The organism is Sinorhizobium arboris LMG 14919, from assembly GCF_000427465.1.
GTDB lineage: Bacteria > Pseudomonadota > Alphaproteobacteria > Rhizobiales > Rhizobiaceae > Sinorhizobium > Sinorhizobium arboris.
In genome coordinates this window covers 1338124-1564535 of the sequence record NZ_ATYB01000014.1, presented here as the reverse complement: position 1 = coordinate 1564535, position 226412 = coordinate 1338124, and the positions used below count along the sequence as shown (strand labels likewise).

The 226412-nt window shown below is 61.4% G+C and carries 215 protein-coding genes, 7 tRNA genes, 6 pseudogenes and 1 riboswitch (2 of these 229 only partly in view); of the genes and pseudogenes, 117 read left to right on the top strand and 111 right to left on the bottom strand.

Annotated features, from left to right (window positions below; all coding sequences use genetic code 11):
• The 4 genes and pseudogenes from SINAR_RS01000000133645 to SINAR_RS1000000134705 form a co-directional block, all read left to right on the top strand.
• Window positions 1-194: pseudogene (locus tag SINAR_RS01000000133645) on the top strand (hypothetical protein) (it extends 174 nt beyond the left edge of the window).
• Between the two features lie 583 nt (window positions 195-777).
• Entirely contained in the window at window positions 778-1041 is a 264-nt protein-coding gene (locus SINAR_RS0118760) for a hypothetical protein (protein WP_028000502.1), read from the top strand.
• A gap of 487 nt (window positions 1042-1528) precedes the next feature.
• Entirely contained in the window at window positions 1529-1852 is a 324-nt protein-coding gene (locus tag SINAR_RS1000000137400) for an immunity protein CdiI family protein (RefSeq protein WP_084617514.1), read from the top strand.
• A 265-nt stretch (window positions 1853-2117) separates the two neighbouring features.
• The gene (locus SINAR_RS1000000134705) at window positions 2118-3251 is read left to right on the top strand and encodes a LysR substrate-binding domain-containing protein (protein ID WP_050577520.1); all 1134 of its coding nucleotides are present in this window, start codon (window positions 2118-2120) and stop codon (window positions 3249-3251) included.
• A gap of 260 nt (window positions 3252-3511) precedes the next feature.
• Here SINAR_RS1000000134705 and SINAR_RS0118745 read toward each other — a convergent pair whose 3' ends face one another.
• The 5 genes from SINAR_RS0118745 to SINAR_RS0118730 all read right to left on the bottom strand — a co-directional run bounded on the left by SINAR_RS0118745 (window position 3512) and on the right by SINAR_RS0118730 (window position 7961).
• The gene (locus tag SINAR_RS0118745; protein ID WP_028000500.1) at window positions 3512-3970 is read right to left on the bottom strand and encodes a hypothetical protein; all 459 of its coding nucleotides are present in this window, start codon (window positions 3968-3970) and stop codon (window positions 3512-3514) included.
• A 5-nt stretch (window positions 3971-3975) separates the two neighbouring features.
• The gene (locus SINAR_RS0118740; RefSeq protein ID WP_028000499.1) at window positions 3976-5433 is read right to left on the bottom strand and encodes a TrkH family potassium uptake protein; all 1458 of its coding nucleotides are present in this window, start codon (window positions 5431-5433) and stop codon (window positions 3976-3978) included.
• Window positions 5434-5705: 272 nt separating this feature from the next.
• Window positions 5706-5870, bottom strand: a complete 165-nt coding sequence (locus SINAR_RS1000000137835) for an exopeptide (protein ID WP_084617512.1) — start codon at window positions 5868-5870, stop codon at window positions 5706-5708.
• 260 nt (window positions 5871-6130) lie between these two features.
• Window positions 6131-7297 carry a choline transporter gene (locus SINAR_RS0118735; protein ID WP_028000498.1) on the bottom strand — a complete coding sequence of 389 codons (1167 nt, stop codon included), beginning with the start codon at window positions 7295-7297 and terminating at the stop codon, window positions 6131-6133.
• Between the two features lie 181 nt (window positions 7298-7478).
• Window positions 7479-7961 (bottom strand): Lrp/AsnC family transcriptional regulator, encoded by a 483-nt coding sequence (locus tag SINAR_RS0118730; RefSeq protein ID WP_028000497.1) that lies wholly within the window; start codon window positions 7959-7961, stop codon window positions 7479-7481.
• 35 nt (window positions 7962-7996) lie between these two features.
• Here SINAR_RS0118730 and SINAR_RS0118725 point away from each other — a divergent pair, with 35 nt between their 5' ends.
• Both SINAR_RS0118725 and SINAR_RS0118720 read left to right on the top strand, forming a co-directional pair.
• Window positions 7997-9559, top strand: coding sequence for an aminotransferase class V-fold PLP-dependent enzyme (locus SINAR_RS0118725; RefSeq protein WP_028000496.1), 1563 nt, complete (start codon window positions 7997-7999; stop codon window positions 9557-9559).
• Window positions 9546-10421 (top strand): MBL fold metallo-hydrolase, encoded by an 876-nt coding sequence (locus tag SINAR_RS0118720; RefSeq protein WP_028000495.1) that lies wholly within the window; start codon window positions 9546-9548, stop codon window positions 10419-10421. The genes SINAR_RS0118725 and SINAR_RS0118720 overlap by 14 nt, the downstream gene beginning before the upstream one ends.
• A gap of 55 nt (window positions 10422-10476) precedes the next feature.
• Here the strand turns inward: SINAR_RS0118720 and SINAR_RS0118715 are convergent, their stop codons facing one another.
• From SINAR_RS0118715 to SINAR_RS0118695, 5 genes are all read right to left on the bottom strand, one after another.
• Complete coding sequence (locus SINAR_RS0118715) at window positions 10477-11451, bottom strand: LysR substrate-binding domain-containing protein (protein ID WP_028000494.1); 975 nt, start codon at window positions 11449-11451, stop codon at window positions 10477-10479.
• Window positions 11452-11536: 85 nt separating this feature from the next.
• The gene (locus SINAR_RS0118710) at window positions 11537-12424 is read right to left on the bottom strand and encodes an NAD(P)-dependent oxidoreductase (protein WP_028000493.1); all 888 of its coding nucleotides are present in this window, start codon (window positions 12422-12424) and stop codon (window positions 11537-11539) included.
• Window positions 12425-12433: 9 nt separating this feature from the next.
• On the bottom strand, window positions 12434-13693 hold the full coding sequence (locus SINAR_RS0118705; RefSeq protein WP_028000492.1) for a TRAP transporter large permease: 1260 nt from the start codon (window positions 13691-13693) through the stop codon (window positions 12434-12436).
• Window positions 13690-14256: a TRAP transporter small permease gene (locus SINAR_RS0118700; RefSeq protein WP_028000491.1), complete on the bottom strand. Its 567-nt coding sequence runs from the start codon at window positions 14254-14256 to the stop codon at window positions 13690-13692. Before SINAR_RS0118700 ends, SINAR_RS0118705 begins: the two co-directional genes overlap by 4 nt.
• Entirely contained in the window at window positions 14256-15233 is a 978-nt protein-coding gene (locus tag SINAR_RS0118695; protein WP_028000490.1) for a TRAP transporter substrate-binding protein, read from the bottom strand. The genes SINAR_RS0118700 and SINAR_RS0118695 overlap by 1 nt, the downstream gene beginning before the upstream one ends.
• Before the next feature lie 303 nt (window positions 15234-15536).
• Here SINAR_RS0118695 and SINAR_RS0118690 point away from each other — a divergent pair, with 303 nt between their 5' ends.
• From SINAR_RS0118690 to SINAR_RS0118635, 12 genes are all read left to right on the top strand, one after another.
• Window positions 15537-16391, top strand: a complete 855-nt coding sequence (locus tag SINAR_RS0118690; protein WP_028000489.1) for a transketolase — start codon at window positions 15537-15539, stop codon at window positions 16389-16391.
• Window positions 16392-16402: 11 nt separating this feature from the next.
• Window positions 16403-17449, top strand: coding sequence for a transketolase family protein (locus tag SINAR_RS0118685; protein ID WP_028000488.1), 1047 nt, complete (start codon window positions 16403-16405; stop codon window positions 17447-17449).
• Between the two features lie 67 nt (window positions 17450-17516).
• On the top strand, window positions 17517-18275 hold the full coding sequence (locus tag SINAR_RS0118680; protein WP_028000487.1) for an SDR family NAD(P)-dependent oxidoreductase: 759 nt from the start codon (window positions 17517-17519) through the stop codon (window positions 18273-18275).
• 49 nt (window positions 18276-18324) lie between these two features.
• Entirely contained in the window at window positions 18325-19161 is an 837-nt protein-coding gene (locus SINAR_RS0118675; protein ID WP_028000486.1) for a sugar phosphate isomerase/epimerase family protein, read from the top strand.
• Between the two features lie 277 nt (window positions 19162-19438).
• Window positions 19439-21307 carry a TRAP transporter large permease gene (locus tag SINAR_RS0118670; protein WP_028000485.1) on the top strand — a complete coding sequence of 623 codons (1869 nt, stop codon included), beginning with the start codon at window positions 19439-19441 and terminating at the stop codon, window positions 21305-21307.
• A gap of 49 nt (window positions 21308-21356) precedes the next feature.
• The gene (locus tag SINAR_RS0118665) at window positions 21357-22367 is read left to right on the top strand and encodes a TRAP transporter substrate-binding protein (protein WP_028000484.1); all 1011 of its coding nucleotides are present in this window, start codon (window positions 21357-21359) and stop codon (window positions 22365-22367) included.
• A gap of 107 nt (window positions 22368-22474) precedes the next feature.
• Complete coding sequence (locus SINAR_RS0118660) at window positions 22475-23278, top strand: SDR family NAD(P)-dependent oxidoreductase (RefSeq protein WP_028000483.1); 804 nt, start codon at window positions 22475-22477, stop codon at window positions 23276-23278.
• A gap of 3 nt (window positions 23279-23281) precedes the next feature.
• The gene (locus SINAR_RS0118655) at window positions 23282-24130 is read left to right on the top strand and encodes an IclR family transcriptional regulator (protein WP_028000482.1); all 849 of its coding nucleotides are present in this window, start codon (window positions 23282-23284) and stop codon (window positions 24128-24130) included.
• Window positions 24127-25296, top strand: coding sequence for an acetyl-CoA acetyltransferase (locus tag SINAR_RS0118650; protein ID WP_028000481.1), 1170 nt, complete (start codon window positions 24127-24129; stop codon window positions 25294-25296). The genes SINAR_RS0118655 and SINAR_RS0118650 overlap by 4 nt, the downstream gene beginning before the upstream one ends.
• A complete protein-coding gene (locus SINAR_RS0118645) occupies window positions 25293-26939 on the top strand; it encodes an acyl-CoA synthetase (RefSeq protein ID WP_028000480.1) in 1647 nt (548 codons plus the stop codon). Before SINAR_RS0118650 ends, SINAR_RS0118645 begins: the two co-directional genes overlap by 4 nt.
• A complete protein-coding gene (locus tag SINAR_RS0118640) occupies window positions 26936-27697 on the top strand; it encodes an SDR family NAD(P)-dependent oxidoreductase (RefSeq protein WP_028000479.1) in 762 nt (253 codons plus the stop codon). The genes SINAR_RS0118645 and SINAR_RS0118640 overlap by 4 nt, the downstream gene beginning before the upstream one ends.
• Entirely contained in the window at window positions 27694-28548 is an 855-nt protein-coding gene (locus SINAR_RS0118635) for a PCC domain-containing protein (RefSeq protein WP_028000478.1), read from the top strand. The genes SINAR_RS0118640 and SINAR_RS0118635 overlap by 4 nt, the downstream gene beginning before the upstream one ends.
• A gap of 4 nt (window positions 28549-28552) precedes the next feature.
• On the opposite strand, the gene SINAR_RS0118630 is transcribed toward SINAR_RS0118635, so the two are convergent.
• Together SINAR_RS0118630 and SINAR_RS0118625 are read right to left on the bottom strand one after the other, a co-directional pair.
• Window positions 28553-28816 (bottom strand): Na(+)/H(+) antiporter subunit B, encoded by a 264-nt coding sequence (locus SINAR_RS0118630; RefSeq protein WP_028000477.1) that lies wholly within the window; start codon window positions 28814-28816, stop codon window positions 28553-28555.
• Window positions 28817-28965: 149 nt separating this feature from the next.
• Window positions 28966-29613, bottom strand: a complete 648-nt coding sequence (locus tag SINAR_RS0118625) for an outer membrane protein (protein ID WP_028000476.1) — start codon at window positions 29611-29613, stop codon at window positions 28966-28968.
• Window positions 29614-29873: 260 nt separating this feature from the next.
• Between SINAR_RS0118625 and SINAR_RS0118620 the strand changes: the two genes are divergently transcribed.
• On the top strand, window positions 29874-30902 hold the full coding sequence (locus SINAR_RS0118620; RefSeq protein WP_028000475.1) for a GlxA family transcriptional regulator: 1029 nt from the start codon (window positions 29874-29876) through the stop codon (window positions 30900-30902).
• Window positions 30903-30977: 75 nt separating this feature from the next.
• On the opposite strand, the gene SINAR_RS0118615 is transcribed toward SINAR_RS0118620, so the two are convergent.
• The 3 genes from SINAR_RS0118615 to SINAR_RS0118605 all read right to left on the bottom strand — a co-directional run bounded on the left by SINAR_RS0118615 (window position 30978) and on the right by SINAR_RS0118605 (window position 33131).
• Window positions 30978-31289 carry a hypothetical protein gene (locus SINAR_RS0118615; protein WP_028000474.1) on the bottom strand — a complete coding sequence of 104 codons (312 nt, stop codon included), beginning with the start codon at window positions 31287-31289 and terminating at the stop codon, window positions 30978-30980.
• A gap of 227 nt (window positions 31290-31516) precedes the next feature.
• Entirely contained in the window at window positions 31517-31924 is a 408-nt protein-coding gene (locus SINAR_RS0118610; RefSeq protein ID WP_028000473.1) for a DUF1236 domain-containing protein, read from the bottom strand.
• Between the two features lie 796 nt (window positions 31925-32720).
• Entirely contained in the window at window positions 32721-33131 is a 411-nt protein-coding gene (locus tag SINAR_RS0118605; protein WP_028000472.1) for a DUF1236 domain-containing protein, read from the bottom strand.
• 937 nt (window positions 33132-34068) lie between these two features.
• Between SINAR_RS0118605 and SINAR_RS0118595 the strand changes: the two genes are divergently transcribed.
• The gene (locus tag SINAR_RS0118595) at window positions 34069-34347 is read left to right on the top strand and encodes a Y4lK-related protein (protein WP_028000470.1); all 279 of its coding nucleotides are present in this window, start codon (window positions 34069-34071) and stop codon (window positions 34345-34347) included.
• A 378-nt stretch (window positions 34348-34725) separates the two neighbouring features.
• On the opposite strand, the gene SINAR_RS0118590 is transcribed toward SINAR_RS0118595, so the two are convergent.
• The 3 genes from SINAR_RS0118590 to SINAR_RS0118575 all read right to left on the bottom strand — a co-directional run bounded on the left by SINAR_RS0118590 (window position 34726) and on the right by SINAR_RS0118575 (window position 35588).
• Window positions 34726-34989 carry a hypothetical protein gene (locus SINAR_RS0118590; RefSeq protein ID WP_028000469.1) on the bottom strand — a complete coding sequence of 88 codons (264 nt, stop codon included), beginning with the start codon at window positions 34987-34989 and terminating at the stop codon, window positions 34726-34728.
• Between the two features lie 39 nt (window positions 34990-35028).
• On the bottom strand, window positions 35029-35172 hold the full coding sequence (locus tag SINAR_RS1000000135530) for a hypothetical protein (protein ID WP_084617508.1): 144 nt from the start codon (window positions 35170-35172) through the stop codon (window positions 35029-35031).
• A 340-nt stretch (window positions 35173-35512) separates the two neighbouring features.
• Window positions 35513-35588 (bottom strand) — tRNA-Lys (locus SINAR_RS0118575).
• A 238-nt stretch (window positions 35589-35826) separates the two neighbouring features.
• On the opposite strand from SINAR_RS0118575, the gene SINAR_RS0118565 reads away from it, so the two are divergent.
• Window positions 35827-36570 carry a cytochrome c biogenesis CcdA family protein gene (locus tag SINAR_RS0118565; RefSeq protein WP_028000467.1) on the top strand — a complete coding sequence of 248 codons (744 nt, stop codon included), beginning with the start codon at window positions 35827-35829 and terminating at the stop codon, window positions 36568-36570.
• A 196-nt stretch (window positions 36571-36766) separates the two neighbouring features.
• Entirely contained in the window at window positions 36767-37729 is a 963-nt protein-coding gene (locus tag SINAR_RS0118560) for an AEC family transporter (RefSeq protein WP_028000466.1), read from the top strand.
• Here SINAR_RS0118560 and SINAR_RS0118555 read toward each other — a convergent pair.
• The gene (locus tag SINAR_RS0118555) at window positions 37697-38908 is read right to left on the bottom strand and encodes a UbiH/UbiF family hydroxylase (RefSeq protein WP_028000465.1); all 1212 of its coding nucleotides are present in this window, start codon (window positions 38906-38908) and stop codon (window positions 37697-37699) included. The genes SINAR_RS0118560 and SINAR_RS0118555 overlap by 33 nt on opposite strands.
• Before the next feature lie 470 nt (window positions 38909-39378).
• Between SINAR_RS0118555 and pcsA the strand changes: the two genes are divergently transcribed.
• From pcsA to SINAR_RS0118510, 9 genes are all read left to right on the top strand, one after another.
• Window positions 39379-40104, top strand: coding sequence for a phosphatidylcholine synthase (gene pcsA, locus SINAR_RS0118550; protein ID WP_028000464.1), 726 nt, complete (start codon window positions 39379-39381; stop codon window positions 40102-40104).
• Between the two features lie 51 nt (window positions 40105-40155).
• Window positions 40156-41133 carry a quinone oxidoreductase family protein gene (locus tag SINAR_RS0118545; protein ID WP_028000463.1) on the top strand — a complete coding sequence of 326 codons (978 nt, stop codon included), beginning with the start codon at window positions 40156-40158 and terminating at the stop codon, window positions 41131-41133.
• Between the two features lie 149 nt (window positions 41134-41282).
• Entirely contained in the window at window positions 41283-42869 is a 1587-nt protein-coding gene (locus SINAR_RS0118540; RefSeq protein ID WP_028000462.1) for an ABC transporter ATP-binding protein, read from the top strand.
• The gene (locus SINAR_RS0118535; RefSeq protein ID WP_028000461.1) at window positions 42859-43953 is read left to right on the top strand and encodes an ABC transporter permease; all 1095 of its coding nucleotides are present in this window, start codon (window positions 42859-42861) and stop codon (window positions 43951-43953) included. Before SINAR_RS0118540 ends, SINAR_RS0118535 begins: the two co-directional genes overlap by 11 nt.
• The gene (locus SINAR_RS0118530; RefSeq protein WP_028000460.1) at window positions 43953-44873 is read left to right on the top strand and encodes an ABC transporter permease; all 921 of its coding nucleotides are present in this window, start codon (window positions 43953-43955) and stop codon (window positions 44871-44873) included. Before SINAR_RS0118535 ends, SINAR_RS0118530 begins: the two co-directional genes overlap by 1 nt.
• A gap of 45 nt (window positions 44874-44918) precedes the next feature.
• Window positions 44919-45989: a BMP family ABC transporter substrate-binding protein gene (locus SINAR_RS0118525; RefSeq protein ID WP_028000459.1), complete on the top strand. Its 1071-nt coding sequence runs from the start codon at window positions 44919-44921 to the stop codon at window positions 45987-45989.
• Window positions 45990-46168: 179 nt separating this feature from the next.
• Window positions 46169-46918: a FadR/GntR family transcriptional regulator gene (locus SINAR_RS0118520; protein ID WP_028000458.1), complete on the top strand. Its 750-nt coding sequence runs from the start codon at window positions 46169-46171 to the stop codon at window positions 46916-46918.
• Window positions 46919-47075: 157 nt separating this feature from the next.
• Entirely contained in the window at window positions 47076-48368 is a 1293-nt protein-coding gene (locus SINAR_RS0118515; RefSeq protein ID WP_028000457.1) for a hemolysin family protein, read from the top strand.
• A 135-nt stretch (window positions 48369-48503) separates the two neighbouring features.
• Complete coding sequence (locus SINAR_RS0118510) at window positions 48504-49076, top strand: hypothetical protein (protein WP_028000456.1); 573 nt, start codon at window positions 48504-48506, stop codon at window positions 49074-49076.
• A 75-nt stretch (window positions 49077-49151) separates the two neighbouring features.
• Here the strand turns inward: SINAR_RS0118510 and SINAR_RS0118505 are convergent, their stop codons facing one another.
• Genes SINAR_RS0118505 through SINAR_RS0118485 form a run of 5 tightly spaced genes read right to left on the bottom strand, consistent with a single transcriptional unit; the run spans window position 49152 to window position 54615 of the window.
• Complete coding sequence (locus SINAR_RS0118505) at window positions 49152-50372, bottom strand: molybdopterin molybdotransferase MoeA (RefSeq protein ID WP_028000455.1); 1221 nt, start codon at window positions 50370-50372, stop codon at window positions 49152-49154.
• Window positions 50372-50866 carry a cyclic pyranopterin monophosphate synthase MoaC gene (gene moaC, locus SINAR_RS0118500; protein WP_028000454.1) on the bottom strand — a complete coding sequence of 165 codons (495 nt, stop codon included), beginning with the start codon at window positions 50864-50866 and terminating at the stop codon, window positions 50372-50374. The genes SINAR_RS0118505 and moaC overlap by 1 nt, the downstream gene beginning before the upstream one ends.
• Window positions 50866-51681, bottom strand: coding sequence for an indole-3-glycerol phosphate synthase TrpC (gene trpC, locus SINAR_RS0118495; RefSeq protein WP_028000453.1), 816 nt, complete (start codon window positions 51679-51681; stop codon window positions 50866-50868). The genes moaC and trpC overlap by 1 nt, the downstream gene beginning before the upstream one ends.
• A 9-nt stretch (window positions 51682-51690) precedes the next feature.
• Window positions 51691-52704, bottom strand: coding sequence for an anthranilate phosphoribosyltransferase (gene trpD, locus SINAR_RS0118490; RefSeq protein ID WP_028000452.1), 1014 nt, complete (start codon window positions 52702-52704; stop codon window positions 51691-51693).
• 18 nt (window positions 52705-52722) lie between these two features.
• On the bottom strand, window positions 52723-54615 hold the full coding sequence (locus SINAR_RS0118485; RefSeq protein ID WP_028000451.1) for a peptidylprolyl isomerase: 1893 nt from the start codon (window positions 54613-54615) through the stop codon (window positions 52723-52725).
• 337 nt (window positions 54616-54952) lie between these two features.
• Between SINAR_RS0118485 and SINAR_RS0118480 the strand changes: the two genes are divergently transcribed.
• The 5 genes from SINAR_RS0118480 (at window position 54953) to SINAR_RS0118460 (ending at window position 61400) form a co-directional block, all read left to right on the top strand.
• Window positions 54953-56599: a Na/Pi cotransporter family protein gene (locus tag SINAR_RS0118480; protein ID WP_028000450.1), complete on the top strand. Its 1647-nt coding sequence runs from the start codon at window positions 54953-54955 to the stop codon at window positions 56597-56599.
• Between the two features lie 168 nt (window positions 56600-56767).
• Entirely contained in the window at window positions 56768-58138 is a 1371-nt protein-coding gene (glmU, locus tag SINAR_RS0118475; protein ID WP_028000449.1) for a bifunctional UDP-N-acetylglucosamine diphosphorylase/glucosamine-1-phosphate N-acetyltransferase GlmU, read from the top strand.
• 230 nt (window positions 58139-58368) lie between these two features.
• On the top strand, window positions 58369-60195 hold the full coding sequence (gene glmS / locus SINAR_RS0118470) for a glutamine--fructose-6-phosphate transaminase (isomerizing) (protein ID WP_028000448.1): 1827 nt from the start codon (window positions 58369-58371) through the stop codon (window positions 60193-60195).
• Entirely contained in the window at window positions 60192-60689 is a 498-nt protein-coding gene (locus SINAR_RS0118465; protein ID WP_028000447.1) for a GNAT family N-acetyltransferase, read from the top strand. Before glmS ends, SINAR_RS0118465 begins: the two co-directional genes overlap by 4 nt.
• 18 nt (window positions 60690-60707) lie before the next feature.
• Window positions 60708-61400 (top strand): DUF502 domain-containing protein, encoded by a 693-nt coding sequence (locus tag SINAR_RS0118460; RefSeq protein ID WP_028000446.1) that lies wholly within the window; start codon window positions 60708-60710, stop codon window positions 61398-61400.
• 15 nt (window positions 61401-61415) lie between these two features.
• Here the strand turns inward: SINAR_RS0118460 and recG are convergent, their stop codons facing one another.
• Window positions 61416-63521, bottom strand: a complete 2106-nt coding sequence (recG, locus tag SINAR_RS0118455) for an ATP-dependent DNA helicase RecG (protein ID WP_028000445.1) — start codon at window positions 63519-63521, stop codon at window positions 61416-61418.
• Window positions 63522-63637: 116 nt separating this feature from the next.
• On the opposite strand from recG, the gene SINAR_RS0118450 reads away from it, so the two are divergent.
• The gene (locus SINAR_RS0118450; protein ID WP_028000444.1) at window positions 63638-63943 is read left to right on the top strand and encodes an FAD assembly factor SdhE; all 306 of its coding nucleotides are present in this window, start codon (window positions 63638-63640) and stop codon (window positions 63941-63943) included.
• Window positions 63944-63945: 2 nt separating this feature from the next.
• The gene (mfd, locus tag SINAR_RS0118445; RefSeq protein ID WP_028000443.1) at window positions 63946-67461 is read left to right on the top strand and encodes a transcription-repair coupling factor; all 3516 of its coding nucleotides are present in this window, start codon (window positions 63946-63948) and stop codon (window positions 67459-67461) included.
• Between the two features lie 142 nt (window positions 67462-67603).
• Here the strand turns inward: mfd and SINAR_RS01000000133630 are convergent, their stop codons facing one another.
• The 3 genes from SINAR_RS01000000133630 to SINAR_RS01000000133625 form a co-directional block, all read right to left on the bottom strand.
• Window positions 67604-68917 (bottom strand): alpha/beta hydrolase, encoded by a 1314-nt coding sequence (locus SINAR_RS01000000133630; RefSeq protein ID WP_050577519.1) that lies wholly within the window; start codon window positions 68915-68917, stop codon window positions 67604-67606.
• Between the two features lie 108 nt (window positions 68918-69025).
• Entirely contained in the window at window positions 69026-71404 is a 2379-nt protein-coding gene (locus SINAR_RS0118435; RefSeq protein WP_028000442.1) for an arylsulfatase, read from the bottom strand.
• Window positions 71391-72323 carry a formylglycine-generating enzyme family protein gene (locus tag SINAR_RS01000000133625; RefSeq protein ID WP_033057741.1) on the bottom strand — a complete coding sequence of 311 codons (933 nt, stop codon included), beginning with the start codon at window positions 72321-72323 and terminating at the stop codon, window positions 71391-71393. The genes SINAR_RS0118435 and SINAR_RS01000000133625 overlap by 14 nt, the downstream gene beginning before the upstream one ends.
• Window positions 72324-72634: 311 nt before the next feature.
• Here SINAR_RS01000000133625 and SINAR_RS0118425 point away from each other — a divergent pair, with 311 nt between their 5' ends.
• Window positions 72635-73564, top strand: a complete 930-nt coding sequence (locus SINAR_RS0118425; protein WP_028000441.1) for a helix-turn-helix transcriptional regulator — start codon at window positions 72635-72637, stop codon at window positions 73562-73564.
• A gap of 140 nt (window positions 73565-73704) precedes the next feature.
• Here SINAR_RS0118425 and SINAR_RS0118420 read toward each other — a convergent pair whose 3' ends face one another.
• Together SINAR_RS0118420 and SINAR_RS0118415 are read right to left on the bottom strand one after the other, a co-directional pair.
• Entirely contained in the window at window positions 73705-74370 is a 666-nt protein-coding gene (locus SINAR_RS0118420) for a DsbA family oxidoreductase (protein ID WP_028000440.1), read from the bottom strand.
• Between the two features lie 82 nt (window positions 74371-74452).
• Window positions 74453-76267: an extracellular solute-binding protein gene (locus SINAR_RS0118415; protein WP_028000439.1), complete on the bottom strand. Its 1815-nt coding sequence runs from the start codon at window positions 76265-76267 to the stop codon at window positions 74453-74455.
• A 319-nt stretch (window positions 76268-76586) separates the two neighbouring features.
• Here SINAR_RS0118415 and SINAR_RS0118410 point away from each other — a divergent pair, with 319 nt between their 5' ends.
• On the top strand, window positions 76587-77216 hold the full coding sequence (locus tag SINAR_RS0118410) for an invasion associated locus B family protein (RefSeq protein ID WP_028000438.1): 630 nt from the start codon (window positions 76587-76589) through the stop codon (window positions 77214-77216).
• Between the two features lie 21 nt (window positions 77217-77237).
• On the opposite strand, the gene SINAR_RS01000000133620 is transcribed toward SINAR_RS0118410, so the two are convergent.
• Complete coding sequence (locus SINAR_RS01000000133620; RefSeq protein ID WP_050577518.1) at window positions 77238-78161, bottom strand: LysR family transcriptional regulator; 924 nt, start codon at window positions 78159-78161, stop codon at window positions 77238-77240.
• A gap of 530 nt (window positions 78162-78691) precedes the next feature.
• Here SINAR_RS01000000133620 and SINAR_RS0118400 point away from each other — a divergent pair.
• Genes SINAR_RS0118400 through SINAR_RS0118385 form a run of 4 tightly spaced genes read left to right on the top strand, consistent with a single transcriptional unit; the run spans window position 78692 to window position 82538 of the window.
• Entirely contained in the window at window positions 78692-79690 is a 999-nt protein-coding gene (locus SINAR_RS0118400; protein WP_028000437.1) for an ABC transporter substrate-binding protein, read from the top strand.
• 20 nt (window positions 79691-79710) lie between these two features.
• Entirely contained in the window at window positions 79711-80721 is a 1011-nt protein-coding gene (locus tag SINAR_RS0118395; RefSeq protein ID WP_028000436.1) for a FecCD family ABC transporter permease, read from the top strand.
• Entirely contained in the window at window positions 80718-81749 is a 1032-nt protein-coding gene (locus tag SINAR_RS0118390; RefSeq protein WP_028000435.1) for a FecCD family ABC transporter permease, read from the top strand. Before SINAR_RS0118395 ends, SINAR_RS0118390 begins: the two co-directional genes overlap by 4 nt.
• 9 nt (window positions 81750-81758) lie before the next feature.
• Window positions 81759-82538 carry an ABC transporter ATP-binding protein gene (locus tag SINAR_RS0118385; protein ID WP_028000434.1) on the top strand — a complete coding sequence of 260 codons (780 nt, stop codon included), beginning with the start codon at window positions 81759-81761 and terminating at the stop codon, window positions 82536-82538.
• A 218-nt stretch (window positions 82539-82756) separates the two neighbouring features.
• Here the strand turns inward: SINAR_RS0118385 and hspQ are convergent, their stop codons facing one another.
• The 3 genes from hspQ to SINAR_RS0118370 all read right to left on the bottom strand — a co-directional run bounded on the left by hspQ (window position 82757) and on the right by SINAR_RS0118370 (window position 85100).
• A complete protein-coding gene (gene hspQ, locus SINAR_RS0118380; RefSeq protein WP_028000433.1) occupies window positions 82757-83086 on the bottom strand; it encodes a heat shock protein HspQ in 330 nt (109 codons plus the stop codon).
• Window positions 83087-83267: 181 nt separating this feature from the next.
• Window positions 83268-84677 carry a type I glutamate--ammonia ligase gene (glnA, locus tag SINAR_RS0118375; RefSeq protein ID WP_028000432.1) on the bottom strand — a complete coding sequence of 470 codons (1410 nt, stop codon included), beginning with the start codon at window positions 84675-84677 and terminating at the stop codon, window positions 83268-83270.
• 84 nt (window positions 84678-84761) lie between these two features.
• Window positions 84762-85100, bottom strand: a complete 339-nt coding sequence (locus SINAR_RS0118370; protein WP_003528058.1) for a P-II family nitrogen regulator — start codon at window positions 85098-85100, stop codon at window positions 84762-84764.
• Between the two features lie 345 nt (window positions 85101-85445).
• Between SINAR_RS0118370 and SINAR_RS0118365 the strand changes: the two genes are divergently transcribed.
• Window positions 85446-86930, top strand: coding sequence for a bifunctional ADP-dependent NAD(P)H-hydrate dehydratase/NAD(P)H-hydrate epimerase (locus SINAR_RS0118365; RefSeq protein ID WP_028000431.1), 1485 nt, complete (start codon window positions 85446-85448; stop codon window positions 86928-86930).
• 121 nt (window positions 86931-87051) lie between these two features.
• Here the strand turns inward: SINAR_RS0118365 and gpt are convergent, their stop codons facing one another.
• Window positions 87052-87549 carry a xanthine phosphoribosyltransferase gene (gpt, locus tag SINAR_RS0118360; RefSeq protein WP_028000430.1) on the bottom strand — a complete coding sequence of 166 codons (498 nt, stop codon included), beginning with the start codon at window positions 87547-87549 and terminating at the stop codon, window positions 87052-87054.
• A 167-nt stretch (window positions 87550-87716) separates the two neighbouring features.
• Window positions 87717-88478, bottom strand: coding sequence for a competence/damage-inducible protein A (locus SINAR_RS0118350; protein WP_028000429.1), 762 nt, complete (start codon window positions 88476-88478; stop codon window positions 87717-87719).
• A 162-nt stretch (window positions 88479-88640) separates the two neighbouring features.
• Between SINAR_RS0118350 and wrbA the strand changes: the two genes are divergently transcribed.
• The 3 genes from wrbA (at window position 88641) to SINAR_RS0118335 (ending at window position 90177) form a co-directional block, all read left to right on the top strand.
• Complete coding sequence (wrbA, locus tag SINAR_RS0118345; protein ID WP_028000428.1) at window positions 88641-89240, top strand: NAD(P)H:quinone oxidoreductase type IV; 600 nt, start codon at window positions 88641-88643, stop codon at window positions 89238-89240.
• A gap of 389 nt (window positions 89241-89629) precedes the next feature.
• The gene (locus tag SINAR_RS0118340) at window positions 89630-89872 is read left to right on the top strand and encodes a DUF2188 domain-containing protein (protein ID WP_028000427.1); all 243 of its coding nucleotides are present in this window, start codon (window positions 89630-89632) and stop codon (window positions 89870-89872) included.
• Window positions 89873-89958: 86 nt separating this feature from the next.
• A complete protein-coding gene (locus SINAR_RS0118335) occupies window positions 89959-90177 on the top strand; it encodes a hypothetical protein (protein WP_028000426.1) in 219 nt (72 codons plus the stop codon).
• Between the two features lie 45 nt (window positions 90178-90222).
• Here the strand turns inward: SINAR_RS0118335 and SINAR_RS0118330 are convergent, their stop codons facing one another.
• The gene (locus tag SINAR_RS0118330; protein WP_028000425.1) at window positions 90223-90462 is read right to left on the bottom strand and encodes a hypothetical protein; all 240 of its coding nucleotides are present in this window, start codon (window positions 90460-90462) and stop codon (window positions 90223-90225) included.
• 210 nt (window positions 90463-90672) lie between these two features.
• Here SINAR_RS0118330 and SINAR_RS0118325 point away from each other — a divergent pair, with 210 nt between their 5' ends.
• From SINAR_RS0118325 to SINAR_RS01000000133615, 3 genes are all read left to right on the top strand, one after another.
• On the top strand, window positions 90673-90933 hold the full coding sequence (locus SINAR_RS0118325) for a hypothetical protein (RefSeq protein WP_028000424.1): 261 nt from the start codon (window positions 90673-90675) through the stop codon (window positions 90931-90933).
• Window positions 90934-91157: 224 nt separating this feature from the next.
• Window positions 91158-91547: a YciI family protein gene (locus tag SINAR_RS0118320; protein WP_028000423.1), complete on the top strand. Its 390-nt coding sequence runs from the start codon at window positions 91158-91160 to the stop codon at window positions 91545-91547.
• Between the two features lie 237 nt (window positions 91548-91784).
• On the top strand, window positions 91785-91973 hold the full coding sequence (locus SINAR_RS01000000133615) for a hypothetical protein (RefSeq protein ID WP_033057499.1): 189 nt from the start codon (window positions 91785-91787) through the stop codon (window positions 91971-91973).
• Between the two features lie 29 nt (window positions 91974-92002).
• Here the strand turns inward: SINAR_RS01000000133615 and SINAR_RS0118310 are convergent, their stop codons facing one another.
• The gene (locus SINAR_RS0118310) at window positions 92003-92212 is read right to left on the bottom strand and encodes a hypothetical protein (RefSeq protein WP_028000422.1); all 210 of its coding nucleotides are present in this window, start codon (window positions 92210-92212) and stop codon (window positions 92003-92005) included.
• A gap of 384 nt (window positions 92213-92596) precedes the next feature.
• Here SINAR_RS0118310 and SINAR_RS1000000137830 point away from each other — a divergent pair, with 384 nt between their 5' ends.
• The 3 genes from SINAR_RS1000000137830 (at window position 92597) to SINAR_RS0118295 (ending at window position 94244) form a co-directional block, all read left to right on the top strand.
• Window positions 92597-92899: a hypothetical protein gene (locus SINAR_RS1000000137830; RefSeq protein ID WP_084617502.1), complete on the top strand. Its 303-nt coding sequence runs from the start codon at window positions 92597-92599 to the stop codon at window positions 92897-92899.
• Between the two features lie 795 nt (window positions 92900-93694).
• Window positions 93695-93817 carry a hypothetical protein gene (locus SINAR_RS1000000138190; protein ID WP_272913690.1) on the top strand — a complete coding sequence of 41 codons (123 nt, stop codon included), beginning with the start codon at window positions 93695-93697 and terminating at the stop codon, window positions 93815-93817.
• Window positions 93818-93965: 148 nt separating this feature from the next.
• Window positions 93966-94244, top strand: a complete 279-nt coding sequence (locus tag SINAR_RS0118295; RefSeq protein WP_028000420.1) for a hypothetical protein — start codon at window positions 93966-93968, stop codon at window positions 94242-94244.
• A 4-nt stretch (window positions 94245-94248) separates the two neighbouring features.
• On the opposite strand, the gene SINAR_RS0118290 is transcribed toward SINAR_RS0118295, so the two are convergent.
• The 3 genes from SINAR_RS0118290 to SINAR_RS0118280 form a co-directional block, all read right to left on the bottom strand.
• A tRNA-Leu gene (locus tag SINAR_RS0118290) sits at window positions 94249-94334 on the bottom strand.
• A gap of 293 nt (window positions 94335-94627) precedes the next feature.
• Window positions 94628-95218, bottom strand: coding sequence for a hypothetical protein (locus SINAR_RS0118285; RefSeq protein WP_028000419.1), 591 nt, complete (start codon window positions 95216-95218; stop codon window positions 94628-94630).
• An 81-nt stretch (window positions 95219-95299) separates the two neighbouring features.
• Window positions 95300-96754 (bottom strand): TrkH family potassium uptake protein, encoded by a 1455-nt coding sequence (locus tag SINAR_RS0118280; protein WP_028000418.1) that lies wholly within the window; start codon window positions 96752-96754, stop codon window positions 95300-95302.
• A 160-nt stretch (window positions 96755-96914) separates the two neighbouring features.
• Between SINAR_RS0118280 and ilvA the strand changes: the two genes are divergently transcribed.
• Window positions 96915-98162, top strand: coding sequence for a threonine ammonia-lyase (gene ilvA / locus SINAR_RS0118275; protein WP_028000417.1), 1248 nt, complete (start codon window positions 96915-96917; stop codon window positions 98160-98162).
• A gap of 76 nt (window positions 98163-98238) precedes the next feature.
• Window positions 98239-98556 (top strand): HlyU family transcriptional regulator, encoded by a 318-nt coding sequence (locus tag SINAR_RS0118270; protein WP_028000416.1) that lies wholly within the window; start codon window positions 98239-98241, stop codon window positions 98554-98556.
• A 183-nt stretch (window positions 98557-98739) separates the two neighbouring features.
• Here the strand turns inward: SINAR_RS0118270 and SINAR_RS0118265 are convergent, their stop codons facing one another.
• Window positions 98740-100713, bottom strand: coding sequence for a bifunctional 2',3'-cyclic-nucleotide 2'-phosphodiesterase/3'-nucleotidase (locus SINAR_RS0118265; protein ID WP_028000415.1), 1974 nt, complete (start codon window positions 100711-100713; stop codon window positions 98740-98742).
• A gap of 127 nt (window positions 100714-100840) precedes the next feature.
• Window positions 100841-101302, bottom strand: coding sequence for an Lrp/AsnC family transcriptional regulator (locus SINAR_RS0118260; RefSeq protein WP_028000414.1), 462 nt, complete (start codon window positions 101300-101302; stop codon window positions 100841-100843).
• Window positions 101303-101459: 157 nt separating this feature from the next.
• Between SINAR_RS0118260 and ald the strand changes: the two genes are divergently transcribed.
• A complete protein-coding gene (ald, locus tag SINAR_RS0118255; RefSeq protein ID WP_028000413.1) occupies window positions 101460-102578 on the top strand; it encodes an alanine dehydrogenase in 1119 nt (372 codons plus the stop codon).
• Window positions 102579-102626: 48 nt separating this feature from the next.
• On the opposite strand, the gene SINAR_RS0118250 is transcribed toward ald, so the two are convergent.
• From SINAR_RS0118250 to SINAR_RS0118230, 5 genes are all read right to left on the bottom strand, one after another.
• Complete coding sequence (locus SINAR_RS0118250) at window positions 102627-103094, bottom strand: DUF1203 domain-containing protein (protein ID WP_028000412.1); 468 nt, start codon at window positions 103092-103094, stop codon at window positions 102627-102629.
• 107 nt (window positions 103095-103201) lie between these two features.
• A complete protein-coding gene (locus tag SINAR_RS0118245) occupies window positions 103202-103765 on the bottom strand; it encodes a GNAT family N-acetyltransferase (RefSeq protein ID WP_028000411.1) in 564 nt (187 codons plus the stop codon).
• Window positions 103766-103770: 5 nt separating this feature from the next.
• Window positions 103771-104634, bottom strand: coding sequence for a 3-mercaptopyruvate sulfurtransferase (sseA, locus tag SINAR_RS0118240; RefSeq protein WP_028000410.1), 864 nt, complete (start codon window positions 104632-104634; stop codon window positions 103771-103773).
• Between the two features lie 43 nt (window positions 104635-104677).
• Window positions 104678-105427 (bottom strand): alanyl-tRNA editing protein, encoded by a 750-nt coding sequence (locus tag SINAR_RS0118235; RefSeq protein WP_028000409.1) that lies wholly within the window; start codon window positions 105425-105427, stop codon window positions 104678-104680.
• Window positions 105428-105434: 7 nt separating this feature from the next.
• The gene (locus SINAR_RS0118230) at window positions 105435-106475 is read right to left on the bottom strand and encodes a cysteine synthase A (RefSeq protein WP_028000408.1); all 1041 of its coding nucleotides are present in this window, start codon (window positions 106473-106475) and stop codon (window positions 105435-105437) included.
• Window positions 106476-106788: 313 nt separating this feature from the next.
• On the opposite strand from SINAR_RS0118230, the gene SINAR_RS0118225 reads away from it, so the two are divergent.
• Complete coding sequence (locus SINAR_RS0118225) at window positions 106789-107640, top strand: SDR family NAD(P)-dependent oxidoreductase (protein ID WP_028000407.1); 852 nt, start codon at window positions 106789-106791, stop codon at window positions 107638-107640.
• Here SINAR_RS0118225 and SINAR_RS0118220 read toward each other — a convergent pair.
• Both SINAR_RS0118220 and SINAR_RS0118215 read right to left on the bottom strand, forming a co-directional pair.
• Complete coding sequence (locus tag SINAR_RS0118220) at window positions 107628-107954, bottom strand: SMR family transporter (protein ID WP_028000406.1); 327 nt, start codon at window positions 107952-107954, stop codon at window positions 107628-107630. The genes SINAR_RS0118225 and SINAR_RS0118220 overlap by 13 nt on opposite strands.
• Entirely contained in the window at window positions 107951-108289 is a 339-nt protein-coding gene (locus tag SINAR_RS0118215) for an SMR family transporter (protein ID WP_028000405.1), read from the bottom strand. The genes SINAR_RS0118220 and SINAR_RS0118215 overlap by 4 nt, the downstream gene beginning before the upstream one ends.
• Window positions 108290-108538: 249 nt before the next feature.
• Between SINAR_RS0118215 and SINAR_RS0118210 the strand changes: the two genes are divergently transcribed.
• The gene (locus SINAR_RS0118210) at window positions 108539-108778 is read left to right on the top strand and encodes an AbrB/MazE/SpoVT family DNA-binding domain-containing protein (protein WP_028000404.1); all 240 of its coding nucleotides are present in this window, start codon (window positions 108539-108541) and stop codon (window positions 108776-108778) included.
• Entirely contained in the window at window positions 108775-109173 is a 399-nt protein-coding gene (locus SINAR_RS0118205; RefSeq protein ID WP_028000403.1) for a type II toxin-antitoxin system VapC family toxin, read from the top strand. The genes SINAR_RS0118210 and SINAR_RS0118205 overlap by 4 nt, the downstream gene beginning before the upstream one ends.
• Before the next feature lie 458 nt (window positions 109174-109631).
• On the opposite strand, the gene SINAR_RS0118200 is transcribed toward SINAR_RS0118205, so the two are convergent.
• Window positions 109632-109706, bottom strand: a tRNA-Asn gene (locus SINAR_RS0118200).
• Between the two features lie 141 nt (window positions 109707-109847).
• On the opposite strand from SINAR_RS0118200, the gene SINAR_RS1000000137825 reads away from it, so the two are divergent.
• Window positions 109848-110156 carry a hypothetical protein gene (locus SINAR_RS1000000137825; protein WP_028000402.1) on the top strand — a complete coding sequence of 103 codons (309 nt, stop codon included), beginning with the start codon at window positions 109848-109850 and terminating at the stop codon, window positions 110154-110156.
• 51 nt (window positions 110157-110207) lie between these two features.
• Here SINAR_RS1000000137825 and SINAR_RS0118190 read toward each other — a convergent pair whose 3' ends face one another.
• The 7 genes from SINAR_RS0118190 to SINAR_RS0118160 all read right to left on the bottom strand — a co-directional run bounded on the left by SINAR_RS0118190 (window position 110208) and on the right by SINAR_RS0118160 (window position 113094).
• Window positions 110208-110555, bottom strand: a complete 348-nt coding sequence (locus SINAR_RS0118190; protein WP_028000401.1) for a hypothetical protein — start codon at window positions 110553-110555, stop codon at window positions 110208-110210.
• Between the two features lie 296 nt (window positions 110556-110851).
• Window positions 110852-110925, bottom strand: a tRNA-Cys gene (locus SINAR_RS0118185).
• Between the two features lie 168 nt (window positions 110926-111093).
• Window positions 111094-111810 carry a transcriptional repressor LexA gene (gene lexA, locus SINAR_RS0118180; protein ID WP_028000400.1) on the bottom strand — a complete coding sequence of 239 codons (717 nt, stop codon included), beginning with the start codon at window positions 111808-111810 and terminating at the stop codon, window positions 111094-111096.
• 177 nt (window positions 111811-111987) lie between these two features.
• Window positions 111988-112152, bottom strand: a complete 165-nt coding sequence (locus SINAR_RS1000000135520) for a hypothetical protein (RefSeq protein ID WP_084617500.1) — start codon at window positions 112150-112152, stop codon at window positions 111988-111990.
• Window positions 112153-112325: 173 nt separating this feature from the next.
• A tRNA-Ala gene (locus SINAR_RS0118170) sits at window positions 112326-112401 on the bottom strand.
• A 145-nt stretch (window positions 112402-112546) separates the two neighbouring features.
• Window positions 112547-112636 (bottom strand) — tRNA-Ser (locus SINAR_RS0118165).
• A 197-nt stretch (window positions 112637-112833) separates the two neighbouring features.
• On the bottom strand, window positions 112834-113094 hold the full coding sequence (locus SINAR_RS0118160) for a hypothetical protein (protein ID WP_028000399.1): 261 nt from the start codon (window positions 113092-113094) through the stop codon (window positions 112834-112836).
• A 634-nt stretch (window positions 113095-113728) separates the two neighbouring features.
• Between SINAR_RS0118160 and SINAR_RS0118155 the strand changes: the two genes are divergently transcribed.
• From SINAR_RS0118155 to SINAR_RS0118140, 4 genes are read left to right on the top strand one after another with little or no spacing between them, the layout of a single operon-like run.
• Window positions 113729-114769, top strand: a complete 1041-nt coding sequence (locus SINAR_RS0118155; protein ID WP_028000398.1) for a septal ring lytic transglycosylase RlpA family protein — start codon at window positions 113729-113731, stop codon at window positions 114767-114769.
• Between the two features lie 56 nt (window positions 114770-114825).
• Window positions 114826-115980: a D-alanyl-D-alanine carboxypeptidase family protein gene (locus SINAR_RS0118150; protein ID WP_028000397.1), complete on the top strand. Its 1155-nt coding sequence runs from the start codon at window positions 114826-114828 to the stop codon at window positions 115978-115980.
• A 57-nt stretch (window positions 115981-116037) separates the two neighbouring features.
• Window positions 116038-116742 carry a dTMP kinase gene (tmk, locus tag SINAR_RS0118145; protein WP_028000396.1) on the top strand — a complete coding sequence of 235 codons (705 nt, stop codon included), beginning with the start codon at window positions 116038-116040 and terminating at the stop codon, window positions 116740-116742.
• Window positions 116739-117770, top strand: a complete 1032-nt coding sequence (locus SINAR_RS0118140) for a DNA polymerase III subunit delta' (protein ID WP_028000395.1) — start codon at window positions 116739-116741, stop codon at window positions 117768-117770. Before tmk ends, SINAR_RS0118140 begins: the two co-directional genes overlap by 4 nt.
• A 97-nt stretch (window positions 117771-117867) precedes the next feature.
• Here the strand turns inward: SINAR_RS0118140 and SINAR_RS0118135 are convergent, their stop codons facing one another.
• A complete protein-coding gene (locus tag SINAR_RS0118135; RefSeq protein WP_028000394.1) occupies window positions 117868-118179 on the bottom strand; it encodes a pyrophosphohydrolase domain-containing protein in 312 nt (103 codons plus the stop codon).
• Between the two features lie 241 nt (window positions 118180-118420).
• On the opposite strand from SINAR_RS0118135, the gene metG reads away from it, so the two are divergent.
• From metG to SINAR_RS0118115, 4 genes are all read left to right on the top strand, one after another.
• A complete protein-coding gene (metG, locus tag SINAR_RS0118130; protein WP_028000393.1) occupies window positions 118421-119971 on the top strand; it encodes a methionine--tRNA ligase in 1551 nt (516 codons plus the stop codon).
• A 9-nt stretch (window positions 119972-119980) separates the two neighbouring features.
• Window positions 119981-120760 carry a TatD family hydrolase gene (locus tag SINAR_RS0118125; RefSeq protein WP_028000392.1) on the top strand — a complete coding sequence of 260 codons (780 nt, stop codon included), beginning with the start codon at window positions 119981-119983 and terminating at the stop codon, window positions 120758-120760.
• A gap of 1 nt (window position 120761) precedes the next feature.
• Window positions 120762-121598: an MBL fold metallo-hydrolase gene (locus SINAR_RS0118120; protein ID WP_028000391.1), complete on the top strand. Its 837-nt coding sequence runs from the start codon at window positions 120762-120764 to the stop codon at window positions 121596-121598.
• Window positions 121599-121847: 249 nt separating this feature from the next.
• Window positions 121848-123275, top strand: coding sequence for an ISNCY family transposase (locus SINAR_RS0118115; RefSeq protein ID WP_027999112.1), 1428 nt, complete (start codon window positions 121848-121850; stop codon window positions 123273-123275).
• A 173-nt stretch (window positions 123276-123448) separates the two neighbouring features.
• Here SINAR_RS0118115 and SINAR_RS1000000137820 read toward each other — a convergent pair whose 3' ends face one another.
• Window positions 123449-123709 (bottom strand): hypothetical protein, encoded by a 261-nt coding sequence (locus SINAR_RS1000000137820; protein ID WP_033057496.1) that lies wholly within the window; start codon window positions 123707-123709, stop codon window positions 123449-123451.
• On the opposite strand from SINAR_RS1000000137820, the pseudogene SINAR_RS1000000135515 reads away from it, so the two are divergent.
• A pseudogene (locus tag SINAR_RS1000000135515) lies at window positions 123617-123919 on the top strand (helix-turn-helix domain-containing protein); the annotation flags it as partial. The gene SINAR_RS1000000137820 and the pseudogene SINAR_RS1000000135515 sit on opposite strands and share 93 nt — an antisense overlap.
• A gap of 59 nt (window positions 123920-123978) precedes the next feature.
• Here the strand turns inward: SINAR_RS1000000135515 and SINAR_RS01000000133605 are convergent.
• Window positions 123979-128196 (bottom strand): putative Ig domain-containing protein, encoded by a 4218-nt coding sequence (locus tag SINAR_RS01000000133605; protein ID WP_050577517.1) that lies wholly within the window; start codon window positions 128194-128196, stop codon window positions 123979-123981.
• Between the two features lie 243 nt (window positions 128197-128439).
• Here SINAR_RS01000000133605 and SINAR_RS0118100 point away from each other — a divergent pair, with 243 nt between their 5' ends.
• The 4 genes from SINAR_RS0118100 (at window position 128440) to SINAR_RS01000000133600 (ending at window position 130771) form a co-directional block, all read left to right on the top strand.
• Window positions 128440-128970 carry a phage tail protein gene (locus SINAR_RS0118100; protein WP_028000390.1) on the top strand — a complete coding sequence of 177 codons (531 nt, stop codon included), beginning with the start codon at window positions 128440-128442 and terminating at the stop codon, window positions 128968-128970.
• A 119-nt stretch (window positions 128971-129089) separates the two neighbouring features.
• Entirely contained in the window at window positions 129090-129620 is a 531-nt protein-coding gene (locus tag SINAR_RS0118095; protein ID WP_028000389.1) for a phage tail protein, read from the top strand.
• A 51-nt stretch (window positions 129621-129671) separates the two neighbouring features.
• Complete coding sequence (locus SINAR_RS0118090) at window positions 129672-130208, top strand: phage tail protein (RefSeq protein ID WP_028000388.1); 537 nt, start codon at window positions 129672-129674, stop codon at window positions 130206-130208.
• Between the two features lie 68 nt (window positions 130209-130276).
• A complete protein-coding gene (locus tag SINAR_RS01000000133600) occupies window positions 130277-130771 on the top strand; it encodes a GNAT family N-acetyltransferase (protein ID WP_033057494.1) in 495 nt (164 codons plus the stop codon).
• On the opposite strand, the gene SINAR_RS0118080 is transcribed toward SINAR_RS01000000133600, so the two are convergent.
• Complete coding sequence (locus tag SINAR_RS0118080) at window positions 130762-131055, bottom strand: DUF6916 family protein (RefSeq protein WP_028000387.1); 294 nt, start codon at window positions 131053-131055, stop codon at window positions 130762-130764. The genes SINAR_RS01000000133600 and SINAR_RS0118080 overlap by 10 nt on opposite strands.
• Before the next feature lie 142 nt (window positions 131056-131197).
• On the opposite strand from SINAR_RS0118080, the pseudogene SINAR_RS1000000136730 reads away from it, so the two are divergent.
• Window positions 131198-131357, top strand: a pseudogene (locus SINAR_RS1000000136730) (helix-turn-helix domain-containing protein); the annotation flags it as partial.
• Here SINAR_RS1000000136730 and SINAR_RS0118070 read toward each other — a convergent pair.
• Window positions 131356-131760 carry a MerR family transcriptional regulator gene (locus tag SINAR_RS0118070; RefSeq protein WP_028000386.1) on the bottom strand — a complete coding sequence of 135 codons (405 nt, stop codon included), beginning with the start codon at window positions 131758-131760 and terminating at the stop codon, window positions 131356-131358. The pseudogene SINAR_RS1000000136730 and the gene SINAR_RS0118070 sit on opposite strands and share 2 nt — an antisense overlap.
• 55 nt (window positions 131761-131815) lie before the next feature.
• Here SINAR_RS0118070 and SINAR_RS0118065 point away from each other — a divergent pair, with 55 nt between their 5' ends.
• Together SINAR_RS0118065 and SINAR_RS0118060 are read left to right on the top strand one after the other, a co-directional pair.
• A complete protein-coding gene (locus SINAR_RS0118065) occupies window positions 131816-132604 on the top strand; it encodes a glutaredoxin family protein (protein ID WP_028000385.1) in 789 nt (262 codons plus the stop codon).
• 462 nt (window positions 132605-133066) lie between these two features.
• Complete coding sequence (locus tag SINAR_RS0118060; protein WP_028000384.1) at window positions 133067-133678, top strand: class I SAM-dependent methyltransferase; 612 nt, start codon at window positions 133067-133069, stop codon at window positions 133676-133678.
• An 18-nt stretch (window positions 133679-133696) separates the two neighbouring features.
• Here SINAR_RS0118060 and SINAR_RS0118055 read toward each other — a convergent pair whose 3' ends face one another.
• From SINAR_RS0118055 to SINAR_RS0118040, 5 genes and pseudogenes are all read right to left on the bottom strand, one after another.
• Window positions 133697-134194 (bottom strand): c-type cytochrome, encoded by a 498-nt coding sequence (locus SINAR_RS0118055; RefSeq protein ID WP_028000383.1) that lies wholly within the window; start codon window positions 134192-134194, stop codon window positions 133697-133699.
• Window positions 134195-134255: 61 nt separating this feature from the next.
• Window positions 134256-134405 (bottom strand): annotated as a pseudogene (locus tag SINAR_RS1000000135500) (TlpA disulfide reductase family protein); the annotation flags it as partial.
• A gap of 79 nt (window positions 134406-134484) precedes the next feature.
• Window positions 134485-134925 (bottom strand): DUF411 domain-containing protein, encoded by a 441-nt coding sequence (locus tag SINAR_RS0118050; RefSeq protein ID WP_028000382.1) that lies wholly within the window; start codon window positions 134923-134925, stop codon window positions 134485-134487.
• A 29-nt stretch (window positions 134926-134954) separates the two neighbouring features.
• Window positions 134955-136412, bottom strand: a complete 1458-nt coding sequence (locus tag SINAR_RS0118045) for a multicopper oxidase family protein (RefSeq protein ID WP_028000381.1) — start codon at window positions 136410-136412, stop codon at window positions 134955-134957.
• Window positions 136413-136511: 99 nt separating this feature from the next.
• On the bottom strand, window positions 136512-136901 hold the full coding sequence (locus tag SINAR_RS0118040; RefSeq protein ID WP_234710617.1) for a hypothetical protein: 390 nt from the start codon (window positions 136899-136901) through the stop codon (window positions 136512-136514).
• Window positions 136902-136975: 74 nt separating this feature from the next.
• On the opposite strand from SINAR_RS0118040, the pseudogene SINAR_RS0118035 reads away from it, so the two are divergent.
• Window positions 136976-137239 (top strand): annotated as a pseudogene (locus tag SINAR_RS0118035) (helix-turn-helix domain-containing protein); the annotation flags it as partial.
• 141 nt (window positions 137240-137380) lie between these two features.
• Entirely contained in the window at window positions 137381-137773 is a 393-nt protein-coding gene (locus SINAR_RS0118030) for a GFA family protein (RefSeq protein ID WP_028000378.1), read from the top strand.
• A 26-nt stretch (window positions 137774-137799) separates the two neighbouring features.
• Here the strand turns inward: SINAR_RS0118030 and SINAR_RS0118025 are convergent, their stop codons facing one another.
• Window positions 137800-139302 carry a winged helix-turn-helix domain-containing tetratricopeptide repeat protein gene (locus tag SINAR_RS0118025; RefSeq protein ID WP_028000377.1) on the bottom strand — a complete coding sequence of 501 codons (1503 nt, stop codon included), beginning with the start codon at window positions 139300-139302 and terminating at the stop codon, window positions 137800-137802.
• Window positions 139303-139437: 135 nt separating this feature from the next.
• On the opposite strand from SINAR_RS0118025, the gene SINAR_RS0118020 reads away from it, so the two are divergent.
• Together SINAR_RS0118020 and SINAR_RS0118015 are read left to right on the top strand one after the other, a co-directional pair.
• On the top strand, window positions 139438-139689 hold the full coding sequence (locus SINAR_RS0118020) for a DUF1127 domain-containing protein (protein ID WP_050577516.1): 252 nt from the start codon (window positions 139438-139440) through the stop codon (window positions 139687-139689).
• An 11-nt stretch (window positions 139690-139700) separates the two neighbouring features.
• Window positions 139701-140867 (top strand): MFS transporter, encoded by a 1167-nt coding sequence (locus tag SINAR_RS0118015; protein ID WP_028000375.1) that lies wholly within the window; start codon window positions 139701-139703, stop codon window positions 140865-140867.
• Window positions 140868-140957: 90 nt separating this feature from the next.
• Here SINAR_RS0118015 and SINAR_RS0118010 read toward each other — a convergent pair whose 3' ends face one another.
• Window positions 140958-141713 (bottom strand): SDR family NAD(P)-dependent oxidoreductase, encoded by a 756-nt coding sequence (locus SINAR_RS0118010; protein WP_028000374.1) that lies wholly within the window; start codon window positions 141711-141713, stop codon window positions 140958-140960.
• A 167-nt stretch (window positions 141714-141880) separates the two neighbouring features.
• On the opposite strand from SINAR_RS0118010, the gene SINAR_RS0118005 reads away from it, so the two are divergent.
• From SINAR_RS0118005 to SINAR_RS0117980, 6 genes are all read left to right on the top strand, one after another.
• Window positions 141881-142462: a L,D-transpeptidase gene (locus tag SINAR_RS0118005; protein ID WP_028000373.1), complete on the top strand. Its 582-nt coding sequence runs from the start codon at window positions 141881-141883 to the stop codon at window positions 142460-142462.
• A gap of 189 nt (window positions 142463-142651) precedes the next feature.
• Window positions 142652-142792, top strand: a complete 141-nt coding sequence (locus SINAR_RS0118000) for a hypothetical protein (protein ID WP_003529619.1) — start codon at window positions 142652-142654, stop codon at window positions 142790-142792.
• 163 nt (window positions 142793-142955) lie between these two features.
• Window positions 142956-143540 carry a hypothetical protein gene (locus SINAR_RS0117995; protein WP_028000372.1) on the top strand — a complete coding sequence of 195 codons (585 nt, stop codon included), beginning with the start codon at window positions 142956-142958 and terminating at the stop codon, window positions 143538-143540.
• Window positions 143541-143671: 131 nt separating this feature from the next.
• On the top strand, window positions 143672-144259 hold the full coding sequence (locus tag SINAR_RS0117990) for a protein-S-isoprenylcysteine O-methyltransferase (RefSeq protein ID WP_028000371.1): 588 nt from the start codon (window positions 143672-143674) through the stop codon (window positions 144257-144259).
• Between the two features lie 9 nt (window positions 144260-144268).
• Window positions 144269-145054: a hypothetical protein gene (locus tag SINAR_RS0117985; RefSeq protein ID WP_028000370.1), complete on the top strand. Its 786-nt coding sequence runs from the start codon at window positions 144269-144271 to the stop codon at window positions 145052-145054.
• The gene (locus SINAR_RS0117980) at window positions 145051-145935 is read left to right on the top strand and encodes an SDR family NAD(P)-dependent oxidoreductase (RefSeq protein ID WP_028000369.1); all 885 of its coding nucleotides are present in this window, start codon (window positions 145051-145053) and stop codon (window positions 145933-145935) included. Before SINAR_RS0117985 ends, SINAR_RS0117980 begins: the two co-directional genes overlap by 4 nt.
• A gap of 275 nt (window positions 145936-146210) precedes the next feature.
• On the opposite strand, the gene tgt is transcribed toward SINAR_RS0117980, so the two are convergent.
• The 5 genes from tgt to coaD form a co-directional block, all read right to left on the bottom strand.
• Window positions 146211-147341 (bottom strand): tRNA guanosine(34) transglycosylase Tgt, encoded by a 1131-nt coding sequence (gene tgt / locus SINAR_RS0117975; RefSeq protein ID WP_028000368.1) that lies wholly within the window; start codon window positions 147339-147341, stop codon window positions 146211-146213.
• Window positions 147342-148424, bottom strand: coding sequence for a tRNA preQ1(34) S-adenosylmethionine ribosyltransferase-isomerase QueA (gene queA / locus SINAR_RS0117970; protein WP_028000367.1), 1083 nt, complete (start codon window positions 148422-148424; stop codon window positions 147342-147344). It abuts the gene before it with no gap.
• Between the two features lie 179 nt (window positions 148425-148603).
• Window positions 148604-149113: a peptidylprolyl isomerase gene (locus tag SINAR_RS0117965; RefSeq protein ID WP_028000366.1), complete on the bottom strand. Its 510-nt coding sequence runs from the start codon at window positions 149111-149113 to the stop codon at window positions 148604-148606.
• Between the two features lie 24 nt (window positions 149114-149137).
• Window positions 149138-149710 (bottom strand): peptidylprolyl isomerase, encoded by a 573-nt coding sequence (locus SINAR_RS0117960; RefSeq protein ID WP_028000365.1) that lies wholly within the window; start codon window positions 149708-149710, stop codon window positions 149138-149140.
• A 25-nt stretch (window positions 149711-149735) separates the two neighbouring features.
• Window positions 149736-150227: a pantetheine-phosphate adenylyltransferase gene (gene coaD / locus SINAR_RS0117955; RefSeq protein WP_028000364.1), complete on the bottom strand. Its 492-nt coding sequence runs from the start codon at window positions 150225-150227 to the stop codon at window positions 149736-149738.
• Between the two features lie 223 nt (window positions 150228-150450).
• On the opposite strand from coaD, the gene SINAR_RS1000000138185 reads away from it, so the two are divergent.
• From SINAR_RS1000000138185 to SINAR_RS1000000135495, 3 genes are all read left to right on the top strand, one after another.
• Window positions 150451-150582 carry a hypothetical protein gene (locus tag SINAR_RS1000000138185; protein WP_028000363.1) on the top strand — a complete coding sequence of 44 codons (132 nt, stop codon included), beginning with the start codon at window positions 150451-150453 and terminating at the stop codon, window positions 150580-150582.
• Between the two features lie 238 nt (window positions 150583-150820).
• The gene (locus SINAR_RS0117945; protein WP_028000362.1) at window positions 150821-151117 is read left to right on the top strand and encodes a nucleotidyltransferase family protein; all 297 of its coding nucleotides are present in this window, start codon (window positions 150821-150823) and stop codon (window positions 151115-151117) included.
• Window positions 151118-151153: 36 nt separating this feature from the next.
• Window positions 151154-151477 (top strand): HepT-like ribonuclease domain-containing protein, encoded by a 324-nt coding sequence (locus SINAR_RS1000000135495; RefSeq protein WP_084617494.1) that lies wholly within the window; start codon window positions 151154-151156, stop codon window positions 151475-151477.
• A gap of 50 nt (window positions 151478-151527) precedes the next feature.
• Here SINAR_RS1000000135495 and SINAR_RS0117935 read toward each other — a convergent pair whose 3' ends face one another.
• The 3 genes from SINAR_RS0117935 to ypfJ all read right to left on the bottom strand — a co-directional run bounded on the left by SINAR_RS0117935 (window position 151528) and on the right by ypfJ (window position 155649).
• Window positions 151528-152931, bottom strand: a complete 1404-nt coding sequence (locus SINAR_RS0117935) for an MATE family efflux transporter (RefSeq protein ID WP_028000360.1) — start codon at window positions 152929-152931, stop codon at window positions 151528-151530.
• A gap of 168 nt (window positions 152932-153099) precedes the next feature.
• A complete protein-coding gene (locus SINAR_RS0117930; protein ID WP_028000359.1) occupies window positions 153100-154359 on the bottom strand; it encodes a TCR/Tet family MFS transporter in 1260 nt (419 codons plus the stop codon).
• A 357-nt stretch (window positions 154360-154716) separates the two neighbouring features.
• The gene (gene ypfJ / locus SINAR_RS0117920; RefSeq protein WP_028000358.1) at window positions 154717-155649 is read right to left on the bottom strand and encodes a KPN_02809 family neutral zinc metallopeptidase; all 933 of its coding nucleotides are present in this window, start codon (window positions 155647-155649) and stop codon (window positions 154717-154719) included.
• Window positions 155650-155862: 213 nt separating this feature from the next.
• Between ypfJ and SINAR_RS0117915 the strand changes: the two genes are divergently transcribed.
• The 3 genes from SINAR_RS0117915 (at window position 155863) to SINAR_RS0117905 (ending at window position 161033) form a co-directional block, all read left to right on the top strand.
• Window positions 155863-156906 carry a zinc-dependent alcohol dehydrogenase family protein gene (locus tag SINAR_RS0117915; protein ID WP_028000357.1) on the top strand — a complete coding sequence of 348 codons (1044 nt, stop codon included), beginning with the start codon at window positions 155863-155865 and terminating at the stop codon, window positions 156904-156906.
• A gap of 202 nt (window positions 156907-157108) precedes the next feature.
• Window positions 157109-160600, top strand: coding sequence for a carbamoyl-phosphate synthase large subunit (gene carB / locus SINAR_RS0117910; RefSeq protein ID WP_028000356.1), 3492 nt, complete (start codon window positions 157109-157111; stop codon window positions 160598-160600).
• A gap of 85 nt (window positions 160601-160685) precedes the next feature.
• Window positions 160686-161033, top strand: a complete 348-nt coding sequence (locus SINAR_RS0117905) for a DUF6894 family protein (RefSeq protein ID WP_028000355.1) — start codon at window positions 160686-160688, stop codon at window positions 161031-161033.
• A gap of 3 nt (window positions 161034-161036) precedes the next feature.
• Here the strand turns inward: SINAR_RS0117905 and SINAR_RS0117900 are convergent, their stop codons facing one another.
• Window positions 161037-162479: an MFS transporter gene (locus SINAR_RS0117900; protein ID WP_028000354.1), complete on the bottom strand. Its 1443-nt coding sequence runs from the start codon at window positions 162477-162479 to the stop codon at window positions 161037-161039.
• Window positions 162480-162796: 317 nt separating this feature from the next.
• On the opposite strand from SINAR_RS0117900, the gene greA reads away from it, so the two are divergent.
• Window positions 162797-163273 carry a transcription elongation factor GreA gene (gene greA / locus SINAR_RS0117895; protein WP_003529568.1) on the top strand — a complete coding sequence of 159 codons (477 nt, stop codon included), beginning with the start codon at window positions 162797-162799 and terminating at the stop codon, window positions 163271-163273.
• A gap of 81 nt (window positions 163274-163354) precedes the next feature.
• Window positions 163355-164410 (top strand): glycosyltransferase family 4 protein, encoded by a 1056-nt coding sequence (locus SINAR_RS0117890; RefSeq protein ID WP_028000353.1) that lies wholly within the window; start codon window positions 163355-163357, stop codon window positions 164408-164410.
• Between the two features lie 7 nt (window positions 164411-164417).
• Here the strand turns inward: SINAR_RS0117890 and SINAR_RS0117885 are convergent, their stop codons facing one another.
• The 4 genes from SINAR_RS0117885 to SINAR_RS0117870 all read right to left on the bottom strand — a co-directional run bounded on the left by SINAR_RS0117885 (window position 164418) and on the right by SINAR_RS0117870 (window position 167890).
• Window positions 164418-165440, bottom strand: coding sequence for a glycosyltransferase (locus SINAR_RS0117885; RefSeq protein WP_028000352.1), 1023 nt, complete (start codon window positions 165438-165440; stop codon window positions 164418-164420).
• Window positions 165437-166468, bottom strand: coding sequence for a glycosyltransferase (locus tag SINAR_RS0117880; protein WP_028000351.1), 1032 nt, complete (start codon window positions 166466-166468; stop codon window positions 165437-165439). The genes SINAR_RS0117885 and SINAR_RS0117880 overlap by 4 nt, the downstream gene beginning before the upstream one ends.
• An 18-nt stretch (window positions 166469-166486) precedes the next feature.
• Entirely contained in the window at window positions 166487-167299 is an 813-nt protein-coding gene (locus SINAR_RS0117875) for a glycosyltransferase family 2 protein (protein ID WP_028000350.1), read from the bottom strand.
• 120 nt (window positions 167300-167419) lie between these two features.
• Window positions 167420-167890, bottom strand: coding sequence for an Lrp/AsnC family transcriptional regulator (locus tag SINAR_RS0117870; protein ID WP_028000349.1), 471 nt, complete (start codon window positions 167888-167890; stop codon window positions 167420-167422).
• Between the two features lie 432 nt (window positions 167891-168322).
• Between SINAR_RS0117870 and trxB the strand changes: the two genes are divergently transcribed.
• The 7 genes from trxB (at window position 168323) to SINAR_RS0117835 (ending at window position 174994) form a co-directional block, all read left to right on the top strand.
• Window positions 168323-169297, top strand: a complete 975-nt coding sequence (trxB, locus tag SINAR_RS0117865; protein WP_028000348.1) for a thioredoxin-disulfide reductase — start codon at window positions 168323-168325, stop codon at window positions 169295-169297.
• Window positions 169298-169417: 120 nt separating this feature from the next.
• Entirely contained in the window at window positions 169418-170314 is an 897-nt protein-coding gene (locus SINAR_RS0117860; protein WP_003529555.1) for a LysR family transcriptional regulator VtlR, read from the top strand.
• A 660-nt stretch (window positions 170315-170974) separates the two neighbouring features.
• Window positions 170975-171265 (top strand): ArsR/SmtB family transcription factor, encoded by a 291-nt coding sequence (locus SINAR_RS0117855; protein WP_028000347.1) that lies wholly within the window; start codon window positions 170975-170977, stop codon window positions 171263-171265.
• Between the two features lie 50 nt (window positions 171266-171315).
• Window positions 171316-172437 (top strand): alkene reductase, encoded by a 1122-nt coding sequence (locus SINAR_RS0117850; protein ID WP_028000346.1) that lies wholly within the window; start codon window positions 171316-171318, stop codon window positions 172435-172437.
• Between the two features lie 75 nt (window positions 172438-172512).
• Window positions 172513-173307 (top strand): aminoglycoside phosphotransferase family protein, encoded by a 795-nt coding sequence (locus tag SINAR_RS0117845; protein ID WP_028000345.1) that lies wholly within the window; start codon window positions 172513-172515, stop codon window positions 173305-173307.
• Between the two features lie 117 nt (window positions 173308-173424).
• The gene (locus SINAR_RS0117840; RefSeq protein ID WP_028000344.1) at window positions 173425-173934 is read left to right on the top strand and encodes a GNAT family N-acetyltransferase; all 510 of its coding nucleotides are present in this window, start codon (window positions 173425-173427) and stop codon (window positions 173932-173934) included.
• Between the two features lie 46 nt (window positions 173935-173980).
• Entirely contained in the window at window positions 173981-174994 is a 1014-nt protein-coding gene (locus SINAR_RS0117835) for a transglycosylase SLT domain-containing protein (protein ID WP_028000343.1), read from the top strand.
• On the opposite strand, the gene SINAR_RS0117830 is transcribed toward SINAR_RS0117835, so the two are convergent.
• Window positions 174984-176024 carry an NAD-dependent epimerase/dehydratase family protein gene (locus SINAR_RS0117830; RefSeq protein WP_033057491.1) on the bottom strand — a complete coding sequence of 347 codons (1041 nt, stop codon included), beginning with the start codon at window positions 176022-176024 and terminating at the stop codon, window positions 174984-174986. The two genes, SINAR_RS0117835 and SINAR_RS0117830, sit on opposite strands and share 11 nt — an antisense overlap.
• A 90-nt stretch (window positions 176025-176114) precedes the next feature.
• On the opposite strand from SINAR_RS0117830, the gene SINAR_RS0117825 reads away from it, so the two are divergent.
• Window positions 176115-177008, top strand: a complete 894-nt coding sequence (locus SINAR_RS0117825) for a LysR family transcriptional regulator (RefSeq protein ID WP_028000341.1) — start codon at window positions 176115-176117, stop codon at window positions 177006-177008.
• 68 nt (window positions 177009-177076) lie between these two features.
• Here SINAR_RS0117825 and gyrA read toward each other — a convergent pair whose 3' ends face one another.
• Window positions 177077-179872: a DNA gyrase subunit A gene (gyrA, locus tag SINAR_RS0117820; RefSeq protein ID WP_028000340.1), complete on the bottom strand. Its 2796-nt coding sequence runs from the start codon at window positions 179870-179872 to the stop codon at window positions 177077-177079.
• A gap of 284 nt (window positions 179873-180156) precedes the next feature.
• Here gyrA and SINAR_RS0117815 point away from each other — a divergent pair, with 284 nt between their 5' ends.
• Window positions 180157-180786 carry a MarC family protein gene (locus tag SINAR_RS0117815; RefSeq protein ID WP_028000339.1) on the top strand — a complete coding sequence of 210 codons (630 nt, stop codon included), beginning with the start codon at window positions 180157-180159 and terminating at the stop codon, window positions 180784-180786.
• 65 nt (window positions 180787-180851) lie between these two features.
• On the opposite strand, the gene SINAR_RS0117810 is transcribed toward SINAR_RS0117815, so the two are convergent.
• Window positions 180852-181367, bottom strand: a complete 516-nt coding sequence (locus SINAR_RS0117810; RefSeq protein ID WP_028000338.1) for a single-stranded DNA-binding protein — start codon at window positions 181365-181367, stop codon at window positions 180852-180854.
• A gap of 286 nt (window positions 181368-181653) precedes the next feature.
• On the opposite strand from SINAR_RS0117810, the gene uvrA reads away from it, so the two are divergent.
• The 3 genes from uvrA (at window position 181654) to SINAR_RS0117795 (ending at window position 189982) form a co-directional block, all read left to right on the top strand.
• Entirely contained in the window at window positions 181654-184575 is a 2922-nt protein-coding gene (gene uvrA / locus SINAR_RS0117805) for an excinuclease ABC subunit UvrA (RefSeq protein WP_028000337.1), read from the top strand.
• A gap of 146 nt (window positions 184576-184721) precedes the next feature.
• A complete protein-coding gene (locus tag SINAR_RS0117800) occupies window positions 184722-185525 on the top strand; it encodes a DUF72 domain-containing protein (protein ID WP_028000336.1) in 804 nt (267 codons plus the stop codon).
• A 665-nt stretch (window positions 185526-186190) separates the two neighbouring features.
• The gene (locus tag SINAR_RS0117795) at window positions 186191-189982 is read left to right on the top strand and encodes a vitamin B12-dependent ribonucleotide reductase (RefSeq protein WP_028000335.1); all 3792 of its coding nucleotides are present in this window, start codon (window positions 186191-186193) and stop codon (window positions 189980-189982) included.
• A 289-nt stretch (window positions 189983-190271) separates the two neighbouring features.
• Here SINAR_RS0117795 and SINAR_RS0117785 read toward each other — a convergent pair whose 3' ends face one another.
• Window positions 190272-190862 carry a flavodoxin family protein gene (locus tag SINAR_RS0117785; protein ID WP_028000334.1) on the bottom strand — a complete coding sequence of 197 codons (591 nt, stop codon included), beginning with the start codon at window positions 190860-190862 and terminating at the stop codon, window positions 190272-190274.
• Window positions 190863-191033: 171 nt separating this feature from the next.
• Window positions 191034-191744: a TfuA-like protein gene (locus SINAR_RS0117780; RefSeq protein WP_028000333.1), complete on the bottom strand. Its 711-nt coding sequence runs from the start codon at window positions 191742-191744 to the stop codon at window positions 191034-191036.
• 237 nt (window positions 191745-191981) lie between these two features.
• Between SINAR_RS0117780 and SINAR_RS0117775 the strand changes: the two genes are divergently transcribed.
• Window positions 191982-193895 carry a membrane protein gene (locus SINAR_RS0117775; protein WP_028000332.1) on the top strand — a complete coding sequence of 638 codons (1914 nt, stop codon included), beginning with the start codon at window positions 191982-191984 and terminating at the stop codon, window positions 193893-193895.
• A gap of 26 nt (window positions 193896-193921) precedes the next feature.
• Complete coding sequence (locus tag SINAR_RS0117770; RefSeq protein WP_028000331.1) at window positions 193922-194149, top strand: hypothetical protein; 228 nt, start codon at window positions 193922-193924, stop codon at window positions 194147-194149.
• 97 nt (window positions 194150-194246) lie between these two features.
• On the opposite strand, the gene SINAR_RS0117765 is transcribed toward SINAR_RS0117770, so the two are convergent.
• Window positions 194247-194885 carry a glutathione S-transferase family protein gene (locus SINAR_RS0117765; protein WP_028000330.1) on the bottom strand — a complete coding sequence of 213 codons (639 nt, stop codon included), beginning with the start codon at window positions 194883-194885 and terminating at the stop codon, window positions 194247-194249.
• Between the two features lie 1355 nt (window positions 194886-196240).
• On the opposite strand from SINAR_RS0117765, the gene SINAR_RS0117755 reads away from it, so the two are divergent.
• Complete coding sequence (locus SINAR_RS0117755; RefSeq protein WP_028000329.1) at window positions 196241-196600, top strand: hypothetical protein; 360 nt, start codon at window positions 196241-196243, stop codon at window positions 196598-196600.
• 25 nt (window positions 196601-196625) lie between these two features.
• Here SINAR_RS0117755 and SINAR_RS0117750 read toward each other — a convergent pair whose 3' ends face one another.
• Window positions 196626-197609, bottom strand: coding sequence for a DUF1775 domain-containing protein (locus SINAR_RS0117750; RefSeq protein WP_028000328.1), 984 nt, complete (start codon window positions 197607-197609; stop codon window positions 196626-196628).
• 91 nt (window positions 197610-197700) lie between these two features.
• Complete coding sequence (locus tag SINAR_RS0117745) at window positions 197701-198096, bottom strand: hypothetical protein (RefSeq protein ID WP_028000327.1); 396 nt, start codon at window positions 198094-198096, stop codon at window positions 197701-197703.
• 154 nt (window positions 198097-198250) lie between these two features.
• Window positions 198251-198338, top strand: a riboswitch (glycine riboswitch).
• Window positions 198339-198480: 142 nt separating this feature from the next.
• On the opposite strand from SINAR_RS0117745, the gene gcvT reads away from it, so the two are divergent.
• From gcvT to gcvP, 3 genes and pseudogenes are all read left to right on the top strand, one after another.
• Complete coding sequence (gene gcvT / locus SINAR_RS0117740; RefSeq protein ID WP_028000326.1) at window positions 198481-199620, top strand: glycine cleavage system aminomethyltransferase GcvT; 1140 nt, start codon at window positions 198481-198483, stop codon at window positions 199618-199620.
• A gap of 16 nt (window positions 199621-199636) precedes the next feature.
• The gene (gene gcvH, locus SINAR_RS0117735; protein ID WP_028000325.1) at window positions 199637-199999 is read left to right on the top strand and encodes a glycine cleavage system protein GcvH; all 363 of its coding nucleotides are present in this window, start codon (window positions 199637-199639) and stop codon (window positions 199997-199999) included.
• Window positions 199999-202864, top strand: a pseudogene (gcvP, locus tag SINAR_RS01000000133595) (aminomethyl-transferring glycine dehydrogenase). The gene gcvH and the pseudogene gcvP overlap by 1 nt, the downstream one beginning before the upstream one ends.
• A gap of 493 nt (window positions 202865-203357) precedes the next feature.
• On the opposite strand, the gene tig reads toward gcvP, so the two are convergent.
• Window positions 203358-204833, bottom strand: a complete 1476-nt coding sequence (tig, locus tag SINAR_RS0117725; protein WP_028000324.1) for a trigger factor — start codon at window positions 204831-204833, stop codon at window positions 203358-203360.
• Window positions 204834-205008: 175 nt separating this feature from the next.
• A tRNA-Leu gene (locus tag SINAR_RS0117720) sits at window positions 205009-205093 on the bottom strand.
• A 1172-nt stretch (window positions 205094-206265) separates the two neighbouring features.
• Here SINAR_RS0117720 and SINAR_RS1000000135475 point away from each other — a divergent pair.
• From SINAR_RS1000000135475 to trmFO, 3 genes are all read left to right on the top strand, one after another.
• Window positions 206266-206409 carry a DUF1127 domain-containing protein gene (locus SINAR_RS1000000135475; protein WP_003529522.1) on the top strand — a complete coding sequence of 48 codons (144 nt, stop codon included), beginning with the start codon at window positions 206266-206268 and terminating at the stop codon, window positions 206407-206409.
• Window positions 206410-206713: 304 nt separating this feature from the next.
• Entirely contained in the window at window positions 206714-206857 is a 144-nt protein-coding gene (locus SINAR_RS1000000135470) for a DUF1127 domain-containing protein (protein WP_003529520.1), read from the top strand.
• 90 nt (window positions 206858-206947) lie between these two features.
• Window positions 206948-208366, top strand: coding sequence for a methylenetetrahydrofolate--tRNA-(uracil(54)-C(5))-methyltransferase (FADH(2)-oxidizing) TrmFO (gene trmFO / locus SINAR_RS0117705; protein ID WP_028000323.1), 1419 nt, complete (start codon window positions 206948-206950; stop codon window positions 208364-208366).
• Window positions 208367-208403: 37 nt separating this feature from the next.
• Here the strand turns inward: trmFO and SINAR_RS0117700 are convergent, their stop codons facing one another.
• The 5 genes from SINAR_RS0117700 to yajC form a co-directional block, all read right to left on the bottom strand.
• Complete coding sequence (locus SINAR_RS0117700; RefSeq protein WP_028000322.1) at window positions 208404-208859, bottom strand: hypothetical protein; 456 nt, start codon at window positions 208857-208859, stop codon at window positions 208404-208406.
• Between the two features lie 255 nt (window positions 208860-209114).
• Window positions 209115-209957 carry a phytoene/squalene synthase family protein gene (locus SINAR_RS0117695; RefSeq protein ID WP_028000321.1) on the bottom strand — a complete coding sequence of 281 codons (843 nt, stop codon included), beginning with the start codon at window positions 209955-209957 and terminating at the stop codon, window positions 209115-209117.
• A 20-nt stretch (window positions 209958-209977) separates the two neighbouring features.
• Window positions 209978-210364, bottom strand: coding sequence for an Mth938-like domain-containing protein (locus tag SINAR_RS0117690; protein ID WP_028000320.1), 387 nt, complete (start codon window positions 210362-210364; stop codon window positions 209978-209980).
• 2 nt (window positions 210365-210366) lie between these two features.
• The gene (secDF, locus tag SINAR_RS0117685; RefSeq protein ID WP_028000319.1) at window positions 210367-212943 is read right to left on the bottom strand and encodes a protein translocase subunit SecDF; all 2577 of its coding nucleotides are present in this window, start codon (window positions 212941-212943) and stop codon (window positions 210367-210369) included.
• A 164-nt stretch (window positions 212944-213107) separates the two neighbouring features.
• A complete protein-coding gene (gene yajC / locus SINAR_RS0117680) occupies window positions 213108-213440 on the bottom strand; it encodes a preprotein translocase subunit YajC (protein ID WP_028000318.1) in 333 nt (110 codons plus the stop codon).
• A 335-nt stretch (window positions 213441-213775) separates the two neighbouring features.
• Here yajC and SINAR_RS0117675 point away from each other — a divergent pair, with 335 nt between their 5' ends.
• Window positions 213776-214651, top strand: a complete 876-nt coding sequence (locus SINAR_RS0117675; protein WP_028000317.1) for an ATP-binding protein — start codon at window positions 213776-213778, stop codon at window positions 214649-214651.
• A 63-nt stretch (window positions 214652-214714) separates the two neighbouring features.
• Here the strand turns inward: SINAR_RS0117675 and SINAR_RS0117670 are convergent, their stop codons facing one another.
• The 13 genes from SINAR_RS0117670 to SINAR_RS0117610 form a co-directional block, all read right to left on the bottom strand.
• Window positions 214715-216250 (bottom strand): LysM peptidoglycan-binding domain-containing protein, encoded by a 1536-nt coding sequence (locus SINAR_RS0117670; RefSeq protein WP_028000316.1) that lies wholly within the window; start codon window positions 216248-216250, stop codon window positions 214715-214717.
• Between the two features lie 206 nt (window positions 216251-216456).
• Window positions 216457-217110 (bottom strand): hypothetical protein, encoded by a 654-nt coding sequence (locus SINAR_RS0117665; protein ID WP_028000315.1) that lies wholly within the window; start codon window positions 217108-217110, stop codon window positions 216457-216459.
• Between the two features lie 189 nt (window positions 217111-217299).
• Window positions 217300-217953 carry a protein-L-isoaspartate(D-aspartate) O-methyltransferase gene (locus SINAR_RS0117660; RefSeq protein ID WP_028000314.1) on the bottom strand — a complete coding sequence of 218 codons (654 nt, stop codon included), beginning with the start codon at window positions 217951-217953 and terminating at the stop codon, window positions 217300-217302.
• On the bottom strand, window positions 217950-218720 hold the full coding sequence (surE, locus tag SINAR_RS0117655) for a 5'/3'-nucleotidase SurE (protein ID WP_028000313.1): 771 nt from the start codon (window positions 218718-218720) through the stop codon (window positions 217950-217952). The genes SINAR_RS0117660 and surE overlap by 4 nt, the downstream gene beginning before the upstream one ends.
• A gap of 29 nt (window positions 218721-218749) precedes the next feature.
• Window positions 218750-220033 carry a serine--tRNA ligase gene (gene serS / locus SINAR_RS0117650; RefSeq protein WP_028000312.1) on the bottom strand — a complete coding sequence of 428 codons (1284 nt, stop codon included), beginning with the start codon at window positions 220031-220033 and terminating at the stop codon, window positions 218750-218752.
• A 134-nt stretch (window positions 220034-220167) separates the two neighbouring features.
• On the bottom strand, window positions 220168-221010 hold the full coding sequence (gene tatC, locus SINAR_RS0117645) for a twin-arginine translocase subunit TatC (protein WP_028000311.1): 843 nt from the start codon (window positions 221008-221010) through the stop codon (window positions 220168-220170).
• Window positions 221007-221654: a Sec-independent protein translocase protein TatB gene (gene tatB, locus SINAR_RS0117640; protein WP_028000310.1), complete on the bottom strand. Its 648-nt coding sequence runs from the start codon at window positions 221652-221654 to the stop codon at window positions 221007-221009. The genes tatC and tatB overlap by 4 nt, the downstream gene beginning before the upstream one ends.
• A gap of 71 nt (window positions 221655-221725) precedes the next feature.
• A complete protein-coding gene (locus SINAR_RS0117635; protein ID WP_028000309.1) occupies window positions 221726-221932 on the bottom strand; it encodes a twin-arginine translocase TatA/TatE family subunit in 207 nt (68 codons plus the stop codon).
• Between the two features lie 93 nt (window positions 221933-222025).
• Window positions 222026-223135 (bottom strand): ABC transporter ATP-binding protein, encoded by a 1110-nt coding sequence (locus SINAR_RS0117630; protein WP_028000308.1) that lies wholly within the window; start codon window positions 223133-223135, stop codon window positions 222026-222028.
• Between the two features lie 185 nt (window positions 223136-223320).
• Window positions 223321-224049 carry an SMC-Scp complex subunit ScpB gene (gene scpB, locus SINAR_RS0117625; protein WP_028000307.1) on the bottom strand — a complete coding sequence of 243 codons (729 nt, stop codon included), beginning with the start codon at window positions 224047-224049 and terminating at the stop codon, window positions 223321-223323.
• The gene (locus tag SINAR_RS0117620; RefSeq protein ID WP_028000306.1) at window positions 224042-224908 is read right to left on the bottom strand and encodes a segregation and condensation protein A; all 867 of its coding nucleotides are present in this window, start codon (window positions 224906-224908) and stop codon (window positions 224042-224044) included. The genes scpB and SINAR_RS0117620 overlap by 8 nt, the downstream gene beginning before the upstream one ends.
• Before the next feature lie 44 nt (window positions 224909-224952).
• Complete coding sequence (nagZ, locus tag SINAR_RS0117615; protein WP_028000305.1) at window positions 224953-225987, bottom strand: beta-N-acetylhexosaminidase; 1035 nt, start codon at window positions 225985-225987, stop codon at window positions 224953-224955.
• A gap of 201 nt (window positions 225988-226188) precedes the next feature.
• On the bottom strand, window positions 226189-226412 hold the 3' portion of the coding sequence (locus SINAR_RS0117610; RefSeq protein WP_028000304.1) for an SPOR domain-containing protein. The gene runs 2629 nt beyond the window's last position; 224 of the gene's 2853 nt are visible here — the last part of the coding sequence; its start codon lies beyond the right edge, outside the window — the gene reads right to left on this strand; it ends in the stop codon at window positions 226189-226191.

The following is a 226412-nucleotide window of genomic DNA, read 5'->3' as shown; positions in this document are numbered from 1 at the left end:
TACATCGACGGCACGGTCATCCAGACCGGCGATATGCAGATTTACATTTCGGCTGTGGGCCTCCCAATCGAGCCGAAGCCCGGCGACGTCGTCACGGCCAATGGCGCCGATTACGCCCTGATCAACGGTGACCCGAACAAATACGACGGCACCACACCGTCGTCTTCATTGTGCAGGGGAGGATTGCAGGCTAACTCGGTAGGATATTCAAATCGAGCCTGAAGCGATTTTCCAGATTGATCCTGCGATCGCGCATAAGCTCATTCAAGCGCTTTCGGGGACGTCGGCGCTCACGCCTTGAGTTTTAGAGACTCGGTCCACTTATTTGGTACGCCAGCGAAGTGGTCGCGTAGCCTGTCCTCGACGTGTTCCGGATCCCAGACCGCTGCCCGCTCGAGCGCCTCGCATTCATCACGCGTTGCCGGCCTCTCTTGGCCATCAACGCAGACGTACAGTTTCCGACTAATGGCGTCTTGGTTAAACGTCTTTATCGGGGAAATGTCTTTGTGATTTTGCGGATGCATCGCAGCCCGCCGCCCGTTCCGTGCTCGTGAAAATTCTAACTTGCGACAGGCCGTTTCGGACCCTTTCGGGCTGGATTCTAAGGAGTGGAACGCGGATGCCGATGTGATCTTGAGCGCGGCAAAAAAGCGATTCGAATGCAAAGACGACCCGCGTCGGCGTAAGAAGTTGCTTCACTAGATGCCGGAGAGCAGCAGCGGTGCCCTCATTGTGCGTAACGGAGCCTGAGCAACGGTTTAGCGTACGCTCAGGTGAATGACGATCGGCTACCTGCGGTGCTCACCGGACGGTTACGATGTAAGCCAGAACTCACACAGTGGAAAATGGTTTGCCGAAACTCCAGAAGACGCGGCCAAATGGGGCGAGATCATGAATGGCCCTGGCAAGTCGACCGTTGTGCGAGCGGAACTTCCCACCGGCCAAGCCAATCAGATGATGCGCATGGAGCGGTTGGACGGAATTGGGCCAGCCCGGTATGATGAACTGAACCAGCTAGAGGGCGTTACGATCAAGTGGTAGTTCGGGAGACAGGACTGCTCTGATGAACAATAAAGTAAAGGTAGGGGTCCAATGGTCCGATTGGAAAATTAATCACCTGCCTCCGTCTGGGATCTATACAACCGCAGCGAAGTTTCCAGAAGATGAGGCGACCTGGCCGAGAGAAGGATGGAGTGTTGTATTGCAGTTTGACTCAGAGGGTATGGGCAGATCTGGGACTGCAACTGCGCGATTTCTCTCTCCGAGCGGCCCATACGAACGGTTTAAGCCCGGATGCGAGTTTGAAATGCGTGAAGGGAATAGAGTCTCCGCGAAAGTAACAGTTCTTGAGGTCTGTTAAGTAGAGTCTCTCTCCCGGAGTTTTCATGAAAACTAATACGCCGGTTGCGACGCGCAATGAAATGACCTTTGCGGGTTTGCCTTATTGGTTCCGCAAACATCATCATGCCGCGTTCAGCCGCTGACGCGGTAAAAACCATCGGACAAGCAAAACAACGAGGTTCTGCCTGTGAGCGAAGTTCCCAAAATTAAACTGTTCTTTGAATGGGGCGGCGGAGTTCTTTGGTGCGCCAATGACGCCGCTCATCAACGCTTTGACGTAGGGCCTATTGAAGACAAGCTGTCCTTGTCGAATGAAATCCGACAGCGATTGCATGGTATGGCAGTGTGGCATGATACAGCACTGGATTGGAACAATCCTCCGGGGCCCAGCCCATGGTCCAAAGCGGAAGATATCAGATTTGCCGAAGCAGTTGACCAGCTTGTTGAGGACATCATACGGGAACTCGGGCCCGGCTACGAAGTCATCAACGAACATTGTCCCATCTATTGAATTCAATTGAGATGTCGGCGTTACCTCCGGCACGTGTCGGTACGATTAAGCGCCGGAGGCATTCTGCTATCCGCGGCCCTGACCGGATGGATACCCTGAGAGCGATCGACACTCACCTACGGCCCTCAGATGCCGCTAGGCTTTCTTGCGCCGAGACAACCGAGTATTGAACTAAAGGATACGATGCGGGAGATGGCCAGCACACCATCGCTGCGCCAATGGGCAATGGCATTACGCCTCGTAGTTCGCTATCTTCATTCCCGCTATGGAGCGCCACCTAACCGTCATTCTCGCGGCCGATGTTGTCGGCTACAGCCACCTTATGGAGGCTGATGAGGAGCGTACCCACGCTGCTTTCTGCATCTGCCGGGCTGTTATCGCTGATCTAGTCTCCAACCATCGCGGTCGGATATTCTCAGGGGCAGGCGACAGCGTGCTGGCGGAGTTCGCCAGTCCGGTCGAGGCGATGCGGGCTGCGGTCGAAATTCAGACCGATCTGGCAAAGCGCTCCCTCGATCTACCCGAAAACCACCAAATGAAATTTCGCATCGGCATCAACCTCGGTGACGTCCTCGTTGATGGCGACAATCTCTTCGGGGACGGTGTGAACATCGCGGTGCGGCTGGAGGCATTGGCCGAACCTGGTGGAATCTGCTTATCCAGCAGTGTTTACGAGCATGTCGAACGTAAACTGCCTCTGCAATACGTGGATATTGGACCTCAAAGGCTAAAAAACATCGCCAGGCCCATACATGCTTTTCGCGCGTCGATATCACGGACATCCGAGAACGTGCTCTCGATCACCGCGATCCATACCTTCGCGACCAATTGGCTGGCACCGCGCCTGGGGGCATTCCAGACCGCCCACCGCGATCTCGACTTGAGGCTGGAGGCTATGAGTCGCGTGGTCGACCTCAGATGCGAGCCGTTTGACGTCGGTATTCGCGCGGGTAACGGTCGCTGGCCGGGTCTGATATCCCATGAGCTAATGGTTGAGGAGTTTGCTCCATTCTGCAGTCCAGACTTCCTGGCAGGGGCGGGCAACATATCGGCACCTTCCGATCTCCTTACGCTGCCGTTGCTAAGAGATGATGACTGGTGGCGAGCGTGGTTCAAGGCGGCTGGAGTTGCGGATTCCGAGCCAAAAATCTCTTCATCGGTCTTTTTCAACACGCAGATAGTGGTCAGCCAGGCCGCAATCGCTGGACAAGGGGTTGCATTGCTTACACCAGCGTTATTCGCGCCGGACATCAAGGCCGGACGTTTGGTGCAACTTTTCGATGTCATCGCCCGCAACGGGATCAGCCTCTGGCTTGTCTACCCGGAGGAACGGGAGAGTTCCCGCAAGATTCGCGTGTTCAGGGAATGGCTCCTGGATGAAATTCAGCGTGTCCAGTGATGATCTCGGTGACTGGATTAATGATCCTAGTCTAGAAACACTTAAGGCCCCGAAGGTTCCTTAAGGGCGGTCTCATTCCTCACGGTATTGGTTTCCCGGAACGGAGGTCATCGAGTAACCGGTGGGGCTCAATCGTTCCGTGACGCAACAAGACCAATTCCGGCTGCCAAGACGAGAGCGACGATGTTCAATGTGAATGCCTTAACCCATTTCATTTCCGCCCCCATAGACTAGCAGACCGCGTCTTGTTTTCGGATGCACTACTTTCTTCCCAGCATGACGGTTTGAGCTACGAAGGAGAAGAAGTTCTCCGCCTCCGTTTCGAAGGTTGGTCCGGCCATGTCGAGACAAAAAACCGCTTCCCCTAGTTCAGGGCAAAGGCAATATCGCCAAGTGGCGCCACTATCCCCAATGGCAACCGCATCGGCAGGGATGGCGTCCCCTTCAGGTCGTCGGCCGTATACACTTTGGTAGGCGTCTGACTGATAAAGCCTAAACGATGGGTGCTGTTCAACGAGGCATGCGGGCTCCGGTTCGTAGATGTTGAATTCCCGCGTCGTTGATCCCGTCCCGATCTTTCGAATGAACTCCAGGTACTGTTCGGAAATGTTGGGGTAGAGTTCGGCAATAGTCATTACATCGCGATGGGATACCGGCTGCAGCGATGACAGTTCATTCTTGCGGTCAAGAGCGAGCAGCTGGCTGAGTTCGTTGATCATGACATTTACCGGCGCCAGAACCAGGGCTGGAGGACGGCGAGAAACGTTACAAGTTCCAATCGCCCTATGACCATCGCAAAGGCGATCAGCCACTTGGCGGTGTCCGGTATGGCGGCGAAATTTGTTGCCGGCCCGACGACAGGGCCGAGGCCTGGCCCTGCATTCGCCATGGCTTGCGCGACCGAAGAGATGGACGAAAGAAAATCAAGCCCCGTCGCCATCACGAGAAGCGACATGAAGAGCAGGGTCATGATGTAGAGGAAAAAGAAGTTGCGGACGTTGCTGATCGCCACGTCGTCGACGGACTTGCCCTGGAAGCGGACCGGCACAACGGCTTGCGGGTAAAGCATGATGCGAAGGGCTCGCCCGGTCCCTTCGAAGAGGATCTGCCAGCGGAATATCTTGATCGCACCCGCCGTCGAACCGGCACAGCCGCCGACGAGATACAGCATGAAGAAGAGGCCTACGGCGAAACTCCCCCACGTGGAGAAATCGGCGGTGGCAAAGCCGGTATCCGTCATGATCGAGGTGACGTTGAAGGCGGACAGCCGCAGGGCGACGGGCGGCGACATGCCTTGGCTGATGTTCCACGCCGTGCAGGCGAGGATGGCCGCAGCAAGCACTGACAGAAAAGGTATTATCTGCCCTTCGATGGCGCTGCGCTTGCCGCGGTTCAGAAGAAACACGGCGTAAAAGGCGAGCGGTAGCGCACCGGAAATCATAAAAACGATCGTGACGATCTCGATCGCCAGGGAATTGTAGAAGCCGATCGAGGCGTCTCTGGTCGAATGGCCACCTGTCGCGATCGTCGTCATCGCATGATTGACGGCATCGAAAGTCGACATACCGGCGATGTCGAGCGACACGGCGCAAGCCAAAGTGAGCGATACGTACACGATCAGGATGTTGCGGGCGATCTGGTGCACCTTCGGAAATGGCTTTTCGGAAATGTCGGACGACTCGGAGCGGAAGAGCTGCATGCCACCGACGCGCAATGCCGGAAACACGCTGAGCGCCATGACGATGATGCCGATCCCGCCGAGCCATTGCAGCAGCGAGCGCCAAATCAAGAGTCCCGGCGGCATGTCATCGAGCCCCACCAGGATCGTGGAACCCGTCGTCGTCAAGGCGGATGCTGTTTCGAACACTGCATCGGTCCAACTGAGGCCGAGTCCCGAATTATACAGTGGGACGGCTCCGACAATTGAGACCGAAAGCCAGGCACTGACCGTTATGAGGAGCCCCGTCCTGCGGTCGGTGAGGTCGATCTGATCCTGCTTGAAGGCGGCGATGAACATAGATCCGAGAGCGCCGATCGCTGCTGCACTGCTCACGAAGATGATAGCATCCTTGCCGTCGTCAGCGGCGAAATCGACGATCGCCGGCACCAGCATGGCCACCGCCAACGCCAATATAAAGAGACCGTTGAGGAAGAGGACAAAGCGGAGTCGATCGGTGGTCATTTTTCGTCCCCACTATCTGTTTCGGCCTTACCGGTAGGTGCATTTGCAGAGCATCCGCACCCTACCGACTGTGTAGAAGATGAGAAGGGATATTTTCGGCGGCTTACTTCACAAAAGGCTGAAGGCATTCAAGGGCCTTAGCAAAGGTGCGTGACCGTTGCACGGGGGAACCGCGACCTCTACTCAGCGTGCGCGACTGATCTGCAGCCCTGGCCGTTGAAGCACGGTAAGGGCCAGGGCAGCGGGGGAAGAAGGCTACCCCCAAATAACCGTCAGCTTCTGCGGGACGCTTGGCGGCCCTGACGGGTTCTGACGGCTGGGGCGATGATCGATCCGGTGGGTGGTGCGTCCGGTTCCCGCTCGACCGCCAGTATGCTCATCACGATAGAGATGAGCACGAGTATAAGCACCAGAAAGGCGATTCCCGCTTTATCCATCCCCCATCATGGTGAGGTGAATGCGCGCAAAGCGGGGCAAACATCGGCGAAGGACGTCGCCGATGCCTGCCGTGGTTAATTTTCTCTGAATCGAGCCGGCCATACCGCAACCGGGCATTTTGGAAACGTCTCCGTAAGACGCAAGGGTTTTGGTTTTGGACGGATCGGAGCAGACACGGTGCAGAAGCCCGCTGCCGACCCGCCCCTGCGGTTGCAATCCAGCCTCAAGGACGCCACCCCGCGGTCTCAACCCGTAAGCCCTACGCTGTCGCACTCCGGGCTTCGGTCACTGCCGCCCGGACGTGCGTGTGATGCCGTAAAATGAGCGCATAAATCGCCGCGTAAATGCCGATCACGATGACGCCCACCCATTCGATCCTGAACGGCGTGAACTGGTAAGCCATCACGAGGCCGAGCTGAAGGAGGAAGTGCAGCGGATAGTATATTCCCCCGCCGAGCCGCGATTTCGTCCAGCCGAGATTGAGCCCGTAAAGGCGGATCAGGGAGTCGAGCGAGTTCACGACGAATATGATGCCGACCGTGACCATGAACCAGTTCAACCAGATCGGAATGACGATCTGCTGCTGGAAATAGATGTAAAGCACCGCGAACCATACGGCCAAGGGGATCGAAGGCAAGAGGATCATGGCGACGGCCAGCCGCCATGTCCCAAGTCCTCCGACGAACATCGAAACGAACTGGCCGATCATGATGCTCCAGGAGAACCACCAGAACAGATAGAACTCGTGATATTCGGTGATAGGGCTGACGAAGCGGTGCAGATTTGCAAAATAGTCCGACAGCAGACCCACATTCGACGCAAGGCCGCTGACGCCGATGTCGCTGTAGTAATAGGCGGCAGCCAACAGCGCCACGAGAGCCAGTGTCACGAACATCCATGTCGAGGTGACGGCCAGCCATTTCATGAAATTGACATTGCTGCTGGAATAGACGGATGCCCCGATGACGGTGACGACGATCGCCCAGCACACGGGCGTCGAGATTCCCTCGACATAGCTCGGCAGGGCCGTGAGGAAGAGATAGCACGTGAACGCGCAGGTCGCGATGACCGTGAGATTGTAGAGCCATTTGACGATTGCGATCTCGAAGACCTGAAGCCGGGGTTCGAGCACCACGAAGTAAAAAGCCGAGAGGAAGTACATCATCCAGACCAGCGGACCCCACATGCCGAACTCGATTGCGAGCGGATTAGTGAAGCCGTAGGCCCTGTCAGCCGCATAGGCCGGAAATTCGGTCAAGGGAAGCATAACCAGCCCCATATCCAGGCCAGCGGTGAACAGCAGCGCCACGAACGTGCATATGCCGACGGGAGTTTGCCCGCGACAGTGGACGTTGCCCCAGCGGACGATGACGAAAACGGCACTGAGAAGGACCGCGGCATAGGCGGTGCTGATGATGTAGCTCACGGCAGATCTCCCCCTCTTGTCGTGCCGCCGCATTCGGTCGGACGGGAGCGGCATGAGGCCACATGTGTCGGGATTTCAAACGCCCACAAGCGACGCTGCGGCAATCGTAAGCGACTTGCGCCGCGGCCGATACAGGCCGAATGCGATCGAAAATGGCCTTGAAACTGCGCAGCTCAAAGCCTTACCGGAGACGTGTCAAATCCACAGGACGGTTGTCAATGATCGCTTCCATCGAAAAGAAGCCCGTCACGGTCGCGAGGTCGAAATTTGTGATGAGCTTCTGATAAAAGGCGTCATAGCCGGACATGCCTCTGGTGACGACTTTGATCAGGTAGTCCCATTCCCCGCCGATTCGGTAAAAATCGATGACTTCCGGAAGCCGTTCAACATGCGCCCTGAAGCCGTCGCTCCACTCCTTGGAGTGGTGACGGGTGCGAATCATGACAAACACGATCAGATCGAGGCCCAACGCGCCGAGGTCTATATCGCTGTGGGATCCGCGGATCATTCCAATTGAGTGAAGCCGCTGCAGACGGCGCCAGCAGGCATTTTGCGATAACCCTACCTTCTCGGCCAGCTCGCGCTGCGAGAGGTTCGAATCCTTTTGCAGTGCCGCCAGGATCTTCAGATCGAAACCATCGACTTTTGCTTGAGACTCGATCATGTGACACAAAATCCGAGAAAAACCGCAGAAAATAGGTGAACATTTCGACGGTGCGGCAGAATACAATCGATGTCAACATTCAAGCCCCGGAGGTGATCATGCAAGCTGTGCGCTATGAACCGAAAGAGAACCTCACGCCTCTTGAACGGTTTCGCCGCGGGCTGGACCGCAACGGTCTGATAGACTTCCTGCGGGACGATCTCGTCGGGGCCGCTGCGCAGATCGAGGGCCCCTACGGCGTCAGGAACCTGGTTTATGCCGACTATGTTGCATCCGGACGGGCGCTTCGAACGGTCGAACGTTTCATTCTGGAAGACGTCCTGCCGTTTTACGCCAACAGCCATACCGAGGCTTCCTACTGCGGCGGTTTCATGACCCGCATGCGCCGGGAGGCGCGGGCATTGATCGCCGAGTTCTGCGGAGCGAACGAGAGACATGCGGTCATTTTTACCGGATCCGGCGCGACTTCAGGATTGAACCGCCTCGTCAAACTGTTCGGCGTCACCGAAGCGGTCGCGGCAGGAAAAACCGTGCGGGTGATCATCGGTCCGTACGAGCACCACTCCAACATTCTTCCCTGGCGCGAAAGCGGGGCGGAAATCGTAGAGCTGACCGAGTCGCCCAGGGGCGGGCCAGAGCTTTTCCTTCTGGAGCAGGCTCTGCAAACCGGATCTCCCGACCTGACCATCTGTACGCTGTCCGCGGCCTCGAACGTTACGGGAATCACCAGCGACGTCGCCGCGATTACGAACCTGGTGAAATCGGCCGGGGCCAAGATGATCTGGGATTATGCAGGGGCCGGTCCCTATGTACCGATTTCGATGTCGCCGGGCGGCTCGGCGGAGATCGACGCCATCGTTCTATCGCCGCACAAATTCATTGGCGGCCCGGGCGCTTCCGGGATTTTGATCGTCCGGCGCGACGGTCTGGCAACGAGTAAACCCTCCTGGCCGGGTGGGGGGACGGTGAAATTCGTCTCGCCGGAAACGCATGACTACAGCGACAGCCTCGAAGCCCGCGAAGAGGCGGGGACGCCGAACGTCGTCGGCGACATCCGGGCGGCCCTCACCTTTGCCGTCAAGCACGCAATCGGCTTGAAGGAAATGGCGCGGCGCAATCGCGAGCTTACCCTTCGGGCCTTTTCCGCATGGAAGGATATCCCGCAGATGGAGATCCTTGGCCTTCCCGGGGCGGACCGGCTGCCGATTTTCTCCTTCCGCATCCGGAACGGCAAGGGGGGATATATTCACCAGCAACTCGTCACGCGCATGCTGAGCGACCGGTTCGGCATTCAGGCCCGTGGCGGCTGCGCCTGCGCCGGGCCTTATGTTCACAGGCTGCTGTCGATCGATGCGCGGCAATCAGAGCTGATGCGCCAAGCCATTCTCGCCGGCGACGAAATAAAAAAGCCCGGCTTCACGCGGCTGAATTTCAGCGTTCTGCTCTCGGACGAAAAGGTGAAATTCATCCTCGATTCCGTCGCTAAACTGGCTGCTGACGCGCCGACGTTCGAGCAGGATTACGACTTCGATCCGGCACGTGCGATCTTCTTTCCTCGTGTAGCAGCCGAGAAAGGCAACGCACATGCATGGGCCTGATGTAGCTGCCTTTTACGACGCGGCCACGGGCAGCATCCAGTATGTCGTGGCCGACCCGGAAACGGGCAAATGCGCGATCATCGATCCGGTGCTCGATTTCGATCAGAAGTCGGGTTCCACCGCGACGACGAATGCCGACGCCATCCTCGATCATGTGGCCAAGCGTGGCTTGAGTGTCGAATGGATACTGGACACCCATCCGCACGCGGATCATTTTTCGGCGGCACGCTACCTCAGGGATCGAACGGGAGCGCCGACGGCTATCGGCGAGCACGTGAAAGGCGTGCAGAAAATCTGGAAACAGATCTACAATTGGCCGGATTTCGTGTGTGACGGTTCGCAGTGGGATCGGCTGTTTCGCGATGGCGATGTGTTCAATATCGGGAATCTCGAAGCCCGTGTACTGCACTCGCCTGGGCATACGCTTGCGTCGATCAGCTACATCGTCGGCGATGCGGTCTTCATTCACGACACGTTGTTCATGCCTGACAGCGGGTCCGCCCGCGCCGATTTCCCCGGCGGCAGCGCCGAGAGCCTGTGGAACTCGATTCAGGCCATTCTTGCTCTTCCCGGCGAGACCCGTCTCTTCACCGGACATGACTATCGGCCAGGCGGACGTGAAGCTCTGTGGGAAAGTACGGTGGCGGAACAGAAAGCCCGCAATGCGCATGTCGCGGGAAAAAGCCGAGCCGATTTCGTCGGTCTGCGAGAGGCGCGCGACAGGACGTTACCGATGCCCAAGCTGATTCTGCATGCTCTGCAGGTCAATATACGCGGCGGAGAACTGCCGGTTGCCGAAGGCAATGGCCGCCGCTACCTCAAGATACCGCTGGACGCCTTTCCCGGCGTCGCCTGGGAATGAAAGGGGCAGGTGTACGATCTTCGCCCGTATGGGTTCCATGGATCATTGAAGGGGGTTAGCGAAGACCGGGCTCACCGTCCTGGGCGAAACGCAGCCGGCAGCCGAGCCTTTCGAGAAGGGCGCGTGCCGATTGGTCGAACTTTGTTCCTTCCATCCGTATCCAATCGGTAAACAGGCGGACCGGGCGGCGGTTGAAGTGGCGGCTCGGACAGACGATCCAGTAGGCGGGAAATTCGACGACCTCGAACGCGGTGGAAAGCGGCACAAGAGTGCCGCGCTCAAGTTCCTCCTGCGCCAGCGTTGCCGAATCCAGCACGATTCCGGCGCCGTCGCGCGCAAGCTGGATCGCCATGGAGGAGCGATCGAAGCGTAACGGGGCATGCTCCGTCGGTGGGTCGATGTTGTGAACGACAAGCCAGACGTCCCATTGGTAAAGCGCCTTCACCGAATGGATGAGCCGGGCCTGGGCAAACTGCAACGCCGGATCGTCGCTGACCGAACGCAGCCGGTCGCGATAGTCCGGGCTGCACATCGGCAAAACGAAATCGCTGATGATGCACTCGGTACGCAGCCCCTCCCAGGCGCCGGAACCGTACCGCAAGTCGAGGTCGATCACCTCGGTCTCGAAATCGGAAAAATCGGGCGTTGCGTCGACGCGCAAGCCCCAGTCCGGATTGGCATCGAGGAAGCCCTTGAGACGCGGCGTGAGCCAACGGACGGCGAAACTGGGGCTGGAGCGCATCGTCAGCTGACGGCTGTTGCGCTGGCGCAGGACTGCCGAGCGAGCGTCGCGGATCATGCGGAAAGCACTCGTCGTCGTCTGGAACAGCAACTCGCCGTCGATCGTCAGGCTGAGGCGGCGGTCCTTTCGGCGGAAGAGCCGTACGCCCCATTGCTCTTCCAATTGCTTCAACTGCTGGCTGACTGCCGCTGCAGAGACCCCCAGTTCGGCCGCGGCAAGGGAAACTCGTCCCGTACGGGCGACCGCCTCGAAATAGGCGAGCGAGTTGAGGTTAGGGTTGATCGGCAAGTTTGCCTCCGGGGCGGAGTTCCGGCGCGCTGACGGAAGGATGATGCGCAGGCATGCGTCAATTGCTGCACATGCGCCGTTCATGTCAAGCGATGCCGTTCAGACGCCGATAGGCGGCGATCACCTGGCTGTCGTCCTCCAGGCCGTTTCCGCTGCCGCTTTCGGCCAGGAACATCTGGTGAGCGGCCGCCGCAAGCGGGAGCGCCATGCTGACCGACGCTCCCGTTGCCAGCGCGATGCCGAGATCCTTAACGAAAATGTCCACGGCACTGGTGACAGGCGGCGTTTCCATGATCATGCGTGGTCCACGGTCTTTCAGCATCCAGCTCGAGGCAGCTGAGCTGGAGACGATCTCGAGCAGGGTCGTGACATCGACACCGGCTTTCTCGCCAAGCGCCAGTGCCTCGGCTGCGGTGGCGAGGTGCACGCCGCAGAGAAGCTGGTTGATCGCCTTGACGACGGCGCCCTGGCCTTGCTCCGGTCCGCAATGGAAGACCTTGTCGCCCATTGCCCCAAGCACAGGCGCGACCGCGTGATACGCCTCTTCGGGCGCTCCTACCATGATGGTGAGCGTGCCCGCTTTGGCGCCAACGACGCCGCCGGAGACGGGGCAATCAACAAGCATCCTGCCGCTCGCTTCGACCTCGGCAGCCAGCCGCTTGACCTCATCGGGCGGACAGGTTGCCATGAGGCAGATATGGACGCCTTTCGGCAGGGCCGACAGCGCGCCCCTTTCCAGGAGCACGGAACGAGCCTGCTCCGCGTTCACCACCATCAACACAAGAATTTCCGCTCCGGCGCAGGTCTCTGCCAGGTCCGCGGACCTGATCCCGCCCGACGCGGCGAGTGCCTCCATGGCTGCGGCCCGAACATCGAAGCCGCGCACCCTGTGACCGGCCCTGATCAGGTTCTCCGCCATCGGCAATCCCATGGAGCCGAGGCCGACGAATGCAATCGTCTTCTTATCGATCATGGTCAATCCTCAATAGAGCGTCAGTGCAGGAACGTATGACATCAGCACCAACACGGTCGCCGCAACGATGTAGAAGGGCCACAGCTCCTTGACCACTGCGCCGATGGGCACGCGGGCGATCACCGCTCCGATGAACAGGGTGGTGCCGATCGGTGGGGTGAACAGTCCGATCGAGAGATTGATGCAGATCATCACTCCGAGCTGGACAGGGTCCATACCGATAGCATGGCCGATGGCAACAAAGGTCGGCCCGAGCAGCAGGATCGCCGCGGGCAGGTCGAGAAACATGCCGACAACCAGCATGATGAGGTTCATCATGAGGATGATCAGGAGCGTGCTTCCGAGGGTTTCCAGTGCCCACTGCGCTACGAGGGTCGGTATGCGCTCGGTAATGAGGACGTGACCAACCAGACTCGAGGCGGCGATGACCAGCATGACGACACCGGTTGTGATCACCGTTCCGACGAGGGTGGCGTGAATGCGCCCCCAGGTCAGGTCGCGGTAGAGCAGCAGGCTCACCAGGAGTGCATAGAAGACGGCGATCACGCTGACTTCGGTCGGCGTCGCGATTCCTGCCCGCAACAACAGAATGATGAAGAACGGCATGGCCAGTGCCGGCAAGGCCGACATCAGCGAGCGGCCGAAGGACTTCAACTGGCGGGCATCCGTCAGCCGTGGGAAGTTTCGGATGCGCCCCGACAGGTAGCAAACGAACATCATCCCGCCGGCGAGCATCAATCCGGGAAGGATTGCAGCCGAAAACAGCGATGCGATCGAGGAATTCGCCACCGTCGAATAGAGGATCAGGGGAATGGAAGGCGGGATCAGGCCGGCAATGGTCGAGGAGGAGGCGGTAACGGCGGCCGCAAAGCCTGCCGGATAGCCCTCTTTCTTCTGCCAGGGGATCAGCATCGAGCCGAGCGCCGATGCTTCGGCGACCGCCGAGCCCGAGACGCCGCCGAAGATGGTTGAGCCGACGACCGTGACCTGACCCATTCCGCCATGAAACCGCCCCACGAGAGCTGCGGCGAACTGCACGAGTTTCTGACCCAGCGTGCCCGACATCATCAGCGAGCCGGACAGGATGAAGAAGGGTATGGCCAGCAGCGGAAAGCTCTGGGTCGGCTGGAACAACTTCACCACCGCCAGCACGGTCGGCGTTCCGCCCTGCCATAAGATCGCGGCGCCTGCAGCGATGATCAGCGCATAGCCGACCGGCACCGAGATTGCCAGCAATGCGGCGAAGAGGCCGGTCATGATCGCGGTCATGTCATGTGCTCCGTTTCCTGTTTGCTCATCGTTCTCGGGTCGTCACAGAACGCAACGCGTACGAGATTGACCAGGGAGGCGACCGCGATGCCGCCGAAGCCGAACATGAGCGAGCTGTAGGCCCAGGCCTGTCCCAGTCCGGTCATCGGAAAGACCTGTGCCCTGGTGATCGAGATCACCTGAAGCGACAGGTAACCGAGATAGGCAAAGGCGATGGCGACGAGGAGATGGATCAGCATCAGCAGGATGCGTAGCTGCTCGGTTGAGAGCAGGCACCGGAACGCTTCCGCGGCGATATGAGATCCCCGATGCGCGCCGAGGACGATGCCTCCCATGATGAGCCATGGGAACAGCAGGTTCGGCACCTCGTTAGGCCAGCCGAGGCTCGCATGGGTAAGATAGCGGATAGCGACCTCGGTCATGAGGGCAAGGAAGATTGCGACCACCGAGGCGACGGCAATGATTATCGCGGCCGTATCCAGAACGAAGCCGACCCCGTTGGCGATGCGCAAGGCGGGCAGGCCCGCACTTGCGCTTCTGTTGCGGACGTTGACCATCGCCATCATTGCGCAGCCGCTGCCTTGGCGGCGGCGACGAGTTCGTCGACGAGTTCCGGGTACTGTGCCCGCCACTTGTCATAGACCGACTGCGTCGCCTGGACGAACGGAACCGGGTCGACATCGTTGATCTTCACGCCTGCGGCTTCGAGCTCGCCGCGCAGCCGGTTGGTCTGGTCGCCCACCATTTGCCGGTTCAGTTCACCGGCCTCTCGGGCGGCCTCGCGGATGATCTGCTGATCTTCCGGCGGCAACGCGTCGAACACGATCTTCGAGGCCAGGAAAGGCGTAGACTCGTATTTGTGGTTGGTCATGGAGATATAGGGCTGCACTTCGTGCAGTTTCGACGAATGAATGTTGATCAGCGGGTTTTCCTGGCCGTCGACGACACCCTGCTGCAAGGCGATATAGAGCTCGGAGAAGGCCATCGGCGTCGGCGAGGCGCCGAGCGCGGTGAAGATGTCGACGGTCATCTGATCCGGCGGTGTGCGGATCTTCATTCCGGCAAGATCGGACGGTGTGGTGATCTGCCTCTTCGAGTTGGAGGTTTCGCGAATGCCGTTGTTCCACCAGGCAAGCACGACCAGGCCCTGCTGTTCGGCCGCGGCAGCGATCTTGTCGCCGACGGGTCCGTCCATCACGGCCTCGGCCTGCTTCAGATCCTGGAACAGGAACGGCAGGCCAAGGAGCGCGATTTCCGGCACCACGGCCGATGTCGTCCCTTGGGAGTTGGCGGCGAAGGCAATGGTGCCGAGCCGCATGTTGGTAATCGTCTCGGCGTCGTCGCCGAACTGAGCGCTGCCGCCGACGTCAATCTTGAGACGCCCTTCCGATTTCTGTTTCACGAGCTCGGCGAATTTCAGCGATGCCACGTCCTTGGGGTTGCCCGGCGCGGCATTGTGCGAGAGCTGGTAGGTCTGCGCGCCGACAGGGCTGGCGCAAAGCGACAGCACCGCAGCGGCCAACAGATGACGAAGGTTCATTTTTTTCTCCTCCCTGAGAATTTCCTATCCCGGTCGGCGAAGAGAATTGTCCGCTGCTGCACGAAGCCGGCCCCCCCGATTGACGTCCTGGGAAATCGTTCAGAGGCAACTCGCTTCAGCGGCGTACTGCATGCAGTTGAGCGTCCTCCTCGCTCCGCCTGGCCAGACCATCGCCGATCTTCATCGGAGCGTCACCTAAGTTTTGCTTAACAACTTGTTCGTTTTCCTTAATTGCCCGCAGCCGCTGCCCAGTTCAGTAATTACCGAGCGGGCGTCTTTTACGCCGACATGAAGGGAGGAGCCATGAGCAGCCAAAGCCCGGCAGTTCGTCTGTCGAACACAAGTCTTGCGCGTCGCGCCTGGGAAATCCGGCGCAAGGCGGTGCGGATGGGCGAGGTTCAGGGCCAAGGTTATGTCGGCCAGGCACTCGGCATCGCCGATGTTCTCGCAGTCTCCTATTTTCATGCCTTGACCTATCGATCGCAGGAACCCGAATGGGAGGGACGCGACCGGTTTCTGCTTTCGATCGGCCACTACGCCATTGCACTTTACGCGGCACTGATCGAAGCAGGAATCCTTCCGGAACAGGAACTCGAGACCTACGGCACCGATGACAGCCGCCTGCCGATGTCCGGCATGGCAGCCTATACGCCGGGAATGGAAATCACCGGCGGGTCGCTGGGGCAGGGGCTTGGCATCGGCGTCGGCATGGCGCTCGGGCTGAGGGCCAAGAAAAACCCGGCCTTCGTCTATAACCTGATGTCGGATGGAGAGCTGGGCGAAGGTTCGACCTGGGAAGCGGCAATGTCGGCCGCTCATCACAAACTCGGCAATCTGATCTGTATCGTCGACTTCAACGATCAGCAGGCGGATGGCAAGTCGACCGAGACGCTGTGCTCGGAGCCGCTTGGCGCAAAATGGGCCGCGTTTGGCTGGCATGTGCAGCGGATCGACGGCAATGACATTCCCGCCCTGGTGGCCGCCTTCGACGCGGCCCGCGCACTTGAAGAGGCTATGCCTCGGGTGATCATCTGCGACACCTTGATGTGCAAGGGCGTGCCGTTCCTCGAGCGACGCGAGATGACGCATTTCGTCCGGGTCGAAACAGACGAATGGCAGAAGGCGCTGGCCGTCCTGGACGCGAACCGGCCGGCTTGAGGAGAACAACGATGAGCGTCATTCGCAACTACGACCCGCACCGGAAATGGGAACCGCGCCTGCCGCCGAAGAGCGGCGAGGGGGGACGCACCTCCGCGATGATCGCCTCGCTGGCGGCGGAAGGCTATGAAACGGTCTCTGCCCCGTTCGGCCACGCCCTGGTGGCGGAGGCTCGCCGCAATGATCGGATCGTGAGTCTCACGGCCGATCTCGCGAAATACACCGACCTGCATGTCTTCGCGGAGGCTCTCCCGGAACGTTTCTATCAGATGGGCATGGCAGAGCAGGTGATGATCTCGGCGGCGGCCGGACTGGCGCGCGAGGGGTTCATTCCCTTTGCCACCACCTATGCCGTCTTCGCCTCGCGCCGGGCCTATGACTTCATCGCCATGGCGATTGCCGAGGAGTATCTGCCCGTCAAGATCGTCTGCGCCCTGCCGGGTCTGACCACCGGTTACGGGCCGAGCCATCAGGCGACCGAGGATCTGGCGATCTTCCGCGGCCTGCCCAATCTGACGATCATCGATCCATGCGATGCCATCGATGTGGCCGAGGCGATACCCGCCATCGCAGCCCATGCGGGTCCGGTCTATATGCGGCTCCTGCGCGGCAGGGTGCCGTCGGTGATCCGCCGCCATTGCCCCGATTACAGGTTCGAGCTGGGCAAGGCGAAGCTTCTGCGGGACGGCACCGATGTGCTGATCATTGCCTCGGGCTTCATGACGATGCGGGCGCTCGATACGGCGGTCGAACTCGAAGGGCAGGGCATCTCGGCCGCGGTGCTCCATTGCCCGACGATCAAGCCGCTCGATACCGAGACGATCCTTGCCGAGGCCCAACGGCTCGGCCGGCTGGTCGTCACTGCGGAGAATCACACATGCGTTGGCGGATTGGGTGAAGCCGTGGCGGCGACGCTCCTATTGAACGGCGCGACGCCGGTATTCCGGATGATCGGTCTGCCGGACCAGTTTCTCGACGCCGGAGCGCTGCCGACGCTTCATGAGCGTTACGGGATCTCGACGGCGTCGATGGTGCGGAAGATCCGCAGTTGGCTCTGACGCGCCGTTTCGACGCATTCACCTCCGGCGACCCTCGCTGGACCTTTCCGGACAACAGGAGAATTCGATGGGAACCGCTCTACTCGAGGGCAATTTCGCCGTGATCACCGGTGCTGCATCCAGGCGCGGCCTGGGCAAGGCGACGGCCAAGCTTTTTGCCGAACACGGCGCCACGGTCGCCATTCTTGATCTCAACGAGGCTGCTGCCAGGGAGGCCGCCTCCAGCCTCGGCCCGCAACATGTCGGCATGGCGTGCAATGTGACCGAGCTGGAGGGCGTTCGTGCGGTCATGAATGCTTTGATATCGAAATGGGGGCGGATCGACATCCTGGTGAACAATGCCGGGATCACCCAGCCGCTGAAGACCATGGAGATCACGCCGGAGAACTACGATGCCGTGCTCGACGTGAACCTGCGCGGCACGCTCTATTGCAGCCAGGCGGTCATTCCTCATATGCGTTCGCGCAAACAGGGAAAGATCGTCAATCTTTCTTCCGTGTCGGCCCAGCGTGGCGGCGGTATATTCGGCGGGCCGCACTATTCTGCCGCCAAGGCCGGCATCCTCGGCCTTACGAAGGCGATGGCCCGCGAGTTGGCGCCCGACAATGTGAGGGTTAACGCAATCTGCCCCGGCTTCATCGCGACCGACATCACGGGCGGCCTGCTGACGCCGGAAAAACTGGAGGAAATCAAGACGGGCATTCCCATGGGGCGTCCGGGTACTGCGGATGACGTGGCCGGTTGCGCGCTTTTCCTTGCTTCGGACCTTTCGGCTTACGTCACTGGTTCGGAAGTCGACGTGAACGGCGGATCACTGATCCATTGATCGGGAAAGCGGCGCCGCAGCATGCGCCGCTCAAACCTCGGAGGAGCCCATGAAGCTCGGATTGGGCAGCTATGCCTTCCGCTGGTCGATCGGCATCAGGGACCTGCAGCCTGTCCAGCCGATGACTGCGATGGAGATGCTGGAGATCGCCCACGCTCACGGCCTGAGCGTTGTCCAGTATGCCGACAATCTGCCGCTCGACCGCCTGACGCCTGCCCAACACCTGGCACTGAGGGAACGCGCCGACAGTTACGGCATGGCGCTGGAGCTTGGCACGCAGAGCTTCGACGCGGAGGAACTCAGCCGGTACATCCCCATTGCGGCGCGCATCGGTTCCAGAATCCTTCGCGTCGCGCTTGATGCCGCAGATGCGCGGATTCCCGTGCCTGACCTGGCAGCCCAGATCCGCGAGATACTTCCGGAGGGGAAACGGTCCGGTCTGCGCTTCGCCATAGAGAACCACTTCAACTATCCCTCTCCGCGAATGGTGGACCTGCTGGAGGCTGTTGCGGACGAATCACTCGGGGTCTGCCTCGACGTCGCAAATTCGATTTGCGCCGGCGAGTGGCCGATGACGACGACCCGGATGCTGGCGCCCTATACGATCAACCTGCATCTGAAGGACTACCGGATTACCCCCGATCCCTACGGCGTCGGCTTTCGTATCCATGGCACGCCGCTTGGCGAGGGCTTGGCGGAAATCGAGGAAATCCTCTCCTGCCTGTCCCATTGCCCGGACGAAATGAGCTGCATTCTCGAGCACTGGCTGCCGCAGTCGGAGGACATGGAGGCGACCCGCCGGCTCGAGCACGAGTGGCTCGACCGCACCGTTGCAGCTGCGAGGCGATTGGTGCCAGGTGACCATAGGGCACAGGCTCGACCATGAAGCAAGGTTCACATTATGGACCTTTTGCAACATAGATTATCTTTTGTTCTCAATTATTTGGACGAACGTGTTGATTGGTGTGTTCCTTTCACCTAGAAAATGGACCTGACCGAATGTCGCTGTGGAGGGCGACGAACGATCTGGAATGTCGATCTGATGCTTCCATCTGTTTCGGACGATACCTCCGGGGAGGAGTTTTGACGCTGTTCAATCCGCCGTGATGCGCACGACTTGCGCGCGTAACGCGATCGGACGGTTCAAAAGGGGAGAAAGGCCTATGACCACCACGACGGAGGGCGTTTCCGAATTCGCAGTGCTCGCCGAAACTATGGAGGCCCGACCAGGTTCGCGGCTGATGCGGCCCGTCGAGGCGCTGTCCGCCGTTCTGCTTCTGGCGATCATCGCGATGCTGCTTTCCGGCGTGGTCTTTCGTTATGGCCTGTCGAGACCGATCGTCTGGATCGATGAAGCGGCGTCCATCGCCTTTCTGTGGCTGGCCATGTTCGGGTCGGCCATAGCGATCGATCGCTGCGAGCATCTGCGCCTGACCATTCTCCTCAATGCTCTCGGCGAGAGGACCCGGCAGTTCACCGAAACGCTCGGCATGGTCGTGATCATGGCGTTCCTTCTCGCCCTGCTGCCGGCTGCCTACACTTATGCCGCCGGCGAAATGGACATTACCTCGTCGGCCTTGAACATCCCGGCCGGCTATCGCGCCGCGGCAATTGCTGTCGGCATGGTCCTGATGTTGCTCCTGGCCGCCGGTCAATTGCTCAGAACGGCCAAGCCATTTGACGTGGCGGTGGCGGTGGCGTTCGTACTCGCCGTTGCTTTGGCGCTCTGGTTGCTGTCGCCAGTGCTTGTCTCGTTCGGCAATGGCAACATTCTTATCTTTCTCGTCGGCGGTGCCGCCGTCTGCCTCGCAATGGGCGTTCCGATCGCCTTCTGTTTCGGCATTGCGACTCTTCTGTTTCTCGCCTTCACGACATCGATGCCGCTGGTTGTCATGATCGGCCGCATGGACGAGGGCATGTCCAGCCTCATTCTGCTGTCGGTCCCGGTCTTCGTGCTTCTCGGCTGCATTCTGGATGCGACCGGGATGGGCAAGGCAATCGTCGACTTTCTGGCCTCCATGCTCGGTCACGTGAAGGCCGGTATGTCTTACGTACTGTTGGGGTCGCTCTTCCTGGTTTCCGGAATTTCCGGCTCGAAAGTATCCGACATGGCAACGGTCGCTCCGGCGCTGTTTCCGGAGATGAAGCGCCGTGGTCACAAGCCGAAGGAGATGATAGCGCTTCTGGCGACCGGCGCCGCGATGGCCGACACCGTGCCGCCCAGCATCGTCCTGATCGTTCTGGGCTCGGTGGCCGGCGTCTCGATCGCGGCACTGTTCACCAGCGGTTTTGCCATCGCTCTGGTGTTGCTGGTCGCACTTGCTGCACTTGCCCGCATCAAGGCAGCCCGCGAAAACGTCGACGGCGTCAAGCGCCCGTCGCTGAAACGCATCGGCAGCACAGCCTTGATCGCGGCGCCGGCCCTGGTGCTGCCGTTTATCATCCGCAGCGCGGTCGCGAGCGGTGCGGCGACGGCGACCGAGGTCTCGACGATCGCGGTTGTCTACGCCTTCCTTATCGGCACTGTCCTTTATGGCGGCATCGGCGTGCGGCGCACCTACAGGATGCTGGTCGAGACGGCGGCGATGAGCGGTGCGATCCTCCTGATTCTCGGGACTGCCGCTGCTATGGCCTGGGCGCTCACCCAGACCGGATTCGCCTTCGAACTCACGGACATGATGAGCGGCCTGCCGGGCGGATGGTTCACCTTCATGCTGGTCTCGATCGCCTTGTTCATGCTGCTCGGCTGCGTGCTCGAAGGGCTCCCTGCGATCGTGCTCCTGGCGCCGATCATGTTCCCGATCGCACGCGCAATGGGCATCCATGACGTCCACTATTCCATGGTGATCGTCACCGCGATGAACGTGGGACTGATGGCGCCGCCGATCGGCATCGGCTTCTACATCGCCTGCAAGATCGGCAACGTTTCGCCCGACGAGGCCATGGGAGCGATCTGGCCGTATATCGGCGCGATGGTGCTTGGCCTTCTGCTGATCGCCGCCGTGCCTTGGTTCTCGCTCGCATTGCTGTGAGCCCGTCATGCCACATTTCATCATCGACGATCAGGAGGAGAACAGAGCGATGAAAATAACCCGTAGAACGATGCTGCTCGGCACTGGGGCAGTGGCAATCGGGGCTTCGATCCGCACGAAGGCCCATGCCGCTGATTTCACCTATAAGCTGGCCAACAACCTGCCGGTCACCCATCCGCTCAACATTCGCCTGAAGGAGGCGGCCGACAAGATACTGGAGGAGACGGGCGGCCGCCTGAAGATCAACATCTTCCCGAGCAGCCAGCTCGGCAACGACACAGAGACGCTTTCGCAGCTTCGCAACGGCGCTACCGAGTTCTTCTCTCTCTCGCCGCTGATCCTGTCGACCCTGGTGCCCAACGCCGCCATCAGCGGCATCGGCTTTGCCTTTCCCGATTACGACAGCGTCTGGAAGGCAATGGATGGCGAACTCGGCGCCTATGCACGCGGCGAAATCGAGAAGAAGGGCCTCGTGCCCATGGAGAAGATCTGGGACAACGGTTTTCGCCAGATCACAAGTTCGGACAAGCCGATCAATACGCCGGAGGACTTGAAGGGGTTCAAGATTCGCGTTCCGCCGAGCCCGCTCTGGCAGTCCATGTTCACCGCCTTCGGCGCCGCGCCCACCACGATCAATTTCGCGGAAGTCTACACGGCGCTCAGCACCGGCACTGTCGACGGCCAGGAAAACCCGCTGGCAATTGCCTCGACCGCGAAACTCTACGAGGTGCAGAAGCATTGCGCCATGACCAACCATATGTGGGACGGGTTCTGGATGCTGGCCAACAAGCAGGCCTGGGAAACCCTGCCGGAAGACATAAGGGAGATTGCGGCAAAGCATCTCAAGGAGTCGGCCGTCGCTCAGCGCACCGATACCGCCAAGGTCAACGACACGGTACGCGAGCAGCTTACCCAAAGCGGCATGACGTTCACCGACCCGGACAAGGCGGCCTTCCGCGAGACGCTGAGATCGGCGGGTTTCTACGCCGAATGGAAGGGCAAGTTCGGCGATGAGGCCTGGGCCATTCTCGAAAAGGCAGTCGGCACCAGCCTTGGCTGACCACCTGAGCATGACGAGGCGGGCGGCCGTTTCATGCGGCCGTTCGCCGAACGATGCAGTGATGCGGCGCGCTTCCACGAGCGTGCGACGCCTTCCGAGGTTTCGAAGTGACAGACCGTCTCAAGGGAAAATCGGCAATCGTCTTCGGTGCAGGTTCCTCGGGGCCCGGCTGGGGCAACGGCAAGGCTGCCGCCGTTCTTTATGCCCGTGAAGGCGCCAGGGTTGCCTGTGTCGACGTTGATATGGAGGCAGCCGAGGAAACAGCGGCAATCATCGCGGCGGAAGGCGGGCAAGCCGTAGCCATCGCCGCAGACGTCACCGATCTCGCATCTGTCGAAGCGGCCGTTGCGGCCGCACGGCAGGCATTCGGCATCGTTTCCATCCTGCACAACAATGTGGGCGTCACGCATATGGGCGGACCGGTCGAGTTGTCGGAGGCACAGTTCCAACAATCCGTCGATCTCAATCTCGGCTCGGTGTTCCGCACCGCCAAGGCTGTTATCCCGCACATGATCGAGGCAGGCGGTGGCGCCGTCGTCAACATCTCGTCACTGGCGGGGATCCGGTGGACCGGCTATCCGTATTTCGCCTATTACGCGACGAAGGCGGCGGTCAACCAGGCGACGGTCGCGATTGCGGCTCAATATGCGCCGCAGGGGATTCGCGCAAACTGTGTCGTCCCCGGTTTGATCGACACGCCTCTGATCTACAAGCAGATCTCCTCGCAATACGCCTCCGCCGAAGAAATGGTGGCAGCCCGCAATTCGGCGCTTCCGGGCGGGCGCATGGGCGACGCCTGGGATGTCGCCAACGCAGCGCTTTTCCTTGCCTCCGACGAAGCGAAATTCATCACGGGCGTTTGTCTGCCGGTCGATGGCGGCCAGAGCTGCACGATAATGGGGGTACGTTGAAACATGGGCGATCTGGCCGACAGAGACATGACGGGTTCGCAGAGCGTCGATCGTGCGGCAAAGCTCCTGTCTCTGGTCGGCCGCCAGATGGACGGCATGTCTCTGAGCGCCATCGTCGAGAAGAGCGGTCTCAACAAACCCACGGTTCGCCGACTCCTGCTCGCCCTGATCAGGGCCGGCCTCGTGGAACAGGACGACCGCGACCGACGCTACTATATCGGCGAAGAAGCCTATGTGCTCGGAACGCTCGCGTCGAGCCGGCACGGGCTGCTGCGCCTTTCGACGGAAAGCCTGCATCGTCTTGCGCAGAAAACCAGCGATACCTGCTTTCTCTCCGTGCGCCGAGGAGCGTCCTCCGTCTGTCTCCACCGGGAGGAGGGGAGCTTTCCGATCCGCACCCACGCGCTCCAGGCGGGCTTCGTGCATCCGCTGGGCGTCGGCGCCGGCTCTCTCGCCATGCTGGCCGCCCTGCCGGACGATGAGGTTTCATCCGTGCTGGAGCAGAATGCTGCCGTGCTCGAAGAGCAGTTTCCGATGCTTGCGCCCGATGAGCTGCGCCGGCGCGTCGAGCTTACCCGCGTGCAGGGCTACGCGGTCAATCCCGGTCTTATCCTCACCAATTCCTGGGGCGTGGGCGTCGCAATCCGCTATCCCGACGGCGGCGTGGCCGGAGCCATCAGCATTGCCGCCATAGACAGCCGCATGCAGGAGCCGCGGCAGAGCGAGCTGGCGGCTCTTCTCAGGCAGGAAGCGTCACGCATAGAGAGCAAGCTCGCCGAGCAGTTCCGCGACCGCGGGACGCGACACATAGCCGCCGTTGCGAGACCTCTCAAAAGGAGATTGTCCAGATGACCAAGGCGCAGATCGTAGGCTGGGCCCACTCCCAGTTCGGCAAGACCGACTACCCGGACACCGAGGCGTTGATGGCCGCTGTCGCGGCTCCGGCACTTGCCCATGCCGGCCTGTCGGCCGCGGATGTCGACGGCATCTTCGTCGGAGTCATGAATGGCGGATTCTCCAAGCAGGAGTTTCAAGCCGCACTGGTCGGAATGACCGACGAGGCGCTTGCCCATGTTCCCTCCGTACGGCTGGAAAATGCATGCGCGACCGGCTCGGCGGCGATTTATACGGCAATGGATTTCATCGAGGCTGGCCGCGGCCGCATCGCGCTCGTTATCGGCGCCGAGAAAATGACTGCCGTTCCGACGGCGGAGGTCGGCGACATTCTTCTGGGCGGCAGCTACCGGAAAGAGGAAGGCGATGTGGAGGGGGGCTTTGCCGGCGTCTTCGGCCGCATCGCGCAGCATTATTTCCAGCGCTACGGCGACCGTTCCGAGGAATTGGCGATGATCGCGGCCAAGAACCACGCGAACGGCGTCGCCAATCCTTACGCGCATATGCGCAGGGATTTCGGTTTTGCGTTCTGCAATACTGTTTCGGAGAAGAACCCGATCGTCGCGCCCCCCTTGCGCCGAACCGACTGTTCACTCGTCTCGGACGGAGCGGCGGCCCTCGTGCTGGCCGACGCGGACACGGCCGCGACACTGCAGCGGGCAATTGCCTTCCGAGCCCGCAGCCACGTCAGTGACGTGTTTGCGCTCAGCCGCCGGGACATGCTGGAATTCGACGGGCCGCGGCGGGCCTGGAGGACGGCACTGTCCATGGCCGGCGCCACGCTGAACGATCTCTCCTTCGTCGAGACCCATGACTGTTTCACCATAGCCGAGATGATCGAGTACGAGGCGATGGGCCTGGCCGCACCCGGTGAAGGCTACCGCGTGATCCGAGACGGAACGACCACCAGGAGCGGACGATTGCCGGTCAATCCCTCCGGCGGCCTGAAATCCAAGGGGCATCCGATCGGCGCGACGGGCATCTCGATGCATGTAATCTCCGCCATGCAGCTCGTTGGGGAGGCGGGCGAAATGCAGATCCCAGGCGCGGGTCTCGCCGGCATCTTCAACATGGGCGGCGCGGCCGTTGCCAACTATGTCTCCATTCTGGAACGGGCGAAATGACGAGCAACGAACCCAAGGGCGGCGTCAGCCCCATTTCGACGCGTGTTATGAACCTCGCCAACTTCCTGTCGCAAGCCGCAAGACGCAATCCGGAGGATATCGCCGTCGTTCACGGCGCTCGCCAGTGGCGCTGGAGCGAGTTGGAGGCGCGGGTCGACGCCATGGCATACGCGCTCGTCCACGAGTTCGGTATCCGCAAGGGAGATCGGGTTCTCGTCCACTCCGCCAACTGCAACCAGATGTTCGAGTCCATGTTCGCGGCTTTCAGAGCGGGTGCGGTCTGGGTCCCCACGAATTTCCGGCAGCTGCCGGAGGAGGTCGCCTATCTGGCTCAATCGAGCGGTGCCAGGCTGGTGATATTCCAGGCAGCCTTTGAGGACCATGCCGAAGCATGTCGGGCTGCAGGCAAAGGGATCGGATCATGCATCCCGATCGGGTCGTCGACGGCCGGCGAAGACTATGACGCGATCGTTGCTCGAAATCTTGGAAGATCGGTATCGCCTGTTGCCGTCGATCGCGACGATCCCTGCTGGTTTTTCTATACGTCGGGCACGACCGGCCGCCCCAAGGCGGCGGTGCTGACGCACGGGCAGATGGCTTTCGTGGTCAACAACCATATAGGCGATCTCTTTCCGTCTACGACCCATCGGGACCGGTCGATCGTCGTTGCTCCGCTGTCCCATGGCGCCGGCGTTCATCAGCTGTGTCAGGTTGCAAGGGGCGCAACGACGATCCTTCTGCCATCCGAAAAGCTCGATATTCCGCAGTTCTGGGCCCTGGTCCAAAAGTGGAAGGTGAACAACCTTTTCGCTGTGCCGACCATAGTAAAGCTGCTCGTCGAGGACCCGTCGGTCGACCGATACGACCATTCGTCGCTGCGCTATGTCATCTATGCCGGTGCGCCGATGTACCGTGCCGACCAGAAGAGGGCGCTGGAAAAGCTCGGCGCCGTGATGGTGCAGTATTTCGGCCTCGGCGAAGTGACAGGCGCGATCACCGTTCTGCCGCCCGCCTTTCACAGCCTCGAGGACGGCGCGGATGCGCGTATCGGCACCTGCGGTTTCGAGCGGACGGGCATGCAGCTGCAGATTCAGGACGAGGAAGGCAACGCGGTCCCGGCGGGTGCAACCGGCGAGATCTGCGTGATCGGACCGGCGGTGTTTGCCGGCTATTACCAGAACCCGGAGGCCAACGCGAAAGCGTTTCGCAACGGTTGGTTCCGTACGGGCGACCTTGGCCATGTCGATGCGCAGGGTTTCCTCTACATCACGGGGCGTGCCTCCGACATGTTCATTTCAGGCGGATCCAACGTCTATCCGCGCGAGATCGAGGAAAAGCTCCTGGCGCATCCCGATATCAGCGAAGCGGCGATCGTCGGCGTCCCCGATCCGGTCTGGGGAGAAGTCGGCATCGCGGTTTGCGTCGCACGTGGCGGCGCGCCAGTGGACGCGACGGCCTTGAGGGAATGGCTGGACGGGAAGATTGCCCGCTACAAGCTTCCGAAGAAGATCGTGTTCTGGTCCGAAATGCCGAAATCGGCCTATGGCAAGATCGCCAAGAAGCTGATCCGCGAGGAACTCGAGCGGCGCGGCGAACTGGATATCGGCTCGGGTGGTGGGGAGCGCAGGAGTGCTGACCCATGAGCGATGGAACGAAATCCGTTCTCATCACCGGAGGCGCATCCGGTATCGGCCTCGAAATTGCAAGGCTTTTGAACGAGCGCGGCTGGAAGGTCTATCTGATCGATTGCAATGCCGATGCGCTGGCGGGCGCATGCCGCGCGATCCATATCGATCCCGCGCAGGCAATCGCCTGCAGCGTCACGGATGAAAAGGAGGTCGAATCGGCAATCGCGGCCGTCGCGGCGAGCGCACCGCTACGGGCGGTGATCAATTCGGCCGGCATCGCGATGGACAGGCGTGCCGTCGAGACCGGCGTCGACGACTTCCGCCGCATTGTAGACGTCAACCTGACCGGCACGTTCATCGTCTGCCGTGAAGCGGCGCGTCACTGGCTGGCGACGTCCTCGCGGGGTGCGATCGTCAACATCTCCTCCGTGTCGGGCCTTGTCGGAAACAAGGGACGCGCCGCCTATGGCGCCTCGAAGGGCGCGGTCAACCTGCTCACTTACATTCTTGCGACCGAGCTCGGACAGGATGGAATTCGCGTCAATGCCATCGCTCCCGGGGCCATCGACACGCCCTTGTCGCGCGCCGTCCATACGGAAGACGTGCGTGCGCAATGGCACGAGCGCATTCCCCAGGGTCGCTACGGTTCGTCGCATGAAATCGCGGCCAGCGCGGCGTTCCTCATCTCGGAGGAGGCGAGCTATATCAACGGCCAGGTGCTGGCCGTCGATGGTGGATTCGTAAACGCCGGCCTGGCTCTGAAAGGACGATGATGCGGAGTCTCCGACAGCCTGGCGCACCGTTCACGCCGAGGGTGATCTCTCTCGGTTGTCACGCCGAGAAGATGCGATTGACCTTCAAGCCCGGCTTGAGCGTGCTCGATGCCGTCCATGACGCGCTCTCGGAAAAAGGCTGCGATAGCGCGGTGATAGAAATCAGGGGCGGGGCCTTCGAGCCGCTTGCCTATGTCACACCGACCCTCTCGGACGATGGCCGGCATGCTGCCTGGTACAGCGACATACACACGCCCGAGGGCCGCGCGACTATCGAAGATCTGGTCATGACGGTCGGCCGCCGCGACGGGGAACCGTTCCTGCACGGCCATGGTGTCTGGCGGCACGCGGACGGGTTCCGCGGAGCCGGGCACGTCATGCCGAAGGATTCGCGGTTCGCCGAGCCGGTGGAGGCGGAAGTCTGGATCGTGTCGGGCGCGATCATGGATCAGTTGGAGGATGGTGAGACCTGCTTCCGTCTCTTCACGCCCGTGCCCCATCCCACCTGCGCCATAGCTTCGCGGCGGGCCGTTCTCTGCCGGCTGAAGCCCAACGAACCGCTTCATCGGGCGGTCGAGCGCACGGCAGCCGAGCATGGGATCAAGCGAGCGACGTTGCACGGCATCGGCAGCCTCGTCGGCTGCACCTTCTCAGACGGCCAACTCATGGAATCGGCCGCTTCGGAATTGCTTATTCGTAAGGGGACGCTTTCGCCGGATCAAAGCGGTCAGGCAAAAGCGAAACTCGATATCGCGATCGTCGATACAGAACGCGCGGTATTCGAGGGTGAGATAGCCTATGGCGTCAACGCCGTCTGCATAACGTTCGAGCTGCTGATCGTCGAAGTATGACGACTCATTCCTTCTTCGCTGTGTTTCGCCGTTCAAGCAATTGCCGGAAAATATCGGCCTGCCTCTCTGACGCCGAGCGTATGGCGGCAAGGTGATCGACCATCGCGCCGAAGGCGATGAGGAGGAGGCCGCCGGCGATCGCCGGAAAGGCCCAGGGGAGGGCAGCGACAAGAGTTTTCACGTCGGACGCAGGAACGAGTGTCATCCCCAGCAAAACCAGCGTACCGACAACGATCGTGCCCCCCAGGAACTCCAAGAACCTTCCCATCCTTCCTCCCGTAGCGTTTCCGACGTGCTGCGGCGTGCCCGTCCCGCTTCCGCAACCTGCCTCCTGATGGCCTTCTCAAGTGAGAGCCGATATGGCCTTCAGAAAAAACCCGGCGATTGCCGGGTTTTCAATCCAAACTCCTGTGGCGATCAGAACTTCACGCCGACGCCGACGGTAAACTGGTGTTGGTCGAGATCGACATCGACACCGCCGAGATCCTTGTCGCCGAAATCATTGTAACGATATTCCGCGCGTCCGAAGACGCTATCGGTGAATCCATAGTCGACGCCGCCGCCAATGGTCCAGCCGTTGAACGTTTCCTTTTCCTTGGGCGCACCGGCGACGTCGACGAATCCACGCGTCACTGCCCAGCCGCCGGTGGCATAGAGCAGGGTCCGGTCGTTGACGGTGTAGCCAAGGCGGGCGCGCACCGATCCCGAGACATCCGTCCCGACGTCGGTATTCGCGCCGAAGACGGTGACGGTCTCATCGTTCCAGTTGTAGCTGACATCACCTTCGACGCCGACGACCCAGTCGCCATGCTGGTAATTGTAGCCGGCGAATGCGCCGAAGAGGCCCCCGCTGAATTTCTCGGAGGCGCTGCCGCCGGGAACGCTGAGGTCGCTGTTCAGCCAGCCGCCGCCGCCTTGCAGACCGAGATAACCGCCCGTCCACACGAAACTGGATACCGTCTCGACCGTCGGCGCCGGCTCCGGTGCCTGAGCCAGGTCGGCCGCATGGGCCGTCCCCCCGACCAGCGAAGCCCCGAAGATTGCAACAAGCACATTTCTGATCATCACAGATGCCTCCTGTTGTTGCGGCAGAGATTAGCAACATATCGGAAACGAGTCTGCGAAAAACAACGCCCCCGAGCCCCGTTCCAAGGGAAAGAAAAGAGGCCGGCGGATCGTTCCGGCCGGCCCTTCCGAAAGCAGCGGAAAAAGGGGAACATCGCTTTCGCGGGCCTGCAAAATGCCTGCGAAAGAGATCGATTGCCGGTCGATAATGCCCTAACGACCGTTTGCGAATTGACATATCACGCATAAAAATTGACGTTATGCGCATGAATGCGAGCCGTTCTGCACAATCGTCGATTGAGGTCGTGGTGGTTGTCCTACCAGAATCGTCGATCATGTCTCTTGCCTCCGTCCTGGATCCGATGCGCGCTGCAAATCGGGTGGCGGGGCGCGAGGTGTTCCGCTGGCGGCTGCTGTCGGCCGACGGCCAGGCAGTGATGCTGACCTGCGGTGTGCCTATCGCCGTGAACGGCAGTTTCTCCCTACCCGTGGTCGGAGATCTGCTTCTCATTATTGGCGGGTTCAATCTTCAAAGGCACGCCGGTAAGCGCTTCTTGGCCACTCTGCAGGAATGCGCACGCCATTTCGACATCGTTGCGGGCGTCGAATCCGGCTGCTGGCTGCTCGGCCGTTCGGGGCTCATCAATGGCCGCAAGGCCACGGCGCATTGGGAGGAGCTCGAAGATTTCAGCCGGGCCTTTCCGGAATTGAACGTGATCGGCGACCGTTTCGTGATCGACGGCAAATATTGGACTTCGGGGGGTGCGTCGCCGACCTTCGACATGATGCTGCATCTTGTCGCCGAGAGGCTGGGGCCGGCACTCGCGCTGGATGTCGCGAGCATTTTCGTCTACGACCAGATGCACAGTCCCAACGATGTCCAGCCTTTCGTTTCGCTCGGCCGCATTGAGGCGCGCGATCCCGAGCTTGCCGCGGCCATCAGGCTCATGGAGCGCACGCTCGAGCGTCCGATGACGGTGGCGGCGCTGGCGCGGCGGCTTTCCGTGTCCCAGCGCAAGCTCGAAACGCTCTTCGCCAAGGGTCTCTCGACGAGCCCGGGCGCCTATTACCTGCGCCTCAGGCTGCAGGTCGCCCATCGACTCGTGCACGATACCGGCATTCCGATGCGTGACATTGCCCTGCGCTGCGGCTTCGACAGCCTCTCGGCCTTTTCTCGCGCCTACCGACGCGAGTACCGGACGAGTCCGCTGAAAATGCGCAGCGCACGCGGCACAGGCGTTCTGCCGGAAACGTCGGACAAGAGGGGTCGTCGTGCCGAGGCCGGCTGAATTTAGAGCATTTGTCCGCCGCGATTCCGGACGGAAAAAACCGCTGCACACTTTTCCTGGAATGGCTCTCAGCGCTTACCGTCGTGCTTGCCCGGTCGACCCGGCAAGTGCGCATGCCTCTTCGAATTCCTTGACGGTTTCCGGTTCGTTGTCTTCCGGGAGTACGGCATCGGCTACGTCGGCGCGATCAGCGGAAGCGGCCGCATTGCCTTCGTAGACATAGGACTGGATGTAATAGGCCAACTCGCCCTTCCATACATTCCTGCCGTCTATCTGCCGGCAGGCCACGGCAGTTTCGAAGTCGGCCTGGAGGTCGTCCACCGTGGCGGTGGCCGAGACGAGGTTCGAAGGCGCCGCAAGTGAGGCAATCAACAAAGCGGTAAACATGATGGCAGCCCTCCGGAAGCGAATCTATTGGGAAACGGCGGGATGGTTTCCTTGGTTCCTTCGATAGAAGGCGATTCCGATGCGGAGGGAAGTGGCATTTTAATGAGAATCAGATTTTGCTGATAAGCGGTGTGTATGCGCCACACCGCCGCTACGACGGCGCCGTATCGGCCGGCGCCGCCGTGCCCGGGCGCCGCCGGCTCCATGTGCCTCTGTCTATGTGCCTCTTACTGAACGACCTGAACGACCGTGTAGGTTTTCGGGTCGACAATCACGCGTTGGTTGTTCACCACGGCGAAGGCATAGGAGGGGTTCTCCGGAATGGGCGTCAGAGCCACGGTCCGCGGTAGCGGACGACCTACGGCGATACGCTCCTGCAGGACAACGGTATCGGCGGGAACCGGCTGCTGTCGCACATAGGTGACGACCTGCTGCGGCGGAGGGGCGATGACTGCACCGGCGACAAGCCCGACCGCGCCACCGATTGCGGCGCCGACGGGACCGCCGACGATAGCGCCAGTAACGGCTCCACCTGCAGCACCCGTCACGGCACCCTGATTGCTGTCGGTTGCAATAGCGGGTGCGGCAAAGATGCCCGTTGCGATCGCAGTAACAATGAAGATCTTGGCGTTCATCTATCGTACTCCCTTGCTATACGCTGGGAAAACGAGACAGTGCAGGATTTGTTCCTGTATGTACTGGTGATAACCCGCCACATCGCAGTAACGTTGAGTTACCTGGGTGAAATATACCGTGACTTTACGGTGAGCCTGAATCCGCGGGTGCCGCGGAAGCCCCAGAGCGGCGCGCCCGAAGGGACTACTGGGGACGCCGCTCTAGGACCGCTCGCGGGGTCCGCCGTCCAGCGGCGGCTGGCTGCCGGGCCTCGCGACACTCTGCAGCAATCGCCTATGGTTTGCCGCAATGTTCCATGCAAACCATACTGCAGTGGGCGGCGCAGCGTATCGGACCTTTGGCCGGCCAAGAGCCTTAAGGCACCGGGACCAAAGTCCGACGACAAAAAAGCCCCGCTCGATGGCGGGGCAGGCACGCATCCGCTTGGCAAACGAAATGCGGGGAAAGATGCAGCTCCACCGGAACTGCGACGCAAACGCTATCTCTGAGCCGAACGGGTGGGAAGGTCTGAATCCCGGATTCCGGTACGCCGCTGCGAATAAATCCGCGCCGTCCATAAGCGAAAGCTGCGGGAAAGCAGGGTCGTTTTGCCCGCAATGCGGGCCGAACCTCAGCTCAGCTCAAGCCGAAGAACGACAGGATGGCTATGACGATCACAACGAGGCCGACGAGGTAAATAATCTGGTTCATCGCTCAACTCCTTTCATCACGAGTGAACGGGCACGTCGCTGGTAAGTTCCAGGCCGGCAGCAGACGCGGGCCGGCCCGGCGCGGGGCGTTCGAACGGCCATGGGATCAGTTGATAACCTGAACGACCGTGCGCGACCTTGGCTCCACGATGACGCGCCGCTCATTGACCACCGCATAGGCATAGGTGGGGTTCTCCGGCACCGGCGTGAGCACAACCGTTTCGGGAATGGGTTTGCCGACCGCAATCGGCTGCTGCACGACCACCGATGGCGGTGCCGGTTGCTGCTGAACATAGGTGACCACCTCGGGAGGAGGTGGCGTGAGCGCACCGCCGAGCGTGGCTCCGACCACCGCGCCGACGCCGGCGCCGATCGGACCGCCGAGAACGGCGCCTGTCGCGGCGCCGCCGACCATGCCGGTTGCGGCGTTGGTACCGTCGGTTTGCTGCGCGACAGAGCCGCTGGCTACGAGCGCAACCGTCGCAACGGTCGCGGTAATAAATACGAGCTTCTTCATAGCATTTCCTCTCGTTGAACTCGTCACTCAACGGGGAAATAAGCAAGCGGTTCCAATCCGTGGACTTTAGTCCGAGTCCTTTTCAGACGATCGCCCGATTATTCAGACGATCTTCGCGGATATATTTCCTGATAGTCAGATTTGCCCGTCAAACGCGTCGGCTGGTCGTGGTCCTGACCGCCTCTTTTTCCCGTCGGTGAGCCCCGCACCGATATTCGCGCCGAAGCCGGAACATGTGAAGACCGACGCCGTCGCGCGGGTCGGTCACTGGCGCCAGCCCTTTCCTTGAAGCGCGTCCGGCGGAAAGGATCCCATGCCGCGGATGAATGTTACCGCCGCCACCTCGCTCCACGAGCATTTCTGCGAAACTTTTCAAGCGGTCGCCTGAGTTTCGTCATGCTCTGGGCGACTTGTTCGATGGTCAGCAAGTGCTTTTCGTTCTCCAACGCTATGGGCGTTCCGCATCTCCTGCAGGGGAGTTCGTCATTCGCTTTGACCCAAGCGACCGGCTTGCTGGTCTCGTGGCCGCATTCGGGGCAGGGGACGCCGATCTCTTCATGGTCGGGCATAGCAGCGTCGGGCATCGCAGCGTCGGTCATAGCAGCACTCCGGTTGAATGCAGATAGCAGCACAACCCTCGGCAAGGCGCAATGCCTACCGGCCTCAGCAATATGGGTTACAAACGGCCCTATCGGCCAGATCCCTGCGTCTCTGGCGATGTCATCGCCAAGGCGGAGACCGGGCACTCGATGCAGTGGCGTAGCGCTGTCCCGCGTTGTTCATGCCATTCCTGGAAGGCAGCGCGTGGTAAAGGCTGGCATAACCGGTGAAGGAACGAAGTGGCACGGACGCGGTTCGATTGCAGGCAGTTCTGCGAGATCGCCGGCATGGCGGCGTCCGCCTGCTCCTCGCGTGAATTGCAAGCGGAGGAACATCGATGGCGCAGAGAACCCGGCATAAGCTGATGAAGGCGAGCGACATCCCATCCTTTGTAGATGACATCATCGAGACCGGGTGCGACATCTGCGCCGTTGGCCACGACAAATACGTTATCGGAGATGCGGACCTGGCGCCGGCGTACTATGAAAAGGTGAGGCGGAGGCTGGATACGATTGAGGAGACCTATGGCGATCGTGATTTCCTTAAATCGGAGATCGTTGCCTATCTCAGGTCGATTGGGCGGTACATAGACGTTGGTGCCGACGGGGCTGGGTAGGAGCATGCCGCCGCAGCGTACGACTTTCGCAGGATCCGAAGCACCGACATGAAAAAGCCCCGCACCATGGCGGGGCAACCCCTCATCCAGTTGCCTTCTTTGGAATCGGGGACGTAGCCCGAATGCAGCTACGCAGAGACGCTATCTGCGGTTTCATCAGTGAGGAAGGTCTGATTCCGCGATTCCAGTACGCCTCCTTCAAAATTCACAGGCAGATAAACGGTTTTACACATTTCCATCAAGCGCGATCTTCCGGTTCATGATCACATCGGCGGCATCACCACGGGGAGACCGGGCGGAACCGCCTCTATGCCGAAACACCGATCATAGAGCGAAAGCAACGACCGGGCTGCCTGCCGGCTCTCGAGCAGGCAGGCGCTAATGGACGGTGCGTATCGACTGCTCGAGAAAGCTGCGAATTCCATCGCGGTGGACGGTCGCTAGGAATTCCTGAAAAGCATCGCTGTCGGTAGCGAACTGATCGTCCCAGACGGTCGAATATCCCTCTTGATCGACGACTTCGAGCGTCCAGTCGGCATTGGTGCCGGCTGGGCGGTATATGCCGATCGTGACCATGATGTCGTCGTCGACGAATTCGCCGGAGAATTCGGAAAACTCGTACTGCTGTTCGTTTTCGGTCATCGATCTCTTATAGCATGTGCGAGTGCCGAGGGGCAGCCTTCATGACGTCCCTCCTGTCGGTGCGCAGGTGTATTTATCCGGATCCCAAGTGCCGTCCTGACAGGGGACATCGGCAAAGCCGGACACCAGCAGGAACAACAGCAGCGCTGCGATCAGAACAGCCGCCAGCACGAGCAGTCTCATGGCTTCTCACGCGAGCGTGAACGGACACCAGCGCTGCCTGACATGATGTCACCATCCAACAGGAAGATGACGTCCTTCGCCAACATCGTACGCGATGCGTCCAATGCCGATTGCTTGGCAGCCGCGCGATGCTCGATCCGCATGATTGTGTTCGCCGCCCCCGGCAATGCGGCCAGTACACCTGATCCGACAGTGGTACACGCCATGTTCAAGTGAGAAGGCTTCATGTCCCCGTCGACCTCCACTTCCGCCCCGGGGGTACAGCGCGATAATCTTCGTGGTGTGGCGACCCACCATTCCGGCCGTATCGGAAAAGCGTCTTTAAGTGCTTGATTTTGCGTGGTGAGCGCGCAGGGATTCGAACCCTGGACCTACTGATTAAAAGTCAGTTGCTCTACCGGCTGAGCTACGCGCTCCCATGCCGGGCCTGCGGGCCCGGCGGAGTGGCCGGACATATGCACGCAGGCTTTGCGCCGGTCAACCCAAAAATTGCACTGAGCAACGATTATGGGTTCGAAGAGAACGGCCCGTGCGGCGCTCTCATCTTCGGCCGGGCATGGTTCGGTGCGTCAAAATGATCGCCAAAAGGTGATTGGTTTCACTCCGTACATGCGGGTAAGAAGGCGGCAAGCCGAGTGCCGGAGTTCTGATACCTTGTCGATTGCAGATATATCCATCTGGACCGCCGTTCTTGCAGGCGCTCTGTCCTTTCTCTCGCCCTGCGTCCTGCCCTTGGTCCCGCCTTATCTGTGCTACATGGCCGGGGTATCCGTCGACCAGTTCCGGGACGGAAGTGGCGTGGCCGCCGCGAGCACGCGCAGGGCCGTCCTGCCGGCGGCATTGTTCTTCACTTTCGGCTTTGCGACGGTTTTCGTGGCGCTCGGGGCGGGGGCCTCTTCGATCGGTCTTTTGCTCAGGCAGCACCTGGATCTTCTTTCGCGCTTCGGCGGGATCATCATCATCGTGATGGGGCTGCATTTCCTCGGGGTCTTCCGCATCGGGCTTCTCGCCCGCGAGGCACGTTTCCAGGGCGGGAAGCCGGCGACTCTGTCGGGGGCGTATGTCATGGGTCTTGCCTTCGCCTTCGGCTGGACTCCCTGCATAGGGCCCGTGCTCGGCACGATCCTGGGAGTGGCCGCCGCCCGCGATACCGTGGCCGATGGCGCTGCTCTGCTGGCGATCTATTCGCTCGGCCTCGCAGTGCCGTTCTGGATCGCGGCGGGTTTTTCCGGCGCCTTCATGCGGTTTCTTTCCCGCTTCCGCCGCCATCTGGGGCTCATCGAAAAGCTGATGGGTGCACTGCTCGTCGCCGCCGGCCTCGCCTTCCTCTTCGGTTTCGTCAGTTCCGTCGCGATCTGGTTCCAACAGACCTTCCCAATTCTGTCGCAAATCGGCTAAGCACGCTTAGCTACAGCGGTCCGGTGCTTCGTTGAAACACCAGACCGCTCCAAGTCTTTGAAGCTACGCAATGCTGGACGGAAAACCGCGACGGACTTTTCCTGGAGGCGCTGTAAGTCTTTGAAACGACGCACTTCCGAACGGAAAACCGCTACGCATTTTTCCTGGAAGCGCTCCTGCCGCGGCGAGGGAGATCATGGCGGAAATTGCGGGCCTGGTGCTGCCGTTCTTCGGCCTCATCTTTCTCGGCTATCTGACAGCGCGTCTCGTCGACCATCCGGGCGAGGCAATGGGCTGGCTGAACACGTTCATCGTCTACCTGGCGCTGCCGGCACTCTTCTTCAAGCTGGTCTCGCGCACGCCGGTGGAGGAGCTTACCCGTGGCGAGTTCATCCTGACCAGCGTTGGTACGACCTATGTCATTTTCGCCCTGATCTTCGCGATAGGGCTGTTCCTTCGCCGCAACACGGTTGCCGAGGCGACGATGCAGGGTTTCGCCGGTTCCTATGGGAATATCGGCTATATGGGGCCCGGACTGGCGCTGCTTGCTCTCGGCGAGACGGCGGCCGTTCCGGTGGCACTGATCTTCTGCTTCGAGAATGCAGTGCATTTCACCGTTGCTCCGGCGATGATGGCAGCGGTGGGCGGCCGCAAGCAGAAGCCTGCCTTCCTCGCCCTCGGCATTGCGCGCCGCATCGCATTCCATCCATTCATCCTGTCTACCTTTGCCGGCGTCGGTGCGGCCTTTCTCGCCTTTGAACCCCCGCTGCCGCTGCAGCGGCTGATCGACTATCTGGCGCAAGCGGCGGCGCCTTGCGCCCTGTTCGCGATGGGGGTCACGCTCGCGTTGCGCCCGCTTAAGCGCATTCCCGCCGAGATCGGCTACATCGTTCCGGCGAAGCTCGTGCTCCATCCGCTGCTGATGTATCTGGCGCTCAGTCTTGGCGGCGCCTACGATCCTGTCTGGGTGCAGACGGCCGTGCTGCTTGCCTCCCTGCCGACCGCGACGAACGTCTTCGTGATCGGTCAGCAATATGGCGTCTGGCAGGAGCGGGCATCGGCGACCATCCTCATCACAACGCTGCTTTCGGTCGCAACGGTAACCGGCCTGCTTTATCTCATACGTTCAGGCGCTCTTCCGTCGGATTTCTTCCCGTAGCCCCTCTTTGAACGCCTGCAGGGCGCTGCCGGGATGGATTCCTTCGCGCATCAAAAGTCCGCGTAGCGGACCTGCAGAGGAAAGAAGATGCAGGCCGGCCGCGCGCAAGGCTTGCACCGGCAGGAAATTCGAGAGCAGCGAACGGTTGAGCAGGTCGACGCTCGCCGTTCTGCTGAGGATGTCGGCGCGCCGCCGGCCGTCGAAGCGGTCGCCCGTGTCTGCCGGCAGGCGGCTGCCTGCTGGCGCGCCGATGAGATCGACGAGGGTCATGATATCGCGAAGGCTGAGGTTCAGCCCCTGGGCTCCGATCGGCGGAAAGGCGTGGGCGGCTTCACCGACGAGCAGGATGCGTCCCCTGCCGAAACGATGGGCGGAAAGGCCGGAAAGCGGAAATGACTGCGGCACTCCCTCGGTCGTAACTTTGCCGAGGATCGACTGCATGCGGTCCTCGATGGTGCGCGAAAGGACGTCAGGAGCAAGCTTCAACGTCTCCTCCGCGTCGCGCGGCTTCTGCACCCAGACGAGGCTCGAGCGGTTCCCGGGAAGAGGAACCTGCGTGAACGGACCGCTTTCCGTATGGAACTCCGTCGAAACGTCCTGGTGCGGCAGTTCGTGGCCGAAATTCAGGACGATGGCGGCCTGTGGATAGGACCAGGTGCGGACGCCGATCCCGGCGGCCTCCCGCACGGCCGAGCGTCGCCCGTCGGCGCCGATCACCAGATCGGCGGTGATCGAGCGACCACTATCGAGGCCGATTCGAACTTCTGCGGCGTCGATGTCGAAGCTCGTTGCCGCGGCGGTCTCACGCTCGAGTACCGGCAAGGCCGCTTCGTGTTTTTCGAGAATACCGAGGAAGGGCGCATTCGGAATGTTGTAGCCAAAAGCCTGGAGGCCCACTTCCGAGGCGCGGAAATTGACTGGCGGCGCCCGAAAAAGCCGCCCGGTCCCGTCCAGGATGTGAATGGCGACAAGCGGCGCCGTCAGCGGCTGGACCTCATCCCAAAGATCCAGCGTCTTCAAATATTCGATCGACTGGTCCATGAGCGCGGTGGTGCGGCCGTCGGCGATGGCCGGGCGAGGTCCGACGAGCGCGACGCGATGCCCTTCGCGGGCAAGTGCGATCGCCGCCAGCGAGCCGGCAAGCCCCGCGCCGATGATTGCGATGTCAAAGTGATCCATGGTCGACAGGACCTCCCACGCGGTTGCCCGCCCTTCGTCTTGTTGTCACGACTTATCAGTATTCAACAGTCGCGCGGTTGCAGTATGACATAGCCTTCCCTCCCTCACTCCTGTGCTCGTCACAGGAAAGACGCCTTCCGCGCCGCAGGTGCGGCGCTTCTGGACCCCTGTGCCAAGCAGCACAGGGAGGAGCGAGGAAATGCGACCGTCAAATCTACCACGCTGCCGCCGTGTACCATATCCCGATCCTCGTTCTAGCCGCTTAGGCCATTGAAATAAATGGTCGGAATCAGCGCAGGGTTGCTGGTCGCATGTCCACAGGACAATGCTGCTCAAAGGCTGTGCAGGGTTGGTTTTTGCTGGCGATGCTCGGCAATCGGTGCATATTACGGCCAAGGCGGCGCAGGTGCCGAAATACGGCTGGCTGGCGGCGCAGAGCGACGGGACAAGGGACAGGGGCGGCTTCGCAGATGAAGTTTTTCAATTACAGACGCGTTCCTTACGCCGAAATCCGCGCCTTCTCCGTACACATCCTGACGGCGTCCGGTTCGTTCCTGGCCTTCCTCGGTGTGGTGGCAGCGGCCGAGCACCGTTTCGTCGATATGTTCTGGTGGCTCGGTCTCGCCTTGCTCGTCGACGGCATTGACGGTCCGATCGCCCGCAAGGTCCAGGTCAAGGAGGTGTTGCCCAACTGGTCCGGCGATACGCTCGACAACGTCATCGACTACGTGACCTACGTGCTGCTGCCGGCCTTCGCGCTTTACCAGAGCGGCATGATCGGCGAGCCCTGGTCCTTCGTGGCAGCCGGCGCCATCGTCGTCTCGAGCGCTATCTACTACGCGGACATGGGAATGAAGACGGACGAGTATTTCTTTTCCGGATTTCCCGTCGTCTGGAACATGATCGTCTTCACCCTTTTTGTAATCCAGGCGAGTGAAGTCACTGCTTCGATTGTTGTTTTCCTCTCGGTCGTATTGACGTTCCTGCCCATCAATTTTCTGCATCCGGTGCGTGTGAAGAGACTGAGGCCGCTCAATCTCGGCATATTCTTCGCGTGGTCGGTGCTCGGCATGTACGCGTTGCTTCTGCATTTCGAGACGCCGCCGTGGGTGGTCGCAGGCGTCGTCGCAACCGGGCTTTACCTGTACGTTATCGGTTTCATACTGCAGATCTTCCCGAATCTCGGGCGTGCCTGAACGCAATCGGGTGGCTCGGCGCGAAATCATCGGAATCCATAGGAGTTGATCATGGCACAGGCGATCGTCGTTCGCGAACTTGGCGCACCGGAAGTTCTGAAGATCGAGGGTGTGACGCTTGCGGCGCCCGGGCCCGGCGAAGTGCAGATCCGGCAGGTGGCGATCGGCCTCAACTTCATCGATGTCTATTTTCGCACCGGCCTTTACAAGTCGGCGACCGGGCTTCCCTTCGTCCCGGGCAAGGAAGGCGCCGGCATAGTGACCGCCGTGGGGGACGGGGTCAGCATGTTTTCGGTCGGCGACCGCGTCGCCTATGCGTCGGCTGACGGCGCCTATGCGAGCGAGCGTAACATAGATGCTTCGCAACTTCTGAAGGTTCCGGATGGAATCAGCCTGGAGACGGCGGCTGCGATGATGCTCAAGGGCATGACCGCGCAATACCTACTCAACCAGACCTTCAAGGTCGGTCCGGAGACGACGTTGCTTTTTCACGCCGCCGCCGGCGGTGTCGGCCTCATTGCGGGGCAATGGGCCAAGGCGCTCGGCGCGACGGTGATCGGAACAGCCGGATCCCAGGAGAAGATCGATCTTGCGCTTGCCCATGGCTACGATCACGTCATCAACTACCGCACGGACAATTTCGTCACCCGCGTGAAGGAGTTGACCGGGGGGCACGGCGTCGACGTCGTCTATGACTCCGTCGGTCGCGATACCTACCCGGCCTCGCTCGACTGCCTGAAGCCGCGCGGCCTCTGGGTCAGCTTCGGCAACTCCTCCGGGCCGGTAGATGCGTTCAACATCGGTATCCTGGCGCAGAAGGGTGCGCTCTTTGCGACGCGCCCGACGCTCTTCAGTTATGTCGCGACCCGACCGGCTCTGGAGGCATGTGCAAATTCCCTGTTTGATGTTGTGCAAAGCAACAAAGTGCGTATCAATATCAATCAGACCTATCCGCTCGCCGAAGCCGGCCGGGCGCATACGGATCTCGAAACAAGAAAAACAAGTGGAACGACATTGCTGATTCCCTGACCGAAGCCTTACAGCGCCTACGTCTTCTCTGACGCACGAAGGTCGCTGTAACTCTTCAAGCTGGTGCATGACATTGTCCCTCGGTCGGATACGACTGAAGGAAACATGCGGCAAGGCGGCCGGGGATCAAAGAGGGGAAAGAGGGCAGCGTGCCTGTAAAGGGACAAACCGCGAGCGGCCCGTTGCTGGCCGTTAGCAACCTTACGAAATTGTTCGGCTCGTTCGCGGCCTGCGATGCGATCAACCTGCAGATAGAACCCGGAGAGATCCACGCGCTGCTCGGCGAGAACGGCGCGGGAAAATCGACGCTGGTGAAGATGTTGTTCGGCGTACTGGCGCCGACGGCGGGCGAGATCATGTGGCAGGAGGCGAATGTTCGCATCGCCAGCCCGAGTGACGCCCGCCGGCTCGGCATCGGCATGGTCTTCCAGCATTTTTCCCTGTTCGAGGCGCTGACCGTCGCCGAGAACATCGCCCTTTCCATGGACAGGACCGTTTCGCTCGCCCGCGTCGCCGAAGAGGCGTCACGGCTGTCGCGCATCTACGGACTGCCTCTCGATCCGAAGGCGCATGTGGCCGATCTCTCCGTGGGTGAACGGCAGCGGATCGAAATCGTCCGGGCCCTCCTGCAGAATCCGCAGCTCATCATTCTCGACGAGCCGACTTCGGTATTGACGCCCCAGGAAGCGGACCGCCTTTTCGAGACGCTGCAGAAACTGAGATCGGAGGGGCGTTCCGTCCTTTACATCAGCCACCGTCTTGAAGAGGTGCAGCGCATCTGCGACCGCGCGACCGTTCTGAGACACGGCAAGGTGACCGGCGCCTGCGATCCGCGCGCGGAAACGCCCGCCTCTCTCGCACGAATGATGGTCGGCAGCGACGTCGCGGTCGTGACGCCGGAGGGAACGAGCACCAGAGGCGAAGTGCAATTGGAGGCGCGGCATCTTTCGGTCGCGGGGCGCACGCCCTTTGCCGTCTCGTTGAAGGACATCTGTCTGAAGGTCAGGGCGGGCGAGGTTCTCGCGGTCGCCGGAGTAGCCGGCAACGGGCAGGGCGAACTCTTCGACGCGCTTTCGGGCGAATATCCTGTGGCCGACGACAACGCTATCCAGATCCGCCAGCGGCCCGTCGGGACCAGGAACATCAATGCGCGGCGCCTGATGGGCGCCGGTTTCGTGCCGGAGGAGCGCCATGGGCATGCCGCGGTATCGGGGCTGTCGCTTTCGGACAACCTGGTGCTCGCGCGCAGTCAGTCCGACCGGCGGGCCTTCCTCGGTGGCGGCGCCTTGAAGATCATCCGTCACGGCGCGGTCAAGGCGGCAACGAAGCGGATCGCCGAGGCGATGGACGTGCGCAAGAGCGGCGAGGACCCGCCGGCCGGTTCGCTTTCGGGCGGCAACCTGCAGAAATTCATCGTCGGACGGGAACTCGACCGGCAGCCGGCCGTGCTCGTCGTCAACCAGCCGACCTGGGGTGTGGACGCCGGAGCGGCGAGCCGTATACGCCAAGCCCTCGTCGATCTCGCAAAGGCGGGATCGGCCGTGCTGGTGATCAGCCAGGATCTCGATGAAATATTCGAAGTGGCGACGGAGATCGCAGTGATCAGCGACGGGCGTCTCTCCGATCCCTATCCGGCCCGCGAACTTTCGCGTGAAAAGATCGGCCTTCTGATGGGTGGAATGCACGGCCAATCGGAAAGCAGTGCGGCAGATACGGGAGCAGCGCATGCGCATTGAACTCGAAAAGCGCGCGAAGGCCTCGACGCTGTTTTCCGTCCTTTCGCCGTTCATCGCCCTTGCGCTGACCATCGCCTTCGGCGGCGTGATGTTCGCCCTGCTCGGCAAGAATCCCGTGACTGCGCTTTACAGCTTTTTTGTAGAGCCTCTAATCGAGGTCTGGTCGCTCCACGAGCTTGCGATCAAGGCGGCGCCGCTGATCCTGATCGGCGTCGGACTCTCCGTCTGCTTCCGTTCCAACAACTGGAACATCGGCGCAGAGGGGCAGTTCGTCATGGGTGCAATCGCCGGCTCGGCCCTGCCGGTACTCTTCTACGAATGGCAGTCGCCGCTGATGCTGCCGCTGATGATGCTTCTCGGCATGCTTGGCGGCGCGCTTTTCGCGGCGATACCGGCCTTCCTGAAGGCGCATATGAATACGAATGAGATATTGACGAGCCTGATGCTGGTTTATGTGGCCCAGCTCTTTCTCGACTGGCTCGTTCGTGGTCCCTGGCGCAATCCGCAAGGCATGAACTTTCCGGAAACGCGAACGTTCGGCGCCGATGCGATCCTTCCCGAACTGCTCGCCTCAGGGCGCACGCACTGGGGTTTCGCCTTTGCGATCATCGCAGCAGTGCTGGTGTGGTTCATGATGCGCTATACGTTGAAAGGTTTTGAAATCACCGTTCTCGGGCAATCCGAGCGGGCAGGGCGCTTTGCCGGCTTTTCCTCGCGCAGGATGATCTGGTTCTCGATGCTGTTTTCCGGGGCGCTGGCGGGACTGGCCGGCATCTCGGAAGTCAGCGGCGCCATCCAACAACTGCGTCCGGTGATCTCACCCGGTTACGGCTTTACCGCCATCATCGTCGCTTTCCTCGGCCGGCTCAATCCGCTCGGGATCGTCGCCGCCGGTCTCGTCCTGGCGCTGACCTATCTTGGCGGCGAGGCCGCGCAGCTTTCGATCGGAGTGTCCGACAAGGTGACGCGCGTCTTTCAGGGGTTGCTGCTGTTTTTCGTGCTATCTTGCGACGCGCTCATTCACTATCGAATCCGATTGGTGTGGGATCGTTTCGCCGGAGTGACGACGGAAGGGGCGCACTGATGGGCATTGTCGAAGCCATCCTTTTCAGCGTCATCACGGCGGCGACGCCGCTCGTCCTCGCTGCGGTCGGCGAACTCGTCGCCGAGCGGTCCGGTGTGCTCAATCTCGGCGTTGAAGGCATGATGATCATGGGAGCGGTCTGCGCTTTCGCTGCCACCCAGCTCAGCGGTTCGCCTTATGTCGGAATTGTTGCCGGCATAGCCGCCGGCGCTGTGTTTTCGCTGCTGTTCGGCTTCCTGACTCTAACGCTTGTTGCCAACCAGGTAGCGACCGGCCTGGCGCTGACTCTCCTCGGTCTGGGCGTTTCCGGGATGCTCGGCGAGAGTTTTCTTGGAGTGCAGGGCATCAAGCTGCAGCCGATCGCGATTCCGCTCCTGTCTCAGATACCGGTCGTCGGTCCGCTTTTGTTTCGGCAAGATGCCATATTCTATGCGTCGATCGCGATCGTGGTGGGCGTCCACCTGTTCCTGTTCAGGAGTCGTGCGGGTTTGACGCTGCGGGCCGTGGGCGACAGCCATTCCTCGGCCCATGCTCTCGGTGTGAACGTCATTCGGATCCGCTACCTGGCCGTTCTTTTCGGCGGCGCCTGCGCCGGTCTTGCCGGCGCACAGTTGTCGCTCGTTTACACGCCCCAATGGGTGGAGAACATGTCTGCCGGCCGCGGCTGGATCGCGCTGGCCCTGGTGGTTTTCGCCTCCTGGCGGCCGTGGCGCGTGGTTGCCGGGGGATATCTCTTCGGAGCGGTCTCCATCAGCCAGCTTCACGCCCAGGCTTTCGGAATCGGCATCCCCTCGCAGTTCCTGACTGCGCTTCCCTATATCGCGACGATTGTCGTACTCATTCTCATATCGCATAACCGGCGCATGACCCTGATCAATACGCCGGCATCGCTCGGCAAACCGTTCGTGCCGGACCGGTGAAGTACAACAGCCAGACGGAAATTTCTCAAACCGACAGAGGTCAAAATGAAAAAACTACTCGTCGCCCTAGCAGCCACCGTGGCCGTGCTCGGTATCGCGCCGACTGCAGGCGCTCAGGAAAAGGCAAAGATCTGCTTCATCTATGTCGGCTCGAAGACGGATGGCGGCTGGACCCAGGCCCATGACATCGGCCGCCAGGAGCTCGAAAAGGAGCTCGGCGACAAGATCGAAACGCAGTTCCTGGAAAACGTGCCGGAAGGTCCGGACGCCGAACGGGCGATCGAGCGCCTGGCCCGTTCCGGATGTGGTCTGATCTTCACCACGTCCTTCGGCTTCATGGATGCGACGATCAAAGTCGCCCAGAAGTTCCCGGACGTGAAGTTCGAGCACGCGACCGGCTACAAGACAGCACCCAACGTCGCCACCTATAACAGCCGTTTCTACGAGGGCCGCTACATCCAGGGTCAGATCGCAGCGAAGATGTCCGAGAAGGGTGTCGCCGGCTATATCGCCTCCTTCCCGATTCCCGAGGTGGTGATGGGCATCAACGCCTTCGTCATCGGTGCCCGCGCGGTCAACCCGGATTTCAAGATCAAGGTCGTATGGGCGAACACCTGGTTCGATCCGGGTAAGGAAGCGGACGCCGCCAAGGCGCTCGTAGACCAGGGCGTCGACATCCTCACCCAGCATACCGACACGACCGCGCCGATGCAGGTCGCGGCAGAGCGCGGCATCAAGGCCTTCGGTCAGGCGTCCGACATGATTGCCGCCGGCCCGCAGACGCAATTGACCGCGATCGTCGATACCTGGGGCGCCTATTATGTGAAGCGCACCAGGGCTTTCCTCGATGGAACCTGGTCCACGTCTTCGAGCTGGGACGGTCTGAAGGACGGCATCCTGACCATGGCGCCTTACACCAACATGCCCGATGACGTGAAAGCCATGGCAGAAGCAACGGAGGCGAAAATCAAATCCGGCGAACTGAAGCCGTTTACCGGTCCGCTCAACAAGCAGGACGGCAGCCCGTGGCTGAAAGAGGGCGAAACGGCCGACGACGCGACGCTGCTCGGAATGAACTTCTACGTCGAAGGCGTTGACGACAAGCTGCCGCAATAATCGAAGGGCCGAAACACGGAAATTGAAACCCCGCGTCTCGTGCGCGGGGTTTCCCATGGACCGATGCGGCTTACCTGTCTCTCTCCAGGCTTTCAGGAATCGTCTATTCGATCTAGTGTTGATCGTTACCGGCAGGAATTGCGCTGGTGGCAATGATGAGTTTCCCTGGGGAGGATTGGTTGAAGAGCGTGCTTGAGACGGTGATAGCCGGCGCGCCGAAGCGCACGAGCCATGCACAGGTCGTGGATCAGCTCGGCAGGGCGATCGTTTCGGGAGAATTCCCCGTCGGCAGTATTCTCCCCGGAGATCCAGAATTGGCGCTCCGATTCCGGGTATCGCGGACCGTACTGCGCGAAGCGATGAAGACGCTTGCCGCAAAGGGCATGATCGTACCGCGTGCCCGAATCGGTACGCGCATCACGCCACGCAAGGAATGGAACCTCTTCGACAGCGACATTCTCACCTGGCATTTCGCCTGCGGCGTCGACGAAGACTTTCTCTACCATCTGAGCGAGGTGAGGCTGGCCTTCGAAACGCATGCTGCGGCATTGGCGGCAAGAAACGCATCTGACTCGGAAATCGCGGGGATGATGCGGCTCGCCGTCGCCATGGGGGAGGCGAGTCACACGCCCGAGAGTCTCGCCATAGCGGACCTCAAGTTCCACCTCTCCGTCATCGAAGCGTCTGGTAATCCCTTCCTGCGGACGGTCGGCGGCTTGATCGAGGCAGCCCTTGTGGGCGTCTTCAAGCTGAGTTCGCCGACAGCGGAAAAAGGCGGTATCGATGAGGTTGCGCGCAACCATATCCGCATCGTCGAGGCGATCGGCAAACGGGACGAGGCGGCTGCCCGTCTGGCGATGGAGCACGTGATCAAGGTGGGGCGTGCGCGCATCCGCCAGGCGCTCGGCGGCAGCACGGCGAAAGCCTGACCGAGCCCGGTCAAGCACGTCGGTAAGACATCGGCCAGCTGGCGTCCAGGCCGGCCGTGAATTCCTGCCGGCAGCCTTGCCCGGACTTGTGGCCTAGCCTATCTGGAGAGGAGCAGTCTTCACGGCGGCCCTTTTCCACAACGGTGAAGCGGGGACCATGTTCGAGCTTTTTGTCATTTTCGTTCTGCTTTTGATCAACGCCTTCTTCGCGTTGTCGGAAATGGCAATCGTCTCGGCAAGCAAGCCGCTGCTGCGCCAGATGGTGAAGCAGGGAAACCGGCGCGCGGAGGCCGCGCTCAAACTCGCCGAAGATCCTGGCAATTTTCTATCGACGGTACAAGTCGGCATCACCCTCGTCGGTATTCTGGCGGGTGCCTATGGCGGCGCGACGATCGCTGCCAAGATAGCGCCGTTCCTGAACGACATCGGCTGGATCAGCCCTTACGGCGACACGGTCGCGGTCGCGCTTGTCGTCACCCTGATCACATTTCTGTCGGTGGTCCTCGGCGAACTCATCCCGAAGCAGTTGGCGCTTAGAAGTCCGGAAGGGCTGGCCATGTTCGTTGCCGGTCCGATGGCGCTGCTTTCCCGTATAGCAGCGCCCATCGTCTACCTTTTCGAAACGGCAGCCTCTCTTGCGATGCGGCTCATGGGCATGCGGCCGGAGGACGTCGACCATGTCACAGAAGAGGAGGTGCAGGCGATCATCGCGGAAGGGGTCGAAAGCGGCGCCATCGAGAAGAGCGAGCACGAGATGCTACGGCGAATCATCCGGCTCGGCGATCGCAACGTCAAATCGATCATGACGCACCGCACCGAGGTCGGGTTCATCGACATTCATGACAGCCTGGAGACGATCGGGCAGAAGATCCGGCAATTCGGCCACTCGCGCTATCCGGTGATCGACGGCCCATCGGGCGATGTCGTTGGCGCGATCCTTGCAAAGGAGATACTGAATGTCGCACCGGGCGCGCCGTTCAACATCCGCGATTATGTCCGCGAAATTCTTACCCTGCCGGAAACGGCCTCCTGTCTGAAGGCTCTCGAATCCTTCAAGTCGTCCAGTATCAATATGGCGATGATCGTCGACGAGTACGGGAGTACGGAGGGGATCATCACCACCGCCGACATCCTGGAGGCAATCGTCGGCGTCATCCCTTCGAATTACGATAATTCAGAACACGCTCTCATTCGCCTGCGCGAAGACGGCAGCTACCTTGTGGACGGACGCACCCCGATCGATGAGATCCACCTCCAAATCGGCATCGAAGGGATCGATGCGGATGGCGACTTCGAAACCATAGCGGGCTTCCTGGTGCAGCAGCTGCGCAAGACGCCGGAGGAAGGCGATGCGGCCGAGGCCAGCGGCTACCGCTTCGAGGTGATCGACATGGACGGCCGCCGCATCGACAAGATCCTCGTCAGCCGGCTCGGTGAAACAGTCTCGTGACGCGACGGCGAACACCGTCGCTGATGATGAATATCAGCGGGTTCGATTATCACGAAACGACGCACTTCCGGACGGAACACCGGCGCACAGTTTTCCCGGAAGGGCGCTGACTTGAAATGCGCGCAGGCGAGGCAGATGGCAGTGAAGGCGGAGAACCGTAGCGGTCGTGGGAGACGCTGGAGACAAGTGGTGTGGAGCGCGGCCGCAGCGCTTATGCTGCTGCCCTTGCTTGCCATGCAGGTCACTGCGGAAGTGGTCTGGGATGGGGCCGATTTCGCTATCTTTGGAGCCATGCTGATCGTCGCAGGCGGCGTCTGCGAGTTGGCAACAAGGATTTCAGCCAGTGGCGCATACCGCGCCGCCGTCGGCATCGCAGTTGCGGCAGCAGTAGCGCTGATCTGGACAAATCTCGCCGTCGGCCTCATCGGGGCCGAGGATGACCCCGCCAACCTTCTCTATGGCGGAGTGTTGGGCGTCGGCATCATCGGCGCCTTCATCGCACGATTCCGGCCGAACGGAATGGCACATGCATTTCTCGCGACGGCGCTCGTCCAGGCGGTGGTCGCCGCGGTCGCGGTAGCCGCAGGAATGGGTTACCCGTCGAGCCCGCCGCTGGAGATACTTGGCGTGAATGCCCTGTTCGCAGTGCTCTGGCTCGCATCGGCCCTGCTGTTCCGGAGGGCGGCGCGGGAGCAGACTTTCGCCTGAACGGCGCCGTAGCTCAGCTCAATCCGCTTCTCACCGATCGCCTACCGTCTCATTCGCCACCGCCGCTGCGTCAGGTCAGGCAGGATCCCTGAGCTTGAAAACGCTGCATACCTCTCCGATCGCGACCTCGGAAGCACCTGGTGGCCGAACGATCAGCCCGTCGGACTGGGCGAACACGCTGACCATCGACGAATCCTGGCGCGGGAACGGATGCGCCACGAGCGAACCGTCGGTCTCGAGCGTGAGGCGGGCACGTATATAATCCTGGCGTCGGTCATTGGCCGGCAGCGGTGCGGCAAGCCGTGCATCGACCAGTCGGGAACGGGGCGGCAGATGCGCAAGTCTGCGCGTCAGAGGCTCGAGGAAGAGCAGCGCGCAAACGAGGCTCGAGACGGGGTTTCCGGGAAGGCCGAGCACGGGGACGCCGTCGAGATCGCCGACCATCAAGGGCTTTCCCGGACGCATGGCGATACGCCAGAAGTCAAGCGTCATGCCGCAGCCGAGAAGCGTCGATTGAACGAGATCGTGATCGCCGACCGAGGCTCCTCCAAGGGTGACGAGCACGTCGACATTCGCTGCCTGCGCCTTTGTAACGGCGCTGGCGATCGCCGCCCGATCATCGCCGACGATGCCGATGTCAACAACTTCGGCGCCATTGTCGCGGGCCACCGCGGCGATTCCGAAACTGTTCGAGGCGATGATCTGGTCGGGGCCAAGGGAACTCCCTGGCGGCAACAATTCGTCACCGGTGGCGACGATCGCGATTTTCGGCCGCGCAAACACCGGGAGGTCCCGATGGTTCATTCCGGCCGCGAGCGTCAAGCGTCCTGCGTCGAGCACGCAACCGGCAGAGAGTGCGACGTCACCAGCCAGGAAATCCTGCCCCGCCAGGCGGATGTGGCGTCCCTTGGCCGGGGCGAACAGAGTGCGGATGCGACCGTCCGGCAGCTTCTCGGTGTCCTCCTGTATTATGACGGTATCCGCGCCCGCGGGAACCGGCGCACCCGTAAAGATGCGTACCGCCTCGCCGCCTTTGACGTCGCCGCGAAAACGGCGCCCTGCGGCGGACTGGCCGATAACGGAGAGCTCCGCTCCGACTTCGGCGATATCCTCGTGGCGGACGGCGTAGCCATCCATCGCGGAATTGTCGAATGGGGGGTGGGTCAGCTTGGCCGCTACGTTCTCGGCGAGCACCCGTCCGAAGCATTCATGCAACTCAAGGCGTTCCGTGCGCTTCAGCGGCAAGGCTGCGGTCAGGATCCTCAGCAGCGCTTCCTCAACCGAAAGAAGCGACATCAGCGCATGTCTCCCGCGCGGTGATAATCGCCGGAGCGTCCGCCAGACTTGCTGACCAGCCGCACGCCGCCGATCTCCATTTCCCGGTCCGCCGCCTTGGCCATGTCGTATATCGTCAGGCAGGCGACACTGACGGCAGTCAACGCCTCCATCTCGACGCCCGTCCGGCCGGTCAGCTTGGCCATCGATTCGACGCGCAAACCGGGAAGCGCATCATCCGGCGTGATATCGACGGACACTTTCGTCAGCATCAGCGGATGGCAGAGCGGAATGAGGTTCGATGTCTGCTTCGCGGCCATGATACCCGCGAGGCGGGCGGTCGCGATGACGTCGCCCTTCTTTGCGTTGCCTTCGCGGATCAATGCCAGGGTCTCCGGCTTCATTCTGACGAAACCTTCCGCGACAGCGACGCGGACAGTCTCTGCCTTGTCGCCGACATCGACCATGCTGGCTTCGCCCGCGCTGTCGATATGGGTGAGGGTCGACCCGTTCATCATTCTGCCGCCAGGATGCTTGCCGAGCCGGTCAGCAGCGCACGCGTCGCCGCCTCCACGTCATCCTTCCTCATCAGGCTTTCGCCGACCAGGAAGGTCGTAATCCCGCACTTCTCGAGGCGCAGGCAGTCTTCGTGCGTGAAAACGCCGCTTTCGCCGACCAGGAGGCGATCGGAGGAAACCATTGCCGCAAGCCCTTCGGAGACGGCGAGGTCGACCTCAAACGTCCGGAGATTGCGGTTGTTGATGCCGACGAGCGGAGATGACAAGCGAAGCGCCCGTTCCATTTCTTCCGCATCATGCACTTCGACGAGGACGTCCATGCCGAGTGCAAAGGCAGCATCCTCCAACCGGCGCGCGTCATCGTCGGTGAGCGAAGCCATGATCAGCAGAATGCAATCGGCGCCCCAGGCGCGCGCTTCGAAAACCTGATAGGTGTCGAACATGAAGTCCTTGCGCAGCGCCGGCAGCGCGCAGGCCTCGCGTGCCCGGGTCAGGAACTCCGGCGCACCCTGGAAGCTCGGCGCGTCGGTAAGCACGGAAAGGCAGGCAGCGCCGCCTGCGGCGTAGGCCTTCGCCAATTCCGGAGGGTCGAAATCCTGCCGGATCAAACCCTTCGACGGGCTCGCCTTCTTGATTTCGGCGATCAATCCGAACCCGCCCTTGTTCCGTCGCTCCGCCAGTGCCGCGTGGAAACCGCGCGGCGCCGATTGATCGGCGAGCCGCGCCTTCAGCTCTTCGAGTGGAACGCGCGCCTTCGCGGCAGCGATCTCCTCTCGCTTATAGACCTCGATCCGGCGCAGGATATCCGTCATGTCTTCTCCTCAAGCCGCGTTCGAGACGGTGATCAACCGCTGCAGGGCGACTTTGGCGGCGCCGCTCGAAAGCGCTTGCCGGGCCAGCGCCATGCCTTCGCCCAGGTCTTTGGCGCGTCCGGCTATCATCAACGAAGCGGCGGCATTCGCAAGGGAAATGTCCCGGTAGGCATTCTCCGCACCATCGAGAACGGCCTGCAGCGCGGCGGCGTTATGAGCTCCGTCTCCGCCCTTCAGGGACTCGAGCGACACCCGCTCGAGGCCAAAATCGGCCGGAGTCAGTTCGAAGTTGGTAATCGTGCCGCCCTTGAGCGCCGCCACTTTGGTCACGCCGGTCGTGGTGATCTCATCCAGTCCTTCGCCATGCACGACCCAGACACTTTCCGAACCGAGGTCGCGGAGCACCTCCGCGAGCGGATCGACCCATTGCGGCGCGTAAACGCCGACAAGCTGCTGCCTGACGCCGGCGGGGTTGGCGAGGGGACCGAGCAGATTGAAGATCGTTCTCGTTCCAAGTTCCACACGCGTCGGGCCGACGTGACGCATGGCCGAATGGTGCTGCTGCGCGAACATGAAGCCGAGACCCGCCTCGGCAATGCAGCGTGAGATCGCCGCGGGCCCGATATCGAGATTGACCCCGAGGCAGGAAAGCGCATCGGCCGTTCCGGATTTCGAGCTGAGCGCACGGTTGCCATGCTTGGCGACCGGCACGCCGGCGCCCGCCACGATCAGCGCGGCCAGCGTCGAAATGTTGTAGGTACCGGCGCCGTCGCCGCCGGTGCCGACGATGTCGATCGCACCTTCAGGCGCTTCTACGGGCAACATCCGTGCACGCATCGCGCCGACGGCACCCACGATCTCGTCGACCGTTTCGCCGCGCACCCGGAGCGCCATCAGAAAACCGCCGATCTGCGATGGCGTGGCCGCTCCCGACATGATGATCTCGAAGGCCGCGCGCGCATCTTCGCGGCTAAGTGCCTCGCGCGCTGCGACTTTGGCGACGAACGGCTTCAAATCACTCATGAGTTCGCTTCTCCGTCGTCACCGTTGCGCCAATGCCGTTTCCGCAAGCGTCTGGTTTATCGAGACGCCATAGGCAGTTTGGAGTGTTGAGACCATCTGATCCAGGATGTCGTCACCGCTCGCGCGCGCAACCGCTTCGATCTGGCTGCTGTCATTGTCGAGGGCGTCGGCGGGAGCTTTCTCTTCGACCGCCGTAACCTGCATGAGGACCTGGCCGTCGCCGCCGACCCCCGGTGCATTGGCGACATGGCCGTTCGGACCGCCGAAGGCGGCGGTCACCGCTGCAGGGCTCAGGGTCGCATCGCTGGTCGCACGGGTCAGCCCGGCCTTGGTCTCGACGACAAGGCCAAGTTCGCCCGCGATATCGGCGAGCGTGGCGCCTTTTTCGATACGCTCCTTGAGTTCCTTGGCCTTGGCGGCCAAGGCTGCGCGTTGTTGCTCCGCAGTCCAGTCGGCGGCTACTTCGTCGCGAACCTCGTCAAGCGTCCGGTCGCGAGCCGGAATGATTTCCTCGACGTCGAACCATGCGGAGCCGTCGCGCCCGATATTGACCGAAAGCGTATCCGTCCCGACATCGGCCTTGAAGACTTCCTGGAGAAAGGCGCGCGGTTCCGGAAGATCCTTCACCTCGTCGCCGTTTTGATCCTTACCGGAAGCGTCGACCGCGTCGACTGTGACGAGCTTGAGTTTCAGCTGCTCGGCGATTTCCTTGACGGTCACGCCGCCGGCGCGCTCGTCTTCGATTTTGTCATGAAGGCCGACGAGCTGCTCCCGAGCGGCGTCGAGGGCGATTTCCTTGCGCAGTTCTTCCTCGACTTCCTCGAAGCTGCGAACAGCTTCGGGTCGGATGTTGGTCACGCGCAGGATGACCGGACCGAATGCGCCTTCGACGACGGGCGTGGTGCCGCCATCCTGAGCAACCGCAAAGGCTGCATCGGCAATCTTTGCGTCTGGCATGCGCTCCTTTGTGAAATCGCCGAGGAGAACATCTGCCGACGTCCTGCCCTCTGCCTTGACCAGATCGTCGAAGGACGTGCCGGCGGCAAGCTTTGCGGCTGCGGCTTCGGCCGCCTCGCGCGAGGGGAAGGTGAGTTGCTCGACCGTTCTCGTTGCGGGCGTACGGTAGCTCTCCTTACGCTTTTCATAATCTGCGCGAAGCTCTTCGTCCGTCACGGCGTCGGGTGCGGCCAGGTCCTCCGGTTCGAGCTTGATATAGCTAACTTTGCGGTATTCGGGAGCGCGATAGTTCGCCTTGCGGCTTTCGAACCATGGAGCGAGCACGTCGTCGCCCGGCGTTTTGACCGCATCGATATTTGCGTTGGAAAGCAGAAGATAGTCGATCGAGCGCGTCTCGTGCCGGTACGTGCCGATCGCCTCGACGAGGACATTGGGGGCCGTGTAACCGTCCGTGAGCGCATCCACGATCTGCGACCGAACCGCCACCTGGCTGCGGTTGTTGATATAGTCCTGCTCGGTCAGCCCGGCATTACGCAGGACGCTCGAAAATGTCAGCCGGTCGAACTGGCCATTGACGCCGTGGAACGCCGGGTCTTCGCCGATCAGCCGCGCAAGCCTGTCTTCTGAAAGACCCAGATTCATGTCGGTAGCAAGCTGGTCGAGTGCGGCGCCCGCCACGAGTTGGGCATAGACCTGGTTCTCGACCCCGAAGGCCTGTGCCTGCTGGCGCGTCAATGGCGTTCCGAGCTGTCTTGACAGCAGGGCGACCTGCCGTTCGTAAGCCAGCCGAAAGTCGCTCGCCGACACCTTGACGTCACCAACTGTGACCACCGCGTTTGGCGTGCTGGGCACCATCAACGTCTGGCCGCCCCACACCATGAATGAGAGGATGAGAAGGGCCAGCAGGCCTTTGACGACCCGGGTCCGGGCGGCGTTTCTCAGGGAGTCGAGCATGGGGGCAGAAAACCTCGTTGCGATGCGCTGGCGTGACGCCGAATGAATTCGTTCCTTAGAACAAACAGGAGAGGAATTGAAGGCCGGTTCGTCGCAAATTGCGGCCGGCGGGTCCCGCATGTCCTTGTCGACCTCAGGGCGCGCCAGGTTATTCGAGCGCAAGGGCTGCAGAAGGCGCGAACGGCGAAGGCAATGTCGGATTTTGTTAGCCGGCAACTTAAAAGAGCTGCAAATTTGGCGTTGGAAGCGCGTCCCTCTGTGGCAAACTGGTGGGAATCGCTTCTTCGGTACTCGACCGGGACTTTCGATCGGCCGGCTATTACGGGAAATCACCTCCATGCAGTCCACGATCGTGATGGTCAATCTCTTCGGTGCGGTGGCACTGCTCCTCTTCGGTTTGTCGCTCGTCAAGGACGGGGTGACGCGTGCCTTCGGAGCGCGGCTGCGTGCGGCTCTTGCGCGCGGAACAAACGGTCCTTTCCGGGCTTTTGCGACGGGACTCGTCGCAACGCTCGGTCTGCAAAGTTCGACGGCCACGGCACTCATGACGGCCTCTTTCGTCGAGAAGGGGCTGATCCGTTCGAAGATGGCGCAGATCGTATTGCTGGGCGCCAATGTCGGTACGGCAATGACGGCCTGGATCGTTGCACTCGGCATCGGATGGCTTTCGCCGTTGCTCATCCTGGCAGGCGTGGCCACGCATCGCCTGAGCCGGTCGAGCGCGCGCCAAGGCGCCGGCTATGCGCTCGTGGGCATCGGTCTGATGCTTCTGTCGCTCGAGCTGCTCGGCGCGGCGACCGAGCCGATGCGTCAGTCCCAGGCCCTGGGAGCATTTCTCGGCATGCTCGACAACGCGCTGCCCGTTGCGATGATCATTGCGGCCGGTCTTGCCTTCGCATCATCGTCCAGTCTCGCCGTCGTCATGCTGGTGCTGTCGCTCTCCTCCGCCGGCGTGCTTTCTCCCATATTGACAGTCGCTCTCGTGCTCGGCGCCAATCTCGGCGGCGCGATCCCGCCTGTCATCACCACGCTCGGTTCGGCGCCCGCGGCCCGCCGGGTCACGCTTGGCAACCTCGTTGTGCGCGGCATAGGCTGTCTCATCGCGCTGCCGGCCGTTGGCGCCAGCGCCGATTTTCTGCAGAGCCTGCCGCTGCCGCGGCAGAACCTGCCTGTTGACGTTCACCTGCTTTTCAATCTGGTGCTGGCAATGGTCGCCTGGCCGTTCGCCGGGCTGCTCGCCCGAACGATGAACCGCTTCGTCCCCGACGACGAAGCGGGGGAGACCGGGCCGCGCTATCTCGACGAGGCGGCGCTGGATACGCCGGTCATGGCTCTTTCCGGCGCCACGCGAGAGGTCCTGAGGGTCGGCGACCTGATCGAGGTCATGCTGATGCGGGCATCGGAGGCGTTCAGCAAAAATGACGTCAATGAGCTGGGCGACATCGAGAATATCGAACGGCAGGTCGATCTCCTGCAGCAGGAAGTGAAGATCTTCCTTTCCCGCCTTGGCCGCGATGGCTTGAACGAGGAGGACGGGCGTCGTTCCATCGTAATCATCGACTATGCCATCAATCTGGAGCACATGGGGGACATCATCGAAAAGGGCCTGTGCGAGCAGATCGCCAAAAAGGTAAGGGGGGGCTTGCGATTTTCCGAGGACGGCTATCGGGAGCTCAAGGGTCTTTTCGATCTCACTATCGACAATCTGCGCATCGCCCAGACAATTTTCGTGACGCGCAATGCCGATCTGGCGCGCCATCTCATCGAAGTGAAGGTCGATGTGCGGCATATGGAAAAACGCTCCGCAGAGCGCCACCTGGAGCGGTTGCGGGACGGCCTTCTGGAAAGCCTGCAGACCAGTTCGCTGCACCTCGATATCCTGCGCGATCTGAAGCGCATCAACGCGCACATCGCCTCCGTCGCCTATCCCATTCTCGAAGAGAGCGGACTTCTCACGGAAAGCCGCCTGCGGCCGCCGGGCTGATGCCGAAGCGAAAACATCATCCGGTTTGAACCGCATTAACGCGACGTGATTGTGCGGATTATGGTTCTCGCAATATGTTGCTGTTAGGAACGCGCAAAATGCGCGCGGGCGGAGGCGCGGAACGCCGCGTCGGAGACTGTCCCGAGAGAATACCAAGGAGATCAGAGTATGGAACGGACTTGCCTGGCGATCATCCTGGCAGCTGGCGAGAGCACACGTATGAAATCGGCCATGTCGAAGGTGCTGCATCCGGTCGCCGGGCGACCGATGATCGCCCATGTCGTCGACGCCCTGGCGAGTGCATCGATTTCGGATGTGGCGCTGGTCGTCGGGCGCGATGCCGAAGCCGTATCGGCTGCCGCCACGACAGCGGAAGTCGCCGTCACCTCCTTTCTTCAAAAGGAGCGGCTGGGTACCGCGCACGCCGTGCTCGCTGCGCGCGAGGCTGTAGCGAGAGGCTATGACGACGTTCTCGTCGTTTTCGGAGACACGCCCCTTATCACCGCCGCGCCCCTCAAGGCGGCGCGTGACGGCCTTGCCGCCGGCAATGACGTGGTGGTGATAGGTTTCCGGGCTGCGGATCCTACCGGGTACGGGCGTCTCATCGAGAAGGATGGATCGCTGGTCGCCATCCGTGAACACCGGGACGCATCGGACGAGGAGCGGCGCATCACCTATTGCAATGGCGGCCTGATGGCGATCGATGGCCGCAAGGCTCTCGATCTGCTGGACCGCATCGGCAACGCCAATGCGAAAGGCGAATACTACCTGACCGATCTCGTCGAGATCGTTCGCTCTCTCGGCGGCCGGGCGATTGCCGTCGAAGCGCCCGAGGCGGAGCTTACCGGCTGCAACACCCGCGCCGAGCTTGCCTATATCGAGCGCCTCTGGCAGCAGCGCCGCCGGCAAGAGCTGATGCTCGCAGGCGTGTCGATGATCGCACCCGAGACCGTGTTTCTCTGCTGGGATACCGTACTCGCCCAGGACGTTCTGCTGGAGCCGAACGTCGTCTTCGGGCCGGGCGTGCAGGTGGAAAGCGGCGCCGTAATCCACGCCTTCTCCCATCTGGAGGGCGCTCACGTCCACACCGGCGCAACGGTCGGGCCTTTCGCGCGACTGCGTCCGGGTGCCGACCTCGGACCCAATTCCAAGGTCGGCAATTTCTGCGAGGTAAAAAAGGCTGAGATCGGCGCCGGCGCCAAAGTCAACCACCTCACCTATATCGGCGACGCCTTTGTCGGCGCCGGCTCGAACATTGGCGCCGGAACCATCACCTGCAACTATGACGGCGTGAACAAGCACGTCACCCGCATCGGCGCGAATGCCTTCGTCGGCTCCAATTCGGCGCTCGTCGCTCCGGTTTCGATCGGCGACGGGGCGCTCGTCGCATCCGGCAGCGTGATCACGGCAGACGTCCCGGCGGACGCGGTCGCTTTCGGCCGTGCGCGCCAGGAGGTGAAGCCCGGCAGAGCGCCGATACTGCGCGAGCGCTACGAGACGGAAAAGGCAGCCAGGAAGAGCACCAAGGCCGCGGAGTAGGCACGTTAAATACTGAAACTTAAAGTGAAATCGATACGGATTGCCTCGCGACGCAATTTCGCTACCAAGTTGTCAACAGGCACCTGCAGCGCCGCGCGTCTTGTCAGATGCGGAAAAGGCCGCTGCTGCACTTTGATTCGTTGCATGTTGATGCGCTACGGCTGAAACATGCGGCGGTCGCTACATTTGATCTGATACGCCGCAGGGCGTGAAGAGACGCGGAGAGGGATATGTGCGGGATTGTTGGCATCGTTGGGCATCAGCCGGTGTCGGAGCGGCTTGTCGAAGCATTGAAGCGTCTGGAGTATCGCGGCTATGATTCGGCCGGCGTCGCGACCGTCGACGGGGGAACATTGCAGCGCCGGCGGGCCGAGGGCAAACTTGTCAATCTCGAGAGCAGGTTGAAAGAGGAGCCTCTGGCCGGAACCATCGGCATCGCCCACACGCGATGGGCGACCCATGGGGCGCCGACGGAACGAAACGCCCACCCGCACTTTACCGGGGGCGTGGCCGTGGTTCACAACGGCATTATCGAGAATTTCGCCGAACTCAAGGACGAGCTGGCGGCAACGGGAGCCGAGTTCCAGACCGAGACCGACACCGAAGTCGTCGCGCATCTTCTGGCGAAGTATCGTCGGGACGGACTGGGACGGCGCGAAGCGATGCATGCCATGCTGAAGCGCGTCAGGGGCGCCTACGCCCTGGCGGTCCTCTTCGAGGACGATCCGTCGACCATCATGGCGGCACGCAATGGGCCGCCGCTGGCGATCGGGCACGGCAATGGGGAGATGTTCCTGGGCTCGGACGCGATTGCGCTTGCTCCCTTCACGAACGAGATCACCTATCTCATCGACGGCGACTGGGCCGTCATCGGCAAGACCGGCGTTCATATTTTCGATTTCGACGGCAATGTCGTCGAGCGTCCGCGCCAGATTTCGACGGCCGCGGCATTTCTGGTCGACAAGGGCAACCACCGCCACTTCATGGAGAAGGAGATCTACGAGCAGCCGGAGGTCATCGCCCATGCTCTCGGCCACTATGTCGATTTCATAGAAAACCGTGTGGTTCCGATTTCCGACGCCATCGATTTCGGGACGGTCCCGAGCCTGGCGATCTCTGCCTGCGGCACCGCCTATCTCGCAGGACTGATCGGAAAATACTGGTTCGAGCGCTATGCCCGCCTGCCGGTCGAAATCGACGTTGCGTCCGAATTCCGCTATCGCGAGATACCGCTGTCGCCCCAGTCGGCAGCTCTTTTCATCTCGCAGTCGGGCGAGACCGCCGACACACTGGCATCGCTGAGATATTGCAAGGAGCACGGTCTCAAGATCGGCGCGGTGGTCAACACCCGCGAGTCGACCATCGCGCGGGAGTCCGATGCGGTCTTTCCGATCCTTGCCGGCCCTGAGATCGGCGTCGCCTCGACCAAGGCCTTCACCTGCCAGCTTGCCGTACTGGCCGCACTCGCGGTCGGCGCGGGCAAGGCCCGCGGAACGATCGGCGACGAAGAGGAGCAGGCGCTCGTAAAGAGCCTTGCCGAAATGCCGCGCCTCATGGGCCAAGTGCTGAACAGCATCCAGCCGAAGATCGAGGTTCTTTCGCGCGAATTGTCGAAGTGCCACGACGTGCTCTATCTCGGCCGCGGCACCAGCTTCCCGCTGGCTATGGAAGGAGCGCTGAAACTCAAGGAGATTTCCTATATTCACGCCGAAGGCTATGCGGCGGGCGAATTGAAGCACGGGCCGATTGCCCTGATCGACGAAAACATGCCCGTCATCGTCATCGCTCCGCATGACCGTTTCTTCGAAAAGACGGTATCGAACATGCAGGAGGTGGCCGCCCGCGGCGGCCGGATCGTCCTGATAACCGACGAGAGGGGAGCGGCCGTGTCGAAGCTCGACACGATGCATACGATCGTGCTGCCGTCTGTCGACGAGATCATCGCGCCGATGATCTTCTCATTGCCGGTCCAACTCCTCGCCTACCATACGGCCGTCTTCATGGGGACAGACGTGGACCAGCCGCGCAACCTCGCCAAATCGGTGACGGTCGAATGATCATTCGGCCGGAAACAGACGGCGACGCCGAGACGATCCGGCAGGTTACCGAGGCGGCTTTCGCCGGGCTGCCCTACAGCGATCAGACGGAGGCGCGGATCATCGACCGGCTGCGCTCCGAAGACGCATTGACGCTGTCCCTCGTTGCCGAGGACGGGGGCGAGGTAATCGGCCACATTGCTTTTTCGCCTGTGGCGATCACTCCTCTTGCAGTCGGCTGGTACGGGCTCGGCCCTTTGTCGGTACGGCCGGACCGGCAAGGACGCGGCACGGGCAGCGCGCTTGTGCGCCGGGGGCTCGACATGCTGCGCAAGGCGGGGGCTTCGGGCTGCGTCCTGGCGGGTAACCCGGCTTTCTACGAGAGATTCGGGTTCCGCAACGAACCTGCTCTTGTATTCCCGGGTTGTGCGCCGCAATATTTCATGGCTCTACCCTTGTCGGGAACGATGGTTTCCGGCACCGTCACTTACCATTCCGCCTTCGGAGCGGACTGACGGATCGATGGCAACGGCATGACGAAAAGTTCCAAAAGCGGCATCATCGCGGCTCGACTGCGCAATTATTTTCTCACTGGCCTTATCATCTGCGCGCCACTGGCGATCACGGTATGGCTCGTGCGGTCCTTTATCGAGTGGGCAGACGGCTGGGTGAAGCCGTACCTGCCGAGCTTTTATAACCCCGATAACTACCTGCCCATCGCGATTCCGGGCTTCGGGCTGCTCGTCGCCGTGGTGGGCATCACCCTCGTCGGTTTTCTGACCGCGAATCTCGTCGGGCGCTCGATCATCAATTTCGGCGAGTCGCTACTCAACAGGACGCCGCTCGTCCGCTCCATCTACCGGTCGCTGAAACAGATCTTTCAGACCGTGCTGCAGGACCAGTCGTCGTCGTTCAAGAAGGCAGGGCTGATCGAATATCCGAGTCCCGGGCTGTGGTCACTGGTCTTTATTGCCACGGACGTGAAGGGCGAGATTGCCGCCCGATTTGACGAGCGCGGCATGGACATGGTGACGGTCTTCCTGCCTCCGACACCGATTCCCACCGCCGGTTTCCTGCTCTTCGTGCCGCGCGACAAGATCATTCCCCTGCAGATGAGCGCCGAAGATGCAGCGAAGCTGCTGATCTCCGGAGGCCTCGTCGCGCCGGATTACAACCCGTTGGCCAACGCGCCGCCGCGCGCGATCAAACAGCAAGAGCGCGCTTGAGGCCGCGAGGCATGATCATCCAGCCCGCAGGAAGCGGATCGCCTCGTCGCGCCGGAAAAGATAGAGCAGCGTCCTGAGCGCCTGGCCGCGCTCCGAGGTCAGTTCCGGATCCCGGTCTATGACATAGACGGCATCCTTGCGGGCCATCTCCAGGAGGTCGCCATGCGCCTCGAGGCTCGCAATGAGGAAGCCAGGCGTGCCGGATTGCCGCGTGCCCAGAAGCTCGCCTTCGCCGCGCAGCTTCAGATCCTCCTCGGCGATCAGGAATCCGTCTTCGGTTTCGCGCAGGACCGAAAGGCGCGCGCGCCCGGTTTCGCTGAGCGGGCTCTTGTACAATAGGATGCAGGTCGAGGCTTCGTCTCCGCGCCCCACGCGGCCGCGTAGCTGGTGCAGCTGCGCAAGGCCGAAGCGTTCGGCGTGCTCGATGACCATGATCGTGGCGTCCGGCACGTCGACGCCGACCTCGACGACGGTCGTTGCCACGAGCAAACGGATTTCGCCGTTCTTGAAGGCGAGCATGACGGCGTCCTTGTCCGGCCCTGCCATGCGCCCGTGCACCAGGCCCACATCCCTGCCGAAGCGTCGGACAAGATTCTGATAGCGCTCATCGGCGGACATGGCGTCGGTTTCCTCCGATTCCTCTACGAGCGGGCAGATCCAATAGGCCTTCTTGCCCTGGCGGAGCGCGACGTCGAGCCTCTCCACGATCTCGTCCGTACGTTCGTTTGGTATCGTGACGGTCTGGATCGGCTTGCGCCCGGCCGGTTTCTCTGTGAGCTTCGATACGTCCATGTCGCCGAACGCCGCGAGCACGAGTGTTCTTGGAATCGGCGTCGCGGTCATGACCAGCATATGCGGCGAAATACCTTTGGCCGTCAGCCGCAGCCTCTGATGCACGCCGAACCGATGCTGCTCGTCGACGACAGCGAGGACGAGTTGGCGATAGCTCACCGCATCCTGGAACAGCGCATGCGTTCCGATGACGATCTGCGTTTCGCCGGAGGCGATGCGTTCCAGGATCGCGTCTCGTTCCTTGCCCTTCGTCCTGCCGGTCAGGACGTCGATCGTGACACCCGCCGGCGCGGCCATCCTCGAAAGCGTGGCGTGGTGCTGCCGCGCGAGAATTTCGGTCGGCGCCATCAGCACCGCCTGGCCGCCGGATTCCACGGCCGCCAGCATCGCCATCAAAGCCACGGCCGTCTTGCCGGAGCCGACGTCGCCCTGCAGCAGCCGCAGCATGCGCTCGGCCCCGGACATGTCGGCCAGGATCTCGTCGACGGCCACGGACTGGCTCTGCGTCAAGGAGAAGGGCAGGGAGGCAATCACCGGTCCGCTCAACCGGCCGGTCGGATGAATCGGCGTGCCGGAGATTTTGCGCAATCGCTGGCGTACGAGCGCGAGCGAAAGCTGCCCCGCCAGAAACTCGTCATAGGCGAGCCGGCGGCGAGCCGGCGCCTGGGGGTCGATATCGGCCTCGTCCCGCGGCTCGTGCAGGCGCCGAAAACTCTCCTTGGCGCTCTGGAAGCCCTGCTTGCGGAGCAGAGCCGCATCCAGCCACTCCGGCAGGTCCGGAACGCGCGCAACTGCCGCCTCGACCGACTTGCGAAGGGGCCGCAAGGTCAGGCCTGCCGTCAGCCCATAGACGGGCTCCACCAGCGGCATGTTCTCCGATTCGGCTGCACGGACCATGTAATCCGGGTGGATCATGGAAGCCCGACCGTTAAACCAGTCGACCTTGCCGCTGACGATCACCGTCTCGTCGACCGGCAGCGTCTTCTCCAGCCAATTTCCCTTCACGCGGAAGAAGGTGAGCGCCAGTTCGCCGGTCTCGTCGTGCAGAAAGACGCGATAGGGCACATTCGACCTGCCGCTGGGTGCCGGCTGGTGCCGGTCGACACGACCCGTGATGGTAACGATCGCACCGCTCGGAGCATGGGCGATGCCGGGCTGGCGGCGACGGTCGATCAGCGAAACGGGGATATGGAACAAAAGGTCGACGACACGGCAGTCCCCGATCGACTCGCGACCGAGCAGACGCGCGTAAAGCTCGCCCGTTTTCGGGCCGATGCCCGGCAAGGTGTCGAGGGACGAAAACAGCGGATCGAGCAGGGCAGGGCGCATAGCAATGAAATTGCGACGATAATTCCGGCTTTGGCAAGGCTGACAACCCGCTTTCCAGCGTTTATAGAGCCCATGATCTCGGTCCGCCAGACGGCGGACGACAGGAAGGACATCCCATGACCGGCATTTCTCGCACGAGCGCCGATCTCGACCCGCGTCGGCGCAGGATTCTTTTCCGCGCGTGGCACCGCGGCATTCGGGAGATGGACCTGATCCTCGGCCAGTTCGCCGAGGCGGAGCTTGCGACCTTGTCGGAGACGGAACTCGACGAACTGGAGGCGATCATGCGGGAGGAGGACAACGACCTCGTCCGCTGGATTACCGGCGAAAATCCGCTGCCCGATCGTTATGCGACGGAACTCTTTGCCCGTATCGCTGCCTATCGCCCTGATTTCGACCCGGTTCGCCACGAAACGAAGTAGACATGACGATGATACCTGGCCTCGACCCTAGGAAGATTCTTGCGGCGACGCGGGAAATTACGATCGGCCCGGTGCCAACCGGCGCCGAGGCGCTCGTTCTCGCCGAACTCGCCCGGGCAGGGGCACCCGTTGCTTATGTCCTTTCCGATGGCCAGAAGGTCGCAGATCTCGAACAGGTGCTCGGTTTTGTTGCTCCCGATATCCCGGTCCTGACGCTGCCCGGTTGGGACTGTCTGCCCTATGACCGCGTCTCGCCGAGCGCCGACACCTCGGCGCGCCGGCTCGCGGCGCTGAGCGCCTTGGTTGCCCACCGCAGGAAACCGCATCCGGCGATCGTACTCGTCACCGTCAACGCAGCGTTGCAAAGGATGTCGCCGCAGGATGTGATCGAGAGCCTCGCCTTCACGGCGCGGCCCGGCAACCAGATCCGCATGGACGACCTTGCCGCCCGGCTCGAGCGCAACGGCTTCGAACGGGTGCCGACCGTGCGCGAGATGGGCGAATTCGCCGTACGGGGAGGCATCCTCGACGTTTATGTGCCCGGTAGCGGTGAGCCCTTGCGCCTTGACTTCTTCGGCGACACGCTGGAAGCGATCCGCTCCTTCGACCCCGCAAGCCAGCGAACGATCGGGCAGGTCCGGTCCCTCGATCTCAATCCGATGAGCGAGGTATCCCTGACGCCTGAGACGATCAGCCATTTCCGAAAGCAGTATCTTTCGCTCTTCGGAGCAGCGACGCGCGACGATGCGCTTTATCAGGCCGTGTCGGAAGGGCGACGCTATGCGGGGATGGAGCATTGGCTGCCGCTCTTCTACGATCGGCTCGAAACGGTCTTCGACTATCTCGACGGCTTCAGCATCGTAACCGACCATCTGGCGCGAGAGGCCGCGGCAGAACGCTCGAAGCTCGTTCTCGACTACTACGACGCGCGTCTTGCCTCCGCTTCACCGGGCAAGTCTCAGGTCAGCCAGGGCACGCCCTACAAGCCCGTGCCGCCGGAGATGCTCTATCTCACTGCGAAGAGCTTCGGCGAGGCACTGGCGGAGCGCAACGCGGTCCGCCTATCGCCCTTTTCCGAACACGAGGGCGAAGCCCGCCAGGTCATGAATATCGAAGCGCGCCAGGGCCTGCGTTGGGCCAAACCGGCGGGCGAGGCCGAAAGCGATGGCACGCGCACCAATGTTTTCGATCAGGCCGTGAAGCATGTCGCAGAGAAGCGCGCTGAAGGCGCCAAGGTCATCGTGTCCGGCTGGACGGAAGGCTCCCTCGACCGGTTGCTCCAGGTTCTGGGCGAGCATGGTCTTGCCAATATCCGCCCGATCGATGCGCTATCGGAACTTGGATCGCTCAAGCCGGGCGAGGTCGCATCGGCGGTGCTCAGCCTCGAAGCGGGATTTGAAACCGGTGATCTCGTTCTCATCGGCGAGCAGGATATTCTCGGCGATCGTCTGGTCCGCCGCTCCAAGCGCCGCAAACGTGGCGCGGATTTCATCGCGGAAGTGACCGGCCTCGACGAGGGCAGTTATGTCGTGCACGCCGAGCACGGTATCGGACGCTTCGTTGGCCTCAGGACGATCGAGGCCGCCGGCGCGCCGCATGACTGCCTCGAGCTCGTCTATGCGGACGATGCCAAGCTGTTCCTGCCGGTGGAAAACATCGAGCTTCTGTCGCGCTACGGCTCGGAAGGAACCGATGCGGTCCTCGACAAGCTCGGCGGTGTCGCCTGGCAGGCGCGCAAGGCCAAGCTCAAGAAGCGGCTGCTCGACATGGCCGGCGGCCTCATCCGCATTGCTGCCGAAAGACATACGCGCCATGCCCCGGTCCTTGCGGCGCAGGACGGGGTCTACGACGAATTCGCCGCCCGCTTCCCCTATGACGAGACCGAGGACCAACTGAACTCGATCGATGCTGTCCGCGACGATCTCGGCCGCGGCCGGCCCATGGATCGCCTCGTATGCGGCGATGTCGGCTTCGGCAAGACGGAGGTGGCGCTGCGTGCCGCTTTCATCGCGGCGATGAACGGCGTGCAGGTCGCCGTGGTCGTCCCGACGACACTGCTTGCGCGGCAGCACTTCAAGACCTTCTCCGATCGTTTCCGCGGATTGCCGATAAGGATCCAGCAGGCCTCCCGCCTGGTCGGCTCGAAGGACCTGGCGCTGACGAAGAAGGAGGTCGCCGAAGGCAAGACGGACATCGTGGTCGGCACGCACGCTCTGCTCGGCTCGTCGATCAAATTCGCCAATCTCGGCCTGCTCATCATCGACGAGGAGCAGCATTTCGGCGTCAAGCACAAGGAACGCCTGAAAGAGCTGAAGACCGATGTGCACGTCCTCACGCTCTCGGCGACGCCCATTCCGCGGACGCTGCAGCTTGCCCTCACCGGCGTACGCGAACTGTCGCTGATCACGACGCCGCCGGTCGACCGTATGGCGGTGCGAACCTTCATTTCGCCCTTCGATGCCTTGGTGATCCGAGAGACGCTGATGCGAGAGCACTACCGCGGCGGCCAGAGCTTCTATGTCTGCCCGCGCGTGAGCGATCTCCCGGAAATCCACGATTTCCTGAAATCCGACGTGCCGGAACTGAAAGTTGCAGTGGCGCACGGGCAAATGCCGGCGACCGAGCTCGAAGATATCATGAACGCCTTTTACGAAGGGCGCTACGATGTGCTCCTCTCGACGACGATCGTCGAGTCCGGTCTCGACGTGCCGACCGCCAACACCCTGATCGTGCATCGCGCAGATATGTTCGGCCTTGCCCAGCTCTATCAGCTGCGCGGTCGGGTAGGGCGCTCCAAGGTCCGCGCCTTCGCGCTCTTCACACTTCCCGTCAACAAGATGTTGACGGGGCCGGCGGAACGTCGCCTCAAGGTCCTGCAGTCGCTTGACACGCTTGGAGCCGGGTTCCAGCTCGCCAGCCACGACCTCGACATCCGCGGGGCGGGTAATCTGCTCGGCGAGGAGCAGTCGGGTCACATCAAGGAGGTCGGCTTCGAGCTCTACCAGCAGATGCTGGAGGAGGCGGTTGCCGAACTCAAGGGCGAGGAGGAGATCCACGATACCGGCTGGTCGCCGCAGATATCGGTCGGGACCCCGGTGATGATTCCGGAAGAATATGTGCCGGACCTCAATCTGCGGCTCGGCCTATATCGGCGCCTGGGCGAACTGTCGGACCTCAAGGAGATCGACGGCTTCGGTGCGGAGCTGATCGACCGTTTCGGGCCGCTGCCGACGGAGGTGCAGCACCTCCTGAAGATCGTCTACGTCAAGTCGCTCTGCCGCACGGCGAACGTCGAAAAGCTCGATGCCGGGCCGAAGGGCGTGGTGGTCCAGTTCCGCAACAAGGAATTTCCCAATCCCGCGGCACTCGTGGGCTACATCGCGAAACAGGGAACAATCGCCAAGATCCGCCCGGACCAGAGCATTTTCTTCCAGCGCGACCTCGCGACACCGGAGAAACGCCTTTCCGGCGCCGCGATGGTGATGACACAGCTGGCAGCGCTCGCAAAAGCCGGGTGAAGGCGATGAGCCCTCCCGGGGTGGGAGTAATGTAAAGCTGCGCTTGAGATGGCGTCCGGTAGTCGCAACGTCGAATGCCTCGTCGGATTTTTTCCTCGCGGATAGTTCCGACGACCCGCCGTCGGAATCCATTGGATGCCGGCTACGGGCAGTGTCCCGACCCCGCCCGGCTCTCCTTCCGGCACGCAGCCGTCTTTGACCTCGCTCCGCCGGATGGCCCGGCGAGCGTCTCGACGTGGTGGACGTAATTCTGCCGAGTGTTCTGATCGACGATGGCAGCGGGTGCGGCAACGACCAGTCCGGCGGCCGTTCCAACGGTGTGGGCGGCCCCGGACGTCGCCGCGACGATATGGTCGCCAAGACCCAAGCGGCTGTCGGTCAAGGTTTGACCACTGGAAAGGCGCCTGCCGATCAGTTGTACGATTTCAGGCGACTGCGCGAACTTCGTGTGGTGCAGATTGTCGCCTGCCTTGACTTTGGTAAGATCGACGACGGTGATCCCATTCGCCGCCAGTTCCTCCTTATAGGGCGACTGCTCCGGATCAATCGCTCCCAGCCGGGAGACATTTCCCCAGACGCGACGAGAAACGGCGAGTGCACGGTCGTCGCGCGAGACGAAAAGTGTGAAGCGCGGCCGTTGCTTGCCCATGTCGGCGATCTGCGAACCGAAGACGTCTACATCTACGTCCGGCGCCGCCAGCATGACGTTCCTGAACTTCGCCGGCAGTCCGTCATTGCGTATGGCCATCTGGCGCAGGGACTCCAGCGCCAGCCAATTGCCCATCGAATGCGCCAGGATCGATACTTCCTTGACCTCGGGATCCCGCGCCAGATACTGGAACAGGCGCTCCACCGCGTTGCGGGTGTAGTTGGTGCTTTCGCGATCGTAGCCATAGGCCAGCAGGCTCCCGCGCGACGGCCAGGTCGCGAGCACCGGGACACTATGCGCGCCCGAGTCGTGGATGATCTGCGCGAAACGGAAGACTGCATCCTCGAAGTGATTGTTGAACCCATGGATAAAGACGAGGACGCTGCCGTCAGGGCTCTTGCGCACATGCGTGTTCAACCAATTCTCGGCTGCACTGCGGTCGACTTCGGCAGCCTTCACGGTTGCGAAATCCGTCCCGGCATTGGGCGGTAGTTTGCGCGGCCAGGCGACTTCACCGGCCTTACGAGCGGTATCGGGCGGAATCGACACGGTGATTTCCGCGAATGTCGGGCTTTGCGCGCGCTCTCCGCTGAACATCTCGCCCGGCTCTTCCGCGCGGCTCCGGGTTGTCGTGACCAGCATCTCGACTTGAGCGGCCGACGGATTGGCCGCTACCGGCTCCAGGACCCCTGTCGGGCGGCCCGCACATGCGGAAAGCGCCGCCACGCTCAAGGCTACGACGCTCGGCAAAAGGCGCCATGATGGCGGTTCTCCGCCTTTGGCGTTGCGGGAGAAGTGCCGCGTCAATTCAATTACTCCTCTTCAACGCCGTATACGCACCGGCGGAAAGAGGAGCGGCAAACGAGTGTTTGCCGCTCCAGGGGTTTCAGCATCGCCTTCGGCCGACACCGGGGATCACTTCAGGTATTCGACTTTCAGACGTTCGATCTTGCCGTTGAACGCAAACGGCTTGCGGTCAAAGTATGCGAGGGAGACTGGAGAGTAGCTGTCTCTGCCCACGTCGAAGGCGTCATTGGCAGTAAACGCGAGCGGCGCGGAGCGCGGCACGCGTCCCTTCGCCACCTCTTTCCCGTCGATGCGGATAACGACGTCGAGCGGTGCACCGCGATTGGGGCCGGACTTGCGCGTTTCGACCTCGATATTGACTTTGCCGCTCGGCAGCGGCTCGGAGGATTCGAGACGCGTCCGCTCGATCTCGAACAGATTGTACTCATAGGTGAGCTTGCCGTTCTCAATCCACAAAGCGACTCCACCTGAAAAGGCCCCCAACGCGTATAGTACGCCCTCGGAGTCGGCCTTCAAGTCCGCCTCTACGGTGACAAGATTGCTGCGGGCTCCAACTTTCGGCGCCGTGAACTCGGGAACACCGATCACGTCTTGCGTGAACTGGAACTCGGTCGCAGGGTTGGACGGCGCATCTTCCGGGTGGAAGACGGCAGACCACAATCCTCCCCCGACCGGAAACACCTTGTTGGCTTCAGCCTGAACGCCAAACGCCTTCTTGAGCGCTTCGACTTTTTCGGGATGATCGGCCGCGACGTCCTTCGCCTGGGAGTAGTCCTGGCTGAGGTCATGGAGCTCCCATGCGTCGTCATCCGGCGACCATTTGAAGATGGCGGGATCGAGGCCGGGAGTCCATGGTGTGCGGGGTCCAAAGACCGATGCGATCCACTCTTCCTGATAGATGGCACGGCTGCCCATGATCTCGAAGTACTGCTCCTTCTTTTGCCCCGATGCTTCGGGAGAGTCGAAGGTGTAAGTCATGCTGACACCATCCAGGGGGTCCTGGGTGATGCCGTCCACGAGCTTGGGCGGTTGGATGTCCAGGACGTCGTAGATCGTGGGTACGATATCGTTGACATGATGAAACTGGGAGCGTGGTTTTTTGTCGGGCTTTATTCTGCTCGGCCAAGAGACCACGAGCGGCGTACGTGTTCCGCCGAAATGTGCTGCGACCAGCTTGGTCGATCGATGCGGCGTGGAACCGGCCCATGCCCAGCCGGCATGATACATGTTATCTGCCTTGGGTGATCCGAGAACGTCCATCCCGCCCAGGTCGTTCATCGCGCGAATATGGTCCTTGATCTCGGTAGCGATGCCGTTCTGGGCCAGCAGTTCGCTGATCGTGCCATTCTGGCCTTCCGCGCTGGAACCGTTGTCGCCCCAGATATAGAAGATCAGAGTATTGTCGCGAACTCCCAATTCGTCGAGCGCATCGAGCAGGCGTCCGGCCTGAGTGTCCGCATGTTCGGTATACCCTGCGAAGACCTCCATCAGTCGGCGCTGGAACGGCTTCTCGTCTTCTGGAATGTCCTGCCATCCGGCGAGCGTATCCGGACGCGGCGTCAGTTCCGTGTTCTGGGGTACCCAGCCGAGTTGTTTTTGGCGGTCATAGATGCGTTCCCGCATGACATCCCAGCCGTCATCGAATTTGCCCGCGTATTTGTCTGCCCATTCCTTGAATATGTGATGCGGACCATGCGCGGCGCCGGGCGCCCAGTACATGAAGAAGGGCCGGTCGGGAGTCAGCGCGTGCACCTGCTTCATCCACGACACCGCCTTGTCGGTCATGTCCTCGGTGAAGTGGTAGCCTTCCTTCCCGTGAGACGGGTCGACGCGAACTGTGTTCTCGACCACGGCGGGTTCCCACTGGGAGGACTCTCCGGCAAGAAAACCATAGAAGTAATCGAAGCCAATCCCTTCGCCCGCGGGCCAGTCCGCATACGGCCCGACGGCTGTCGTTTCATTGGCCGGGGTATTGTGCCACTTGCCGAAGGCTGCGGTCGCGTAGCCATAATAGCCAAGCACCTTCGCGGCGGTCGCGGATGTGCGGGGTATCCTCCCGGTGTATCCGTCCCAGTCGTTTGCCAACTCGGCGATCTGGCCGCTTCCGACCCGATGATGATTACGCCCCGTCAGCAAGGCCGCCCGGGTGGGAGAGCACATGGCGGCATTGTGGAAACGATTGTAGGACACACCGTCCTGCGCAAGACGGCTCAGCGTCGGCGTATCGATCACTCCGCCGAAGGTGTCCGGCAGCGCCGGGCCGACGTCGTCGAGCATGATGACGACGATGTTCGGCGCGTTCGCGGGAAGGCGCTGCTGCGCCGGCAACGGGCTGTACGTGGACTGAGCTATCGTCGGGCCGGCCTTGCTCCCCGAAGCTTTCGGCGGAAAAGGCAGCGATTCCTGGGCCATTGCGGGAGCGCCCAACAGCAGGATTGCCGTGCTCGCCGCCAACAAGCGTGTTCTCGTGTGCTTAGGTGACTTCATGCGACCCTCCTGGTCTGACCACACATCTGAAACCTACGTGGCATGTCGACGTGTCTATAGGTTCGGCATGCCTCGCCGCTGGACGATAGCGCCGGCAGTAGTTGGGCGCGCATAGGTGCGACCCGCCCTTCAACACCTTGCGCGGAATTCTTATCTCGGGGTGACAGGGGTCGTAGCTGTCTGCTTGGCGCCCGCCGCGCGGGTTCCTGGGAACACAGCACGCCTTCGATGCGTCTGCCTCGTGCCGCGGCGAGAACCAGTCGGACGTCCATTCCCAAACGTTCCCTATCATGTCGTACAGGCCGTATCCGTTCGGCGGGAAGGCCCTGACCGGAGAGGTGCGCGAATAGCCGTCCTCTACGTCGTTCACTATGGGGAAGGCCCCTTGCCAGGTATTGGCAAGATGGCGTCCGGCGGGGGTAAGTTCCGAGCCCCAGGCATATTCAGTGGCATCGAGGCCGCCTCTGGCAGCAAATTCCCACTCGGCCTCCGTCGGGAGATCCTTGCCCCTCCACCGCGCGTAGGCGAGCGCGTCGTGATAGGAAACATGAACAACCGGATGGTCGTCCAACCCTTTGACGCTGCTCCCGGGACCGTACGGGTGACGCCAGCAGGCGCCTTTCAGAAATATCCACCATTGAGTCCAGTCTTGCAGGTCGACGGCCCTATTCGGCTGATGAAAGACCAGCGAACCGGCGTACAGCATCTCCGGCAGGATACCGGGATAGTCCCGTGGATCGGGGGGAGATTCCGCAAATGTGCGATAGCCGGTCGCGGCTACGAATTCCGAAAACTCGGCGTTCGTCACAGGCGATTCATCGATATGAAAGCCATCGACGCTAACGCGATGCACCGGCCCCTCTTCCGGATAGTGTCCGTCGGACCCCATCGAGAAGGTTCCACCATCGATGAATATCATGCCGGCGCGCGCGCGCGCCGCAACGACGGTACTGTGAGCCGCTTCCAAGGTGACGCTTCCCCCTTGCCCCATTGCGACACGCATTCGCTGCGCTTCGGTGCAACGCCACAATAAGCATAAGCGCAAGCGCGCCGCTTGCCATTTCATGCCACCTGCCTGTTGCTGCTCGCTCAGCTCAGTTCATCGGGGAGCTCTTCCCAAACGGTTGCACACTGCTATATTGCTCAACTTTAATCTTGCGTTTTCGTGCCAGGTTTATTGCTCGGATGATACATTCTGCACCCTCAATCAGGGTTAGGGCCTTCCTCCCGATGGCACCCTACCTCGCCCAGCACGATGTCTCGGCCATCGAGTTCTGCGCGCGGCTCGGCATATCGCCGAACGTGTTCGAGAACGCTGACGGTTGGATTCCGCGCGCCCGATGCTTTCACATGGCCAACGAGGTGGCGGCTCTCCTGGGAGACCCATTCGCGGGCGCGCATGTCGGGCGTTTGACCGAACTGCGTGATCTTGGCCCATGGGGAAGGTCGGTTCTCGCAGCGGAGAACGTGGCTGATGCATGCGTACTCGCGGCGTCCAACGTAGCATCGATCCACCAAGGATCGGATATACGCTTCCTGGTGGAAGGCGGAACCGCTCGAATTATCTTCCGCTTCACTGATCGGTTCGAGTTCGATCCCCGGCATTTCATCTTCGGCAGCCTCGCCGTACTGCGGAAGCTGCCTCTTTTAGCGGGTGAACCCTCCGCAATAGGGGTTCGGCTGACGGCTTCGCGGACGCGCGGAAGCGAGACGCTCGAGGAGTGCTTTGGGCCCAACATCGAAACGGGATGCGACTACGATGCGATCGAGTTCGATCGGGAGCTGCTCGACCTCCCTCTGAGACCTCCTGGAAAGCGACCCTCGAAGGTGACGGAAGCGCTGGCTTCGGCGATAGAGGCGGCCAAGATGCTCAGCGAAAGGCTGTCCGATGGTCATGAGCTCGGATTGGAAACCGTAGCGAGAAGCCTCGGCATATCGTCTCGCACCCTGCAGCGGCGCCTGAAGTTTTGCGGCGTCGATTTTGAGGAGTTACTCGATGACACGCGCCGCTCCGAGGCGATCCGCCTGATCTGCGAGGGGGCTCACAGCATGACCGACATAGCCTATCGAGTAGGCTACAGCGACTCCGCGCATTTCACGCGCGCGTTCAAGCGTTGGACGGGAGTGGCGCCGTCCCGCTTTCAGACGGACCGGAAGTGAGAGGCGAAACAGACAGAGTGTCCGACTTTCGGCTTCCCCATCCGTTTGACACGATCGATGGCCGGCCGATTGGCCCGCCGCTTTTGCGGACTGCATGAAATGCCGGCGTAACAGGCAATATTTCCTCTGCCCTTCACGGCTCAGTGAGCCGGATGCTCGGCTTTCATCTGCGCGATCTCGCGCAAGGCGCTGGTCAGTACCTCGACCGATTGCGCCCCCATCACCGCATATTGCTGTTCGATGATGAAGCAAGGAACGCCGGTCACGCCGATTTCCCGAGCCATGTCGATTTCCTGCTTCACGGCGTCCTTGTCGGCATCCGAAGCGAGAAGAGCCGCGATGACAGGCCTTTCGAGGCCGCCCTGTTCCGCAACGTCGAGGAGGACGGTATGGTCGCCGACATTTCGACCCTCTTCGAAATTCGCCTTGAACAGCAGCTTTACCACCTCGGCCTGCGCGGCTTCGCCGCTGGTCGCTGCCCAGCGGATCAGTCGGTGTGCATCGAGCGTATTCGGGCTGACCTTGACCGCATCGAAGTCGAACGCGATGCCGTCTTCCATACCAAGGCTTTCCAGTGTCCTGTGCGCCTCTTCGACGGCGGCCTGACCGCCGAACTTGGCCGCCAGGTGCTGCTTATGATCGACGCCTTCCGGCGGCAGATCGGGGTTGAGTTGGTAGGGACGCCATTGAATAGCAACACTGATCTCCCCGGCGACATTGGCGATCGCCTGGTCGAGGCGATTCTTGCCGAGATAGCACCACGGGCAGACCACGTCCGAGACGATATCGATATTGACGGTTTCCATGGTGGCGGCCTTTCGCTTTACCAAACCTGCGACATAGGCCGGGCGGCCGCGTCTTTCAATGCGTTACTGAACGGATTCCGGCTTACTGGACGCGCTCGTCCCACCAGCTTGGCAATTGATATCCGTAAAGCGGTACCGTCGTCGGCCGGCCGATATGCTTCCACCGGGCGATCCATTGCGCATCGAGGTGGTAAAGCGGAACCAGATAGGAATTGTTGACGAGCAGCCGGTCGTGCGCGCGGACGGCAGCGGTGAAGTCTTCCGGGTTTCGCGCCTGCAGGATGTTGTTGATCAGTTTGTCCACGTCCTTGTCGGCGACACCGGCAAAGTTGTTGCTGCCCTGTCTGTCCCGGGTTTGTGAGCTCCAGCGGTTGATCTGCTCCAGACCTGGGGAAAGCGATGACGGAAAGGATTTTATGATGACGTCGTAGTCAAAGGACTGACTGCGCAACTGATACTGCGAATCGTCGACGGTCCGCACCCTCGCTACGATGCCGAGCGGGGCGAGAAACCGCTGATAGGCGAGCGCCACCTTCTCCTGGCCGGCGTTCTGACTCATGATCTCAAAGGCGAGCGGGGTGCCCTTGGCGTCGACCATCTTGCCGTCCTTGATGGAGTAGCCCGCTTCCCGAAGCAGTGTGACCGCTTCCCGGAGCACATTGCGATCGCGGCCCGACCCGTCGGTGACGGGGAGCCGATAGCTGCCGTCGAGGATCGCCGGATTGATGCGTTCCCTCACGTCGCCCATCAGGTCCAGTTCACGATTGTCGGCTGCCACCCCGAGGAAGGAAAGCGACGAGTTCTGCCAGTAGCTCTGCGTGCGCGTATAGGCGCCGTCGAAGAGATTCTTGTTGACCCATTCGAAATCGAAGACGAGAGCGAGCCCCTGTCTGAGCTTGATGTTGTCGAACATCGGCCTGCGTGTATTGAAGACAAAGCCGAGCATGCCTGAGGGTGTCTTCGGTTTAAACGTTTCCTTGATCACGTCGCCGCTGCGAACGGCGGGAAAATCGTAGGCGCGGGCCCATTTCGTCGCGCTGCCTTCGGGGTAGATGTCCACCACACCCTTCTTGAAGGCCTCGAAAAGCGTATTCTCCTGCAGGAAATATTCGACAGAGATTTCGTCATAATTGTCGAGGCCCACCTTCGACGGCAAATCCCTGGCCCAATAGTCGGGATTGCGGCGATAGACGATCCGTTCGCCGGGCCTCACTTCCGCGACCCGGTAGGGACCGGAGCCAAGCGGCGGTTCAAGGCTCGTCCGCTCGAAGGTCTCCACGTCGATCGCATGCTTGGGGAGCACCGGCGAAAGCGCGAGCAGCAGCGGAAATTCGCGGTCGGTATCCTCGGTGAGGGTGAAGCGCACGCTGCGTTCCCCCACCTTTTCCATCTTCGCAACCTTCGAAAGGCGGTTGCTGAAGGGCGCGCGCCCCTGGTCTCGCAACAGTTCGAAGGTGAAGATCACGTCTTCGGCGGTCACCGGCTGTCCGTCGGCCCAGCGCGCCCTGGGATTGAGGTTGAACTGGATGAAGGTGCGGTCATCGTCCCATTCGACGGTTTCGGCGAGCAGACCATACATCGTGAATGGCTCATCCTGCGAGCGCTGCATGAGGGATTCGTAGACCAGATTGCCGAATTCAGGGTCCCACATGCCGCGCGCGGTCGTGCGCATGCTCTTCAGGATGAACGGATTGAGGCTATCGAACGTGCCGACGACACCATAGGCGATCTTCCCGCCTTTCTTCACCTTTGGATTGACGTAAGGGAAGTGCTTGAAATCGGCGGGCAAGGCGGGTTCGCCGTGCATGGCGATCGCATGCACGGGTTCGGCCAGAGCACCATTGGCAAACACGCTGGCTGCCAGGAGCATCACCAGGCCGGAAAGAACTGCGCGCAACTTCACCTCCCGTAGGGATTCAACAGGCCGATTCCGCGCAAGGTATCAATGCGGAAGCGCATTTCCAACAGGCGCCGGATCGGGAAAAGAACAAAGCAGGCTCCTGCCATATCCCGCACCGGTTCGAAAGGGCCGCTCCAAGCAAATGATTGCACAAAATCGCAACAAACACTGGATAAACCGCACAAGCCAATGTAACAGGTGTTTCCGGAATCGGGGCCATTCAAATGCCTCATTTGGCCAACAGGACAACGGCGGCTGACGATACTCACTCTGCGGAACTCTGTTCCGTAACCGGATTTCAGGAGACGGAATCACAATGATCTTCAAGTCGAACTTCACAACACGCGCGGGATTGGCAGCGCTGGCGCTTTCTTTCGCAGCAGCCGGTGCGCCGGGCGTCGCATCCGCGCAGCAGGCGGGAGGCAAGCCGCCGCAGGGTTGGTTCAAGGTCTGCACCAAGCAGGAAGACAACGATGTCTGCATCGTTCAGAACCTGCTTACTGCCAATAACGGCCAGCTCGTGACCGCCGTCGGCCTTATCTCCGTCTCCGGCAAGGTCAACCGCAAGGTCATGCAGGTTTCCGTTCCGTCCGCACGCATGATCCCGCAGGGCATTCAAATGCAGATCGATGGCGGCAAGGGCGTCAAGCTCGACTACGCAATCTGCATGCCCGACAAGTGCGTTGCCGAAGCGCCGCTCTCCGACGCGCTCATCGGGCAGCTGAAGAAGGGCAACGAGGTCGTCTTCACCTCCGTCAACTTCCAGCGTGCTCCGAATCCGATCAAGATGTCTCTCGAAGGCTTCACCGGCGTTTTCGACGGCGAGCCGATCGAACAGTCCCAGCTTGAAGAGCGTCAGCGCCTGCTGCAGGAAGAAATGCAGAAAAAGGCTGAAGACGCCCGCAAGAAGCTCGAAGAGGCGCAGAAGGCTGCCAAGCAGCAGTAATCATCAGCGTTTACTGAACAATCAAGCGCCTGGGTCACCGATCCGGGCGTTTTTTGTATCTGCCGCCAGCAGGTCCCAGCGGGTCAACCATTCTAAAAAGCCCTGCGGCAGACGGGCGCCCTGTGCCTTCGCGATCTCATAGGCGCCGACGACAGGCGCAACCGACGGGTAGAGCACCAGGAGCTGCCCGCTACGCAATTCCCTCTCCACGAAAGAGGGATTGGCCTGGCCAACGCCCAAGCCGGACATGCAGGCGTCGATCGCAGCCTCGTCGGTGTCGAAAACAAGGGTCCCGCCGCGTGGTTCGAACGCGAAACCAGCGCGTTCACACCAGCGATGCCAGGACCAGGCATCTGCCGTATCCAGAAGTAGCGGCAGGTCGAGGACCTGTTTTGCTTCTTCGCCGCAGTTATGGCTGGAGAACAGATGCGGCGAGCAGACCGCGATGGTTCTGTCTACCAGCGATCCCGGCACAAAGGCCCGCATCTGGGTACCCCGGCGATAGGTGACCGTCACATCGGCCGCTTCTGCGGAACCGAGGGCCAGCGAGTGAATGGAAATGTCGACAGTCGGGTTTTCCTGAAGATAGGAGCTGAGGCGCGGAATGAGCCAACGCCGCGCAAGCGTTATCGGTGCCTGAACGACGAGCCGGGACCGATCGGGCCGGATCGACCGCGCGCCGGTCTCGAGCATCGAAAGAGCGCTGTTGACGTGTACAAGGAAGTGACGGCCGGCTTCGGTCAAAGCGATGGCATTGTGCCGGCGGTGGAACAGCATCACGCCCAACGCTTCTTCGAGCGATTTGACCTGACGGCTTACGGCCCCCGGCGTCACATGCATCTCGGCAGCTGCAAGCGTCAAGCTTCCCGTCCTCGCAGCCGCGACGAAAGCCGGTAAGGCGCCGAGACGGAGAGGTCGTGCGGTTGTGGTTTGAGTTTTTCTCATGCCAGCGTGAAAACCTTTCGATTGCAATGAAATTGCCCTTTTGCCTTCTTAAACCAAACTCAGGCTGAGGAATATGCACCTAATCGAGGACATGTTTGGAACAATTCTAAATTAGGCTTCGAGAATCCGCTGCCGGCCAGCTATAACGCCTCATGAGTTTCTCCAGTTGCGCCCTAGAACTCGAAAGGTCCGCGCGATCTTTCGTGCGCTTTTCTATATCCAGGTTCCGCGTATTCTTTTTTATATTCTTGGATTTCTTCTGTTTGTTTGGAAGAATAAACTTGAATATCGTTATCATGTATGTAATGCGGATCCGAACAGGGAGCAGGGGATCCGGGCGATGCAAGCACGAAAGGTCGGGCAATACAGCGGATATCCGTTTTTGAGAGAGACCGGCTTGCGGCCCTCTCATGCAGTTCGCCTGCGAGCGCTTCCGCGCATGCAGGGCAAGTTCCCGCCGGCTGGCGCGCTCGGCGCTTGCTGTCGGCGCAGCCGCGCCGGCATCCAAGGAAACCATCAGGAGGCTTTTCATGTTTTCCGGCCCTATCCGCATCTCTTCTCGGTGGTCGATCCGCACTTGCGCGGCCGGCATCGCAGCGCTCGCGATCTCGGCAGCCGCGGCCAATGCAGACGAGATCAAGACGCTTAGCGTCATCGACGATCGCGGCGTTGCGGTCGAAGTGCCTGCCTCGCCGAGAAGGATCGCCTCGGTATCCTATTTTGCGGCAGATGTTGCTCTGGCCCTCGGCATAAAGCCGATCGCAAGCACCTATATGGTTCAGGGCCGCAATCCCGATTTCCTTGCCGACTACCTCAAGGACGTGAAGGAAATCGGCCAGCGAGCCACACCCAATCTCGAACTGCTCGCCGAAGCGAAACCGGATGTGACGGTTGCCATCAGGCGCTATACGGAGGGTAATGCCGAGCAGATTGCGAAAGTGGCTCCGTATCTCGCTTACAATCTCGAGCTCTACGCGGACAGCGACAGGACCATAAGCCAGCTCGCTGCGATCCTCGGCCAGGCGAAGCGCGGGCAGGAACTCAACGCCCAATTCAAGACTGCGATGGAGGTGTTTGCCGGCAAGGCACCGAAGGACCGGCATCCGCGGTTCGTGGTCATGTGGGGTGGCGATACGCCCTGGGTGTTCCGCTCCGAGAACATGACGGCGGCGATCCTCGTGGCGCTCGGCGGAGACAACATCGCGGGACAAAACCCGACGCCCTATCTGCCCGACAACTGGGGGATGGAGATGAGCCTCGAAACCCTGCTGGAAAAGGACCCGGAAGTCATCTTCGTCTACGACTACGGCCCGGACCGGCCGCATGAAAACAACCCGGTCTGGCAACAGCTCTCTGCAGTGAAGAACGGCCGCGTTCACTATGTCGGCGATCACTGGGTCGAGACGCACGGACCGATCGCGCGGGAGATTGTCCTGCGCGAAGCGGCACATCTGCTCTATCCCGAGACTTTCCCGGCCGTGGACGTCAAGGCCGAAGCGCGCAAACTCATCCCGGCCTCCGTGGAGTAACGACTATTTTGGGGAAGCCAGTGACGCCGCGTGGCCGTTGTATCGCTGCAATTCTTCTGGCGCTCTCGGCGGCCGCGCTCATCGGATTTGCGGCGCTGCTCGTCGGCGCCAAGCCGATGAGCGCGGAGGCGGCCATTCATGCCCTTTTTGCGCCCGATCGGGATATCGATGCCATCATCGTATGGACGCTGCGGATGCCGCGCAGCATTGCGGCCTTCATTGCCGGGGCCGCGCTGGCGGTCGCCGGCCTGCTTCTCCAGGTCATCACCCGCAATCCGCTTGCTGCACCGGATCTGACGGGCGTATCGGCCGGCGCCGTGCTGCTGATCGTCTTCACATTCGTCGTGTTCCCGGCGGTCTCGTCGGCAGTCTATCCTTTCATCGGGATGGCCGGGGGGCTGCTCGCTCTTGCACTGACGATCTGGACGGCACGGAGCGGGCGTGCAGCGCCGCCCCATCTGGCGCTGAGCGGCATTACGGTCTCGCTCTTTCTCAACGCGATGACCGCATACATCCTCATCCGCGGTGCGCCCCAGTCGCCTTCCGTGTTGTTTTGGCTGTCCGGAGGCTTCCAGGGGCGTTCATGGCGGCAGGTAAGTTATATGCTGCCGTGGATCGCCATCGGCATAGGCGCAGCACTTGCGAGCCATCGCGTCCTAGGGCTGCTCGCGCTCGGTGACGAGGCGGCCGCGGGCATGGGATTGAATACCGCTCGCTGGAAACTCTTTCTTCTCCTCTGCGCGGCTGCGCTGGTGGCCGGCGTCACGCCGGTTGCGGGGCCGATTGCCTTTATCGGCCTCGCGGTCCCGCACCTCGTTCGTCTCCTGCGCCCTGTGGATGCCGTTTCGGCCATATTGCTCAATGCGTCGCTCGGAGGCGCTATCCTGGTTGCGGCCGACGCATTCGCACGCTCCGCGGCGGCGCCGCGGGAGATTCCGGTCAGCATCTTCACCGCGCTTATCGGCGGACCGGTCTTTCTCTATCTCGTGCAGCGGCGACAGCCTTTGCCGGGCAGGGGAACGGCGCGATGAGCGGACCCATGACAAGATCGGCCCGACCGAAGGGGGCACTGGTCCTTCCGATGACGCTCTCGGCGATGCTGCTGCTCGCTGCTGTCTTTCTCGGTACGGTGGATCTGCCGGCCGAAGATGTTCTCGCGGTCCTGATGGGTAGCGGCTCGGACGATGCGGACCTCATCATCGCCACCATTCGCATGCCGCGCATCGTGACCGGCATGCTCGCCGGAATTCATTTCGCGGTCGCCGGACTCCTGCTGCAGGCGATAACACGCAATCCGCTCGCGGACCCGACAATCCTGGGCATATCGCAGGGTGCGACTCTGACGGTTGCGATCTTCCTGCTGTTCACGGTTTATGGGGCGAGCGCCGATGCGCACACGCTTTACAGCCTGCCATTGCGCTGGCTGCCTCTCGTGGCGTGTGTCGGCGGCATGTCGACCGGATTTCTGGTCTTCAGCCTGGCCATGCGCAATCGCCTGAGCGTCCTGAGGTTGACGCTCTCCGGGATTGCCATAGGCGCGACGCTGCACGCACTGGCGATGGGTCTCGTCGCCGGGTGGGGCAGCGCCCGCTTCGAGATCGTCATGCAATGGCTGTCCGGCAGCCTTTATGCGCGCAGCTGGGAGCATGTGCTCTTTCTGTTCCCATTCACGGTCGCGGCGGCGATTGCTCTGCCGCTCTTGCATCGCTCGATCGACATGCTCCGCTTCGAAGAAGACGTCGCCCGTTCCTTCGGCCTTTCCTATCGACTGCATTTCAGCCTGGTCCTCTTCGCCGCCTGCGGCCTCGCCGCAAGCGCTGTCGGAACCGTCGGACCACTCATTTTCGTCGGCCTCGTCGTACCGCATCTGGCGCATTTTCTCGCCGGGCGGCGTTTCGGCATGGTTATGCCGCTCACCGTGGTCCTCGGAGCATCTCTCGTCACCGGCGCCGACCTCGCCGGCCGTTTACTTGGCCAGGCGGAGGAAATCCCGATCGGGGTCATTACCGCTCTGGCAGGTGCCCCGGCGCTCCTCGTTCTCCTGCGCCGTCGTTCCTGAGGCAAACCGATGATCCTGAAAGCAACTGATGTCGGCGTGAAATACGGTACGCACCGCGCTCTCGAGGCTTTTTCGCTCGGGTTCTCGCCGGGGGAGATCGTGGCGCTGATCGGACCGAACGGGTCAGGCAAGAGCACGGCACTGCATGCGCTCGCCGGCCTGACGAGCCCCGACGAGGGAGAAGTGGTTCTGGACGGGCGGGAAATGAGGTCATGGAAAAGGCGGAGTCTCGCCAAGCGGCTGTCTTTCCTGCCGCAGGCGCCTTACGCGCCGGACGAGATGAGCGTGGAGCAACTGGTTCGCCAAGGGCGTTTTGCCCATGTCGGACTGTTTCAGAGCTTTCGCGGTGAAGATCGCGCAGTCGTCGAATGGGCGCTCGAAAGCACCGGGCTCGGGGACCTCGCCAACCGCGGACTGAAGGAATTGTCCGGCGGCGAACGCCAGCGCGCATGGATTGCTGCCGCGCTTGCTCAGGAAAGCGGCATTCTTGTTCTGGATGAACCCACGTCGTTCCTCGACATCGGTCATCAGGTTGAAATACTGGAACTCATTTCCCGGCTCAGCCGTGAACGCGGCGTTACCGTGATCATCGCGATCCACGACCTCAATCACGCCATGGCCATTGCCGACAGAATTGCGCTTCTGTCTGCAGGGAAGCTGGTGTTCGAAGGCTCACCGATGGCGCTGAGCCTCACCGGTCTTCTCGAAGCGACGTTCAACGTTCGGGGCGAGTTCATCCGGTCCAGCAGCGCGGAAGCGCCTTATCTGCAGATTCGGGTTGGCCGGTAGAGCAATCCAAAGCCTGCCCGGTCGTGATCCTCCGCCTTCTGATCCACGCGCAAGCGTCCAGCTGCGTTATACTATGTGGATGGTGCGGCGGACGTGCAGGGACTGGGTGTAACCCCGCCTGTTTCGATTTTCAGCGGCTCGCGCATGGTTCCCCGGGTCAAGCCCACGAATGAGATCCGAGGGGCAAACCCGGGGATTACCGTGAGGCGCGATTTGTATCAGTGTTGATAAATGGCCTTGGGCTTGTAGTGCCCGGCGTCGGCCCTTTCGAACAAGGCATCTACCTGGGGGTGGCGGACCGGCCTGTCGCTGTCGTCGGAAACGAGGTTCTGTTCCGAAACATAGGCGACGTATTCGCTTTCGTCGTTTTCCGCGAACAGGTGATAGAAGGGCTGGTCCTTTTCGGGCCTGATCTCCTGCGGAATCGCATTCCACCACTCTTCGGTGTTCGCATATTCCGGGTCGACGTCGAAGATGACGCCGCGGAACGGGAACATCCGATGGCGAACCACCTGTCCGATCTCAAATTTGGCGTTTCTTTGTTTCATGACGCAACACATCCTTTCAGACAGTTATCTGGGTTGTCGCATATGGAACATCAAGAGGTGCGCCCATCCGGCGGCGCACCTTCCATCGGCATCGAATTGAATAAAGGCGGGCTTCGATGAAACCCGCCTTCCTCGTTTCATCTTACATGGACAGGACCTGAGGGGACTGTCCGCACCGTCATCACACGGAATAATACATGTCGAACTCGACCGGATGCGGCGTCATTTCGAACCGCATGACTTCCTGCATCTTCAGTTCGATGAAGGAGTCGATCTGGTCGTCGTCGAAAACGCCGCCGGCGGTCAGGAACTTGCGGTCCTTGTCGAGGCTTTCGAGCGCTTCCCGCAGGCTGCCGCAGACCGTCGGGATCTTCTTCAGTTCCTTCGGCGGCAGGTCATAGAGGTCCTTGTCCATGGCCTTGCCCGGGTGAAGCTTGTTCTTGATACCGTCGAGGCCGGCCATCAGCATCGCGGCAAAGGCGAGGTAGGGGTTTGCCGTCGGATCCGGGAAGCGGACTTCGACGCGCTTTGCCTTCGGATTGGTACCGAACGGAATGCGGCAGGAGGCCGAGCGGTTGCGGGCGGAATAGGCGAGCAGAACCGGTGCTTCATAACCCGGAACGAGACGCTTGTAGGAGTTCGTCGACGGATTGGTGAAGGCGTTCAGGGCCTTGGCATGCTTGATGATGCCGCCGATGAAGTAGAGGCACGTTTCGGAAAGACCGGCATACTCGTCGCCGGCAAAAGTCGGCTTGCCGTCCTTCCAGATCGACAGATGCACGTGCATGCCAGATCCGTTATCGCCGAAGACCGGCTTCGGCATGAAGGTGGCGGTCTTACCATAGGCATTTGCGACCTGGTGCACGACATATTTGTAGATCTGCATCTTGTCCGCGTTGCGGACCAGCGCGTCGAACTTCACGCCGAGCTCATGCTGCGCCGCGGCCACTTCGTGGTGATGCTTTTCGACCGTGACGCCCATTTCGGACAGGACGGTGAGCATCTCGGAGCGCATGTCCTGACTGCTGTCGACCGGCGGAACCGGGAAATAGCCGCCCTTGACGCGGGGGCGGTGGCCGAGGTTGCCGGTCTCGTAGTCCGTGTCGTCGTTGGACGGCAGTTCGGAGCAATCGAGCTTGAAGCCGGTGTTGTACGGATCGGCCTTGTACTTGACGTCGTCGAAGACGAAGAATTCTGCCTCCGGACCTACGAACACCGTGTCGCCGATGCCGGAGGCCTTGAGGTAGGCTTCTGCCTTCTTGGCCGTACCGCGCGGATCTCGGTTATAGGCTTCGCCCGAAACCGGATCGAGAATGTCGCAGAAGATGACCATGGTGGACTGGGCGAAGAACGGGTCCATGTGCGCCGTTTCCGGATCGGGCATCAGCACCATGTCGGATTCGTTGATTGCCTTCCAGCCGGCAATCGAGGAACCGTCGAACATGACGCCATCGGCGAACATGTCCTCGTCGACGCAGACGACATCCATCGTCACATGCTGCAGCTTGCCTTTAGGGTCGGTAAAGCGCAGGTCGACGAACTTGACGTCGTTTTCCTTGATCTGCTTCAGAACTTCATTCGCAGTCGTCATTTGTTGCAATTCCCTGTGTGATGACGAGGATGGAAAATGGGGCCGGACGGCCCCCGGATGAGGTGAAATTGCCAGGCGGCGCGATCAGATGGCGTCGAGGCCGGTTTCGCCGGTACGGATGCGGATGACTTCTTCCACGTTGGATACGAAAATCTTGCCGTCGCCGATGCGGCCGGTTTGCGCGGCATTGCGGATGGCTTCGATCACGGCCTCCGCGTTTTCATCCGCCAGCACGACCTCGACCTTCACCTTCGGCAGGAAATCGACGACGTATTCCGCGCCCCGGTAGAGCTCCGTATGTCCCTTCTGCCGCCCGAAGCCCTTGGCTTCCGTGACGGTAATCCCCTGCAGGCCGACCTCCTGAAGGGCTTCCTTCACTTCGTCGAGCTTGAAGGGCTTAATGATCGCTTCGATCTTTTTCATGAGAAAATGTCTCTCCGCTTCTCCCTTTAAAGCAGGTTCTGCCCGCTTGGTCTCCCACTATGCACGTAGCGTGCCACTTTTGTAGAGGCATGACGCACAGATTGCGAAATATCCAGCATTAACGCGATAGGTGCCGATGGGGCCGTGGCTTTCGCAATGGCAGTCTGCCTATTTTTTATGAAGTTTCGGCGTTCGATACCAGCGCACGACGCAGAAGCGCCGCTGTTTCGCACTCGAAGCATGTTATTTGAGCACGTATTGTGTGCAAATGCACATTATTTAGACGTTCCTTTTCCCTCAGCGCTGCCCTTGTCATGCGCTTTCTGTCGCGCTTAGATTGGCTCCATGCCTCAAGCACTTTCGACTATCCTCGTGACCCCGGCGGAAATGACAGAGGTCGACAAGGATGCCGCGCATTCGGGGATCGACAGCTTCTCGCTCATGCGCTCGGCGGGGACGGCCGTAGCGGCCGCCGGCTTGCGGCTTTATCCGGGGGCCTTGCGCTTTGCCGTGCTTTGCGGTCCGGGCAATAATGGCGGCGACGGTTACGTCGCCGCAGCCGCGCTCGCCGCAAGCGGCGCAAGCGTCGCGGTGTTTGCGCTCGGCGACGCAGCCATGCTGAAGGGCGACGCGGCGCTGGCGCGCGATGCCTTTGCGCAGGCGGCCGGTTCCCTCGACGCCTACATGCCGCAACCGGGTGACATCGTCATCGATGCGCTTTTTGGGGCAGGGCTTGCCCGCGATGTGCCGGAGCAGGCGAGGGCTGTCATTGATCGGGTGAATGCAAGCAAAGTACCGGTCGTCGCCGTGGACCTGCCATCCGGCATAGACGGACGGACTGGCGAAATCCGCGGCTCGAGCTTCGTTGCCGCCCATACGGTGACGTTCATGGCAGCCAAGCCCGGCCATCTGCTGATGCCGGGTCGCGCCCGCTGCGGTACGCTCGAAATCTTCGATATAGGCATCCCGGCGAGGATCGTTGCCGCCAGAGCCGGACACTTGCACGTCAATACACCCGCGCTCTGGGAGCAATACGTCGGCGCGCTCGATCCCGCGACCCACAAATACAAACGCGGCCATCTCGCCGTGCTTTGCGGTGGACCGGTGTCGACCGGGGCCGCGCGGCTGTCGGCGGCCGCGGGCCTGCGCGCCGGTGCGGGGCTGGTGACGCTTGCCTCTCCGGCGGAGGCGCTCGCCGTCAATGCGTCTCACCTCACTGCCGTCATGCTCAAGGAAGTCAGCGATGCGGCCGGGCTTGCCGCCTGGCTCAAGGACAGACGGCTGAATGCCTTCGTTCTCGGTCCTGGTTTCGGCGTCGGTGCGAAGGCACGGGACTTCGTGCTCATGCTCTGCGGCCGGGCCCTGGTGCTCGATGCCGACGGGATAAGTTCGTTTCGGGACGGCAGGGAGCGGCTCTTCGACACGATCGCGGCAGAGGGCGGCGAAGTGGTGATGACACCGCACGAAGGGGAGTTCGCCCGCCTCTTTCCCGATATCGCAGCGGATGTCACGCTGTCCAAGATCGAGAAGGCTCAGGCCGCAGCAAAGCTCAGCCATGCCGTAATCGTCTACAAGGGTCCGGATACGGTTATCGCGGCGCCGTCCGGCCGGGCCGCCGTCAACGTCAATGCGCCGCCCTGGCTTGCGACGGCAGGTTCCGGGGACGTGCTTGCGGGAATCATCGGCGCTCATCTGGCGCAGGGCATGCCCGCTTTCGAGGCGGCAGCCGCCGCAGTCTGGCGCCATAGCGAAGCGGGCGTCGGCGCCGGTCGGACGGCGACGGCAGAGAGCCTTGTCGAAAACATCGCGCCGCTTGGAAACAATACCTAGGGCTGCCGGAAAAGTGCGTCACGGCTCCGTCCGGAAACGCGTGGTCCAGAAGGTGAGAGCGCCGTGCATCCAGTCGGCGAACGAAGAACGCTGCTATTCGTTTCAACCGCGCGTACCCTCGTTAGCCGCGCGTACCCTTGGCGATCGGCTCCTGGTAGGCGAAACCCAGGTCCCAGGGGAAGTAGATCCAGGTATCCTGGCTGACTTCGGTAACGAAAGTATCGACAAGCGGGCGACCTTTCGGCTTCGCGTAGACCGCAGCGAAGTGCGCCTTCGGCAACATCGCGCGAACCTCGGCGGCCGTCTTGCCGGTGTCGGTCAGGTCGTCGACGATGAGAACGCCTTCGCCTCCATCCTTCGCGATCTCCGGCGAGATGCTCTTAAGCACCTTCATCTGACCCTGCGTATCGTAGTCGTGATAGGAGGCGATGCAGACCGTTTCGATCATCCGGATGTTGAGCTCACGGCTGACGATCGCGGCCGGAACGAGGCCGCCGCGCGTGATGCAGACCATCGCGCGCCAATCCTGTCCGTTGTCCGCCAGCCGCCAGGCCAGGGCGCGGGCGTCGCGGTGGAACTGATCCCAGGATACAGGAAAGGCTTTCTCGGGAAGAGACATGGCGGACTCCGGCTTCTTGCGCTGTCGGCGATAAGGTTGCTGCAAACCGGCGGTCAACCCGCCGACACGTATTCATGCCTGATGCAATAGCGGCAATGAAGCCGAAAGTGCAAGAGCCAGTCCGGCCGCGAATAGCGCGATTCGCAAGGATTTCGCCGCCGCGGAATTCATGGCCCGCTTTTCCCTCGCGAGCGGCCGATCGCTTCGATCATCGCAATCACTTCCGTTTCTGCGGCCGCAAGCACTGCGGCATCGCGGGCCCGGATAATGATGTCGGTCGAGAAACTCTTGCCGTCGAATTTCGGATAGGAGCCGATGCTCGTCTCGGGATGGTTCTTTTGCACCTGGGTCAGCGGCGCCCCGATGTCGCCCTCGCCATAGGGGGAGCGAACCGTACGTGACTGAACGGGCGTGCCCGTCTCGAGGCTCGGCAGCAAGGCGTCGAGCATCGCCTGGAACACCTGGGGCACACCGGCCATGACGTAGACGTTTTCGATGGCGAAGCCGGGCGCGGTCGACACCGGATTGGGAATGTGGGTCGCGCCATCAGGCATGCGGGCCATCCGCTTGCGCGCCTCGGTGAACTCGATGCCGCGGCGCTCGTACATCGCGGCAAGCAGTTCCATTGCCTTCGGCTCATGGATGCACTCGACGCCGAAGGCCTTAGAAATCGCATCGGCCGTAATATCATCATGGGTCGGACCGATCCCGCCGGAAGTGAACACATGGTGGTAGCGGCTGCGCAGGGCATTGACCGCCTCCACGATTGCGTCCGCGTCGTCGGCAACGATGCGCACCTCGCGCAGGTCGATGCCGACCATCGTCAGCATGTCGGCAAGATGACCGATGTTCTTGTCCTTTGTCCGCCCGGAGAGAAGCTCGTCGCCGATGGCGAGCATGGCGGCGGTGACGATCGTTGGGCTGGTCATTGGTGCTCCGGTCGTACTCGGATCGCGGAACGCGATCACGTCATTGTTAAAGAAAGCTGAACAGTCTGTCGACCGTCCCCGCGCTGGCAGCGCTGTGCGTTTTGATAAATCCTGCCCGCCGCGGCGATCAAGCGGAATTGCCGGACAGGAAGGAGTATCGTTTTGGCTAGAGTACTGGTTCTTTACTATTCGGCCTATGGGCATATCGAGACGATGGCCTATGCAGTCGCGGAAGGTGCGAAATCGGCCGGAGCCGAAGTGGTCGTTAAGCGCGTCCCTGAACTCGTGCCGGAGGAAGTGGCGAAAGCTTCGCATTTCAAGCTCGACCAGCCGGCGCCGGTCGCAACGGTCGAGGAACTGGCGGATTACGACGCGATCATCTTTGGCGCGGGCACCCGCTACGGGACCGTCGCTTCGCAATTGCGCAACTTTATCGACCAGACCGGCGGCCTTTGGGCAAAAGGGAAGCTTGTCGGCAAGGTGGGCTCCGCCTTCACCTCGTCGGCGACCCAGCACGGCGGCCAGGAATCGACCATTCTCGGTCTCATCCCCACGATGATGCATCACGGCATGGTCGTCGTCGGTCTTCCTTATGCCTTCCAGGGCCAGATGGGCGTTGAGGAGGTCAAGGGCGGATCGCCCTATGGCGCCTCGACGATCACGGGCGGCGACGGTTCGCGCCAACCATCTGCGGTCGAGCTCGAAGCAGCCCGTTTCCAGGGAGCACATGTCGCGCGGATTGCCTCAAAGCTTGCAGGCTGACAGCTGCATTCAACCTTCGCGCGCGGCTCCGGAGCGAGCCGCGCGTTGTTCTTGGACCGGGTGGAGGAAGCATGCGCGGTCTGCCCGCAACCTGTTCTCACTCATTGGAAGATCACGCACTTGATGACGGAAACCCGTCGGTAGTCCTTTCGCAAATCTGTCCCAATGGGGCAATTTTGTGTTAACATCCCAGTATCCGGCATCAAAAATGCCCGACAGCGCCGTGTGTCCTTTCAGGCACGTAGGGTCGCTGCAGCACTTTGAATGGCTGCATGTCTTTTTTGGCCGACTTCGATTCAAGCATGCAGCGGCAAGGAGGAGCACAAGGGGCCGCGCCGCGCGGCCCGTCGGGGGCAGGGACTGTCCTTGAATATCTTTGGGAGTGAAGGATGGTGCGTATCACTTATTTCATCGTTCCACACGATGGAGGTTGGGCTTACAAGGCAGCCGACGCATATTCAGAGCCCTTTCCCAGTCGCGAGATGGCGCTAGCGGCCGCAAAGGCAGCAGCTGCCGAACAGCAGGTCGGCGGCGACGACGAGGAAATCAGCTTCCAGGATGAGAAGGGAAACTGGCATTTCGAACATGCCGACGGCGGGGATCGACCGGAAGCAACCGTAGAGGATGGCTGAAGATGTTGTGTTGAGGGCAAATTGCCTTCACGCAGCAGTCCTCGGTCATGCGGTCCCCCGAGGCCACTGAGCGACGGAGAATTTTCATGCACTACAATGTTCAGATCTTCACCTGGACTGCGCGGCAGGGCGTTCACCAGGTCGGATCGGTTATCGAAGTCGACGCGCCCAATCCCAAGGCAGCGGCGATTTCGCTGTTGGGATTGCGGCTTGAAGAGAGCGGCGAGTCGTCGAAGCTGGCGGTCAGGGTGTGGAGGGGCGAAGACGCGCTTAAAGCCGACTGCGACTGTTTCTACTATCATTGAGCCGGTATCCAGGGCCGGCTCCGCGCCGTCGGATGAGCTTCTTGGTCAGGCCATTCTCTTCTGCGGGTGCGCCTGACTGACGAAGGCTTGCCCTGCTCGCAGAAGAAGTTCCTCGTCTCTCGTGCCGGTCTGAAACCCTCGGATCAGCATCCTCCCCAACCGCTGCGCCTGCGCGCTGTCGCGCGGCCATCGATATTCGCGGCACAACGTGTCGAACACGCGCTGCAGCACGTCGAGGTCTTCGGGAAGCAAGGCGAGGCCGCCGAACGCCTGCAGTGAACGCACGCCACCCTCCGTCGCAAATGTAAGGATGCAGTGTTAAGCCCTGCACTACCTTGCCACCGACGCACAGCGATTGAACCCCTGGCGAATCAGGGGTTGCGAGAATTTTTCCGCGCAGTGCGTTTGCCGGCTGTCGAAATGGCGCGCCGGGCCCAAGAGGAACCTTCAGAAATGTGCGGGGTTGAACTGGCGAAACCGGAAAGGAGCGAGCTCATGAGCAATCCCAAATACGACGACCTGACCGACCAGCCGATGCCGTCCCCCACCTGGAAACCGGAGCCGAAAGAAATGGACATGGAGCCACGGCCGCTCCCGGATCAGGCGGCGGAGTCCGGCACCGAAGACCCTGATGCACCGCCAGCCAGGAGCGGACAGTCCGCAAAGAGAGAGGAGCCGGCCCAAGGAGCAGGATCGGACAATCCGACCCATCACACCGGCCGCGTCCCTCCCAAGGTGACCGACGGACAGCTTTGAGCAGGCGAATCCAGGCGTACCGAAGGCGCCTTGCCGGACCCACCCCGGCGGCCATGCCCGACAGCCGCTGGGCTTGATCGCGTGCAGCAGAAGCGATTTAATCGCCGCGGTCGTGAGTTACGATCTCGGAAGGGTTCATCCCGCTGAGCGCTCGCAACCGTGCGACTGTTTCATTCATGTCCTGGTGCCGGCCCCGGCGCTGTATGCGGGTTTGGGGGATATCCATGTTCTACGCCATATTGGCCTATCATGAGGAAAATGTCGTCGAATCCTGGACCAGGGAGGAGGATGACAAGCTGATGGGCGAACTGCTGCAGGTCAACAATCGCCTCGTCCGGGCGAAGCGCCTGGGGCCAGCCGCGCGACTTGGCGCGACCAGGGACGCCGTGACATTGCGGGGAGATGGAGAGGGGATGATCATCGACGGCCCCTTTGCCGAAACCAAGGAGCAGTTGCTCGGCCTCTACGTGGTCGATTGCCCGAGCCTTGAAGTCGCTGTCGAGACGGCGCGCGAATTGCGCCGCGTCAACCCGACCGCAGTATACGAGATTCGGCCGATTTCGCTCTATCTGCCCGGTGCGGCGCTTTCGGCACCCGAGGAAGACCCGGAGTGAGTTGGTGACACCGCACGGCCGCAAGACATCCTGACCGAACTGCCTATGGGCTCGACTTCAGGCTGCGGAGCGGAGGCGACAAAGCTAACGCTGACGGTTGTCGAATCGACATTCTCATCTTCTCTTTGCGGCCATGATCGCCTTCCCGGCAGGTCCGCACCCAACCCTGCTGAGGTTCCCGCCCTTGCCGCGGCGGCTTTGGCGCCTATCCTTCAAGGTGAGCATGGAAGGGAAGGCATGGCCGACGACCTGAAGAAGAGAGACCTGCACCGGAATCCCTGTTCCGCCCCGGAGCACAGGGCCTCACGCACCTCAAAATCGGGGCTCGGGACGCGGCTGGAGGTACAGGGTGCCATCCGCCAGGCCGATCCCGGCCGCATGAAGGCGCTGGATTATCTCAGCAGGCGCTGGTTATCAGGCGGTTAGCCTATGACAGGCCAGTCGGCTCCAACAGCTCAGATCATTCTGCCCACCTCGGCGGGCTGGCACCGCCATCTTTTGACCCTCAGAGCCGGGTGTTCCGCCGACCATTGGGCGATGTACGTCATGGAGCGGAACAGGCATTGCGTCAGAGAGCCGGATTCCTGCAATTGCAGGCTCTCCTCACGGCATGCTTCGGGTGAAGAAATCAGACATACGGTCATTACCAGGGTGATCAGCGTCATCAGAATGCCCCCGCAAAGTTCAGAACGCCCTAATAAAGCAATAGGTGAAAGTTACGCTCGGCAGAATGACCAATACTGGGCTCGTCCGGCCTAATTTCGCTCGGGATGGTTGGTGACGCTAAGAGAAGGTCGTGGTTTTCGTCGGTCTCCTGCCGATCGCAGAGATCGAGGATCGTGCAGCGATGGATAGCGGCAAGTTGCGCGAAGCGCCGTCCTGGGAGCGTGCCGGTACGACCGTATATGCGCTCCAAAGCAGGAACTCAGGATTGAGCCGGACCCCCATACAGCTCTCTCTGGTTCTATACCGTACCCTATATGTTCAACGCCGGGCTGCGGTGGCAATCTCTACGGGTGTAATCAATGCAACGTTAAGGGGAGACGTTCATGCCCGAAGTACCACACGAACCGCCATCAAAGAGCGACGAAGATCGGCGAGAGTTTCTGAAAAGTTGCGGTCGGTTCGCCATTGTGACACCGCCTGCAGTAACGATGTTGCTTTCCACAAGCCTGACGTCAAACGCAATCGCCAAGTCCGGTGGCGGCGGCGGAAAGGTTAAAGGCAACAACGGCTGGGGTAACGGCGCAGATCCAACGAACCCCGGCAGCTCCCATGGCAAGGGCGTGGCCCGAGGCGGCCGCGGCGCGGGACAGTCACAAGAAAGCTCCAAGACCGGCCGAGGTCGGTAAGCCAGTCCGCTTGACGCCTCCCGATAAAATTGGTGTCGTCTCTTGCGCCGTGCGTCATTTCAGACGCACGGCGCTTTCGCATGGCGTAAAACCCTGGCACTGCGCCTGCGATCCCGCTGGACTGCCTGGAAACGCCGTTCGCAAAACATTCCCTTGAATGAATCGACTAAGTATTTGATTTAGGCTGCGGGCGGACGCGGCGACACTGGTAGACGCAAGGGACTTAAAATCCCCAAAGCGTCCCTTCCACCAAGGCAATCATTCCCCAAAGCACTGAAATTTAAGCCTGATCCCTAAGGGGTTCGGGCCGTTTCTGATTTCTCTCCACTGAGGCAGGGATTTTGGTGACAAGGGACCTCCTGTGACAATCCTCCTGTGACAACCAAGGAAATGACCATGAACACGCCCTCTCTCTTCAAGTTCAAGGACACGGATATTCGCACGGTACGGCTCGACGACGGGCCGTGGTTCGTGGCCAGTGATGTCTGCTCCAGCCTCGACATGGACCTCCACGCCGGGACGAGCCGCTGGTTGGCAGGTATTGGGGCGCACGTCGTACATCCCACCGACCGCTCGTGTTCGCGCCGTCCTGGCGCAGTGTCGGATCGACAGCAAGGACCCTGCGCGGCCCTTCGGTGACCTGAACCTCGACACATGCCGTCGCCACCTGAACGTGGTCTACGAGAAGCTCGGCGGCAAGTACGCGAAGTTCTCACAGCCGTTCCACATCTTCCGGCAGACCTGCGCGTCACGTTTGGCGATGGCGGGATCGACGCCAAGCGGATCATGGAATGGATGGACCACTCGAACCTCTCGGTGACCCAGCGGTACATGAAGCTGTCGCCCTCGGCCCTCGACGACGTCGCAGCGGCGCTCGAACCGGCTGTCCCGAAGCTCCCGGTGGTCGCCAACGACTGACCCCCTCGGCACCTTCCCAGAACTCGAGCCTCGGCAGCTTCGCCGGGGCCTTTTTTGTCTTGCCAGCCCCGCAACTGCACGGCTAGATACCTCGCGTAGGCCGAGAGAGTTCTCTCAATGGTGGTAATTCTAAGAAGCGGGGAATGAAATGATCGCGGTATTGTCTCAACTGGCTGGCGGCGCTGTTGCGGTTTTCCTTATCGCCTCTCTTCTCGCATGGATATTGGGGAAGGTTACCGAACTAGAGAAGCAATTGCGGTTAGGCATAGGGTTTCTGGCGGCTCCAATCGCGGCTGCTTTTATTTGGGTCTACGGCACCGGAGACGGTGACTTCTCTTACTTTGCTCAAGGATTGCTGCTTTACAGTGGTAGCGCCTTCTGGGCCTTGATAACGGCCGTTTTCGCCGGGAAGCTCTCCAAGGCATAATCATTGGTGCGGACGGCGGGGATCGAACCCGCACGGGCGTTGCCCGAGGCATTTTAAGTGCCTTGCGTCTACCTATTTCGCCACGTCCGCTCCGGGTTCCTCTTTAGCGAAATCTCTCGGAAATACAACGGCTTTCCGTGTGACAAACCCGTGTGACAATGCGTGTCACTCGGTGCCCCTGTGGAAAAATAGGTGATGCTAAATAGCTAGTCTTTTCAACCCGCTGGCTTTTGGCAAACCTCGGATTTAGGGACTTAAAATCCCTCGGGAAACCGTACGGGTTCGATTCCCGTCGTCCGTACCAGAGCCGCCTGATTTCTCCTTCCGGCCCGAGTGCTCCGCCTTGCGATCCTGGCGTGCTGCTGGCTGAGGTCGGCAATCTCTCAGGGGCCGGCGATTTCGAAGGGCTGGTCGACGCTTGCACTCCTGCCGCTGTTGATGTCGTTGAAGCGGTAGCGCAGCACATAGTTTCCGGATGGGGCCCCGGCTACGTCGATCCTCAGCGTTGCATAGATTTCCTGGTTGCGCAGATAGCCCTTGAAGGTGAAGTCGCCGAACGCCTTCTGGCTGGCGAGGACTTCTCCCTTCGGGTTGAGAATGTCGAAGTCGACCGTGAAGCGAGTCTCCAGCTTGCCCTTGTCGCTTGCCTCCTTCCAGGTAAGTCCCACGGGCTCGACATAGGATATGAGCGTTTCGCCCGTCTCGAATACCGGGGCGGGCTTCGGCTCGTACATCGCGAAGCCCGCCGGTGCTGCCGTGACGAAGACGGCCTTGCCGATGGAGAAGGGCAGGGTTTGCGAAAAGTCGCTCACGGCCTTGCGCAACGTTTCCTGCGCACCGGCGGCATCGCCGGAACTCGCCTGCTGTTCGGCCCTCGCCGCAGCGTCGGCGAGCGGCCCCGCCTCTGCATGCGTTTGGGCGAGGATGACGGTGGCGTTCGTGAGTGCCGCCAACAGGAGCAGGTGTTTCGCCATCGCGCTTCCCAGAATGCCCGATCGCTCTGAGCTTTCGGCATTTGGCACACCAAGTCAAGGCACGGCTGTAGCGGGCGACCGTTACTGCTTCCAGAAGACCGGAGTGAGCACGACGAGAACGGTCAATACCTCCAGACGTCCGAGCAGCATCATCATCGACAGCAGGTAGAGCTCGGGGTCCTGGAGGGTCGAGAAGTTGCCCGCAGGACCGATGATGCTGCCGAGGCCGGGGCCGACATTGGAGAGGCACGTGATCACCGCCGACACGGCTGTGACAAAATCATAGCCGAGGGCCCCCATAAACAGACTGCCGAAGACCCAGAGCAGGATATAGGTAATGAAAAACAGCAGGATGGCACGTTGAACGTCCGCATCGACCGTACTCTTGCCGTAACGCACCGCATAGACCGCGTTCGGGTAGACGAGTTTGTTCAGGGCCGACCTAACGGCGTTGAAGAGCACGACAAACCGATAGGCCTTCATGCCGCCGGACGTGGAGCCGGAGCAGCCTCCGATAAAGGTGCATATGAACGCAACCATGAACACGAAGGGACCCCACATGCTGTAGTCCTGGCTCGCGTAGCCGGTAGTCGACAGAAGCGACGTGACATTGAAGAAGGCGTGGGTCAGTGCCAGGTGAAAATCAACGCCGTTGGCAAGTCTGTTGTAGGTCGCGACCGCAACCGAGAAGGCTGTGAGGTACGCCAGGAATACGATGATCTGAGGATCGCGAAGCGCGTCCAGGCGTCCGCGAACGACGAGCACGATCAGGATCGAAAAGGGCAGGCTGCAGAGCGCCATGAAGAAGGTGCTGACCCAGTAGAGGGGAATGCTGGCAAAATGGCCGAATGACGCGTCGTGAGTCGAAAAGCCGCCCGTGGCGACGGTCGTCATCGCATGATTGATGGCATCGAACCGGCTCATCCCGAGCATGGCGTAGCTGATCGCGCAAAGCAGGGTCAGCGACACATAGATGACGAGAAAGGCGCGGCCGAAGCTTGCGAGGCGAGCGAACGGTTTGTCGCTGGTGTCGGAGGATTCCATCTTGAAGAAGGACATGCCGCCGACACGCAGGTAAGGGATGATGAAGAGGCCGAGAACGACGATGCCGATGCCGCCAAGCCAGCTGAGGAGCGAGCGCCAAAGCAGGAGGCCCGGAGGCGCGTCATCGAGCCCGACGATAACGGTTGAACCGGTGGTCGTTACCGCCGATACGGACTCGAACAGAGCCTGGGCAAAATCGAGGTCGACCGACGAAAGCCAGAGTGGAATGGCGCCGACGATCGAGAAGACGAACCACAGCACGTTCACCACCAGGAAGCCGAACTTTTTCGAGAACGGCGGGGGACCGGCACGCGTGGCCATGAACGTGGTCGACGAGATAGCGCCCGTCATGAAGGCCGTCACGGCAAAAACCTGCCAGTCCGGGTGTCCGTAGTAGAGATCGACCAGAGCCGGAAGCAGCATCGCGCCGGAGAGATAGAACCCCAGGATCGCCGCGAGATGGACAGCATGCCGGATCAGATTCGCGTTCAAGCTCTTGATTTCCTGCAAGCGGTTGTCGATGGGCCCGGCGATCGCCCGGAGTGGACGCGATAGTGCTGCGGGTCATCGATTCGTGTCAAATCGATGGTTTCCGGCGCGGCAATGTGCAATAGCGACTGCTATCGGCAAACTCAACGGGTGAAGTCACGTGATGAAGCAGGATGTTGAAAAAGCGGCGGCGGCCATGCGCGAGATCTTTCCGCCAACGCCCCTGCAACTCAACGAACATCTGAGCGCGCGCTATGGAGCCAGCGTCTTTCTGAAGCGCGAGGACCTTTCCCCGGTGCGGTCCTATAAGATCCGCGGCGCCTTCAATTTCTTCCGCAAGTCGCTCGGTTCCGGAGCGGCTGGAAAGACCTTCGTTTGCGCTTCCGCGGGCAATCATGCGCAAGGCTTTGCCTTTGTCTGCCGTCACTTCGGCGTTCCCGGCGTCGTCTTCATGCCCGTGACGACGCCCCAGCAGAAGATCGACAAGACGCGCATGTTCGGCGGCGAATTCATAACGATCCGGCTCGTCGGCGATATTTTCGATCAATGCTACCAGTCGGCGCGCGATCATGTGCAAGCGATCGGCGGCGTCATGGTGCCGCCCTTCGATCATGACGATATCATCGAGGGTCAGGCCACGGTTGCAGCTGAAATAACCGAACAATTGCCCGCCGGTCTCATGGCCGATCTCGTCGTCCTGCCCGTCGGCGGCGGCGGGTTGGCCGCCGGCGTGACAGGCTATTTGGCTGACAGCCTTTCGGCAGACCGCTTTCTGTTCTGCGAACCGGAGGGGGCCCCGAGCTTCAGGCGCAGCCTGGAACTCGGCAGCGTCGTCACGCTCGAGCAAGTGGACAATTTCGTCGATGGCGCGGCGGTTGCACGGATCGGCGACCTGAATTTTGCAGCGCTGCGGAGATTTTCGCCGGAACAGGTGATGCTGCTGCCGGAGAATGCGATCTGCCTGACGATCACCGAAATGTTGAATGTCGAAGGCGTGGTTCTCGAACCCGCCGGTGCGCTCGCGATCACTGCGCTGGAGGCGCTTGGCCGCGAAAAGCTCGATGGCAAGATCGTCGTGGCTGTCGTTTCCGGAGGCAATTTCGACTTTGAGCGCCTGCCGGACGTGAAGGAGCGGGCCATGCGCCATGCGGGACTCAAGAAGTATTTCATTCTGCGCATGGCTCAGCGTCCGGGGGCGCTTCGCGATTTCCTCAGCCTGCTCGGAGAGGAGGACGATATCGCGCGGTTCGAGTATCTGAAAAAATCGGCGCGAAATTTCGGTTCGGTGCTCATCGGCATCGAGACGAAGCACGCGGAGAATTTTCCCGTTCTCAAACAGCGTTTCGATGCGGCAGGGCTGCGTTACCAGGACATCACCGAGAACGAGATACTCGCCAACTTCGTCATTTGAATCGGCGGTGACCGCCCGCGCCAATCTGGTCAATTTTGGCTTTGACAGCGCCGGCGAGCACGGCTAACTGTAAGGCATGGCATCGTTTTTCTCGAAATTATTCGGCCGGTCCAGCTCTGAAGCGCAGGCGCAGCCTGCGGCGGGCAAGACCGAGAACTATGCGGATTGCGTGATCCGGGCGACGCCTCAACGCGAGGGATCGCAGTACCGACTTGCCGGCAGCATCGAAAAGCCGATGCCGGACGGCGAAACGAAGGTGCGCAGCTTCATCCGAGCAGATCTCTTCACCTCCGAGCAGGACGCGATCGACTCGGCGTTTCGCAAGGGACGCCAGATCATCGATGAGCAGCGCGCGGCCCTCTTTTCCGACGACGCTCAGTCCCGGTCGGTCTGATGCCAAGCGATGATAATCGCTAAATCCATCAGCCTCTTGTGAGCCTGTTCTCATGTTTTGCATGAGATCACGGTGACTTCAGCCGGATCGACCCAGAGCGTTGTCGCTGTTGAAAAGGTTGATGCAGGCGGAATGCGGACCGGAAACCGACCCGCTCCTCTCCCGGCAGCCGCGACGACAATGTCACAGCTTGATTCTGAACCGGGCGAAACCATCGCTCCCGTCGCCTGCATCTTCGATTTTCACCGCCTTGACTTCTTCCAGGAACTGCCGCGCCTTCGGGCCGCTATCGAAGAGAACGCTCGTGTCCTTTTGCGGCGCGAAGGTCCAGTTCGCGTCCGCCGATGGGTTGATCGTTCCCTGTTCGACGATGTAGCGCACGATGACGTCGCGATTGGTGTCGGGCGCGGCGAAGACGACCTTGTCGGCAGTGATGCCCGGAAAGTTGCCGCCACCCCCGGCACGGTAATTATTCGTCGCAACGACGAATTTCTGCGCGGGATCGATTGGTTTGCCCTCGAACTTCAAGTCGCGGATGCGGTGGGCGTCCGGGTTCGCTAGGTTGCCGTCCTTGTCGTATTTTGCCGGCTGCGAGAGATCGATCTGGTAGGTGACGCCGTCGATCACGTCGAAATTGTAGGAGGGGAAAGCACCATTGATCAGGCTTGCGTCGACGGAACCGGGCGCGATCTGATTGAAGATGCCGGCGGACATTTCGAGCCAGTTGCGCACCTCGTCGCCGGTGATGACGACCGCCTGCACCGTATTCGGATAGAGATAGAGGTCGGCGACATTCTTGATGGCGATGGCGCCCGCTGGAACATCCGTATAGTACTCGGCGCCACCGCGCCCGCCGGCCTTGAAAGGCGCCGCGGCGGAGAGGACCGGCAGGTCCCTGTGCTCGGTGTCCTTGAGCATGTCGCGGATATACCAGGTCTGGGCCTGGCTCACGATCTGCACGGACGGATCGTCTGCGACCAGCGCGAAATAGGAGTAAAGCGGCGCCGAGGTCTTGCCGACGGGGGTACGGACGTAGGCGAGCGTCGCATCATGGTCCTTCTTCGCAGCTGCCAGCACGTCCGGCTGGTCGCCGACCTCGGCGATCACCTTCTTCTCTTCCCGGCGAAAGATCGGCCGCGCCTCGCTCGTCGAACCGATCACGCGCCATTGGCCGCCGTCACGTTCGAGCAGCAGATCGATGAGGCCGAGATGCGATCCCCAGAAGCCGCCCATGACGCCCGGTTTACCGGAAATCAGCCCCTTGGCGTTGTCGACACCCGGCATGCCGTCGAATTTGGGACCAGGAAAATCGAGATGGCTGTGGCCGGTCACGATGGCATCGATACCGTCGATCGCAGCCAGGGGCACGGACGCGTTTTCCAGATTCTCTGCATAAGCCTGCTGCCCTATGCCGGAATGGGAGAGGGCGATCACGATCTCGGCGCCTTCCTCGCGCATCTGCGGCACCCAGGCATGCGCAGCCTTGACGATGTCGCGCGCATTGGCCTTGCCTTCCAGATTCTTGGCGTCCCAGGTCATGATCTGCGGCGGCACGAAGCCAATGAGGCCGACGCGGATCGGGTGTTCCTGACCGGCGCCGTCCTTCACTTTTCGGTCGAGGATTACATAGGGCTTGAGAAAGAGTTCGTCCTGGCGCGGGTCGGCGGCCAGGGCGCCTTTGGTCAGATTGGCGCAGACGATAGGAAAGTTTGCGCCATCGAGTACATTGAACATGAAGTCCAGGCCGTAATTGAACTCGTGATTGCCGAGCGTGCCGCAGTCGTAGCCGAGCACGTTCATCGCGGCGATCACCGGATGCATGTCGCCTTCCTTCATGCCGCGCTTGTAGGCGATGTAATCGCCCATCGGATTGCCCTGAAGAAAATCGCCATTGTCGACGAGGATCGCGTTCGTCGCCTCGGCGCGGATCGCATCGACGATCGAAGCGGTGCGCGCCAGGCCGAGCGTGTCGTTCGGCTTGTCGGCATAATAGTCGTAAGGAAAGACATGGACATGGAGGTCCGTGGTTTCCATGATCCTGAGATGCGCCTGATTGGCAGTCGCGCGGGCCGAAAAAGGATGCAGCACGACAAGAGCCGACGAGGCGGCAAGGCCGCCGAGCAGGGTCCGGCGCGATATGGCATGCAAAGCGGTCATCGGTGATCTCCCGTCGAAAGCGCGTCGATGTGTTCAGACAAGCGTGACTATGGCGGAATGCCCCGGCGGCGCAAAGCGGTTGATTCTTGTAGACACAATTGTCGCAGCACTTGCAGAAGCAGCGACCTCAGATGCCGACATTGGGGCGGTCGATAACTTCGCGGAGCGAAAAACTCGAATTGATCTTTACCACATGCGGCAGAGCCGAAAGCCAATCCCGATGGATGCGTTCGTAGTCCTCCAGGTCCTTTGCCGCCACGCGCAGGATGTAGTCATATTCCCCCGACATCAGATAGCATACGAGCACGTTCGGGCAGAGCTTCACCGCCGCTTCGAACTCGGCAAGGGTCTTTGCGAACTGCCCGGAGAGGGAGATGTGGACGATCACCATGATCTTGTAGTCGAGCGCCTTGTGAGCGATGCGTGCATGATAGCCGGCAATCGTCCCGGATTTCTCGAGAATGTCGACCCGCCGCGAACAGGCGGACGGGGAGAGTCCGACCTTCGACGCAAGGTCGGCGTTCGAGATCCGGCCGTCCTGTTGCAGAATGCGCAGAATCGAACGATCGATAGCATCCAAGTCACTCATTCGTACCTTCTTTCAAATATTCGCCACTTGACGCAAGAATTCCCGAAAGCAGTGCATGGATGAGCACTTCTTTGCAAGGACATTCTGGACGCCATCTGTTTTGCTTGACGCCTCATCAACGCGGCGGAAAGCCCACAGATAGGAGAGGAACGCCAGGATGCGTGTCGGTTGCCCGAAGGAAATCAAAAACCATGAATACCGTGTCGGTCTGACGCCCGGATCAGTACGGGAATACGTCGCCCACGGTCACGAGGTCATCGTGGAAACCAAGGCCGGGGCAGGGATCGGGGCGGACGACGACGCTTACCGGGCTGCCGGTGCGAGGATCGTACCGACCGCCAAGGAAGTCTTCGAAAAGGCGGACATGATCGTCAAGGTCAAGGAGCCGCAGCCCTCGGAATGGGCGCAGCTGCGCGAAGGCCAAATTCTCTACACCTATCTCCATCTCGCACCAGACCCGGAACAGACCCAGGGACTTCTCAAGTCCGGCGTCACTGCTGTCGCCTATGAGACCGTAACGGATGAGCGCGGCGGCCTCCCGCTCCTTGCGCCGATGTCCGAGGTCGCGGGACGGCTTGCGATCCAGGCGGGCGCCACCTCGCTCCAGAAGGCAAATGGCGGCCGCGGCATCCTGCTCGGCGGGGTCCCGGGCGTTCTTCCGGCCAAGGTGGCAATCATCGGTGGCGGCGTTGTCGGCCTGCATGCTGCCAAAATGGCCGCGGGCCTCGGGGCCGATGTCTCGATCCTCGACCGGTCTCTCCCGCGTCTGCGCCAACTCGACGACATCTTCAACGGCCGTGTCCATACGCGCTACTCGACGATCGACGCCCTGGAGGAGGAAGTCTTTGCCGCCGACCTGGTGATCGGGGCGGTGCTCATTCCCGGCGCCGCTGCGCCGAAGCTCGTCACACGCGAAATGCTTTCCGCTATGAAGAAGGGCGCTGTCATTGTCGATGTCGCAATCGACCAGGGCGGCTGCTTCGAGACGTCGCATGCGACCACGCACTCCGAGCCCACCTATGAGGTCGACGGTATCGTGCATTACTGCGTCGCAAACATGCCGGGCGCGGTGCCGATTACATCGGCCCACGCCCTCAACAACGCGACCCTCCAATACGGACTGCAGCTCGCCGACCGCGGCCTCAAGGCGATTGCCGAAGACCGGCATCTGCGCGCCGGCCTCAATGTCCATCGGGGCCGAGTGACGAATGTCGCGGTCGCCGAAGCGCTCGGCTACGATGCCCACGCCCCTGAGGCCGCCCTCAACGTCGCCTGACGCGATCTTAGGTTTGTCGCCCGGCGCTGCCATGCGCCGGGCTCCCACTCAGCTTGCTTCGATGCGGCACTGGTAGCAATTGTATTTCCCGGAACGTACATGCACGAAGGCGACGTCCGGTCGTGCCAGCAATTCCTCGGCGCGCTGCTCGAGATACTCGGCCTCTACGGCCCCGCCGGTGCCGTAGACGATGCGCTCATCTCGCCCGTAGCCGCGTAGAAGATAGCTTTTGCTCGATGCGAGGATCGGCGGCAGTGAGCCTCCGTCGTGGATCGCGCAATGTTCAGCATGCATGAAAATCGGCCCCGTTTCGGCATAGGCCTGAACCGACGAAAACGGCCGGTAGGCGAGAACGAGATATGGCTGTCCCTCATCGATATTTCGAAGACAGTGCCGGCATGGCATGCCGTCGCCATCCGAAATGTGCCGCTCGGGCAGAGCGCCATAGGCATCCCGGCCACCTTGCCTAAGCCGCTCCGCCTCCTCGACGGGCATTGCAACGTAATGGAGTTTCATAGTGCTTCTCCCGATTGGCTGAACTCAGGAGACGATGCTCTGTGCCGGTACGAGGCGACACCCGATACTTGCCGGGTCGTTGCCGCGTAGCGAGAGCGGATGCGGATTCAGAGCTTCTTTGCGAAGGCGAGAAGTTCCTCGTCGCTCAGCGGCTCGACCACCGTCTCGCGCGTCGCGACCGGTGAAAATCCGAACTGCTGGTATAGCTGCAGCGCCCGAGGGTGATCGAGATTGTTCGTCGTGACCGTGACCTTGCGCGGGTTCATGGCCCAGGCAGCAAACAATGCCTGCAGCAGGAACCACTTGCCGAGTCCCAGGCCGAGCGCGTGCTCCATGAGCCCGAAATGGGTGAGGTCGATGACGTCATCGTCCCCTTGCTGGAATTCGAAGAAGCCGGCCGGCGCACCGTCCACATACAGCACCATGACCGTCGTTCGCTTGTCGTGGAGAATGGCTGCCAGATCGTCGTCGCTCATACGCAGGCGCTCGGCCCAGTGCCAGCGTTTGCCGACACGCAGATAGAGAAAGCGGTAGTAGGCGAGCGAAATGTCCGATACGCGCAGGATTGCCGTATGGATGTTGATCGGCATCGGCAGGCTTTGCTTCGGCGGCGACGTCATTTCGAGTTCGGTCACGTGCGCCGTGATCGCGGCAGGCTTCGACCTTGGCATGGCTCTCACTCTCTACCGGTTGCAACCGGGGTGTCGGGCCGGCTACCCCATTCCGACCAGGAGCCATCATAAAGCGTATTGTCCTTATGTCCCAAGGATTGAAGCGCAAGCGTGATGATGGCGGCGGTTATGCCGGAACCGCAGGTCGTGACGACCGGCCCTGTCAGATCGATGCCGGCGTCCGCGAAAGTCCGGCGCAATGCATCGAGATTCTTGAACTTTCCATTCTCGGAAAAGACACCGGAGGGCAGACTCGTCGCACCCGGCATATGGCCCGACCGCATGCCTGCCCGCGGCTCCGGTTCCTCTCCGGCAAATCGCCCGGCGCTGCGCGCATCGGCAATCTGAGAGAGCCGGCGCTCGACCACATCCCTCATGCGTTCGAACGAGATGACCGCGTTCGGATTGAAAGTCGCGTTGAACGTTTGCGGACTGGGCTTCGGGATCTTGGTCGTCGTCGGACGGCCTTCCGCTATCCAACCGTCCATCCCGCCGTCGAGAACGAAGACATTCCTGGCACCCATGATCCGGAACATCCACCAGACCCTCGGGGCGGTAAAAATTCCCGGACCGTCGTAAACGACGATCGTGTCGTTCTCACTGATTCCCATTGCGCCCACGGCATCGGAAAATGCCTCAGGAGAGGGCAGGGTGTGCGGCAGCGCGCTCGCCCGGTCGGCGATCGTGTCCTGATCGAAAAAGACCGCCCCGGGGATGTGCGCGGCGGTGTATTCGGCCCTCGGATCGCGTTTCTGCGCCGGCAGATACCAGGCGGCATCGAGGATTTTGACCGACGGATCATCGAGGCGCTGTTCAAGCCAGTCCGCAGAAACGACAAAGCTGCTCTTCTTTTCGTTCTCACCATTCATCGTCGTCACTCCACTGGCTTGACCGTGTCGTTCGCTGCCCGCGCTAAACCGCAGCCCCATCCGCAGCCGTCGCGAAGCGTATGCGGAAACGCCTGTTTTCCTTACCTTTCTTCTCGATCTTGGCGATGTGGATCGCGCCCACTTCCTGCGTTTCGGAAACATGCGTCCCGCCGCAGGGCTGGCTGTCAATCGATGAATTCTCGCCGATGCAGACGAGACTGACGCGGCCAAGCCCCATCGGCGGGCGGACGTTCTTCGACTTGACGATGCCCGGATTGGAGGCCAGCTCCTCGTCGGTGATCCACTGTACGTAGACGGGATGGTTCTCTTCGACGAGGTTCATCAGCGCTGCCGTGACCTGATCCTTTTCGATCGTTTCGCTCATGTCGAAGTCTACGCGGCTTTCCTCCTCTCCCACGGCTGCGCCGGTAATCGGGAAGGGGCAGACGACCGACAGCAGATGGCAGGCCGTATGCATGCGCATCAGCCGGTAGCGGCGCGGCCAGTCGATGTGCAGCACGAGCTTCTCTCCGACCGCCGGCGCGGGCGCGCCCTCCGCGGGAATATGCACGATAATGTCCTTGGTCGCGCCATGCCGGGTGTCGACGATGTCAATGCGGCTGCCGTCTTCGCGTTCTATGAAGCCCCTGTCGCCGGGCTGACCGCCGGATGCGGCGTAGAAGCAGGTCTGGTCGAACTCGATGCCGCCGTCTTCCAGGATCGCCGTCACGCGTGCTTCGCAGGTCGAAAGGTAAAAATCATCTCGGAAGAGGGCGGTGACGGATCTGGTCATGGCAATTCTATCCAGCGGGTTCGTATGGCACTGCTATGTTCGAAGCCGTCTTCAACCAGGCCGGAACCGGCAGACCCTTGGAGGTCAGGAAGTCGGGATTGAAGAGTTTCGACTGATAGCGGTTACCATAGTCGCAGAGGATCGTCACGACCGTGTGTCCGGGTCCAAGGTCGCGGGCCAGGCGCACGGCCCCGGCGATGTTGATGCCGGTCGAGCCGCCGACGCAAATGCCTTCCTTTTCGACGAGGTCGAAGACATAGGGCACCGCTTCAGCATCTGGAATCTGGTAGGCGAAGTCCGGCGTGAAACCTTCGAGGTTCGCGGTGATTCGTCCCTGGCCGATACCTTCGGTGATCGAGCTTCCGCTCGACTTGAGTTCGCCATGGGCATAGAAATTGTAAAGCGCCGCCCCTTCCGGGTCGGCAATGCCGATCTTGATCGCCGCGTTGCGGGCGCGCAACCCTTCCGCCACGCCGGCAAGCGTGCCGCCGGAGCCGACGGCGCAGATGAAACCGTCGACTTTGCCATCGGTGTCGCGCCAGATTTCAGGCGCGGTCGTATCGAGATGCGCTTGCCGGTTGGCGACATTGTCGAACTGGTTCGCCCAGATGGCGCCGTTCGGCTCGGTTTCGGCCAATTGAGCGGCAAGCCGGCCGGAGATCTTCACGTAGTTGTTGGGATTCCTGTAGGGCACCGCCGGAACCTCGACCAGCTCGGCACCAAGCAGGCGCAACGCGTCCTTCTTCTCCTGACTCTGGGTTTCGGGAATGACGATAACCGTGCGGTATCCGAGCGCGCTGCCGACCACGGCAAGCCCGATTCCCGTGTTTCCAGCGGTGCCTTCGACAATCACGCCGCCCGGACGCAATTGGCCGGCTTTCTCCGCCTGGCGGATGATCCAAAGCGCCGCCCGGTCCTTCACGGACTGCCCGGGGTTGAGAAACTCCGCTTTGCCGAGAATGTTGCAGCCGGTCGCTTCGGAAACGGCCTTGAGCCGGATCAGCGGCGTATTGCCGATTGCTTCGAGCACGGACGGAAGAACAGACATTTTGAGACCTCGCGCTGGACGGAACGGATGCCGGCAATAGCCAAGCACTAACCTCGATCGACGGCAAGCCGATAAACATTTGGTTTCATGAGCAGGATCGCCGAAATATTGGCGTGTTTTCGGCTCAGTCTGTCCTACAGGCAAGGAATAGCGTTTCGCAGCTTTCCTGTCCCGGGCAAAAAACGTCTCTGCCGTCAATCGACGGGCGGGAAGCGGAGGTTGCCGGGCAGGCGCTTGCCGTCCGGAGAGGTATGGTGGCCGACCGCTGGCGCGGATGCCCGATGAGAAACCCCCGTCGACGCGCGAGGAAAAAATGACAGCTGTATTCACCGCCCGCCCTGAACATGGATTGGCATGGGTCACCGGCGCAAGCTCCGGCATCGGTCGTGCCGTAGCGCGTCGACTCGTCGAAGAAGGATATACGGTCGTCGTCACGGCGCGAAGTCACGAGAAGCTGGTAGAGCTTCAGCATGAGGCGGCCGGGCCGGGACGGATCATCGTTCTCGATGGAGACGTCACCGATCCGATGGACATGGAACGGCTGCTGGCCGCGATCGAATACGAGCACGGACAGGTGGCACTCGCTATTCTCAACGCCGGCGTCGTGCTGCCGGTCCGTGGCGACGATCTGCGCCGCGACGCGTTCGACCGGAGCTTTGCCGTCAATCTCGGCGGCGTCGTCAACTGTCTCGTGCCTCTGGTCGAGCACATGAAGTCAAAGGGGCACGGCCAGATCGCGATCATGTCGTCGGTGGCCGGCTACGGCGGCCTGCCGATGAGCGCCGCCTACGGTGCGAGCAAGGCCGCACTCATCAACATGGCGGAAAGTCTGAAATTCGACCTCGATCGCATCGGCATCCGCCTGCAGGTCATCTGTCCGGGATTCGTGGATACGCAGGCTGCGGCGAAAGGCGGCTTCCCGAGACCTGCGCTGGTGAGTACGGAGGAGGCGTCAGACCGGATATGCGCTGGACTGAGGTCTTCGCGTTTCGAGATCACCTTCCCGAAACGATTTACCTATCTGGTAAAATTGCTGCGAATCCTGCCCTATGGGCTTTATTTCGCGCTTCTCGACTGGCTGGTGCCGGGGAGGGCAGCCGTCGCTTCGGGCACCCCAAGAAAAAAACGCTCGGGATCCGACGGGCAGCCGCGTCAGGCAGTGTGAAGCACCAGGACCGCGCCGAAAATCAAAGACAGTCCAACCCAGCCGATCGGTTTCAGCCTCTGGCCGAAGAAAAAGCGGCCGCAGAGAGCCGTACCGAAGATTCCGGTCGCGCCGAGAACGGCATAGGCGACCGCCAGGTCCATATCCTTGATCGCTTCCGCCAGCAGCGCGAAGGCCGCAAGCACCAGGACGATCGAAAGAACACCCCAGCCGCGGCGCGCAAATCCGTTCGACTTCGTGGAGGCGAGATTCGCGGCGACGTCGAGGACTCCTGCGGCGACCGCAAATGCAAAAGAAACGCCCGGCGCACTCATGCGGCTACTTCCTCGCCATCGCTCTTGCCCGCGTTGAGGAGAACGATCCCTGCGACGGCCATCGCAAGGCCGAGCATCTCTTGGCTGGAGAGGGCGTGGCCGAAAACGAAAACAGAGACGAGCGTTATTACAGCGACGCCGGACCCTTCCCACACCGCATAGGCGACACCTACCGGAATGGTCTTCACCGCTCGTGCCAGAAAGACGTAGGAAAGCGCGATCGAGGCATACATGGCCACGTGTCCCCAATAGGAGCCGGCTGCCGCCTTCATCACCGTCAGGCCGACGACCTCGGTCGCGATCGCGAGTACCAGGAAAATCCATGCAAGACGCATGAGGAGCCTTCGAGAAAATCAGCCCGACATATGAAAAGAGCCATTCGGGCTGACCTGCTACTGAACTTTCACCCAGCGGCGATTAAAGCCTCGGCGGTTTTCGTTACCCGATTGGCGCGGCGGGAGCAACCGCCGGAAACGCGTAGCCTTCATCTAGCGTAGCCCCGCGCATCGCATCCGGGCTCAGGAATCTTGACGTTGTAGCGTGCCTACATTACTTTTCTCCTTACAAATTATAAGGAGAAATTTATGTCGACGGCGACCATCACCTCGAAAGGGCAGATCACCATCCCGGCGAAAGTCAGGACCGATATGGGCCTGACCGCCGGTGACAGGGTGGATTTCATCCGCATGGAGGACGGCCACTATGCCGTCGTGCCCGCTTCCCACTCGATCAAATCGCTCAAAGGAATCGTTCCGCGTCCGGCAAAGCCCGTCAGCCTGGACGACATGCAGGCGGCGATCGCGGCCGGCGTGACCAGCGAATGATCGGCGTCGATACCAACATCCTCGTCCGCTACCTCGCGCAGGACGATGAAGTGCAGTCTCCGGCTGCCTCGCGGATCATCGACGGTTTCACCCCGGACGCGCCGGGCTTCATCTCGCAGGTCGTGCTTGTCGAGACGGTATGGGTGCTAACACGCGCCTACAGAATGTCGCGGCAAGCCATTGCGGACACGGTGGAAACACTTCTGCGTGCACGGGAGATCGTGGTCGAGCGCACCGATGCCGGCTATCTGGCGCTGACGACCTATCGTGCCACCGGAGCCGACTTTTCCGATGCGCTGATCGCTCATGCCGGCCGTCTGGCCGGATGCAGCGAGACGCTCACCTTCGACAAGGGCGCCGCCGCGGACGCGGACATGCGCCTCGTGAGGGCCTGACGATGGCGGTGACCCACGATTACCAGCAAGTTTCTCGGCTACGCAGCGGCACGCCCTGTTCCAGACCGCCGACGCCGATGCCCGCCTGACGCGCCTCTACGAGGCGATCCAGGTCGGGATCGCTGACCGGACGGACGAGAACCTCAAGGGCCGCATCGCCGAACTGGGGCCGATTCGGCGCGTGCTGACGCGGAGCGCGCCGAAACGAAGGATGGGGATCGGCCGATCGAGATCGCGCCGGAGATGGTTCGCCGATTCGCCGCCGACGCCAAGCGCAAGCTACGGACCTTTGACGGCGGTATGCCCGCCACCACGTGCAGAACCTCGCCCAGAGGGTCGAGGTCAGCGAAAGCGAGGTGAAGATTGTGGGATCGGAGCCCAAGCTGTTCGATGCGCTTCCAGCGGCCGGATGTGAGGTGTTAACTCGCAGGCGCGAAGCTTGCAGTTCTGAGCCAAAGTGGCTCCCCGGGCCGGATTCGAACCGGCGACCTATCGATTAACAGTCGAGTGCTCTACCGCTGAGCTACCAGGGAACATCTGCGCCGCAGAAGTGAGGCTGCTAATACAAATGCTTTTCCGATTTGCCAAGTGCTTTTTCAAAAAAAATGACGGGAACCGGTTGCCGCCCTGTGGAGAAGGCACCAAGTGTGGGCCATTGGTACGAAAGAACAACGATGGCGACTGAAGGCAAGAAGAGGCATTTTGGCATAGATCCCAAGACGCGTGAGATCGTGCTCGGCAGCTGGCGGATAAGCTTGCCCAGTTCCCCCGCCTTGCGTGTCCTCATCGGCGTGCTGCTCGTGTGTGGCGGTTTGCTCGGTTTTTTACCGGTGCTGGGCTTCTGGATGGTTCCTCTGGGCCTTCTCGTGCTTTCGCACGATATACCCTCGATCCGTCGCCGGCGCCGCAGGCTGGCCGTATGGTGGGCGCGATGGCGCGGGAAACCGAATTCCCCCGGGCCCAATTCCTCCGACAGGCCGTGATTCGCTCGAATCGCGAAGAGGACCACCTCTCCTGCGGGCGCACTGCATTTTTCAGTCGTCAGAACTACCCGGCTTTCGTCGCCACTTTGGCAGAAGAGCAAATATGACGCAGACGAGTACCAGAGCAGTCGGCCAGAAGTCGGTCGCCTGATCCCAACTCCATTTCCACATTTTGTAACCTTCAAGGTGAGGCGGCTGCAGGTTTGCGCTGATCTCGAAATCACGTTTCTCGCGTCCGTGAAAGTGTCCGGCGGCGAATGCGAGGCCGATGATCAGCGCCAGCCTCCTCGGCGCAACCACCATGAACAGCAGGGCGACGACTGCTGCGATACAGAAGCCCTCGACCACATGGCCGAGCCAATCAAAGTGGCGCTGAATGTAGCCCCAGGGAATATCCATCATGTCGCGCTTCGAGTACCGCCGCTCCCGACGAGCCGGGCTGACAGGGTGCTATAGCACAACCGCCAATCAGGGGGCCACAAAGTCCTCGGGACCTCAGCTCGGCGCTGTCCTTCGCGAATACGGATCCTGCGTTCGTCTGACGAAGGTTATTCGGTCTCGCCTTGTGAATGTCGTCACGCGACGACCAAGCCGCAATGTCAGAGCTGCTGAGGGGCAGCTGAGCGTGACTGAAGGGCTGTTGATGGCAAAGAAAAGAAAATTTCTCGTGCAGCAAAGCCGGATTCGTATGGCTTTGGAGGCCTCGGCCGGAATTGAACCGGCGTACAAGGATTTGCAGTCCTCTGCGTCACCACTCCGCCACGAGGCCTCTACGATTTGGATTTTCAAATCGTGGCGCGGATTTAGAATGATTGATCGGAATCCGCAAGAGGGTTCATTTCGAATAGGGGCTTTTTTATTCTGTTTAACTGTTTGCCTTCCGTTCTACGGATGGCGTGGTCATGATGCTCGAAGGCTCAACACCTTATCTGACGCCCTAGTGGTAGCGCCGGATGAGGCCGACCAGGCGACCTTGGATCTTGACCCGATCAGGACCGAATATGCGTGTTTCGTAAGCCGGATTGGCGGCCTCGAGCGCAATGGAGGCGCCCTTGCGCCGGAATCGCTTCAGGGTGGCTTCCTCATCGTCGATCAGGGCGACGACGATATCTCCTGGGCTGGCGGTGCTTCCATTCCGGATGATCACCGTATCGCCGTCGAGGATACCGGCCTCGATCATCGAATCGCCTTTGATCTCGAGAGCGTAATGCTCGCCATTGCCGATCATTTCGACCGGTACCGAAATATCGTGCATATTGTTCTGGATTGCAGAAATCGGCACGCCGGCAGCAATGCGGCCCATGACCGGAACGGTAACCGATGCGGTCTCGGCCGGCGGCGGCGCCTTCGGTGCGGGGGGCGGCGCTGCGGGCTTGCCGAGGCTGCCTTCGATCACGCTAGGCGAAAAGCCGCGGCGGACCTGCGAAGTGCCGGTATAGGCCTCCGGCAACTTGATGACTTCCAGAGCCCGCGCACGATTCGGTAGCCGGCGAATAAACCCGCGCTCTTCGAGTGCCGTGATCAAACGGTGAATGCCCGACTTGGACGCGAGGTCCAGAGCGTCTTTCATCTCGTCGAAGGACGGCGGGACCCCGGATTCCTTCATTCGTTCATGAATGAACAGAAGCAATTCCTGTTGCTTGCGGGTCAGCATGGCGCGTCACTCCAGAATCGCGAAACAAATCAAGAACAGAACCTATCTGTTCCATATGTGTTCCGCAAGTACCTAAAATTCCGTGAATTTCGCTTGCTGCTCTATGCAAGGGCGCAACGCCGGCATGCCGGGCAAAGATCACCGGTGTCTTCGGAGGCGAGGGCGGACTATGCGGGCCTAGTAGGCAAGGCGCAGCCCGCCCGGCGTAAGAACGTCGAATTCAGGCTCGGGATAGGGCCCGTACCATTGGGTGTAGGTCGTGTTGGTCGAGCCTGTGCTCGCGCATGCCGAAAGGGCGAAAAGGGCAAAGATTACCGCTGCCACCAAAGATTTATCAGGCATGTTTTTCTCCGCTCGCGGGAGTTGCCCAGACCTCGGAGGGGTCAGACCAAAACTTTCTCTCAAATCAGCTTTCTTGGCAAGCGCAGCCGAACCGTCGGGCCGACCGAGACTGGCGCAACCCGGCGGGGTTGCGGCAGTATTACCTATGTCTCCGGGTCGGACAAAGGTCAGGATGGTGGAGCCGAAGGGAGTCGAACCCTCGACCTCCGCAGTGCGATTGCGGCGCTCTCCCAACTGAGCTACGACCCCACTGATCAACGATTGTATATGAGTTTTCGCTCGCCTGCGCCAGCGCATTCCGCTTGCCGACCATATTGTAATGCAAGGATGCGGTTAATAGCTGCAGGCCGCGTGAACTCAAACGGCATGCATCGCGGTGCACTGATTTTCTGAATGGCGGAAGAGGTGGGATTCGAACCCACGGTACGCTTTCACGCACGCCGGTTTTCAAGACCGGTGCCTTAAACCGCTCGGCCACTCTTCCAAGTGATTGAGGAGCTTCGTGAAATTCGTTTCCGAGTTCTCGATAGACCGGCGATCGCTGCCGGTTTGCTGCCCATTCACCAACGGCTGGCTTTTTAGCAGCTTTGATCGCATCGTCAACGTGCTCCGGAGCATTTGCGTGCGTTCCGGGCCTGCCCGACGGGGAGAAATCGGTCGCACGCCGCGCGTCCCTGCTGATCATCGTAAGCGCCGGTTGAGAATTATTCTGAGGCGGGCGCTGGTCCGGTTGCGGCCGGACTGTTCCTCCATCGATCCTTCCGGCGCAAATGGCGGCCAGTCGAAGTCTTCGCCGAGCGCGTCTCTGGCCTGCAGTCCATCGAGGCGATGGAGCAGGGCGACGATCATCTCACGGTCGCTGATGCCGCTGCCAGGCTCCAAATAGGCGAACAGGTCTCTGCGACAGTCCTCTATGAGCACTCTCATCTTGTCGGCATTCATGGACGTCCTCCCGAGGGTGCGCGCCGCACTGGGCCACATACGCCCAGGACACAGACAAGGACAATCGTCTCGGGCGCTGTTCAGTGTCTCGCACTGCGGTCAGCCTTTCTTCGCCTGCGGGGCGTACACCGCGACCTCCCGGTCGCCGCCCGTCGCTCCGGCGGTCCATAATCGTCTCATACATTGCGAGAGCCTTTTGGACGTCGAGCCAGAGCGCAGGAGGCACACCGGGAACGGAGCCCCAGAGTTGCACCGACGGGAAGCTTCGGTCAGCTCTGAGGCGCCACACCCTGCGGCTTACGAGAGTGCCGCCCAGGCGCTTATTGCGATATGTGGCGGCAGCGACACCCGGCAACGGGCTTAGGACCTTTGGCAAGTCCTGTCGGACTATGGTCCAGCGGCACATTTACGTTCCGTAAACCATGACGGGAGATTTTCAGACCCCCTTCGCCTTCCAGTTCGCAATTTCGCCTTGTTGTTGTCATGATTGTTCGACTGTTTCGTTTCGGGACGGCGAAATTCTGGCGGGGAACTACTGCACGATTGCGCAAAATCTCTGCGCGTCCGGTCGGAAGCGTGAGCGCTATTGGAGCGGATTTTCGGGTGCGGCTTTGCGAATGATCTTGTGGGACAGATGACATCCAATAACGGTGCGGCATATCTTGTGAGGGGGCTCCGCCTCGCAGCGGTTCCGTTGCTTTGCGCGGTGCTTGCGGCCTGCGGATCGACGCCGAGCGTCAAGAAGACCAAGGCGCGGAGCAAGGAGTATTTCGCCGAGTCCGTCTATGGTGTCAAAGCCAGCCCCAGAGTCGCCACCGGGGACAATATTCCCAAGGGTGGTGGTCGCTACCAGGTCGGCAAACCCTATCAGGTAAAGGGCAAGTGGTATCAGCCGAAGGAGGATTTCGGCTATAACAAGAGCGGGATGGCATCTTGGTACGGGTCGGCCTTTCATGGCCGGCTGACGGCGAATGGCGAAGTCTATGACAAGCACCACCTTTCGGCCGCACACCCGACTTTTCCGCTGCCGAGCTATGCCCGCGTGACGAATCTGGAGAATGGAACGTCGGTCATCGTGCGTGTCAACGATCGCGGACCTTATGAGTACGGCCGGATCATCGACGTCTCTTCGAAGACCGCCGACCTGCTGGATATCAAGCGCAAGGGCAGTGCCAATGTTCGCGTTCAGTATATCGGCCGCGCGCCCCTAGAAGGCAACGACATGCCCTACCTCATGGCTTCCTACGTCAGGAAGGGCGACCGTAGCCCGAGCGTCATGCCGGAAGGACAGATCGCAACAGGCGTGATGGTCGCCTCCAACAAGCCGTTGCGCGATCTGGTTCCGGAGCTCAGTGCTGTGCCCGTTCCGAATAAGTCGAAGCTCGGCACCGGCGTGCCGATGAACGCACTTGCTGAGCCGGCGCGGCCCTCTTCAATGCCGAGCGCGTTCGGCGAGTTTGCGATTCTGCCGGAGATCGGCCCCATGCCGACGTCGCGCCCGCAATTGATCCCGCTGCCGGACGGCAGCATGGCCTATGCTTCGGCATATGTCGAAGTCCGCGTCAGCGACAAACCTTCGCCCTTCGAAGCGATCATGGTCGATCGCAATCCGCTGACGCCCGATTCCATTCTCGCCTATGCGAAGCGCCAGAATCGAAGCGTCCACCTGCACTGACTCCGGTTGAAGAGGGTTTTTCGCGCTGCTATGCCCATGAAGAACCGGAGTTTCTCATGCGCATGAAGTGCATTGCGGTCGCAGCTTTTCTCGCGGCCATCGTTTCGGGGCAAGCGGTCGCACAAACGCCCGCCTTCGACACCAAAGCGAAACAGATATATCTCGTCGATGCTGAAACGGGCACGGTGCTCTTTTCACGCGACGAGGATGCGCCTGTCCCGCCTGCCTCGCTCGCCAAGCTCATGGCGATGGAGGTGGTTTTCGAGGCCCTGGACAAGGGCGAAGTGACGCCCGAGACGACTTTCCAGGTCTCGGAACATGCGTGGCGTACCGGCGGCGCTCCTTCCGGCACCGCAACGATGTTCGCCGCCATAAAATCCAGGATCCGAGTTGCGGATCTCATCCAGGGCGCAACGGTGCAACTTGCCAACGACGCCTGCATCGTGCTGGCCGAAGGCATGACCGGCAGCGAGGCTGCCTTTGCCGAACGGATGACCAAGCGGGCGCGCGAACTCGGGCTGCCGGTCGCCACCTTCAAGAATGCCACCGGGCTGCCGCATCCGGAAAACAAGATCACGATGCGCGAACTCGTCGCCCTTGCGCGGCACCTGTACGAGGCGCATCCGAATCACTACCGCCTCTATTCGCAGCCTGAATTCGAGTGGAACAAGATCCTTCAGCGCAACAAGAACCCGCTGATCGCTGCGAATGTCGGCGTCGACGGCCTGGCTACCGGTTTTGCGGAGGGTTTCGGCTTCTCGCTGACCGCCTCGATGCAACGGGGCGAGCGCCGCGTCTATCTTGCGATGGGTGGCCTTGAGAGCGACAAGGAGAGAATCGAGGAGAGCCGCAGGGTCCTCGATTGGGCGATGACCGCTTTCGAGAAACGGCGCATTTTTGCAGATGGTGAGACCATCGGAGAAGCGAGCGTCTATGGCGGCGCAGATTCGCGGGTGCCGCTCGTAGCGGCCGGCCCGGTCGACGTTCTGCTGCCGGTAAAAAATCCGGAACGGCTGACGGCTCGCATCATCTACAAATGGCCGCTCAATGCGCCGGTCGCTGCCGGCCAGCAGGTCGGCGTCGTCAAGCTCTGGAACGGGGAAAAGCTGCTACGGGAGGTGCCCGTCAGGACGGCAAAGGCGGTCGAACCCGGAACGCTTGCCAGCCGGGCGCTCGATGCGCTGCAGGAACTGCTGTTCTTCTGGTTGTGACAAATGCGCGTCGCGACGGTTCCTTCCACCGGACCGATCGGCTAAAGAGGGACCGATATGCACGCCGATCCGAGAATTGAAGTGTCGCTGGTCAAGGGTTTGTTCATAACATTCGAGGGGGGAGAGGGGGCCGGCAAGTCGACCCAGATGCGCCTTCTTGCGGAAGCGCTCAGCGGGCGCGGCTACCGCGTGCTCACCACGCGCGAGCCGGGCGGCTCCGCCGGCGCCGAAGCGGTCCGCCACGTCCTTCTTTCAGGCGCGGCGGAGTCCTTCGGAGTTCGCATGGAAGCGATCCTCTTTGCGGCCGCCCGCAGCGATCATGTCGAGGAGGTGATCCGTCCGGCGCTCCAGCAGGGAACGATCGTCCTTTGCGATCGATTCATGGATTCCTCTCGCGTCTATCAGGGAGTGACGGGCAACCTGGAACCGGCTTTCGTCGAAACCTTGGAACGCGTTGCCGTGAACGGCGTCATTCCCGACTGCACCATCATCTTCGATCTTCCTGCTTCGGTCGGGCTCGAGCGCGCTCGTCGTCGCGCCGCAAACGACAGTCCCGACCGATTTGAAAAGGAACAGCTGGAAACGCACGAAAAACGGCGCGAAGCATTTCTCGACATTGCTGCGGCCGATCCGGAGCGCTGCCGCGTCGTCGATGCCAACCGTCCGCCGGACGCGATTGCGGCCGAGGTGTTCAGCCTTGTCGAGGCGCTGCTTCCCGCCGAGGACAAGCCGCAGCCTTCGAATGCGGAAGCGACGTCATGACCACGGAACATCCAGGTGTGCTGGAGGGGGCGCTCGCTCCGGCGACGAACAGCAAGCTCTTTGGCCATCAGCAAGCGGAAGCGTTTCTCGCGCAGAGCTACAGGTCCGGCAAGGGACATCATGCGATCCTGATCGAAGGGCCGGAGGGAATCGGCAAGGCGACGCTCGCCTTTCGCTTCGCCAATCATGTTCTGAGCCATCCGGACCCGGCAGAAGCCCCCGACAGGCTTGCCGATCCTGACCCCGCCTCGATCGTCACGCGGCAGCTTGCTACTGGCGCGTCGCACAACCTGCTCCATCTCAAGCGTCCGGTGGACGAGAAGACGGGCAGGGCGAAGGCGGCCATCACGGTCGACGAGGTACGCCGCGCCGGCAAGTTCTTTGGGCAGACGTCAGGCACCGGAAACTGGCGCATCGTCATCATCGATCCCGCCGACGATCTCAACCGAAATGCCGCCAATGCGATTTTGAAGATATTGGAGGAGCCGCCGCGTCGTTCGCTGTTCCTGGTGCTCACCCATGCGCCGGGGAAGCTCCTGCCGACCATCCGTTCGCGTTGCCTGCCTTTGCGGCTGAAGCCTCTGGAGACGGAAGCCCTGCGCCAGGCGCTTGCGCATCTCGGCCTCGATCTCACCGGTTCCGGCGCCGACCGTGTTCTCGCCGCCGCGAGCGGCAGCGTTTCGGAGGCGCTGAAGCTGATAAACTATGGCGGACTGGATATCGCCGCGGCTTTCGAAGACATCCTGGCGGGGCAGGGTCCTTCCGTCCGCAAGAACATGCACAAGCTCGCCGACGCTCTGTCGGGCAAGGACAGCGAAACGATCTTCGATTTCTTCTCGTCGCTGCTGTCAGGGCGCATCATGCAGCTGGCACGCGAGGCGGCGATCGCAGGCGACGTGGCCAGGGCCGAGCGGTTCGCGAGGCTCTCCAGCAGCGTTGGCGAACGCCTCGCGCTGAGCGATGCCTACAATCTCGATCGCAAGCAGACGATCCTTTCCCTGCTCGACGATCTCAGAGAGGCCCTGTAGGCAAGAGGGAATGAGGGAAGGTGTGTGCGGCTTTCCGCCCGCACCCCGCGTCTCGACTATTGGAATCGATGACGTTCACGATTTTACCTCCCCCGGCCTAATCGTCGTGACTGGGCACGAATTTCCATTTTCGCTCTATCGCTGCAGCGAGATCGATATCGTTATGGTGGGCGAAGAGCAGGACATGGCCGAGGAGATCCGCCGTTTCGTCGGCGAGCGACTGCAGCAGGGTATCCGGCGGGACCTCCCGATTGCGCCCGCGACCGGTTACACTGTTCCATGCCTGCGTCAGTTCTCCCACCTCTTCCTGCAGTTTCAGGATATACCAGTCCGGGTCACGTCTGATCGCATGCTTCGCCGCATAGACCGCGGACGCTTCCTCGAATTTTCGTTTGAGCCCACTGAGCACGCACGCCTCCCTGAAGCACTTCCAGGAAAAGTCTGCAACGGTTTCCGTCCGGAAGTGCGTGGTCTCGAAATGATCCAGCTTGTTTCTGTTTTGTTCCGATTTTCGGCTCGTGTCAATCGGGACCGTTTCTCAAAGCCTCGGGCGACGGGGGAGGGCTTTTTCTTGCCCCGGCAGTTTCCTACCTGAAGGCTATGCGCTAATAGCACCCATAGTTCCGATCCCGAGGATACCGAAGCCCGCTATGAGAGATACGTCCCCGTTCTACATCACCACCGCGATTTCCTATCCGAACGGCAAGCCGCATATCGGTCACGCCTATGAGCTGATCGCGACGGATGCCATGGCGCGCTTCCAGCGGCTCGACGGGCGCGAAGTCTTCTTCCTGACCGGAACGGACGAGCATGGGCAGAAGATGCAGCAGACGGCGAAGAAGGAAGGAATTTCACCGCAGGAGCTTGCCGCGCGCAATTCGGCCGAGTTCCAGAATATGGCGCGGCTGCTCAACGCCTCCAACGACGATTTCATCCGCACGACCGAAAAGCGTCACCACGAGGCATCGCAGGAGATCTGGATCCGCATGGACGCGGCGGGCGACCTCTACAAGGATTCGTACGCCGGTTGGTATTCCGTTCGAGACGAGGCATTTTATCAGGAGAACGAGACGGAGCTGCGCGACGACGGCGTACGTTACGGAGCGCAAGGGACGCCCGTGGAGTGGGTGGAGGAGGAGAGCTATTTCTTCCGGCTGTCCGCCTACCAGGACAAGCTCCTGAAGCATTACGAGGAAAATCCCGACTTCATCGGACCTGCCGAGCGGCGCAATGAGGTCATCTCCTTCGTCAAATCGGGGCTTAAGGATCTCTCCGTGTCCCGCACGACATTCGATTGGGGTATCAAGGTCCCGAACGATCCGGCACATGTCATGTACGTCTGGGTCGACGCGCTGACCAACTACATCACTGCCACCGGCTATCTGACTGATCCGACGGGGCCGCGCGCGAAGTTCTGGCCGGCGAACATCCACGTCATCGGCAAGGACATAATCCGTTTCCATGCCGTCTATTGGCCCGCATTCCTGATGTCGGCCGGTCTTCCGCTTCCCAAGCGAATCTTCGCTCACGGCTTCCTGCTCAACAAGGGCGAGAAGATGTCGAAGTCGCTCGGCAACGTGGTCGATCCGTTCAATCTGGTCGAGCACTTCGGCCTCGACCAGATCCGCTATTTCTTCCTGCGCGAGGTGTCGTTCGGCCAGGACGGCAGCTACAGCGAGGAGGGGATCGCAACCCGCATCAATTCCGACCTCGCCAACGGTATCGGCAATCTCGCCAGCCGTTCTCTGTCGATGATCGTCAAGAACTGCGACGGCCAGATCCCGCTGTGCGGTCCGCTGACGGACGAGGACAAGGCGATGCTTGCCGCCGCCGACTCGCTGATCGACACCGCACGCGCGGAAATGGACCGGCAGCTCATTCATCGCGCACTTGCGGCGATCATCGCTGTCGTATCCGAGACTGACCGCTACTTCGCAGGCCAGGAACCCTGGGCGCTGAAAAAGACCGATCCGAACCGCATGGCAACGGTGCTCTACGTCACGGCGGAGGTCGTGCGCCAGGTCGCGATCCTTCTGCAGCCATTCATGCCGGAGGCGGCGGGAAAACTCCTCGACCTCGTCGCTGTATCGGCCGATCGCCGCGATTTTGCGCATCTCGGCGAAGCTGGGCGCCTCGTTTCCGGGACGGCGCTCGAAGCGCCCAAGCCGGTCTTCCCGCGCTATGTGGCACCGGAAGCGTAAGGCGAAAGCATGCTGATCGATACCCATTGCCACCTGGATTTTCCGGATTTCGAAGCCGAGCGCGACGCGATCGTCGCGCGGGCGCGCGAGGCAGGCGTGGCGCAGATGGTGACGATTTCGACCCGGGTGAAACGGTTCGATACGATCCTGGCAATTGCCGCGAAATATCCTAACGTCTTCTGCTCGGTCGGCACGCATCCGCATAATGCCGATGAGGAACTGGACATCACCGCCGACGACCTCGTTCGGCTGTCCGCCCATCCCAAGGTGGTCGCGATCGGCGAGGCGGGGCTCGATTATTTTTACGACAACGCGCCGCGCGACGCGCAGGCGGAGGGATTGAAGCGGCATATCGCGGCAGCGCGAACGACGGGGCTGCCGCTCGTCATCCATAGCAGGTCGGCCGACGACGACATGGCCACCATTCTATCCGAGGAATCGGGGAAGGGCGCTTTTCCCTTCCTTCTGCATTGCTTCTCGTCCGGTCCAGACCTCGCCCGGATCGGCGTCGAGCTCGGCGGTTATGTTTCCTTTTCGGGTATCCTGACATTCCCGAAGTCCGAAGAGCTGAGAGACATCGCCAGAACGGTCCCGCGCGATCGGATAATCGTGGAGACGGACGCACCCTATCTGGCGCCGAAGCCGTTCCGCGGCAAGCGCAACGAACCGGCTTACGTGGCGCACACGGCCGAGGTCCTGGCGCAAACCATCGGCGTCTCCAGGGAGGAAATTGCCGAGATCACAACCGAAAACGCCTTCAGGATCTTCTCGAAGATGCCGAGGCTTTGAAATGGCGTTTCGGCGGGCCTTCACCATTCTGGGCTGCGGCTCGTCGCCGGGCGTGCCGCGCATCACCGGTGATTGGGGCGCCTGCGACCCGTCGAACCCCCGCAACCGTCGCATGCGGGCGGCACTGCTTGTAGAACAGCTTGCCTCGGACGGCGGCAAGACGACCGTGGTGATCGACACCGGCCCCGATTTCCGCGCTCAGATGATCGCGGCCAATGTACGCCACATCGACGCCGTGCTTTATACCCATGCCCATGCAGACCATCTGCACGGAATCGACGATCTCCGCGGTTTCGTCATCGAAAATCGCAGGCGCGTGCCGATCTGGGCCGATGCGTCCACGATGGCCCGCATTCGCGACGGCTTCCGCTACTGCCTCGAGTCGCCACCTGGGAGCGGCTATCCGCCGATCGTCGAACCCTATGTCATTCCGGACGACCTGCCACCCTTGACCATCCACGGCGCCGGCGGCCCGATCTCGTTCGCGCCGCTGATGCAATTTCACGGCAACGTTCATTCTCTCGGCTTTCGGATCGGCGATTTTGCCTATTGCAGCGACGTCAGCGACTTTCCGGCAGAAACGATCGAGAAACTTGCCGGGCTCGATCTGCTCGTCATCGACACGCTGCAGTACAAGTTCCACCCGAGTCACTTGTCCCTGGTGCAGTCGCTCAGCTGGATCAACCGGCTGCAGCCGAAGCGTGCGGTGCTCACGCACATGCATGTGCCAATGGATTACGAAACCGTGTGCGGCGAAACGCCGGACCATGTGGAACCGGCTTACGACATGATGCGCCTGGAGTTCGATATAGAACGGCCGACGGCGGAAGACGCATGAAGTCCTGTATCAGAGACTTCCTCCAATCCACTGATTCACTGTGGTTTTCGTCGGTTCGCGCCTGCACAGGTTAGTTCCATAATCTATCTTATGCGACAAAATCATGTAGCGGCATTTTAGAGATGCGACATATGAGCCAGTTAGAGATGCGACGGTCGTCGCCTCTTGGGATGCTGCTCAAACGTCAACGTTTGGAAGGAAGACTGGCGACGTGATGCGTGGTTGAGACCATGAGCGTTCGGAGTCGTCATGTCTTGTTTGATCACCATGTCGCAGAAGGAATTGCATCGTCTTGAACTGATCCAGCGGATTCGCGGTGGCAGCCTGACCGTCGTCGAGGCGGCCGCGTTGCTCGGTCTTAGCCGCAGTCAGGTCCACCGGCTGTTGCAGGCCTATGACCTGACCGGCGCCGACGGACTGGTCTCGAAGAAGCGCGGCCGTCCGAGCAATCGGCGTTACAGTGAGGATTTCCGCAACCTGGTGCTCGACCTGGTGCGTGAGCATTACGTGGATTTTGGCCCAACGTTGGCGGCCGAGAAGCTCGTCGAACGCCACCGGATAGCGGTCAGCAAGGAGACGCTGCGTCAGTGGATGATGGAAGCCGGCATCTGGGCGTCGCGACGCGAGCGCAAGAAGCGGGTTTTTCAGCCGCGCGGCCGGCGCGATTGTTTCGGCGAACTGGTCCAGATCGATGGCTCGCATCATTGGTGGTTCGAGAACCGCGGCCCCAAATGCGCCCTGCTCGTCTATATCGACGATGCCACCGGCAAGCTGTTGCACTTACGCTTTGCGGCCTCGGAGAACACCTTCGACTATCTGCACGCGACGAAGGCCTATCTGCAGCAATGGGGCAAGCCGATCGCCTTCTACAGCGACAAGCATGGCATCTTCCGCACCACCCATGCTTCCAAGAAGGACAGGACCAGTGGCCTGACGCAGTTCGGGCGGGCCCTTTATGAGCTCAACATCGACATCATCTGCGCCAACACCCCGCAGGCCAAGGGCCGCGTCGAGCGCGCCAACCAGACGCTGCAGGATCGCCTCGTCAAGGAACTGCGGCTGCGCGGCATCGACACGATCGCGGCGGCCAATGCCTACGCGCCGGAGTTCATGGCCGACTTCAATCGTCGCTTTGGCAAGGCGGCGCGCAATCCGAAGGATATGCATCGGCCGTTTGCCGCGCATGAGAACCTCGATGGCGCCATGTGCCGCAAGGAGATCCGCAAGCTGTCGCAGTCGCTGACGTTGCGCTATGACAAGGTGATGTTCCTCCTTGATCCGACGGATTTCGCCACGGCGCTCGCCGGCCAGAAGCTCATTGTCTGCGATTATCCCGACGGCCGCCTCGAGATCACCCATGAGGGGACGTCCCTGCCCTATAGAACCTTCGACACGCTGCGCTCGGTGCACCGGTGCGAGGTGGTCGAGAACAAGCGCCTTGACGAGGTGTTGGCGCTGGTGGCCGAGATGCAGGCCGGACGAGAGCAACAGCGCAGCAAGGGCGGACCGCGCCGCACCGGCCAGACCGACCATATGTTCGGCATTCGCGACGGCAGCCAAAGCAATGGCTACCAAAAGCGCGGCACGAAGCCTGGCCGCAAGACGGATTTTACCAAGGATCCGGTGGTCATCGCCAAGCGCCAGCAAGCCCTTGCACGGCTGAAAGCGGCGGAGTGATGAGGATGTCAAAGCTAAAGTTTATCTTGCAGCTGGAGCCACCCGCCGCCGACCGGGCTGCGCAACCCTGACCAGCTCCACCCGGCCGGCGGCTTGCGTCTACGTACGTTGTAAATATATCCACTTGCAAACGCAGTAGTCAGGAATAGGATGATGTCGCATTTCTAAGTTGACTACTTTGTCTCATCTTTAAATAGCTGTGACAAATCATGTAGCCGGGTACATTCTATTTCCAAGTGCGACATGCCAATAAAAACAAAGGCTTGTTCCTTGGAGATTTTTGGATGTCGCTCTGCTATTCGCAGCTCACCCTTTCCGATCGCCGACGTTTGCATCAGCTCGTGGAACGCAAAGTTCCTGTCGGTGAGATGGCCCGGCAGCTCGGCCGTCATCGCTCGACGATCTATCGTGAACTGAAGCGCAATACCTTCCATGATGCCGAGTTTCCGGAATACAGCGGCTATTACAGCGGCATCGCCAACGACATCTCAAAGGAGCGTCGACGACGGCTGCGCAAGCTCAGCCGCCACCCTCAATTACGCGAACTGGTCATTGAGCAGCTGAAGGCACTTTGGTCGCCGGAGCAGATCGCCGGCCGCCTGCTTGCCGACGGTGTGAGCGCCCTGCGTGTCTGCACCGAGACAGGAAGGCCGTTTGAGTTGCCGCTGTCCGCACGGCGAGGCGCCGGCCTGCCCCGGCGTTTTCAGTACTGCTTCGACACGTTGAGAAGCACACCGTGGTCTGTATCGCCTTCGATACCGAGCATGCCCCGATATTCGACGCGGATCGCGAAGTCCTGCAAGGTTTTAATATTGGCGCCCACGCCGACGATGAAGCGGTCGCGATCGAGACCATCGATGAAACTGCGGTAAGTGGGACCGCTGAAGATATCGGCGTAGTTCATCGTGACCGCGCTGTCCCCCCCGAAGTCATGCTGGTACTCGAGACGCAGTTCCGGCGAGACGATGCCGAAGCTCGTCGGCTGGTCGTAACGCATCGTCACTCCCAGACTGCCTGTCGTTGTGGTGATGTCCTGTTCGCCATAACGGAGGGCCGTCGAGGGATCTCCCCTTTCGGTAAAGGCGTCGAGCGTGGCGCGTGCGACGTCGAGCCGGGCATAGGGCGAAAGGTGCAGACCCTGGACGTCGAAAAGCCCACCGGCCGAAACCGAGGCGAACCATTGCTTGCCATCCCGCTCTCCAAATGCGAAGTCCCCGGTCGATGTCACATATCTCTTGGAGTCGAATGACAGCCACTGATATCCAAGCAAGCCATCGATGAAGAAGTTCTCTGCGGGCAGGTAGCTGCCGTAGATCGCAGCGGTGTAGCTGTCCCCCTTGCTGCGGCTTCCGTTGTTGCCGACGTCGCTGTCGTCATGGCCATAGCCGAGGCCGACGCCGATCGCCAGATCGCGATTAAACCGGTAATCGACGCCGCCGCTCAAACCCGTCGTCTCGAACTCGAAGCCATCCCCGCCATCACGATCACCGACATTGATCGAACCGCCGGTCCAGATCGTCACCTTCGTTGCTTTTGGCTGCGCAGACCCACCGGCCGCCTCACCGGCGAGCGCGGCCTGGAACGGAGCGTTCCCCGGCGTCACCTGCCCTCCTCCGCATTCTTCGGGCCTGAGTGTAGTTTCACGACCACGGCAGGCATCCGCGAAGGAAAGGGCAATGCCCTGGAAGAAGCTGACGCCGTCCGCAGGTTCACCCCCTCGCCCGCCGGCTTCGTGCAGCGCCTCGAGCCGCTGATGGAAATTTGTGATCTGCGTCGTTGCAAAGCGGCGCGTCGCCGCCGTTTGCGCGTTCAATATGCCCATCACCTCGGCATCGAGCGTCGGATCGGGCCTGGCGGACACATCGAGATAGATTGCCGTCGGCTCGGACGTTGCGAAGGCATTGCTGAGCGTGAATGTCGCCGTTGCCGCGCCCTCGAATTCCGGGTCGGCGGTAAAGGTCAATTGCTGACCGGATAGCGACGCGCTTCCGGCATCCGGCGGTGACAGCGAAATCAACGAGGCGCCGGTGAACGGCCCTCCGCTGGCACCGGCCGCAAGATCGATGGTGACCGTACTGCCCATCACGACATCGATGCGCCGCGATAGCGGGATCGGACGCGGATTGACCTCGATCGTGACGGTCGCGGCCGACGAACTGCCCGCTGGCCCAAGCGCCCGGTAGGTGAGCGTATCCGTCCCGCCGAACGATGCCTCCGAGGTATAGACGATCGAATTGCCGCTCAAGGCGGCGCTGCCATTCGCCGGATCCTGGACGATCTCGATGGACGAGATCGCCCCCACGTCATTGGCGGTTACATCGATCGTCGCCGATTGACCTGCGACGGCGGTTGCCGAGTCGGGATTGGCAACCGGTACTGCATCGGCGACGGTTACGCTGTAGGCAGCCGACCCGGTGAAATTCTGCGCGTCCGTCGCAACGACAGTGAAGCTGTAGCTACCCGCCGTTGTCGGCGTTCCGGATATCTCCCCGCCAGCCGCCAGAGATAGCCCCGCGGGCAAGGCACCGGCGCCGATGCTGAGGGTGTAGGGTGCAGTGCCGCCGCTCGCCGTCAGCGACTGGCTGTAGGAGTGGCCGGCGACGCCGTTCGCGATCGTCGCGGGTGTAATGGTGATGGTCGGACTGGAGACCGCGAGCGTATAGGATGCCGTCGTCGTCGACGGCGTGCCGCCGGTCGCGTCTGTTAGGGTCACGTCGAAGTTGAAGGACCCTGCGGACGTAGGGGTTCCCGAGAGCAGGCCGGAGGCGCTCAGGCTCACGCCTGCCGGCAGGGCGCCGCCGGTGACGCTGAAGCTATAGGGCGCGACACCGCCGCTCGCCGTCAGCGCCTGGCTATAGGCGACACCCGCAGTGGCCGCGGGCAGCGTCGTCGGCGAAATGCTGAGCCCGCCGGTGCCGATCGTCAGGCTGTAGGCTCTCGCCCCCGTTTGTCCATTCGCGTCGGTTGCCGTCACGGTAAGGCCGAATGTTCCCGACTCCGTCGGCACGCCTGAGAGCACGCCGGCCGAAGAGAGCGACAGCCCGGCCGGCAATGTCCCTGCCGTCGGCGCGAAACCGTAGGGTCCGACGCCTCCGGATGCCGACAATGTCGCGCTGTAAGCGGTGCCCGCGGTCGCATTCGGCAGCGTCGCAGGATCGATGGCAATCGTTGGCGCACCGACCTGCAGCACGTAGTTCGCGGTATCCGAGAACGGCGCACCGGTTCCGGATGAGCTGTCTTCGGCCGTCACCGAAATAGAAAAGGTACCTGTCTGGACCGGCGTGCCGCTAAGCGTCGCCGTCGCTGTGTCGAAGGACAGGCCGGTGGGCAGAGTGCCGGTCAGCGAGAATCTGTAGGGAGCGGTACCGCCGTTGGCGCCAAAGGTCTGGGTGAACGTCGTCGCATAAGCGAGGTTCAGGGTGCCCGAGGATGGCGAGATGGCGATCGTCGGGGCGGAAACTGTGAGGGTAAATGGCTGCGCCGCGCTGAACGGGCCGGTTCCCGTACTGCTGTCGGTGGCGGTCACGGTCAGGCCAAAGCTGCCGCTCTCGCTCGGCGTGCCGGAGACCGTGACGCTCGTGGTGGAGGTTCCCGTTACCGCCAGGCCGGCTGGCAAGCCGGTGACGCCAATGCTGTAGGGTGCCGCCCCACCGGAAGCGCTGAATGTCTGGCTGTAGGCCGTGCCGATCTGGGCGGTTAACGAGCCGCCGGCGGTGATCAAAAGGGTCGGGTCGGAAACCGTGATGCTGACCGTTGCCGGCGCCGAGGTTCCGGTGCCGTTGCTCGCTGTATAGGTAAAGCTGTCTGCTCCGCCATAGCCCGCTGCGGGCTGATAGGTGATGCTGGTCCCCGAGGCGATCGCCGTGCCGTGTAGAGGTGCCGTGGCGATGGACACGGATGTCGCCGTGCCCCCGGTTATGTTGAGGGTGATCGGGTTAGCGCCGCTGCCATAGGCAACGATCGCAAAGACCGGATTTGCTACGGGGATCGCATCGACGATGGTAATCGCATAGGCGTTGGAAGCCGTGTACGGCCCCGTGCCCGTGCTGCTGTCCGTTGCCGTGACGGTGAAGTTGAACGTTCCCGGCGAGGTCGGCGTGCCGGTGATTTGTCCGTTGGCGGCGCCAAGCGCCAATCCGGTCGGCAGCGCTCCGCTCGTCAGCGCATAAGTATAGGGCGCGGCCCCCCCCGTGGCAGAATTGAGCGATCCGGAATAGGCGGTTCCTACGGTTCCGTCTGCAAGGGCCGTTGCCGGCAATGTCATCGCTGGCGGAGCGACCGTCAGCGTGTAGGCCTGCGCTCCGGAAACGGACCCGGCATCCGCCGCGGTCACCGTAAAGTTGAACGTTCCACCCGCCGTCGGCGTACCGGTTAAAATGCCGGCCGAGGACAGGCTCAGGCCAGAGGGAAGCGCTCCGGCAGTAACCGCGAAGGTATAGGGCGCCGTGCCGCCGCTGGCAGAAATCGTCTCACTATAGGCACTGGCCACCGTCGCCGATGGGAGCGTCGGCGGGCTGATGGTGATCGTCGGGGCGGCGCCGATTGTGACGTTGACTTGAACGTCATTTCCGAGGCCGTCGTCGAAGACGAAGCTGTCGCTCGTCGCCGTGTCGCTGCCGCCGAAATGCGTATAGGTGACCGATTGGGTCGCTATCGTGTCTATCGTGACCGTGCCGTGAGAAGGAGGGGTCTTCAAGAGACCGATCCCAAAATCGTCCGGCCCGTCACACATGCTGGCATCGATGACGACCGAACCGCCATGGGTGACGCTGACATTGAACGGACCGCAGTTCGGCGATGGCGCAGCCGCGGCGGGCCTGTGAGCCAGAAAGACGATGAACCCCAAGACCAGAAGTGCCGTCCAGACAGCGACGATCATGCGGCGTCCGGTGGCCCGGTGCGGCAAGCCGGTGTGATGCATCTTTTCCCCCGCCAGCTATCTCAGCGTGCGCTTAATTAAAAATTCACAACCGAAACATGTATTTGGAGCTATAATGACGTGCGTTGATTTGCGCAATAGCACTCCTGGATGAATCCGGGAGTGAGACGCCGCTTAAGAGTTTTTTACCAAGGCCGAGGAGCACGGCTTGAAAGAACGCATCCAACAGGAGAAGATGCACGCCATTAGACAACCTGGAATACATGACGGTGCGGAGGCATGACCATGGCCGAGGTTTTTCTGGGGCAGATCATGATGGCAGGATTCGAATTCGCGCCACGCGGCTTTGCACTGGCAAACGGCGGCTTGCTACCCATCAGCCAGAACAGCGCCCTCTTCTCGCTGTTTGGAACCGCCTATGGCGGCAATGGGACAACCAGTTTCGCATTGCCGAACCTGCAGGGGCGCACCCCCGTCGGCATCGGCACCTCCGCCGATTCGAGCTGGAATCCGACACCCTTTGTTCTGGGCGAATTCGGCGGATCCGAGAGCGTTACGCTCTCGCTCGACCAACTGCCGACGCATGCGCATCAGGCAAACGGCACATCCGCCAACGGCACCGGACGCAATCCGACGGACGATCTCTTCGGCACGAATTCCGCCGATATTTACGGCCCCGCGAGCGGGCCGCAAGTGATGCTTTCCGGCAATACGGCGGCTCCAACGGGCGGGGGGCAGCCCCACGCGAACATGCAGCCCTATGGCGTCATCAACTTCTGCGTCGCGATTGCCGGCATCTTTCCGTCGCGAGGCTAAAGCATTTTGCAGTCAGGTGGAATCACCTGTGGTCGCACAAATGCGGCGAAGACAAACAGGTAGAGCGGTGGCGCGAACGGATGGGAGCGCATTGCGCTCTGGCAACAGGAGAAGCGGTGATGAGTGAACCCTTCGTCGGAGAAATCCGTCTGTTCGGCTTCCCAAAGGTCCCCAATGGCTGGCTGCCTTGCGATGGATCCAAGTGGTCGATCTCGGTCTACGAGGACCTGTTTACGCTCATCGGAACCATTTACGGCGGCGACGGCGTGACAACCTTTGCCGTCCCCAATCTCGCCGGACGCGTGCCCTTGCACTACGGTACGGGGACGGGTCTGACCGAGCGAATGATCGGCGAGATCGGCGGCTCGGAAAACGTCACGCTGCTGCCAAGCCAGATACCTTCGCATGGGCACGCCATGAATGCGACGACATCGCCGGCAACCGAATCCTCGATCTCGACGTCGGTCGAGCTCGGCGCGCTTACGGGCGACACGCTCTACGTCACCGATACCAGCGGATCGTCTCCGTTCGTCACCTCGCCCGCCTCGACGGGCGCGGCCGGCTATACCTCTCCGCATGATAACACGATGCCGACGCTTGCCGCGCAATTCTGTATCGCCTGGGCCGGGATTTACCCAAGCCCGAGTTGACCGGGCGACGGTCCACCGCACCCCTGCCCTACTCCTTGCGAGGACACGATAATGACCACACCATTCATCGGCGAAATCCAGCTTTTCGGCTTTAATTTCGCGCCGCGCGGCTGGGCCTTCTGCAATGGCGCGTTGTTGCCGATTCAGCAGAACTCGGCACTGTTCAGCTTGCTCGGAACGGAGTACGGCGGCGACGGCCACACGACCTTCCAATTGCCGAACTTCGCCGCACGCGCCGCCTGCAGCCAGGGCACCGGCATCGGGCTGACCCCGCGTGTCGCAGGTGACACCTTCGGAGAGGCAGCCGTCACGCTGACCCTGACGCAGATGCCGTCCCACACACATGCCTTCACGGTCTATAACCAGAATGACCCGAGCAAACGGGCCGCCTCGCCAAGCACGGGTAATTCGCTCGCTTCGCCGACGTCGAGCTCGCCATTTGCGAGCGGCGCGGAACCGGACGCGCAATTCGCGCCCGCCATGATCGGGCCGGCGGGCGGCAGCCAGGCCCACGAGAACCAGCAGCCCTACCTTGCCGTCAACTTCAGCATCGCGCTTGCAGGCGAGTACCCTTCGTTTGGCGGATGACGATGGGCAGGGGCTTCCCTCTCCCGGATTTCCCAGCCAGCGACTGGGGGAAGGAAGCATTGGCGCAAATGGGGGTGCGCCCCGCCTCGTCTTCCGACATTCCTTTCCTGAGAGAGCTTTATCGAACGCTTAGGCTCGATGAACTGGCCGCGATTCCCTGGACTTCGGATGAACGGCAGGAGTTCCTGGACAGCCAGTTCGATCTCCAGCACCGCCATTATCTCGCCGCCTTCCCCAGGGCGGATTTTCTCCTGATTCAGGAAGGCCTTGCGCCGGCCGGTCGCCTTTATATCGATCGAAACATCGACACCTGGCACATTCTCGACATCAGCCTGCTGCCATCCTTCAGAAACCGGGGCATTGCCACGGCTCTCCTGACGAGGCTGCAGTCGAATGCCAGCGAGACGCGCGCATCCCGCATCTCGCTCCATGTCGCCCGTGACAATTCTGGGGGGCGGCGGCTCTATCGTCGCTTGGGCTTTATCGAGGACGGGGAAAGCGAGACGCACTTTCGCATGCGCTGGCGCATCGAGGGTTCAGGCGGGCGTGCGGATCAATTGTAGATCGCCTGATAGAGGATGCCGCTCCGGTCGCGAGCAACCGGCACAAGAAACACCTCGATCGATCCGAGCCGGGCATGTTTCAGCCGGTATGTCCGTTGGGGCAGCACGATGAGCGAGCCGCTGCGGAACAACAGGGAAAAGGGGGTGCGCCGGAGCCATGAAAGATTCTGAACCGGCAGCGGGCTAGCCTCGGCCAAAGTCAGCGCCAGCGACCCCGTGCCCATGTCGATATCAAATCCCTCTCCGACACACGGCGCAAAGTGATCCAAGCTCACGACATCCATGCACAACCTCAACAGCAACTTTTGGACAGATGCCCTACAGATGACATATCATCAGCGTTCAGTAACTCGCGTAAAGTGTATATGTTGAAAAATTCACCGGAGTGGTTGCAGTATCATTAACCGCGGCAAAAGCTGGACCCGGATGTCGCCCTGTTATTCGCAGCTCACCCTTTTCGGATCGCCGACGTTTGCATCAGCTCATGGAACGCAAGGTTCCTGTCGGTGACACCGCCCGCCAACTCGGTCGGCATCGCTCGACGATCTATCGTGAACTGAAGCGCACCTTTCATCTGGCCGAGGTCACACTCCGAAGGTAGCCAGGATCGGACACGGCCCCGTTTTATCCTCTGCGCATTCGGACACCAGCTTCCGGAGCGCTTCCCGAGCACGATTAAGCTCTCCGATCCTGGCGTCGAGCTGCTCAAGTCTCTTCTTCGCCAGCTCCCGCGCGGCCGATCGGTTCTCCCCCGCATCCAGCGCCATGAGCTCCCGAATCTCCTCCAGCGTGAAACCCGCCGTCTGCGCCTGTTTGATGAAACGTAGCCGGCGCACGTCTTCGCCGCCATAACGGCGAACGCCTTCCAGCCGCTTCGGCGTCGTCAGCAGCCCCTTGCGCTGATAGAAACGGATGGTCTCAACACCCACGCCTCCCGCAGCCGCAAGTTTCCCGATCGTCAGTTCTTGAGGGTCTTGACTCCGTACCATGGTACGGAACTTATAGTGCTGCCAACGATTTCACAAGAACGAGGAGAAGTGAAAGATGTTGGACAAGACCAATCCGCAGAGTCTCGGTAAGAAGGCCATCCTGTATCGGATGGTGATGCCAAGCCACACCTGCCCCTACGGACTGAAGACCAAGGACCTGCTGCAGCGGTCAGGCTACGAGGTGGATGACCATCACCTGACCACCCGCGAGGAGACGGACGCTTTCAAGGCACAGCACGGCGTGCCGACGACGCCTCAGGTCTTCATCGACGGCAAGCGGGTCGGCGGCTACGACGACCTGCGCCGTTTTCTCGGGAAGCCCGTCGCCGATCCAAAAGCGACTACCTACCGCCCGGTTATCGTGCTGTTCACGCTGACCGCACTCACGGCGATGGCGGCGAGCCAAGCCGCCATCGGAACGCCATTCACCTTGCGCGCAGCCGAATGGTTCATCGCCTTTTCGATGGTCGTTCTGGCGATGATGAAACTCCAGAACGTCGAGAGCTTTGCGACGATGTTCTTGAACTATGACCTCCTGGCAAAGCGCTGGGTGCCGTACAGCTACATCTATCCTTATGCCGAGGGACTGGCTGGCGTGCTCATGGCGGCGGGCGCTCTGAACTGGCTGTCGGTCCCGGTCGCGATGTTCATCGGTACGGTAGGAGCCGCGTCGGTCTTCAAGGCCGTCTATATCGACAAGCGTGAGCTGAAGTGCGCCTGCGTCGGTGGCTCGAGCAACGTTCCCCTCGGGTTCATCTCGCTGACAGAAAACCTGATGATGATTGGCATGGCAATCTGGATGGCCGCTGGAGGCATTGGCCTCACGGCAACTCACGCCATGTAGCTGAAGCGGACAATGCTCGTGCCCCCCAAGAAGGATGCGGGCCCGTCCCGCATGGCAACGAGACCAGAGACGACCAGTAACCGACATGGTCTTCGTTGGCGACTGCAAACTGTCTCGGCCTGTTGATCCAAAGGCCGGGCCCTTCCCGCCCCGCAGGCTACAAACCGCTCGACTGATGCCCTACGCCAACGACCCTGCGCATGTTACTGTACAGCCGCGTTGGAGCGTGAAGCCATGGCCTGCTCATATCGCTGTATGGATTATCGTGGAATGGAATCGTGCCCGGCGTCGTTTACGGCCGAAACTGAAGCGGAACTCTGAAACACATCGAACTGCACGGAGCGACCGCTCATCAGGCAGCCTGACAGGTGGCCGTCGGAAGACCGGAGGCAGATCAAAAGCTTAACTCGCCTAACGTAGGCCGCCGCGCGTGTACAGTGGCTTCATTTCGAAAGGACGCCCGTGGGTATCTATCGCGACAGCATCCTGCCCAAGCTCTGCGATCTTTCCATGCGTAACGAGCGCCTGCACCCCTATCGCAAACGCGTGGTCGGCGCGGCCGAGGGGCGCGTCCTTGAAATCGGCAGCGGTTCGGGTCTGAACCTGCCCTTTTACCCTCCGGTCGTCCGGGAAGTTCTGGCGCTCGAACCTGACGCAAACCTGCTCGCGATGGCCCGCCGGGTTCCGCATGTGGAGATGCCCGTGAATTTCATCGAGGCTTCGGCGGAAGCGATCCCGCTCGACGACAACAGCGTCGACACGGTCGTGACGACCTGGACCCTGTGCACGATTCCGGAGGCGGCCGCGGCGCTCTGCGAAATGCGCCGGGTGCTGAGACCGCAAGGCAAGCTGTTGTTCGTGGAGCACGGGCTGTCCCCCGACCGCGGCGTGCGCTGGTGGCAGGATAACCTCACGCCAGTCTGGCGGCGCATCAGCGGCGGCTGCCATCTCAATAGGCCGATCCAATCGATGATCGAAGGAGCCGGCTTCGGCATCGATCGCATTGACACCGGCTACATGCGCGGGCCGAAGCCGATGACGTTCATGTACGAGGGCAGCGCTCGGCCGAGATAGTGATATGCACACGCTCGGTCACTGGGCTGTTTCCCGCTCCTGGCGGCTCATTTCCGCCTGATAGGCCCGCTCCTGCTCCGGCCAGGTGCTTTTGATGTAGGCGAGCACGGCGCGGGTTTCTTCGTCACTCATGATCTTTCCGAACCCCGGCATATCGCTTTCGTAGCCCCCACCAACAACCGCTGACGGTCCTTCCTTGGTGATGCGGATGAGCATGCCGTCGGCATGATGCCAGGTGTGGCCGGATGCGTCGTGCGGCGGCGCGGGCATGCGTCCGGAAGGCAGTGGGCTTTTCCAGTCGCGCTGCCCTTCGAGGTTCGCTCCGTGACAGACGGCGCAGTGTTTGGCGTAGAGTCTCTTGCCGAGCGCGATGGTCTCGGCCGAGGGTTCGCCGTTCGCCATCCGAGCGGCCAACCATGGCCATCCTGCCATAAGCCCCAACCCGATCGCGGCAATCCCCAGCACTGAGAACGGAACCGTCTTCGCCAGCCGCACCACACGCACTGGATACGTCATCGCGAACTCCCCTTGTTCATGACGGTGGCGACGCCTCCCGCTTTTCCTTCTACCATCGACGGAACCCGTCGCCACCCAGCGCCGCCTGCAGCCGGTCGAGGGTCGGCATCTCATTGCGGCATGGCAGGCACCAGGTCGCCCAGACATTGAGGAGAACGACCTTGCAGCGGAAGGCCGCAAGCGTGCGCTGCTGTCCGCTACCATCGGTGAAGTCCGGCGAGACCTACAGCGCCCAGCAGCAGAAGCGACCGACGGCGCAGAGGTCCTAGCGGTGTCGATGTCCATCTTGTTCATTCCGTCGCGTAGACCTCCGGTCCCTTGCCGTCCTTCGGCACGGTGTAGATCACGAACGGTTCGGTCTTTGTGCCGGCCATGCCCGGCGAGCCCATCGGCATGCCCGGCAGGGTGATGCCGGCGATCGGGGGCTTCTCCTTGAGAAGCTTGCGGACGACGTTCACGGGGACGTGCCCGTCGACCACGTAGCCGTCGATGAACATCGTGTGGCAGCCCTGCATGTTTTCCGGCACGCCCGCCTTGCGACTGATCTCGAGAAGGTCGTTAGTCGGCTTCACGTCGACGTTGAAGCCGTTCTCGCGGAGATAGGCGGCATAGCCCTCGCAGCAGCCGCATTGCGGATTCTTATAGAGCGTCGCCTGCAGCGGATCGGCAAGCGCCGGCGTGGCGAAGGCGATGAGAGCGGCGAGACTGGCGAAGCGGAGTGAAGGGTTCATTTCAGTTCTCCTTGAGCAGTTCTGCTTGTTCAGGCGACGCGCAGCACAGTCATCATCCCTGACATCTGGTGGTCCATGACATGGCAGTGCAGCATCCAGTCGCCGGGATTGTCGGCGACGAAGGCGGCCTCGACAACGTCCTTCGGAGCCATCAATACCGTGTCCTGCCACTGGCGGTGCGGCACGGCCCTGCCGTTGCGGCTCAGCACCTTGAGGCTGTGGCCGTGGAAGTGCATCGGGTGCCACCAGGCGGTCTCGTTGCGCAGTTCCAGCACGACGCTGCGGCCCTGCTTGAAGGTGAGCGCAGGTTCCATGCCGGCATGGCCGTCGCCGGTCATCGCCCGGCCGTTGATTGCCCAGGCCGCGCCGTGGTCCATGCCCATCATTCCACCGCCACCACCCATCATGCCGCTGCCCATCATCCCGCGCATGCCCGACATTCCGCCCATGCCCATCATGCCGCCCTGGAGGGTCAGCGTGTGGCGCTCTGGCGAGGTGAGGTCGGGCTCGGGCAAGGGATTGCGGGTCAGTACAACAGGTCCGTCGAGAGAGTGTCCGCGGACCGGCCGCTCGTCGTAGGCAATCTGCGTCAGCCGGTAGGACAGACCATCGTAGAAGTCATCGATGACGTCGTAGCGCCGCTCCGGCTCGCCCTCCAGATCGAGGACAAGATCGACGCGCATGGCCGGGCCTAGAAGGATGCGGCCGTGCTCCGGCTCGTGCGGATCGCAGGGCTGGCCGTCGATCGCAACGACCATCGGTCGATGCCCCTCGAAACGCAGGGCCATGATCCGTGCGAGCGACGCGTTGACGAGGCGCAGGCGGACGCGCTCGCCCGCCCGGAAAGGCTCTGCCGCCGAGGCCCGGCCGTTGAGCGTCACCGTGTTGCCGACCCGGCCGGACATCGCCGCCTCCATCCGATTGCCGAAGCGGGAGGCGATCCCTCCTCCGTCCGTTAGCCGCCAGTCGGATAGGAGCCAGAGAAGGTCACGGTCGACAGCGACGGGCTCACGATCCTCGACGATCACGGCTCCGGCGAGGCCGCGGCCGAGCTGTTCGAGGCTGTTCGCGTGCGGGTGATACCAGAAAGTTCCCGCATCCGGCGGCGTGAATTCGTAGACGAAGGTCTCGCCGGATTTGATCGGCGGCTGCGTCAATCCAGGGACCCCGTCCATGGCGTTCAGGAGCCGGATGCCGTGCCAGTGGACCGTCGTTTCCTGGTCCAGGCGGTTTTCGACGACTAGGCGAGCGCGCTCGCCCTGGTGAAGGCGCAGGACCGAGCCCGGAACCGTTCCGTTGTATGTCCAGACATCCGTTTCCGGCTTATCCGGACGAAGTCGTGCGCGGGCGGGCGCGGCAACGATGCGGTAGCCGTCGGATGGCGCGGACCGCGCGGGGAACGGTGCCGGCGCACTCGCCAGCAGAAGGCCCGCGCCCGCCTGAAGCAGACCCCGGCGAGACACGAGACAATGGGATTCGCTATTCACATTCGATCCTTCCGATCATCGTCGATGACGGAACGCATGAGCCTCAATGCGCACGCGTTCGCTTGACCGGCGCTGTCGCTTGGTCGCGACCGCCGCAACTCAGCCGATGTCGGAGGTTCGTGGTGGATCGGGGTCGGGCTGCAACCCCCTGCCAACGAGGAGAGGATCGCGGACACTTGCAGAAGCGGGCTTCTCGCCAATCGGAACGAGCGTCGCTATCGGGAGCGGCGCGACGGCAGGGGCGGCGCAGACGTTGCCGCAGGCCATCGCCTTCAACCCGCCGGGCTGGTCGGGACAACCCTGACAGTCGCCCTGGTCCGACATGGCCATCTCGGACATAGTCGCCATCTTCGCAGCCATGCCGCTCGCCTGAGCGATCGACAGGCCCATCCCCGCGGCGACGAAGGTCGCGAGGAGCAACAGGCCAAGCTGTCGGACAGACCAGCGCTTCATAGCGGAGAGGATCGCGCCGAACCTCCGGGAATACAAGCCCCGATGCGCCCCGGAGGAAACCCAGCGCGTCAACATTGCGTGACGGGACGCGGTAGCCGCCAGCCCGTGACCAGTCCGCAGATGGCCGGGACCTGACCATCGTCGAGGCGGCCGCGTTGCTCGGTCTCAGCCGCAGCCAGGTGCACCGGCTGTTGCAGGCCTATGACATGGCCGGCGCCGACGGTCTGGTCTCGAAGAGGCGCGGCCGGCCGAGCAACCGGCGTCATAGCGAGGATTTCCGCAACCTGGTGCGGGAGGATTATGTGGATTTCGGACCGACGCTGGCGGTTGGGGAGCTGGCCGCGCGCGACGGGTTGACGGTGTCGCGCGAGACCTAGCGCCCTCACTGGCCCCGATCTGACGTTGCAACGCGAACCAGCCCGTCACATTCTACCCGACCGATATGCGACAGGCCGCGCCCCTCGTGGCGCTGGTCAACGTCAGCGCTGCAACGCTTGATTTGGAGGAGGCGCAATATGGATCGATTCACAGGCGGCTGTCTGTGCGGCAATATGCGATTTGTGGCGTCGGGACGACCATACCGGGTCGGCCTCTGTCATTGTCTCGACTGCCGCAAGCATCATGGGGCCCTGTTTCACGCTTCCGCGATCTTCCCTCAGGATGCGGTGACGATCGATGGCGAAACACGCGACTACCGCGGGCGGTTTTTCTGTCCCCGCTGCGGCTCGACCGTTTTCGGACGCACCGCAGACGAAATCGAAGTGAACCTCGGATGCCTGGATGCGCCCGACCAACTGGTGCCAACATACGAAAGTTGGACTATACGCCGCGAATCCTGGTTGCCGCCGTTTCCGCTCAAGCGACGATACGAACGGGATCGTGACGAAGCGAGTCGCTTCGAAGAATAGCCGCATGGACGAACCGCAGATGCGCGTCACTCCGGAAGTCCGGCCCTGCGGTAACCATCGAGGAAATGCTCGAGCGTCGCGGCGTCGCGGAATGGCTCCGTCTCGGCCCAGCGGCGGGTCGTGAAATGCGGGTTGCCGACGAGAAACAGCTCGACCTCCGTGCGCGCCTCGTCGAGCCGGCCCAGTTGGGCGAGGCTTGCCGCCAGGAATCGGCGTGAGCTTGTACGATAAGTCTCGTCCCTGCGCAGCGTCTCGACAGCGGCTTGATAGTCGCAAGCGGCATATTGCGCCTGGCCGAGCGTCAGATAGTACCAACTTGCCGGAAACGGGTTCAGCCGGAACGCCTTGCGGATGTGCTCGAGCCCCGCCTCCACCCGCCCGGCCAGGACCGCGATGTCGGACAAGGTCGCCCAGGTGTCGGCCTCGTTGGGATCGAGCTCGATCGCTTTGGCGAATTCCGCATCTGCCTCGTCGAAGCTTCGCTCATAAGCAAGCAGATTAGCAAGGACCCAGTGGCAGCCGGCATCGTTGGGGTCGATCGCCACGGCCCTGCGCGCCAGTTCCAAAGCAATGCTACGGTTGGGTTCGATCGGTTCGCCCCAATGTACCCATCGCATCCAATGGTTCATGGCAAGCCAGCGATAGGCCTCGGCGTATTCCGGATCGAGCGAAACTGCGCGCGTGAGCATAAGATGCGCTTCCCGCGCCGTCTGCGGCGAATCATCGATCAGCTTGCGCGCCCGTACACAGAGGTCGTAGGCCTCGAGATTTTTGGGCCGATTGCGCGGCGGCGGTGCGCGCAGGCGGCCGAGCAACGCGTCCACGATCTTGCCTGTGACCTCGTCCTGAACGGCAAAGATGTCTTCCAGGCTGCGATCGAAGCGTTCCGCCCACAGATGATCGCCGCGCACCGCGTCGACCAGCTGCGCGTTGATACGCACGCGCCCTGAAGCGCGCCGTGCGCTACCCTCCAGCAGGTAGCGCACGCCAAGTTCCTCAGCGATCTCGCGCACATCCCTCGCCTTTCCTTTGTAGGCGAAGGCCGAGTTGCGTGCGATCACGAACAGGCCGGAGGTCCTGGACAGGTCGGTGATCAGGTCTTCGGTCAACCCATCCACGAAGGATTCCTCCTCGGGATCGTTGCTGAAATTGACGAAAGGCAGAACGGCTATCGATGGATTGCTAGGCAGCGGCAAAGGCTCTCTCTTCGTCCGCCCGGGTCGTTCGACGGCGCCCGTGAAGCGATAGCCGACCCGCGGAACCGTGGAGATCCATTCGCCGCCGGCGGGACCAAGCAGCTTCCGCAACTGTGCGATCTGGACGGTGAGGTTGCCTTCCTCGACCGCCCTGCCCGGCCACGCCGCGTCCATCAACTCGGCTTTTCCAAGGATCTCGCCGGGCCGTCCGACGAGCGCCGCAAGCAGCTTCAGCCCGCGGTAGCCAACCGCAACGGGATCACCGTTCCGAAGGAGCGTTCCCGCCCCCGGGTCAAGCACGAACGGACCAAAGGCAAACCGCGATCCCTGCATGGGCGCATCTATAGTCCGTTTGGAAGTTTTTGAGAACTTTTTGGAAGAGCTTAATTACGACGCTGTTCCGACCCTGCAGAATTCATCCTCTTTCAGGCCGAGTGCCGCCGCCCCTGAAACCGTATGGAGGCTGTTATGAACGACACCCGAATCCTTGCGTCGGCTCCACATCCGGCAGCCGAAACGCCGGAGGAGCTGGCCCAAAGGCCGCGCCGGCATTGCGGCTTGGCTGCCCTGCGAATCGTTATCGCGACCTGGGACGAGCGGAAGCGCTTTCGCTTCGAACTTGAGCAGAAATTGAAGGACGATCCCCATTTGATCAGCGATATCGGTCTAACGAAACTTGAGGCCGAGGCGGAGATCGCCAAGCCCTTCTGGCAAGTATAGGGCGAATCTGCATGACGGCTGAAAGCACGACATTGTCGCGACAGGACCAGATTCCATGGGCCGCTATGGCCGGTATCATCGCGACCGTCTCGGTGTTCGCGGTGGCACAGGGACTGACCTATCCCCTGCTCAGCTTCATCCTGGAGCGGCAGGGCACGACGCCCGGCCTGATCGGTTTGTCAGCGGCGATGACCCCACTGGGTTTCATCGTATCCGCCCTTTTCGTTCCGGCACTGGCTCGGCGCATTGGCGGGGCGCGGCTTGCGATCCGGTGTTCGAGCCTGGCCGCGCTCACCCTGATCGCGATTGGCTGGTCGCAGGACGTCTGGGTCTGGATGCCGCTGCGTTTCCTGCTCGGCTTCTTCGCCAATCCGCTTTACGTGATCAGCGAAACCTGGCTGCTCTCGATCACGCCCGCGCGGCGGCGGGGCCGCATCATGGGCCTCTATTCGTCGATCGTGTCGGGTGGCTTCGCCATCGGCCCGCTGTCGCTCGGCCTGGTCGGCACGCAAGGGTGGCCGCCCTTCATGGTCGGCATCGTGGCTTTCCTCCTGTGCGGCCTGATCGTGCTTGCGGTCGTGCCGCGCCTGCCGAAGATGCCGCATGAGGGCGAGGCAACATCGGTCGGCGGCTTCTTCGCCTTGGCACCGTTGCTCTTGTTCGCGGTTTTCGCCGCAGCCGCCTTCGAACAGACCCTGCTTTCCTTGCTCGCAGTCTACGGTGCGGCGCTCGGCAGCGCAGAGGGGCGAATCGCCTCGCTCATCACCTGTTTCATTGCAGGTAATGCCGTGCTGCAGATCTTGCTCGGGCGGGTGGCCGAACAGTTTGGGTCGCTGCGGACCATGGCGTTCTGCGCCCTGGCTGGGCTGGCCGGCTGCCTGCTGCTGCCGGTGATCTTCGAGTCGTGGCTCATTTGGCCGCTCTTTTTCGTCTGGGGCGGGGCCTCGTTCGGAATCTACACAATGTCGCTGATCCAACTCGGCGAGCGTTTCACCGGTCAAGCCCTGGTCGCCGGCAACGCGGCCTTCGCCTTCGTATGGGGCGTCGGCGGCATCGTGGGCTCGCCGGCGACAGGACTGGCGATGCAATTGATCGGACAGCAGGGGCTGCCCTTGTCCCTTGGCCTGCTTTGCTTTGTGCTGACGGCTCTTCTGGCGGTAGAGAGACGGCGGATCTGACCGGGGCAGCGTCGTGCCGCGGTGGCGCGCCAGCAGTTTGAAACGACGCGCTTGCGGATGGAAACCGCTAAACGCTCTCCCGGAAGTGCCCTAATGCGCCGTAAAAGCCCCGTCGACTGGATGGTAGCTACCGGTGATGAAGCTCGCCTGTTCGGACAGGAGGAAGCAGACGAGGGCTGCGACCTCCTCCGGTTTGCCGCGCCGGCCGAGCGGCTGCAGCGCTTCCAGGCGTCGCGTCTTCGCCAGTTCCGAATGCCCGGACAGGAGCGGCGTTTCGATCCATCCGGGACCGACGGCATTGATGCGGATCCCCATTCTTGCATATTCGATCCCGGCAGCCTTGGTGAGCCCAACCACCCCATGCTTGGCGGCGGTGTAGGCGGACGCGGTAGGCAAGGCAACCGCGCCGAGAATCGAAGACATGTTGACGATGGCGCCGCCGCCCTTTCCGAGCATGGCGGCGATCTCGTATTTCATACAGTAGAAAACGCCGTTCAGATTGACTTCGATTAGTCTGCGCCAGTCTTCGAGCGGGTAGTCCGCGGTCGCTTTTCTCGGGCCCTCAATGCCGGCGTTGTTGACCGCCAGATGCAAGCCGCCGCATTCGCCAACCGTGAAGGCGACCAGCTGCTCCACCGCTCCCGCATCGGTGACGTCGACGGTGAAGTGGCGCGCCCTACCCCCGTCCGAGCGAATCTCCGCCGCGACCTTGCGGGCCGCGTCGGCGTCCCGGTCCGCGACGACAACTTCCGCGCCCTCGCCGCCAAGTTGCCTGGAGACGGCAGCGCCAATGCCGGAACCGGCACCGGTCACGATTGCGATTTTTCCTTCCAGGCCGAGTTTCATCGTGCCGCTCCTTGTCTCCGCTGCGTTCCCCAACCAGTCGAGCAGACGCCCGTTCCGGTCGCAAGAGGTTTCATCCTTGCGGTGTAACCGTTGCAAGGCTTGGCCGACACGCGCTTGGGTGTTAAACACGAATTCGTAGGGACTCACAATTTACTCAGCAGGTGAGAATGGAGAACGCTCGCATTACGCGCCGGGTACTCGTGCTGGGTAGCCTGGCTCTCTTGGGCTCTGGCTGCAGTTCGTTGCGGCCGGCGGACAGGCCGCAAACAGCCAGGACCCGTATAGACCCGCGATACCGCAGGCAGGAGGTCGCCTATTACGGCGGCGAAGCGCCTGGAACGATCGTCGTCAATACGGAAGAACGCTATCTCTATCATGTTCAGGGAGGCGGCTCCGCGATTCGCTATGGGATCGGCGTAGGCGAGGAAGGCCGCACCCTCAAAGGCAGCGCGAAAATCGGCCGCAAGGCGGAATGGCCCTCCTGGACGCCGACCGCAAACATGATCCGCCGCAAGCCGCATCTGGCGCAATATGCCGGCGGAGTGAGCGGCGGCCTTCACAACCCGCTTGGCGCCGCCGCCCTCTATCTCTATCGCGGCGGAAACGACACCATGTTCCGGCTGCACGGAACGAACGAGCCCTGGACGATCGGCCAGGCTGTTTCGAGCGGTTGCATTCGCTTGACGAACGACGACATCGTCGATCTCTACAGCCGTACCCCGGTGGGTACGACCGTGCTGATCATTTGATGGCGTTTTCCGTTACATTTCGGTATAAATGACTAAGCCCCGTGTGTTCCGACGAGGTTGATAACCCGGTAACCATAAAGCGGTTATCAACTGTGTCCTTTCTGCACTAGGCCCCGGCGCAAATCGCCACTATTACTTGAAGTGTTGCCTTCGATAACCCATTCCGACTATTGAGGAAAGGACTTCTTGATGAGCAGAATTCTAGTCGTGATGATTGCGTTGCTTTCTGTTGCCGGCCTCACCGCGTGTGATACGATCGGCAAAGGTAAAGGTAAGGCGCCGCCGCCTGCTGCCGTCGATACGGTAGAACCGGCGCCGGTATACAAGTAACAGTGACTTTGCGCCGTGGGGGAGCTCAAGAAGTGCTTTCCCACGGCGCGTTATTCAGGGCTAGACCGGCTATGGGAGTGACGGCATAGTACGCGTCAGAAACTCTCGAGGGCCGGCCCGAGATCTGAACTGTCAGAACTCGGAAGACAACTTAAGTGATGTGATGACGCTTGCACGAGGCCGCATATCCCTTGTGATCCTGGTCGCACTGGCGGCAGCAGCATGCCAGACACAAGACAAAAATCCCGAACCCCGCTACGTTTCCAGTACCCTGCATGGGCCGGCGAAACTCGAATCGCAATCGAGAGAGCAGGGGTATTTTATCGAATTCCGTTCTCGCTACGCGCTCAGCTATGGCCATACCTACGTCATCTATGGGCGCACGAACAAGGCCGGAGCAGTGGTCCAGCGCGAAGTCGCCGGCCTCGCACCGGCAACGCTTGACCCCACTCCGTATGTTCTCGGCCATTTCGTGCCCGTTCCGGCTGAAACCGGTGCGAGCGACGGTGACCTCGAGGAAGAATATCGTTCGGCAAGCTGGCGCGTCATGCTGACGGAAGCCGAATACAACAAGGTCGTGGCTTTCATCGGCAAACTCAAAGCCAAGTCGAAATTCTGGCACGCGTCGCTTTACAACTGCAACGCCTTCGTCGCGGAAATCGCCCGCTCGATGGGCTATAAGACGCCCGGTATCTGGCTTAGACCGCAAGAATTCATTACAAGGCTTCGGGAGATGAACGGCGGCTGAGCAGGGATCGGGCAGAGCTTGAGATCTGATCACCCGTTCAAAACAGAATCACGCTGCGAAGCATCGACTGAAGAGAGTTCCCGCCCGATTCGTTGACGCCAGGCGTATGCTAAGGAGTTGGGGAACTATAAATGTCGGTATCCTCCATCGGCGAGATCGCCTGGGTGCTCGGAATCGTCGCCTGGTACTTCATTCGCCGCCCATATGAACGCCGGGCGAAGCGCGTGCGTGTCGTCAGCCACCGCCGCTCCGCCTCCGAGATGCTGGGACTGTCGGCGGCCCTGGTCGGTCTTGCGATCGTTCCCGCTTTCTATGTTGCGACAGGCATTCCGGAGGGGGCCGACTACCCTGCACGCCTCTGGTCCGTCGTGCTCGGCGCCGCCATTTTCTTTCTGGCCATGTGGGTCTTTCGCAGAACCCACAAGGAGCTGGGTCGCAACTGGTCGATCACGCTCGAGATTCGCGACAAGCACGAACTGATTCGCCGCGGCCCTTACGCTCTGGTCCGCCATCCCATGTATACTTCGTTCCTGCTGATGGGGCTTGGCCAGGCATTCCTGTTGTCGAACTGGGTCGCGGGGTTGGCGGGGCTGGTGGGCTTCGCAGTCCTCTTTCTTCTTAGGGTGGACGAGGAGGAACGTATGATGCTGGAAATGTTCGGCTCCGAGTATCGAGACTACATGGCGAACACCAAGCGGATCATTCCGTATATCTACTAGAGGTGCATGATGCGGGGCCGAGCCCTCAAGCTTTCAGCGTCTCGACGCCTTGTCGGAGATCTCATGCGATTTTCGATGAAGGTGCCGCGCGTAAGCGTTCAGCGACGGATGAACCTCGGACCGTTGCTCAGTGCCAGAGCATCGCTTGAAAGCAGGCCGTCCTGGACAGCGCTCTTCCTCAAGGGATACGCGCTTCTGGCTCAGGAGACGCCCGAGTTGCGGCGCGCTTACGTCAAGTTTCCGAAGCCGCAGCTCTATGAGTATCCCGGAAGCATCGCCTCCATCGCCCATGAAAGGGAGTATGAGGGCGAACGGGTCGTGCTGCTGACAACGATCAAGAATCCGGAGCGCCGTCCGATCGCGGAACTGGGGTCTTTGATGCAGGCGGCGCGGAGCCGACCCGTATTGGAGGTCAAGGAATTCCGGCGCGCTTTGAAGATCGCCCGCCTCCCCGGCCCTGTCAGATGGCTTCTCATGTGGCTCGGATTGAATATCGGCCGGCAGAGAGCGCGCCGTTTTGGTACATTTCAGCTGTCCGTCTATTCCGGCCTCGGCGCAGAATCGCTCAACCCGCTGACGCCTTTGACCTCGCTTCTCAATTACGGTCCGATCGACAAGGATGGCTCGGTGACCGTTCGCATCCACTACGATCACCGGGTTATGGACGGCGCTAACGTTGCGCGTGCCCTCGAGAGGTTCGAGAGGATATTGAACGGCGAAGTCGCGGCGGAATTGATGGGGCTGGCAAACGGGTACGACGCTGCCGCTGCGGCAGGTACCGGGGCGGCGCGATGACACCCGGCGGTCAACAACGCCCCGCCGTCGTCGTCGTCGGTGCCTCGCGGGGAATCGGCAAGGCGATCGCCGAAGTGGCCGCCAGGGACGGTGCGCCGATCGTCCTTGCGGCGCGTTCGGCAGAGGCGCTGGCGACCGTCGCTGACAATATCCGAAAGGCCGGGGGCGAGGCGTTCACGGTCCCGCTCGATGTCTTGGCTGACGATGCGGCGCGCGACCTCGAGCGCTTTCTCTCCGCAAACAGTCTGTTTTGCGACGTGCTCGTCAACAGCGCCGGTTATGGCCTGCGCGGAGGCGCGACTGTCCTGCCGTTGGAAGAGCAGCTCGGTCTTGTCGACCTCAACATCCGCGCCCTGGCCGAGCTCACCTTGCGCCTGCTGCCGGGAATGGTCGCCCGCCGTCGCGGTGGCGTCATCAATCTCGGATCGGTCGCCAGCTTCACGCCAGGTCCTTACATGGCGCTCTACTATGCCAGCAAGGGTTTTGTGCGCTCCTTTTCCGAAGCGCTGCACGAGGAGTTGCGCCGCACCGGTGTGACCGTTACATGCGTCGCGCCGGGACCGGTCTCGACGGAATTTTTGGCAACTTCGGGCGCCAACCGCGTCGCGCTGTTCAAGGTCTTGCCCAAGCTCGAGTCGGATTATGTCGCTGAAAAGGCTTGGCGCGGCTTCAAAGCAGGCCGGCGGCTCGTCATACCGGGGCTGTCGGCCAAGCTGACGATCCTGTTGGCGACACTGGTGCCCTCGGCGATCATGTTGCCCCTGATCGGCCGATTGCAGCGCAGGAGCAAAGATCCATGTCCCTGCGGTTCCGGCAAAAACTTCACGGCATGCTGCGGCGCCCGCGGCAATTCACGCGGGATCCCCGCGCAAGGCCGATAGTGATGCGTTGCCCGAGTGACCGGCGGCCGCGCAACATCAGCCTTTCGGAAGAAATCACCCATTTACGATTCCTGATTATAAACTTCAGGTAATCTCCATATCCCATTGAGAATACGTGAATATACGACCGAGACGTGCCTTGGGGGCCGAGCGCACGAGCCGATAGGACGCTTGTCCGCGCGAAGCGTTACCCGGAACGCGGACAATATCTACCGGATGAATGGCGTGATGATGATACAGACCGTGGCCGGGCCGGAGCTGCAATCGCCCGGAAGTCACACCGGTGGCAGATCGCCGCGCCGCCAGCCTTCAATAGTCTCCGCCATGAAGTCGGCATAACGCCCCTCTTCGATCGCCTTGCGGATGCCGGCCATCAAGTCCTGATAATAGGCCAGATTGTTCCAGCTGAGCAGCATCCCGCCGAGCGATTCGTTGGAACGGATCAGATGGTGCAGATAGGCGCGCGAATAGTCGCGCGTCGCCGGGCAGGAAGACTGCTCGTCCAGCGGGCGGATATCTTCCGCATGTCGGGCATTGCGCAGGTTGATGCGACCGTAGCGCGTGAAGGCAAGGCCGTGACGGCCGGAGCGGGTCGGCATGACGCAATCGAACATGTCGATCCCATGCGCGACCGACTTCAGGATATCGTCCGGCGTCCCGACCCCCATCAGATAGCGCGGCTTGTCGGTCGGCAGGACAGGGCAAGTCACGTCGAGCATATCGAGCATGACTTCCTGCGGCTCACCGACGGCGAGGCCTCCGACGGCATAGCCCTTGAGGTCGAGATCCTTAAGCGCCAGGGCCGAGCGCTCGCGCAGCCTGGGAATATCTCCGCCCTGCACGATTCCGAACATCGCCTTGCCGGGCTGATCGCCGAAGGCAATTCTGCAGCGCTCCGCCCAGCGCAGCGACATTTCCATGGCGCGCTCGATTTCATCGGGTTCTGCCGGCAGCGCCACGCACTCGTCGAGTTGCATCTGGATGTCGCTGCCGAGCAGGCCCTGGATTTCGATCGAGCGTTCCGGCGACATATGATAGAGCGCGCCGTCGACATGACTTTTGAAGGTAACGCCCTGTTCGTTGATTCTGCGCAGGCTTGACAGCGACATGACCTGGAACCCGCCGCTGTCGGTCAGGATCGGATGCTCCCAACCGATGAACTTGTGCAGCCCGCCAAGCCGTGCGACGCGTTCGGCGCCCGGCCTCAGCATCAGATGATAGGTATTCCCGAGAATGATGTCGGCGCCCAGATCGCGCACCTGGTCAAGATACATCGCCTTGACCGTGCCGACGGTTCCAACCGGCATGAAGGCAGGCGTACGGATCGTCCCACGGGGGGTCACGACCTCGCCACGGCGTGCGTTGCCATCATTGGCAAGCAGTTTGAATTGAAACGCTTGGGTCATTTAGTCTTTCCGGAAAAGCAGGCTCGAATCGCCATAGGAATAGAAGCGGTAGCCCGTTGCGATCGCATGGGCATAGGCCGCACGCATCGTTTCGAGCCCCGCAAAGGCCGAGACAAGCATGAACAGGGTCGATTTCGGCAGGTGGAAATTGGTCATCAGCATATCCACGGCCCGGAAGCGGTAGCCGGGCGTGATGAAGATACCGGTCGGGCCCGACCAGGGACGGATATTCCCGTCCTCGGCGGCCGCGCTCTCGATCAGCCGAAGCGATGTCGTGCCGACACAGACGACACGGCCGCCGCGTTCGCGCACGGCATTGAGCTTCGCAGCAGTTGTCGCATCGACGTGGCCTATTTCCTCATGCATCACGTGGTCGTCCGTATCGTCCGCCTTGACCGGCAGGAAAGTTCCCGCCCCTACGTGCAGTGTGACGAAGTGCCGTTCGATGCCGTTCTCATCGAGCTTGGCGAAAAGGCGGTCGGTGAAATGCAGCCCCGCCGTCGGCGCCGCGACCGCGCCCTCCTCGCGCGCATAGACAGTCTGGTAATCGGTCCGGTCCCGTGCATCGTCGGCACGCTTGGACGCGATGTAAGGGGGCAAGGGAATGTGTCCGACTGCCATGATCGCCTCATCGAGCGAAGGGCCCGAGAGATCGAAGCGAAGCGTCACCTCGCCCGCATCGCCTTTCTCCTCGACCACGGCCTCAAGCGAGCCGAGAAGACAGGCATTGCCCCCATGCCCGAAGCTGATCCGGTCCCCGGGCTTCAATCGCCGGGCCGGACGCGCGAAGGCTTTCCAGCGATCGGGCGCCACGCGCATGTGCAGTGTCAGCGATACGGGCGTGCTTATGTCTTCGCCTCTGTAGCGGACGCCTTCCAGCTGCGCCGGTATGACCTTGGTATCGTTAAAGACCAGCGCATCGCCAGGCCGCAGGAATGACGGCAGATCGAGGACGCCGCGATCTTCGAGAACGGGTTCACCGCCGGGGCGAACGACGAGCATGCGGGCGCTATCGCGCGGGCTTGCGGGCCTCAGAGCAATGGAATCTTCCGGGAGGTCGAAATCGAACAGGTCTACGCGCATCTATGTATCAGCCAAAAGCAAACCCGCCCCGGCGGCTTGCGCGCGATCGGGGCGGGCAGGTCGGTGCACCACAGCGACGCGCGTCTGACCAGACCCGCAAAGTTCGCTGCAGCACTTGGAACCGCTGCATGTCTTGTCCTTCGTCGGTGACGAATTAGGGACACATGCAGTAGCGCAAATCAGGCGTCGGCGGCAACCCGCATCGAAACGATGGAATCCGGATCGCGGACCGGTTCGCCGCGCTTGATGTTGTCGATATTCTCCATTCCTTCGACGACCTGGCCCCAGACGGAGTATTGCTTGTTGAGCCAGGGAGCATCGGTGAAGCAGATGAAGAACTGGGAATTGGCCGAGTTCGGCATCTGGCTGCGCGCCATCGAGCAGGTACCGCGCACATGAGCAACATCGGAGAATTCGGCCTTGAGGTCCGGCTTGGAGGAGCCGCCCATGCCCGCCCGGGCCGGGTTGAATTGATCGCCGCCGGTCTTGCCATATTGCACGTCGCCGGTCTGGGCCATGAAGTCCTCGATCACGCGGTGAAAGACCACGCCGTCATAGGCGCCTTCGCGCGCCAGCTCCTTGATACGGGCGACATGGCCCGGAGCCACATCCGGCCGCAGCTCGATCACCACCCTGCCCTTTGTGGTTTCCATGATGATCGTGTTTTCCGGATCCTTGATCTCGGCCATGATTCTTCTCCTTCTGTTTCAGTCTTATCTGCCGACCTTAACGCTGATCATGCGATCTGGATCGGCGACGGCACCGTTATTGGCATCATCGCCGAGCTTGATCTTGTCGACATTCTCCATGCCTTCCACCACCTTTCCGACGACCGTGTATTGGCCATTGAGGAAATCGCCGGGTGCGAACATGATGAAGAACTGCGAGTTGGCGCTGTTGGGGTCCTGCGCGCGGGCCATTCCCACCGTACCGCGCTCGAAGGGAACGTCGGAGAACTCGGCCGGAAGGTCGGGCTTTGACGAGCCGCCGGTTCCCGCGCGATCGGCCTGGTAGCCGTCCTTCATGTCGCCGAACTCGACGTCGCCGGTCTGGGCCATGAAGCCCTTGATGACACGGTGAAAGGCGACATTGTCATACTCGCCCGCCGCGGCCAGTTCCTTGATCTGCTGGACGTGCTTCGGGGCGATATCCGGCCGCAGCTCAATGACGACGGGGCCGTCCTTGAGCTGAACCGTCAGGACGTTTTCGCCAGACTGCGCCAGGGCACCTCCCGTGAAAGCGGCGAGCGCCAAGGCTCCGGCAACAGCGAATTGGAGAATCTTCATTGGGACTCCTTGCATGATGTAAAGCTTATTTGCGCTTCGCCTGCAGCGCCTGGTGAACCGCCCCGGGAACGAAAGCGCTGACGTCACCGCCCATGGCCGCGATCTGCCGAACCAATGTGGCCGTAATGGGCCGGGAAGCAGTGCCTGCCGGCAGGAACAAGGTCTGTATGTCGGGGGCCATCTGCCGGTTCATGCCCGCCATCTGCATCTCGTAGTCGAGGTCGGTTCCGTCCCGCAGGCCCCTGACCAGCAGCCTTGCGCCGTGCTGGCGGGCCGCATCGACCACCAGGTTGTCGAAGGCGACAACGGAAATGTCGGCCGCGCGCTCCGGCAGTGTTTCCTCGAGGGCGGCGCGGATGAGATCCGCTCTTTCGTCGAAAGAGAAAAGTGGCACCTTTCCGGGGTGAACTCCGATCGCGACGATGACCTTCGCTGCGACGTTCAATGCCTGCACGAGTACATCGAGATGCCCGTTGGTGATCGGATCGAAGGAGCCGGGATAGAAAGCCGTGGTCATCGCGCCTGTTTCCGTTTGGTGAAGCCTTTTGTCACGGACGGCCGCGGACCGCAAGGGTTGTACCATCCTTGCTCCGTGTTCCTTGGGAAACAGCGGCGGCAAATGGCTGAATGCTAGATGAACGCAACGTTCAAGAGGGTTTCACATCGCAAGCCGTAATGTGGATCCAGCATAACGGAACTTTTTTGAGTACATGCCGTTTAAGCGACGAAAGGAGACGGCCATGGGACTTGCTCTGTTTTCAATGGCGATGTTCTTCGCGATGGTCGTTGCGACGATCCATGCGATACGAGATGAGGCCCGTGACCGCGCGCCCGTTCTGTTGCCGCTGGCCGATAGGCGCAGGCGGAAGTAGCGACGTCGAATATCCTCGCCTGCAACGGTTGAAACCAATGCCTCCAGGAAACTTCTCGCCGGAAGTTTCACAAGCGATCCCATTCTTCCCCTGATGCGATCGCTTCTACAGGCCGGACGGTCTCCCCTGCCCGTCCGGCTTTTTCTTTTTTTGCGCAGTGGCATTGAACAGCACCGCCTGCCAAGCCGGCAGATGATCAAATGTGGCTCACCGGGTCGAGATGGTATAAGGTGCTGCCATGAACAGGAACGACGCAATCAGACAGCTTCAGCAACACGCCGATGCCGTTCAAAGCATGGGCGCGACCGCCTTGTACCTTTTCGGTTCGACGGTTCGCGACGAGGCCGGTGCGCCGAGCGATCTTGACCTTTTTATCGACTATGATCCGGGGAAGCGGTTCTCCCTTCTGGATTTGGTCAGCATCAAGCAGTTTCTTGAAGAGAAGCTTTCCATAGAGGTGGATGTCACCACTCGGAACAGCCTTCATCCGATGCTCCGCACCGACATCGAGAAATCCGCGGTCCGCGTTTTCTAATGGTCAAGCGCAAAGGTCGGTCCGGTTCTAGCCGAAATCCTGGAAGCCATCGACGGTATCGAGACTCATACCGCCGGAAAGTCGCTCGGCGACTTTGAACGGGACTGGCTGTTGCGCCTCGCCATCCAGCGCGCTTTGGAAATCATCTCCGAAGCAACCCGGCACATTCCCGACGAACTGCTGACCATCGCGCCGGATGTTCCATGGAAACAGATTCGCGGCATCGGCAATATCCTGCGCCACGAATACCATCGGATTGCCGACGACGTGATATGGGTGGTCGTCACCGAACACATCACCCCGCTTGGGGTTGCTGTTGCAGCTATCAAGCGGCATATCGGCGACGAGCCGCAGGCGTGAGCGACCAGACGCCTCGCCAAACATCACCGCGACACATTTCCAGCAATCTGCTACGACGCGGCCGGGGCCGCGCCTACCCTACGGAGGAGACGGAAGAAGCGCCAGTTGAGCAAGAGCGCCGCAGACGCAAGGCCAAGGACGAAGCCGAACCAGACGCCCTTACCGCCGAAGCCGATCGGAAAAGCAAAGGCCCAGGCGCAGAAGAAGCCTATCGGCCAATAGGCGATCATCGCCAGGATCATCGGCACGGTCGTATCCTTGAGTCCACGCAGCATGCCGGCGGCTATCGCCTGAAGGCCGTCGACGAGCTGGAAGGCGCCGGCAATTACGATCAGCGGCCCCGCAAAGGCGAGCACTTCGGCTGCGTCGGGCCGCCTCGTATCGAGATAGAGGGCGGCAAGCTCATGGGGGAACAGGGCGAAAATCGTGCTGCCGACGGCAGCAAAGCCGACGCCGAGCGTCAGCACGGCAATTGCGGCACGCCTGACGCCCACCATGTCGCCGCTGCCATAGGCCAGCCCGATTCGCACCGTTCCGGCCTGCGCCAGTCCGAGCGGGATCATGAAGGCGATGGACGCGAATTGGAGTGCTATGCCGTGAGCCGCGAGTTCGATGGTCCCGATCGTTCCCATCAGCAGCGATGCGACGGTGAACAGGCTCACTTCGGCGAGAATCGTCACCGAGATCGGAATGCCGAGATAGATCACCTCTCCGAAAGCCGGCCAATCCGGCCGCCAGAAGCGGACGAACAGCTCATAGCGATGGAGCTCCGGCTGCCGGCGGATATAGCCGATCGTCAGGACCGCGCCGAGCAGCGCCACGCCGAGAGCGGCGACGGCTGCGCCGAAGATGCCCAGCTCCGGAAAGCCGAAGTGGCCGAAGATGAGAACATAGCAAAGCGCGGCATTTAAGACCAAAGTCACAAGCGTCACGTAGAGGATCACCCCTGCCCGCTCGAGCCCGCTCAGGAATGCTCTGAGGACCATGAAAATGAGGCTGGGGAAGATCGCCCACTGAGCAATGTGCAGATATTCTCCCGCGAGCGCCGCGACTTCCGGTTTCTGGCCGGCAAAAAGAAGGATCGGCTCCGCCATCCACAGGACGGGCGCAGTCAGCACGCCATAAAGGAGCACCACCCACATTCCCATCCGTACCGACCGCCGGACGGAGGCCTGGTCGCCCCGCCCCTGCGCCTGAGCGACCATTGGAACCACCGCATTGGCAAACCCGCTGCCGAAGATGAAGATCGTGAAGAAGACCTGCGTCGCGAGGATGATCGACGCCAGCTGGGTGGCGCCCAGCTGCCCGACCATGAGCACGTCCGTCGTATTGATCGCCAATTGTGCAAGCTGTGCGCCGATGAAGGGAACGCCGAGATAGAGGCTCGCGCGAAAATGCGTGGGCCAGGAATTGTCGCTCTGCGGAAGCACGAGGTCTTTGGTAGCGATCAGCATGAGGAATCCTGGCTCTGCAGCGGCACGGGTCAAAAGGCCAAAGTGAAGAAGAGAGAACGAATTAGAGCACCACCAGGACTTGCGCCAGCGGTAAAGGTCGGGCTGCTCAATTTTTCATCGTTAGATCAAGAAATTTGATCGATCTGAAGGCATCCACAGTTTGCGCGGCTAAGCCTCCGTCACCCTCGGAACGGCATCCCGGAAGGCGCCTCCCCGGCCAGCGCGGACTTTGGAAACGAAGATCGCCAGTGCGGCGGCGATCAAACACCCTGCCAGCGCATAGGGCGCCCCCGCAAAGGCGTAGGCCGAAGCAGGGTTGGTGAAAAGGGCGAAAATCTGCGTGAACATCAGGGGCCCGATGATCGTTGTGATGCTCGATATGCTGGTGAGCGCACCTTGCAGTTCGCCCTGTGCCGACGGCGGGACATGGACGGAGGCGATGCTGCGGAGTGGTGGATCGGCGAGGCTTTCCAGCGCGGTCGCGATGATTACGGCATAGATCATCCAGCCCTCCCACGCCGCAGCGTAACCGGCCATGCCCAGCGCCGTGAAGGTGAGCCCGACCGCCGCCGTGCGCCTCTCTCCCAATGCCGGCACGACACGGGGAAGCACGAGCGCCATGACAATTGCGCCGCCGACGCCGAAGATGCCCAGCGAAAGCCCGATCTGCCCTTCGCTCCACCCGTAGCGATAGGAGGCAACGAAGGACCAGACCGCCGGATAGACGGCGTGGGCGAGCCAATAGAGGAAGAAAACGAGGCCCACCCAGCCGATACCGGGATAGCGGCGCATCTGCTTGAGCGCGCCGAGCGGATTTGCCCGATGCCATTCGAAGCGGCGCCGGTTGCCCGGTGCGAGCGTCTCCGGCAAAAGAAAGGCCCCCATGATGAAATTGAGAAAAGAGAGCGCCGCCGCACCATAAAAGGGCACTCTGGGACCCAATTCGCCGAGGAAGCCGCCGATGACGGGACCGAGCGCAAAACCGGTGCCGAAGGCAATGCCGATCAGCCCGAAATTCTTGGCGCGGTTCTCATCGTCACTGACATCGGCAATGTAGGCGGATGCAGTGCCGAAGCTCGCGCCGCTGATGCCGGCAAGGCTGCGTCCGATGAAAAGCATCCAGTAGCTCGTCGCCAGCGCGCAGATCAGGTTGTCGATCGCGAAGGTGAGCACGGAAGCCAGAAGGATGGGCCGGCGCCCGAATCGGTCGCTCAGATTCCCGATCAGCGGCGCAAAGAGAAACTGCATACCGGAATAGACGAGCAGCAGCCAGCCGCCGTCGATCGCCGCCTCGCCGATATCCGCGCCCGTCAGTTCCTCGAGATAGGTCGGCAACACCGGCACGATGATCGCGATGCCCATGATATCGAGGAAGAGGATCATAAAGACGAGGAACAGACCGCGCTTCACGAATTTCTTGTCGAGCATGAGCCCCCTCCCCGCTGTCCGCCGGAGCGGAGACAGAACGTGAACGACGTTCCCAGATAAGGTGTAACGACTTGGTCGATCCGAAACAATACGTGAACATGTCAAAAATCGGCATCGCCTGGGCCGCCGTTCAGGCGGGGACATTGTGCCGCTCAACGCCGCGCCCCGGGGGACCGTACTCGGTGCCCGGACGGTTCACCTGAACGCCGACGCCAGGTCTGCGATCGAAAGCGCCGCGCCGAGGGGCGCCGCTGCCGGTGCGCGCTATCCGGAGGCGCAGCTTGCTCACATGGACAGGGAACGGCAGGAATAAAGCAAGAGCGCCGGACCGAGGTGCACTCCCGGTCCGGAGGTCGGTCAGACAGCGCCGGAGAAGGTGTCGCAATCCGCCATCTTGCCGCTATCGAAACCGCGCTTGAACCACCGCATCCGCTGCTCGGACGTGCCGTGATTGAAACTTTCCGGAACGACGTAGCCCTGCATGCGCTTCTGCAATGTGTCGTCGCCGATCTGAGTGGCAGCGTTCAACGCCTCCTCAAGATCGCCCCGTTCCAGGAGCCCCTTCTGCTCGGTGTACTTGCCCCAAATCCCGGCGAAGCAGTCCGCCTGCAACTCGACCCGGACGGACATCTGGTTCGCCTCGGCTTCGCTCATGCGCTGCCGCATCTGGTTGAACTTGGGCAACACGCCGATCAGGTTTTGAACGTGATGACCGACCTCATGCGCAAGCACATAGGCCTGCGCGAAGTCGCCGGAGGCCTCGAATTTGTCCGCCAGCTCATCGAAGAAACTCATATCGAGGTAGACCTTGCGGTCACCGGGGCAATAGAACGGGCCCGAAGCGGACGAGGCAAAGCCGCAGGCCGAGCGGACCGAGCCGCTGAAAAGCACGAGCCTCGGCTCCTCGTATTGCTCGCCGCTCGCCTGAAAAATGCCGTTCCAGGTGTCTTCCGTTTCCGCAAGCACCGTGGCCATGAAGGCCTTCATCTCCTCTTCCTCGGCCGTGCCCTGCGGTGCCCCGGACCCGTCGCTCTGCTCGAAGCCCGGTATGTTCGCCGGACCACCGCCTTCGAGCACCTGCAGCATGTCGATGCCCATCGCCTTCAATAGGAAATAGAGAATGACCAGGAAGATGAGCGTGCCGAAGCTCATGCCGCCGCCGGCGCGACGCATGCCGCCCCCGCCCGGCAGGCGAAATCCGCCGCCACGACCGAAAGGGCTGCCTCCGCGAGGGCCGGCCCCACGCTGATCCTCGATGTTTCCGGATTGGCGACGGCCCTTCCATTCCATGATCTGTCCTCCAGAGGGCGTCGCTTCTACTTTAGCGCGCTCAGTGATTTTATAAGCCCGGGCGGCGACCCTTGTAAAACGCAATCGCCGTCACCCGGTTGCATCGGCCTGTCGTTTTATCCGGCGCACCGCAAACCTCGAGAGGCCCCGAGCACCGGGATTGACGCTCTCGTCGTGTTCCGCTCCAATGAACGCAGAGTGCGGGAGGAACAGATGAAGGCAGTGCGTCTGGAATCGGTGGGCAATATCTCCGTTCGGAACGTCGGAATTCCCGAGCCCGGCCCCGACGATCTGCTCGTCAAAGTCGAAGCCTGCGGCATCTGCGGAACCGATCGTCATCTCCTCCACGGCGAATTCCCTTCGGCACCACCGGTCACGCTCGGGCACGAATTCTGCGGCATCGTCGTAGAAGCCGGAAGCGCCGTGCGCGATATCGCGCCGGGTGCGAGGATCACCGGAGATCCCAACATCTCCTGCGGCCGCTGCCAGCAGTGCCAGGCCGGCCGGGTCAATCTCTGCCGAAATCTGCGCGCGATCGGCATCCATCGCGATGGCGGCTTTGCCGAATACGTCCTGGTCCCCCGGAAGCAGGCTTTCGAAATTCCGATCACTCTGGATCCCGTGCACGGAGCCTTCTGCGAGCCCCTCGCCTGCTGCCTGCATGGCATGGACATCTCGGGAATCAGGCCGGGTTCTACGGTGGCGGTCCTGGGCGGCGGCGTGATTGGCCTGCTGACGGTACAGCTCGCACGACTTGCCGGGGCAACGACGGTCATTCTCTCGACCCGCCAGGCAGCGAAGCGCCGTCTGGCCGAAGAGGTCGGCGCCACCGCAACGGTCGACCCGTCGGCTGGCGACGTGGTCGAGGCGATCGCCGGGCCGGCAGGCCTCGTTCCCGGAGGCGTCGACGTCGTCATCGAGTGTGCCGGAGTCGCGGAAACGGTGAAGCAGTCGACCCGTCTCGCCAGGGCGGGTGGCACGATCGTGATCCTCGGCGTGCTGCCGCAGGGTGAAAAGGTCGAGATAGAACCGTTCGACATCCTCTTCCGCGAGCTGCGCGTGCTTGGTTCCTTCATCAATCCTTTCGTCCACCGCCGCGCGGCCGACCTGGTCGCGACAGGCGCGATCGAGATCGACCGGTTGATTTCGCGGCGCATATCGCTCGATGAAGCCCCCGGTGTCATTTCAAATCCCGCCGCAGCCGGCGAGGTGAAGGTACTGGTGATCCCGTCGGCCGAGCAGGTGGCGCAGCAGTAACGATTATATCGGAGAACCGTCGGTTCGGGAGGCGGAGCAAATATCTTTGCTTTCTTGTCGATTCCGGAATTTTCGGGGTTCCGCTGGCCAGAACATTTGCCTATAAGCCGCTTCTAGCCTGAAAAGACCATCAATGCGCGACCCGGCCGGTGACCTCCCAACCAGGCCGGTTTTTCGCGCAGCTAGAAACGGATGATTGCCCATGCCGAAGCGCCAAGACATCAAATCGATTCTCATCATCGGCGCGGGGCCGATCGTCATCGGTCAGGCATGCGAATTCGACTATTCCGGCACCCAGGCCTGCAAGGCGCTGAAGGAGGAAGGTTACCGCGTCATCCTCGTCAATTCCAACCCCGCGACGATCATGACCGATCCGGGGCTGGCGGACGCGACCTATGTCGAGCCGATCACGCCCGAGGTCGTCGCCAAGATCATCGCCAAGGAACGCCCCGACGCGCTGCTGCCGACCATGGGCGGACAGACAGCGCTGAATACGGCTCTGTCGCTGCGCCGCATGGGCGTCCTCGATCGCTACAATGTCGAGATGATCGGTGCCAAGCCCGAGGCGATCGACAAGGCGGAAGACCGCGCCCTTTTCCGCGAGGCCATGGCCCGGATCGGCCTCGAGACGCCGAAGTCACGCCTGGCGAATGCCACCGACATCAAGGATCACGACCGCAAGGCCCACGAGGCGGAGCGTTCCGCGCTCAAGGCGAAGCTTTCCGGCGAACAACTCGACAAGGCGCTGGACGAACTCGAGAACCAGTGGAACCTCGGCGAAGGCGACCGCAAACAGCGCTATGTGAACCACGCCATGGCGATCGCCGCGCAGGCGCTCGACGATGTCGGCCTCCCCGCGATTATCCGTCCGTCCTTCACCCTTGGCGGCACCGGCGGCGGCATCGCCTATAATCGCTCGGAATTCTTCGAAATCGTCGGCAGCGGTCTCGATGCATCGCCGACGACGGAAGTCCTGATCGAGGAATCGGTCCTCGGCTGGAAGGAATATGAAATGGAGGTCGTCCGCGACAAGGCGGACAACTGCATCATCATATGCTCGATCGAGAATATCGACCCGATGGGCGTCCATACGGGTGATTCGATCACGGTTGCGCCGGCGCTGACCTTGACCGACAAGGAATATCAGATCATGCGCAACGCCTCGATCGCGGTGCTGCGCGAGATCGGCGTCGAAACCGGCGGCTCGAATGTCCAGTTCGCCGTCAATCCCGAGAATGGCCGCCTGGTCGTCATTGAGATGAATCCGCGCGTCTCGCGCTCTTCCGCACTCGCATCCAAGGCCACCGGCTTCCCGATCGCCAAGATCGCCGCCAAGCTTGCCGTCGGCTATACGCTCGACGAACTCGAGAACGATATCACCGGCGGCGCGACGCCTGCATCCTTCGAGCCGTCGATCGATTACGTCGTCACGAAGATCCCGCGCTTCGCCTTCGAGAAATTCCCGGGAGCCGAGCCGACGCTCACGACCGCAATGAAGTCGGTGGGCGAAGTCATGGCGATCGGCCGCACCTTCGCCGAATCTCTGCAAAAGGCACTGCGCGGCCTCGAGACCGGACTGACCGGACTTGACGAGATCGAGATTCCTGATTTCGACGACAACGGCGACGGCCGCAATGCCATCCGCGCCGCGCTCGGCACGCCCACGCCGGACCGCCTGCGCATGGTCGCCCAGGCGCTGCGTCTCGGCATGAGCGAAGCCGAAGTGCATGAAGCCTGCAAGATCGACCCCTGGTTCATTGCCCAGTTCAAGGCGATCGTCGACATGGAGGCGCGCATCCGCGAGCACGGCCTGCCCGCCGACGCCGAGAACCTGCGCATGCTGAAGGCGATGGGCTTCTCCGACGCGCGGCTTGCGACGCTTACCGGCAAGCGTCCGAAAGAGGTGGCCGAGCTCCGCAACGCTCTGAACGTGCGACCCGTCTACAAGCGCATCGACACCTGCGCGGCCGAGTTCGCATCGCCGACCGCCTACATGTATTCGACCTACGAGACGCCTTTCGTCGGTGCCGCCCGGTCGGAGGCGCAGGTTTCCGATCGAAAAAAGGTCGTTATCCTCGGCGGCGGCCCGAACCGCATCGGCCAGGGCATTGAGTTCGACTATTGCTGCTGCCATGCCGCCTTTGCACTGAAGGACGCCGGCTACGAAGCGATCATGGTCAACTGCAACCCGGAGACCGTCTCGACCGACTACGACACCTCCGACCGGCTCTATTTCGAGCCGCTGACGGCAGAAGACGTCATCGAGATCATGCGCGCCGAGCAGGAGAACGGCACGCTTCACGGCGTAATCGTACAGTTCGGCGGCCAGACGCCGCTGAAGCTCGCCGAAGCGCTCGAAAAGAACGGCATCCCGATCCTCGGCACGGCGCCGGACGCGATCGACCTCGCAGAGGACCGCGATCGCTTCCAGAAGCTCCTGATGAAGCTCGACCTCAACCAGCCGAACAACGGCATCGCCTATTCCGTCGAGCAGGCCCGCCTCGTCGCTGCCGAAATCGGCTTCCCGCTGGTCGTGCGCCCCTCCTATGTTCTCGGCGGCCGCGCCATGCAGATCATCCATTCGGAAAGCATGCTGCAGAGCTACCTGCTCGACACGGTCCCGGGCCTCGTTCCTGAAGATATCAAGCAGCGCTATCCGAACGACAAGACCGGCCAGATCAACACGTTGCTCGGCAAGAACCCGCTTCTTTTCGACAGCTATCTGACGAACGCGATCGAGGTGGACGTGGATTGTCTTTGCGACGGCAAGGACGTCTTCGTTTCGGGGATCATGGAGCATATCGAGGAGGCCGGCATCCATTCGGGCGACTCCGCCTGCTCCTTGCCCGTGCACTCGCTCGATAGCGACCTCGTCGACGAACTGGAGCGCCAGACGGCGGCGCTTGCCAAGGCCCTGAACGTCGGCGGGCTGATGAACGTGCAGTTCGCCATCAAGGACGGCACGATCTACGTGCTTGAGGTCAACCCCCGCGCATCGCGCACGGTGCCCTTCGTCGCCAAGACGATCGGCGCGCCGATCGCCAAGATCGCAGCCCGCGTCATGGCCGGCGAAGTGCTCGACGAAGCGATCGCCGCCTACGGCAGGAAGCCGGATCCGCGCAACCTGAAACATATCGCCGTCAAGGAAGCCGTCTTCCCCTTCGCCCGCTTCCCCGGCGTCGATACGCTGCTCGGCCCGGAAATGCGTTCGACCGGCGAGGTCATCGGCCTCGATACCGACTACGCGCTTGCCTTTGCCAAATCGCAGCTCGGCGCCGGCGTCGACCTGCCGCGCGACGGAACGGTCTTCGTTTCGGTTCGTGACGAGGACAAGGAACGGGTGCTGCCCGCAATCCGCATTCTCTCCGATATCGGTTTCAAGGTCATGGCGACCGGCGGCACGGCTCGCTTCCTCGGCGAGCAGGGCATCGTGGCCACCAAGATCAACAAGGTCCTGGAAGGACGGCCCCATGTCGAGGACGCCATCCGCAACCGGCAGGTCCAGCTTGTGATCAACACGACCGACGGCAACAAGGCGATCTCCGACTCTAAGTCGCTTCGCCGTGCGACGCTGATGCAGAAGGTGCCCTATTACACCACTATGGCCGGCGCCGAAGCGGCCGCACTCGCCATCAAGGCGCTGAAGGCCGGGAACCTCGAAGTGCGTCCGCTGCAGAGCTACTTCGAAGCCTGACCATTGCGCGGATTTACACTTGTGAACGCAGCCTGAATGTCCGGTTCAGGCTGCGTTCCGATGCGACATGGTTCCCTGTCCCAGCATGCGGAAACGGATCACCCGTGACGCGCATGGCTGGGGCAACGGCATGCAGCTATATTTCTTCGATCTCCATTGGGATGACGATTGTTTCACCGATGACGAGGGTATCGTTCACTTCGATGAGGGATCGGCGCTCTATTACGCCCAGCGTATCGCCGACAGGATCGGCCGCGACGCGGACTATGGTTCCCTGAAGGTCACGGTACGGTCGGAAGCGGGCGTGCTGCTCGCGAGCGTCACGCCCTCTCAGGGCCGCGGCGCCGAACAAGACGCCCTGCTCGGCCGGCGCAGCCCCGGCCTGTTCCCGCATCCGGCCAAAGCCGGCCTTGCGCCGGCTGCGGCTCGGTGAACGCTACTGGATGGTTGCCCTGCTTTCGCATCGCGCCAGCCGCAGGGTCCTGATTCCGAAGAAGAGCGACACGGCGGCGAGAAGGCAGCCGAGTGCGAAAACGCCCAGCATCGCGGCCGAAATCACCCGGACGCCGACACCTTCGTCGACGCCTCCGGCATTGGCGACAGCTCCGAAAACGGCGGCGCCGATCGCGTAGCCGGCGGATTGCAGCGTCGGCAGCAGCGCGGAGGTCTTGTCGCGTTCCTCGATCGCCGAGACGTTCATCAGCAGCTGGCTCAGCGTTCCCCAGCAAAGGCCGAAACCGGCTCCGACAGCGCTCTGGCTGACGAAGACGAGGCCGTACTCGCCGGAGCCGACGGCGAGCGTCAATCCGCCGAGACCGAGGCAAAGGAACAACGGCCCGGTCCAGACCAGCCGCACGCGCGTCGCGTGAGAGCGGAGGCTTGCAACAATGATTGCCGTCAGGCTCCAGGACATGGCCATCAAGGCATTAGAGAACCCGGCCCCTGTCGGGCCGAAACCCCAGAGATGTTGCAGCGCATAGACGAGGTAGACGGAGCCCGAGGCTTGTGCCAGAGGCATTAGCAACACGACCCAAAGCCCCGTTCCCAGCGGGCGATCGAGCGAAAACGCGCCGAAGGGGAGTATGGACTGCGGCGATCGGCGGTCGATGTGAACGGTCGCGACCAAGACCGCGAGTGCCGCCGCCAGCAGCGCCGACATCCTGTAGCCGTCGGTCGCCGTATTCGAGAGCGAGATCAGCATTATCCCGAAGCCGAACGCCACAAGGCGCAGCAAGGGAACCGATCCGGCCGCGCTTGGACTTTGTTCTGGCTGACGAAGGATTGCGACGACGAGCGCTATGAAGATCGCGGCTGCCGGTATGTTGACGAAGAAGGCGGCTCGCCATGACCAGTATTCGGTCAGCAGGCCAGATATGAGCGGCCCGCCGAAGGCTGCGGCAGCCCATACGATCGCTTCTGCGCCGAAGATCTTGGGCACCAGCCGCTGCGGAAAGAGCTCCGGTATCAGCGCGTAGCACAGGGCGGCAATGATGCCCTCCCCAAATCCCTGGAGCACCCTCCCGGCCAGAACCTGCGGCATGCTGCTCGCCATCGTCGCGATGGCCGTGCCCGATGCGAAGACGAGCGCGGCAACGATCAGCGTGTTGCGGGCGCCGAACCGGGCCTTCAGCCTGGCCGCCAAGGCGCCGCCGACGATGGCGAAAACGAGGTACAGCGTGAAGGCCCAGGACAAAAGGGCGGCTCCGCCAAACTCCGCGACGGCCGTCGGCAGTGCCGTCGAGACGAAGAATTCGTTGAAGGCAAAAAGCGCGACGCCAAGGCACAGTGTCACGGTTGCGGCGAGGTGGCGCGGTCGCAGGAGCTCGCTCCAGCTTCCCTCCTCCACGTGGAGCTCCGCCTGCGGCGCCGGTTCGGCCACTTGTAATTCCTCTTCGACTAAACTCATGATTCGGCCCCGTATGGTTGGTATGGAGCCGGCACTGATACGACCTCAATCGCGGTTGAGGTAAAGAGCATTTCTGCAGAAATTTCACCTTCACCCAGACCCGCCGAAGGCCGCGGATCGGCACGAAGCCGCCGCGAGGACGGCGAAAAATCTGGCTTTCGGAATCCGGTTTCTGCTATAAGATCGGTTCGGTTGTTCGGACGGTTCCGGTGCTTTCGCTCCGGAGGCCGTTTTCTTTTGCGCTGGCGCTGCCGAAAGGCGGCGCCGCGTGCTTGATGAAGGATGATGAAATGGTCGACAAGGTGCCGATGACACAGGGTGGATTCGTCAATCTGCAGGAGGAGCTGCGCTGGCGCCAGCAGGAAGAACGCCCGCGTATCATCGAAGCGATCGCCGAGGCCCGCGCCCATGGCGACTTGTCGGAGAACGCCGAATATCATGCAGCCAAGGAAGCGCAGAGCCACAACGAGGGACGGATCTCCGAACTCGAGGACCTGATCGCCCGCGCGGAAGTCATCGACCTTTCGAAAATGTCCGGATCGAAGATCAAGTTCGGCGCCCGGGTGAAGCTGGTCGACGAGGATACGGAAGAAGAAAAGACCTACCAGATCGTCGGCGACCAGGAAGCCGACGTCAAACAGGGACGCATTTCCATCTCCTCTCCGATCGCCCGCGCGCTGATCGGCAAGGAGGTCGGCGACTCGATCGAAGTCAATGCTCCCGGCGGTTCCAAGGCCTATGAAATTCTCGCCGTTCAGTGGGGCTGACCTATCTTTCGGTGCGCGCGCCCGTGCCGCCGCACCCCTCCTCCCTTGAATGATTGTCGCAGGCGCGAGGAGAGCGCACAGGTGGCCGATATCCGCGACGTCGAAGTGATCGCACCCAATTTCAAGCAGCGTCTGTCCGGCGTTACCTCGACGATCATCCAGCTGGTACCCGTGCAACGTGCCCTGGGGCAGAAGATCGCGGTCCTCGGACCGGGACTTCCCAACACCTTGCCGTCGGTCCGCTTTCGCGATCTGATCCATCTCTGGAAGAGGCCCGGCGGTCGGCCGTGCCGCGTCTGGCACGCACGCCGCAACGTCGAAATGCTCCCGGCCATTCTGCTGCGCGACCTGCTCCGCATGAAGATCCGGATCGTTTTTACCTCCGCCTCGCAGCGCCGCCATACCGGATGGAGCAAGTTCCTCATCCGCCGGATGGACGCGGTAATCGCCACCAGCGGCAGAACGGCCGCCTATCTCGAAGTGCCGAATACCGTCATCCTGCATGGGATCGATACGACGCGCTTTCAGCCGCCGTCCGACAAGGCGCAGGCAAAAAAGGCGCTCGGCCTCGATCCTGCAAAGAAATTCGTCGGATGCTTCGGGCGCGTGCGGCATCAGAAAGGGACCGACCTCTTCGTCGACAGCATGATCGCCCTCCTGCCCTCCCGGCCGGACTGGGGGGCAATCGTTGCCGGGCGCGCCACCGGTCCCCACCTCGCCTTCGAAACCGGGCTGAAGGAGCGCGTCGCCAAGGCGGGGCTCGCAGATCGTATCCTGTTCGTGGGCGAGCACACGAATATTCCCGACTGGTACCGCGCCCTCGATCTCTTCATCGCACCGCAGCGCTGGGAAGGCTTCGGCCTCACGCCGCTCGAAGCCATGGCGACCGGGGTCCCCGTCGTGGCGACCGATGTCGGCGCGTTTTCGGAACTCGTAAGCGGCGGTTCCGAGGAGACGGGCCTCATCATTGCGGCCGACGACCTCAGGGCGATGGTCGACGCGGCAGCCGCCTTCATGGACGACCTGCCGCGGCTTGCCGCCGCCGGCGCCAACGGTCTTGCGCGGACCGCCAAAGACTTCGCCATCGAGCAGGAAGCCCGCGCGATAGGAGCCGTTTACGAGGGCCTGATGCGCTGAGTCCCGGCTACGCCTTCGAGGAAAACAGCTGCAGATAGGCGTCAGTGATCGCTTCCCTGGAAAACTGGCGGATAAGCGTCTCGTGTCCGCGCTCGGCAAGGCGCGTGCTTAGGGAATTGTCGGCCACGATCTGCTCGATGGCGCGGGCGAAACCTTCGGCATCGCCGATATCGACCATCAGACCGTTTTCGCCGTCGCGCATGAACCATAGCGGCCCCTCGGAACGGGTGGATACGACTGGCGTTCCCTGGGCCCATGACTCGAGAATGACGTTGCCGAGCGGTTCGTGGCTGGACGACATCACGAAGACATCGGCCGCAGCCAGAAAAGGCTTCGTGTCTTCCTGCCAGCCGGCAAAGCGAATGCGGCCGGAAACGCCGAGACCCGTCGCGAGCTTGTGCAGATTGTCACTCTCCTCTCCATCGCCAAGCAGCCAAAGATAGACCCCTGGCAGTCTGGCGACCGATTCGATCAGCGTGTGAAACCCTTTTCGCTCGACGAAGCGGCCCATGGACATCACCACGGGCGCATCGGCTGGCGTATCGAGCATTGCCCGGTCTACCGCCTCGACACGCCCGGTGCCGGTGAAATTGGAGATGACCCTTAACTCCCGTTTCCAGCCGAGATCTCGAACGCGCTCGGCAATGCCCGGCGTGTTGCACACGATGCAGTCCGTGTTTCTGAAATAACTGAGGCGCGTCGGATAATCGCCAAGGCGTGAGATCTTGAATGCGCCTTTGTAGTCCGGCATCAGCTCGCTCGCCCGCGGCGCCCAGGCCATCAGGACATCCGGCCTTTCGCGCCGAGCCATGTGCTTCACCTTCCACGGCAGCAGGATGCGATCGAGCGAGAGATTGCGAAAATGGCTTTCCCGGATCTTCGCGGCGCGGTCGATGTCACGCCGCCAGCCGCGTCCGGGGCGGATGATCGCCGTCTGCTCGACGCCGCGTTCCGCAAGCGCATTGACCAGGTGCACGAAGAAGCGCTCGGCGCCGCCGTCCTTGCCGAAATGAAAGTGAGTGACTTTCATCGCTTTGCTACACCTCTATCGAACAGATCGAGATAAGCGTCGGTGATCGCTTTTTCGGAGAAGCGAGTGCGCAAGGTTTCGCGGCCGCCGGCACTCAGCCTCTCGCGAAGCGCCGGATCGTCGCGCAACCGGCGAATGGCGCCCGCAAGACCCACGTCGTCGCCGCAATCGACCATTAGAGCGTCGCTCTCATGCGTCATCACCCAGGACGGACCTTCCGCGCGCGAGGCTATCGTGGGCTTTCCGGCGCCCCAGCCCTCGAAGCAGACATTGCCGAGAGGCTCGTGCGACGAGTTGATGACGAAGGCGTCGCCGGCGGAGAGAAAACCATAGGCGTTCGTCTGCCATCCGGTGAAGCGGACGCGATCGCGAAGCCCGAGTTCGTCGGTCAGCTGCTCGAGCTGCTCTCGTTCCGGACCATCCCCGACAAGCCAGAGATAGGTATTCTCCACCTCCTTCACGGCGCGGATGAGCCCTGCGAAACCCTTGCGTTTGACGAAGCGGCCCATGCCGACCACGACGAAGGCGTCCGCCGGTGTCTGCAGATCGGCCCGCGCCACGGGCGGTGCAGGCTTTGCGCGGGTGAAGTTCGCAATCACCTCGATATCGCGCTTCCAGCCAAGCTCACGAACCTTGGCAGCCATATCCGGTGTGATGCAGACGAGCGTCTCGACATTCGTATAGTAGCCGAGATGTTCGGGATAATCCCCCAGCCGGGAAATGCGAAACGCCTCGGCATGAGCTGGCATGAACCGGCTCGCCCGCAATTGCCAGGCCATTATGACGTCAGGTTTGAACTCGCGAAGGACCCGGTTCATCTTCCATTTCAGGAGAAACCGCGAAAGCGAGATGCGCCGAAAGACTCCTTCGTAGATCGTTGCACTGTTCTCCAGGTCCTTGCGCCAACTGCGGCCCGGCCGGATGAGTGCCCGCTGTTCGACGCCCCTTTCATGCAGCGCATTGACGAGATTGACGAAGAAGCGCTCCGCGCCGCCCTCCGTGCCGAAGTGAATATGCATCACCTTCATGCCGACCCCCCTGGCCGATCAGTGCGAAAGCGCATCATCCACACTCGGGCGCGCCTTTAGCGCGTGCCGCTGGTAGATCTTCGCCGCCGTCAGGAAGGCATAGACCGCACCGGTCATGGCCTCAATGAAGCCGGACAGGCCGCAGCGCCAGAGACCGTTGCGAAAATAGAGCCTGAGAAAGTAGATCGGCGGGGTGAAGATGAGCTTGTAGAAGCGCGGCCGTTTTCCGGATTCGACCTGCTGGTCGGCTTTCAGCGTGGAATATTTGTTTTCCTTTAGGATCTGCTCGTCCATGACCAGTGGGCGAAAATGAAGGAGACTGCCGGTACGAGCATTGCCGACTTCTCCCTCGGGCACGATGCCTTCATGGACTTTCTGGCTGAGGTCGTAACGCCCCTTGCCACGCCGGATCAGCCGCAAATTCCGCCGCTCGCGGACGTTTTCCGGGGTATAACCATAGCCGATCAGGTAAGGACGACGGGCCACCCGCCAGCCGACGACGTCTTGCGACGCCGCGAGCAGTTCAGGCAGCAGTTCCCGCAGCGCCTTGTCCAGTCTCTCATCCGCATCGATGTTGAAACACCAGGGCTGGCTGCACTGCTCGAGCGCGAACTGCTTTTGCCCGGCATAGCCACGCCACGGCTCGTACATGAAACGGATGGGCCAGCCCGCGTCGATATAGGATTGCACCAAAGCAGCGGTGCCGTCCGTCGATCCGGAATCGACGATCACGATTTCGGCGCACCGTTCGAGGCTCTCGATGCACGTGCCGAGATAGGCCTCCTCGTTCAAGCAGATGATGAAGGCTGAAAGCGGAAGCCTGGGATTCATGCGGGCGTCCCGCGTCGAGGAAATGCGCAGGGGCCCTCGCTTTCGTCCTGGAAATTGCTCAATTCGTTCGGTCCGCGAGGGGTTTGATTGCTGTGCGCAGCGGCCATGCCGCCCTGCACTTCAGATTTCTACCTGGCATGCGTCCTTCACTTGACGGATCGTCAGCATCGTCCGCACCGTGTCGACGTTCTCGGTGGCGGTCAGCTCCTCAATAACGAAATCCTGAAAGCTCGCAAGGTTTTCAGCCACGCACTGCAGCAGAAAGTCCGACTCCCCGGACACCATCCAGGCTTCGCGAACAAGCGGCCACGAGGCGGTGCGGGCGGCAAACGCCTTCAGATTGGCATCGGACTGGTGCTTCAGGCCGACCATGCAGAAGGCGACGAGATCGTATCCCAAAGCCGAAGCATTCAGAAGCGCGCGATAACCTCTGATGACGCCGGTCTCCTCGAGCTTGCGCACCCGGCGCAGGCAGGGAGGAGCCGAGATTCCCACTCTCTCGGCCAATTCCACATTCGTGATCCGGCCGTTGTCCTGCAGTTCGCGCAGTATCTTCATATCGATGGCATCGAGCTCGACGCGTACGACCATTGCCCAAATCCCCAATCTGTCGGCCCCGCGGGAAAGGCCTGACTTTATCCGCCGATCAACTGCGCCACAGGCAGACACGGTAGCGCCGATCCTTCCACGCCGGGAGGCGCCTGGCGGCGGCCTTCGGGCGCTGTCTCGGCACTTGGGTAGCACGTAACCGAATGCCGACACGAGAGCACTTGCGATTGGATGCACAAAAACCTTGTGCATCCAATGCGCTGCTGCATTTTATGGCGCGCAGCGGGTCAAAACCGATGCAAATATGCCCGATCTGGTGTCAAATCGACGCGGAGGACGCAACCACTTGTGTGTATCAGGGCGCGCGCCCTTGAAAGTGCCCGCTGTGAATACCTAAAGTAAGGCAAGATTTGCATTATCGGATTGCACCGGACGAACACTCCCGGCTCTTTCCGGCGGACGAAGGACAAACGCATGACTGCGCGCCACACGAAAGTGCTGATTATCGGTTCCGGACCTGCTGGCTATACCGCCGCCATCTACACGGCCCGCGCCATGCTTTCGCCGGTGCTCATCGCCGGAATGGAACAGGGCGGCCAGCTGATGATCACCACGGACGTGGAGAATTATCCCGGCTATGCCGATCCGGTCCAGGGTCCGTGGATGATGGAACAGATGCTCAAGCAGGCGATCCATGTCGGCACCGAAATCGTCAACGATCTCGTGACCGATGTCGATCTCTCCGTGCGTCCTTTCCGCATCAAAACGGATAGCGGCACGGATTGGACGGCGGACGCATTGATAATCGCTACCGGCGCCAAGGCGAAATGGCTCGGCATCGAAACCGAGCCGACCTTCATGGGATTCGGCGTTTCCGCCTGCGCCACCTGCGACGGGTTCTTCTACCGCAACAAGGACGTCATCGTCGTCGGCGGCGGCAACTCCGCGGTGGAGGAAGCGCTCTATCTCTCCAACCTGGCGAAGACCGTTACTGTCGTTCACCGCCGGGACGCCTTTCGCGCCGAAAAAATCCTGCAGGAGCGCCTTTTCGCGAAGCCGAACGTCAAGATCGTGTGGGATCATGAGGTCCTGGAATATCTCGGGACGCCCGCGAAGCCGCCGATGCCGGCCTCGGTCAACGGCGTGAAACTGCGCAATACCAAGACCGGGGAGACTTCTGAAATGGCCATCGACGGCGTGTTCGTCGCGATAGGCCATGCGCCCGCGGTCGAGCTCTTCAAGGGCAAACTTCGCCAAAAGCCGAATGGATATCTCTGGACTGCGCCGGATTCGACCGCAACTGATGTCCCTGGCGTTTTCGCCGCCGGCGACGTGACCGACGACATCTATCGCCAGGCAGTTACTGCCGCCGGCATGGGGTGCATGGCGGCGCTCGAAGCGGAGAAATACCTGGCGGGTCATATGCCCGTCGCAATTGCAGCCGAATAGAAGCTGCGAATCAGGGCCACGCCGGGATCGGGGGCGCTGGCTCTGTGTGGGAACAGATGCATCGGTCGTCTCCGGAGAAAAGTGACAGGCTTCTCCGGCTGAGCCTTTATGGGGGACTCTATGTCGCTGGATTGGGACAAACTGCGCATTTTCCATGCGGCGGCCGAGGCTGGCTCATTCACGCACGCGGCAGACAAACTTCATCTTTCGCAATCGGCGATCAGCCGCCAGGTCAGTTCGCTCGAACAGGATGTGGGCATCAAGCTCTTCCATCGGCACGCGCGCGGCCTGATCCTGACCGAACAGGGCGAAATGCTCTATCGCACGGCGCACGACGTGCTGATGAAGCTCGAAAGCGTCAAGGCGCAGCTGAGCGAGACGACGGACAAGCCAAGCGGCAAATTGCGGATTACGACCACGGTCGGCCTCGGTCAGGGCTGGCTGACCGACAAGATCCAGGAGTTCATGTCGCTGTATCCGGAGATCCAGGTGCAGCTCATTCTCGACAACGAGGAGCTGGACGTGAACATGCGTCATGCGGACTGCGCCATAAGGCTGCGGCAACCGCAACAGTCGGATCTGATACAGCGCAAGCTCTTCACCGTGCACATGCATGTTTATGCCGCGCCGTCCTACATCAACAAATACGGCGAGCCGCAATCGCTTGACGATCTCGACAATCACCGGATCATTACCTTCGGCGAGCCGGCACCCAACTACCTGCTCGATGTGAACTGGCTGGAGATTGCCGGACGCGATTCCGACAATCCGCGCATATCTCATCTGCAAATCAACAGCCAGACCTCGATCAAGCGGGCCTGCCTGCTCGGCATTGGCATCGCCATGCTTCCGGACTACATCGTCGGCCGGGACCCGGGTCTCATCCAACTCCCGATCAGCGCGGACATACCGTCCTTCGATACTTATTTCTGCTATCCGGACGAACTGAAGAATGCGGCGAAGCTGAAAGTCTTCCGCGATTACATCGTCGCCAAAGCGAGAAACTGGAACTTCTGACCGAGTGATCAATTGCCCGAGAATCGGGCAATTGCCGGAATTCTCGGTAACCTGCTGTTATTAAACTCTCTTTTTGCGAAACGACCCAGGCCGCTCGCGGCGCACTACTGTTGTGCGCCGCAAAAATGGGCAGGGATGCGCAAACGGCATGGCTGTCATGCATATTAAATGATTGCCGGCAGCTCAAAAAAACAGCATACCACACACAGCTGATGCATCTTTGGTGGCTTCTCCTCCCAGTGCCACCGCAGCAGCTGTTCCCCTCTGGAGGTTTTAATTACCTTCACAACTACAAGGGCCCAAGTTTTCTTGCGGCCCTCTTTTTTTGCCTGAGGGAACCCTACAGCCCTCAGTTGCGAAAATCTTGGGAACGGCTATTGAAAGCGGACGCGGACGTCCCCATATCATTTTCAGCTGGTGCATATGGCGGCTTTCTCCTCCCCAGCCGCTGCGCCAGCTGTTCCCCTCTGGAGGTTTCAAACCTTCACAACTGAAAGGGCCCAAGTTTCTTGTGGCCCTCTTTTTTTTGCAATCTCGCATCCATTGCCCACAGCATTCGCGGCTCGCGCGTTCTCGGCCCCGCGCGTTCACGGCGTTGTGACTCGCTATATCGAATTTTATCGATATATATATCGATGAAACAAAATACGCCGAAATTCGATGGATAGAGACGAAATTCTGAAAGCACTGGCGCATCCGACGCGCATGGAGATCCTGACCTGGCTGAAGGAGCCGGAGGCTCATTTCTCCGGCCAGGAGCATCCGCTCGACATGGGCGTCTGTGCCGGACAGTTCGAGAGATGCGGCCTCTCGCAGTCGACGGTTTCGTCTCATCTTGCCGTGCTGCAGCGCGCCGGTCTGGTGACTACCCGTCGCGTCGGCCAATGGGTTTTCTATCGCCGCAACGAGGAAACCATCGCAGCGTTTCTGAAAACTATCGGCGACCTCTGATTACTCCCCACCTCCCCCCGAGTCTCAACCCGCAACGGAAAGGATAATCCATGGCATCTCTTTTCGACCCGATCGCGATCGGCGACATCAGTCTCAGCAACCGAGTGGTGATGGCACCTCTGACGCGGAACCGTTCCCCCCGGGCTGTGCCCAACGATCTCAACGTCGCCTATTACGAGCAGCGCGCATCCGCCGGCCTGCTGATCACCGAGGCGACGGCGATAAGCCACCAAGGCCAAGGCTATGCCGACGTGCCGGGCCTCTACAAACCCGAGGCCCTCGTCGGTTGGCGCAAGGTCACGGATGCGGTTCACAAAGCCGGCGGCAAGATCGTCGTGCAGATGTGGCATGTAGGGCGGATATCGCATGAGTCGCTCCAGCCGCAGGGCGGCAAGCCGGTCGCCCCGTCGGCTATCCGCGCCAAATCGAAAACCTATCTCATCAATCCCGATGGAACCGGGAGCTTTGCGGAAACCTCCGAACCGCGGGCGCTCGAGCTGGCGGAGATCGCCGGCATTGTCGAGGATTATCGCAAAGCCGCGCGCGCGGCGGTCGAAGCCGGCTTCGACGGCGTCGAGATCCATGCTGCCAATGGCTATCTGATCGATCAGTTCCTGCGTTCCGGCTCCAATGAACGCACGGACGCCTACGGCGGCTCGATCGAGAACCGCGCCCGCTTTCTCTTCGAGGTCGTCGACGCCGTTACCAGCGAGGTCGGCGCCGGCCGGGTCGGTATCCGCATCTCTCCCGTTACACCTGCCAACGATGCGTTCGATCCGGACCCGCAGCCGCTCTTCACCTATGTGGTCGAGGGCCTGGCCCGCTACGCGCTCGCTTACGTGCATGTCATCGAAGGCGCCACGGGCGGCGCGCGCGACCACCAGCAGGGTGACCGGCCCTTCGACTACGCTGGTCTTCGTGCCGCTTACGCAGCCGCCGGCGGCAAGGCGGCCTGGATGACGAACAACGGATACGATCGCGATCTGGCGCTGAAGGCCGTCGAAAGCGGCGAAGCCGATCTGGTTGCTTTCGGCAAACCCTTCATCGCCAATCCGGATCTTGTGCGCAGGTTGAGAGACGACGTGCCCCTGAATGCGCCGGATCAGGCCACCTTCTATGGCGGCGGCGCCAAGGGCTATACGGATTATCCGTCGCTCGATAACGTCGCCTGAAATCGATACACAGCAAAGAGCCCCCCGCTCCATGCGCGGGGGCTCTTGGCGCGGCGAATCGATTATTCTGTCCCGATGTTCACGTCCTTCATTAATGAGTGGGCCCTCGATCCTGCGGGCGAACCGATCCTCACGCGGACGAGCCGGCTGCTGCCCGTTCGCTGGCGCGGCCTGCCGGCAATGCTCAAGGTGGCCGACGAGCCGGAGGAAAGATCCGGCGGGCAGTTGATGCAATGGTGGGACGGCCAGGGCGCAGCCCAGGTTTACGCCGCGGCCGATAACGCTATCCTTCTCGAACGGTCGGAGAGCCGGCGATCGCTTTTTCACATGGCGATGACCGGCAGCGACGACGACGCTACCCGGATCATCTGCCGCGCCGTTGCCATGCTGCACGGACCAAGGCCCTCCCCGCCAGCGGGTCTCGCACCACTCGAGCACTGGTTCCGGGCGTTGGACCCTGCAGCCCGCGTCCACGGCGGCATCCTCAGGACCTGTGCAGACGCTGCCCGACATCTCCTATCCACGCCCGATGTCCCGGTCATCCTGCATGGAGACATTCACCACGGCAACATCCTCGACTTCGATAACCGGGGCTGGCTGGCCATAGATCCCAAGGGCCTTCATGGCGAGCGCGGCTTCGACTACGCCAATATCTTCTGCAATCCGGACCTTCCCGCCGTAACCGCTCCAGGGCGTCTAACGAGGCAGCTTGCGATCGTCGCTCATAAGTCGCGGCTGGAGCCGAAGAGGCTCCTACAGTGGATCATTGCCTATGCCGGCCTGTCCGCGGCCTGGTTTCTCGGCGACGGCGAAAGCCCGGAAAGCACATTTGCAGTGGCCGAGATTGCCGCCGCAGAGCTGAACGGCTAGAGCAATTCCAGAAAGGTGAGCAACGGCCTTCCGTCCGGAGTCGCGGAAACAAAGGGGGCGGAGAAAAGCGGAAAGCTTCCGGCGGCATCAGGGCTGTTGAGTTGAAGGGGGGCCGATATGAAAATCAGGGACGCGGTTGAATCCGATCTTCCGGCGATATGCGCCATCTACAATCACGCTGTAGCGAATACGACGGCGATCTGGAACGAGACCCTTGTCGACGTTGCCAATCGGGCAACCTGGCTTAAGGCACGCAACGCTGCCGGCTTCCCGGTGCTTGCCGCCCTTTCCGATGCCGGCGAGGTCGTCGGCTATGCCTCCTTTGGCGAGTGGCGCGCTTTCGATGGCTACCGCCACACGGTCGAGCACTCGGTCTATGTGAGGGAGGACCAACGCGGAGCGGGAATAGGCCGGGCGCTGATGCTCGAGCTCGTCAACCGGGCCGAGGGGCTTGGCAAGCACGTGATGATCGCGGGAATAGAGTCAGAGAACCTGCCGTCGATCCGTCTCCATGAACAGCTGGGGTTTCAGCAGACCGGTCATATGAAGGAGGTCGGCACGAAATTCGGCCGCTGGCTCGACCTCACCTTCATGCAACTGATCCTGCGCACCGGTTCTCCAGACTGATACCGCGCATCGCCGATTTCTCGCCCGCGTCGAAGATGTTATCTATATGCACTCGTTCGTCGCTGAGGGCCGCATGACCGAGCAGAAAAAGGCGAGCACAGGTCGCATCTGGAGCACCCGAAAGCAACGTCCGGCGCGCCTTGTCGCGGCCGCACTGGCCGCTGTCGCATGTTTCGTATCCATTCATTCCGGGGCCGCGGAGGCTCGCGCCGACGCGCCGGTTCCGCCGCGGAAATGCCTCTATTCGGGAGTGTCAACAGAGAATCCTTTCCTTCGTCTCTGCATCACCCCCGACAATTTTGCCCGTGATGTCTGCGGCATCATCGAACACTACGCCAAGGCGAACGACCTGCCGGCCGACTTTTTCGCCCGCCTGATCTGGCGCGAAAGCCTTTTCCAACCCGACGCAATCAGCCCCAAAGGCGCAGAGGGCATTGCCCAGTTCATGCCGACGACCGCAAAGCTTCGCGGTCTGTCGAACAGTTTCGACGCGGTGGCGGCGCTCGGCAAATCGGCCGAGTATCTGAGCGAACTGAAGGCGCGTTACGGCAATCTGGGATTTGCGGCGGCGGCCTATAATGCCGGCGAAGCCGGGCTGGAGCGCTTCCTGGAAAAAGACCGGTTACCCTATGAAACGCGAGATTACGTGCTGGCGATCACCGCTCATTCCGTGGAAGACTGGCGCGACAACCCACCGAAGTCGCTCAATATCGAACTCGACAAGGACAAGAGTTTCCTGGACGGCTGCGTCGCGCTCGCCAATACCCGGCGCCTGCGCGAAGTGGTTATCGCCGATGAAGCGGCCTGGGCACCCTGGGGCGTTCAGCTTTCGGCCCATTACCAGAAATCCGTGGCCCAGCGGCTGTTCCTGAATGCCGTGAAAAGACTGCCTTCTCCGATCAACAGCGAAAAGGCGGTTCTCGTGCGGGAGCGCAATGCCAGCTTCGGGACCAGGCGCCGTTACGCCGCCCGCATCGGCCGGGAGACGCGCGCCGAAGCCGATCAGCTTTGCGCCGCCATACGAAAGAGCGGCGGCGCCTGTGTCGTTTTCAAGAACTGACGGAGCCGCTCCCCAGCGCCTCGCCACGATGCTCGGCGGGGAAATGGTCGACCGTTTCACTGTGAAGGCAATCTAGGGACGCAAGCGTCGCTGCAACGGCGTCGTCGATCGGTGTTTGCGGCTCCTCCCCGAGCAGCGCGATCAGGCGATCGTTGCGCATTTCGAGCGGTTTGCGCCAGAGATAGCGCATCTCCCTGAGTTCCCGAAAGAACGGGACGAAGGGAGACGCCAGCGTGACCAGCCACCACGGAAAGGTCCGAACCCTGAGGTGCGGCCCGCCCGCTGCACGTCTGATCGCGGCGATCATCCTGGTACCATCACCGTCGAAGAATCCGCGCATATGGTAGACGGCGAAGAGCGGGAGGGCCTCCGCGCGCTCCATCAGGCGTATCATCGTCTCCGCCATGTCCGGCAAATAGGCCCATTGGTGCCCGACCCCTTTCGCGCCGGGATAAGTGACCGTCGTCAGCGGCTTTCCGGGCTTCACCAGCCCTTGAGAGAACCAGTTATTGGCAGCATTCGGCCCGAAGAAATCCCCTGCCCTGAGTATGATGACGCCGGTGCCTTCCTCAGAGGCCGCTTTCAGCCGGGCCTCCATTTCCTTGCGGATCGCCCCCTTTTTCGTCAGGGGCCGCTGCGGTGAATCCTCGCGAAGAATTGGAAAAGCGTCAGGACCGAAGTTATATATCGTTCCCGGCAGGACGATGCGGGCGGCGACCTGCCGGGCTGCCGCTATGGTGTTGTCGAGCATCGGCAGCACCAGACGTTCCCAATCACGGTAACCGGGCGGGTTGACCGCATGAACGATGAACTCCACTCCTTCTGCCGCGGCACGAACATCCGCCGCGTTCATCGCATCGCCTTGAATCCACTCGAAGGCCGGCACTTTTGCGGATACCTTCGCGGTGTTGCGGTTCAGTGCCCGGACTCTCCACCCACGCGCATTCAGGCTTTGCGCCACGGCGCCACCGATTCCGCCTGTCGCACCCAGCACCAGGACCGTTGCTCTATGATTTTTCGTCGCGCTCATCATTCTCTCCATCGCTTGACGAACGGAGCATCGCCTGGAATAGAGCTAAACGGAATTGTCTAAATAGGTCTTGCCGCTATACTTAAATGCATGAACCTCATTGAACCGAGCTGGGATTTCTACCGCACCTTTCTAATGGTGCTGCGCGAGGGCTCGCTGTCGGCCGCGGCGCGCGAACTCGGCCTGACCCAGCCGACGGTCGGCCGGCACATAGACGCCTTGGAGACGTCGGTGGGCTTTCCGCTCTTCACGCGATCGCCGCACGGACTGATGCCGACCGACGCCGCGCTGGAGTTGCGGCCCTATGCCGAGACAATGGCGGCGACAGCTGCAGCCCTGCTGCGCACCGCCTCCGGACAACACGGTGCGATGGGCGGAACGGTTCGTATCAGCGCCAGTGAGGTCATCGGAATTGAAGTCCTGCCCCCGATCCTTGCAGAATTGCATGGGGAGTACCCGGAACTTTCCATCGAACTTTCTGCATCGGATGTCGTCGAAGACTTGCTTCGCCAGGAGGCGGACATCGCTGTGCGCATGGTCGCGCCAGCACAGGAGGCACTGGTTGCACGCCATATCGGCGCGGTTCCGCTCGGCTTCCATGCGCATCGCTCCTATCTGGAGCGCCGTGGGATGCCGCAGACCCTCGAGGACCTCTCCCGACACAGCGTGATAGGCTATGACCGGGAAACGCCGGCGATCCGCTCTATCATAGGAAGGACACCGGACTTGCCCACCGGGCGCTTCGCTTTCAAAGCCGATAGCAACCTTGCCCAACTCGCGGCGATCCGCGCCGGTTTCGGCATCGGCATTTGCCAAAACGCGCTTGCCGCCCGCGACCCGGATCTCAAGCGCGTGCTGGCGGATGTCTTTGAACTAAAACTCGAGACATGGCTCGTCATGCACGAAAATCTCCGTGCGACGCCACGTTGCCGCGTGGTTTTCGATGCGCTTGCGCGCGGGCTTCTCGACTACCTGCGCCAATAAATCCAATCAGTTCCGCAAAAAAGAACCGCCGCTGGATAGCGGCGGGCCTAAAATTATTCTGCGGTCAATCACTCGTCCGGTGTCGACGAGGCCTCCGGCGGCATCTCAGGCTCGGCCATGACGCCTTCGGCGCCTACGGCTTCGATCTCCTCGTCGCCATCCGGCTCGCTGATCCGCTCGACCGAGACGACCTTCTCGTCCTTGGCGGTCGAGAAAATGGTCACGCCCTTGGTGGCGCGGCTCGCCAGGCGAATGCCTCCCACCGGCACGCGGATAAGCTGACCTCCATCGGAAACGAGCATGATCTGATCGTTGTTATCGATCGGGAAGGCGGCGACGAGTTCGCCGATTTCCGCGGTCTTCGAGGTATCGGTGGCGCGAATGCCCTTGCCGCCACGGCCGGAGGTTCGGAAATCATAGGATGAGGAACGCTTGCCGAAGCCCTTCACCGAGACCGTCAGGATGAACTGCTCGCGTGCCTTCAGTTCCTCGTAGCGCTCGTTGGAGAGTTCGCCGCCATTGGTGACCTCCTCACCGACAAGCACGATTTCCTCCTCTTCACCGGTAACGGCGCGACGCTCTGCGGCCGATCGCTTCAGATAGGCGGCACGCTCCCACGGTTCGGCTTCGACGTGAGCGACAATCGCCATGGAGATGATCCGGTCGCCGTCGCCGAGCGAAATGCCCCGAACGCCGATCGAGTTGCGGCCCGCAAAGACGCGCACGTCGGCGACGGGGAAACGGATGCACTGGCCGAGTGCTGTCGTTAGCACCACGTCGTCGAATTCGGTGCAGGTGTCGACCGAGAGGATCTCGTCGCCTTCTTCCTCGAGCTTCATCGCGATCTTGCCGTTGCGGTTGACCTGGACGAAGTCGGAGAGCTTGTTGCGGCGCACCGTGCCGCGGGTCGTCGAGAACATGACGTCGAGGTTTTCCCAGGTCGCCTCGTCCTCGGGCAGCGGCATGATCGTGGTGATTCGTTCGCCGGGTTCCAGCGGCAGCATGTTTATCAGCGCCTTGCCGCGCGATTGCGGCGTGCCGATCGGAAGCCGCCAGACCTTCTCCTTGTAGACGATGCCGCGCGAGGAGAAGAACAGAACCGGCGTATGCGTATTGGCAACGAACAGCCGGGTAACGAAATCCTCGTCGCGGGTGGCCATCCCCGAGCGGCCCTTGCCGCCGCGGCGCTGCGCCCGATAGGTCGTCAGCGGCACACGCTTGATGTAGCCGAGATGGGACACGGTCACGACCATATCTTCCCGCGCGATCAGGTCCTCGTCGTCCATGTCCGGACCGCCTTCGGCGATCTCGGTGCGGCGCGGCGTGCCGAATTCGTCGCGGACCGCGGTGAGCTCGTCCTTGACGATCTTCATGATGCGGAGCCGGGATGAGAGGATATCGAGGTAATCCTTGATTTCCTCGCCGATCTTGTTGAGTTCGTCGCCGATCTCGTCGCGGCCGAGTGCGGTCAGACGCTGCAGCCGCAGGTCAAGGATCGCACGCGCCTGCTCCTCCGACAGGTTGTACGTAGCGTCGTCATTGATCCGGTGGCGCGGATCGTCGATCAGGCGAATGAGCGCCTCGACGTCGTGTGCCGGCCAGCGGCGCTCCATCAGCTGTTCGCGCGCGGTCTGCGGATCGGGCGCCTGGCGGATGAGCTTGATCACCTCGTCGATATTTGCGACGGCGATGGCGAGGCCGACCAACACATGCGCCCGCTCGCGCGCCTTACGCAGCAGGTATTTGGTGCGCCGGCTGACGACTTCCTCACGGAAGGAGACAAAGGCGCGCAGCATGTCGAGCAAAGTCATCTGCTCCGGCTTGCCGCCGTTCAGCGCCACCATGTTGCAGCCGAAGGACGTCTGCAAAGGCGTGTAGCGGTAAAGCTGGTTCAGGATGACTTCGGCATTGGCGTCGCGCTTCAGTTCGATGACGACGCGATAGCCCTGGCGGTCGGATTCGTCGCGGAGGTCGGAGATGCCCTCGATCCGCTTGTCGCGGACGAGTTCGGCCATCTTTTCGATCATCGTCGCCTTGTTCACCTGATAGGGAATCTCGGTGATGATGATCTGTTCGCGATCGCCGCGCATCGGCTCGACATGGGCCCGGCCGCGCATGATGACCGAGCCGCGGCCGGTCTCATAAGCCTGACGGATGCCCGAACGGCCGAGGATCAGCGCCCCGGTCGGAAAATCCGGCCCCGGGATGATCTGCATCAACTCCGGAAGCTCGATCGCCGGATTATCGATCAGCGCTATACAGCCGTCGACCACCTCGCCAAGGTTGTGCGGCGGGATATTGGTCGCCATGCCGACGGCGATGCCGCCTGCACCGTTGACGAGCAGGTTCGGGAATTTTGCCGGCACGACGACGGGCTCATGCAAGGTGCCGTCGTAGTTGTCGCGAAAATCCACCGTTTCCTTGTCGAGGTCGTCGAGCAGCGAATGCGCTGCCTTCTGCAGCCGGCATTCGGTATAACGCTCCGCCGCGGGCGGATCGCCGTCGACGGAGCCGAAATTGCCCTGGCCGTCGATCAGCGGCAACCGCAGCGACCAATCCTGCGCCATGCGTGCGAGCGCATCGTAGATCGCCATATTACCGTGCGGATGGTATTTACCCATCACGTCACCGGTGACGCGGGCGCATTTTACATATTTCTTGTTCCAGTCGATGCCGAGCTCGCTCATTCCGTAGAGGATGCGGCGGTGAACGGGTTTGAGACCGTCGCGCACATCTGGAAGCGCACGCGACACGATCACGCTCATGGCGTAATCGAGATACGACCGCTGCATTTCCTCGATGATGGAAATCGGCTCGATGCCTGGCGGATTTTTTCCGCCGCCGGGAGTGCTTTGCTCAGTCAATGGTGATCACGATCTTTGTTCAGAATCAATCGGTTTTTTATAGCCGAATGCGGCTCGGAGCGCCAATTTTCGGCCGGTGTTTTGAACAGTCTTTTGCCGCCGGAACAGGCTTTTCTAGGGCAATGAAAGAAGCTCGCAAAGAAAGCTGCGCGCCTCGGGGATGGCGCTGGTTTAAGCCATTGCGCTGGACTTGGCTACCCGCTCTTTCCAAGGGCGCATCGCTTGCCTAACAATGCGGGCCAAACCACCGGGAACAGCCGGGTGGAAATCCGGAAGGGACACGAATGTTCGATGTCGATCTCTTGGTCAATGCGCTGACGACGCTGCTCGTCACGCTTGATCCGCCCGGCCTTGCGCCGATCTTCCTGAGCCTCACCGTCGGCTTGACCCGACAGCAACGCTTCCAGGTCGCGACCCGCGGCTCGCTCATCGCTTTCTTCATCCTCGCCGCCTTTGCTCTTTTCGGCGACGGCATTCTCGGCCTCCTCGGCATCTCCATCGGCGCCTTCCGGATCGCCGGCGGCATGCTGCTCTTCTGGATCGCCTTCGAGATGATCTTCGAGAAGCGCCAGGAGCGAAAGGAGAAGGCCGGGGAGACGGCGATCACGAAGGACCACCTTCACAACATTGCGGTCTTTCCGCTCGCACTGCCCTTGATCGCCGGGCCGGGGGCGATTTCTGCAACCATCCTTCTCGGCAGCTCCTTTCCCTCGGCGATAGAACGGGCGCAACTCATCGTCGTCATCGCCGCATCGATGGCGATCCTGTTCCTGGCGCTGGTGATCGCCGAGCGTATCGACCGGTTCCTGGGCGTCACCGGTCGGGCGATTCTCACCCGCCTCCTCGGCGTCATCCTTGCGGCGCTCGCCGTGCAATTCGTCGTGGACGGCGTGCGCTCGGCGTTTCAAATCTGAACGCACAACGAAAACGGCCCGCAACGAGCGGGCCGAACGGATCTCGGACTGGCTGGCACGATCGATCAGAACGGAATGTCGTCGTCGAGATCACGCGAGAAATTGCCGCCCTGGTTCGATTGACCGCCGGACCGGCCGCCCGAGGACTGCCGCGACTGGTCGTATTCCTCGTAGCCGCCGCCACCGCCGTACTCGCTGCCGCCGCGGCCTGCGCCGCCGCCCTCGCCTCCGCGGCCGTCAAGCATCGTCAGGGTCGAGTTGAAGCCCTGGAGGACGACCTCGGTCGAATAGCGGTCATTGCCATTCTGGTCCTGCCATTTGCGCGTCTGCAGCTGGCCTTCGATGTAGAGCTTGGCGCCCTTCTTCACATATTGTTCGACGACCTTGCAGAGGCCCTCGTTGAAGACGACGACCGTATGCCATTCCGTCTTTTCGCGGCGCTCGCCCGAATTGCGGTCGCGCCAAGTCTCGGACGTGGCAATTCTGAGATTGGCGATCGGCCGGCCGTCCTGTGTGCGCCGGATTTCCGGGTCGGCACCGACGTTTCCGATCAAGATCACCTTGTTGACGCTACCAGCCATGTCGCTTTTCCCGTTTCTGCCGCCGGACCGCTCGCCCGGCTCTCCAATATATCATGAGCGAACACCTTAGCGGCCCGCCGCCGCCGATACGCCCCGTACCGCGCATAATCCACAACTGATTTGGTGGGGATATGGCTGACTTTGTTCTTTCTTTGTTCTAATATTTCCGTACTATCCTGTCAACCGAATCGCAATTGAACCGCCTCTTTTGCCGATTGCGCCTCGACATGGGCGCGGCCGTCATTACATAGGGTGCTTTCAATCGACATTCAAAGCTGGCCTTCCGATGAGCGAACTCAAGACCATCTCCATTCGCGGCGCTCGCGAGCACAATCTCAAGGGCATCGACCTTGACCTGCCGCGTAACAAGCTGATCGTGATGACCGGCCTTTCGGGCTCCGGGAAATCCTCGCTTGCCTTCGACACGATCTACGCAGAGGGCCAGCGCCGCTATGTCGAGAGCCTCTCGGCCTACGCCCGCCAGTTCCTCGAGATGATGCAGAAGCCCGACGTCGATCAGATCGACGGGCTCTCGCCCGCAATCTCCATCGAGCAGAAGACCACGTCGCGCAATCCGCGTTCGACCGTCGGAACCGTTACGGAGATCTACGATTATCTGCGCCTTCTCTTCGCGCGCGTCGGCGTGCCTTACTCGCCCGCGACCGGCCTGCCGATCGAAAGCCAGACCGTCAGTCAGATGGTCGACCGGGTGCTGGAATTCGGGGAAGGCACGCGCCTCTACATTCTGGCCCCGCTCGTGCGCGGGCGCAAGGGCGAGTACAAGAAGGAACTCGCCGAGCTGATGAAGAAGGGCTTCCAGCGCGTAAAGGTCGACGGCCAGTTCTACGAGATTGCCGACGTGCCGGCGCTCGACAAGAAATACAAGCACGACATCGACGTGGTCGTCGACCGTGTCGTGGTACGGCCCGATATCGGAACCCGCCTCGCCGACAGTATCGAGACCTGCCTCACGCTGGCCGACGGCTTGGCGATTGCCGAATTCGCCGACCGGCCTCTGCCCCCGGAAGAGACGTCGGCCGGCGGCTCGGCCAACAAGTCGCTGAACGAAACGCATGAACGGGTGCTGTTTTCGGAAAAGTTCGCCTGTCCCGTCTCGGGCTTCACCATTTCGGAGATCGAGCCGCGGCTTTTCTCCTTCAACAATCCCTTCGGGGCCTGCACGACCTGCGACGGCCTCGGCAGCCAGCAGAAGATCGACGAGGCGCTGATCGTCCCGGAGCCGAACCGCGCGCTTCGGGACGGTGCCATTGCGCCCTGGGCGAAATCCACGTCTCCCTACTACAATCAGACGCTCGACGCCCTGGGCAAGGTTTTCGGCTTCAACCTCGGCAGCCGCTGGAGCGAGCTTTCCGCGGAAGCACGGGAAGCGATTCTCCACGGCACGAAAGACAAGATCGCCTTCCACTATCAGGACGGCGCCCGGTCCTACAACACGACGAAGACGTTCGAGGGCATCGTGCCGAATCTCGAACGCCGCTGGAAAGAGACTGACAGCGCCTGGGCCCGCGAGGAGATCGAGCGCTATATGTCCGCAGCGCCCTGCCCTGCCTGCGCCGGTTACCGGCTGAAGCCGGAAGCGCTTGCCGTCAAAATCGATGCACTGCATATCGGCGAAGTCTCCGACATGTCGATCCGCGCCGCGCGGGACTGGTTCGAGGTCTTGCCTGGGCATCTCAGCACGAAGCAGAACGAGATCGCCGTGCGCATCCTGAAGGAGATCCGCGAGCGCCTGCGCTTCCTGAACGACGTCGGCCTCGAATATCTGAGCCTTTCGCGCAATTCCGGAACGCTTTCGGGCGGCGAAAGTCAGCGTATCCGGCTTGCATCGCAGATCGGCTCCGGCCTGACGGGTGTTCTCTATGTCCTCGACGAGCCCTCGATCGGCCTGCACCAACGCGACAATGCCCGCCTCTTGGATACGCTGAGGCATCTGCGCGACATCGGCAACACGGTCATTGTCGTCGAGCACGATGAAGATGCGATCCTGACGGCGGATTATGTCGTCGACATCGGTCCGGCGGCCGGCATTCACGGCGGCCAGATCGTCGCCGAAGGCTCTCCGTCCGATATCATGTCCAATCCGAACTCGCTGACGGGCAAATATCTCTCCGGCGAGCTTTCCGTCGCCGTGCCCGGCGAACGGCGAAAGCCTAAAAAGAAGAAGGAAGTCACCGTCGTAGGCGCTCGGGCCAACAATCTGAAGAATGTGACCGCCTCGATCCCGCTCGGGGTCTTCACCGCCGTCACCGGCGTGTCGGGCGGAGGCAAATCCACCTTCCTGATCGAGACGCTCTACAAGGCCGCCGCCCGCCGCATCATGGGCGCGCGCGAAAACCCGGCCGAGCACGACCGTATCGACGGTTTCGAGCATATCGACAAGGTGATCGACATCGACCAGTCGCCGATCGGGCGCACGCCGCGCTCCAACCCGGCGACCTATACGGGCGCCTTCACGCCGATTCGCGACTGGTTCGCCGGGTTGCCGGAGGCAAAGGCGCGCGGCTACCAGCCGGGCCGCTTCTCCTTCAACGTCAAGGGCGGCCGCTGCGAGGCCTGCCAGGGCGACGGCGTCATCAAGATCGAGATGCACTTCCTTCCGGATGTCTACGTTACCTGCGACGTCTGCCACGGCAAGCGTTACAATCGCGAGACGCTGGACGTCCACTTCAAGGGCAAATCCATCGCCGACGTGCTCGACATGACGGTGGAGGAAGGCGTCGAATTCTTCGCGGCCGTTCCGGCGGTGCGCGACAAGCTGGTGACATTGAACCAGGTGGGCCTCGGCTATATCAAGATCGGCCAGCAGGCAAATACGCTTTCGGGCGGCGAGGCCCAACGCGTGAAGCTGGCAAAAGAGCTGTCAAAACGTTCCACGGGACGCACGCTCTACATTCTGGACGAGCCGACAACAGGATTGCATTTCCACGATGTAGCCAAGCTTCTTGAAGTTCTGCATGAGCTCGTCAGCCAGGGCAACTCCGTAGTGGTCATCGAGCACAATCTCGAAGTCATCAAGACGGCCGACTGGATCATCGATTTTGGCCCGGAAGGCGGCGACGGCGGCGGCGAGGTCATCGCGCAGGGCACTCCTGAAGAGGTCGTGAACGAGCCGCGTTCCTATACCGGGCAGTTCCTGAAGGAACTTCTGGAGCGCCGGCCGGTAAAGAAGGTGGTGGCGGCGGAGTGATGCGGAGCCGATCGCCCGCTGAAAGCGGGTGGCCTCCCTTATTCGCTCCGGACAGGATAAACGCGCTGCAAATCAAAGTGCTGCAGCGGCTTTGCGCGCCTTTCAGGGACGCGAGGCGTTGTCGTAAGGTCATGAGGAGGATGAGGATGGCAAATTCGGGAAATATCCGCGTCGGCATCGGCGGATGGAATTTCGAGCCCTGGGAAGGCACCTTCTACCCGGACGATCTTCCGAAGAAGCGGCAACTCGAATTCGCCGGCAAGGAGTTGCGGACGATCGAGGTCAACGGCACCTATTATAGCTCGCAGAAGCCGGCGACCTTCGCCAAGTGGGGTGCAGAGGTTCCGGACGGTTTCGTCTTCTCATTGAAGGCGAGCCGATTCGTCACCAATCGCAAAGTCCTCTCCGAAGCCGGTGAATCCATGGAGCGATTCCTGACCCAAGGACTGACGGAACTGGGCGACCGCCTCGGTCCCATTCTCTGGCAGTTCGCGCCGACCAAGAAATTCGATGCTGATGATTTCGAGGGTTTCCTGAAGCTGCTGCCGGAAAAGCAGGACGGCCTGAAGCTCCGCCATGTGGTCGAGGTCCGCAACCCCAGCTTCCAGGTTCCCGAGTTCGTGACTCTCCTTGAAAAATACAAGGCAGCCGCCGTTCTCGCCGAGCACGCGGACTATCCGATGATTGCCGATGTCACCACCGATTTCGTCTATGCGCGGCTGCAGAAGGGCAGCGACGAGGTGAAGACCTGCTATCCGCCGAAGGAACTCGATCGTTGGGCCGAGCGGCTGAAGACCTTTGCCGCGGGCGGCGAACCAGACGACCTGGAAAAAAGCGCGCCCGAGCGCAAGCCCGAGACGGCGCCGCGCGACGTCTTTGCCTTCTTCATCACCTCGGGCAAGGTCAACGCGCCGAACGGCGCACGGGAACTGCAGAAGCGCGTGGGCTAGGCGCGCGGCCGATCGCCGAGTCTTCTTCTCGCGACCCCTCCGCTTGAGACTGCTGGTACTGCCGAATCACCAAAATGGGCCGCTTCACATGCCCATCTGATTCGCAATCGCGAGTAGCGCCGGGCCGTGTTTTGTACCCGTTTTTTCGTCCATAAAAATTTGAATTTCGGGCTGCCGCTATTTCATCGTCGCAGGCAAGCGGTGGAAGTCCCTGATTTTCAACGGATTGAATGATGTCCCCGTTTTCCACAGTCGACCCACACAAGATATAGCGCCCAAACTTCCGTCACAAACCACCCCTTGACGCCCCGAGGCGATTCACGGTTAATGGATTTACGTTGCGACGGCGGCGGACCGGGAAGTTCAGAGGCCGGTTCACACCCCCAAATCGTCGGTTCCGACATGCGGCCCGGGCGGATGACCCCGAGCGGCTGCAATGGCGGAATTTTGCGCGAAATTTGGGGCGCACAAGCGGCATTTCGAGCTGGCGTAAAGAGCCTGTTAATACTATATTTAGCGTTTGCAGCCAGCATTATCACAAGATACAGGGTTACCCAGGAGCTGGGTTTCCTCACATCGACAGAGATTTCAAGGCTGGTTGCGAGATCCATCGCGGCCGGGCGGGGTTAACTGCGCTTTAGCGCATGGCAACAAAGGACGGGATAATGAAGATCGAGCGTCGTTTCACGAAGGCAGGGCAATCCGCCTATGCTGAAATTGAATTCCGCAAGGCGACGAGTGAGATCAAGAACCCGGACGGGTCGGTGGTCTTCCGCCTTGCGGATATCGACGTGCCCGCGCAGTTCTCGCAGGTCGCCGCCGATATTCTCGCCCAGAAATATTTCCGCAAGGCCGGCGTGCCGGCAAAGCTGAAGCGCGTCGAGGAAAACGACGTCCCGTCCTTCCTCTGGCGCTCGGTTCCGGACAACGACGCGCTGAAGGCGCTGGCGAAGGAGGAGCAGTACGGCTCCGAAACGGATGCCCGCCAGGTTTTCGATCGGCTGGCCGGCACCTGGGCCTATTGGGGCTGGAAAGGCGGCTATTTCGACACGGAAGAGGACGCCAGCGCCTTCCGTGACGAACTCGCCTACATGCTCGCCACTCAGCGCGTTGCGCCGAACTCTCCGCAATGGTTCAACACCGGCCTTCACTGGGCCTATGGTATCGACGGCCCCGGCCAGGGCCACTTCTACGTCGATCCCTTTACCGGCAAGCTGACGAAGTCGAAGTCCGCTTACGAGCATCCGCAGCCGCACGCCTGCTTCATTCAGTCGGTCGCGGACGACCTCGTCAACGAGGGCGGCATCATGGACCTCTGGGTGCGCGAGGCGCGCCTCTTCAAATACGGCTCCGGCACCGGTTCCAACTTCTCGCATCTGCGCGCCGAAGGCGAACGGCTCTCGGGCGGCGGCAAGTCCTCCGGCCTCATGAGCTTCCTGAAGATCGGTGACCGCGCCGCAGGCGCCATCAAGTCGGGCGGCACGACCCGCCGCGCCGCCAAAATGGTGGTCGTCGACATCGACCATCCGGATATCGAGGAATATATCAACTGGAAGGTCAAGGAAGAGCAGAAAGTCGCCGCCCTGGTCACCGGCTCGAAGATCGTCGCCAAGCACCTGAAGGCGATCATGAAGGCCTGCATCAATTGCGACGGCAGCGACGATGCCTGCTTCGATCCCAAGCAGAACCCGGCACTGAAGCGAGAGATCCGCGCCGCCAAGCAGGCGCTGGTTCCGGAAAACTACGTCAAGCGCGTCATTCAGTTCGCGCGGCAGGGCTATAAGGACATCGAGTTCAAGACCTACGACACGGATTGGGATTCGGAGGCCTACCTCACGGTTTCGGGCCAGAACTCCAACAACTCCGTCTCGATCAAGGACGACTTCCTGCGCGCCGTGGAGGCTGATGGTGAATGGCACCTGACCGCCCGCAAGGACGGCCGCGTCATGAAGACCCTGAAGGCGCGCGACCTCTGGGAGTCGATCTCCCATGCCGCCTGGGCCTCGGCCGATCCCGGCCTGCACTTCAACACGACCATGAACGATTGGCACACCTGCCCGGCTGCAGGCCCGATCCGCGCCTCCAACCCGTGCTCGGAATACATGTTCCTCGACGACACGGCGTGCAATCTCGCTTCGCTCAACCTGATGCAGTTCAAGGATGCCGCGACCAAGCGAATCAATATCGGCGACTACGAACATGCCGTCCGCCTCTGGACGGTCGTTCTCGAAGTCTCTGTCATGATGGCCCAGTTCCCGTCCCGCGAGATCGCCGAGCTCTCCTACGAATACCGCACGCTCGGCCTCGGCTATGCCAATATCGGCGGCCTGCTGATGTCGTCAGGCATTCCCTATGACTCGCCCGAGGGCCGCGCCATCGCCGGCGCCCTGACCGCGATCATGACCGGCATCGCCTATGCGACCTCGGCCGAGATATCCGCAAAGCTCGGGCCCTTCCCCGGCTTTGCGCCGAACCGCGACAACATGCTGCGCGTCATGCGCAATCACCGCCGCGCGGCTCACGGCGAGACCGCCGGTTACGAGGGTCTGTCCGTCAACCCGGTCGCGCTCGTCCACGGCGATTGCCCGGACCAGGATCTGATCGCCCATGCCAAGAGCGCCTGGGACAAGGCGGTCGAGCTCGGCGAGAAGCACGGCTACCGCAACGCCCAGGCGACCGTGATCGCGCCGACCGGCACGATCGGCCTTGTCATGGACTGCGACACGACCGGTATCGAGCCCGATTTTGCCCTGGTGAAATTCAAGAAGCTCGCCGGCGGCGGCTATTTCAAGATCATCAACCGTGCGGTTCCCGAGGCGCTGCGCACGCTCGGCTATTCGGAAAGTCAGATCGCCGAGATCGAGGCTTATGCCGTCGGCCACGGCAACCTCAACCAGGCGCCCGCCATCAATCCGACGACCTTGAAGGCCAAAGGTTTCACCGACGAGAAGATCGACGCAGTCAATGCAGCGTTGAAAGCTGCCTTCGACATCAAGTTCGTCTTCAACCAATGGACGCTCGGTGCCGATTTCCTCAAGGGCACGCTGAAGGTCACGGATGAACAGCTCGCCTCTGTCGACTTCAACCTGCTCGAGCACCTCGGTTTCCCGAAGAAGGACATCGAAGCCGCCAACATCCATGTCTGCGGCGCGATGACCCTGGAAGGCGCGCCGTTCCTCAAGGCTGAGCATTTGCCCGTCTTCGATTGCGCCAATCCCTGCGGCAAGGTCGGCAAGCGCTACCTCTCGGTCGAAAGCCACATCCGCATGATGGCGGCCGCCCAGCCTTTCATCTCGGGAGCAATCTCGAAGACGATCAATATGCCGAACGAGGCGACCGTAGAGGATTGCAAGAACGCCTATATGCTCTCCTGGAAGCTGGCGCTGAAGGCCAATGCCCTTTACCGCGACGGCTCCAAGCTCTCGCAGCCGCTGAACGCCTCGCTGATCGAAGACGATGAGGACGAGGACGCAATCGAAGAACTGATGCAGGCGCCGGCAGCCGCCCAGGCCGTCGCCGTTACCGAGAAGATTGTCGAGCGGGTCATCGAGAAGGTGGTGCGCGCCCGTGAGAAACTGCCGAACCGCCGCCAGGGCTATACCCAGAAGGCCATCGTCGGCGGTCACAAGGTCTATCTGCGCACCGGCGAATTCGGCGACGGACGCCTCGGCGAGATCTTCATCGACATGCACAAGGAAGGTGCGGCCTTCCGGGCGATGATGAACAACTTCGCCATCGCCATCTCGCTCGGCCTGCAATACGGCGTGCCGCTCGAGGAATATGTGGAGGCCTTCACCTTCACCAAGTTCGAGCCGGCCGGAATGGTCCAGGGTAACGACGCGATCAAGAATGCGACGTCGATCCTCGACTATGTCTTCCGCGAACTTGCCGTGTCCTATCTCGGCCGCCACGACCTTGCTCATGTCGACACTTCCGACTTCAGCAACACCGCGCTCGGCCGCGGCATTCAGGAAGGCAAGACCAATCTGGTTTCCACCGGCTGGACCCGCGGCTACAAGCCGTCCATCGTCGGCGGCACGGGCGAGCGCTCCGAACCCAAGGGAGCTTCGACCGCAGTCCCCGCCCGCGCCTCCGGCGGCGCTTCCGTCACCTCGATCTCCGGCAATGCCGTGCGCAAGCTGGAGCCGACGACGGCCGCCGTCACCTCCGAAGTCGTCGCCTTCAAGCGCGACTACGAGGAGCGAGCCGCAGAACTCGCCGAGGAGATCGCCGAAGAAGCCGAACAAGAAGTAACTGCCCTCTTCTCCGACAAGGCCGCGGCAGAGGCCGCTGCTGCGAAGTCCGAGGCGAAGAAGGTCGAAGCAGAACGCCGCGCCCGCTCGATCATGCAGGGCTATACCGGCAACATGTGCTCCGAGTGCCAGAACTTCACGATGGTCAGGAACGGCACCTGCGAGAAGTGCGACACATGCGGCGCCACGAGCGGGTGCAGCTAAGAAGCGGGGTCATTAAATCAGTGGTTTAGACCGCTGGTAAAGAAATCTCCCGGCAGCTTCCGTTGCCGGGAAAGTCCAGAAAAGCCGTGAATTGATGCATCGGGGACCGCACCGCCTCAGCGACCGATTTGCCCTGCCCACTCCTGCCGAAGCTTCGTGCCGATCTCTTCCGCGCTGTGTCTTCTCGGCATTCTTAGGTCCTCCAACGGCTCGAAAGCCATACATCAGGGAGGACCACCTTTCAGGGAGCAGACCATGACCACGCGAGGAGGCAAGAGATGTACCGGTATCACCTGCTCCCGACCCACTGCCGGATCTCGTCAGCCAATTGCTCGAGAACGCCTGTCGTCCTGGCGGGGAGCGGGTCCGGAAACCGTTGCTCGGGATACGCGAGCGTTCCCCCCAGATGGACCGGCTGGGCGCAGGGCATCTCGTGCTGTTCGAAAAACTTGATCATGTTGTCCGCGCATCGGCGCACACTCGGATCGTCCGCGGGATCGGTGGCGCCGTTGACGATGACCGCTCCGAGTTTTCCTTTGAGCTGTTGTTTGTCGCGCCACAGGGGATCCGACCTGTCGAGCAAGACGACGCCCAGGGCCGGCGGCATTCCGAAGCAGGTGGGAGTAGCCATCACAATCACGTCCGAATCTTTCATGAGTGACAGAGCACGATCGATCCCGTCGCCGTGGTATCCGAACGTTTGATAACACTGCTCGCACCCGAGACAGTCGATACGCTCATCGGCCAGACGCACCTGTTCCACGACCTTCACCCGCCGATCTCTCTCGAGCGAGCGGAGAACCTCGCCGAGCATCCGCCCTGAGTTACTGAACGCGCGTGGGCTGCAGTCTATTCCAATGATGGTCGTCGCTTTGTCCATGTGAGGATCCCCAGTAAGGCGTGACAGGGTAATCCTCCCGCAAAGTAGACGGGTTTAAAACTAGGATTTTCTCGCAAATTCCGATGAAGACATCACGATTAGGAATTGCGCCAAACAGGTGTGCTGACGGCGCAATGGCCGGCGCCGCATCAAACTGGTCCGGCATCGCGCTTAGTCAGCCCGGAACATCGTATCCCACAGGCTCGTCCGCGCGAAGCTCCACTCGAAATTGCACGGCAGTCGCTCGTCCCGCGCATCGATCACCGCCTGGATGAGCGCTTCGGCGTCGTCAAGCTTCTGGTTGACGTTGTTGTCGCGCAGGATCTCGCACAACTCTGACCCTCTGGGACTGTCCGGAAAGCAGGCGGACACGACCCGCGAATAGGTTCTGTCCTTGAAGAACATCGCTTGAGCGGCGGACAGGAGCTTGTCATGTTCGGCGGGGGTGAGAAGAGAGCCTTGGAGGCAGCGGGAAAGCGTTGCGCGGACATTCACGAGCGGCTCGCTCAACGGAAGGAAGCCGAGTTCGGGCGGCCCGTGCGACTGGGCGACGTCCGCATCGTCTTCCAAGACGCCGGCAAAGAAGTCCTCAAAGATCCTGCCTATCCCGATCATGCCGAAGGGGGCGCATTCGGCGGCCCTGAGAGCGCCCATGCTCGCCGCCCCGAAAATCTGCACGCCTTGAGACAGCCCGAACAGGATCTCCTTGTGCCAGACGGCGGGTACATGCTCGTAGATGCCATCGATGAGGCCTATGACATTGGCCCCTTCCGTTACAGCTCTGTGGACGTCGCCCTGTCTTGCCGGCGGCCACACATGATAGCCGCCGTTCGAAGCCGGCACGGCACCATGGAGCGTCGGACCGGCAAAGATGACCTTCATACTGTCCGCCGGATTGCAGCGATTCCGCGTGAGCCTCAAATCTGAAACATATGCGCTTGCAATCTATCATGGCGGAGCACGTTGACAAGAAGAACACCATTGTTGAATCTCCTTGTTGGCTGGGTAAAAAAATTGGCGACTTCCATTTAGGTTATTTCACCACATAAAGGCGATTTTTTCCTGACCACTCGCCACTCGGGCGAGTTCGTGCGAGTTTCAGACGCTCCCGGATGGAAGATGACCTATACTTTACATAGTTTTGGCGACCTACGCCTTACCGATGCAGAGGGGAATATCGTCTCTTTTCCCGAAAAGGGGCTGCTGATCATCGCTTTTCTCTTATGCAGCGACAGACGGATCGAGCGCCGGATAACGCTCGCGCAATTGTTGTGGGAAAGCGAGGACCGCGGCGCCAATCTCACCAACTTGCGTTCGACTCTCCTGAGAATAAAGCGGCGGCAGGACGAGATTGGAACCCAGTTCATTTCGTTCAACGACACCGTCGTGCGACTCGACGACACTGCGCTGCTTTCGGACTTGGACTTGTTTCAACCGCAGGAGGGTCATCAACTCGCGCGGCTGAAACGCGTCATCGAGTGCCTCAGACGTAGCTTTCTCGCGTCTGCAGGTTTCGCCGGCGGCAAATTCAACGACTGGATCGCGCAAGAGAGAAGGCGCCACTGTGCGCTCCTCAAGGAATTGCTGAAGGAAACCTGCCGCCGGGCGACGACAGACGCGGAAATCGACATTGTGAAGGACGGCGCGATACTCGCATTCGAGATCGATCCACTCGACACGGATTTTCAGAAGATACTGCTGGATGTTTTCGATGCTCGCGGCGAGGCCGAGCATCTTCGGGGTGTATTCGAAAAAAGGAGCGCCTTTCTCGCGCAGTCCGCAGCAACCGACCCGTCCGTAGCTTCGGTCCGAGAGGACAAGGCGCAGCGGATGCAGCCCTCCCTCGCCCGGCCGTCTGCCGCACAGTTGAAGGCTGCCATCCCGCGGCTGGTTCTGCTTCCGCCCGATACTCAGTCCGATTCGGTCAACCTGGCGATTGCCGCGTCGTCATTGATCGAAGACATCACGATCGGATTCTGCGCTCTCAGGAGTGTACAGGTCATAGCACCCTACTCTGCCGTTCGGATAAGCCGCCAGACCGATGACAAGCTCGATTTCTTTGAGCGCCACTCGGTGGATTACGTCCTCGACACCCGCCTCACCGAATTGGGAGACAATGTAACCCTATTCGTGCAGCTCATTTTCTTCACGGACAACACGATTATCTGGGCAGAGAGGTTCAGGCTCGACCCGGTGAACCTCCCCCGCGACCGGCGGGTGATTTCACGGGAGCTTGCGCTCTCCGTCGCCGGCGAGATCGACCGCCACGAATTGACTCGCTCACATCTCGAACTGAATCCGGTGGCCTACCACCACTACCTCATAGGCCGACGACATCTGGGTAATCTGACGCTTCCCAATCTGCGCCGGGCTCGCAAGGAGCTTAGAGCCTCGCTGCAGGAAAGCCCGGAATTCTCCCCTGCCCTCAGTGCCCTCGCCCGGACCTACTCGAAGGAATGGCTTCTGACCGCGCGCGGGGACAACGACCTCTTGAACTCCGCTGAGACGCTGGCCAGGAAAGCCATAAGCGCGGGCCGCGACCTGCCCGACGGCTATCGTGAGCTTGGCGTGACGAAGCTGCTGCAGAGCGCCCTCGACGAAAGCGCCGAGGCATTGGAGCTGGCAGAGACGCTGGGCCCTCACTACGCAGATGTGATTGCGGACTACGCGGATACGCTCGTGCACTGTTCGCGCCCGGAAGTCGCTCTCGAAAAGATCGAACGCGCCATCGAACTGAATCCCTTGAGCCCGGACTCCTATCTATGGAGCGCTGCAGGCGCAAACTACGCGCTACGCCGTTTCGACGTCGCCCTGGACTATATCGCCATGATGGACGACTCCAGCCTGGCCGACAGGCTCTCTGCCGCCAGCTGGGCGATGCTGGGTGACAGGCAGAAGGCACGGGTCTTTGTTCACAGGGTGCGCGAGGCCAATCCAGACTTCGATGTCGACAGGTGGTTGGCGCTGATCCCGAGCAAAGAACAATGGCACAAGGACCTGTATCGGGAAGGCCTGAAGAAGGCGGGGTTCTGAATTTCATACAGTAGGGGGAAAGTCATATGGCAGAGGATGCAGCAGTAGTAGTGATCGGCATTTCAGGTGAAGCCGGCCTTTGGCTGGCCGATCTGAGAGCGGGCACGGTGGTCCCGCTTGCACCGCCTTCGTCGGGCGGCCTTCAGAACGTAAACGACTTGCGATCGAAGGGCGCGACGATCGTGAAGGGCGTCAACTTGGCCGTGACGGTCAGAAGCGCAGACGATGCCTTTAGCGGTCATTACGACGGCTGATCGGTGACGGGTTGAACTTCGGATAGCCGCTCAAAAGCAATTCCCGGTCGCATCTATTTCCGGCCCGAAGGAAACGGACTTGCATTCGAGGTCAGGCTTATGAGGGCTGAGTTTCCTTCACCGAAGGCCTCACCGACATGCGCGCCCACCACGCTTCCAGGTTCTCGTGCTGCCGGAGCATCTCCTGTCCTTCCGGCGCCTTGAGGACATAGTCGAATATTGGGGTGAGATACAGATCGGCGAGCGACATGGCCTCGCCGGCAAGCCACGGCGCCGTTCCCATAATCCCGGAAATCGCCCCCATGCATATCCTTGCCTTCAGAAGAGCGGCCGAAATCGCAGCCTCGTCTGCGACGTCCCCTCTCGCCGGCTTCGAGACGCGCTCCACGTAAATTCCCCAGACCATTGCCGGATAGGCGTAGTTGTCGGCAATGCTCAACAGCTGATTGCAGCGGGCGCGCTCCCGTGGATCTGACGGCTGAAGCTTCCTCCCCTCGAACACGTCATCGACATAGCGCGTTATCGCACCGGTCTCGTAAAGGGAAAAGCCTTCATGTTCAAAGGCGGGAATGCGACCGAAGGGCTGTCGCTCCAGGTAGTCCGCTGGCGGGCCGTCGCCCCTGAATATGTCGACAGGGACGAGCTCGTAATCAATTCCCTTTTCGACGAGAACCAGCCGCACGATCCGTACGTAAACGCTGTAATCCGCTCCGAATAGACGCGGTTTTTCCGTCATTGCGATCTCCCGGTTGCTGAAGATTTCGCCCTGGTGATGTAGCCAGCACTTCAAGTCATCAATGTGCGGACGCGGCAGCCGATTGCCACCAGAAAGGAGAAAGCAAAAGAATCAATGTGAAAGCGATGGACTGGCGGACCAGGATACCGCAATTTATACGCGTCTGACGAAGCAGAATCGGAGAATTCATGCCCCTCAAATATCTGACCGCGCTATTGGTGCTTGCCCTCCTGTCGGGGTGCACAAGCACCGGCGGAAACAACACGACCTACGCTCAATGGTATGGACCGAATCCCGTTCCCAATTTCAGCGCCGCGAGCCCTGGGGGCCTGCGCGTAGGCTATTAAGCATAGGGCCCTGGCTAACGAAGTTCGCGGAAACCGTAGCCGCCGATGTTCTTCAAGCTGCGGGAGATCCGGTTCCCTACGACGGAGGCCCCGCATTCGCGGCGCCTCCGATTTTGCTGTGGGGCCCGCCCCGGCGCGCAACGGACGGCCGCACGGGTGCGACGATCACCTCGGTGGCACGAGACCTTGATAGTAATCTCCGTCACCGCCGACCACCCGGTCCCCGGTGTGCGAGCACGCCGCCAGCGTTGCGAGTGCGAGCAACAACACGATCTTGCGCATAAGGTCCCCGTACCTTTCCTAACAGTTTGACGGCCATTGATATTCTGCCCTTCGCGCCGGATCAATTCCCAACATCGCGATCTGCTACTTCTGCGAGCCTTCGCCGTGGCTTGAGCGTAGAGTGCTGGACATCACACGTTGCTCAATGGTCTGCCGAGGTTTGCGTTCAGACGACGCGTCATCGGCGACCGCACAGGATGCGGTGCTCGGATGTCTCTCGATAAGACACAGCGCCTGCAGCGCGCCGCGACGATACGGTTCGTGCGCCGCACTTCAGAGGCTCGGACTTATGCGTGTCGTTCTTCAAACCGCTAAGGGCTTGGGCGACATGCGTCAGAAAGGCGTCGGGGGCACGACACCGCTATAATATTGCCCCTCCCCCGCATAGTACCGTTCGGCGCTTGGCCTCCCCGTTTGCGAGCACGCGTTGAGAGCAAAGATCGCTAACAACAATACGATCGCGCGCATAGACTTACGTCCTTTCGTGAGTGAACTTCTTCAATATGACTTTTATGAACCAGGTTTTTGCCGACGCATCAGTTGCGCCCGTTCTCCATTGCGGCTGCGATTGTACATGCCGTTCAACCGACGGTACACAAAATTGCGCTAGGCCCAGCGCCGCAGCACCCTAGCGTTACGAATTTCTTAAAATTCGACCGTCCGATTTCACCCCGTCGAAAGCGAAGTCTGCCATAGGACAGGATTATCGTGCCCGAGGACTGAAGGATGACCCAGGTCGTTACCATCTCCGCGACGACGGCGGCCTATGCGGCGGAGCTTTTGAAGCCGTCCACGCGCATGCGTGGCGACGGAACCGTCGACGAGGCGATCACCCTTCTTTCCGCCGGTCGACAGGATCGGGCGCCGCCGGCTCCAAAGATAAGAAGCGCGCTGCCGCTGCACCTTATGATAATCGGTGCAGAGCGCCGCCTGCCGCAGCAGACGCAAGCCGAAACGCTGCGCCGCTATCTTGAAAACGCGAACGGAGAGGACGGCGGAGAGGATCGCCGGCAGGAACCTGCCGGCGAGGACCTAGGGCAGAGCGAGATCACAGAAATGCTCGACCGGTTCATTCAGGGCACTTGAACGGTCGAGGATCGCCGTCCGGCTGCTATTGATGGCTGTGCCCGGAGTGAGCGCCGCCTGCCGCGGTGCCGACCGGCAGGAGATAGTCGACCGTCCCGGCCTTCTCGAAGGTCAGTGTGACCGGCACGGTGGCGCCCTCTGCAAAGGGCTTCTTCACCTCCATGAACATGAGATGCAGGCCGCCGTTCTTCAGTTCGACCGTCTTGCCGGCCGGAACCGCGATGCCGTCATCAAGCTTGCGCATTTTCATGACGTCGTTCTCCATCGTCATTTCATGGAGCTCGACACGGCCGGCAGCTGGGCTCTCGACGGCAAGCAGGCGGTCGTCGGCGCGGCCGTTGTTCGTGACGACGAAGCCGCCGCCGCCGATCTTCGCGCCGGGCAGCATCGCCTTTACGGTTCCGCCCGAGATATCGAGATCGCCTATCTTGAGTGCTTGGGCCGCAAGCTGACCATGGCCGTCATGGCCCTCATTTTCATCGCCCCCTGCCGCCACGGTGACTGTGAGCGTCGGCGCCGGACGATCGAGGGAATGGGCGTCCTCGCCCTCCGCCGGCAACTGATCCCAGACCACCTTGCCGTCCGCGCCGCAAAGCTGCGTCGCCGGAAAGGCGAGCACGGTCCTCTTTTCGAAGCCCGCGAGCTTTCCGCGCACGACGAAGGTGTCGTAATGTTCGTCGGGAAGGTTACCGCCTTTCCACCGGATTTCGACGGGGCCCGCGGAGACCTTGGTGCCATGATTGTCATAGGTTCTCCGGTAGTCGCCCTCGATGATCTCCAGCTCCCAACCGGGCTTCGGCTGGGGTTTGGCAAAAACGAAACCCTCCGGCAACCGCAACCGCACTTCGGTCGTCGCCTTGCCGTCGCAGCCGTGAGGAACCTGCAGGGTGGCGTTGAAGGTCGTCCCGGCCGGAGCGGTGTCCTTTTCAAATGACGCATGCGCATGGGCGAGACCGGCCGCAGCGAGTGTAAGCCCTGCAGTAAGCAAAGAAAGTCTTGTTCTGTTCATGTCGTAATCTCCGGACCATGCGCCAGCGGTATGGCGTTCATGGTCAATGCCGCTTGGCGGCGGATGGATTCAGGATTGGATTCGGTGAGATTTACGGCTGAACCGGCGGGCCGCGCGACGGCGGCAGCAGACGCAAAGGAAGCAGCACCGCCTCGGCGACGGCTATCGGCGTTCCGGCAGCCCAGCTGCCGGTTTCGGCCGGCACGCTCTCATCCGGCGCCGTCGGCAGGAACACGCAGGCAGCGAGTCGGCAGGCTTCGCAAACGGGAGCAAAGGACGAGGAACTGCCGTGGCCGCCGTCGCGATCGACGCCGCCCGTGCCGAAGCAGATGTCGGCAAAGGTGCCGTCGGGAAGGAGATATTCGGCGGCAATCGCCGGACCGGTCCTTTTCGCAAGAACCGGCTTATGGGCAAAGGACAGAAATACGAGCGCGAAGGCTGCGAGCAGCCGCATCGCAATTCCCCATTTCCGCTCACGCCCTGTCATTGCCACCTCTCGTCGGTCTTCCCTATCCGCTACCCAACGAAATTGCAAAGGCCGATTTGCCGCAGGATCGATGAGGATGAAGCCAGGACGACAAAAATATGTTCGGTCGCGACATATGCCCTTGCCAAAATCCGGCCTTCGCCGTTATCTGGATTCAACCTCGTTGGGAGAAACCGGTTCGATCCGGTGCCGAAGGAGCAACCGCCCCGGAAACTCTCAGGCCAAAGGACCAGCAAGGTGCCGGTAGGACTCTGGAGAGAAGCGTTCGCGCTCGCCGAAGGGATAACAATCTCAGGCAAAGGGACAGAGGGGGCTCGAATTTGTCGGCGCATGACGCCGGTATTGTGAGCCGGCGCGAAGACGCGCCAGACCTGGAGGCCGGACTTGGAAGACGTTTCCACCTTGAAACACACGCCGTTGCATGCGCTGCATCTTTCGCTCGGTGCCCGCATGGTTCCTTTCGCCGGTTACGACATGCCGGTCCAATATCCGGAAGGCGTATTGAAGGAGCACCTGCACACCCGGGCAGCGGCTGGTCTGTTCGACGTGTCCCACATGGGGCAGATTGTCGTGCGGCCGAAATCCGGAAAGATCGAGGACGCGGCGCTTGCGCTCGAAAAGCTCGTGCCGGTGGATGTACTCGGCCTCGCAGAAGGCCGGCAGCGCTATGGCTTCTTCACGAATGCCGCAGGCGGCATTCTCGACGACCTGATGATCGTCAATCGCGGCGATCATCTCTTCCTGGTTGTCAACGCGGCCTGCAAGGAAGCCGATCTCGCGCATATCGAGGACGGCCTCGGCAGCGCCTGCGACGTGACCATGCTGACCGATCGCGCCCTGATCGCCCTGCAGGGGCCCCGGGCCGGAGCGGTTCTCTGCGAGCTTTGGGCAGACGTCGCGTCGATGCGCTTCATGGATGTCGCTGAGGCCGACCTCCACGACGTGAGCTGCATCATCTCCCGCTCCGGTTACACCGGCGAGGATGGCTTCGAGATATCCATTCCCGCGGACGCCGCTGTGGATGTGACACAACGGCTCCTCGAGCATCCGGATGTCCTGCCGATCGGGCTCGGCGCACGCGACTCGCTCCGCCTGGAAGCGGGCCTTTGTCTCTACGGCAGCGACATCGACACGAGCACGAGCCCGATCGAGGCGGGTCTCGAATGGGCGATCCAGAAAAGTCGCCGCCCCCAAGGCGAGCGCGCCGGTGGCTTTCCAGGCGCCGACCGGATCCTCGCCGAATTCAGCGACGGAGTTTCCAGGCGCCGTGTCGGCCTGAGGCCCGAAGGCCGGGCGCCCGTCCGCGGAGGTGCCCCGCTTTTTGCCGACGCGGAGGGTAAGACGCCGGCAGGGACCGTCACCTCCGGCGGCTTCGGCCCGAGCGTCGATGGACCGGTCGCCATGGGCTATGTCGACGCCGAGCACGCCGAAAGCGGCACAAGATTGTTTGCGGAGGTGCGTGGCAAGTATCTGCCGGTCGCCGTCGCTGCCCTGCCCTTCATCAAACAAACCTACAAACGCTGATCAGGAGAACCTGCGTATGCTGAAATTCACCGAGGAACACGAGTGGCTCAAGATCGACGGCGACGTTGCGACCGTCGGTATCACCGAGCATGCCGCCGGCCAGCTTGGCGATCTTGTCTTCGTGGAGCTGCCGGAGGCGGGTGCCACCTTCTCCAAGGGCGACTCGGCCGCGACCGTCGAGTCCGTCAAGGCGGCGTCGGACGTCTATTGTCCGCTTGATGGCGAAATCGTCGAGATCAACCAGGCGATCGTCGACGATCCGTCGCTCGTCAACAGCGATCCCCAGGGCGCGGCCTGGTTCTTCAAGCTGAAGCTCTCCGATCCGGATGCCGCCAATGCGCTCCTGGACGAAGCGGCCTATAAGGAGTTCGTCGCCTGATGAGCATGCCCAAGGATTTCACCTTTACCGACTACAAGCCTTACGACTTCGCCAATCGTCGTCACATCGGCCCCTCGCCGGCCGAAATGGACGATATGCTGGAGGTCGTCGGCTATCCGAGCCTCGATGCGCTCATCGACGACACCGTGCCGCCCTCCATACGCCAGGCGACGCCGCTTGCCTGGGGCGAGCCGATGACGGAGCGCGAGGCACTCGACAAGCTGCGCGAAACGGCGAACCGCAACCGGAAGCTCGTGTCTCTGATCGGTCAGGGCTACTACGGGACCATCACCCCGCCGGTCATTCAGCGCAATATCCTCGAGAATCCGGCCTGGTACACCGCCTATACGCCCTATCAGCCGGAAATCAGCCAAGGGCGGCTGGAGGCCCTGCTCAATTACCAGACCATGGTTTGCGATTTGACCGGCCTGGACGTCGCGAACGCCTCGCTGCTCGACGAGGCGACGGCGGCAGCCGAAGCAATGGCCATTGCGGAGCGCGTCGCAAAATCCAAGGCAAGGGCCTTTTTCGTCGATGAAAACTGCCATCCGCAAACGATTGCGCTGCTCAAGACCCGGGCGGAGCCGCTCGGCTGGCAGGTCGTCATCGGCGATCCCTTCGAGGATCTGGACGCCGCCGCCGTTTTCGGCGCGATTTTCCAGTATCCTGGCACTTATGGTCATGTTCGCGACTTCTCGGGTCTGATCGCCAAACTCCATGAACAGGGCGCAATCGCTGCGGTCGCCGCCGATCCGCTGGCGCTGGCGCTTCTGAAGTCTCCGGGCGAAATGGGGGCCGACATAGCGGTCGGCTCGAGCCAGCGCTTTGGCGTTCCGGTCGGCTACGGCGGGGCCGCACGCCGCCTATATGGCAGTCAAGGATGCCTACAAGCGCTCCATGCCCGGCCGCCTCGTGGGCGTGTCGGTCGATGCGCGCGGCAACCGCGCCTATCGGCTGTCGCTGCAGACCCGCGAGCAGCATATCCGGCGCGAGAAGGCGACATCGAACATCTGCACCGCACAGGTGCTGCTTGCCGTTATGGCCTCCATGTATGCCGTCTTCCACGGTCCCGAAGGCATCAAGGCGATCGCCCAGAGCGTGCACCAGAAGACGGTCCGCCTTGCGATGGGGCTCGAAAAGCTCGGCTATACCGTCCAGCCGGACGTCTTTTTCGACACGATCACCGTGGAAGTCGGCAAGCTGCAGGGCATCATCCTCAAGGCCGCCGTCGCCGAGAGTGTAAACCTTCGCAAGATCGGAGCGACCAGGATCGGAATCAGTCTCGATGAACGCTCGCGGCCGATCACCCTGGAGGCCGTCTGGCGTGCCTTCGGCGGCGATTTCAAGGTCGAGGAATTCGCGCCGGACTACCGCTTGCCGCAGGAACTGCTGCGCACAAGCGATTATCTCACCCATCCGATCTTTCACATGAACCGGGCGGAAAGCGAGATGACGCGTTACATGCGTCGCCTCGCCGACCGCGATCTTGCGCTCGACCGCGCAATGATTCCGCTCGGCTCCTGTACGATGAAGCTCAACGCGACCGCGGAGATGCTGCCGATCACCTGGCCTGAATTCTCCGAAATCCATCCCTTCGTGCCGGCCGATCAGGCACTCGGCTATCACCATCTGATCGAAGACCTGTCGCAGAAGCTGTGCGCGATCACCGGCTACGACGCGATTTCGATGCAGCCCAATTCGGGTGCTCAAGGCGAGTATGCAGGCCTGCTCGCCATCCGTGCCTATCATATCGCCAATGGCAACGAACATCGCGACGTCTGCCTGATACCGACCTCGGCACACGGCACGAACCCGGCCTCGGCGCAGATGGCCGGCATGAAGGTGGTCGTCGTGAAAGTGAGCGACGCCGGCGAGATCGATATGGACGATTTCCGCGCCAAGGCCGAGCAATATGCGCAAACCCTCTCCTGCTGCATGATCACCTATCCCTCGACCCACGGCGTCTTCGAGGAGAATGTGCGCGAGGTCTGCGAGATCGTCCACAAGCATGGCGGCCAGGTCTATTTGGACGGCGCCAACATGAATGCGATGGTTGGCCTTGCCCGCCCCGGCGACATCGGTTCGGATGTCAGCCATTTGAACCTGCACAAGACCTTCTGCATCCCGCATGGGGGCGGCGGCCCCGGCATGGGGCCGATCGGCGTCAAGGCACATCTCGCCCCCTTCCTTCCAGGACATCCGCAAACGGACGGGCACGAAGGCGCCGTTTCCGCCGCACCGTTCGGTTCGGCGTCGATCCTGCCGATCTCCTGGAGCTATTGCCTGATGATGGGCGGCGAAGGTCTGACCCAGGCGACCAAGGTTGCGATCCTCAACGCCAACTACATCGCAGCCCGGCTGAAGGGTGCCTATGACGTGCTCTACAAGTCGGCGAAGGGCCGGGTCGCGCATGAATGCATCATCGATACCCGTCCGCTGGCCGAAAGTGCCGGCGTCACCGTCGACGACGTCGCCAAGCGCCTGATCGATTGCGGCTTCCATGCCCCGACGATGAGCTGGCCGGTCGCCGGCACACTGATGATCGAACCGACGGAATCGGAAACCAAGGCCGAGCTCGACCGCTTCTGCGACGCCATGCTGGCGATCCGCGAAGAGGCCCGCGCCATCGAAGAGGGCCGGATGGATAAGGTCAACAATCCGCTGAAGAACGCCCCGCACACAGTCGAGGATCTCGTCGGCGACTGGGACCGGCCCTATTCGCGCGAGCAGGCCTGCTTCCCGCCGGGCGCCTTCCGCGTGGACAAATATTGGTCGCCGGTCAACCGCGTCGACAATGTCTATGGCGACCGAAATCTCGTATGCACCTGCCCACCGATCGAGGGCTACGCGGAAGCGGCGGAGTGATCATGTGAGCCGACCGGGCGCGGTTCATGTGTCGCGCCCGCCATGCCTTGAAAAAACAAAGAGCCCGACCACACCGGGCTTTCTGTTGGGTCGAGAGGACTTCCAGAAAGCGTGTGTAACGATTTTTCGTCCTGAAGGGCGTAATTTCAAAGTCTTGAAGCGTTTCATTGTTTCAGCGAAACAATGAACTGCAGGAGAATCGGCATAGGGGGCGGTCGTTATGACCGCGCCAATGCCAACCCATCCGGCATGCCGGTCCGCACCGGGCGGTTCGCCGCCGCCCAGGGGGCACCGCCTCATATCCGGTTCTTGTTCGTCGCACGCGGCTTACGCTCCACGCTTCCTCCCACGCTCGCTCGCCCTGACGCAGTTGCGCTTCGCTCGCCATGACCGGCTCGTGGCGGACTTCCCCCCGCAGGAATGCGCGCCCATGGCGGGCGCACAATGAAAAAGCCGCCCGGAGGCGGCCTCTTCATGTCTTTGAAAGACGCGATTACTCGGCGCTCTCGTCCGCAGCCTTCTTCTTGGCCGGGGCCTTCTTCTTCGGCGTCGCGGCTTCTTCGCCTTCGCCGGCTTCGGCCTTGGCGGCTGCCTTCTTCTTGGAGGCCGTCTTCTTGGCCGGCTTTTCGTCGGCTTCGTCGTCAGCCGTCAGCTCTTCCTTCGAAACCTTCTTGTCGGTTACCGAAACTTCGGTGAGCAGGTGGTCGACGACCTTCTCTTCGAAGAGCGGTGCGCGCAGCGAAGCGGCGGCACCGGGCGTGTTCCGGAAGTATTCGATAATTTCCTTTTCCTGGCCGGGGAACTGACGCAACTGCTGGAACAGCGAGCTCTGCATCTCGTCGTCGCTGACCTGGACGCCGGCTTTCTCACCGATTTCCGAGAGAACCAGACCGAGGCGGACGCGACGCTCGGCGAGCTTGCGATATTCGGCGCGCGCTTCCTCTTCCGTCGTGTCTTCATCGGCGAAGGTCTTGCCGGCCTGCTCCAGGTCGGTGTTGATCTGGCGCCAGATGTTGTCGAATTCGGCGTCGACCAGGCGCTCGGGCGTATCGAACTGATAGAGTTCGTCGAGCTGATCGAGAAGCTGACGCTTGACCTTCTGACGAGTGATCGAGCCGAACTGGCTCTCGATCTGACCGCGCACGACTTCCTTCAGCTTGTCGACGGATTCCAGGCCGAGCTTCGTTGCCAGCTCGTCATTGATCTCGATCGGGGCAGCGGCAGCGACATCCTTCACAGTGATGTCGAAGGTTGCTTCCTTGCCGGCGAGGTTGGCTGCCGGATAGTCGGCCGGGAACGTCACCGTAATCGTCTTTTCATCGCCGGCCTTTACACCGACAAGCTGCTCCTCGAAGCCCGGGATGAAGCGGTTGGAGCCGAGCACCAGCTCCGCATCTTCGTCCTTGCCGCCGTCAAAGGCCTCGCCATCGACCTTGCCGAGATAGTCGATCGTGACGCGGTCGCCATTGGCAGCCTTGCCCTTCTTCGTTTCATAGGTGCGGGCGCTTTCGGCGATACGCTGGATCTGCTCGTTGACCTCGTCATCGCTGACGTCGACGACTTCGCGGGTGACCTTGATCCCGCTCGCGTCCTTGAGTTCGATCGGCGGGATGATTTCGTAGGCGACGGTGAATTCGAAGTCGGCTTCGGCCTTCAGGATCTTGTCGGCTTCAGCCTCGTCCTCGGTCATCGCGATTTCCGGCTGGGTCGCCGACTTCTCGCCGCGGCTCGTGAGGATTTCCGTCGGCTTTTCACGAACGATCTCGTTGACGAGGTCGGCCATGATCGACTTGCCGTAAACCTTCTTCAGATGCGCGACCGGCACCTTGCCGGGGCGGAAGCCATTGATGCGAACCCGATCCTTCACCTCGACCAGACGCTCGTTCATCCGAGCTTCCATTTCGTCGGCCGGAATAACGACTTTGAGTTCGCGCTTCAGCCCTTGAGCGAGCGTTTCGATAACCTGCATGTTCAAACCTTCACTTCACGTTGACAGTGCTCTTCCCTTGAAAGGCTAGGCGAGCACGTGAGCCGATCCATTTGCCGGGAGTGGCTTTACGCAATTCCGACCGCTTTGCAAGCAAAATGGCGCTTTGCCGGCCCTCTTCAACGCCGAATATCGACGCGTGACCGCTATATCGTCCTGGTGCGGGTAGAGAGACTTGAACTCCCACGCCTTGCGGCACCAGAACCTAAATCTGGCGTGTCTACCAATTTCACCATACCCGCGTTCAGACGATCGCACCGTCCAATCGCATTCCTGCAAGATCTCATCAGCGGAATGCCGCGGATATTCTTGGGCCGTGCGAAAGGTTCAGGGCTTCCCGAGCGCGGCGTCTCTATAGCACTCGTTTTCATCGGATCAAAGGGAAAATGCTCGCGCCCGTTAGCCGCTCGCAGCCTGTGCTGCGAATGGCAGGCCTCGGCTCCTATGGCGAAGGATACTGGCAGAAACGTGATGCGGCGTCCGGCGTCGCGCCGAATAGCCGAATAACAGCATTGGATCCGGCGCCATGCGCAGGCGGAACGGCGGACGGCCATACGCGTTGCGCAATCCGCATATCTTCCATGTGGACATTGCACTGCACAAATCGATTTAAGGTCACTATATCAAGGATCAACAGGGCGCCGCGGTGCTGAACCGAACAGACGCCGGCGGGAATGATCGCCCGCAGCGGGAAATGCCGCAAAGATCCGAGCTGAAGCTCGCCGGAATTCGAAGCAGCGCACTCCTCCTCCCATCGCCGCTTCGATAGGATTGGCAACACTCCTCCTCCCGGTTGCCAATCACCTTCATAATGCCCGCCGGTCCTCCCCCGGCGGGCGTTGTGCTCCTCTCAAATCCCGCACCGCACTTTGCAAAACGGCACATATGGCCAATATTTGGGCATTTTCGGATTTGCAGCCGCCGAGCCATGCAATACTCGCATGGGTGCCATTCCTTGCAGCCCCCTAGCAAAATCCGGGGGTGCCGCCTATATTCCAATCATCGATCGGGCAGCGCACTCCTCCTCCCAGCGCACCCGATACGGATTGGCGACACTCCTCCTCCCGGTTGCCAATCAGAACAAGCAACGCCCGCTGGACCTCCTCCCCCAGCGGGCGTTGTTTTTTGCGCCCTCCTTCCATTGCAGTGAGCTCGCGAAACGGCACGACAGCGCCGCGCATGCCAAAGACGCACGAGGCTTGCCCGCGGAGTTCAGAAACACGCCCGGAGGGCCGGCCAGCATGAAAAGGTTAGGCCGAGGTTAATGCCCTCGAAAAGCTTTGCAAGTTATGCATGGGTGCGATGCAGCATTATCTCTGTAATCCGGGCTCAAATCGATTATATTCCGGCTCATAAGATGATGGCCAGCAAGAGAGATAGAGCGCTGGCGAACGACCTAGAAAGGAATAGGATCATGAACCTCGCACGTTCTTTCAACAACTGGCGCAAGTATCGTCAGACCTGCAACGAACTCGGCCGCATGAGCGATCGTGAACTGACCGATCTCGGGATCGGCCGCGCAGACATCCCCTACGTTGCCCGTCAGGCAATCAAGTAAGCATAAGAACTTCCGCCAGATCATGGCTTTTCAAACGCCTTCCGGTTTTGCCGGTGGGCGTTTTTTATTTCTGCCGGGTCGTTCTGATCTCGTGCAGCAATCCCTCAGATGCAATTAACCGAATCGCGATCGATGCCGCATTTTCGTGCCGCACTGGACGCGTGCTAATGAAATGATCGATGCACTGCACAAATGCATAGCAGATGCATCTACTTTGCACTCCATCTTCCAATTAGACACGCGTATAAGAACCTCAACGACGCAGACAATCACTGTCGCGAGCGATCTTCTTGAGGAAACGATCATGAACCCGATTCGCATTGCAAAAAGCTGGATCAATTACCGCCGCACCGTTGCCGAGCTGGGCAGCCTTTCGAACCACGCTCTGAACGATATCGGCATCACCCGCTACGACATCCGCAACATCGCGGCCCGCTCCTTCCGCTAACAGGATCGAGTATCGCTTAGCTTGAACGGCGCCCTTGGGCGCCGTTTTCGTTTCTTGGAAGCGAAGGATGGCTGTGATAGGAAGCCGCGCATGAACAAAACGACATCCTCCTATTCGCCTGTCCACGTCATCGGCGGCGGCCTCGCCGGGTCGGAAGCCGCCTGGCAGATCGCCGAAGCGGGCGTGCCGGTCATCCTGCATGAAATGCGCGGTGTGCGCGGCACGGATGCGCATAAGACCGACAGGCTCGCCGAACTCGTCTGCTCCAACTCTTTCCGCTCGGACGATGCGACCAGCAATGCCGTCGGCGTGCTGCACGCGGAGATGCGCCTTGCGGGTTCGCTCATCATGCGATGCGCCGATTTGAACCAGGTGCCGGCAGGCGGCGCACTTGCCGTCGATCGCGAAGGATTCGCCCAGGCTGTCAGCACAGCGATCGCAGACCATCCGCTGATCACGGTTCTGCGGGAAGAGATCCGCGGTCTGCCGCCGAGGGACTGGGACCTCGCCATCATTGCAACGGGTCCGCTTACAGCACCGGATCTCGCCGAGGCTATTCGCGCAGAAACCGGCGCGGACGCCCTCGCCTTCTTCGACGCCATAGCACCGATCGTTCACACCGATACGATCGACATGGATATCTGCTGGCATCAATCGCGTTACGACAAGGTCGGCCCGGGCGGCACGGGAAAAGATTATATCAACTGCCCCCTCACGCAGGAGCAGTATGACGCCTTCGTCGACGCGCTCATTGCCGGCGACAAGACCGGCTTCAAGGAATGGGAAGGCACACCCTATTTCGACGGATGCCTTCCGATCGAAGTGATGGCCGAACGCGGCCGCGAGACCCTGCGTCATGGACCGATGAAGCCGATGGGCCTCACCAACGCCCATAATCCTTCGGTAAAGCCCTATGCCGTCGTGCAGCTTCGCCAGGACAACGCGCTCGGTACGCTCTACAACATGGTCGGATTCCAGACGAAACTGAAATATGGCGCACAGGGGGAAGTCTTCCGGATGATCCCGGGGCTCCAGAACGCCGAGTTTGCAAGGCTCGGCGGCCTCCACCGCAACACCTATATCAACTCGCCGATCCTGCTCGATCATTCGCTGACCCTTAAGTCGCGGCCGGGACTGCGTTTCGCCGGCCAGATAACCGGCTGCGAGGGCTATGTAGAAAGCGCGAGCATCGGCCTCCTGGCCGGCCGCTTCGCCGCGGCGGAACGCAAAGGCGCGTCTCCCGTCCTGCCGCCGGTGTCCACGGCCTTCGGTGCTCTCCTCAACCACATCACCGGCGGCCACATCGTCTCCGATGACGAACCGGGCAAGCGCTCGTTCCAGCCGATGAACATCAATTTCGGGCTGTTTCCGCCGCTGGAGCCCGGCGCGCTCACAAAACCGGAGGGTGCCAAACGCTTTCGCGGCAAGGAAAAGGCGCTGGCGAAGAAGCAGGCAATGGCGTCAAGGGCGCTGAGCGACTGCGCAAGCTGGCTCGAAAAGATCTCCTGACAGGGGGCGGGTAAAGCCCGCTCCGGCCTCAATGGGCTCAGTCCGATCTCTCAGCCGCACCGTTCGGCACTTCCAGTTCGGATTTCGGACTGAAACTGCCGAGCAGCCAAAGCGAGACCTCTGCCGCCTCGGCCGCCGTTCGAAACTCGAATGCGTTGCCGAGATAGGCGAAATCGGGGAAGTGGACGATCAACCCACGCCCACTCTCCGATGTGTTGACCCGCACCTTGCCGGGCTGAATGACATGGCAGACATAATGCGTGCCATGCGACTGTATGAATCCCGCCTTGCCGTCATGCAGGCGCAGGAAGATTGCCGCTCTGTCGACGGTCGAATGCAGCGCGCGAATGGCTTCGTCCGGAAACGCCCGGCCGAACTCCACAATTGCCGACCCGGCATCAGGATTATCGGCATCACGCTCGGCGCGTGCGTTCATCCGTATGTAGAACGCGCAGACGGCGGCGATCGCGGCCAGGAGCAGGAACCAGAGCATAGCGTGGGTACCTTGATAGCGACAGGAATCCGATAGACGTCGGTTGTATCCCGCGAGACTTGCGCCAGCGTGGCGGCCATGCGGCCACTTCATGCTCCACGTCAGAGCCCCATGCGTCCGAAGGGGCGCCAGAGGAGGCTCTGGCTTATTGAGCCGACGCTTCGTGCTTTTCGAACATCGATTCCGATTTTCGGGCCAATGCGGTAGATAAAACACCTGAAGGAAAGCGTGAAACGCTCTTGCACGCGCGGTGCCTTAAAACCGCCTACTCCGACTCGCTCGCCACATACGCCACTGCCGCCGCCATTGCGGCGGTTGCAGCGGTTGACGAAGGATTCGCGCTCCGGCAGCCTCCGCCCGATCGAACACCGGCTCGGCTAGCGCGACGGGAAGGAAAGCGGAGAAATTCCGGGCTGAGATCGAACCCGCGCCTTCACGTGCCTTGGCGAGATGGTCGCGTCCCAGTCCGCAGAAAGCGCGAACGGCTCTTTCGATCGCGACCTCATCCGTGCCGGCGAGCAGCTTTTCAGCGTCGAGCCCCGTTGCGCCCAAGAGTTCGGCGGGAAAATAGACCTGGCCACGCCGGACGTGAACCGGGAACAACAGCAGGAGACCGGCAATCGTCTGGGCGACCCCGGCATGGCCGGCTGCGTATGCGGATTGTGCCGCATTGTCGGGATCCAGGATGAGTGACGACAGCTGAATAAGCGCCGATGCGGTTTCTCCGGCATAGCCCTCCAGTGCCTCCCTGTCCTGCATCGGGTCGTCGTAAAGATCGAAAATCCGAGCATCGATCATGTCCTGCAGAACGCGAACAGGAAGGTGATGCTGGCGGATGCAACGCAGCAGCGCTTCAGCCAGCGGATGCCCCGCACCGTCCGACTGCTCATTGTCGAGAAGGTCTCGCCACCATTGCAGCCGGATTTCGCCGGGCAGCGGCTCCTTCACCATATCTCGGACACGTGCGATCTCTGCGTAAAAGGCATAAAGCGCCGCAAGCGCATGCTGTTTCTCTGACGGAGAAAGCAGACAGGCAAGATAGCGGTCGCGGTCGGTGTCCCGCAAGGTTGCGAGAATCTGGTCATCGGACTGTTGCACGCCGGTTTCCTTCGAACGCCTCACACCGCAATCAATGCCGCGGCGACGGCGCGTGATTCCGCCAGCATCACGTTATAGGTCCGCACCGCCGCCCCGGTGCTCATCGGATCGGACGAGATGTTGGCCGCCCGCAGCGCCGCCTTCAGGTCTGCCGGCAAGGGACGGATTTCCCGGCCTGTGCCGACGAGCAGCACCTCGATCTGGAGAGCCTCCTCGAAGACACGCCGGAATTTCGCGACCGCGAGCACGTCGCCTTCCGCCACGTCCCACGCGTATATTCCGGACGGCAGCATCAGAACCGAGCCGCGATGCGACATGTCGGCGAAACGGAAGCCGCCATTGCCGTAGGCGTCGACGGGCGCGCGTCCCGGAAAGTGCGCTTCACGCATTTCGATCCCTTTTGCCATGGTCACACCGCACCCTTCGCTTCCGTCTCCGACGAGGCATCCCCGTCGGTCGGGTCCTCTGTGCCTCCAAGGCGATTGTTTCGTCGATTGAAGAGAATGAGCAACGGCCCTGCGACATAGATCGACGAAACGGTACCCACAAGCACACCGAATATGAGTGTCGCGCTGAAGGACTGAACAAGGACGCTGCCCCCGAACAGGTATAGTGCAATGAGAGCAAGGAGTGTCGTCAAGGCGGTCAGGACGGTCCGCGACAGGGTCTGGTTGATCGAGGTGTCGATCAGGACCGAAAGCGGCATCCTTCGATAGCGCACCAGGTTCTCCCGCACTCGATCATAAATCACCATGGTGTCGCTCAGCGAATAGCACACGATCGTCAGCAGCGCTGCAATACTGGCGAGATTGAATTCAATACCTGTCACGACGAGGAAACCCAGCGTCAGCAGAACATCGTGCAACGTCGCTATAATGGCTCCTACGGCAAACCGCCGGCCGAACCGAAGCCAGACGTAAAGCAGAACGGCCAGCACCGCCGCGGCAACGGCGATCGATCCTGCCCGCGTCAGCTCGCCGGACACACCGGGTCCGACCACCTCCACACGCCGGAAGACATACTCGTCCTCTAGTTCGGCGCGCACCAGGCCGACGGCTGTCTGCTCGGCATTGTCGCCGGCTTCCTGCGACGGGACACGGACGAGAACGTCGCGTGCCGAACCAAGCTCCTCGATTTGCACGTCTCCGAGGTTCAATTCGTCCAGCCGCGCACGAATATCGGCTACATCGGCGACGCCGGCACGCGCCCGCAACTCGATGACGGAGCCCCCCCTGAAATCTGCTCCCATGTTGAGACCGAGACTCGTCAGGAGAACCAGCGAAGCAAGCGACAATGCCGTCATCAGAATGAAGACCGGATTGCGGATCGCCATGAAACGGAAGTCCGCCCGGCTGAAAAAACCCGTCCGAATGCCACGCGGCAGCCGGTGCGGCCGGCGGCGGCGATACCACCCGCGAACAAGCCTGCGTGTCAGGCTGTGCGCCGTCAGAATGGTGGTGATGCTGCCGATGGCGAGCGTGACCGCAAAGCCCCGGATAGCGCCTGAGCCAAGATAGAGGAGAATGACGCCAGCGATGAATATGGTCAGATTCGCGTCGACGATGCTTCTCAGGACGCGTTCGAACCCGCTATCCAGCGCCCTTCGTAAGGGCTTGTCGCTGCTGCGCGCCTCTTCCCTGAGGCGCTCATAGATGAGAACGTTCGAGTCGACCGCAATTCCGATCGTGAGGATGATCCCGGCAATTCCAGGCAATGTCAGCGTGGCGCCGGTGACGGACAGGACCGCGATAATAAGCACGACGTTCACGATCACGGCAATGACGGCGACGACCCCGAAGAACCCGTAGAAGCCGATCATGCAGGCTGCGACGGCAACGGCCGCGATCAGACCGGCCGTGAGGCCGTTTGCAACGGCGTCGGCTCCGTCCTCGGGGCCAACGGTACGCTCCTCGATAACGGTGAGCGAAACGGGAAGCGGGCCGGCACGCATCAGAGCGGCAAGATCGTTCGCTCCGTCCTCCGAGAGATTTCCGGAAATCCGGACCGTGTCACCGGAGAGCGCTTTGTCCAGAACGGACGTCGAGACAACCTGCCCGTCGAGCACGATCGCGAACTGCTTTCTCGGATCCGACTGCAAGAACGGCGCGATCCGTGCGGATGCTTCGGCCGCAACCCTGGCGGTGACTATAGGTTCGCTCGTTTCCGGATCGAAGCCCGGTAATGCCTCGGCGAAGTCCGGCGCCGCAGCAAAGGCGCGTCTCTCGACAAGGTAGGGAATCGGTGGATCGTCGAGCGAATAGAGGACCTCGGACCCAGCAGGCGGCCTCGTATCGACGGCCTCTTGCGCCGGCATCGAGGAATCGAGCCACTTCAGGGCGAAATCGCCTCGCTGCCCGAGGAGGTCCTTCAATCTTTGCGGCTCGTCCAGACCGGGCACCTGCACGCTCAGTCGGTCGCTGCCGCGACGCTCTATGACCGGCGCAACGGCAATGACTTCGCCGACGCGGCGGCGCACGACCTCGACGGATTGGGCGACGGCAGCGGAGATCCTGAGGTCGATGCCCTCGTTCGTCAGGCGAAGCCTAAGCGTATCGCTGGTCGCGCTTTCCTCGTAAACCAGTTCCTGAATGGAATTCCCGAAAAAGCCGCCCTGTTGAACGGGGGCGGACAAGGCCTTCAGCGCTTCACGTGCGGCAGGCGCCTGCGCGGCATCGCGGAGCCGAAACTGAAGGCTCTGTCCGCTGCCGGAAAGCCCCGTATAGTGGATATCCGCCTGTCTCAGCGTATCGGCGATCGCATCGATGGTCGATTGCAGGCGCTCCGCAACGATGTCTTCGCGGCTGACCTTCAGGACGATGTGGGAGCCGCCCCTGAGGTCGAGCCCGAGCGGCACCTGCCGATGCGGCAGCCAGGTCGGCCAGTCGGCAAGCTGTTCCCTGGAAAGTACATTCGGTAGCGCGAAGGCGAATCCTGCAAGGACGACCAGCCAGATGAGAATGTTCTTGAACGGCGAAAACCTGGGCATAGGTCGAAATGCTCCATCCGCCGGTCTCTGCCGGTCGAGGCCCCTGCTCTAACCGCGGTGATTTTGACCTCGCGTCGAGCCAAAATCAAACCGTGATCGATGCCAAAAGCAAGCGCGGTCTGCGGGTAAAGACCGCATACGCTTCTTCACGCTCCCGCGCCGGGTTACTCCTTGACGGGCTCGCCCTTCACGCGAACTTCGGACACGCCGCTGCGGACGACGCGGACTTTGGTGCCCTCGGCGATCTCCACCTCGAGCTCCGCATCGTCGACGACCTTGGTCACCTTGCCGACAATGCCGCCGCCGGTGACGACCTGATCGCCGCGCCGGATGTTCTTCAGGAGTTCTTCGCGGCGCTTCATCTGCGCGCGCTGCGGCCGGATGATCAGGAAGTACATCACCACGAAGATCAGCAGGAATGGCAGGATGGACATCAGAATATCGGCGCCGCCGCCCCCAGGGGCCGCCGTCTGCGCGAAAGCTTCGGTAATAAACATCGATCACTCCTTAAGTTCAAATTGCGCGCTTGCCCCCGCGGCAAACCTGCCGGAATATAGGGAAGCCGTCCCGTAACACAAATCCTCGGTGCTCTTCCCCGTTTCTCCTGCCTCTGGCACAAATTCCGCAGCAGGAGAACCCCCCGGTTGCAGGCTGCCGGTCTTTTCCAGCGCAAACCGCCGTGCTACCGAGAAAAAACCGCTGCGACAGCCTCGAGGGATTCGACCGAAAGACGAACGACGCGGCGATTCAAGGATTTGGGTACCCTGGCGCACCCGTTACCGCGCGGGTCGACCGCCCGCGTTTGAAGTTCAGTCTGCCGGAGATACATGAAATGTCCGAAAGCAAGATCGACGTCCTGCTCAACGAAATACGGAACCTTTCGGCCGCGATGGATCGTATCGCCGGGCCGGCATATGCCGTCAACGACTGGGGCAAGGCGGAGTGCTTCGTCTGGGCACCGGCCACGCGCCACCTGCAGCCCGTTCCAAAGCCGAATCGCATCGATCTCGCGCTTATTGCCGGCGTCGACCACGTGCGCGACATTCTCTTCGACAATACCCTGCGCTTTGCTGAAGGGTATCCGGCTAACAACGTACTCCTGTGGGGCGCGCGCGGAATGGGCAAATCGTCCCTGGTCAAGGCCGTCCATGCAAAGGTCGCACACGACACCGGCAGCGCGCTCAAACTCGTCGAAGTGCACCGGGAAGACATCGCCACCCTGCCTGTGCTTATGGATATTCTGAAAGCAGCGCCGATGCCCGTGATCGTCTTCTGCGACGATCTCTCCTTCGATCACGACGATACCTCCTACAAGTCGCTGAAGGCAGTTCTCGATGGCGGCGTCGAGGGGCGCCCGGCCAACGTCCTGCTCTATGCGACCTCCAATCGCAGGCACCTGCTGCCGCGCAACATGATGGAGAACGAGCAATCCACCGCCATAAACCCCTCGGAAGCGGTCGAGGAGAAGGTGTCGCTGTCCGACCGTTTCGGACTTTGGCTGGGTTTCTACAAATGCAGCCAGGACGACTATCTGGCAATGGTCGACGGGTATGCGCAATACTTCAAACTGCCTATCGAGTCCGAGGCGCTCCATGCCGAAGCCCTGGAATGGGCGACGACGCGGGGATCGAGGTCCGGCCGCGTCGCCTGGCAGTTCATTCAGGATCTGGCCGGGCGCCTGCGCAGACAGCTCGATACCCCGGCGTAGCCGCTCGGCACGGTTCTTCTTGGGTGTGGTCGCGGCCCGGGAGCAGCAGCCGGTGTTCGCAGCTTATTCGAGATAGGTGACCGGGTTGACCGGGGTCGCATTCTTCCGCACCTCGAAGTGCACCTGCGGCCGCGTCGCCCTGCCCGTCATGCCGGAAGATGCGAGCGTCTGCCCGCGCTGGACTTTCTGACCGCGTTGAACCTTGAGTTCAGCAGCATTGCCGTAAACCGTCACCGTACCGTCGTCGTGGCGCACAAGAACGGCATTGCCGAGTTCCTTCAGGCTGCTGCCCGAGTAGATCACCACGCCGTTCTCCGCTGCCTTGATGGGCGTACCCTCCGGGACGGAAATATTGATGCCGTCGTTCCGGTTACCGTCGACATTTGCGCCGTAGGCCGCAACGACCGCGCCACGGACGGGCCAGCGATATTTTCCGATGCCGGTCGATTTCGGAAGATCCTCGTCAGCATCCGACTTGATGGCAACTTCCGAAACGCTCTCCTTGGCGACAGGAGCCTTCACTTCCGCCGGCTTGATCTGCTCCGTCGCAGCTACCTTGGCATCGTTCTTCTTGGCTGAAACAGAAGCCGTGACAACCGCGTCGGTCGCCGGCGTTTTCGCCGAGGCACTCGTCGGAATGTTGAGTTTCTGTCCGATACGGATCGCCTCGGTCGTAAGGCCGTTTGCCTGCTTCAGGGAAGCGACCGAAACGCCATTCGCCTTGGCGATCCGGTTGAGCGAGTCGCCCGGCTTGACCGTATAGGCGCCATCTCCACCGCCTTCGCCGGCGCCGTTGAGCTTGCCCGCAGCCATATCGCTGCGGCTTTCATTCTTTTCACGCGATTGGGACTGGCCGGAGAGGATCGCCACCTCGCGCTGACCGGCCGGCACTGGCAACGGACGCTGCTTGCCGCCCTCTACGTCGGCGATCGAGCCTGAGGCGGCCGCCTTTGCAGCACTGCCTGCGGCACCGAATGTCGGTATGACGAGGCGCTGCCCCGGCTCCACCTGGCTTGCCGACTTCAAGCCATTCGCCTTCAGGATCTCCTTCTCGGGGACGCCGAACCGCCTTGCGAGAACACTAACCGTATCGCCCGGACGGACCATGATGGTCGGCGCGTTGGCAGGGCTCCAACCGCCCTTGCTCGACACATCCTTGGCAGCCGCCGGCTCCGCCCTCGGGAGGACGGCCGCCTGAGACTCGAGCGAAGCGGTCTGGACCTGCGGCTGCCGAGATGCGGCGGACGGTTCGCCGAGGCTCGCACGCTGAACGCTCATCGGCGTCGAGGCGACACGGGCACTGGATACCGGCGCGGCCGCCGCGTTGTATCCCCCGTTGCCGCCACCGGCCGGATAGGATTGACCGACCGCAGCATTGCTTCCGTAGGAGGGTGCCGTGCCGCCGCCCGCGACACTGTCTCTCGGCACCAGCCCCGAGTCCCGCGGGATGGAGCCGGTCATTATGTCATCGGATCGAGAAAAGAGCCCGCCGAAGCGACTGACGTCAGAACTGCAACCGGTCGCAACACCCGCAAGCAGGATCGCCGCACAGAGACGGATCATAGACTTGCCTGCCTGGGGAGATACAAATTTACGCATGACGCTTACCCACTCCGAACGCAACTCGCTGTAGAATGATTAAAGCGCATTAGAGTTACCGCCCGGTTAAAGGCGACACCATTTTGGCGAAACGCTAACCATAGCCGCGCCGATGCGGGCGTTTTCTGGTCATACATACACCGCGGAATGCGAAGACGGATCGTTGGAGCGGCGTGCATCCAGACGGATGCACAAAGTACGATGCGCTAAATCAGCTCGGAATAGAGCCGTTCGATTTCGGTCATCGGTCGCGGCTCGGGCGCATTGTCCTCATAGCTGATGTTGGACGCATCCCAGGCGAAAGACGCTCGCTCTGCGTCCGGCGTCGTTGTCGGGTTCGGCGGAAGGGCGGTCTTGTCCTCTTCGAGGAAGACGCTGACCAGGCTCTCGAAGTTCGCGTCGATGTCGAGGCCGCTTTCCGTATCATATTCGAGCGAACGCAGACCCGCGACTGCCGCCTCGCGGGTCCCGAAATAACGCAGGCTGTTCTGGTCCTCCGGGCGAAGGCCGTCATAATAGTCGATGAATGCCCTGTAATACGCCTTGTAGTCACCGGTTGCGGCGAACTTGCCGAATGCCTGGCGTTCGCGTGCCGCAAGTTGCGGCGAAAGGCGATTGTTCCACTCGTCCTTCGTCAGAGGCGGCAATGTCTCAGGCGCTCTTTTTGTCCGGCTGAGAAAAAGCAGCGCGTCGGCGGAAAGCGAAATGCGTGGTGTCGGGTCGACGAAACTCGTGGGCGGAACCGTCGCTCCGTTTTCCGCCTTGCTTGCAGCGCCGGCCTGATCGGCCGAACGCCCGGCGAGGTTGCCCAGCCCGTCACCGGCAACAGCGGGAGCATTCAGTCTGTTCTCGATCTGCATTTGCCGCCTCCGTCATTTGCATGACGACCACGACGCGGAGGGAACTCACACTTCGCGTCAGGACCATGCCGTCCCGGCCTAGGGCGGCAAGCTTGCGCGGAACTGGAGCGGAGTTAAAATTCCGTTAAATGTCCGATAGAGCCTTCGAACGCACGTCCGGAGCGAAAACCGCTATACAGTTTTCCCGGTCTAAAGAATGGACGCGGTCTGGGGGACGATCGGCAGGTAAGGCGCGTCGAACAGGTCTTCCCGGTCGAAACGGCTGCCGGTGCGGTTGACGCGAACGATCCGGCAATGCGTTTCGCTCATCATGATCGGCACCAGCAGCGTGCCGCCGGAGACGAGATGATCGGAGAACGTCCGGGGAAGGCTGTTGAATGCCGCAGTAATGAGAATCCGGTCGAAAGTCCCCTCACCCGGCACGCCTGCGCTGCCATCGGCCTGCCGGACGACGACGTTGCGGAGGCCCGCCTTTTCCAGGTTCTTTTGCGCCGATGCGACGAGCGTCTGATACCGATCGATCGTCAGCACGCGCTCGGCGACGCGCCCCATCACGGCCGCGGTAAAGCCGCTGCCGGTTCCGACCTCGAGTATGCGCTGGCCCGGCTTGAGATTGAGACAATGCAAAAGCCGAATGGCCAGGTCGCAACCCTCCATGAACGATCCGCAATCGAGCGGGATCAGCCGCTTGGAATAGACCTCGTCCTGGTATTGCGGCGGAGCGAAGAGCGTCCGCGGCGTCTGCTCCACGGCCTTCAGCAACTCATGATTGACGATGCCGGCGGAACGGAGCCGCAGCACCATCGCCGCAAACCCCTCCTGCTGGGAAATCCGTCCGCTCAAGCGACAGTCCCTTCCCGCAATGCCCGCGCGATGCGCTCCTGAACGGTATGATCGGTCATGTCCAGTTTAAGCGGCGTTACCGAGATCCGGTTGTCGCGCAATGCCCGAATGTCGGTGCCGGAGCGAAAGTCACCGGAACGCTCACCGAAGCGGAGCCAAAAATAGGGAAAGCCGCGTCCGTCCGTCCGCTCATCGATGCTGAGTCCGAATTCCAGCTTGCCCTGCGAGGTGACTTCCACACCTGCAACGGCATCCACGGGGCAGTTCGGAAAATTCAGGTTGATGAGCGTTCCGTCCGGTAAGTCGACATTCATCAATTTGCGGATGATTGCCGGCGCGTGCGTCTCTGCCACATCCCAGGGAACGTCCCGGCCGACGGCATAATGGTAGGCCTGGCTGAGCGCGATCGAGCGAATGCCCTGCAGCGTGCCTTCTATCGCACCGGCCACCGTTCCGGAATAGGTGACGTCGTCCGCAAGGTTCGCGCCGACATTGACGCCGGAAAGGACGAGGTCGGGCTTCCGGTCGAGGATCTTCTTGACCGCCATGATCACGCAATCGGTCGGCGTGCCCCGGAGCGCGAACCGCCGTTCGGAGACCGGGCGCAGACGCAGCGGCTCCGAAAGAGTCAGCGAATGGGCAAGCCCGCTCTGGTCCACTTCCGGCGCCACCACCCAAACGTCGTCCGATATCGTGCGGGCGATCCGTTCCAGGGCGGAAAGGCCCTCGGCGTGAATGCCATCGTCGTTCGTCAGCAGGATGCGCATGCCGCTCTTCTTCCGCTTCCTTGTTGTGCTCAGGCAGCTTTCTCGATCCGTCGCAGGCCGCCCATGTAAGGGACAAGGACGTCCGGCACCGTGATCGAGCCGTCATCATTCAGGTAATTTTCGACAACGGCAATCAGCGCCCGGCCGAGCGCGACGCCGGAACCGTTCAGCGTGTGGACAAACTTCGTCCCCTTCTCTTCTTTTCCGCGGTAACGCGCATTCATCCGGCGAGCCTGGAAATCACCGCAGACCGAGCAGGAGGAGATCTCGCGATAGGCGTCCTGTCCAGGCAGCCAGACCTCGAGATCATAGGTCTTGCGCGCGCCGAACCCCATATCGCCGGTACAAAGCGTCATGACGCGGTAGTGCAGGCCGAGGCGCTTCAGCACCTCCTCGGCACAAGCGGTCATGCGCTCGTGCTCGTCGATCGAGCTTTCGGCATCGGTGATCGACACCAGCTCGACCTTGTTGAACTGATGCTGGCGCAACATGCCGCGGGTGTCGCGACCGGCGGAACCGGCTTCAGAGCGGAAGCACGGAGTGAGCGCGGTGAAGCGCAACGGCAGCTTTTCGCCCTCGAGGATCTGCTCCCGCACCATGTTCGTCAGCGGGACTTCCGCCGTCGGGATCAACCAGCGTTCGTCGGTCGTCCGGAAGAGGTCGTCGGCGAATTTCGGCAACTGGCCGGTGCCGTACATCGCGTCGTCGCGGACGAGCAAAGGCGGCTGAACTTCGATATATCCGTGCTCTCCGGTGTGAAGATCGAGCATGAACTGACCGAGCGCCCTTTCAAGACGAGCAAGCCGGCCCTTCAGGATCGTGAAGCGCGAACCGGCAATCCTGGCCGCTCCTTCGAAGTCCATCAGTCCCAACGCCTCGCCGATCTCGAAATGCTCGAGAGGCTTATGGTTCCAGGTGGGCTTTGCGCCGACGATCCGCGTCACGACATTGGCGCTTTCGTCCGGGCCGACGGGCACGTCGTCAAGCGGCGTGTTGGGGATTCGCGACAGCGCATCGGAGAGCTCGGCTTCGATCCGGCGGCTTTCCTCTTCGGCCGCCGGCAACGCATCCTTGAGTTCCGCGACTTCGGCCTTGAGCCTGTCGGCCAGTTCGCTGTTCTTCTGGGCCATTGCCGCGCCGATCTCCTTCGACGCGGAATTGCGGCGGGACTGCATGTCCTGCAGCGACTGGAGGACTGCGCGGCGGCGTTCGTCAAGTGCGATCAGGGACGCCGACAATGGCTCCACACCCCGTTTCGCCAAGGCGTTATCGAGCGCGTCTGCATTGTCACGGATCCATTTGATATCGAGCATAGTCGTTCCACGCGTTGGTTGCCGCATGACGTCGGACCGGTTTACGACGAAATCGCGCGGCGATTCAAAAGTGCCGAAGCGCCTTGCGCGTCCGGAAAGCGCAGGCGCTGTGGTAAACGGCAAGAACTCTGCGGTCAGCCCTTGGCGGGGTCAGCCGTCTCGGACGAGCTTTCCTGCTCAGACGCAGCCTCACGCTCGAGGGCCTCGGCAGCCCTTCGCCTTTCGACGAGTCGCGCCGTGTAGATTGAAATTTCGTAGAGAAGGATGGCTGGCAGCGCAAGGCCGATCTGGGAAACCGGATCCGGCGGGGTCAGAACCGCCGCAACGACGAAGGCGATCACGATCGCGTATTTCCGCTTTTCGGCGAGCCCCTGAGCGGTGACGAAGCCGACACGCGCCAGGAGGGTCGTGATGACGGGCAACTGGAACACCAGGCCGAAGGCGAAGACCAGCGACATGATAAGGCTGAGATACTCGGAGACCTTCGGCAGGAGTTGGATTGCGACCTGCCCCTCACCGCCGCCCTGCTCCATGGCCAGGAAGAACCACATCACCATGGGCGTGAAGAAGAAGTAGACCAGCGCGCCGCCGATCAGGAACAGGACCGGCGAAGCGATCAGGAACGGCAGGAAGGCCGCGCGTTCGTTCTTGTAGAGACCGGGCGCGACGAACTTGTAGACCTGCGAGGCGATGACTGGAAATGCGATGACCAGGGCACCGAACATCGCGACTTTGATCTGCGTGAAGAAGAATTCCTGCGGCGCCGTATAGATGAGTTCGACGTTGCGGTGGCTGAGCCCGGCCCAGCTCACTGCCCATTTGAACGGCAGAACAAGGAGATTGAACAGCTGCTTGGCAAAATAGAAGCAGACGAGGAACGCCCCAAAAAACGCCCCTACCGCCCACATCAACCGCGTGCGCAGTTCGATAAGATGTTCCATAAGCGGCTGCGGCCGGTCCTCGATATCGCCGCTCATGCATCACCTTTCTTGCGCGGAACCGCGCGCGTCTTCGCCTTGCTCGCAGCCGGCGCTTCCTTCGGCGCTTTGCGAGCGGCCGGCCTCTTCGATGCCGCGTCGCCGGTGGCGTTCTTCGGGCTCGGGGCGCTTGCCTTCTTCGACGGCGCTCTGGGCTTGGCCACAGCTTTCGGTCCGCTCGCCTTCGGCGCGTCGGCGGCACGATCCATCTGTCTTGATGCAGAGCTCACCGCTGCCGCCGCCACCTTGTCCGTAGCCTTTGCCGCCGTTTCGCCGCCGGTGTCGGTCTTCACCGGGTCGGCCAGCGGTTCGGGCGTTGCCGGCTCCGACGGCCGGTCGGGCGTTGTTATCTTCTGCAGATCGGACTTGATCTCGTTTCCGAGCTGCCGCAGCGGGTTCATCGCATCCCGCAACGCGGTGGTCGGATTGAGGCTTTGCGCATCGCTGATCGTCTTGCGCACATCGTCAAGATCGGCTTCGCGCAGCGCCTCGTCGAATTGTCGCCGGAAATCAGACGCCATTCCACGCATCTTGGACGTCATCCGTCCAAAAGCGCGCAGCATCGGCGGAAGGTCCTTCGGACCGACGACGATGATCAAGACGATTGCAACAACAACAAGCTCGGTCCAGCCGATATCAAGCATCCGACGTGCCCTAAAAACCCGTGATGAGGCCTACCGGGCGCCGCTCGCACCCGGTCCCGCCACTCCGACCGTCAGCGGACTTCGTCAGATTTGTGGTCGACGGTCTTGCCGTCGATCGCTTTATCGGCCGAGGCGGCGTCTTCGTCGCTCATGCCTTTCTTGAAGTTCTTGATGCCCTTGGCAACGTCACCCATCAATTCCGGGATCTTGCCGCGGCCGAACAGCAGCAGGACCACCGCAAGGACGATCAGCCAATGCCAGATACTAAAGGAACCCATCCACTTACTCCCTCGAGACCCTAAACCGATTAGAGCCCACCACGTTGTCATTTTTCAGGCGCACCCATGGGCAAGCCATCCTCTTGGCGGACCCTAAGGTGTTGATGCGTCTTTTTCAAACACCAATATGTCGCGCTCGTTAACGGAAAGCGTGACGTCACGCAATCCTTGCGGCAGCAAATCGGCACGGATGCGGGCCCGAACCGTGCGCTCGGACTGCGGCACCGCGAGTTCCAAAAGCTCCACGACGCCCAGGAAGCGCCGGGATACGATGCGCGCGGGGATTTTCCCGCCTTCCTCATTGACCTGGATGCCGGAGAGGCGCACGGCCACACTCAGCGGCTGCCCCTCCGGATACTGCCCTGCGGCCACCACCCCCAGCGGCGTTTCGACACGACCGTCCCGCACGCACGCATCGAAGACGTTTATCTCTGAGAAGAACCCGGCGGTGAACAGATCGCAAGGCCGGCGATAGAGTTCGTCCGCCGTGCCGACCTGCACCAGTTGCCCCTCCCTCAAAAGGGCGATCCGGTCGGCCATGCGCATCGCTTCCTCGGCGTCGTGCGTTACGACGATGGCGGTGGCCCGCGTCTCGCGCAGGATGGCGAGCGTGTCGGCGCGGATGGAATCCTTGAGCCGTGAATCGAGACCGGAAAAGGGTTCGTCCATCAGTAGCACCGCCGGCCGCGGCGCAAGCGCACGGGCCAGCGCCACGCGCTGCTGCTCGCCGCCCGAAAGCACATGCGGATACCGCTCCGCATAATGCAGAAGGCCGACCCGCTCCAGCGCCGCATCGGCCTGCATCAGTGCCTTCTTCTTCGGCAGTTCGGTCAAGCCGAAACAGACGTTTTCACGGATGGTCATGTGAGGGAATAAAGCGAAGTCCTGGAACATAAGGCCAACGCCGCGCTTCTCCGGCGGAACGAAAATGGAAGGACCGGATATCTCCTGTCCGTTCAGCAGAAGCCGTCCGCCCGTCTGCATCTCGATGCCCGCGGCAATGCGCAATAGCGTCGTCTTGCCGGAGCCGGAAGGTCCGAGCAAGCAGAGCACTTCGCCGGCCTCCGCCTTGAGCGTGACACCCTTGATCGTATCCTTGGAATGGTAGCGATGGCTGATATTCTCGAATGCCAGGTTCGCTGCGAACGACACTCCCGAGCGCCTCGTCATCGTGACAGCGCCGTTACGCGCATCTGAAACCATACCTGCATTCCTCGACCCGAAGGCACCGTGCCATCGGAGCTGGAGATCACGATAATTCCAGGTCGGATCAGCCTGAAATCATCGTGATCGAATCTAATAGGTCAGAGCGGGTATGCGGGCGGAAAAACGCACACGATTTTCCTCATCCCGCTCCGGGGTCTAAAGCCGATATCCTTACTCAGGATTTAATCGTCTTCTTCGGCCTTCGGTGTCAAGAGCCCCAGCTCTTCGAGGTCCATCTGGGTGATGGGATCTTCGTTTTCGGCAAACTCATCCTCGCCGACCGGAACCGGAATATTCAAGTTGGAGGGGACACGTCCGGACAGCAGGCCGGCTCCCTTCAACTCATCGATGCCCGGCAGATCGCGGATCTCCTCGAGACCGAAGTGATCGAGGAAGTCTCGCGTCGTCCCGAACGTAACCGGACGCCCCGGCGTGCGCCTGCGGCCGCGGAACCGCACCCACCCTGCCTCCATCAACACGTCGAGGGTGCCTTTCGAGGTCTGAACGCCGCGGATATCCTCGATCTCGGCCCGCGTCACCGGCTGGTGATAGGCGATGATCGCCAGCACTTCCAGCGCCGCGCGCGAAAGTTTGCGGACCTCCTGCTCGTCCGTCTGAACGACAAAGGAGAGATCCGCGGCCGTGCGGAAGGCCCAATGATCGGCGACCTGAACAAGGTTGACGCCGCTCCCCGCATAACGGTTCTTGAGCCGCGCCATAACGCCTCCGACGTCGATGCCGCGCGGCAGCCGGCCGGCAATATAGGCTTCGGAAACCGGTTGAGCGGAGGCGAAAACGAGCGCTTCGGCAATCCGCTCGGCCTCCCGCTCAAGCCTCGGATCAAAAGAGAATTCTTCGGTGTAGTCCTCGTCATCCGGTGAGTCCGGCAAGAATTTCTGGGCTTCAGCCACGCGCCGCCTCCATCTCCGCCAAGGTTGCCGCATCGATCGGATTTGGCCCGCGCCGAACATAGATCGGCGTGAAAGCGCCCTCCTGACGGATCTCCAACCGCCCCTCGCGCACCATTTCGAGCGACGCCGCAAAGGAGCTCGCAATCGCCGTCGCGCGCTCCTTCGGACTCGTCATGTAGCGGATCAGGAAATGGTCGAGCGCCGTCCAGTCGTCAAGGCTGCCGACCATCCTCGCCAGAATCAAACGCGCGTCGCCGAGCGACCAGACGTGCCGCTTCTCGATCGTCACCTGCGTTATCGCCTGGCGCTGCCTGAGCGTCGCATAGGCTGCCAGCAGATCGTAAAGCGAGGCGTCATAGTCGGATTTCCTCTCCGTGACGATGTGTTCGGGGGCGCCGCGTACGAAGACGTCCCGCCCGAGGCGATTCCTGTTCACAAGTTTCGTCGCGGCGTCGCGCATAGCCTCGAGGCGCTTCAGGCGGAATGCAAGAGCCGAGGCCATTTCCTCGCCCGATGGTCCTTCATCCTTTGCCGGCTGCGGTATAAGGAGACGCGACTTGAGATAGGCAAGCCATGCCGCCATGACGAGATAGTCGGCGGCAAGCTCGATGCGAATGGACCGAGCCCGCTCGATGAAGGCGATATACTGCTCCGCCAGCGCCAGCACCGAGATGCGGGAAAGATCGACACGCTGGCTGCGTGCGAGGTGCAGCAAGAGGTCCAGCGGGCCTTCGAAGCCGGCGATGTCGACGACGAGCTCGTCCTCGTGCAATCCGACACGGGCAGACTCGTCCTGCCATAGAGGCCCGATTGGCGCCTTCGCAGAAGGCTGTCCTTGCCTTTCATCCGGATTGCTCAAGACCTTGCCCTTTCAGCAACGGACCGCCCGCCAGGTTCAGGGGCCTAGGCCAGCGCGAACATTGCGTTGAACTCCGCGCGCAGTGCAGCTTCGACTGCGTCGTCCGGTTCCCGGAAAGCCGCCTCGGCAGCCCTCGCCCGGCGGAGCCTCTCCCCGGAGAGAACCGGAACGACATCTGCCACGGCCATCATTTCTTCCATAATGCCATGACAATGCAAGACGAGATCAAGACCGGCGGCGATTATTCCGCCGGCACGTGCAGCCATGTCCCCGGCAAGCGCGTTCATGGATACGTCATCGGACATCAGCAGGCCGTCGAAACCGATATGGCCGCGAATGATCTCGCGTACGACCTTTGCAGATGTCGTCGCGGGGTTGTCCGGATCGATCGCAGTGAAGACCATGTGCGCCGACATGGCCATCGCTTCGTCCTTCATCGCCGCAAAGGGCAGAAAATCGCTGCGCTTCAACTCATCGAGACCGGCGCTGACGATCGGCAGGCTGTGGTGCGAGTCGACGAAGGTCCGGCCGTGGCCGGGCATGTGCTTCATCACCGGCAACATGCCGCCCGCCTTCAAGCCATCGCTCATCGCGCGCCCGATCGCAATCACCGTCGCCGGGTCATGCCCATAGGCGCGATTGCCGATCACGTCATGGCTGCCGGGCACCGGCACATCGAGCACGGGCAGGCAATCGACCGTAATGCCGAAGCGCATCAGGTCGAAGGCGTGCAGGCGCCCCATGAGCCACGCGGCGCGCAGGCCGAGTTCCCTGTCCCGCCGATAGATTTCACCGATCGCCGCGCCATTCGGGTATTGCTGCACGAGCGGCGGGCGTATGCGTTGGACGCGACCGCCCTCCTGGTCGATCAGCACCGGCGCGCGGGCGTTGCCGATGCTGTCGCGCAGGCTCGCCACCAGGTCGCGGATCTGCCCTTCCTCGCCGATATTGCGTCCGAAGAGAATGAAGCCCCAAGGACGCTCGCCCGCAAAGAAGTCCCGTTCTTCCTGCGTCAGCGTAAGTCCCTTGCAGCCGGAGATAAATGCCTTTGATTCGCTCATGCGAAAAGCATACTGCATGTTTTCCCAAAGCGTAGCCGACTTGGATCGATTCCGGAAAAAGTGCGCAGCGTTCTCGGTCCGGATGTGCGCAGCTTCAAGGAGTTAAGGCGCTCTGAGGACATCGAGACGCACCGGGACATAAGCATCCGGCAGCCTGCACAAAGAAAACGGGCGCGGCAACTCTGCCGCGCCCGTTTTTCGTCTCGTACTGTACCGCGCCTATTTGGTTACGAGGCAGTTTCCGCCGGCGCTTTTATAGCGAGAGCAAAGCGAATTCGCCTCCTCGCGCGAACCGGCAGGTATCCTGACCCGGTAGTACGTGCCCTTGCCAGCAATCTCCGCCTTGCGGATGTCCACCCCGCGACCGCCGATCACGCTCGCGAACTTCGACGAGAGATTGTTGTAGCTCTTCTGCGCCTCGGCCTCCGAGGGCAGAGAGGCAA

Bases quoted from the DNA above. Each gene is read 5' to 3' on its own strand.
- SINAR_RS0118760 (WP_028000502.1), top strand. From the start codon at position 778: ATGACGATCGGCTACCTGCGGTGCTCACCGGACGGTTACGATGTAAGC.
- SINAR_RS1000000134705 (WP_050577520.1), top strand. From the start codon at position 2,118: ATGGAGCGCCACCTAACCGTCATTCTCGCGGCCGATGTTGTCGGCTAC.
- SINAR_RS0118745 (WP_028000500.1), bottom strand. From the start codon at position 3,970: ATGATCAACGAACTCAGCCAGCTGCTCGCTCTTGACCGCAAGAATGAA.
- SINAR_RS0118740 (WP_028000499.1), bottom strand. From the start codon at position 5,433: ATGACCACCGATCGACTCCGCTTTGTCCTCTTCCTCAACGGTCTCTTT.
- SINAR_RS1000000137835 (WP_084617512.1), bottom strand. From the start codon at position 5,870: ATGGATAAAGCGGGAATCGCCTTTCTGGTGCTTATACTCGTGCTCATC.
- SINAR_RS0118730 (WP_028000497.1), bottom strand. From the start codon at position 7,961: ATGATCGAGTCTCAAGCAAAAGTCGATGGTTTCGATCTGAAGATCCTG.
- SINAR_RS0118720 (WP_028000495.1), top strand. From the start codon at position 9,546: ATGCATGGGCCTGATGTAGCTGCCTTTTACGACGCGGCCACGGGCAGC.
- SINAR_RS0118710 (WP_028000493.1), bottom strand. From the start codon at position 12,424: ATGATCGATAAGAAGACGATTGCATTCGTCGGCCTCGGCTCCATGGGA.
- SINAR_RS0118705 (WP_028000492.1), bottom strand. From the start codon at position 13,693: ATGACCGCGATCATGACCGGCCTCTTCGCCGCATTGCTGGCAATCTCG.
- SINAR_RS0118700 (WP_028000491.1), bottom strand. From the start codon at position 14,256: ATGGCGATGGTCAACGTCCGCAACAGAAGCGCAAGTGCGGGCCTGCCC.
- SINAR_RS0118695 (WP_028000490.1), bottom strand. From the start codon at position 15,233: ATGAACCTTCGTCATCTGTTGGCCGCTGCGGTGCTGTCGCTTTGCGCC.
- SINAR_RS0118690 (WP_028000489.1), top strand. From the start codon at position 15,537: ATGAGCAGCCAAAGCCCGGCAGTTCGTCTGTCGAACACAAGTCTTGCG.
- SINAR_RS0118685 (WP_028000488.1), top strand. From the start codon at position 16,403: ATGAGCGTCATTCGCAACTACGACCCGCACCGGAAATGGGAACCGCGC.
- SINAR_RS0118680 (WP_028000487.1), top strand. From the start codon at position 17,517: ATGGGAACCGCTCTACTCGAGGGCAATTTCGCCGTGATCACCGGTGCT.
- SINAR_RS0118675 (WP_028000486.1), top strand. From the start codon at position 18,325: ATGAAGCTCGGATTGGGCAGCTATGCCTTCCGCTGGTCGATCGGCATC.
- SINAR_RS0118670 (WP_028000485.1), top strand. From the start codon at position 19,439: ATGACCACCACGACGGAGGGCGTTTCCGAATTCGCAGTGCTCGCCGAA.
- SINAR_RS0118665 (WP_028000484.1), top strand. From the start codon at position 21,357: ATGAAAATAACCCGTAGAACGATGCTGCTCGGCACTGGGGCAGTGGCA.
- SINAR_RS0118655 (WP_028000482.1), top strand. From the start codon at position 23,282: ATGGGCGATCTGGCCGACAGAGACATGACGGGTTCGCAGAGCGTCGAT.
- SINAR_RS0118650 (WP_028000481.1), top strand. From the start codon at position 24,127: ATGACCAAGGCGCAGATCGTAGGCTGGGCCCACTCCCAGTTCGGCAAG.
- SINAR_RS0118645 (WP_028000480.1), top strand. From the start codon at position 25,293: ATGACGAGCAACGAACCCAAGGGCGGCGTCAGCCCCATTTCGACGCGT.
- SINAR_RS0118640 (WP_028000479.1), top strand. From the start codon at position 26,936: ATGAGCGATGGAACGAAATCCGTTCTCATCACCGGAGGCGCATCCGGT.
- SINAR_RS0118635 (WP_028000478.1), top strand. From the start codon at position 27,694: ATGATGCGGAGTCTCCGACAGCCTGGCGCACCGTTCACGCCGAGGGTG.
- SINAR_RS0118630 (WP_028000477.1), bottom strand. From the start codon at position 28,816: ATGGGAAGGTTCTTGGAGTTCCTGGGGGGCACGATCGTTGTCGGTACG.
- SINAR_RS0118625 (WP_028000476.1), bottom strand. From the start codon at position 29,613: ATGATCAGAAATGTGCTTGTTGCAATCTTCGGGGCTTCGCTGGTCGGG.
- SINAR_RS0118620 (WP_028000475.1), top strand. From the start codon at position 29,874: ATGCGCATGAATGCGAGCCGTTCTGCACAATCGTCGATTGAGGTCGTG.
- SINAR_RS0118615 (WP_028000474.1), bottom strand. From the start codon at position 31,289: ATGTTTACCGCTTTGTTGATTGCCTCACTTGCGGCGCCTTCGAACCTC.
- SINAR_RS0118610 (WP_028000473.1), bottom strand. From the start codon at position 31,924: ATGAACGCCAAGATCTTCATTGTTACTGCGATCGCAACGGGCATCTTT.
- SINAR_RS0118605 (WP_028000472.1), bottom strand. From the start codon at position 33,131: ATGAAGAAGCTCGTATTTATTACCGCGACCGTTGCGACGGTTGCGCTC.
- SINAR_RS0118595 (WP_028000470.1), top strand. From the start codon at position 34,069: ATGGCGCAGAGAACCCGGCATAAGCTGATGAAGGCGAGCGACATCCCA.
- SINAR_RS0118590 (WP_028000469.1), bottom strand. From the start codon at position 34,989: ATGACCGAAAACGAACAGCAGTACGAGTTTTCCGAATTCTCCGGCGAA.
- SINAR_RS1000000135530 (WP_084617508.1), bottom strand. From the start codon at position 35,172: ATGAGACTGCTCGTGCTGGCGGCTGTTCTGATCGCAGCGCTGCTGTTG.
- SINAR_RS0118560 (WP_028000466.1), top strand. From the start codon at position 36,767: ATGGCGGAAATTGCGGGCCTGGTGCTGCCGTTCTTCGGCCTCATCTTT.
- SINAR_RS0118555 (WP_028000465.1), bottom strand. From the start codon at position 38,908: ATGGATCACTTTGACATCGCAATCATCGGCGCGGGGCTTGCCGGCTCG.
- pcsA (WP_028000464.1), top strand. From the start codon at position 39,379: ATGAAGTTTTTCAATTACAGACGCGTTCCTTACGCCGAAATCCGCGCC.
- SINAR_RS0118545 (WP_028000463.1), top strand. From the start codon at position 40,156: ATGGCACAGGCGATCGTCGTTCGCGAACTTGGCGCACCGGAAGTTCTG.
- SINAR_RS0118535 (WP_028000461.1), top strand. From the start codon at position 42,859: ATGCGCATTGAACTCGAAAAGCGCGCGAAGGCCTCGACGCTGTTTTCC.
- SINAR_RS0118530 (WP_028000460.1), top strand. From the start codon at position 43,953: ATGGGCATTGTCGAAGCCATCCTTTTCAGCGTCATCACGGCGGCGACG.
- SINAR_RS0118525 (WP_028000459.1), top strand. From the start codon at position 44,919: ATGAAAAAACTACTCGTCGCCCTAGCAGCCACCGTGGCCGTGCTCGGT.
- SINAR_RS0118515 (WP_028000457.1), top strand. From the start codon at position 47,076: ATGTTCGAGCTTTTTGTCATTTTCGTTCTGCTTTTGATCAACGCCTTC.
- SINAR_RS0118510 (WP_028000456.1), top strand. From the start codon at position 48,504: ATGGCAGTGAAGGCGGAGAACCGTAGCGGTCGTGGGAGACGCTGGAGA.
- SINAR_RS0118505 (WP_028000455.1), bottom strand. From the start codon at position 50,372: ATGTCGCTTCTTTCGGTTGAGGAAGCGCTGCTGAGGATCCTGACCGCA.
- moaC (WP_028000454.1), bottom strand. From the start codon at position 50,866: ATGAACGGGTCGACCCTCACCCATATCGACAGCGCGGGCGAAGCCAGC.
- trpC (WP_028000453.1), bottom strand. From the start codon at position 51,681: ATGACGGATATCCTGCGCCGGATCGAGGTCTATAAGCGAGAGGAGATC.
- trpD (WP_028000452.1), bottom strand. From the start codon at position 52,704: ATGAGTGATTTGAAGCCGTTCGTCGCCAAAGTCGCAGCGCGCGAGGCA.
- SINAR_RS0118485 (WP_028000451.1), bottom strand. From the start codon at position 54,615: ATGCTCGACTCCCTGAGAAACGCCGCCCGGACCCGGGTCGTCAAAGGC.
- SINAR_RS0118480 (WP_028000450.1), top strand. From the start codon at position 54,953: ATGCAGTCCACGATCGTGATGGTCAATCTCTTCGGTGCGGTGGCACTG.
- glmU (WP_028000449.1), top strand. From the start codon at position 56,768: ATGGAACGGACTTGCCTGGCGATCATCCTGGCAGCTGGCGAGAGCACA.
- glmS (WP_028000448.1), top strand. From the start codon at position 58,369: ATGTGCGGGATTGTTGGCATCGTTGGGCATCAGCCGGTGTCGGAGCGG.
- SINAR_RS0118465 (WP_028000447.1), top strand. From the start codon at position 60,192: ATGATCATTCGGCCGGAAACAGACGGCGACGCCGAGACGATCCGGCAG.
- SINAR_RS0118460 (WP_028000446.1), top strand. From the start codon at position 60,708: ATGACGAAAAGTTCCAAAAGCGGCATCATCGCGGCTCGACTGCGCAAT.
- recG (WP_028000445.1), bottom strand. From the start codon at position 63,521: ATGCGCCCTGCCCTGCTCGATCCGCTGTTTTCGTCCCTCGACACCTTG.
- SINAR_RS0118450 (WP_028000444.1), top strand. From the start codon at position 63,638: ATGACCGGCATTTCTCGCACGAGCGCCGATCTCGACCCGCGTCGGCGC.
- mfd (WP_028000443.1), top strand. From the start codon at position 63,946: ATGACGATGATACCTGGCCTCGACCCTAGGAAGATTCTTGCGGCGACG.
- SINAR_RS0118435 (WP_028000442.1), bottom strand. From the start codon at position 71,404: ATGAAGTCACCTAAGCACACGAGAACACGCTTGTTGGCGGCGAGCACG.
- SINAR_RS01000000133625 (WP_033057741.1), bottom strand. From the start codon at position 72,323: ATGATATTCATCGATGGTGGAACCTTCTCGATGGGGTCCGACGGACAC.
- SINAR_RS0118425 (WP_028000441.1), top strand. From the start codon at position 72,635: ATGGCACCCTACCTCGCCCAGCACGATGTCTCGGCCATCGAGTTCTGC.
- SINAR_RS0118420 (WP_028000440.1), bottom strand. From the start codon at position 74,370: ATGGAAACCGTCAATATCGATATCGTCTCGGACGTGGTCTGCCCGTGG.
- SINAR_RS0118410 (WP_028000438.1), top strand. From the start codon at position 76,587: ATGATCTTCAAGTCGAACTTCACAACACGCGCGGGATTGGCAGCGCTG.
- SINAR_RS01000000133620 (WP_050577518.1), bottom strand. From the start codon at position 78,161: ATGAGAAAAACTCAAACCACAACCGCACGACCTCTCCGTCTCGGCGCC.
- SINAR_RS0118400 (WP_028000437.1), top strand. From the start codon at position 78,692: ATGTTTTCCGGCCCTATCCGCATCTCTTCTCGGTGGTCGATCCGCACT.
- SINAR_RS0118390 (WP_028000435.1), top strand. From the start codon at position 80,718: ATGAGCGGACCCATGACAAGATCGGCCCGACCGAAGGGGGCACTGGTC.
- SINAR_RS0118385 (WP_028000434.1), top strand. From the start codon at position 81,759: ATGATCCTGAAAGCAACTGATGTCGGCGTGAAATACGGTACGCACCGC.
- hspQ (WP_028000433.1), bottom strand. From the start codon at position 83,086: ATGAAACAAAGAAACGCCAAATTTGAGATCGGACAGGTGGTTCGCCAT.
- glnA (WP_028000432.1), bottom strand. From the start codon at position 84,677: ATGACGACTGCGAATGAAGTTCTGAAGCAGATCAAGGAAAACGACGTC.
- SINAR_RS0118370 (WP_003528058.1), bottom strand. From the start codon at position 85,100: ATGAAAAAGATCGAAGCGATCATTAAGCCCTTCAAGCTCGACGAAGTG.
- SINAR_RS0118365 (WP_028000431.1), top strand. From the start codon at position 85,446: ATGCCTCAAGCACTTTCGACTATCCTCGTGACCCCGGCGGAAATGACA.
- gpt (WP_028000430.1), bottom strand. From the start codon at position 87,549: ATGTCTCTTCCCGAGAAAGCCTTTCCTGTATCCTGGGATCAGTTCCAC.
- SINAR_RS0118350 (WP_028000429.1), bottom strand. From the start codon at position 88,478: ATGACCAGCCCAACGATCGTCACCGCCGCCATGCTCGCCATCGGCGAC.
- SINAR_RS0118340 (WP_028000427.1), top strand. From the start codon at position 89,630: ATGGTGCGTATCACTTATTTCATCGTTCCACACGATGGAGGTTGGGCT.
- SINAR_RS0118335 (WP_028000426.1), top strand. From the start codon at position 89,959: ATGCACTACAATGTTCAGATCTTCACCTGGACTGCGCGGCAGGGCGTT.
- SINAR_RS0118325 (WP_028000424.1), top strand. From the start codon at position 90,673: ATGAGCAATCCCAAATACGACGACCTGACCGACCAGCCGATGCCGTCC.
- SINAR_RS0118320 (WP_028000423.1), top strand. From the start codon at position 91,158: ATGTTCTACGCCATATTGGCCTATCATGAGGAAAATGTCGTCGAATCC.
- SINAR_RS01000000133615 (WP_033057499.1), top strand. From the start codon at position 91,785: ATGGCCGACGACCTGAAGAAGAGAGACCTGCACCGGAATCCCTGTTCC.
- SINAR_RS0118310 (WP_028000422.1), bottom strand. From the start codon at position 92,212: ATGACGCTGATCACCCTGGTAATGACCGTATGTCTGATTTCTTCACCC.
- SINAR_RS1000000137830 (WP_084617502.1), top strand. From the start codon at position 92,597: ATGCCCGAAGTACCACACGAACCGCCATCAAAGAGCGACGAAGATCGG.
- SINAR_RS1000000138190 (WP_272913690.1), top strand. From the start codon at position 93,695: ATGGACCACTCGAACCTCTCGGTGACCCAGCGGTACATGAAGCTGTCG.
- SINAR_RS0118295 (WP_028000420.1), top strand. From the start codon at position 93,966: ATGATCGCGGTATTGTCTCAACTGGCTGGCGGCGCTGTTGCGGTTTTC.
- SINAR_RS0118285 (WP_028000419.1), bottom strand. From the start codon at position 95,218: ATGGCGAAACACCTGCTCCTGTTGGCGGCACTCACGAACGCCACCGTC.
- ilvA (WP_028000417.1), top strand. From the start codon at position 96,915: ATGAAGCAGGATGTTGAAAAAGCGGCGGCGGCCATGCGCGAGATCTTT.
- SINAR_RS0118270 (WP_028000416.1), top strand. From the start codon at position 98,239: ATGGCATCGTTTTTCTCGAAATTATTCGGCCGGTCCAGCTCTGAAGCG.
- SINAR_RS0118265 (WP_028000415.1), bottom strand. From the start codon at position 100,713: ATGACCGCTTTGCATGCCATATCGCGCCGGACCCTGCTCGGCGGCCTT.
- SINAR_RS0118260 (WP_028000414.1), bottom strand. From the start codon at position 101,302: ATGAGTGACTTGGATGCTATCGATCGTTCGATTCTGCGCATTCTGCAA.
- ald (WP_028000413.1), top strand. From the start codon at position 101,460: ATGCGTGTCGGTTGCCCGAAGGAAATCAAAAACCATGAATACCGTGTC.
- SINAR_RS0118250 (WP_028000412.1), bottom strand. From the start codon at position 103,094: ATGAAACTCCATTACGTTGCAATGCCCGTCGAGGAGGCGGAGCGGCTT.
- SINAR_RS0118245 (WP_028000411.1), bottom strand. From the start codon at position 103,765: ATGCCAAGGTCGAAGCCTGCCGCGATCACGGCGCACGTGACCGAACTC.
- sseA (WP_028000410.1), bottom strand. From the start codon at position 104,634: ATGAATGGTGAGAACGAAAAGAAGAGCAGCTTTGTCGTTTCTGCGGAC.
- SINAR_RS0118235 (WP_028000409.1), bottom strand. From the start codon at position 105,427: ATGACCAGATCCGTCACCGCCCTCTTCCGAGATGATTTTTACCTTTCG.
- SINAR_RS0118230 (WP_028000408.1), bottom strand. From the start codon at position 106,475: ATGTCTGTTCTTCCGTCCGTGCTCGAAGCAATCGGCAATACGCCGCTG.
- SINAR_RS0118225 (WP_028000407.1), top strand. From the start codon at position 106,789: ATGACAGCTGTATTCACCGCCCGCCCTGAACATGGATTGGCATGGGTC.
- SINAR_RS0118220 (WP_028000406.1), bottom strand. From the start codon at position 107,954: ATGAGTGCGCCGGGCGTTTCTTTTGCATTTGCGGTCGCCGCAGGAGTC.
- SINAR_RS0118215 (WP_028000405.1), bottom strand. From the start codon at position 108,289: ATGCGTCTTGCATGGATTTTCCTGGTACTCGCGATCGCGACCGAGGTC.
- SINAR_RS0118210 (WP_028000404.1), top strand. From the start codon at position 108,539: ATGTCGACGGCGACCATCACCTCGAAAGGGCAGATCACCATCCCGGCG.
- SINAR_RS0118205 (WP_028000403.1), top strand. From the start codon at position 108,775: ATGATCGGCGTCGATACCAACATCCTCGTCCGCTACCTCGCGCAGGAC.
- SINAR_RS1000000137825 (WP_028000402.1), top strand. From the start codon at position 109,848: ATGGCGACTGAAGGCAAGAAGAGGCATTTTGGCATAGATCCCAAGACG.
- SINAR_RS0118190 (WP_028000401.1), bottom strand. From the start codon at position 110,555: ATGGATATTCCCTGGGGCTACATTCAGCGCCACTTTGATTGGCTCGGC.
- lexA (WP_028000400.1), bottom strand. From the start codon at position 111,810: ATGCTGACCCGCAAGCAACAGGAATTGCTTCTGTTCATTCATGAACGA.
- SINAR_RS1000000135520 (WP_084617500.1), bottom strand. From the start codon at position 112,152: ATGCCTGATAAATCTTTGGTGGCAGCGGTAATCTTTGCCCTTTTCGCC.
- SINAR_RS0118160 (WP_028000399.1), bottom strand. From the start codon at position 113,094: ATGAATGCCGACAAGATGAGAGTGCTCATAGAGGACTGTCGCAGAGAC.
- SINAR_RS0118155 (WP_028000398.1), top strand. From the start codon at position 113,729: ATGACATCCAATAACGGTGCGGCATATCTTGTGAGGGGGCTCCGCCTC.
- SINAR_RS0118150 (WP_028000397.1), top strand. From the start codon at position 114,826: ATGCGCATGAAGTGCATTGCGGTCGCAGCTTTTCTCGCGGCCATCGTT.
- tmk (WP_028000396.1), top strand. From the start codon at position 116,038: ATGCACGCCGATCCGAGAATTGAAGTGTCGCTGGTCAAGGGTTTGTTC.
- SINAR_RS0118140 (WP_028000395.1), top strand. From the start codon at position 116,739: ATGACCACGGAACATCCAGGTGTGCTGGAGGGGGCGCTCGCTCCGGCG.
- metG (WP_028000393.1), top strand. From the start codon at position 118,421: ATGAGAGATACGTCCCCGTTCTACATCACCACCGCGATTTCCTATCCG.
- SINAR_RS0118125 (WP_028000392.1), top strand. From the start codon at position 119,981: ATGCTGATCGATACCCATTGCCACCTGGATTTTCCGGATTTCGAAGCC.
- SINAR_RS0118120 (WP_028000391.1), top strand. From the start codon at position 120,762: ATGGCGTTTCGGCGGGCCTTCACCATTCTGGGCTGCGGCTCGTCGCCG.
- SINAR_RS0118115 (WP_027999112.1), top strand. From the start codon at position 121,848: ATGTCTTGTTTGATCACCATGTCGCAGAAGGAATTGCATCGTCTTGAA.
- SINAR_RS1000000137820 (WP_033057496.1), bottom strand. From the start codon at position 123,709: ATGGAAGGTATTGCGCTTCAGTTCACGATAGATCGTCGAGCGATGACG.
- SINAR_RS01000000133605 (WP_050577517.1), bottom strand. From the start codon at position 128,196: ATGCATCACACCGGCTTGCCGCACCGGGCCACCGGACGCCGCATGATC.
- SINAR_RS0118100 (WP_028000390.1), top strand. From the start codon at position 128,440: ATGGCCGAGGTTTTTCTGGGGCAGATCATGATGGCAGGATTCGAATTC.
- SINAR_RS0118095 (WP_028000389.1), top strand. From the start codon at position 129,090: ATGAGTGAACCCTTCGTCGGAGAAATCCGTCTGTTCGGCTTCCCAAAG.
- SINAR_RS0118090 (WP_028000388.1), top strand. From the start codon at position 129,672: ATGACCACACCATTCATCGGCGAAATCCAGCTTTTCGGCTTTAATTTC.
- SINAR_RS01000000133600 (WP_033057494.1), top strand. From the start codon at position 130,277: ATGGGGGTGCGCCCCGCCTCGTCTTCCGACATTCCTTTCCTGAGAGAG.
- SINAR_RS0118080 (WP_028000387.1), bottom strand. From the start codon at position 131,055: ATGGATGTCGTGAGCTTGGATCACTTTGCGCCGTGTGTCGGAGAGGGA.
- SINAR_RS0118070 (WP_028000386.1), bottom strand. From the start codon at position 131,760: ATGGTACGGAGTCAAGACCCTCAAGAACTGACGATCGGGAAACTTGCG.
- SINAR_RS0118065 (WP_028000385.1), top strand. From the start codon at position 131,816: ATGTTGGACAAGACCAATCCGCAGAGTCTCGGTAAGAAGGCCATCCTG.
- SINAR_RS0118055 (WP_028000383.1), bottom strand. From the start codon at position 134,194: ATGACGTATCCAGTGCGTGTGGTGCGGCTGGCGAAGACGGTTCCGTTC.
- SINAR_RS0118050 (WP_028000382.1), bottom strand. From the start codon at position 134,925: ATGAACCCTTCACTCCGCTTCGCCAGTCTCGCCGCTCTCATCGCCTTC.
- SINAR_RS0118030 (WP_028000378.1), top strand. From the start codon at position 137,381: ATGGATCGATTCACAGGCGGCTGTCTGTGCGGCAATATGCGATTTGTG.
- SINAR_RS0118025 (WP_028000377.1), bottom strand. From the start codon at position 139,302: ATGCAGGGATCGCGGTTTGCCTTTGGTCCGTTCGTGCTTGACCCGGGG.
- SINAR_RS0118020 (WP_050577516.1), top strand. From the start codon at position 139,438: ATGAACGACACCCGAATCCTTGCGTCGGCTCCACATCCGGCAGCCGAA.
- SINAR_RS0118015 (WP_028000375.1), top strand. From the start codon at position 139,701: ATGACGGCTGAAAGCACGACATTGTCGCGACAGGACCAGATTCCATGG.
- SINAR_RS0118010 (WP_028000374.1), bottom strand. From the start codon at position 141,713: ATGAAACTCGGCCTGGAAGGAAAAATCGCAATCGTGACCGGTGCCGGT.
- SINAR_RS0118005 (WP_028000373.1), top strand. From the start codon at position 141,881: ATGGAGAACGCTCGCATTACGCGCCGGGTACTCGTGCTGGGTAGCCTG.
- SINAR_RS0118000 (WP_003529619.1), top strand. From the start codon at position 142,652: ATGAGCAGAATTCTAGTCGTGATGATTGCGTTGCTTTCTGTTGCCGGC.
- SINAR_RS0117995 (WP_028000372.1), top strand. From the start codon at position 142,956: ATGACGCTTGCACGAGGCCGCATATCCCTTGTGATCCTGGTCGCACTG.
- SINAR_RS0117990 (WP_028000371.1), top strand. From the start codon at position 143,672: ATGTCGGTATCCTCCATCGGCGAGATCGCCTGGGTGCTCGGAATCGTC.
- SINAR_RS0117985 (WP_028000370.1), top strand. From the start codon at position 144,269: ATGCGGGGCCGAGCCCTCAAGCTTTCAGCGTCTCGACGCCTTGTCGGA.
- SINAR_RS0117980 (WP_028000369.1), top strand. From the start codon at position 145,051: ATGACACCCGGCGGTCAACAACGCCCCGCCGTCGTCGTCGTCGGTGCC.
- tgt (WP_028000368.1), bottom strand. From the start codon at position 147,341: ATGACCCAAGCGTTTCAATTCAAACTGCTTGCCAATGATGGCAACGCA.
- queA (WP_028000367.1), bottom strand. From the start codon at position 148,424: ATGCGCGTAGACCTGTTCGATTTCGACCTCCCGGAAGATTCCATTGCT.
- SINAR_RS0117965 (WP_028000366.1), bottom strand. From the start codon at position 149,113: ATGGCCGAGATCAAGGATCCGGAAAACACGATCATCATGGAAACCACA.
- SINAR_RS0117960 (WP_028000365.1), bottom strand. From the start codon at position 149,710: ATGAAGATTCTCCAATTCGCTGTTGCCGGAGCCTTGGCGCTCGCCGCT.
- coaD (WP_028000364.1), bottom strand. From the start codon at position 150,227: ATGACCACGGCTTTCTATCCCGGCTCCTTCGATCCGATCACCAACGGG.
- SINAR_RS1000000138185 (WP_028000363.1), top strand. From the start codon at position 150,451: ATGGGACTTGCTCTGTTTTCAATGGCGATGTTCTTCGCGATGGTCGTT.
- SINAR_RS0117945 (WP_028000362.1), top strand. From the start codon at position 150,821: ATGAACAGGAACGACGCAATCAGACAGCTTCAGCAACACGCCGATGCC.
- SINAR_RS0117935 (WP_028000360.1), bottom strand. From the start codon at position 152,931: ATGCTGATCGCTACCAAAGACCTCGTGCTTCCGCAGAGCGACAATTCC.
- SINAR_RS0117930 (WP_028000359.1), bottom strand. From the start codon at position 154,359: ATGCTCGACAAGAAATTCGTGAAGCGCGGTCTGTTCCTCGTCTTTATG.
- ypfJ (WP_028000358.1), bottom strand. From the start codon at position 155,649: ATGGAATGGAAGGGCCGTCGCCAATCCGGAAACATCGAGGATCAGCGT.
- SINAR_RS0117915 (WP_028000357.1), top strand. From the start codon at position 155,863: ATGAAGGCAGTGCGTCTGGAATCGGTGGGCAATATCTCCGTTCGGAAC.
- carB (WP_028000356.1), top strand. From the start codon at position 157,109: ATGCCGAAGCGCCAAGACATCAAATCGATTCTCATCATCGGCGCGGGG.
- SINAR_RS0117905 (WP_028000355.1), top strand. From the start codon at position 160,686: ATGCGGAAACGGATCACCCGTGACGCGCATGGCTGGGGCAACGGCATG.
- greA (WP_003529568.1), top strand. From the start codon at position 162,797: ATGGTCGACAAGGTGCCGATGACACAGGGTGGATTCGTCAATCTGCAG.
- SINAR_RS0117885 (WP_028000352.1), bottom strand. From the start codon at position 165,440: ATGAAAGTCACTCACTTTCATTTCGGCAAGGACGGCGGCGCCGAGCGC.
- SINAR_RS0117880 (WP_028000351.1), bottom strand. From the start codon at position 166,468: ATGAAGGTGATGCATATTCACTTCGGCACGGAGGGCGGCGCGGAGCGC.
- SINAR_RS0117875 (WP_028000350.1), bottom strand. From the start codon at position 167,299: ATGAATCCCAGGCTTCCGCTTTCAGCCTTCATCATCTGCTTGAACGAG.
- SINAR_RS0117870 (WP_028000349.1), bottom strand. From the start codon at position 167,890: ATGGTCGTACGCGTCGAGCTCGATGCCATCGATATGAAGATACTGCGC.
- trxB (WP_028000348.1), top strand. From the start codon at position 168,323: ATGACTGCGCGCCACACGAAAGTGCTGATTATCGGTTCCGGACCTGCT.
- SINAR_RS0117860 (WP_003529555.1), top strand. From the start codon at position 169,418: ATGTCGCTGGATTGGGACAAACTGCGCATTTTCCATGCGGCGGCCGAG.
- SINAR_RS0117855 (WP_028000347.1), top strand. From the start codon at position 170,975: ATGGATAGAGACGAAATTCTGAAAGCACTGGCGCATCCGACGCGCATG.
- SINAR_RS0117850 (WP_028000346.1), top strand. From the start codon at position 171,316: ATGGCATCTCTTTTCGACCCGATCGCGATCGGCGACATCAGTCTCAGC.
- SINAR_RS0117845 (WP_028000345.1), top strand. From the start codon at position 172,513: ATGTTCACGTCCTTCATTAATGAGTGGGCCCTCGATCCTGCGGGCGAA.
- SINAR_RS0117840 (WP_028000344.1), top strand. From the start codon at position 173,425: ATGAAAATCAGGGACGCGGTTGAATCCGATCTTCCGGCGATATGCGCC.
- SINAR_RS0117835 (WP_028000343.1), top strand. From the start codon at position 173,981: ATGCACTCGTTCGTCGCTGAGGGCCGCATGACCGAGCAGAAAAAGGCG.
- SINAR_RS0117830 (WP_033057491.1), bottom strand. From the start codon at position 176,024: ATGAGCGCGACGAAAAATCATAGAGCAACGGTCCTGGTGCTGGGTGCG.
- SINAR_RS0117825 (WP_028000341.1), top strand. From the start codon at position 176,115: ATGAACCTCATTGAACCGAGCTGGGATTTCTACCGCACCTTTCTAATG.
- SINAR_RS0117815 (WP_028000339.1), top strand. From the start codon at position 180,157: ATGTTCGATGTCGATCTCTTGGTCAATGCGCTGACGACGCTGCTCGTC.
- SINAR_RS0117810 (WP_028000338.1), bottom strand. From the start codon at position 181,367: ATGGCTGGTAGCGTCAACAAGGTGATCTTGATCGGAAACGTCGGTGCC.
- uvrA (WP_028000337.1), top strand. From the start codon at position 181,654: ATGAGCGAACTCAAGACCATCTCCATTCGCGGCGCTCGCGAGCACAAT.
- SINAR_RS0117800 (WP_028000336.1), top strand. From the start codon at position 184,722: ATGGCAAATTCGGGAAATATCCGCGTCGGCATCGGCGGATGGAATTTC.
- SINAR_RS0117795 (WP_028000335.1), top strand. From the start codon at position 186,191: ATGAAGATCGAGCGTCGTTTCACGAAGGCAGGGCAATCCGCCTATGCT.
- SINAR_RS0117785 (WP_028000334.1), bottom strand. From the start codon at position 190,862: ATGGACAAAGCGACGACCATCATTGGAATAGACTGCAGCCCACGCGCG.
- SINAR_RS0117780 (WP_028000333.1), bottom strand. From the start codon at position 191,744: ATGAAGGTCATCTTTGCCGGTCCGACGCTCCATGGTGCCGTGCCGGCT.
- SINAR_RS0117775 (WP_028000332.1), top strand. From the start codon at position 191,982: ATGACCTATACTTTACATAGTTTTGGCGACCTACGCCTTACCGATGCA.
- SINAR_RS0117770 (WP_028000331.1), top strand. From the start codon at position 193,922: ATGGCAGAGGATGCAGCAGTAGTAGTGATCGGCATTTCAGGTGAAGCC.
- SINAR_RS0117765 (WP_028000330.1), bottom strand. From the start codon at position 194,885: ATGACGGAAAAACCGCGTCTATTCGGAGCGGATTACAGCGTTTACGTA.
- SINAR_RS0117755 (WP_028000329.1), top strand. From the start codon at position 196,241: ATGACCCAGGTCGTTACCATCTCCGCGACGACGGCGGCCTATGCGGCG.
- SINAR_RS0117750 (WP_028000328.1), bottom strand. From the start codon at position 197,609: ATGAACAGAACAAGACTTTCTTTGCTTACTGCAGGGCTTACACTCGCT.
- SINAR_RS0117745 (WP_028000327.1), bottom strand. From the start codon at position 198,096: ATGACAGGGCGTGAGCGGAAATGGGGAATTGCGATGCGGCTGCTCGCA.
- gcvH (WP_028000325.1), top strand. From the start codon at position 199,637: ATGCTGAAATTCACCGAGGAACACGAGTGGCTCAAGATCGACGGCGAC.
- tig (WP_028000324.1), bottom strand. From the start codon at position 204,833: ATGCAGGTTATCGAAACGCTCGCTCAAGGGCTGAAGCGCGAACTCAAA.
- SINAR_RS1000000135475 (WP_003529522.1), top strand. From the start codon at position 206,266: ATGAACCTCGCACGTTCTTTCAACAACTGGCGCAAGTATCGTCAGACC.
- SINAR_RS1000000135470 (WP_003529520.1), top strand. From the start codon at position 206,714: ATGAACCCGATTCGCATTGCAAAAAGCTGGATCAATTACCGCCGCACC.
- trmFO (WP_028000323.1), top strand. From the start codon at position 206,948: ATGAACAAAACGACATCCTCCTATTCGCCTGTCCACGTCATCGGCGGC.
- SINAR_RS0117700 (WP_028000322.1), bottom strand. From the start codon at position 208,859: ATGCTCTGGTTCCTGCTCCTGGCCGCGATCGCCGCCGTCTGCGCGTTC.
- SINAR_RS0117690 (WP_028000320.1), bottom strand. From the start codon at position 210,364: ATGGCAAAAGGGATCGAAATGCGTGAAGCGCACTTTCCGGGACGCGCG.
- secDF (WP_028000319.1), bottom strand. From the start codon at position 212,943: ATGCCCAGGTTTTCGCCGTTCAAGAACATTCTCATCTGGCTGGTCGTC.
- yajC (WP_028000318.1), bottom strand. From the start codon at position 213,440: ATGTTTATTACCGAAGCTTTCGCGCAGACGGCGGCCCCTGGGGGCGGC.
- SINAR_RS0117675 (WP_028000317.1), top strand. From the start codon at position 213,776: ATGTCCGAAAGCAAGATCGACGTCCTGCTCAACGAAATACGGAACCTT.
- SINAR_RS0117670 (WP_028000316.1), bottom strand. From the start codon at position 216,250: ATGCGTAAATTTGTATCTCCCCAGGCAGGCAAGTCTATGATCCGTCTC.
- SINAR_RS0117665 (WP_028000315.1), bottom strand. From the start codon at position 217,110: ATGCAGATCGAGAACAGACTGAATGCTCCCGCTGTTGCCGGTGACGGG.
- surE (WP_028000313.1), bottom strand. From the start codon at position 218,720: ATGCGCATCCTGCTGACGAACGACGATGGCATTCACGCCGAGGGCCTT.
- serS (WP_028000312.1), bottom strand. From the start codon at position 220,033: ATGCTCGATATCAAATGGATCCGTGACAATGCAGACGCGCTCGATAAC.
- tatC (WP_028000311.1), bottom strand. From the start codon at position 221,010: ATGAGCGGCGATATCGAGGACCGGCCGCAGCCGCTTATGGAACATCTT.
- tatB (WP_028000310.1), bottom strand. From the start codon at position 221,654: ATGCTTGATATCGGCTGGACCGAGCTTGTTGTTGTTGCAATCGTCTTG.
- SINAR_RS0117635 (WP_028000309.1), bottom strand. From the start codon at position 221,932: ATGGGTTCCTTTAGTATCTGGCATTGGCTGATCGTCCTTGCGGTGGTC.
- SINAR_RS0117630 (WP_028000308.1), bottom strand. From the start codon at position 223,135: ATGGTTTCAGATGCGCGTAACGGCGCTGTCACGATGACGAGGCGCTCG.
- nagZ (WP_028000305.1), bottom strand. From the start codon at position 225,987: ATGCAGTATGCTTTTCGCATGAGCGAATCAAAGGCATTTATCTCCGGC.